Origin of the sequence: Bradyrhizobium sp. KB893862 SZCCT0404 (assembly GCF_018130885.1) — a bacterium.
In the GTDB taxonomy this organism is placed as follows: domain Bacteria; phylum Pseudomonadota; class Alphaproteobacteria; order Rhizobiales; family Xanthobacteraceae; genus Bradyrhizobium; species Bradyrhizobium stylosanthis.
In genome coordinates this window covers 227,955-452,435 of sequence record NZ_JAFCLT010000002.1, presented here as the reverse complement: position 1 = coordinate 452,435, position 224,481 = coordinate 227,955, and the positions used below count along the sequence as shown (strand labels likewise).

Sequence of the window (224,481 nt, the reverse complement as noted above, 5' to 3'; positions counted from 1 at the left end):
CGATCTGGATCTTTCCGTTCATGTACCAGTCGACGATCTTCGGCACGTCGGTGCGGCCACGCGCGCCGCCGAAGGCGGTGCCGCGCCAGTTGCGGCCGGTCACGAGCTGGAACGGGCGGGTGGCGATCTCCTTGCCGGATTCGGCAACGCCGATGATGATCGAGGTGCCCCAGCCGCGATGGCAGGCTTCCAGCGCCTGGCGCATCACGGTGGTGTTGCCGGTGCAGTCGAAGGTGTAGTCGGCGCCGCCGTCGGTGAGGCCGACGAGGTGCTGGACGATGTCGCCGGTGACCTTCTTCGGGTTGACGAACTCCGTCATGCCGAAGCGGCGGCCCCAATCTTCCTTGGCGTCATTGATGTCGACACCGATGATCTTGTCGGCGCCGGCCATCTTGGCGCCCTGGATCACGTTGAGGCCGATGCCGCCGAGGCCGAACACGACCACGTTGGAGCCCGGGGTGACCTTCGCGGTGTTGACGACGGCGCCGACGCCGGTGGTGACGCCGCAGCCGATGTAGCAGCTCTTGTCGAACGGCGCGTCCTCGCGGATCTTGGCGACCGCGATCTCGGGCAGCACCGTGAAGTTCGAGAAGGTCGAGCAGCCCATGTAGTGGTAGACCGGCTTGCCCTTGTAGGAGAAGCGGCTGGTGCCGTCGGGCATCACGCCCTTGCCCTGCGTCGCGCGGATCGCGGTGCAGAGATTGGTCTTCTGGCTGAGGCAGCTTTTGCACTGCCGGCATTCCGGCGTGTAGAGCGGGATGACGTGGTCGCCCGGTTTCACCGAGCTCACGCCGGGGCCGATCTCGCGGATGATGCCTGCACCCTCATGTCCGAGGATCGACGGGAAGATTCCCTCGCTGTCGAAGCCGTCGAGCGTGTAGGCGTCGGTGTGGCAGATGCCCGTCGCCTTGATCTCGACCAGGACTTCGCCGGCCTTCGGTCCTTCCAGATCGAGCTCTACAATCTCGAGTGGCTTCTTGGCTTCGAAAGCGACGGCGGCACGTGTCTTCATCGGTAGCTCCTCAAATTCTTAGCAGACGCCAGGAAGTAGTCTTGGCAGTCTCCGTAACGTTCATTTCTTGCCCATGCAGGCGTCTTCGGCCTTGGTGTAGGCGTCCGTCTTCGCTTCCTTGTTGGCTGGACGCTGCCGGCCCCACGCTTCGGTGGAGCGCGCGCGGAGATAGACGTAGAGATCGTCCATGTAACAGGCGACGTTCGGGTTGTCGCCGAACGCCGGCATGACATTCTCCTGCGCCGTCGAGATGTTCTTGCGGCCGGAGGCGACGACGCCGAGGAAGTCGCCATAGCTCATGGTCTTGACGGAATCCTTCAGCGACGGTGCGTAGGTGGATCCCATGCCGTCGGGGCCGTGGCAGACATGGCAGTCGGAGTGGTAGCGGCGGTAGCCGGAATAGGTGAACCAGTCCACGGTGCCGTCGGCCGAAATCTTGTAGGTCGGGTTTCCTTCCTTATCGAGCCACTTTCCGTCGTCTTCCTTCTTCACGGCGGTCGGGTCGCCCGGACCGTCCGCAACGGCAATTCCCCCCGAAGCAACGAAGATGATCGCAGCAATAGCAGAGCAGATTTTACGCAAGAGATTGTCCTCGAAGGCGTCAGGTGAGACGAGCCGGCGCGTGGATCAGATCCACGCGCCGGAGCGACACGAACAGGGGGCTAGTTGGCCGCCGGCAGCGAGAACACGGTCAGCGTACCGCCGAGTGCCGTGTAGTTGCTGAGGGCCGCGTAGCCGCCGACTGCGCCGAGACCGGCGGTCGGATCGGTCAGGCCTGCGGCCAGACCGATGCCGGCCCAGCCACCGACGCCGGAGAGCACTGCGACATACTGCTTGCCGCCGTTCTCATAGGTCGTGACGTTGCCGATGATGCCGGAGGGAGTCTTGAACTTGTAGAGCTCCTTGCCGGACTTGGCGTCGACCGCCTTCAGGTAGCCTTCGAGCGTGCCGTAGAACACCACGCCGCCGGCCGTTGCGAGCGCACCCGACCAGACCGAGAACTGCTCCTTGTTCGACCAGACGATCTTGCCGGTCTTGCCGTCCCAGGCGATGAAATTGCCCATGTGGCTTTCACCCTGCGGCGGATACATCGAGAGCGTCGCACCCACATAGGGCTGGCCCGCGGTGTAGCTCACCTTGAACGGTTCGTAGTCCATGCAGACATGGTTGGTCGGAACGTAGAACAGCTGCGTGTCCGGCGAGTAGGCTGCCGGCTGCTCGTCCTTGGTGCCGAGCGCGGCCGGGCAGATGCCCTTCACGTTGTGGTCTTCACCGGCCTTGTCGGTCGAAGCTGCGTCGAGCACCTTCGGACGGCCATAGGTCGGCGAGTTCTTGTCCATGTCGACGCCGGAGGTCCAGTTCACCTTCGGATCGTACTTCTCGGCGACCAGCAGCTCGCCGCTCTCGCGGTCCATGGTGTAGGCGAGACCGTTGCGGTCGAAATGCGTCAGGAGCTTGCGCGCCTGGCCGTTGATCTGCTGATCCGAGAGGATCATCTCGTTCACGCCGTCATAGTCCCACTCGTCGTGGGGCGTCATCTGATAGACCCACTTGGCTTCGCCGGTGTCCGCGTTGCGCGCGAAGATGGTCATCGACCACTTGTTGTCGCCCGGACGCTGCTTCGGATTCCAGGTCGAGGGGTTGCCCGATCCGTAATAGACGAGGTTCAGAGCGGGATCGTAGGACATCCAGCCCCAGGTGCAGCCGCCGCCGATCTTCCACTGATCGCCCTGCCAGGTCTTCAGCGAGGAGTCGGCTCCGACCGGCTTGCCGAGCGAGGTGGTCGCCGCGGTGAACTTGATCTGGTCGTCCGGACCTTCGGAGAAGGCGCGCCAGGCCTGCTTGCCGGTCTTGAGGTCGTAGGCGGTGACGTGGCACTGCACGCCGAATTCGCCGCCGGAGATGCCGACCAGGACCTTGTCCTTGACGACGAGCGCCGCCGAAGTGCCGGTCTCACCCTTCGCAGGGTTGCCGTTGGTTGCACTCCAGGCCACCTGGCCCGTCTTGGCGTCGAGCGCGACGAGGTTGGTGTCGGCCTGATGCAGAATGATCTTGCCGTCGCCATAGGACAGGCCGCGATTCACCGTGTCGCAGCACATCACCGGAATGACGTTCGGGTCCTGCTTGGGCTCGTACTTCCAGACGATCTTGTTCTCGTTGGAAAGGTCAATGGCGTAGACCTTGTTCGGGAACGGCGTGTGGACGTACATCATGTTGCCGATGATCAGCGGGCCGCCCTCGTGGCCGCGCAGCACGCCGGTCGAGAAGGTCCAGGCGACCTGGAGCTTGCCCACGTTTTGTGCGTTGATCTGGTTCAGCTTGGAATAGCGGGTATTGGCGTAGTCGCCCGCCGGCATCACCCAGTCTTTCGGGTTCTGCGACATCTTGATCAGCTCATCATTGGCTGAGGCGCTGCCGACGGCGAGAGCCGCCGCGGAGCCAAGATAGGTCGCCAGTAGCACCTTGCGCATAGTTATTCCTCCGTTGGTCTCGTTTATTGTTTCCGAAGCATTGCTCAATCACCGGGCTTCTCGTCCGGCGTCTGCTCGTGCAGGGCGGTCACGATTGGGACCAGAAACGATGCTGTGGTGTTTCCTCCTCCTGATGAGAGCCACGGGTCCACGTGCAGCGGCCCGTTCTTGTTGTTCCTGCCGCAATCCCTAACCACTTCGCCACCGGGAAACTTGCCCAAGAGAGAAGGCGGTTTGCTCGATAGCGCACGGAGCCGAAGATTTTGATTTTGCAGTAGCGAATTCAGCGGCTTCGGTGCGCCTTTGAGACCGGCTTCTACGCTCAGGTTCCCCTTGACGGCGGTGCAACTAAGGCGGAGGATTAAGTTTCAAGAGTGGCGATGGAACGATGGCGCTCGTTTCACAAGACCGCTCAAATTCGAGGTAAACGTCACGCAATCACGGCTGAGGGCTCCAGCAGGCGCTGGTCGCGATTCGCGTCGAATCTCCGGATCAAACCAGTGGCTGGATTAATGTCCGACACCATTCACACGCTCTCGACGACCGGAATGACGCCGAAGCGCCAGATCCAGAGCTGGATCGACGGGCTCACGAGCCTGTGCGGGCATTTCGACGTCGATCCGCTGGAGGCATCCTCCCTCGAAGGGCGCATCGATTACACCACGGTCTCGCGCCTGAAGCTCTGTCAGATCGAGGTCAGCCAGCATCGCATCGCGCACACGCTGGCGCGCGCCAAGGCCAATGAACACCCGTACATCAAGATCCACTTCCAGACCTACGGCGTCTCCTATTTCGAGCAGGAAGGCCGGCATATCGAGATCAACCCCGGCGACATCATCGCCTATGACGTCTCTTGCCCGCACTCGATCATCAGCCCGGCCTTCACCCGCCACGACGTGGTGATCGTGCCGAAGGCACTGCTGCGCGACCGCGGATTCCCGTCGCAGCGGATGCCGGCCTGCAAGTTGACGGCGAAGACGGGGACCGGGCGGATCGCGCACGATTTCGTCCACGCCACGTTCGACGAGGCCGCGAAACTGTCGGCGAACAGCGCGGTCGGCGTTGCCGATTCGTTGATCGACCTGTTGCTGCTGCCGCTGCGCGAAGCCGACACGATGTTCGATCGTGTCGGGCCCGAGGCGATGTATGTGCGCGCCCAGTTCTTCATCCGCGAGCATCTGCGCGATCCCGATCTGTGCATCGACCAGATCTCCGCCGAGCTCGGCTGCTCCAAGCGCTATCTGCACATGCTGTTCTCCGAGCGCGGCACCACGGTGAGCGACTACATCTGGCAGGCCCGCCTGCAGAACTGCCGCCAGGAGCTCGAGGCCCACGCCGGCAAGACCATCACCGACGTGGCGTTCTCCTGGGGCTTCTCCAGCTCATCGCATTTCAGCCGCGTGTTCCGGAAATATTTCGGCGTGGTGCCGTCCTCGATCCACAAGGCGCAGCAGGTCGCCGCGAGCTCGGGCGAGCATTAGGCAGGAAGGGCGCGGAGCCCTCCCTTGCTTGCCGGACATTTTGATCTTGCCGATACTTGGTCGATCGAAGAATTCGCGGGGGAGCGCGACGCGCGACGTCTCTTGCGCGGCTGATCGCTATTGCAATCCGAGGCCGCTGCAATACCAGGCCATGTCTTCGTGTCTCCAGCCGCGCTTGACGCCCGATTCCTTGCATTCGTTGTAGGTCTTGAAGTTGGCTCCGTTGCGGCAGCCTGACGGGTAGGACCCGAAGCCGCCACCCGAGGTGGAGCATGCGACCGAGCTGACCTTCACTGCGGAAGTTGGGGCGTCGGTGCTTTTGGGCGCCGCGTTGGCCGAGCCGATCGACAGAATGGTCAGGGCGGCAACAAGAAAAACTGGAGCTTTCATCGCCTTCTTCTCCTGAATGGAGGATAGCGCTGTGCTATCCCAGGTGAATTATATCAAAATATGCAACCTGCGACAATGTGCCGGCTTAGGTTCGGTGAAGAGCTGATCTGGACAGCTTCAGGCGTGACGTCATGGACGGACGGATTGCGGCGCGAGGGCTGCAATCGCGGCGATGCTGCTTGTCACGCCGCCGTCGCGATGTAGGGAATGCTGGCGACGAGAGCGACCAGCAGCACCGCGTTGCCCAGCATTCCGCTCCAGTGCAGCTTGCGCAACCGGCGCGGAGCCTCGGCATCGCCGGCGTCCCTCGCGCTGAGCTGGTCGTCCATCCGTTGCATGAACCAGCGGCGTCCCCAGATCGCCAGCGCCGCGATCATGGCGACGCCCGTCGCAGCGAGCAGGCGGCCATCGAGCAGGAGGATCGCCGTTCCGATCAGTCCGGCAATGCGCATCACCAGGAAATGGGCGTTGAACATTCCGCGCAGCAACTGGGCAACTGGCTGGATGTCGAGCTTCACCAGCAGGAAGGCAGGCGATGCCAGCGTGAAATAGCCCATCGGAAAGAGCAGGATGACCATAACGGCAACGGCGACTGCATCCGGTGTCATGCGATCGGCCCTTCTTGTCCGCCCCATTGCGGCCTGGCGGCAGCGACGCACAATCATAGCGCGAAAATGCGCCTCCGACACTAGGCTTTGGTCGGACGCCGGGCCGGGAGGGGGCGCAGCCGGAGCCGCGCCGCCGCTCGAGGTTTCAGGCCGGTTCGAGCCCGAGCGACTTGGCGCTCTCGATCCAGATCGGCAGCTCGCGCTGGTACAGCTCGTTGGTCTCCTTGAAGCCGATCGCGGGCTCGAGCACGAAGGTCGCGAGCACCTCCTTGACCTTCGGGTCGCTGTTCGCGGCGACGCAGAGCTCCGCGAGGCGGTCGACCACCGGCTGCGGCGTCGCCTTCGGGACGGCCCAGCCCGAGAAGCCGCTCACGGTGAAGAACTTCGACGTCGCGCCCTGTTCGGGCAGCGTCTTCACGTTCGGGATCGCATCGACCTTCTTCGAATGCACCGCGAACACGGTGCCGCGGTCGCTTTGCAGGACCGATTGCGCCGCCGTGTAGCTGCCCATCGCGGCATCGAGCGTGCCTTCCAGCATCCCGGTCCACATCGGCGCCTCGCCGCGATAGTGCACCGGCTCGATGTTGAGGCCATATTGCTTGTTGAGCTCGTTGATCGTCATGTGCGGGGCGGAGCCCGCGCTGTAGGTGCCGAAATTCACCTTGCCGCTCTTGCGCGCGAAGGCGACGAAATCCTCCAGCGTCTTGACGCCGGTTTTCGGGTTCGCCACCAGCAGCAGGCCGGCGCCCGGAATGACGCTGACAAGCGCCAGGTCCTTGTCCATGTCGTAGCCGGGGTTCTTCATCACCACGCGGTTCATGATGTAGGTGGTCGAGATCGAGCACAGGATGGTGTGGCCGTCGGGCTCGGCGCGGGCCACCTCGGCGGTGCCGATCGCACCGGAGGCGCCGGGCTTGTTCTCGACGACGACGGTCTTGCCGACCTGCTTGGAGATGAATTCGCCATAGGCGCGCGCCAGCAGGTCGGTCTGTCCGCCGGCCGGATAGCTGCAGATCATGCGGATCTGCCGCGACGGCCAAGCGCCTTGTGCCGAGGCGCCGCGCGCGACGAAGGGCATTGCGAGGACTGTGGTACCGGCGGCAATGAAGCGGCGGCGATCGAATTGGGCGGTCATGATTCCCTCCTGATTTTGGCCGAACCTACTGCATCCACCTGGTGCTGCCATGGTCGGCAGGCGAGACAGATCAGCGCATTCAAGCGGGCGTTCGTGCCGCTTCTCCCGTCACCCGGACAATCGGTCCTTCCGGACCATCCGTTGCCAGACGATGTCGGTCACGGCCACCGCAATCAGGCCGAAAGTGCCGCCGATCAGCACGTTGACGATACGCTCCTCCGCGATGCCGCTGGCGCCGCCGGCAAAGGAGGCCGCCAGCGCGATGAAGAAGCAGCGCAGGCCGAAGCCGAGAACATAGCGCGAGAACGAGATCAGCGTGAGGGTGGCGGCGAGAACCGCGACCGCATAGCCGACCCGGCTCGCCGGCAGCGCCATTCCGGCGAGGAAGCCGAGCGGCACGCCAACGCAAGCGCCGATGGCCCGCTGCTTCAGCTTGCCGGTCGAGGCCGTGAGATCGCCGACCACGACGCTTGCGGCCGACCACATCACCCATTGTCCTTGCGGAAGGTCGAGGATCTCGACCAGCGCGGCCGCCGCGAACACCGCCAGGGCGGTTGCGAGCGCGGGGAGAAACCATTCGTCCGCGGGCGGCCCAAACGAGGTGGCGGCGGCATCGCCGCGCTGCCGCTGGTCGTAGATCTGGATGGCGCAGACCAGCGCCAGCGCAATCGGGGAGGAGACGATGATCACGCCGGCATGGCGCAGCGCTTCGGACGGACTGACACCCTCCCGCACCTCGCAGGCGAGATAGACGGCCGGGATGAACACCCAATTGCCGAGCGTGCGGAAATGCTCGCCATGGCGCGTCCCGGCCACCGCGAGAAAGCCGGCCAGTGCGGTCAGCACCACGAACAGCGGCTTGACCGGAGCGGCGAGGAAGAGCGCGGCAAAGGTGACGAGGATGGCAAGGTAGTGCCATGCGACGACCTTTGGCGGAAGCTGCAGCCGCAGCGCCGGAATCAGCAGCGAGACTGCGACCAGCCCGAGGTTGAGCAGCGCCGTCTCGCGCGCGATGAAATAGGCGGCGACCATCGGCCCGACGACGATCAGCGCGCGCAGCAGCTCGGCGGCCTTGATTTCGCGAGCGAGAAGATCGCGCAGGTTGCCGGTGATGGTCGGGGAATTCACGGGGCACCCAAGGGGCGGATGGAATGCGGGCATTATAAGCGTTCAGGGCGGGACTCGGCGAGTCGATGTCGGGCTCAGCACGCCGTCATTGCGAGCGCAGCGAAGCAATCCAGGATCTTTCCGCGGATGGACTCTGGATTGCTTCGCTGCGCTCGCAATGACGATGTGGAAATAGTCGTGCGCAAAAACGCAGGTCTCGTGCCCCGGACGCAGCGCAGCGTCTCCTCGACGGTGCGCTGCAAAGCCGGGGCCCATGCCGCAGCGAGTTGTGTGGCCTGCCGGGGCCCGGCTCTGCGCAGCAACGCTCACGCGTTGCAGCGCGTCCGGGACACGATAGCCTCACCGCTGAATGATCTTCATCCAGACATCGCCGAGGATGGCCGGCTCGCGCGGCGGCAGATAGGTGAGGCCGGACTGCTTGCCGAACTCGGCGATTTTCCCCGCCGCGGCGAGATCCGTCAGTGCCTTGTTGACCGCATCGATCAGGGCTGGCTCGCTGGTAAGTCCGACATAGCCGCGATTGGCGCCGATCGGATAGTAATAGCCTGAGGCTGTGATCGTCGTATCGGGATGCGCGGCGCGGTAGGCGTCGAAGCGGCCGAGGTCGATCAGCGTCGCGTCATGGTCGCCGCGCGCGAGCGCACCGAGGAGGTCGTCGCGGCCGGGAACGAGATGGGTGATGCTGTCGATCAGGCGCCCCTTGTCGAACGTCATCAGGATGGCATCTCCCAGCGATCCGCTCTCGATCGCGAGACGGAGGCCGGCGAGATCGCCGATGTCGGTGATCCCACGTCCTTTCGCCTTCGGCCCGAGCACCACTGTCATCGGCGAATAGATGTAGGGCTGGCTCGGCGCGAGCACGCCGAGCGCGACGCGGCGGCGCCGGTCATCGCGCGTCGCCCCGGCGAAATCCGGCAGGCGCGCCGTCTTCATGCCGGGCTTCACCAGGGAATCCTGCGTCAGGGCATAGCCGCCGACCAGCGCGCAGCGCCCGTCGGAGAGTAGCGCATTGGCTTCGAGCTGCGGACTGGAATCCTCGTCCAGCTTGCTCTCGAACCACTGGATTTTCAGCGGTCGTCCCATCCGCTCCGCAATGGCCTGCGCCAGCAGCACGTCGAAGCCGGCCTCCGGCTTGCCCTTGTGATGCACCGAGAGCGGGGGGCGGTCCTCGTCGAGGCAGATTTTCAGCGGATCGTCGGCCGCATGCGCAGCCGTCGCCGCGAGAAGCGCGGTGACGCTCCACGCGGCAAGCCAGGTCCTCATGGCTTCCTCCGGCTCGAGACGAAGACCCAGAGATCGCCGATCTCGTCCTCGCTGAGGATGTCGCCCCAGGGCGGCATCTTGTTGTTCTTGCCGTTCTTCACGGTGGTGACGAAGCGCGTCTTGTCGTCGGGAAAGGCGCGCAGGTCCGGCGTGATGGTGCCGGAGTTCATCATGTTGGGGCCGTGGCAGTGCGAGCATTTCGAAGCATAGGTCGACTTGCCGTGGTCGATCTGCGCCTGAAGTGGATTGCCGGTTGCATCGTCCGCGGCACGAACGGTCGCCGCAAGCGCGACCGTCAGCGCCGCGACGGTGGCGATCATCGCCACCGTCCTGTGAGTTGCCTCTTTCAGCATCGTGCCGTGGTTACTGCTTGACTGCAAAAACCCACAGCGAGCCGCCGGGCGGCACCTTGGCAAGCCGCTCGTCGCCGGAGAACAGCGAGTAGACGCCGCCATAGCCGCTCGTGACCGCGACATATTGCACGCCGTCCTGCTGCCAGGTCACCGGCTGTCCCTCGATGCCGGAGCCGGTCTGGAACTGCCAGAGCTTCTTGCCGGTGTCGGCATCGAACGCCTCGAACTCGCCGGTCAGCGCACCCGTGAACACGACGCCGCCCGCGGTCGAGAGCACGCCCGAGAAGCGCGGAATGTCGGCGGGGGCTTCCCACTTGGCCTTGCCGGTCATGGGATCGATCGCCTTCAGATGGCCGCGCGGGCCGTCACCCCACTCCCAGAGGTCGGTGAGGTCCATGCCGAGATACCATTCACCCTGCTTGAAGGTGACGGGCTCGGTCTTGTACCGGCCGCCGAAGGCGAGGGTGTTGGCGTAGGCGAGGCCGGTCTGCGGGTTGAACGACATCGGCTCCCAGTTCTTGCCGCCGAGGATCGACGGATAGACCGTGACCTTCTTGCCCTCGCGTGCGTCCTTCGAAACGTCGGTCTCGATCGGACGGCCGCTCTTCATGTCGATGCCGGTCGCCCAGTTCACCTTCACATAGGGGTTGGCCGCGAGCAGCTTCCCGTTGGTGCGGTCGAGCACGTAGAAGAAGCCGTTGCGGTTGGCGTCCATCAGCACCTTGGTCGGCTTGCCCTCGACATTCATGTCGGCGAGCACCATCTCGGCCACCGAGTCATAGTCGAACGGATTGTTCGGCGAGAACTGGTAGTGCCACTTGATCTTGCCGGTCTTGGGATCCATCGCCAGCACGGAGCAGGTGTAGAGATTGTCGCCGGGACGCACCGCCGAGTTGAACGGGCCGGGATTGCCGATGCCCCAATACACCGTGTTCAGTTCGGGATCGTAGGACCCGGTGATCCAGGTCGAGCCGCCGCCGAGCTTCCAGGTGTCGCCCTTCCAGGTGTCGCCGCCGGGCTCTTCCGGCGAGGGGATCGAATGGGTGCGCCAGAGATGCTTGCCGGTGGCCGGATCCCAGCCATCGATGAAGCCGCGGGTGCCGAACTCGGCGCCGGAGATGCCGGTGATGACGACGCCGTCGGCCACCAGCGGGGCCACCGTCATCGAATAGCCTTCCTTGATGTCGGCCGCCTTCTGCCGCCACAGCTCCTTGCCGTCCTTTGCGTCGAGCGCGATCACGTTGGCATCCAGCGTGGTGCGGAACACCTTGCCGTCGTAGAGCGCCGCGCCGCGGTTGATGATGCCGCAGCAGACGATGCGCGGCGTCTCGGCGGGATATTCGATCTTGGATTTCCAGATCTGCTTGCCGGTCTTGGCGTCGACCGCCATGGTCGCGTTGTGAGAGGTCACGTAGATCACGCCCTGGTACACCAGCGGCTGCGATTCCTCGCTGCGATCGTCGTTGAAGGAGTAGTTCCAGACCGGGACGAGGTTCTTGACGGTGTCCCTGTTGATCTGGTTCAGCGTCGAGAAGCGCTGCAGATTGTAGCCCATCCCGTAGTTGAGAACGTTCGACGTGTCGGTCGCACCCTTGACCAGCTGTTCGCTGGTCTGTGCGTACGCACAAGTTGATGCAAGCATGACGAGGCTCGCGGCCATCGCAAAGCGTTTCATCCGTTCCTCCCAATATGCGCGCCTTTTGACGCTGCGATCGCAACACTCCGCCCGAATGCAAAACGCGTCAATACGAAAGTCGTAATCGCGATGCCGATATGATGGACGACTGATGCCGGTGACCTGACGGAAACCTGACAACACACGCTGCACTTGTGCGCAGGCGCTGAGAAAATTCCGCCGCATGATGCAGCGCCGGACGAAAGCGGCGGAGTTGCGGACGGTCGGGTTCCCCCGAGGTGACCGTATGCAGGTTGCAATTCCGCTTGAACCCGGGCTCGCCTTGCGGACTTAATCTGCTCGATCCTGCCCGAATCGGGGCTCTTGATCTGGGAGGTCTTGATGATATCGCGTCGCTCTGTTGCACTTGCGCTCACGCTTGCTGTGCTGTCCGGCCCGGCCTGGTCGGCATCCGCCGTCAAGATGTTCGATACCGACAATGACGGCACGCTCGATCTGGCCGAGGTGAAGAAGGCCGCGACCGCGTTATTCGCAAAGCTCGATCCCGATCACGACGGCACGCTGGACGCGCGCGAATTGCGCGGACGGTTAACGGCGAAGGAGCTCGCGGCCGCCGATCCCGATCGCGACGGGACGCTCACGCTCGACGAGTATCTCGCCGTGGTCGAACAGCGCTTCAATGCGGCCAATCCGGACAAGGACGGAACGCTGGACGCGAAGGAGCTCAACTCGCGCGCCGGCCGCGCGCTGCTGCGCTTGCTGCGGTGAGTGCGGCAGGCGTTTGACTGGGAGCGAAGGCGACTTGCACGAGAGCGAAATTCGCGAGCGTTATGCGACAGTTCGCTGTGCTCCGTGGTTCGATTCCAGCTTGCGCTGTACCTGAGGCAGCCCTAGGTTTTGCCCGGCGCGATTGTCGCGCTCAATACCTTGGGAGACCCCGGATGGCTTGGAAAGCTCCGAAGATCGTGGAAGTGCCGGTCGGCATGGAAATCAACATGTACGCCTGCGCTGCGCGCAAGTAAGACTGACGAACCTGCCGCGGCCTCGGTGGCGAATGCCATCGAAGCCGTGGTAGTGTCGGGGCGCCGTCGCGCCCCATCCTTCGGTACCCCGCGCCCAGCCGTTCATGGAACGTGATCGCTCGGGTCGATCCTCCCCGGCAAGAGCGCTCTTCGCTTTTTTCGCCCGCCATCATGCGCTGACGCTCGGTCAGCGCTGCCGCAGGATTTGAGGCTTCAAATCGTCGCGCTCCGGCGTGTCCTTCGGTTGGCTGTCGAAACGGGCGTATCGAAGCGCCAGCGTCGGCAGGACCAGCAGGCTGAGCGCCATCGACGTCGTCAACCCACCGAGGATGACGATCGCCATCGGGCCCTCGATTTCACGTCCCGGCTCTCCGGCGCCTATCGCAAGCGGTAGCAATCCGAGGCCAGTCACGAGAGACGTCATCAGAATCGGAACGAGGCGGTCTGCCGCGCCCTCGATCGCGGTATCAAGCCCCCACACGCGGCCCTCGACCAGAACAAGATGCTCGTAGTGCGAGATGATGAGAATCGAGTTGCGCAGCGTGATGCCGAACAGCGTGACAAAGCCGACCATCGATCCGAGCGACAGCAGCCCGCCCGTCAACGCCAATGCGAACACGCCGCCGACAAAGGCAAACGGCAAGTTGATCATGACCAGCAACAGATTGCGCCAATGTCCGGTCACCATCGCAAGCAGAACGATGATGCCCGTTCCGGCCAGCAAGGAGTTGACGAGGAGGTCGCGCCGCGACCGGGCCTGCGCCTCGGCCGCCCCGGCAAATTCGAGATGGGCACCGGGCGGAAGCGTGACCTCGCGCGCGAGCTTGCGCTTGGCGGCGGCCACGAAGGATTCGAGGTCGCGTCCGCTGACATTCGACGTGACGGTCTGCACGCGCTGCGCATTCTGGTGCTGGATCTGATAACGCCCGGAGGTCTCGTAGACGTCCGCGATTTGCTTTAGCAGAATGTAGGCACCGCTCGGCGTGCGCACCGGCAAATCGCCGATCTGAGTGAGGCGCGCCCGGACATGCGCATCGAGAATCACGATGATGTTGAAGACAACATTGCCTTCATAGCCCTGGCCGACGATGTCGCCCTGATAGGCGGTGCGCACCAGCTCGAGCACATCGACGGCATCGAGGCCCCAACGCTGCAGATCGGTCGGGCGAAGCGTCACATTGACCTGCGGCATTCCCGGCGGAGATCGTCGCTGCACGTCCGTGGCGCCCCCAACCTCGTCGAGCTCGCGCGCGACGTCCCGTGCAGCACGATCGAGCGAGTCGAGGTCGGGCCCGTAGATGTTGATGACAACCGCGGCGGTGAAGCCCGATACCGTCTCTTCCACGCGCTCCGTCAAATAGGTCTTGGTGGAGAACACGATTCCGGGAAAATCGGCCAAGGCTGCCCTGATGCGCGCCTCGGCTTCGGATTGCGCCCGACCCGAGAGCCCCGGCTCCAGATCGATCTCGAATTCGCTGGAATGCGGACCAACCGTGTCGATGCCGGCCTCGGCGCGCCCGGCATGCTGCGCCACCCTGCGGACGCCGGGGATCTGTCGCAGCTTGTCCGTCATCAATTTGCCGATGCGCAGGGATTCGTCGAGCGAGGTGCCGGGGATCGCGGAGACATGCAGGATCAGATGGCCTTCGCGCAGATCCGGCAGGAATGTTCCGCCGAAGAAGGGGAGCATCGCTGCGCCGGCGATCGTGACGGCCGCGGCTGCCGCCATCACCAGCTTCGGGAAGCGGCCGATACGACGCAGCAGGCGCTGGTAATGGCGGCGGGACCACCTCACCGCGGGCGGTTCATGCAGGCGTTCGCTGCCGGTTCTGCCGGCGAGGAGCATCATGGAGAGAGCCGGCGTCACCGTGAGGGCGACCGCGAGCGAGGCTATCACGGCGAGGATGTAAGCTATGGCAAGAGGGCCGAACAGACGGCCGGCAATGCCGGAAAGCGCCAGAACGGGGAAGAAAACCAGCAGCACCGCAAACGTCGCATAGGCAACGGCGGTGCGGACCTCGAGGAAGGCATCGAGCACGACGCGAGGCTCGGGTCTCGGTATCGTCGCCCTGCGATTTTCCCGCAACCGGCGTACGACGTTCTCGACGCCGATGACGGCGTCATCGACAACTTCGCCGATCGCGATGGCGAGGCCGCCCAGCGTCATCGTGTTGAGCGTCTCGCCCATCCATTGCAACGCGAGCACCGCCGCTATCAGCGACAGGGGGATCGCGGTACAGCTGATGATCGAGGTGCGCCAGTCGAACAGAAATAGAAAGAGAACGACGACGACGAGCGCCCCGCCGATCAGCAGCGCGTTGAGAACGCTCCTTGTTGCGGCGTCGATGAAATTGGCGGGACGAAATATGTCCGCATGCAGCTTGACGCCGTCGGCTTCGAGGCCGGGGCGCAGCTCCTGCAGCGCGGCTTCCGCGCGTGTGGTGACCTCTCGCGTGTTCGCGCCGTATTGCTGGCTGATCATCAGCATGATGCCCGGCTCGCCGTCGATGAGGGCGGCCCCGATCGGCGGCTCGGGAGCGGTGACGACGGTGGCGACGTCGCCGAGGACCACGCTGGCGCCGCCTTCGTGCAGAAGAACCGTGCGGGCAAGCTGGTCGGGCGTCAGTGACTGGCCCTGGGTTTGCAGCGTGATGCGCTGATTGGCGGTATCGATGAAGCCGGCACCTCGCACGCCGGATGCCTTGCGCGCGGCGGCGAGCACATCGTTCAGGCCGACACGAAAGCGGATCAAATCATCCGGACGGACCTGGACCTGCAAAGACCTGACGTCTTTGCCGTATGTGGAAACTTGCGCCACGCCCTGGACCGCCAGCAGTCGTCTTGCCACGGTCCAGTCCGCGACGGTGCGCAATTCCATGAGCGATCGCGTGTCGGACGTGAGGCCGATGACCAGCACGGTGCCGGCCAACGGGGTCAACGGCGTCGTCGACGGCGGTTGAACACCCTGCGGCAATCGCGCGGCGACGACCGCGAGACGCTCCGTTACCAGTTGGCGCGCGCGGTAGATATCGCTGTGGGGTTGGAAGACGACTGTCACGACCGAGAGGCCCTGGATCGATGACGAGCGCAGGCTCTCGACCCCCGCGAGTCCGTTGATCGATGTCTCGATCGGTTGCGTGACCAGGATCTCGACATGCTCCGGGCTGAGGCCGGGAGCTTCGGTTTGGATGGTCACCTGGGGCGGGGCGAATTCGGGGAAGACGCCGTATTTGGCTTCGCTCAGCGCGAAGAGGCCGTAGCCCAGCAGCGCGAACGAAAGTGCAAGGACGATTCCACGGAAGCGGATAGCGAAGGTGATGAGAGCGGCTTGTGGCCCTGACCTGCCGGAGCCGATGTCATCAGTCGTCATCGCCGCCCCGGAGTTCGCTCTTGGCTTCCTCGGACAGCAGGACTTGTGCACCCCGCATGACGATTTCGGACCCGGATGGAATGTCCCGGACGACGTAGTCATCGTCCGAGACCGGCTGATCCATGCTGATAGGCTGCCGACGGAAGCTGTCGGGGCCCACACGCAGGTAAACCCACGCTCGCCCCTGCCACCGCACGATCGCGGTGTCCTCGATGAACACGCCCTCGTAGGTGTTGCCCGACGGCACATAAACGATGGTGTTCATGCCGGGCAGCAGCCCGCTGTCGCCCGGGGCAGAGAAAAAATAGCTCAATCCCTGGATCCGGGGATCGGTGCGTGTTGCCGGGGAGAGGTATTGGAGATCGATATTCGCGTTCCGCGTCGGCGCCTGTGCGAGAGCCGCGCCCGGCGCCGCCGTCACAGCCGCGCCCGGCGGCAACGTCACCTGAACAAGGAATTGGTCGCGCTCGATCAGCCTGACAACGGCGGGGGCGCGTTCGAGGATTCCCCGGCCGATCACCGGTCCCCACTCCTGCTGCGCTGTTGCCGCGAGAGTTCGGACCTGCGATTCCGCTGCGGTCAGCGCCGCCCTGTCGGCCCGCAACGTCCCTTCGGCGGTCTCGGCTTCCTTTCTCGGGAGAGCGGCGGAGTCGACCAGATTCTTGGTGCGGTCGAATGCGCTCTTGGCGACTTCAAGCCGGGCCTGCGCCGTCTGCAGTTGGGCCTGCGCATTGGCGTAGTTGTTGGTGAGCTCCGTGATGCGGGAGATGTCCAGCACCGCTCCATAGGCACGGATTTGCTCGGGATGCGGAGCGGCTTTGACAACCGCGGTTTCGAGTCCGATCTGCCCCTGCTGGCTGGGCGTAAGCTTGACCGCGGGCTGGTCATTGTTTGCGTTACGGGATGGCTCGGGGCGGCCCGCGTCCGATTTGTCCGACGGCGTTTGCGCAACTGCCTGCCGGACGTGGCCCGTGAAGGCGGTGATGCCGGCGACGCACGCCAGCAGATTCACGGCGACGGCGACGTCGCGCCAGGAGGTTTCTGTGAGAGCCATCAGCCTGTTAGCGTTGTGGGGAACCAGCTTATTGACGAAATGAGCGGGCGGCAAGGCGCCGGTTTCACGTCCGGATGGATGAAGTCGGTGCCGCCGAAGGCGAGGTCGGAAGGTGAAGTTCCGTCGTCGTATCGGCCGGCTCTGAAACTTCCCGCTGCCCGAAACGTAGCCCTTCATGCTAGTCTCAATCGCGCCCGTGAGAGGATCCCGGCATGAACCCGATCGACCTGGTGGTGACTGTGTGTGCGGTGCTCTCGCCTGCGACCTGCGAGGAGCAGCATCTGGTGTTCAACTATGCGGGCTCACCCCGCCAATGCGTCATGGCCGCGCCGCCCTATATCGCGCAATGGGTCGGCGAGCACCCGAAATGGCAGGCGGTGCGCTGGCGCTGCGAATATCCGCATCCCAACGACAAGGCGTGAGGCCTGACGAAGTCTATCCCCTCATGGTGAGGAGCCGCGAAGCGGCGTCTCGAACCATGCAGGCCCGGCCGCCAAAGCCGGGCCCTTCATCCTTCGAGACGCCTGCTGCGCAGGCTCCTCAGGATGAGGGAGAGCCGCCAGCTACTTCGTGCAGTCCTTCAGGTCCTTGTCGGCGATCGAGAACACCGCATCGGCCTTGATCTCGATATCGCGAACGATGCACTGCCGCGCGCTGGGATAGCTGACCTTGGCGTCGTAGCGGCCGGGCTCGACGCCGGTGATGCGCAGCCGCTCGTCGTGGTCGACCTCCTTGTCCTTGTCGTTCAGGCACTGGTTCGGTCCCCAGTCGGTCTTGCCGGCCGGCGAGAGCTGGAAGCCGGAGATCGTCTCCGTCGTCAGGTTCCAGAGCCGGATGCCTTTGCCCTTGGTCTGCGCGGCGGCTTCACCGGCACACACCAACACTGCGATCAAAACGAGACACCAACGCATCGATCCTCCCAAGCGGCGCCGCTATTGTCTGATCAGGCGCTCGCGGTTCTTTGCCTTGTCGAAATTCTTGGCGCGGTCAAGGCCAATCGGCGCAATCAGTCTGGCGGAGGTGAGATCGGCGCCCTCGAAATCGGTGTCGATGACGGTTGCCCCGGTCAGGTCAGCGCCGCCGAGCTGGGCGTTTCTGAGCGATGCGCCGGTCAGGTCGGCCCCCTTGAGCGAGGCAAATTCGAGATCGACCCGGGACAGATCGGCGTTGCGCGCGTTCAACTGTGCCAGATTGGCGGATCGCAGCACGGCGCGCATCAGTCCCATCGACTGGTTGCGCATGTCGGCACCGAGATGCGCATCCGCGATCGTCGCGCCGACCAGGCTCGCGCCGCTGAGATCGGCGGCGATGCGCGCCCCGGTCAGATCGGCGCCATCGAGGTGAGCGCGCGCCATCTGTGATGCGAATAGATTGGCCCCCTTCAGGCTCGCGCCTCTGAGATCCGCATCCAACAGCCATGCCTGATCGAGAATCGCTCCATCCAGCCGGGCGCCGGAGAGTTTCGTCTTGTTGAGCCGCGCCGTCCGCAGAACCGCCTTGGTCAGGTCGAGACCACTGAGATCGAGCCCCGACAACCGCTTGCCGGTGAAATCGGCGGGCGTGCCGGCGCTCGCATTGGCCAGCATGGTCTCGACCTCCTGCCGGCTCATCTCGGCGGAGACCATGGCGGGTGACGTCAGGTCGAGGTCGCGCAACATGTCCTGCGCGCGCGCCGTTGTCGCGAGCAGGGCGAGGCCAAGCGCCGTCAGGGCGATCGTTCGCTTCATCAGCAGACTCCGCTGCGGCCCAATCTAGCACGCCCCGCGCGGTTGCCTATGAGACATCCCGTGCAAGCCCGGCCTTGATCGCCGCGATCTCGGCTTCGCCGCGCTCCTCGCGCGGTATGCCGATGGGCACCTCGGCCAGAATTCGCGCCGGCCGCGGCGACAGGAAGAACAGGCGGTCGCCAAGGCGGATCGCATCGTCGAGACTGTGGGTGACGAGCAGCGTCATCACCGGGCGGCTCGCCACCAGCGTCGCGATCTCGTCGCGCAGACGGCCGGCGAGCGCGTCGTCGAGCGAGGCCAGCGGCTCGTCGAGCACGAGCAGGTCGGGCTCCACCGCAAAGGCGCGGGCGAGCGCGACGCGGCGGGCAAGACCGAGCGACAATTCGCCGGGGAAGTGGCTGCGATGTGCGTCCAGCTCCAGGATCCTGAACAGCTCCGACAGTTTTGCCTCGGTGACTTCAGGCGCAGCCAGTCGCACGTTCTGCTCGACCGAACGCCAGGGCAGCAGCCGCGGCTCCTGGAACACCATGCCGATCCGCGCCTCCGGCGGCCGGGCGACACGGCCCGCAAAGTCGTGGTCCAATCCCAGGATGATGCGCAGCATCGTGCTCTTGCCGCAGCCTGAGGGGCCGATCAGCACGCCGACCTCGCCGGATTGAAGCGCGAACTTGACCGGCGCCAGCACCTCGTGCGTTCCGCCCGCGGCACTCCTGAACGTCTTGCCTGTGATATCGACCTCAAGCCGCACGGGGCCGCCACCTGTTTGCGCGGGCTTCGAACGGCTGCACCAGCAAGGTTTCGATGACGAGCACGACGGCGGCGAAGGTCAGCGAATAGGCCAGCAGCCGCGGCGTGTCGAACAGCTGGAAGGCGACGCCGATCTCGAAGCCGACGCCGTTCGGCCGCCCGAGCAGCTCGGCGACCAGCACGATCTTCCACACCAGCGACAATCCCGACCGGGCCGAGGCCGCGATATATGGCGCAAGCTGCGGCAGCACGACGTGGCGGAACGCACGCCAACGCGGCATCGCGAATACGTGTGCCATCTCGTCCAGCGACCGGTCGAGCGCGCGCGTGCCCTCGCGCAAGGTGACGATGGCCGTCGGCAGCTTGTTGATGGCGATCGCCGCGATGGCCGCGGCTTCGGTCAGGCCGGCCCAGATGTAAGCGAGCACGATCACGACCAGCGCCGGCAAGTTGAGCAGCAGGATCAGCCAGGGATCGCCGAGCCGGTCGGCGAGCTTCACCCGTCCCATCAAATATCCGATCGCACTGCCGAGCGACATCGCCAAGGTGAAAGCGAGCGCGACGCGGGCCAGCGTCGCCCCGAGATGCAGGAACAGCGCGCCGCTCGATGCTTCCGCGATCATCACCTGAAGCACGGCAGGCGGGGAGGGCAGCTTGGCACCGCCCACGGCCAGCGCGGCAATCCACCAGATCACGAGGAAAAGGGCGAACGACAGCAGGCGCAGCACCTCAATCTCCGGGGACTGCGTGATAGAAGGTGCCGGGATCGAGCTCGGACGCCGGTCCGACGAGATCGCGGCCGCCGATCTCGGCCAGCACGCGGTAGAGCACGCGCGCATCCTTCTCCTCGTCGTCGATGCTCCGCCGTGGAATGCCGTCGCGGTAGCGCTCGCGATAGGTCTTCAGCATAGCCGGGTCGCTCGTGCCGGTGAGCGGCGCGATCTTCTCCCAGGCCGCGTCGGACGTGACCAGCAGCTGCTTGGCCTTGCGGGTCATCGCGACGAAACGGGCGACCGCATCCTTGTGGCTCGCGGCCCAGCTCTCGTCGAAGACATAGCCGACCGCGGACACCGCACCCTTGGCGCCCAGCTTCGGCAGAATTTCCTCGATGCCGGCGAGGCGCCTGAAACCCTTGGCCTCGAGCTGGGCGCAGAAATTCCAGAAGTTGAGGCTCGCCTCCATCTCGCCGTCGAGGGCCTTGGCCGCGATCAAGGGCGGGGCGCCGTAGACGATGGTCGCTTCCGACTTCAGGTCGATGCTGTCCTGCTTCATCCGCGCCTGGAGCAGCAGCCAGCTCTTGTCGATCGCCCCGCCGGCGACCGCGAGCTTGCGGCCCTTGAGGTCGGCGAGCGTCTTGATCGGCGATGCCGCCGGCACCATCACCGCGCCGAGCGCGCTGGAATAGGGATAGAAGGTGAGCTTTGCGCCCAGTCCGCGCTCGCGCGACACCCACAGCCAGTCGGACAGGATGATGTCGGCGCTGCCGGCGCGCATTGCGATTTTGCCGGCCTCGGTGCTTGCGAGCTCGGTGACCTCCAGCGACAGATCGGCCTCCTTGTCGAGCCCGGCGCTGCGGATCGCGGCCAGCTCCCAGGAAAATGTCCCGGTCTTCTGCACCGCGAGGCGGATGGTATCCGCGGCGTCGGCTGGAGCTGCCAGCGCCAGAGCCAGCGTCGCCGCGAGCGCCAATGTTCGTCCCAGAACTCTCATCGCCTTGTGAGCCGTTTCCTCTGACAGAGTGCTTTTCAGGACAATACGCATAGCATAGCTTTGGTCGCAACCAGCGGGAGGACGCGCATGAAACTGGCCGGACAGCTACGACCGATTGTCGCCGCATTGGCGGTATTGGCGGCGACCGCGTGCGTGGCCCGGGCCGAGGAGGCCAACGACTATCCGACCTCGGCGCGCGCGGAATATGTCTATGGCTGCATGAAGGCCAATGGCGAGAGCCGCCAGTCGATCGAGCAATGTTCCTGCTCGATCGACGTGGTCGCCTCGATCGTGCCTTATGCACGCTACGTCACCGCAGAGACCGCGCTCAGCATGTCGCAGGTGCGCGGCAATCTCGGCGTCCAGTTCCGCACCTCGGAGCAGGCGAACTCGGCGGTGAACGATCTGCGCCGTGCGCAGGCCGAGGCTGAGGTGAGGTGTTTCTGATGCTGTCTTCCCTTCTCCCCTTGCGGGAGAAGGTGGCGCGAAGCGCCGGATGAGGAGTTTCTCACGGCGCGCTCATCCGTGGAGACAGACCCCTCACCCGTCTCGCCGCTGTCGCGGCGATCCACCCTCTCCCGCAAGGGGAGAGGGGAAGTCGGCGCAAGGCCCGTGCCTCACGTCCCCGGCTTCTCCACATCCCACTCGTTGCGGAACACGTGCCCATCCGTGTCCTTTGCCTCGGCGCGGAAGCGCTTGGCGCCGTTGGAGACGTAGGTGAAGCGCAAATTGGGATCCTCGGAGATCGAGATGCCGCCTTCCATCGACAGCACGGGGCTGTCGTCCTGCGTCAGCTTGAGCTGGTTGACGAAGAAGGCGGGAATATAGAGCTGCGTGACTTGGTCCATCTGCAGGCCGGAATTGTTGGGATGGCCGATCATGATCTGGGCTTCGCGGACGCGGCTCGCCGGCGCTTCCTCGCGCGCGAATTGGCGGTAGCGCATCTGGCCGAGCCGGTTCCTGGCTTCCTCGACGTTCTTTCCCGCCGGCGCCGAGCAGCCGCCTGAGGCTTTCACATAGACCTTGGAGACGTAGAGCTGACCGTCGCTCAGCTCTGCGACGGCGTGGACGTCGGTATAGTTGTTGACGCGCACGCGCGTGGAGATCTCGGTGACGTTGGCATCCGCGCCAAGCTCGAACTTCGCGGCCATCGGCGCGGGATTGCGGTCGATCACCAGCGTGATCGAGCGGATGCGGCGGCTGTCGGCCGGCGACAGCTTGCTGCGCAGGGTCACCGGCACGATGGCGGCGTCCTCGGCGCGATACGGCATCTCGATGCCGATGATGTCGGCGCCGTCGTTCATCGGACGGCTGTTGAAGATGTCCTGCACCAGGCCCGGCCAGGGATCATAGGCATCCTCGGCCTGCGCCGGCATCGCGAGGGCGATGCCGAGCAAGGCGGCGATCAGGGGCAGGCGGCGAGTGCATCCCATCATGGTCGTGATCCCGCGACGAAGCAGTGTCTGGCCCAGCGTAGCGCGCCCGCTACTCCCATTCAATTTCCGAAAATGCTGCGGTTGCGTTGCGGGCATTGTAGTCCTCGAACAGCTGCCAGTGTGACCGCTCTTCAGTGGCCGCCTTGTCCGCGGCCGCCCGGATCGGCTCGCCTTTCTTGTTCAGCGTGCGAACGTCGGACAGCAGCTTTGACAGGTAACGCCGTTCATCGGCCAGCGCCGCGGGCCACGCGCTCACAGGGCCGTGACCGGGAACGACGCGCACGGCCGGGATGGTCTCCAGATCCCCGAGCGTGGCGAGCCAGCCGCGAATGCTGCCGTCCATCACCGGAATGTGGCGGAGAAAGACGAGATCGCCGGCAAACAGGGTTTTCGTGGTTTCGTCGTAAACGGTCAGGTCATTGTCGCTGTGCCCGGCCGGCCATGCGCGCAAGGTCAGGCGGCGGGCGCCAAGATCGAGCGTCAGCGTGTCCGTGACGAGCATTGTCGGCGGCACGATCTTCACAGGATCGATCAGCTCGCTGCCCATGATGCGTCTGAAATTGTCGAGATAGAACGGGCCGCGCGTTGCCAGCGCCTGCGGCAGCCTGCTGTGGCCGACGAAGCTGGTTCCGTCCGCAACGAAGGCGGCGTTGCCGAAGATATGGTCGGGATGGCCGTGGGTGTTGATGACGTAGCGGATCGGCTTCTTGGTGCGTGCCTTCACCGCCGCCAGCAGCGCCTCGCCCTCGCGAAAACTGCCGCCGGTGTCGATCACGGCCACCGCGTCATCTCCGACGATGAAGCCGACATTGGCGATGTCGCCCTCGTTCTCGCGGCTCATCAGGGCGATGGTCCCGGAGTGTAGGAAGATTCCCGGCGCGACTTCGCTCACAGGCAATTCGGCTGCTCCGGCGCGTGCTAGCGTCGCCGTTCCCAGGGACAAGACTGCAATCACGAAAGCAATGCGAAACACTTTTCCGCCTCAGTTCGAAGGGTTTGTCGCGTTGCACTGCAGCAAAGCGAAGCCGGCACAAGGCTTGGCAAAACATGGCGCGTCATGCGTTGATAACATTCAAACAAAATGAGGAGGAAGCGCGATGACGGAGGCCGGACGACATCGTCGCTGGTTGGCCCTGCTGTGGGGCCTGGCTGCAACCTGCGCTCTGGGCGACGTCGCCCTTGCGCAGACGAGCGAGACCGGAGACCTCTCGTTCGAGCTGGTCGATCCGAAGGTGCTGCGCGTCTGCGCCGACCCGCGCAATCTGCCGTTCTCCAACGAGAAGGGCGAGGGCTTTGAGAACAAGCTCGCCGAATTCCTGGCGGACAAGCTGCAGAAGAAGCTCGACTACGTGTTCTTTCCGCAGGCCACCGGCTTCGTGCGGATGACGCTGGGCGCGCATCGCTGCGATGTCATCATGGGCTTCCCGCAAGGCGACGACCTCGTGCAGGGCACCAATCCCTATTACCGCACGACCTATGCGCTGGTTGCCAAGACCGGCAGCGGGCTCGAGGAGGTCGATACGCTCGAGGATGCGCGCCTGAAGGGCAAGCATGTCGGCATCGTCGCCGGTACACCGCCGGCGACCAACATGGCCCTTGCAGGTCTGATGGGCGATGCAAAGCCTTATCCCTTGATGATCGACACGCGTTTCGACAATTCGGCGCAGGCCATGATCGACGATCTCGCCGCCGGCAAGATCGACGCCGGCGTGCTGTGGGGACCGATGGCCGGCTATTACGCCAAGAAGGCCGGCTCGCTCCATGTCACGCCGCTGGTGAAGGAAACGACGGGGCCGAAACTGGTCTATCGCATCGGCATGGGCGTGCGGCCCGCGGACCAGAACTGGAAGCGGCAGCTCAACCGGCTGATCCAGGAGAACCAGGGCGAGATCAACAAGATCCTGCTCGACTTCGGCGTGCCGCTGCTGGACGAGAGCGACCGGCCGCTCGGTGCGGAGACGGCCAAGAAGACGCCATGAGACGGGCTTCTGCCGCTGCGCTCGTCGCCGTCATGCTGGCGGCACCAGCATTCGCGCAGCAGCAGGAGCCATTCGAGCCCGAGGGGTATCGCACCGACAATTACCGCGCGCCGGTGCCGGCGACGCTGGCGCACGCGCGTGTGCTCACAACGGCGGAAGCCGAAGCGATCTGGCGCGCCAGGAGCGGCGCGTTCGTCGACGTGATGCCGCGTCCGCCGAAGCCGAAGAACCTGCCTGAGGGCACCGTCTGGCGCGACATGCCGCGCAAGAACATTCCGGGCAGCATCTGGCTGCCCGATACCGGCTACGGCAATCTGCCGGCGGCAATGGACGATTATCTTCAGCGCGGCCTCGCGCGTGCCTCGCGCGGCGACAGAGCCGCGCTGCTGGTGATCTATTGCCTCGCCGATTGCTGGATGTCGTGGAATGCCGCCAAGCGCGCGCAGGCTTACGGCTACTCCAACATCGCCTGGTACCCTGAAGGCACCGACGGCTGGGAGCACGCGAAGCTTCCGACGGAAGATGCGCAGCCGGAGCCGCGGCCCGAGCAATAATGGATCGTCATGCCCGGGCTTGTCCCGGGCATCCACGTTCTTGGCTTGTGGGTAAACGCGGATGGCCGGGACAAGCCCGGCCATGACGCCGTGTTGCAGGCACGAAGAGGCGAAGCAAAGCCTACTGCTTCTGCAGCTTCGTCAGCGTGCCCGTGCCGTTGGTGTCGGTGGCCGAATACGTCACCCTGTCGCCGGCATGAACCGCGTCCAGCATGGCGGCATCCTTGGTCTTGTATTCCTGCATCGCGCCGGCACCACCGGCGCTGCCGCCGACCGTGCCCTTCTGGATCTGCTGGATCGAAATGGTGCCGTTGAGCCGGTCGATCCGCGTGACCATTCCGGTCATATCGTCAGCAAAAGCACTGGATGCGAGCATGGTGATGACCGCAGCGCTTGCGAGGATGATTCTTGTGGTTCCCATCGAGGCCTCCCGACGTCTTGGAGTTCACTTCGACAAGCCAACATAAATCGATTTGGTTCCGGCAGATAGCGCGGCAAAAGGTTAACGTTCCCGGGGCAATCGCGGGAACTTTTCGTGAGCCGTCAGCGTGGCTGACGCTATTCCATTTCCTGCTGGATCACGCGTCCGAGCGCGAACAGGCGTTGGTCGATCGAGGTCGGAACCTCGCAGACGAAGCGCACCACCTTGTGGCGGTCCTCGAAAATGCGGGTCTTCCAGATCAGCTCGTTGCTGAGCGCCTCGACCTTGGCCTCGTCGCGTGGTGTCGCTCCTTGCAGGGCCTGGAGCGCCAGCGTCTCGTCGCGGATCTTGTCGGCGGCGTCGCGCTGCTTGCGGTTGACGCGCTCGAGCCCGATCATGACCTGGGCGCGCTGGGCGTTGAGGGTCTCGAACAGCCCGGCGAACAGGAGCTTTGCATTCGCCGTCTTGTCGCTGGCCGAGCCGGCCAGAAACTCCTTCACCGACTTCTCGGCTTCGTCGAGCGGCGTCTTGCGCGCCGCCAATTTCGAGACCAGCGCGCTGACCTTGCCGTCGTCCTTCCACTTGGTGTCGGCGTCGCCGAGCGCAGGGCCGGCCCAGACGGCGGCAAGCGAGATCTCCGGGACTTTTGCCTGCGTGCACGGCCAGTCCGGATAGCGCGGATCGGCCGCGCGCGCGGCCGTGCCCGCAACAGCGAGCGCCAGAACAGCCGTCGCCAGAATCCGAACCGTCATCCTTCGCCTCCTGCGGGCCCCCGCCGTGCCAGCCCGCGCGAGGGATCATAGGCCCAAATCGCGCCGATCATGAAGACGATTGTGCAGGCTGCGACCACCGCCAGCGAGATCCAGTTGATTTGCCCGTAGAGTGCAAAACGTATCAGCTCGACCGCGTGGGTGAACGGATTGGCTTGGCACAGATAATAGAGATAGGGGCTGCCCTCCTGCACCCGCCAGAGCGGGTAGAGCGCGGAGGAGGCGAAGAACATCGGGAAGATCACGAAGTTCATGACGCCGGCAAAGTTCTCGAGCTGCTTGATGCCGGACGAGATCAGCATGCCGAGCGAGCCCAGCATCAATCCGGACAGGATCAGCGCCGGCAGCACCGTGAGATAGCCCGACGGCGGCGGGGTGATGTCCCAGAACCAGGCGATCAAAAGGAACGCATAGACCTGGAGCAGCGATACGGCCGTGCCCGCGAGCAGCTTGCAGAAGAGGAGGAAGCCGCGCGGCAGCGGGCTCACCAGTAGCGTCCGCATATTGCCCATCTCGCGGTCATAGACCATCGACAGCGAGGACTGCATGCCGTTGAAGAGCTGGATCATCGCCATCAGCCCGGGCGCGATATAGACCTCGTAGAGAATGTAGGTCTCGTAGGGCGGGATGATGGAGATGCCGAGCACCTGGCGGAAGCCGGCGGCGAAGATGAACAGCCACACCAGGGGACGCACCAGCGCCGAGACGAAGCGCTCGCGCTGATGCAGGAAGCGTAGCCCCTCGCGCCAGACGATGCCGGTGAGGCAGGTCATGTACTCCGCGGCCGAGAAGCCGCGCGGCGCCTCGCGCGTGGTGATGCTGCTCATGCGCCGCCTCCCGGCATGGTTTGTGCGCCGGTCAGGCGCATGAAGGCGGTGTTGACGTCCTGCGCGCCGGCTTCCGCGACGACGCGGCTCATCGGTCCCTGCGCCAGAACCTTGCCCTGGTGCAGCACCACGAGATCGTCGCCGGGCATGATCTCGTCGAACAGGTGCGTGGCCCATAGCACGCCGATGCCTTGCTCGGTCACGAGCTGGCGGACATGGCTGATGATGTCGGCGCGCGCCTTGACGTCGAGGCCGACGGTCGGCTCGTCGAGCAGGAGGAGGCGCGGCCGGTGCAGCAACGCGCGGGCGATCTCGAGGCGCCGCATCTGTCCGCCCGAGAGATCGCGGACCTTGCTCCCGGCACGATCGGAAAGGCCGATGCGCCCGAGGAGCTCAACGCTGCGCGCGCTGGCCTCGCGGCGACCGATGCCGTGCAGGGCGGCGTGATAGAGCAGGTTCTGCGTCAGCGACAGATCGAGATCGACCGTACGCGGCTGGAACACGACGCCGAGCAGCCGCAGCGCCTCGCCGGAGCTTTTGCCGATGTCATGGCCGAAGATGGAGACGCGGCCCGACTGGATGCCGAACAGGCGCGTGATCAGCGAGAACAGCGTGCTCTTGCCGGCGCCGTTGAGCCCCAGCAGCGCGGTGAAGCTCGCAGGCTGCACCTTGAACGACACGTCCATCAACGCGCGGCGCGGCCCATAGGCATGGCTGACGCCGTCGATCGACAGCGCCGGCACCGCGGCTGGATCGGGCCTTGGCGTCTGCAATGCTTCGTTGACGGGGGCCGGGCTGGTCATGGCGCGATCGTGATGCCCCAGGGCAGCTCGCCCACCTGAATGGTCTTGATCACCTTCTGCGCGGCGACGTCGATGACGGACACGTCGTTCGACACGCCATTGGTGGTGAGCAGGTATTTTTCATCCGGCGTGAACGCCATGTGCCAGACCCGCTGCCCCACCAGCAGGTATTTCGTGACCTTGCGCGTGGCGACGTCGACCACGGCGATACGGTTGGCGGGGCCGAGCGCGACGAAGGCGGTCTTGTCGTCCTTTGTCATGCCGATGCCGACCGGCTGGATCGCCTCCTTGCGCAAGCCCGGAATGTCGAAGGTGACCTTGCCGATCACCTCATGCTTCGCGGGATCGATTACCGACACCGTGCCGCCGATCTCGGAGGACACCCAGAGCTCCGAGCTGTCATGCTTGAACTCGGCAAAGCGCGGCCGCGCATCGACCAGCACGTTGGCGACGATCTGGCGCGACGAGGTGTCGATGAAATGCGCCATGTTGGTGGTTTCGGACGTGTTGATCAGCGTCTTGCCGTCCGGGCTGATGGTCATGCCCTCGGGCTCGACGCCGACCTGGATGTCGCCGAGCCGGGTGCGCTTTTCGAGGTCGATCACGGTGACCGTATTGTCGTTCTCGTTTGCGACATAGAGAATTTTTCCCGCCGCATCCTGCGCGAACAATTCGGGGTCGGGACCGGAGGGCAGGCTGTCCACCACGGCCTGGGTCTTGGCATCGATCACCTGGATGGTGTCGTCGTCGCCGACCGCGACCATCACGAACTTGCCGTCGCGCGTGAAATCGATGCCGCGCGGGCGCTGGCCGACCTTGATGGTCTTGGTCACGGTCCAGCTGTCGGTATCGATCACAGAGACCGTGTTGCTCTTCTCGTTCGAGACATAGGCGATGAACGCATGCGCGGGCGCCACCGCCAGCGCCAGTCCGGAGAGAAGCCCCACACGCCACATGCGCAACATCTGCGTCCTCATTTCAACTTGCATTTGCTCTCCGGACGGTCGTAGCCGAGCGTGTCGAGCTCGGAGACCTGGTGCAGGAACCCTTCCTGCGGTGACACCGACACCACCATGCGGCCGTCCACCAGCAGGATCGGCTGGCGGAGCTGCAGATTCCAGTCGCGCAGGGTCAACCGCGTGCCCTTGAAGGCGGCAACGGAGAAATCCGGGCCCTTGATGAAATCGGTGACCTTGCCGACGTCGCCTGATTTGGTGCGCGAGGTGGCCTCGCCGATCATGCGCACCGCGGTCCAGGCCTGCATGTCGAGCGGGGTCATCCGCCGCGAATTCAGCTTGATGAAGCGGTTCTGCATCTGGATCGCGCCCCACTGGTCCTGCGATGCGTCCCAGCTGCGCGGCACGAGGCCGGCCGAGCCCGCGACGGGCCGCGGATCCCAGGTGCGATAGGGCAGATAGGCGCCGAACACTTCGCTCTCGTCGGCGGCGACCAGCACGTCGTAGGCGGGCGCCTGCTGCGTGAACACCGGCATCTGCCGCTGGATCTGGGTGACGCCGGAGTCGGTGCGGCGCGCGCCGCCCTTGTCCTCGAAGGTGCGCTCCTGCACGATCTTGGCGCCGAACCGCGTCGCGGTGCGCCTTAGCGCATCGGCGAACAGCTTGTCCTCGTCGTGCGAGCCGACCACGAGCAGCCAGCGCGACCATTTCTTCCACACCAGATACTGGCCGAGCGCATCGGCCAGCATCGCCCGCGTCGGCGCGGTGTGGATGACGTTGGCGCGGCAATCGGCCTCGCGCAGCCGCTCGTCGATCGCGCCGGCGTTGAACAGCAGCGTGCCGCGATCGCGCAGGGCATCGGCAACTTTCAGCAGCGCATCGGCCGGCAGGTCGGCGATGATGAAGCCGTTGCGAGCCGCAAGATCGGTCGCGGCCTGGACCGCGTCCTCGCCTTCCTTGATGCGGCGTTCCTCCAGCGTGAAACGCTGGCCGGTGAATTTTCCGGTGGTGTTGTTGTCCTCGATGGCGAGGCGCGCGCCGGCGACGCCGTCATTCTCGGCGGGCTGCTCGACCAGCGATAGCGTCGATCTGGTGCCGGCGACACCGAGATAGCCGACGCCGATCGTGACAGGGTCGGCCGCGAGCGCGCTCGTCGCGGCGAGACTCCAGCCGATCAGGCCGACCAACCATCGGATCATGTTTCCTCCTGGACGATCTCCCCGGCTTGACCGCCGGTGGAGAATTGTCTCTGCTAAAGCATGACCGATTTGTCAGGGCATGCAACCCCGCATTTCGTCCCTGCAAGCGAGGAGGCGGAATCACGATCATGCGAGCACTGCTATGTTTCGCAGCATTGCTGTTGACCGGCTCTGTCGCGTTCGCCGATCCGCCGAAGCTCGCGGTGTTCGATTTCGAGCTGATCGACACCAGCCTGCCCGGCGAGTTCTACGGCTCCAAGCCGGAGGAGGCGCGGCTGCTGCGCATCAGCGAACAGCTGCGCAAGGAGCTGACTGACTCGGGCCGGTTCCAGGTGCTCGACATCGCGCCGGTCAGGGACGCCGCCCGTCACGCGAACCTGCAGGCCTGCGGCGGCTGCGACCTCAAGTTGGCCGGACAGCTCGGTGCCGAGCTCGAGATCACCGGCATGGTGCAGAAGGTCTCGAACCTGATCATCAACCTCAATATCTATCTGCGCGACGTGAAGACCGGCAACATGATCGCCGCCGCCAGCGCCGACATGCGCGGCAACACGGATGAATCCTGGTCGCGCACGATGAGCTATCTCATCCGCAACCGCCTGCTGGCGCCGAATTACGGGAAGCCGGAGTAGGGGCTCTCTTCCCGCGCGCTGCTGCACCCTCTCCCCTTGCGGGAGAGGGTGGCTCGCCGCAGGCGAGACGGGTGAGGGGTCTCTATCCCCACGAGCAGTCGAGCGAGCGGAGAAATACCCCTCATCCGGCGCTTCGCGCCACCTTCTCCCGCAAGGGGAGAAGGAAGAAGGCCGCGCGCTCGCCTAGGCCTTCAATCTTTCCGCATGCCAATGCAGATGATCGCTCATGAAGGTCGAGATGAAATAATAGCTGTGGTCGTAGCCGGGCTGCCGCCGCAGCGTCAGCGGGATGCTCGCCTTGGTGCAGGCGGCTTCCAGAAGCTCGGGCTTGAGCTGCTCCTTCAGGAAGTTGTCGGCCTCGCCGACATCGACCAGGAAGCCCGAGAACTTGGCGCCGTCCTCGATCAGCGCCACGGTGTCGTGGTTGCGCCAGGCATCCTTGTTCGGTCCGAGATAGCCGGTCAGGGCCTTGATGCCCCAGGGTACCTGCGAGGGCGCCACGATCGGCGCGAAGGCGCTGGCGGCGCGATAGCGATGCGGGTTGCGCAGTGCGACCGTCAGCGCACCGTGGCCACCCATCGAATGGCCCATCACCGATTGCCGCTTGGCATCGACGGGAAAATTTCCCGCCACGAGATTGGGCAGCTCGTCGGTAACGTAGCTCCACATGCGATAGTTGCGGGCGAAAGGATCTTGCGTGGCATCGACATAGAAGCCGGCGCCCAGGCCGAAATCATAGGCGTTGTTGGCGTCGCCGGGCACGTCCGGCCCGCGCGGCGAGGTGTCGGGCGCAACGAAGATCAGGCCGAGCTCGGCGCAGGCTTTGCGGAATTCGCCCTTCTCGGTGACGTTGGCATGCGTGCAGGTGAGGCCGGAGAGGTACCAGACCACGGGCAGCTTGGCGCCGTCGGCGTGCGGCGGAACGTAGACCGAGAACACCATGTCGGTTCCGGTCGCCTGGCTGGCATGGCGATACACGCCCTGCACGCCGCCATAGGATTTATTGGTCGAGACAGTCTGGATCGTCATGCCGTTTTGCTCCGTGGCATCTCACCACATCAAGAATGCAACGCTTGTGTGACCGAATTTGTGGCGGACGTCTACGCGTCAGGCAACGCCGCTGTCGATCGCCAGCCGTACCAGCTCGACCGAGGTCTTCACGCCGAGCTTCTGGCGCATGATCGAGGAGGTGTTGGCCACCGTCTTGTAGGACGATTGCACCAGCCAGGCGATCTCGGACAGGCTCTTGCCGGCGCTGAGCAGCCGCAGGATCTCCATCTCGCGCGCGTTCAGCTTCGACAGCGGGCTTTGCGCCAGCGCAGGCCCGGCGAATGCGATGCTGCGCGCGATCGCGGTCGGAAGATAGGTGCCGCCGCCGCCGACGGCGCGGATCGCCTCGACGAGGTCGTCCGGATCGCCGGTCTTGGACACATAGCCCTTGGCGCCGCATTCGATCGCGCGCGCGGCGAAGGCCGGGTCGTCATTCATGCTGAACATGATGATGCGGGCCTCCGGCGCGCGCTCGAGGATGCGGCGCGCGAGCTCGAAGCCGGAGACGGTCGGCAGGTTGATGTCGATGATGCAGAGGTCGGGGCGCTCGACGATGAAGACGCACTCGCCGTCCTCGGCGTCGGCAGCCTCCAGAATCTCGATCTCGCCCTCGTCGGCCAGCACGGCACGGCAGCCGGAGGCGACAATGGGATGATCGTCGACGATCAGAATGCGCATAGACGTTTCCTGCGACAGTGCCGGCCTGTTCTGCGCCGCATGATGTCGACCAGGCAAGACGCGTGCGTCTCATGTCGCCTCATGCAACCCGGCCGGGATTGCTGTACGCTTTCGATTAGATATCGGGCGCTTCGCCCCTGTCAACGTCATCGGACAGGCGCGGGCCAACCTTCGCGAGGCACGGGCGGCATCAATGTGGCAGAATCTTTCCCTGCGCGGGCGCATCAACCTCCTGCTGGCGCTGCTGCTGGCGCTGGGCCTCGCCGTCAATATCGGCCGCCAGGTCGCGGAGGCGGGGCCGCGCGTGCAGGCCGAGGACCAGAGCGTGATCCGCCTCGCGCGCGAATTCATCGAGATGATCGTTGCCGATCTCAACGAGGCGCCCGATCCGGATGCACGGCTGAACCAGATCGCCCGCGATCTCAGCCGGCTGCGCCATGTCAGCATCGCGCTTTACGATGCCGGCGGGAACCCGCTGACGCCGCCCCGGCCGGATGCAGACGACGACACGCGCGCCCCGCCGGCCTGGTTCGTCAGCCTGGTTCATCCCGAGCAGACCGCGGTCAGCGTGCCCGTCTCGATCCATGGCAGGCCGGGCTCGCTCCGGATCACCGCGCATCCCGACGACGAGATCGCGGAGATCTGGGACGGCATCGTGACCCAGCTCGAAGTGGGCTCGGTGATCGCGTTAGCACTGTTTTTCCTGATGATGAACGTGGTCGGCCGGGCGCTGGCGCCGCTGCAGTCGCTGGCGGAGGTGATGGGGAAGCTCGAAGGCGGGCAGTACGAGGCGCGCGTCGCGCCGGGCGGCGCGCCGGAGCTCGCCGCGATCTGCACCCGGCTCAATCATCTTGCCGCAACCCTCGGCGAGGCGGTCGAGGACAAGCGGCGGCTGGCCGAGCGCGCGGTGTCGCTGCAGGACGTCGAGCGCAAGGAGATTGCGCGCGAACTGCACGACGAATTCGGGCCGTATTTGTTCTCGCTGCGCGCGCATGCCAGCGCGCTGGCAAAGCTCGCGGACGGGAAGGCGCCGAGCGCGGAGGCGGTGCGCAAGCACGGCGGCGCCCTTTTGGAGCAGATCAACGCGCTCCAGCAATTCACGCGCCGCGTGCTGGAACGCCTGCGGCCGGTCGGCCTCGCCGAGCTCGGGCTCGGCCAGGCGCTGGAATCGCTGTCGCGGCTGTGGCGGGAAGCGCATCCCGAGGTCGCCATCGAAACCACGATCTCGCCGCGGCTGGGGACGGCCGGCGAGACCGCCGACCTCACCATCTACCGTGTGGTGCAGGAGGCACTGACCAACGTGTTCCGCCATGCCGGCGCGACCGCCGTCAATGTCGTGATCGAGCCCGCCGAGCAGCTCACGCGTGACGGCCGGCTCTGCGCCCGCGTGCGCGTCAGTGACAATGGCCGCGGCATGGAGCCCGGCCAGAAGCTCGGCTTCGGCCTCGTCGGCATGCGCGAGCGGATCCTGGCGCTCGGCGGCACGCTCAACGTCGTGTCCGGCGACGGCGGCGTCACCGTCGAGGCGCTGGTGCCGACGGCGGCGGCCTGACCGTTCCCAATATCATCGGGAATAATTCCCGATTTAGTCGGGAAAGCGGGAGCGGATCGTGCCCGACCTTTTGTGGCTGGCGCGCGAGCGGCCGCCGATTACACTCGTCTGCACCAACCGGCGAACATCAAAACAGCCGGCGGTCACGGGTGGGAAGGCTGGGATGGGCAATCGTCTTCGGGTCAAGCGTCTTTGGGTCAAGCGTCGTCTGCTGATGGCTTCGGTATCGACGGGGCTGTTGTCGGGGCTGGTCGTCGCGAGCCCTGCCGGGGCCGCGCAGGACGAGGAGACCAACGTCCAGAACCTGCCGCCGGTCGAGGTGAGCGCGCCATCGCCTTCGGCGACAAGACGCACGACGCCGACCCGGCCGGTCGCGCGCGCGGGAGCCTCGACGTCGAACCGCCCCAAGCCGCGCATCTACGTCTACCCGACCTCGCCGGGCACCGGCAGGGGCCTCGACGTCGACAAGGTCGCCTCGTCGATCAACGCGGTCGATGCGAGCCAGATCAGGCGCACCGGCTCGCTCAACATCACCGATGCGCTGCGCGACAACATCGCCGGCGTCAACATCAGCGAGGTCACCGGCAATCCGTTTCAGCCCGATGTCGAATTCCGCGGTTTCGTCGCTTCGCCGGTGACGGGCACGCCGCAGGGGCTTGCGGTGTACCAGAACGGCGTCCGCATCAACGAAGCCTTTTCGGACGCCGTGAACTGGGACCTGATCCCCACCGCCGCGATCAGGTCGGTGACGCTCGTCACCAACAATCCCGCCTTCGGCCTCAATGCGCTCGGCGGCGCGCTCAATCTGCAGATGAAGGACGGCTTCACCTATCAGGGCGCCGAGCTCGATGTGATGGGCGGCTCGTTCGGCCGCATCCAGGGCTCGGCGCAATGGGGCAAGCAGGTCGACAAGAATTACGGCGTCTATGCCGCGCTCGAAGGCCTGCGCGACAACGGTTTCCGCAATTTCTCGCAATCGACCGTGCGGCGCTTCTACAGCGATGTCGGCTACAAGCAAGGCGACAGCGAATTCCACGCCAACATGGGCGTCGCCAAAAACGATTTCGGCGCCAGCGCCACCGTGCCGGCCGAGCTGCTCGACAAATATTGGGGCGCGACCTACACGACGCCGCAGACCACGAGCAACCGTGTCGGTTATCTCAATCTCACCGGCAAGGTCGATGCGACACCGACCTGGACGCTGGAAGGCACCGCGCATATTCGCCGGTACGAGCAGAAGCTCGTCGACGGCAATCCGACCGACGTGCAGGAATGCGCCATTGCCGGGCTGTTGTGCTTCGGCGACGACACGACGCCGGCCAACGGCACAAACGGCGTGCAGCTCGCCAATCCGTTCCCGACGGGGGCCATCCTCGGCGAAATCGATCGCAGCTCGATACGCTCGACCACCTTCGGCGTATCGGGGCAGGCCACCAACACCGATCAGCTGTTCGGGCACGACAACCGCTTCGTGATGGGCACGAGCTATGATGCCAGTGTCACGCGCTACAACGCGACCGCCGAGATCGGCACGATCGGAGAAAACTACGTCGTCAGCGGCAGCGGCCTCTTCCTGGGGCCGACCGGCGTGCCCGACACCGTCGCCGGTCCGGTCTCGCTGCGGACCGTCAATCAATATAACGGCCTCTATGCGATGGACACGTTCAACGTCACGGACGCCTTCGCCATCACCGGCGGTGGCCGCTTCAACGTGGCGCGCATCACGCTGGAGGATCAGCTCGGCACCAGTCTCAATGGCGATCACACCTTCACGCGATTCAACCCGGTGATCGGCGGCACCTACAAGATCACGCCGGAGCTGACCGCCTATGCCGGCTATTCCGAGGCCAACCGCGTGCCGACGCCGCTCGAGCTCGGCTGCGCCGACCCCGTCAGGCCGTGCCTGCTCGCGGCATTTCTGGTTTCGGACCCGCCGCTGAAGCAGGTGGTGTCCAAGACCGTCGAGGCCGGCTTCCGCGGCAGCAAGGAGCTGAACATCGGCTCGCTCGGATGGAAGGTCGGCGCGTTCCGCGCCACCAACTATGACGACATCGTCGCGGTGCCTGCGGTGGGCCGCACCGGCTTCGGCTATTTCAGCAATGTCGGCAGAACGCGGCGTCAGGGGCTCGAGGCCGAGGTCAACATCAAGTCTCCGACGCTGCAGTTCCAGGCCAGCTATTCGTTCGTCGACGCACGCTATCTCGATGCGTTCGAGCTCGGCTCCGAAAGCCCGTTCAGGGATCCCGTGACCGAGACCATCCAGGTCCTGCCCGGCAACCAGCTTCCCGCGATCCCGCGCCACCGGGTCAAGGTCGGCGTCGACTACAACGTCACCGACGTCTGGAAGGTCGGCGGCAACGCGCTGTTCGTCTCCAGCCAGTATTTCGTCGGCGACGAGTCGAATCAATATTCGAAGCTGCCGTCCTACACCGTGTTCAACCTCCACACCTCCTACCAGGTGACCAAGAACTTCCAGCTTTACGGCCGCGTCGACAACGTTTTCGACAGGCGTTACGCCACCTACGGCCAATTCTTCGACCGCGAAGCCTTGCCCAACTTCACCAATGGCGGCGCCGATTTCACCGACCCGCGCTCGCTGAGCCCGGCGCGGCCGCGCGCGTTCTATGCGGGGATGCGGGTGACGTTCTAGGCGCGTCCGCCCGGCGGTGAGCAGCCGCTCGCTTTCTTGCACGCTGGTTCGATTGCATATTTTTCCCGGAATGGAACGAGGAGGGGTTTGGCCGGTTAGCTGTGCCTGCACACAAGGAGGACAACGCAATGAAGTTTGCAGTCATGTTGCTGTCGGCGGGCGCGCTCGCGGCGACGCTTTTTGCCGGCCCGGCTTCGGCACGGATCGGGCTCGCGCCTGCGGCGACAGCAACTGATGATGCCGTGATCCAGGTCCGCGGCGGGCACGGCCACGGACACGGGCATGGCTGGCACGGCAACCGCGGTCACCATTACGGCTGGTATCGCGGCCGCGGCAACTGGAAGCACCGGCACTGACCAAGGCGGCCGGCGGAATTCCATGCTCCGCACCGCCTGCGCAGACAGCTTGCGTAGAATATCCTGCCTCCGGCATCATGCTGCCGGAGGCTTTGTCTTGTCGTGTCGTTGAAAAATCCGGATGCCGTCGCCGCCATCGTTACGGCGCTCCGACACGTTTATGGTGACGAGGTTGCGCGCCTCATGCTCGTCGAGGGCATGAGCCTCGCCGACCTGATCGATGCGATGTTTTCCGCGCCCTTGCCGCACCGCGAGGCGATCAGGGCCATCACCGACGGACTGGACGACTTTACCATTTCGCCGGACCTCGGCCGCATGTGGCACCTCCGATACATCTATGACGACCAGCCCGGTTCGCTGCACGTCGTGGACCTGGAGATCGCCACGCCGAGCGGTACGCTGGTGAGCAAGGACATCTGGCTTCGCCTGGCCACTTGAACGGGAGGCAAGTGCCTTCCCGCAATGGGCGGTGAACCGGGACGAGTTCTACCTCGGGCCGATTGACTCAGTGTTCATGATTTGTTCTTATGCTCCTCGTCCACCAAGGAGCGAGCCATGGACAACCGCATCAACGAAATCCGCAAGATCATCAGAGCGTTACGTGTCAGCATGCGTGAGGCCGAGGCCATCATGCATGAGCAAATCAACCGGGACGAAGACTGCACCTTCGTGGCCGAAGAAGTCATGAAGATGCGGGCCGTGATGAGCGGGCTCGCGCAGGAGCGGGCGGCGCTCGGCGACACCGACCCGATCGTCGTTGCCAGCCTCTTCGTCCCCCGCCGGCGCCCGGCGCCTCCGCGCATCGGTGTCGAGAAGCGCCGCCTTGTTCCACCAAGAGAGGTCGCGCGGGCATGAAGGGCGAGAGGCCGACCTACTTCTCCGACATGCGCGAGCCGCCGGAGTTCCTGAAAGCGCTCGAGCACGCGCGGCGCCTGTCCTGCCTTGAAGGCTGGTGCCGCATGCACATCGAGGCCATCCAGGTCGCGATCGATCAATACGCGGAAGCAGCTCTCGGCAATCGGGAGTTCTTCCTCAACAAGCCGCACAGCATCGGCGACAATCGCAGGAGCGCCGACGTGCCGTGAAGCCGGCGGGGACGTCACCCGGCTCCCCCGCTCGGCAAATTGCTGTCGGTGAATGGCCCTGACGTGGACGCTGTTCACCGTTGATCCATGTCAACGCCGCCAGCTGATCGATGCTGGCCTCATGTGCGGGCGTGCTCGAAGGTGGCGTCCGTCACTCATCGGTTCGCATGTACCATGAGGAGGACATCGTGCATCGCAGCAAGCGTCATTCGTTCAAGTCCGCGACAATCGCAGGCCTCGCCGCCAGCGCCCTGCTGGGTCTGGCGAGCCTTACGCTCAGCCCGACACCGGCTGAAGCGGTGGTCTATTGTCAGTACGTCGACTATCCGCCGAGCTGCGTCGCCAGGGCCGGTGTCGTGCTCCGGCCGCGTCCCGTGGCACGCGCGGCAGTGCGCGCCGGCACGGCGAGCGGGACCAATTGGAACGGCGGCGTCAATCGCGTCGGCGTGCGGCGGTAGAGAACCGCCCCGCGGCGCGCGCCGGCGTCCGCGGGGCGTTTTCTTTACCGATCGGAAACCATGGAAAATGATCCGAAAATTGTAACGAAACTGCGCGGCCCTCTGTGCGTCGATTCGCCGGAGGGCCCGTATGATGACAGAGTACCAGTTGCGACAGCGGGAATGTCAGATCGCGCGCTACAGGCAGTTGGAGCGGGAGGTGACCGATCCGCTTGCCGTATGCCTGCTTCACAGCATCATCGAGGAGCTTGAAGAGGAGCTGCGCAGGGACATTCCGGATTGTCACGGGCCGCGTGATTAACGCTTTCTTAGCGCCGATCATGCGGATTAGCCGTGGGGGACTATCAAGGGAGATTGCTCCCATGCTGAAGGACGGCACCTACGCGGCTTGGTACAAGACGCCGATCGATCAGGGCACCGGCATCGTCCATGTTGCAGACGGCCAGATCTGGGGCCGCGACAGCCTGATGACCTATCACGGCTCGTGTCAGGTCGACGGAGATCGCTTCACGGCAACCGTGTTGACGAGGCGTCATACCGATGGACGCGCGACGGTCTTCGGCGTGGAGGACGAGCTCACGCTCAATATCGAGGGGACGTGCCCCGGCAAGATCGCGACCTACACGGCGACGGCAGCGCAGGCACCGGGAATAGTCCTGCAGGGAACGCTGATCCTGACCGAGCAAGCGGCGGCACGCGAACCGGCCGGCGAGATCCCGGCGTTCAATCCCGACAAGCTTCCGAAGCTGCCGAAGCGCTCGCGCTGAGCGCGACGCGCTCCATGCCCCGAGACGAAGCTAGGCCAGCAATCCGTCCAGGTCGGAATAGATGACGTCGGCCGTGCGCCGGTAATGCTGCTGCAGCAGGTGCACGGCCTGCTCGCTGTCCCTGGCGAGAACCGCTTGAAGGATATCGCTGTGCTCGGCACCGACCTTGCGCGCCGGATAGGCCTTCGCGATCGACATCATGCGATATCGATAGAGCCGGTCGGCGAGTTGCTCGCAGAAGCCGAGCAGGGGACGTGAGCCGCAAAGTCCGATCAGCGTCGCATGGAAGGCGCGGTGCACCTTCTCCCAATCCGGATTGTCCTCGAACGTATCGGGCTTGAGCGAGCGCGGCGTACGATCGAGCCGGTGATGTGCAACGAGCAAGGCCTCTTCCCAGGCCTGGGTCGCATTCTGCATGGACTCGCTCAGCGCCAGACCCTCGACCCAGCACCTCGTCTTGGTCAGCTCCTGCAGCTCCTCCTTGCTGACCTCCTTCACATAGAAGCCGCGCTGCTCCATGCCGACGACGAACTCTTCGGTGGTCAGGCGGTTGAGGGCCTCGCGCAGCGGGGTCTGTCCGACATTGTACTGCTCCATCAGGAAGCGCGACTGCAGCTTGCGTCCGGGCTCGAGCCGCGTCGTCAGGATGTCGGCCTTGAGGCGTGCGTAGATCGTGGTCGCCAGCGTTGCCGGCTGGTCTACCTTCTGGCTCGGCAGCTCGGGGTTGATGTCAGGGCTCATGGGCATCCCATCGGAATCTCTCCGCCTGTGTACATTAGCAGACCTCAGGCCAATTATTTATAAATTTCTTCTTTACTGGAGTTTTTATACATATTACTGAAGCCGGGCGTTTCCGTTCCTGACAGGGAAATCCGATGTCCGACTTTCCGGTGACGGCCCTGCGCAGCGTCGAGGTCACGACGCCGCAGCTCGCCGGCTCGGTCGAGTTCTACAGCAAGGTCTGGGGCCTCGACGTCGCGGCGGAGGCGGACGGCACGGTGTACCTCGCCGCGACGGGCAGCGATTTCCACGTCCTCGAGCTCACGCCGGGCGAGGCGGCGTCGCTCCGCAAGATCAGCTTTCGCGTCCGCTCTCACGACGATCTGCACCGCTTGTTCGCGCGTGCGCGGCAAGCCGGCTGCGAGGTGATCAGCTCACCCGCGCCATCGTCTGCGCCGTCGGGCGGCACAAGCTTCATGGTTCGCGAAGCGCAGGGATGCGCCATCGAGTTCGTACATGGCGATCGTACCAAGCCGGCGCGCATGATCGCCGATCGCCCCGAGCGGTTGGCCCACGTCAACATCAACAGCGCCGACATCGAGAAGCTCTCGGCGTTCTATCAGGAGACCCTGGGCTTCCGGCTATCGGATCGGTCCAGGCTGATGGCATTCCTGTGCTGCAACAGCGATCACCACGCGATCGTGCTTGCGGAGGCCCCTCGCAACGGTCTCAATCACGTGGCTTTCCTCATGCCCGATCTGGAGTCCGTCATGCGCGGCTCCGGCCGCATGGTGGACCACGGCTATCCGATCGGCTGGGGCGTCGGCCGTCACGGACCGGGCGACAACGTGTTCGCCTATTTCGTCGATCCGACCGGCACCGTGATCGAGTACACCGCCGAAGTCCTGCAGATCGACGATAGCTATGTCGCGAAAGGTCCGGGTGATTGGGTCTGGCCTCCCGGCCGAACCGATCAATGGGGCATCGCCCCGCCGAAGTCGGAGGCCTGCAAAGCGGCGCAGCTTGCCGTTCCCTTCGCGGCGGCGCGCGCATGACGGATATTGCCGGCGCCATTGATTATGACGTGCTCGTCGTCGGCTTCGGGCCGACCGGCGCCGTTGCCGCAGGGCAGCTCGGCCGCCTCGGTCATCGCACGCTGGTCATCGACCGGCTGACCGACGTCTATGACAAGCCGCGCGCGATCGCGCTCGATCACGAGATCTTCCGTCACTTCGACAATATGGGCCTCACGGAGGCGATCTCGCCCCATATCGAGCCTTTCACCGCATCGGAGCATTTTGGCGTCGACGGCCAGTTGATCCGCCGCGTCGACATGGTCGCAAAGCCCTATCCGCTCGGCTACACGCCGAGCATGGTGTTCAGCCAGCCCGCGGTCGAGACCGAGCTGCGGCGCCACGCGCGGAGCTTTTCCAACGTGCACGCCGAGCTCGGCGTCGAGCTGCTCGGTCTCGTGCAAACGCCCGATCGTGTCGAGGCGCAACTGAAGGACGGCGATGGACGGCAGCGTTCCGTGACCGCGCGCTATGTGATCGGCTGCGACGGCGCCTCGAGCACCGTGCGGCAGATCGCAGGGCTTGGCCTCGACGATCTCATCTTCGATGAGCCCTGGCTGGTGGTCGACGTCCGCGTGAACGAGAATGCGCTCGCGCGCCTGCCGCAATGTTCCGCGCAATTCTGCAATCCGGCGCGCCCCGTCAGCTACCTCATCGGCCCGAAGAACCACCGCCGCTGGGAGATCATGCTGCTGCCGGGCGAAGACGCGCGGCAGATGGAGCAACCTGACAATGTCTGGAAGCTGCTCGCGCCCTGGCTCACGCCTGGGGACGGGGAGTTGTGGCGGGCGGCTTCCTATCGCTTCCACGCCCTCGTTGCAGACGAGTGGCGCAACGGCAGGATCCTGGTCGCCGGCGATGCCGCGCATCAGCAGCCTCCCTTCATCGGCCAGGGCATGTGCCAGGGCCTGCGCGACGCCACGAACCTCGTCTGGAAGCTGGATCATGTGCTGAGGGGCGTCTCTTCCGACAGCCTGCTCGACAGCTACACGGCCGAACGCAAGCAGCACGTCATCGAGCTGACCGGCAAGGTCAAGGCAATCGGCCAGTCGATCTGCGAGCGCGATCCGGCCGCCGCCCGGCGGCGCGATGCGCAGATCCTGGCCGACGGCGGCGGCAAGCCGCTGCTGCTGACGCGGCAGGAAATCATTCCGCCGCTTCGCGCGGGACTTTTGGCACATCGCGAAACGCCCGCGCGCGGCAGCCTGTTTCCGCAGCCGCGCGTTGCATACTCAGGCTCGGTTTTGTTGCTCGACAAGGTGATGGGATTCAGTCTGCGTGTGTTTATCGACGGCCGCCGCACTGATGCTGCGACCCTGCTCGCGCTCTGCGATGCACGCCGGGACATATCGGCCGCTGCAGTCGGCCCCGCCCGTTCGTCGCACGTGCTGGAAGAGACCGAGGGCGTGCTTGCGAGCTGGTTCGATCGCCACGACGTCGCCGCCGCGATGGTGCGGCCCGACCATTACGTCTTCGGCACGGCGCGCAATGCCGAGGAGCTCATCGGTCTCTTGCGCGAGATCGACACGCGCCTTCGCGAGGTCTCGACCAAGCAAGCAACCAAATCCCTGATCTGAAAATGGAGAGAACACCGTGAAACTTGCAACTGTAGCCATCGACGGCCGCACCACCTGGGGCATCGTCGAAGGCGAGACCTTCTTTGATGTCGGCGTCGTGCTCAAAGCGCGCTATGCCGATCTCAAGGCGGCGATCGGCGCCGCGTTGGCCGGCGTTGCCGATGCAAAGGCCTCCGCGACTGCCGTTCCGATCTCGCAGGTCACCTGGCTGCCGGTCATCCCGAACCCCGACAAGATCCTGTGCGTGGGCCTGAACTACGAGACCCACCGCAAGGAAACCGGCCGCGCCGAGGTCGAACATCCCACCATCTTCTCGCGCTATGCCAACAGCCAGACCGGACATCTGCAGCCGATCGTGCGGCCGCGCGTCTCGACCCACCTCGATTTCGAAGGCGAACTCGCGGTCATCATCGGCAAGGCGGGCCGCTACATCTCTCGCGCGGATGCCATGAATCACGTCGTGGGCTATTCCTGCTACAACGACGGCAGCATCCGCGATTTCCAGCGTCACACGCATCAATTCACGCCGGGCAAGAATTTTCCGGATACCGGCGCATTCGGCCCCTGGATGATGACGCCGGACGAGCTCGGCCCGCTCGACGAGCTCAAGCTGCAGACCCGCCTCAACGGAGAGGTCATGCAGGAAGCGCGGATCAAGCAGATGATCTTCGATATCCCGCGCCAGATCGAATACTGCTCCACGTTCACGCGGCTCGAGCCCGGCGACGTCATCGTCAGCGGCACTCCGGGTGGCGTCGGCTCCCGGCGCGAGCCACCGCTTTGGATGAAGCCCGGCGACGTCGTCGAGATCGAGGTCGAGCGCCTCGGCGTGCTCAGGAATGCCGTCACAGACGAAGCCTGATCGAGCCGCCGCAGCCGGCAACGGCCGGCTACGGCGTGCGAACGGTCAATAAAGCCCAAAAAGCGGCATCTTCCAGGGAGGAATACCATGTCCGGACTTTCGCGTCGTCTGCTGCTCGCCGGCATTGCGCTTTGCGTCTCTCTTCCGGCCTTCGCGCAGTCGTGGCCGCAGAGACCGGTGACCGTCGTCGTGCCGCAGCCGGCGGGCAACAGCCCCGACGTGATGTGCCGCCTCATCACCGAGAAACTCTCGCGGACCTTCGGGCAGCAGTTCGTCGTCGAGAATCGTCCGGGTGCCGCAAACCTCGTCGGCACGCAGTCGGTCGCCCGTGCGGCTCCGGACGGCTACACGTTCCTGTTCGCCACATCGGCGGCGCTCGTCACCAATCCCTACACGTTCAAGAAGCTCCCCTATGATCCCGTGAAGGACTTCGTGCCGATCGCGATGGTCGCGAAAAGCAACCACGTCCTTCTCGTCAATCCAGAGGTGAAGGCAACTACGCTGCCGGAACTGATCAAGCTGGAAAAATCGGCGCCGGGCTCGTTGAGCCTCGCCGTCGACGGCGCGCGCAACCTCTCGGGCCTGATCGCTCAGGCCATCAACAAGAACGCCGGGACCGGCTTTGTCCTCATCCCCTACAACACCACCACGAATGCGGTGCAGGACGCCATCTCGGGACGCATCCAGGTGACGATCCAATCCGCCTCGATTGCCGAGGCCTTCATCAAGGCAGGTACGCTGCGGCCTGTTGCCGTTGCCGGCGCCAAACGGATCGAGTCCCTGCCGGACGTTCCCGCAATCGCGGAGACGCTGCAAAGCGTCGATCTTCAGGGCTGGTTCATGTTCATGGCCCCGGTCGGCACGCCCGCCGACATCGTCGAGAAACTGAGCACCGAGATTGCACGCGCGCTGGAATCGTCCGAGGTGCGCGAGCGCGCGCCCACCCTCGGCTTCGATGTCCGTGTCGGCGATGCCGTGACGACGGCAGGCGCAAAGCGCTTCCTCGACGACCAGCTCGCCTCGTCCGGCAAGATCATCCAGGGGCTCGGCATCGAGCCTGAATAACGCTGTCTTTGCTCGCGTGCTTTTACAGATCGATCCGGGCGATCGGCTGCTTCGTCTCGTAGCGCCAACGTGCCGGGGTCTCGCCCACGACCCGCTTGAAGACCGTCGAGAAATGCGCCTGCGCGCAGAAGCCGGAAGCGAGTGCCACTTCGGCCAGCGGCATCTCGCTGGTCGACAGCAGCGACTTGGCGCCCTCGATTCGGTGATGAAGCACGTATTCATGTGGCCGATATCCCGTCGCAACGCGGAATTGGGCCGCAAAGTGCATGCGCGATAGCCCGGCGATTGAGGCGAGCTCGACCAGGCTGATGTGTCGCGAGAAATGCGCCCTGACATAATCTTCCACGCGCCGGAGCCGCCACTTCGGCAAGGCGCCGACCTTGCTGCGCGGAAGCTCAAGACGAGCCAGATGCATGGCCATGGTCTGTCCGACGGAAAGGACGAACCTGTCGTCGGCCGAGTCGCCCTGTGCGATCAGGATCCTTGCAAGTTGCGCGGCGATTGGATCGTACAGAAGGACGACTTCGTTTTCGTTGGCCGAGAAGCGATGCGCGAAAGCTCGCCAGGCCCGAAATGCGGCCGAGCACACCTGGAGCTGCAGGAAATCGGACGGTGCGTAGAGTTGGGAGCCGAGGCAGCACGATGGCGCCTGCACATAAGCCGTGCCTGCACGCATGGTTCCGTCGAAGAGGCTTCGGCGGTCTCTTGTCAACTTGAGCCGCGTCGGCTTTAGCGCGACACGGATGAAATACTGATCGTGAGGGGTCACCGAGTCCTCGGAGCGAGCCGTACTTCGCGGATCCTGCCGGCGCGAAATGAGAACGTGTTCGCTTGCGCGGTGGGCGCACCGTCCCCGGTCGCGCCGTTTCCTCTGTTGGGCAACACCAGCTTCCAGGCAACGGTGATGCGGGGCGTCTGCATCTGCTTCGGCATCAATCCGGGCGTAAGCTTTGTGCGTGCCGCCATCCATCGCGCTTTCCTCTTCGAACTTTCAAATCGAACGAAATAGAGGAAAAGGGTATCGCCAAGCGATCCTCGAAGCGTGTTATCGAATGTGAGATTTTGCAAAAGCCTGCATGTGACCGGCTGTCGCAGGGCAGCGCTGCTGCTGATCCGCGCTGATTGGACGAGCAGCGTTTGCGAGCCAGCCAGCTATTTTGGGATTTGCCGGGTTTCGTATCACTTGAGCCTCGAGGACGGGCCGATCATGCCGGGAAATGCGCGTTCCGAGAGTTCCCCTGGAGAAGTATCTTTTGGACGCTTTCTACTCGATGCGAAACGACGTCAGCTTCTGAAGGATGGAAACGAAGTTCGGCTAGGGGCTCGCGGTCTCGACATGCTGATTGCACTGACCGATCGGGCGGGCGAAGTCGTCAGCAAGCGTGATCTGATGCATTCCGTATGGCACGACGTTGTGGTCGACGAGGCAGGCTTGCGCGTCCACATGGCGGCCCTCCGTCGGGCGCTGGGCGATGGCCAGGACGGGGCTCGATACATCGTCAACGTTTCGGGACGCGGCTACAGCTTTGTTGCCCCAGTCGAACGCTCACGCCCTGGTGCGCCCGCATCGCCGGCTCCCGTTCGGGCGCCGCTGCCCGGCCGCCAAATTCCAGCGACGCCCCGGCTCCTCGTCGGCCGCGACGAAGCCATCGAACACCTCATCGCACTGCTGGACAGGCGACGCTTTGTCAGCATCGTCGGTGCCGGCGGCATCGGCAAGACCACCGTGGCTGCCGCGATGGTGCGGCGGCTCCAGACCGGGTTTGGCGAGGATTGTGTCGCTTTTGTCGACTTGGGTGCCGTGTCCGATCAAGGGCTGGTTGCCGGGGCGGTCATCTCGGCGGTTGGCTGCACGCTCGGGGGAAGCGATCCGCTGGCCGAGCTTCTAGGCTTTCTGGCCGACAAGCGCGTCCTGATCGTGCTGGACAGTTGCGAACATCTTCTTGATGCATCTTCGCGTCTGGCAGGCGAACTGTTTCAGCATGCGCCAGACGTTTATGTGCTGGTGACGTCGCGAGAACCGTTGCGGGTCGAGGGCGAGACCGTGCATCTGCTCAGCCCTCTCGCGTGCCCCGTCGACGACGCGCCGAGCGCGGCAGACGCGATCGCGACCCCGGCGGTGCAATTGTTCATGGACAGAGCATCGTTGGGCGGTTTCGACGACGCGTTGAGCGACGCCGATGCGCCTGTCGTTTCCGAAATCTGTCGGCGCACCGACGGCATAGCGTTGGCGATCGAGCTGGTTGCCAGCCGGGTCGGAGCCTTTGGCGTCCGTGGCGTCGCGGGCCTGCTGGCCGGCAACATGGAGCTGACATTGGCCGGTCAGCGCAACGCAGCTCCGCGGCACCGCACGCTTCAGGCGATGCTCGATTGGAGCTTCAGCCTGCTGACCCGAGGCGAGCAGCGCGTTCTGTCGCGTTTGTCCATCTTTGTCGGCTTGTTCACGAGCGAGGCTGCTTGCGCCGTTGCAGGGGACGGCGAGCTCAAAGGCAGCGATGTCGCGGCGATGATCGTGCGGCTCGTGGACAAGTCGCTGGTCTGGGTTCATCCCGTCGGCGATACGGTGTTCTATCGCTTGTCCGACACGACGCGTGCGTACGCGGCGGCCAAGTTGGAGGGGATCGAGGACGTCGATCTGGTTGCCGGGCGCCATGCGCTCTATTTCGCTGATCTGTTCAGGTCGCTCGCGCTCGAGCATGGGGCTTATGCCGACATGGGGCGCTACGCATCCCACATCGGAAATGTCCGAAAGGCGCTCGACTGGAGCTTTTCCAGGAGGAGCTGCGCAATCGGGATCGAGCTCGCCGCCGATGCCGCTCCGCTGTTTCTCGGTCTGTGGCTGCTGGTCGAATGCCGTCATTGGTCGGAACTGGCATTGCGCGAGATTGTGAACTTCACCGAGCTGTCGCATCGAGAGGCTCGACTGCAGGAAGCGTACGCAGTTTCGTCGATGCACACCCTGGGCAATACGCCGGAAGTCCGGAAAGCCATCCGGCGTGGCCTCGAGCTTCATGAGGCCGGTGAACAGGCTCTACCGCAATTGCGGCTGCTGGCGGGCCTCAACCTCTTCCTTACGAGGCTCGGCGATTTTGAAGGGGCGTTGGCCGCCGCAATGAGATGCAAGGCCGTCGCGGAGCGAAGCGGATCTTTGAGTGATCGTGTCATATCCGAGTGGATGCTCGCGGCGGCCTGTCACCTCGCTGGCGATCAAGCCACTGCGGTGGAGCATTGCAGGCGCGGGTTCGAACTCGAAGCGGCGATCGGCCGGCTTGAGATCAATCTGTTTGGATACGATCACCATCTGCGTGCTGAGATCGCGCTGGCGCGGTCCCTTTGGCTGCTCGGTTCGCCGACGCAGGCTTGCGGACTGGCTCTCAAGGCGATGGATGAAGCAGCCCGGCTGCCTCCGCCGGGCAATTATTGCATGACGGTCGTCCATTCCGTCCCCGTGCTTCTGTGGAGCGGGAACACGAACGACACCGTAGACCACATCGAGCGCGCGATCGCGCAGGCCGAAAAGCATTCTTTGCGGGGGCTGGGAGCCGCGGCACAGGCGCTGAAGGGGGAGTGGCTCTCGATGACAGGGAAGCCTGCGGCCGGTGTGGAGACGCTGCGTCAGGCATTGACAAGCCTCCACCGCGAACAGCTTCACATGGTCGTGCCGGCCGCATCGCGCGCCCTCGCCGACGGGCTTGCTCGGAGCGGAAGATACGATGAGGCGCGCAAGGCCGTCCAATCCGCGATATCTTCCGCGGAACGGATGGGGCAGGCGTTCTGGATGCCGGATTTGTTGCACACGCAGGCGGAGGCCATCCTCGCGACTCCAGGGGCCGACCACGCGGCCGCGGAGCTGGCGTTTCGGCAGTCGATGGATCGCGCAAGAACGCTCCGCGCATTCGGCTGGGAGCTGAAAGCCGCCGTCTCTCTGGCGAGGCTGCTGGAGGGGCAGGGCCGAAGCGCAGAGGCGCGCGCGCTGGTCGAGCCGATTTTCGATGCACATTCGGAAAAATCGGGTTCGGTCGCTCTCTCGGATGCGCGGCGCATTCTGGGCGCGTGAAATTCCAAATCGGCCCGTCCAGAAGGCGCCGGCACTCAGCACTTTTCATTTTCTAGCAATTCATAACGCGCCCAGACCCTTCTCTGCGCCCATAGTCCCGTTCACGGCGTGCCGAGAGCAGGAGGACGGAATGGAACAGCCTGGACGAATTGCACTGGTTACCGGCGGCAGCCGGGGACTCGGGCGAAATGTGGTGCTCAGTCTTGCCCGGCGGGGCATCGATTCGATCTTTACCTACAATTCGGCCGTCGCGCAGGCCGACGCGATGGCGCGAGCCGTCGAGGAAATCGGTCGCAGAGCGATTCCGATGCAGCTCGACGTCGGCCAGGTGGACGCGTTCGACGCCTTCGTGTCGCGGTTCACAGAGGCGCTGGCGGGATTGGGCGCGGCCCGTTTCGACTACCTCGTCAACAACGCCGGGATTTCCCACCACAATGCTCTGGAGAAGACCACCGAAGCAGAACTCGACGCGATATACCGGATCAATTTCAAGGGCGTCTTCTTCCTGACGCAAAAATTGCTTCCGCTGCTGAAGGACGGCGGCCGGATCGTCAATCTGTCCAGCGGCCTCACCCGGATCGTGGTGCCCGGCAGCGGGCCCTATGGCGCGCTGAAGGCTGCTCTCGAAGTGCTGACGCGCTACCAGGCGAAGGAGCTGGGGCCTCGCCGGATAACCGTGAACGCAGTGGCTCCTGGCGCGATTCAAACCGATTTCAGCGGTGGCATGGTTCGCGACAATCCCGAGCTCAACAGGCAGGTGGCCGACATGACCGCGCTTGGTCGCGCGGGTGTCCCTGACGACATCGGGCCGATGATCGCTTCGCTGTTGTCGGATGATAATCGCTGGGTCAACGCGCAGCGCATCGAGGTCTCGGGCGGCATGGCGATCTAGTCACGATCGCGTGCACAGGTCGCCGCAGCTGGCGATTCTGCATCCCCAAATCCCGCTGCAGACGCTTTCCAAACGGCCCGCGCCCCGCCATTGTGCCGCTGCCACAGCACCACCCTCGGAGCAGCATCACATGTCGGACAAGGTCTCGCGTCGCCAGTTTGCCGCGCTGGCGGCATTGTCCGCGGCGGGAATTGCCAATCCTCTCGACAGCGCCGACGCCAAACCCGCGGCGGCGGCGGCCTCGCGCGACAGCGGCTTTCCGACGGGCTTCGTCTGGGGCACGGCGACCTCGTCCTACCAGGTCGAGGGCGCGGTCAACGAGGGCGGGCGAGGGGTCTCGATCTGGGACAAGTTCGTGCGCATTCCCGGCAAGATCGAGGACGGCTCGACCGGTGACCGCGCCAACGAGCATTTCCACCGCTACAAGGAAGACATCGCGCTCATCAAGGATCTCGGCTGCAAGGCCTATCGCTTCTCGATTGCCTGGCCGCGCGTGTTTCCGGATGGTGACGGCAAGCCGAACCCCAACGGCCTCGACTTCTACAACCGCCTCGTCGACGAGCTGCTCAGCAACGGCATCGAACCGTGGGCGACGCTCTATCATTGGGACCTGCCGCAATCGCTGCAGGACCGCTTCGGCGGCTGGCGCTCGACCGAGACGTGCAAGATCTTCGGCGACTACGCGGGCTATGTCGCCGGGCACCTCACCGACCGGGTCAAGAACGTGTTCACGCTGAACGAGAGCGGCCGCTTCGTGCAGTTCGGCTACGGCCTCGGCATCGACGCGCCCGGCGTGACGCTGCCGCAGCGGGAGGTCAACCAGATCAGGCACAACAGCGCGCTCGCGCACGGGATCGCGGTGCAGGCGGTGCGGGCCCATGGCCGCCACGGCACCAGGGTCGGACCTGCCGAGAATATCGACGTCTGCGTGCCCGCGATCGACACGCCCGAGCATGTGCTCGCCGCCGAGATCGCGCTGCGCGAGATGAATGCCGGATATCTCAACGTCATCATGACGGGGCAGTATACCGACGCCTTCCTGAAATATGCCGGCGCCGATGCGCCGAAATATACCGAGGCCGAGCTGAAGATCATCTCTTCGCCGGTGGACTTTCTCGGCCTCAACATCTACGCGCCGCAGAATTATGTGGTGCCCTCGGCGGAGGGCGCGGGCTTCATGCCGCTGCCGATCCCGAAATCGTTCCCGCATATGAGCTCCGACTGGCTGCGCATCGCACCGGAGACGATGTACTGGGTGCCGAAGCTCGCGGCCAAGATCTGGAAGACGGATGCGATCTACATCACCGAGAACGGTACCTCCGGCGACGACGTGGTTACGCCCGACGGCAAGATCTACGATACCGATCGCATCATGTACCTGCGCAACTATCTCGCCCAGCTGCAGCGCGCCACCGCCGAGGGCGTGCCGGTGCGCGGCTATTTCCTCTGGAGCCTGATGGACAACTTTGAATGGGTGTTCGGCCTCAGCAAGCGCTTCGGGCTGTACCACGTCAATTTCGACACCCAGGTGCGCACGCCGAAGCTCAGTGCGAGCTACTACCGCAACGTGATCGCGAAGAACGCGGCGGGAGCTTAGCCGCTTCTGCCGCACTCAGAGAGCCGTCATGCCCGGGACAAGCCGGGTCATGATGTTGCGGAAACTCCCGTGCCAACAGCTCAGGTCCTATGCGATTGGCCGGATTTTACGTGCGGCGGAAAATCCGGTGAGGGCCGCAAGCGCGGCACATTGACTCACCTCGTCCTCTGATCGAAAACCGTCCTCAACACTCATAACAAGAGGACAACGCCCATGACCGACGCGCTGATCATCGATGCCTGCCGTACCCCGCGGGGCGTCGGCAAGGCCGGCAAGGGAGCACTCTCGGGCATTCATCCGCAGCAGCTGGGAGCCACCGTGCTGCGCGCGCTCGCCGAGCGCACCGGCATCAACACGGCCGATGTCGATGACATCGTCTGGGGCTGCAGCGCGCAGGTCGCAACGCAGAGCGGCGATCTCGGCCGCATGTCGGCGCTCGATGCCGGCTATGACGTGCGTGCCAGCGCGGTGACGCTGGATCGCTTTTGCGGAAGCGGCATCACCAGCGTCAACATGGCGGCATCCTCGATCATGGCGGGCGCGGAAGATCTCGTCATCGCCGGCGGCTGCGAGATGATGTCGATGGAGGGGCGGCGCGGCGGCGGCCCGATGATGATGGACTCCGGCAACCTGCGCCTGCGCGCAAGGCATCCGCAGTCGCATCAGGGCGTCTGCGCCGACGCGATCGCGACGCTGGAGGGCATCACGCGAAGCGACGTCGATGCGCTCGGCCTCGAAAGCCAGAAGCGCGCCGCGCAGGCGATCGCCGGCGGCCACTTCAAGAAGAGCCTCGTGCCGGTGCATCGCGAGGACGGCAGCCTCGCGCTCGACCATGAGGAATATCCGCGGCCGCAGACCACGATGGAGGGCCTCAGCAGCCTGAAGCCGGCCTTCCCCGCGATCGCCGACTACGCGCTGGACGACAAGGGCACGACCTATCGCGGCCTGATCCTGCAGAGATATCCGGACCTGAAGATCGACTTCGTGCATCACGCCGGCAACTCCTCCGGCGTCGTGGACGGCGCCGCAGCGATCCTCTTGGCCTCGCCCGCCTACGCCAAGGCGCATGGCCTCAAAGCCCGCGCCCGCGTCGTGGCGATGGCGAATATGGGGGATTCACCGACCCTGATGCTGAACGCGCCGGTGCCTGCAACGCGAAAAGTCCTGGCGAAGGCGGGCCTCTCGATCGACGACATCGACCTGTTCGAGATCAACGAGGCCTTTGCGGTGGTGGCGGAAAAATACATCCGCGACCTCAAGCTCGACCGTGCCAAGGTCAACGTCAATGGCGGCTCGATCGCGCTCGGCCATCCCATCGGCGCGACCGGCTCGATCCTGATCGGCACCGTGCTCGACGAGCTCGAACGGCGCGACCTGAAGCGCGGTCTCGTCACCATGTGCGCCGCCGGCGGCATGGCGCCGGCCGTCATCATCGAGCGTATCTAGCTGCCTTCTCCGTCGCCTCTCCCCGTAAAAACGGGGAGAGAAAGCGGCTGTCGTGCGCTCCGACCCTTATTTTTCAGGGTGAATCGTGCGCCCTCGTTCGGTCGTCGCTTGTCGAAAGGCGCGAATCAGCTTTAGCAAGTGTGCGTGCGGGCCTTTGAAACAAGGTAAAATCCGCTGTCAGAGGCTTCTTCCGCTCTGGAAGTAGCTAAAAAGCAGGGTTTTTTGCCACAGAGGGCCAAAAAAGCCCGTAAAATCGCGACAAAACTGTGCAGAAGGCTATAGGCCTTCGCCGCTTGGTCTAATATGCAACCGGCAACGAATCAGAGGAGACACGATGCCAGCCCAAATGTCCAAATCGCAGTTGATCGAAAAGATTGCGACCGCCACCGAGCTTTCCAAGCGCGACGTCAAGAGCGTCATGGAGACGCTGACCGATGTCGGCCACAAGGAGCTCAAGAAGAACGGCCTGTTCCTGGTGCCGGGCTTCGCCAAGTTCGTGGTCATCAAGAAGCCCGCGACCAAGGCGCGCAAGGGCACCAACCCGTTCACGGGTGAAGAGATGATGTTCAAGGCCAAGCCGGCCCGGAAGATCGTCCGCGCCCGCCCGGTCAAGGCTGCCAAGGACGCCGTGGCCTGATAACGCAAAGGCCCCCTCGAATGTGAGGGGGCCTTTTATTTGGGGCAGCCGCGAGGGCCTGAGACGGAGGGCTCAACCCTTGCGGCGCTTCACCCGGACCGTAACAGGCTGAAGCCGCGGCTCGGGGCCTGCGAGCGCATCGCGAACCCGGTCGATGGCACGATCGAGCAGCTGGCGCAGCCGCTGCGTCTTGCGCGATCTCTTCGCTTCTTCCAGCAGTTTCTTCATCGCATCACTCCGCCGCTTCGACCTTGGCTCCGGCCGGCTCGAGCGCCGCGGCGATGGCCTCGTCGACGCGCTCCAGCCAGATGAACTCCAGATTGTCCCGCGCGCTCTGCGGGATGTCGTCATAGTCCCGCTTGTTGCGCGCCGGCAGCATCACCCGCTTCAGGCCGGCGGCGGCCGCAGCCACCACCTTCTCCTTGATGCCGCCGACCGGCAGCACCAGCCCGCGCAGCGAGATCTCGCCGGTCATCGCGGTGTCGCTCCGCACCGTGCGATTGGTGAGCAGCGACGTCAGCGCCGTGAACATCGCAACGCCCGCGCTCGGTCCGTCCTTCGGGGTTGCCCCCGCGGGGACGTGAACGTGGATGTCGCTCTTCTCGAACACCGAGGGATCGATGCCGAGCTGCGGCGCCTTGCTCTTCACCAGCGTGAGCGCGGCCTGCACGCTCTCGCGCATGACCTCGCCGAGCTGGCCGGTCAGGATCATGCCGCCGCGGCCGGGCACGCGCGAAGCCTCGATGAACAGGATGTCGCCGCCGACCGGCGTCCAGGCAAGGCCGGTGGCCACGCCCGGAATGCTGGTGCGCTGCGCGATCTCGCCCTCGAAGCGCGGCTGGCCGAGCACGGTGGCGATGTCCTTTGTCGTCACCACGACTTTCGCAGCCGTTCCTTCGGCGACCTGCACCGCGGCGTGGCGGAACACCTTGCCGATCTCGCGCTCCAGGTTACGCACGCCGGCCTCGCGGGTGTAGCCCTTGACCACCAGCCTCAGCGCCTCCGGCTCGATCTCGGCCTGCTCGGCCGTCAGGCCGTTGGCCTCCAGCTGCCGCCGCACCAGATAACGCCGCGCGATCTCCAGCTTCTCCTCTTCGGTGTAACCGGCGAGGCTAATCAGCTCCATGCGGTCCAGCAGCGGACCCGGGATCTGGTCCAGCATGTTGGCGGTCGCGATGAACACCACGCGCGACAGGTCGAAGGGCACGCCCAGGTAATTGTCCCGGAACGTCCCGTTCTGCTCGGGGTCGAGCACCTCCAGCATGGCGGCCGAGGGATCGCCCTGCACGCCACGGCCCATCTTGTCGATCTCGTCCAGCATCATGACGCAGTTGCGTGCGCCCGCCTTCTTGATGCCCTGGATGATGTTGCCGGGCAGCGCGCCGATATAGGTGCGCCGGTGACCGCGGATCTCGGCCTCGTCATGCACGCCGCCGAGGCTGACGCGCACGAAGGGGCGATCCATCGCGCGGGCGATGGACTGGCCGAGCGAGGTCTTGCCGACGCCGGGCGGCCCGACGAAGCACAGGATCGGCGCCTTGCCCTGCGGCGCCAGCTTGCGCACCGCCAGATATTCGATGATCCGGCTCTTGATCTTCTCCAGGCCGAAATGGTCGGCGTCGAGGATGCGGCGCGCCTCCTTGATGTCGATCGGCTTTTCCTCGGGCAGCGCCCAGGGCAGCTCGATCAGCCAGTCCAGATACGTACGGACCATGCCGGCTTCGCCGGCCGCTTCGGGCATGCGCTCGTAACGGCGCAGCTCCTTCTTGGCGTGCGCCTCCGCTTCCGGCGGCATGTTGGCCTTGGCGATCGCGGCCGTCAGCTCGGTGACCTCGGCCGCCTTGCCGTCGCCTTCGCCCAGCTGGCGCTGGATGGTCGCCATCTGCTCGCGCAGGATCGCCTCGCGCTGCCGTTCGTCGAAGGTGGCGCGGGTCTTCTGGCCGATTTCGTTGGAGATGCGCAGCACCTCCAGCCGCTCGGCCAGGTGCTTCGACACCTTCTCGACGCGCAAGGCGAGGTCGATGGTCTCCAGGACCTCCTGCTTGTCCTGCGGCTTGATGTCCATGAACGACGTCGCCAGGTCCGCCAGCGCGCCGGGCGCGGTGGTGCTCTGGAACATCGCGACCAGCTCGGGCGGCGCCTGCGGCAGCAGCTCGATCGCCTCGATCGCCTGGCGCTGCAGGTTCAGCGCGCGCGCCTCGATCTCGGGCGAGTTCGTGGCGGGCTCGGGGATCTGCTGGATGCGCGCGGCCGGGAACGGCGTCCCCGGCAGGAAGTCGAGGATGCGCGCGCGCTGCACGCCCTGGCAGACGATGTGATGCGTGCCGTCGGGCGCGGTGATGTAGCGCACGATGTTGGCGATGGTCGCGACCCGGTAGAGGTCGTCCGGGCCGGGCTCCTCGATCTCGGGGCTGCGCTGCAGGACGATGCCGACCGGCCGCTGCTCGCGCAGCGCCTGCTGCGCGGCGGCGATGGACTTCGGACGGCCGATCGCGATCGGCGCGATGGCGCCGGGGAACAGCACCATCTCGCGGACGGGGATGATGATCAGTGCGTCCTCGGGGATCTTCACGTCGGGACCGTTTTGAGAAATGTCCTGGGAATTGGTCTGTTCGGTATTCATCTGTTCGGTGGCCATGTTCGACCTCAGGATTTGGCGAGGCGCAGTGCGACGCAGCCGTCCATCACGAAGCGGCTGATCGCGTAGCGGCCAAGGGGCAGTGCAATCCGGCGCTCGAAGCGCCCCTGCGGCAGTTCGAGCCGGTGGATGCGGGCGTTGCGAAGCTCCGGCGGAAGGGTGCGCTGGCCGGAGATCACGAGCACGCCGTCATGGATCACCGTCTCGACGTTGTCAGGATTGACGCCGGGAAGCGCGACCAGGATCAGGAGCTCATGCTCGGTCTCGAGCACGTCGATCGGCGGCTCCCAGCAGGCGTCCTGGCGGCCGAACTGCTGCCGCAGCCGTTCGGCGCGGGTCAGCGAGTCCAGGGCTTCGGACAGCATCCAGTCGAGGGGATTTTTGGGTTGCATGATGCGGACTCGGCGGTGGGAAAGTCAGCATATGGGGCTGGTTCCCGGGAAATCCAGTGCAGCGACGCTGACGTGCCATGCGGAACGTGCGATCCAACAAGCAAACGCCGCGGCTTGGGCCGCGGCGTTCCATCATGAGCGCGCGGGGGGCCATCAGGCGGCGGCGCGATACTCGTCTTCCGCTTCGAGGTTGATGACGGAGATGGCGAGCTCGGTCAGCGTGTGGTCGGTCGCCTCTTCCTCGTCCAGCGTCTCCTGGAGCAGCCTTGCCGCGTCGTGCATGCCGAGCTCCTCGGCCCAGGTGCGCAGCGTGCCATAGCGGGAGATCTCGTAATGCTCGACCGCCTGGGCGGCCGCGAGCAGCCCGGCGTCGAGGGCGGGGGCTCCCTTGAACTCCTTCATGATCTCGGCGCCCTCGTCCGTGATGCCGTTGATGGCCTCGCAAGGCTTGCCGCGTGCGGGCTTGCCCAGCATCTTGAAGATCTGGTCGAGGCGTCTGACCTGGCCCTGGGTCTCGCGCAGATGCTTGTTGAAGGCGGCCGCGAGATCCCTGGACTGCGCGGCCTTGGCCATCTTGGGCAGGGTCTTGATGATCTTGTTCTCGGCGAAATAGATGTCCTTCAGCGTCTCCAGGAACAGGTCGCTGAGCATCTTCGGCGCCTGGCGCGGCCGGCGCGCCGCCGTCTTTTTGGTTGTGCGTTTCTTTGCTCGTTTAGCCATGGGTCCTCCTCTTGAGGTGACACGGGAAGGCGTCGCCTCCCTCAATCCTCGAGCGATCAAGATTCGGGATGCGCAAATGTTCCTCGCGGAGCGTGCCGTGAGCCGCTATGGCTTGCCGCCTGAACCAAGCCCTTCCGAGACAAGCCTGCCCGGGACGCCTTCCGATGCTCGACATCGCCCTGTCCGCCTTCGTGACGCTGCTGCTGGTGGTCGACCCCGTCGGCCTCGCGCCGGCGTTTCTTGCCGCGACCTCAGGCATGCCCGACAAGGTCAAGCGGACCATCGCGGTGCGCGCGCCGCTGATCGCGGCTTCCATCCTGGTGGTGATAGCGCTGGTCGGAAACTGGCTGCTGCGCCAGCTCGGGATCGGCATCCCCACGTTCCAGATCGCCGGCGGGCTGCTGCTGTTCGGCGTCTCCTACCAGATGATCTTCGGCGACCGTCCGCATCGCGAGGCGCGCGAGGCCGACAAGGCGTCCTCCGAGCATGCCTCCGACGTCGCGGTGTTTCCCCTGGCCATTCCCATGATGGCCGGTCCCGGCGCGATCGCGACCACGCTGCTGCTGTCGGGCGATGCCGGCTATGGGATGAAGCTCGTGGTCATCATCGCGATCGTGCTCGCGGTGTGCCTGCTCTGCATGCTCTGCTTCATCTCGGCTCATTTGATCGCCCGCACGCTCGGGCGCACGGGAAATGCCGTGCTGTCGCGGGTGCTCGGCATGCTGCTCGCGGCCTATTCGGTGCAGTTCGTGATCAACGGCGTCGCCGCCGTCCGCGCGAGCCTGACATAGGCCTGCATAGGCCTGCGACAATCTGTTAATCCGTTGATTTTTCGATCTATTTCGCCGGATGGCGCGGGCGCCGTCCGGATCCCGGACAGGCCGGTCGCTTTCGCTTGCGCAGCCACGTTGCTTTGACGTACTTCCCCTTTCAGCAGCATCAGCAAGGCGGGATGTCGATGACAGCGGACGAGCGCGCCAAGAGACAGGCCATCATCGACGCCTGCCGCCGCATGAACGCGCTCGGCATCAACCAGGGCACATCGGGAAATATCAGCGTCCGCCATGCGGACGGGCTGCTGGTCACGCCGACCAGCGTGCCCTACGAGGCCATGACGCCGGACCAGATCGTATTCATGACGATGGACGGCAAGCATGCGCCGGACCAGAAGCCGTCCAGCGAGTGGCGCTTCCATCGCGACATCCTGAAGTCGCGGCCCGACGTCAGCGCCGTCGTCCACGCCCATCCGACCTACTGCACCATCCTGGCGATCATGGGCATGGCGATCCCGCCCGTGCACTACATGATCGCGGCCGCCGGCGGCGACAGCATCCGCTGCGCTCCCTATGCCACCTTCGGAACGGAGGAACTCTCCGACCATGCGGTGCGGGCGCTCGAGGGCCGGCTCGCCTGCCTGCTCGACCATCACGGCATGATCGCGATCGGCAAGACGCTGGACAAGGCGATGTGGCTCGCTGTCGAGGTCGAGACGCTGGCGCGGCAATATCACGGCTGCCTCCAGATCGGACAACCGCCGCTGCTCTCCAGCGACGAGATCGAGCGGGTCCGCCAGCGCATGGCAGGCTACGGCCTGTCGGAAGGGTAGGGCGGCCAGAGGTGTTCGTGCGGCTCAGACATCTCGTCGATCGCAAGGGATCGAACCGCTTCATGGTTCGCCTGCGCGCGCTCCTGCGCAGCAACGAGTTCTACCTGATCCCGCTGGCCCTGGTGATCGGCACGCTGGCCGGCGCCATCGTGACGCTGATGGCCGAGATCGCGCAGATCGCGCATGTCGTGATTTACGGCATTCCCGTCGACGTCCGCCTCTCGGCCAATGCGCGCGTCACCGCCTGGGCGGCACTGACGGCGCCCGCGCTCGGCGGCCTCGCGCTCGGCATCATGGAATGGTCGCGGCGGCGCATGAAGATCTCGAACGCCGTCGACCCGATCGAGGCCAACGCGCTGCGCGGCGGCAATCTGTCGATGCGCGACAGCGTGGTGGTCTCGAGCCAGACGCTGATCTCCAACGGCTGCGGCGCCTCCGTCGGGCTCGAGGCCGGCTACACCCAGATCGGCTCCGGCATCGCCTCGCTGCTCGGCAAGTTCTTCAACCTGCGCCGCAACGATCTGCGCCTGATGGTCGGCTGCGGCGCGGCCGCCGCGATCGCGGCCGCGTTCGGTGCGCCGATCACCGGCGCCTTCTATGCCTGCGAGCTGATCGTCGGCGTCTATTCGGTCGGCAGCGCCGCGCCGATCCTCGCGGCCTCGCTGGCGGGCGCGCTGACCGCGCAATGGCTCGGCGGCGCACCGTATTCGCTCGAGATCCCCAAGGTCAGCGCCGTCGGCGTCGAGCAATATCTGGCGCTGATCGGGCTTGCGCTCGTCACCAGCGGTGTCGGCATCGCGGTGATGCGATCGTCGTCGATGTTCGAGCGACTGTTCAAATGGCTCCCGGTCTGGCTGCGCCCGGTGATCGGCGGCCTTATCGTCGGCAGCTTTGCGATTGCGACACCGCAGGTGCTGGCGGCCGGCCACGGCGCCATGGTGCTGGACCTGTTCCACGACATGACGATCGGGCTGATCGCGCTGATCATCGCCCTGAAGGTCACGGCGTGCCTGATCTCGCTCGCCTCCGGCTTTCGCGGTGGCCTGTTCTTCGCCTCGCTGTTCGTCGGCAGCCTGATCGGCAAATTCTTTGCCGCCGTGCTGCTGCTGATCAGCCCGAACTTCGTGATCGATCCGCTGGTGGCGATGCTGACGGGCATGGCGACCTTAGGCGTCGCCATCGTCGGCGGTCCGCTCACCATGTCGTTCCTCGTGCTCGAGATGACGCGCAACGTCGACGTCACCGCCGTGGTGCTGGCCGGCTGCATCGTCACCTCGATCTGCGTCCGCTTCATGTTCGGCCACTCCTTCTCGACCTGGCGCCTGCATCTGCGCGGCGAGACCATCCGCAGCGCCAACGATGTCGGCTGGCTGCGCAACCTCACCGTCGAGCGCTTGATGCGCTCCGACGTCGGCAAGGTGCCGTCGACCACGACCATCGCCGCCGTGCGCCGCGAATTCGTGCTGGGCTCGCGGCCCGGCATCGTCATCGTCAACAATGCCGACGAATATATCGGCCTCGTCCTGTTGCCCGATTTGTTCTCCAGCGACCTCGACACCATCGCCGACGACATCCAGGTGATCGAGCTCGCCCGCCTGATCGACATCGTGCTGATCCCGGAAATGAACGTGAAGAGCGCGATGGCGGTGTTCGACGAGGCGGAAGCGGAGATGCTGGCGGTGGTCGATTCCACCGACAGCCGCAAGGTGGTCGGCTTCCTCACCGAGACCTTTGCCCGCCGCCGCTATGTCGAGGAGATCGACAAGGCGACGCGCGGCGTGCTCGGGGCGCTGTAGTCGACGTTGAGGCGGGACGGCGTGCATGCGCAGCGCCGTCCGCGTTGTCTAGCGGCCCGGTTGAGACGGAGCCGCAACGAGGCAGGCCACGATCCGGCGGACCAGCGGCAGCACCAGCAGCAGCGTCGGGAAGGCGACGAGCCATGACAGCCCCCAGGCACCCGGCCATGTCGCGAGGAACGCCGGCGTTGCGCCGAGGCTCCGGAGCGTCGAAATGACCGACACTACGGCTGTCATGAGGATGGACAGCACGAATGGCATTACGATCGACGCATAGCGCGCCGGCAGTTTGCGAACCGCAATCATCTGATTTCTCTTGGAGAATAGGACGCGTCAGGCACGGTGAACCCCAAAAATCGGCATCGATCCCGACGGCGTCGGTTGATGCGTTGGTTCACGTGAAACGCTTACGGCGACCGAAAAACGGCGCGGCTGTTCATTATCCGCTCAGGTTGAGTGGCGCAAGCTGGATCGGTTCGTTCGGTTTACAATCGTTCAAAGCGTGGCAGATTGCCGCGATCATGAAACCATTTCAGCGGTTTGCGCGTTATCAACGGTTTGCATAGATGTGTTTTTCCGAAAACAGAGGAAGATCAAGATGAGCAGATTCATGATGTCCGCAGCCGGCCGCAGCACCGTCCTGGCCGCATGCGCAGGCCTGGCGCTGCTCGCAACTTCGGTGTCGCCCTCGGCCGCGGCAGCGCCTCGGCCGGCACAGGCCGCGCCGGTAAACGCCGGGCAGGGCTCCTCCGACGTTACTGATTTCAGCGCAGCTCGTCGCCGCTACTATCGGCGCGGGCCGAACGCCGCAGGTCTCGCCTTCATGGGCGCGGCAGCCGGCATCATTGGCGGAGTGATCGCCGAGCAGCGCCGCCGCGACTACTACGAGAACAACTATTATTATGGCCGGCGCTACTATGGTGGCCCCGGTTACTACGGCGGCCAGGGCTATTACGGCGGCAATCCCTATTACTACGACCCGGGCTACTGATATCGGCTCGTACCACGGCTGGTTTCGATCTCGCTTCAAAAAAGGGCGGCGCCTCGCGCCGCCCTTTGTCGTGCTCGCGTTCGTGGGTAGCCCGGGTGAGCGCAGCGATACCCGGGGCCTCAGTCGCATGGACCCGGATGTCGCTTCCGCCGTCGCTCTTCGAGCTATGGCGGACAAGTCGCTCATCCGGGTTACGGGACCGGGCTGTGTCGCGCCGCTGTCAATCCATTCGCGCGAAAATATTCCACTTTACCGAAATTCGGAAATGGCGTACGTGTCGTCCATCCCGGTTCATCCTTGAGGGGCGGTCATGTGATCGTCATTGTCGCGAGCCGGGCTTGCGGTGGACGCGGCAGCGTTGGCGCGAATGGCCGGGGCAGGGCGGATTGCTCTCCGTGAGCCCCCTGGGCATCGCGCGGACGAACGGCGCTGACAGGTTCGTCTCGTCTGTAAGTTTCCGGCTTTGTCGACAGGGCTGGAAAAATTGCGGCGAACATGGCGAGCCGCGCGTACGGCAAAACCGTGTGGTCCTGGCCGTCGTTGCTACGGCCAAGCTCTTGCGAATGCGGCGATCGCGTCAACCGGCGCGGCGCCGGTGAATTTCGCTGGGGTGAGGGAGGCCAGAAGGAATTCGGCTCCCGGGAGAGCACGGCATAAGCCGTCCGGCCATCGCGCAGGGAAGGCCGAGTGATTGGCTGCACCTGTATGCTGCTGTGCGGTTCTCTTGCGCTACCTTTCGCGCAGCGGACCGTGGGTGCCAGTCGGCACCCGGCCTTCCCTGCGCCCTCTTGGCTTAGAGAGGTGGAGTGACCAGGCAAAGCTCGGGCGAATTGCGCCGCGAGGACGCGCAGCCGTGTGTGCGAGGTCGTAGGATGGGTAGAGCACTTGCGAAACCCATCACGTTCCGGCGAGCCGGATGGGCGATGGGTTTCGCTTCGCTCTACCCATCCTACGAGTGCATGTCGGAGAGCTGCAGTGTTGCCACACACTCCGTCATTGCGAGCGCGGCGAAGCAATCCAGCGTCTTTCCGCGGAGCGAATCGGGATTGATTCGCTGCGCTCGCAATGACGATGTGGGGAAGGTGCAACCAATCCATCCCCGTCACCCTGAGGTGGCCGCGTCTTCGGCGGCCCTCGAAGGGCGACGGCCCGGCTGCATCTCGGCCGTGCATCCTTCGAGGCTCCCGGCGCGATCGCGCCACTCGCACCTCAGGATGACGGAGTTGATGGTGTCGTCATTGCAAAGAGCGTTGAAGCCTTGCGCTCTGTGCTTCCGGCAATCACCGTCCCGCAGGCGCCGACATCGCGCCGTTGGCGTAGCGCGACCAGTCGGGCGTCGTCGGCTGCGACGGCCAGATGGCGGCGTTGGAGTCGCGGACCGATTGGGTGATGGGAACGGGTTGCGCCTTGCGGGCGTGGTGACGGTCGCTTGCTGCGGCGGTCTGGACGGTGGCGGCGGCAATCAGCATGGCGCCGACAAGGACGAAAGTCTTTTGCATCGTTGTTTCTCCCGTGACGACGCACCGGCTGTGAGAAATATCGTCGTCGTCGCGGGTCACATGGCGATGCGCCCTTTGGAATGTCAGCGGTGCGGCCTTCACGTTGGAGCGAGCAAATTTTCTGGTCCCGGCTAAATATTCGGCAGTCCCACCCGGACGCGCGGTGGACTTGGCCTGCGCAATCCGGTTCAATGGGACAAATTGGCTTTCCAGGCGACAACGATGTCGAAATATCTGCTGGTCCTGCTCCTGATTGCCGCGCCGGCGGCGGCGCAGGTCAAGCCTTCGCCGAAGAGTTCGGCGGCGCATCCGGACCCCTGCGCGCCGATCGGGCGGACCGCGGACGGCAAGCTGGTCTATTCCATGAAATGCGAGAACCTGCCGGCACCGCCCACACCGCCGCCGCAGGCGGAACTGAAGGAGGCGACGCCTCCGGCCGCCGCCGCCGAGCCGGAGCCCGAGGTGCGGCGGAGCGGCATTTTCGGCTGGTCCTACGACCGCAGGTGATGCGGCTTCGCCCTTGCGCGAAGCCTTATGGAGTGCTCTTTGCTGAGAGTTCCCCGCGGGGCCTCGGCCCCCGATCCAGAGAGATGAGATGAGCAAACTCGTTATCCGCGCCGGCGATTTCACCTTCGATGCCCGTTTCGAGGAGCAAGCCGCGCCCAAGACCGTCGCCGCGTTCCGCAAGGCGCTGCCGTTCGAAAGCCACATCATCCATGTGCGCTGGAGCGGCGAGGGCGTGTGGATGCCGCTCGGCGATCTCGACTTCGGCGTCGGCTACGAGAATCACACCAGCTATCCCGCGCCGGGCCAGATCATCCTCTATCCCGGTGGCATCAGCGAGACCGAGATCCTGCTCGCCTATGGCGGCGTCCACTTCGCCAGCAAGATGGGCCAGCTCGCCGGCAACCACTTCATCACGCTGACCTCGGGCCTGGAAAACCTGGCGACGCTGGGCAAGAGCGTGCTGTGGAAGGGCGCGCTGCCGATCCGCTTCGAGGAAGTCTGAGTGACCGATATACGCTACCCGCGCGATCTCCGCGGTTACGGCCGCAACCCGCCGCATCCGCAATGGCCTGATAATGCGCGGGTGGCGGTGCAGTTCGTCGTCAATTTCGAGGAGGGCGGCGAGAACAACATCCTGCACGGCGACCGCGCCTCGGAAGCGTTCCTGTCCGACGTGCTCGGCGCGCAGCCCTGGCCCGGCCAGCGTCACGCCAACATCGAATCCATGTTCGAATATGGCTCGCGCGCCGGCTTCTGGCGGCTGTGGCGGATGTTCAGCGAGCGGAAGTGGCCGGCCACCGTGTTCGGCGTCGCGACTGCGCTCAAGCGCAACCCGGAAATCGTCGCGGCCATGAAGGAGGCGGGCTGGGATATCGCCAGCCACAGCCTGAAATGGATCGAGCACAAGGACATGAGCGAGGCGCAGGAACGCGCCGAGATCGCCGAATCTATCCGCGTTCACACCGAGGCGACCGGATCGCGGCCGCTCGGCTGGTACACCGGCCGCTCCTCGATCAACACCAATCGTCTGCTGATGGAGGAGGGAGGCTTCCTCTATCTCTGCGACTCCTATGCCGACGATCTGCCCTATTGGGTCAAGGGCGCCAAGGGCAAGCAGCTCATCATTCCCTATACGCTCGATGCCAACGACATGCGGTTCATCAACCCGCAGGGGTTTGCCGAAGGCGAGCAGTTCTTCACCTATCTGAAGGACGCCTTCGACGTGCTCTATGCGGAAGGGCAGACCGCGCCGAAGATGATGTCGGTAGGGCTGCACTGCCGTCTCGCCGGCCGGCCCGGCCGCGCCGCGGGGCTGATCCGCTTCCTCGACTACATCGGCAAGCATGAGCGCGTCTGGGTGCCGACGCGGTTGCAGATCGCGCAGCACTGGCACGACAAGCATGCTCATCTCGCGGCAGATGCGTTCGAGATCGGATGATGGTGTGATGTCGCAAATCCCGCTCGCCGATCTCAATGCTGCAAGCAAGGCCGATTTCGTCGCCGCGCTCGCCAACGTGGTCGAATATTCGCCGTGGATCGCGGAGAAGCTCGCCGGGCAGCGGCCGTTCGCAGGCGTCAACCAGTTGCACGCCGCGCTGATCGCTGCGATCCAGGCTGCCGAGCCCGACGTGCAGCTGGCGCTGATCCGCGCGCATCCCGATCTCGCCAACAAGACCCAGCGCGCCGCAGGTCTGACGGCGGAATCGACCAATGAGCAGAACAGCGCGGGCCTCGACCGGCTGTCGGAGGCCGAATACGCCGCGTTCGAGCGCGTCAACAACGCGTACCGCGAGAAATTCGGCTTCCCCTATATCGTCTGTGTGCGCCGTCACACCAAGGATTCCGTGCTGCGCGACTTCGAGACGCGGCTGCGCAACATCGCCAAGACCGAGACGCGGCGCGCGATCGAGGAGATCGGCCGCATCTCGGCGCTGCGGCTGGATCAACTCGTCACCGCCGACGACAGACTGAAAGTGCACGGCCGGCTCTCGACGCATGTGCTGGACAACCATGCCGGCAAGCCTGCGGCGGGCATCCCGGTCGAGCTCGTCGAACTCGCAAATCTCGGCGAGAGCCGCGTGATCGCGCGTGCCGTCACCAATGACGACGGCCGCACCGACCAGCCGCTGATCGGCGGCCGGCCGCTGCCGATCGGCCGCTACGAGCTCAGATTCAACATCGGCAAATATTACGCCGAGCGCAACGTGCCGCTGTCAGACCCGCCGTTCCTCGACGAGATCCCGTTGCGCTTCGCGATCAGCGAGCCGGAAGGCCATTATCACGTGCCGCTGCTGGTCACGCCGTGGAGCTATTCGACCTATCGCGGCAGCTAGACGTGCTGCGCCGACGCTGCCGCTGAGGCTGCATCGGTTTCCGCCGCGGCGCCGCCGCTCAATCCGTTGAAGAAGGCATTGAGCAGCACCGAGACGATGGCGCAGAGCAGGATGCCGGACTCCAGTAGCGGCTGGAGGTCATGCGGCAGATTGCGGAAGAAGCCGGGCGCGGCGAGCGGGATCAGGCCGAAGCCGATCGAGATCGCGACGATGAAGAGATTGTAACGGTTGGTGCGGAAATCGACCGAGGTGAGGATGCGTGCGCCGGTCGCCGCGACCATGCCGAACATCACGAGACCCGCGCCGCCGAGCACGACCAGCGGCACCGCCTCGACCAGCGCGGCGAGCTTCGGCAGCAGGCCGAGCACGAGCATGATGCAGCCGCCCGTGATCGTCACCCAGCGCGAGCGCACGCCGGTGACCGAGACGAGGCCGACATTCTGCGAGAACGAGGTGTAGGGAAACGTGTTGAAGATGCCGCCGAGCAGCGTACCGACACCGTCGGCGCGCAGGCCGCGGCTCAGTGCTTCGCGGTCCACTGCCTTGCCGGTGATGTCACCGAGGGCGAGGAACATGCCGAGCGACTCGATCATCACCACGATCATGACGACGCACATGGTGATGACAGGCACCAGATGGAATTGCGGCATGCCGAAGCGGAACGGGATCACGAGCGCGCCCCAGGAGGCCGCCGCGACCTTGTCGAAATGCATCACACCGAGCGCGCTCGCGAGCACCGCGCCGGCGATGATGCCGAGCAGCACGGCGACGTTGGCGACAAAGCCCGTGCCCCACTTGATCAGGCCAAGGACGAAAAGCAGCACGAACAGCGAGATGCCGAGGCCCTGCAACTGCCCGTAGGCCGGATTGGGAAAGCTGCCGGGAACGCCGTCGACGACCTTCGTCAGCGTCGGCAGGCCACCGCCGGCCCAGTTGATCCCGACGCGCATCAGCGAGATGCCGATGATGAGGATGATGCTGCCGGTGACGACGGGCGGAAACAGCGGCAACAGCCGGCTGACGAAGGGCGCGGCGACGATGCCGAACAGGCCGGCCGCAATCACCGAGCCGTAGATGCCGAGCAGGCCGATATCGGGCGCGGCCGCCATCGACAGCATCGGGCCGACCGAGGCAAAGGTCACGCCCATCATCACGGGCAGGCGGATGCCGACGCCGGGAAAGCCGAGGCATTGCACCAGCGTCGCAATCCCGCAGGCAAACAGATCGGCGCTGATCAGGAAGGCGACGTCCTCCGGCGGCAGCTTCAGCGCGCGGCCGATGATCAGGGGCACCGCAACCGCCCCGGCATACATCACCAGCACGTGCTGGAGCCCGAGCGCCAGCAGGCGCGGGAGCGGCAGGACCTCGTCGACGGGATGCACTTCGCTGGTCATGAATGATCCCCCCTGAATGATCGACCTATCCGAACTTGTCGTGCAATGCCGGAAACAGCCGGTCCGGCTTGAACGGCGGCGCGGTGAAGCGGATGCCGGTGGCGTCCGCGATCGCGTTGCCGAGCGCCGCTGCGACCGGATTGTACGGACTCTCGCTCATCGACTTGGCGCCGAGCGGCCCGATCGTGTCCGACGTCTGCGCGAACAACACCTCGGTGCGCGGCACGTCGGCGAAGGAGGGCAAATGATAGTCGCGGAACTTCGGATTGGTGACGCGCCCCTCCGCGTCGATCACCATCTCCTCGTAGAGCGCAGCGCCGAGCGCCTGCGCCACGCCGCCCTCGACCTGGCCGCGGCACTGCATGGGGTTGGCGACGACGCCGGCATCCGCCGCCTGCACGCTCCTGAGAATCCTGAGCTCGCCGGTTGCCTTGTTCACGGCGACACGAAAACCCTGCACGTTGAAACCGACCGAGCGCGGCGTGCCGCCGGAATTGCCGCTGCCTGCAAACGGCCGGCCGCGCTCGCGGGCGAGCTTCGCCAGCTCCGCAAAGGGCATGCGCCGCACGCCGCTGACGACCGCGTCGTCGTCGAGCACGCAAGTCTCCACGTCGCACAGCCACGCATCCGCTGCCGCCGCCTTCAGTTCGGTCGCGAGCTGCAGGGCCGCGGCATGCGTCGCCTTGCCGGCGACGAACGTGCCGGCGCTGCCATAGGCGCCGGTGTCGTGACCGCCATGGGCGGTGTCGGACTGGCGCAGACGGATGCGGTCGACGGTGGTCGCGAGCGTCGTCGCCGCGATCTGGCGGTGGACGGTGCTGGTGCCGTTGCCGAACTCGGCGGTGCCGACGGTGAGGTCGAAGCCGCCGGTGTCATTGAGCGCGATCGTGGCATCTGCGATGTGGCCGGCCGGCGGCACGGTGTCGATCATGGTCAGCGCGAGGCCGTCGCCGATCAGCCATTCCGGCGACAGCTCTGCTTGCGGGCCGTCCGCCTGCATCGCGCGTTCGACGAGATCGAGGCACTGGTCGAGCCCATAGGAGCCATAGAGCACGTCGTGAAACTCGGACGGCGGTGGCGACAGCATGGGATCGCCCAGCCTGATGATATTGCGCCGGCGCATCTCGTAAGGGCTGATGCCGAGCTGCCGCGCCAGCTCGTCGATCGCGGCCTCGATCGCGATCTGCGTCTGCGGCAGGCCATAGCCGCGAAATGCGCCCGCCGGCACCGTGTTGGTGTAGACGGCGTAGCCGTCGACCCGCTTGTTCGGGCAATTGTAGACGGCGATGGACTCCGACAGCGAGTGGAACATCACGGGGCCGGCGTGATTGCCGTAGGCGCCGGTGTTGGAGAGCACGTCGAGCTGGAGCGCGGTGAGCTTGCCGTCGGCTCCGGCACCGGCCTTGATGTGGACCCGCATCGGATGTCGCGTCGAGGTCGCGATGAACTGCTCCTCGCGTGTCAGCTCCAGCTTCACCGGCCGTCCGGTCCTGAGCGCGGCGAGCGCCAGGATGTCCTCGACGAACATCTCCTGCTTGCCGCCAAACCCGCCGCCGACGCGCTCGCAGAACACGCGGACCTTGTCGATGGGAAGCCCAAAGATGTCGGACAGCGCGCGCCGGGTCAGGAACGGGACCTGCGTCGAGGTGCGGACGTTGAGCACGCCGGCTTCGTCGTGCCAGGCGAGGCCGCCATGGGTCTCCAGCGCCGCATGCTGCACGCGGTGACTGTGGAAGGTGGCTTCATAGGTGACGGCAGACGTCGCGAGCGCCGACGCGACGTCGCCGTACTCGCCATGCGTCTCCGCCGCCAGATTGCGCTGGGGATCGGCGATGCGGTTCGCAGGAGTGCGGTCGGGATGGAGGACCGGCGCCCCCGGCGTCATCGCCTGCTCCGGATCGATCAGCGCCGGCAGGATCTCGTAATCCACCTTGATCCGGCGGCACGCCTCCTCGGCGGCGGCTTCGCTCTCGGCCACGACCGCGGCAACGCGCTGCCCGATGAAGCGGACGACGTCGTCGAGCACGCGGGTGTCCTCGGGATCCATCCAGTCCTTCTCGTGACGTGCGGTCGAGATCAGGACGGACGGCGCATCCTCATGTGTCAGCACGGCGTGCACGCCGGGAACGTCGAGAGCCGCAGAGGTGTCGATGGCGACGATCCGCGCATGGGAGTGGGGCGATCGCAGCAGCTTGATGTGCAGCAGGCCTTCGATTGCGGTGTCGAAGGTGTAGCGCGCCGCACCGCGCACCACGTCGGGGCCCGCGGGCGCCGGCAGGCTGCGGCCGAAGGCGGCGCCGGCCTCGACGCTCGTCTCGACATTGGTCTTGCCGAGCAGCGCGTCCTCGATCGCGCGATAGCCTGTGCAGCGGCAGATGTTGCCCTTCAGCGCCGCGCCGAGATCGGTGCGCTGCGCCTGGTTCAGCGCCGCGCAGGTCAGGATCATGCCGGCGGTGCAGAAGCCGCATTGAAAGCCCTGCGCATCAAGGAAGGCCTGCTGCATCGGATGCGCGCCGGCCTCGCCGCCGAGACCTTCGATCGTGGTGACAGCGCGGCCCTCGGCCCGGAAGGCCGGGATCAGGCAGCTATGCACCGGCTCGCCGTCGAGCAGCACGGTGCAGGCGCCGCAATCGCCGGCGTCGCAGCCCTTTTTCACGCCGAAATGGCCGAGCTCGCGCAGGAAGGTGCGCAGGCATTGACCGGCGCGCGGCTCTTCCGCGAACGTCGTCCCATTGACCTCGAAGCTCATGATGTCGTCCCCAGGAGCTCGCCGCGGATCTCCTCGGCGAGCCGTAGCGTCATGTGCTTGCGCCAGAGCGGCTTGCCGTGGATGTCGGTGTGGTACAGGTCATCCGTGACCTGCTGCATGATCGCATCGCGAAGCGTGCTCGCGCCGGGCGGCTTGGGAAACGACAGCCGGATCGGCCGCACCGTCGAAGCGGTGACCGTCAGCGCCAGCGTGCCGTCGGCGTCGAAGCTGCCGATCAGCAGCGCTGCCGAGCGGCCGACCGGCGCGAGCGAGATCTGGCGAAACGCCGTGCGGCGCTTCAGCGCGGCGATCGGGATATCGATCTGGCGCAGCAGGTCGCCCGGCGTCATGCGGTTGCGCTGGTTGCCGGTCACGAAGTCGGCGACCGCAATCCGCTGCTCGCCGCCATCCGCCTTCCAGATGGTGCAGACGCCGTCGAGCGCCGCGGTGAGGGAGATCATCGGTCCCGCCGGCAGCGACATGCAGAGATTGCCGCCGACCGTCGCGGTCTTCCAGATCTTGAAGGACGCAAGGAACGCGCGGCAGCACTGGCCGATCAGGGGCGCTGCGAGCCAGTCGGAAGGGCAGGCTAGTCCATCGAGCTGCGCGACGGTGCAGGTGGCGGCGACGCTGAGATGGTTATCTGTGATCGTCAGCGCCGGCCATTTCAGATCGGTGAGGTCGATCAGCCGCTTCAGGTGCGCTTGCGGCTCCGAGAACAGCCAGGTGCCGCCTGCAAGCCAAGCATCGCCTGGCGTCCAGGTGGGCAGCTCAGCGCGCGTTTGCGGATGCGCGACTGTCGTGATGGTATTCAAATCCATGGCTGCGCCAGAAAGCTTCCGCCCGGTGAATCGTGCGATAGAGTCTTGCAAGACCGGAGCCAAGTCGCAACAAACAAGTCGGTGCGGGATGGCGTTCGGGCACTTGGCCGCATTGAATGCCTGTCACCGAATTCAAGGAGAATCGGGATCATGACCGAGCCAAAGCCGATCTGGATCCGGGACCCCCTGGCCATCCTGGCCGACGGTGCTGATCACGGCCTTGTGGTGAAGGACGGCCGGATCGTCGAGCTCGTACCGGCCGGCGGCAAGCCCGCGACGGCCGACGTTGCCGTGTTCGATGCGAGCGAGCATGTCGTGCTGCCGGGGCTGATCAACACTCATCATCATTTTTACCAGACCCTGACGCGGGCGCTGCCGGCGGCAATGGACCGCGAGCTGTTTCCCTGGCTCCAGGCGCTCTACCCGGTGTGGGCGAAGCTGACGCCCGAACGGCTGGAGCTCGGCGTCACCGTGGCGATGTCCGAGCTGCTGCTCTCGGGCTGCACCACCACGACGGATCATCACTATGTCTTCCCGGCGGGCCTCGAGGAGTCCGTCGATATCGAGGTCGGCGTCGCATGGCGGCTCGGCATGCGCGTGCTGCTCACGCGCGGCTCGATGAACCTGTCGCAGCGTGACGGGGGCCTGCCGCCCGACAGCGTCGTGCAGGACGAGGACACCATCCTTGCCGACAGCGCGCGCGTGGTCGCAAAACATCACCAGCGCGGTGCGGACGCGATGGTGCAGATCGCGCTGGCGCCGTGCTCGCCATTCTCGGTGACGACGTCGCTGATGCGCGCCACCGCCGATCTCGCCGGCAAGCTCGACGTGCGCCTGCACACCCATCTGGCCGAGACCGAGGATGAGAACAGATTCTGCGAGCAGATGTATGGCTGCCGTCCGCTCGCCTATCTCGAGCAATGCGGCTGGCTCAATGCGCGGACCTGGCTCGCTCACGGAATCTTCTTCAATCCGGACGAGATGAAGCGGCTCGGCAAGGCCGGGACCACCGTCAGCCATTGCGCCTGCAGCAACCAGTTGCTGGCGTCCGGCTGCTGCCCGGTGTGCGAGATGGAGGAGGCGGGCGTCGGCATCGGCATCGGCGTGGATGGCTCCGCCTCGAACGACGGATCGAACCTGATGCAGGAGATTCGCGCGGCCTTCCTGTTGCAACGGGCGCGCTATGGCGTGACCAAGGTCAGTCACAAGGATGCGCTGCGCTGGGCCACGAGGGGCTCGGCGGCCTGCGTCGGCCGTCCCGAGCTCGGCGAGATCGCCGTCGGCAAGGCGGCGGACCTCGCGCTGTTCAAGCTCGACGAGCTGCGCTTCTCCGGCCATGGCGATCCCCTGGCTGCGCTGGTGCTGTGCGGCGCGCATCGGGCCGACCGGGTCATGGTGGCGGGAAAATGGGCGGTGATCGACGGGGCGATCCCGGGCCTGGATGTCGCCGACCTCATCCGCCGCCACAGTTCGGTGGCGCGGGCCATGCAGACGGGCTGATCAAGCCGAAAATTGAAGGAGGGGGCGACCACAAGTGCCGGGTGCTTCTGGCCACCCCCTCCGAACCTCCTCCGGGAGGAGCAGGTGCTTTAGGCAATGCAAGAAGCGTGCTACTTGCCCGGCAGCTTGTCGTCGATGCCCTTGACGTAGAAATTCATCCCGAGAATCTGGCCGTCAGCGAGATTGGCGCCGCCCTTGCACTCGATCTCCTTGCCGTCCTGCCCAATGACCGGGCACTTGAACGGGTGCAGCTTGCCCGCGGTGATCGCGGCCTGGGCATCCTCGGCGATCTTCTTCACGTCGTCAGGCATGTTGGTGTAGGGCGCCATCGCGAACATGTGGCTGTCGAGGCCGCCCCAGGTGTCCTCGGACTTCCAGGTTCCGGCGAGCTCGGCCTTCACGCGCTCGATGTAGTAGGGGCCCCAGGTGTCGAGGATCGAGGTCAGCTGGGTCTTGGGCCCGAACTTGATCATCTCGGAATCCTGGCCGAAGGCGAGCTTGCCGCGCTCGCTGGCGATCTGCATGGCAGCCGGCGAGTCCGTGTGCTGCATGATCACGTCGGCGCCCTGGTCGATCAGCGCCTTGGCGGCGTCGGCTTCCTTGCCCGGATCGAACCAGGTGTTGGCCCAGATGATCTTGACCTTGATGTTCGGGTTGATGGTCTGGGCCGCCAGGATCGTCGCGTTGATGCCGGACACGACCTCGGGAATCGGGAACGAGCCGATATAGCCGAGCACGCCGGACTTCGACATCTTGGCCGCGATCAGGCCCTGGATGTAGCGGCCCTGGTACCATTTGGCCGAATAGGTCGACATGTTTTTGTCGCGCTTGTAGCCGGTCGAGTGCTCGAAATGCACATTCGGATACTTCTTGGCGACCTTCAGCGTCGGGTCCATGTAGCCGAACGACGTGGTGAAGATCAGCTTGTTGCCGGCGCGGACGAGCTGCTCGATGGCGCGCTCGGCGTCGGGGCCCTCGGGCACGTTCTCGAGATAGGTGGTCTCGATCTTGTCGCCGAGCTCCTTGACCAGAGCCTGGCGGCCGAGATCGTGCTGGTAGGTCCAGCCGAGGTCTCCGATCGGACCCAAATAGATGAAGCCGACCTTCAACTTGTCGGCGGCGGAGGCTGCACTGACGCTCCCGGCAAGCAACAGCCCGGCAGCCAGCGCAAGAAGTGATTTCCTCATCATCAATCTCCAAACATCAGGGGAAAGCCACGATCCGCGACGTGCGCGCCCCATCGCGCATGCCGCGGAAACGAAAATTTAGCGGTCAGGCACGAACACCGTGCCGAGCGCGGCCGGCGCGGTCGAGCCGCCGGTACGCGCGCGGGACAGCAGAACCAGCACGATGACGGTCGCGAGATAAGGCAGCGCCGACATGAATTGCGAGGGAATGCCGACGCCCCAGCCCTGCGCATGCAGTTGCAGGATCGTCACCGCGCCGAAGAGATAGGCGCCGACTACGAGGCGGCCCGGCCGCCAGGACGCGAACACCACCAGCGCCAGCGCGATCCAGCCGCGGCCGGCGGTCATGCCGGGAATGAAGAACGGCGTGTAGGCGAGCGGCAGATAGGCGCCGGCAAGTCCGGCGCAGGCGCCGCCGAACATCACGGCGAAGGTGCGGATGCGGAGCACGGGATAGCCGAGCGCATGCGCGGAGACGTGGTTGTCGCCGCAGGCGCGCAGGATCAATCCCGCCCGCGTACGATACAGGAACCACCAGACGCCGACGATCAGCGCGATCGAGAAATAGACGAAGCCGTCCTCGCCGAACAGCACGCGGCCGATCAGCGGAATGTCGGTCAGGCCGGGAATGTAAAGATGGACCGCGGGCGTGATGCGTTCGCCGACGAAGCCGGCGCCAATCAGGCCCGAGAGACCGATGCCGAGGATGGTCAGCGCAAGACCTGTTGCGACCTGGTTGACGGCGAGCCCGAGCGCCATCAGCGCAAACACCAGCGACATCAGCATGCCCGCGACGATGCCGAACAGCGCGCCGATGAAGACCGAGCCGGTGAGCCAGGCGCCGGCAAAGCCGCAGGCCGCGCCGACGATCATCATGCCCTCGACGCCGAGATTGAGCACGCCGGAGCGCTCGGTCACGAGCTCGCCGGTTGCCGCGATCAACAGCGGCGTCGACGCCGCGAGCACCGCAAGGACGATGGCTTCAATGAGTTCCACTGGCCACCTCCCGGTTCGGGAACACCAGCTTGAAGCGGTAGAGGATGAGAGAGTCGCAGGCGAGCACGTAGAACAGCAGAATGCCCTGAAACACCTTGGTGACATCCAACGGGATCTTCATCGCGATCTGCGCCTGCTCGCCGCCGATAAAGGTCAGTGCGAGAAAAAGGCCTGCAATTAATATTCCAAGCGGGTTCAGCCGGCCGAGGAAGGCGACGATGATCGCGGTAAAGCCGTAGCCGGGCGAGATGCCCGGCTGGAGATGCCCGACGGGTCCCGCGACCTCGATGATGCCGGCAAGGCCCGCCAGCGCGCCTGATACGGCGAAGGTCAGGATGATCAACTGGTTGGCATTGAAGCCGCCGAACCGCGCGGCGCGCGGCGCGGCACCGACCACGCGGATCTCGAAACCCTTGATGGTGCGCCCGAGCAGGATCGCCGCGGCCGCCACCACGAGCAGGGCGATGATGGAGCCGAGATGCAGCCGGCCGCCCTCGATCAGCAGCGGCACCGTCGCGACCGGATCGAACTCGGCAGTGGTCGGGAAGTTGAAGCCCTGCGGATCGCGCCAGGGGCCGCGCACGAGATAATCGAGAAAGAGATCGGCGACATAGACCAGCATCAGGCTGGTCAGGATCTCGCTGGCGCCGAACTTCACCTTGCAGATCGCCGGGATCAGCGCATAGAGGGCGCCCGCGGCGGCTGCGAGCACGAGCATCGCCGGCAGCACCCAAGCGCCGGCATCGGTGCCTTGCGTCTTCACGGCGATCCAGCTTCCGGCGACGGCGCCGATCAGGAATTGGCCCTCGGCGCCGATGTTCCAGGCGTTGGCGAGATAGCACAGCGACAAGCCGATCGCGATCATCACCAGCGGCGTCGCCTTCACCGCGATCTCCTGCAGCGAGTAGCCGTCGGTCAAGGGCGCGATGAAATAGGCGTGCAGCGCAAGCAGCGGATTCTTGCCGAGGATCGCGAACAGGATGATCATGGTGACGATCGTCAGGCCGATCGCGATCAGCGGCGAGACCAGCGCGATCGTGCCGGAGCGCTCGGCGCGCTTCTCAAGCACCAACTGCATGCGCGGCCTCCCTCGGCTCGAGGCTGCTGCCGCCCATGAGCAGGCCGAGCTTTTCGCGGGTCGCGTCGCTTGTCGCGAGCGGTGCGGAGAGCCGGCCATGGAACATCACGGCGATGCGGTCGGCGATCTCGGCAAGCTCGTCGAGATCCTGGCTGGTCACCAGCACGGCCGCGCCGGCGGTTGCGAGGTCAAGCAGCGCCTGGCGGATCACGGCGGCGGCACCGGCATCGACGCCCCAGGTCGGCTGGCTCACCACCAGCACCGCCGGATTGCGCAGGATCTCGCGGCCGACGATGAATTTTTGCAAATTGCCGCCGGACAGGCTCGCGGCCTCGGGATCGCGCTTGGCCTTGCGAACGTCAAACGTTTCGGTTGCGCGGTCCACCGTCTTCAGCGTTGCCGCGGTATCGATAAAGCCGTGATGGACCATGCCGCTCGCGGCATGCCCGGTGAGCAGCGCGTTCTCCGACAGCTTCATGCGCGGCGCGGTGCCGTGGCCGAGCCGCTCTTCGGGCACGAAGGCGGCGCCGAGCTTGCGGCGCTGCGTGATCGAGAGGTGGCCGGCAGCAAGGCCTTCGATCACGATCGTGCCGGGATCCTTCGACAGACGCTCGCCGGACAGCGCGGCGAACAGCTCGTCCTGGCCGTTGCCTGCGACGCCGGCGATGCCGAGGATCTCGCCGCCCTTCAGCTCGAACGAGATGTGCTCGAGCCGCACGCCATGCGCCTCGCCAGGGGGGAGCGAGAGGTCGTTGACGACCAGCCGTGGCACCGTGGTCTTGCGGCCGGCAGGCGCCTTCACTTCCTTGATCTCGCCGCCGACCATCATGCGGGCAAGCGAAGCCGCGGTCTCGAGCCTGGGATTGCAGGTCTCGACCTTCCTGCCGCCGCGCAGGATCGTCGCGGTATCGCAGAGGCGCTTCACCTCCTCGAGCTTGTGGCTGATATAGAGGATGGCGCGGCCTTCGGCCTTGAGGCGGTCCAGCACGATGAAGAGCTGGTCGGCCTCCTGCGGCGTCAGCACCGCGGTGGGCTCGTCCAGGATCAGGAATTTCGGGTCCTGCATCAGGGCGCGGACGATCTCGATGCGCTGGCGCTCGCCGACCGACAATTGCCAGACCTCGCGCCTGGGATCGAGCGGCAGACCGTAGGTCTTCGATACCTGCTCCAGCCGCGCCGACATGTCCTTGAAGGATTCTTTCCCATCGAGGCCGAGCGCGACGTTCTCGGCGACCGTGAGGTTGTCGAACAGCGAGAAGTGCTGGAACACCATGCCGATACCGCGGCTGCGCGCCTCGGACGGGCCCGACAGCACGATTCGTTCGCCCTGCCACCGGATCTCGCCCGCGCTGGGCTGGATCAGCCCGTAGATCGCCTTGACCAGCGTCGACTTGCCGGCGCCGTTCTCGCCGAGCAGCGCGTGAATCTGCTTCGGCCAGACGTCGATATCGATGGCATCGTTGGCGAGGAAATCCCCGTAGCGCTTGGTGAGCCCGAGCGTCTGGAGCAGCGGGGGCTCGCCGGAATGCAGGCCATTAGACGTCGGATCTAACATTCGCTGGTGCGCTTGCATGGGGTGAAGTGCCTCAATAGTGGGCTAGTTTGAACCGCCGCGTAAGGTGGGAAAAAGCGTCATCCCTTGCTCAACGCTTCGGCAGGCGGCCGGTTGTCGGCAAGTTTCTCCACTCGCCGGCCGACGATGGTCTGCAGCCGGTATTCGGGAGTGCCCTCGCGGTGTGGCGCCTGTTGCAAATTTGTGACGATCCAAACGAAATCGGAACCCGCTGTGCAGGTTTGGCGTGAAGCTGAGCAAAAACGCGCCAGCGCAAGTATGCAATGGCCGATCAAGACGAGGCTCGCAGCCGACGATCGCGCCTGAGCTATCCGGCCAACACAAAAGCCAAACAAAATCAGTCGGGAATGTTCGGCAAGGGGAGTTCTAGCGGGGCCGCACGCGCGTGATGGCCGCGCGCAAAACACCGCAGAATTCTGCGCGCGAGCAATCGTGGCTGCTGAAACATGCGGCATGCCTTGAAAAAAGTTGAGGCTTCTCACTTCGGGAGATCGGCGCAAGTGTCGCACCCAAGGGACGTTCATTTTTACGTGTCCAAACTTGGGGGTATTCAGGATGTCGTTTCGTTCTAGGGCGGTTGCAGCAACGATGCTGTCACTTGCTACGCTCGCCACCGGAGGCTGGGCTCAGGCTGCGGACCTGCCAGTCAAGGCCGCCAAGAAGGCGCCGGACCTTCCGTTCTTCCTGGTGATCGACGACCGCGTCACCTTCTCCTACATCTTCGACGCCACCCAGCCCGGCGCGTTCACCAACACCAACGGCGTGATCAACTCCAAGACCACCAAGCAGGTGTACTCCTTCACCCATTTCGACGCCTGGGCTTACGGCACCAACTTCTTCACGATCTCGATGTTCAAGTCGGACCACAATGATCCGGCGGGTCCGTGCACGCAGACCGGCGGTATCGTTTCGCCGGCGGCGGGCTTCGCGTTCACGCCGGCGAGCTGCGCCGGCGCGACTGAGATCTACGGCCTGTTCCGCTCGACCTTCGGCTGGAACGAGATCTTCAACACCAAGGCCTTCACGCAGGGCCCGCTGCACAATATCTCGTTTGAGGTTGGCATGGATGCCAACACCGAGAACCGCTATTTCGGCGCCGCCAAACGTGACGTCGTCGCCGGTCTGCAGTTCGCCTTCGACCTTCCCTACAAAGGCTATTTCAACGTCGCTCCCCTGGTTTACTGGGAGTTCGCCAACCACAACTCCTTCTCGCAGTGCGGCGCGGGCTGGATGGCCCCGTGTCTGACCGACGGCAACACCTCGTTCAAGCCGACCTGGGCGATCGAGACCAACTACTACATGGACCTCGGCTTCCTGCCGGCGAACATGCAGTACTTCTCGATCAGCGGCCGCGCCGGCTGGTATGGCAAGAAGGGAACGGACACCGAGCCGCTTCCGGCCAGCGTCGCCAATGGCGTCTATCCGACCAAGGTCGAGTTCAACTCGGAGCCGATCCGCCTGACGATGGATGCCTCGAAGGCGCTCTGGGGCGACAAGTACTCGCACTTCGTGGACGTCTGGGTGGCTTATCGCTACTGGCAGAACAAGTTCGGCCTCGATCACAACAACGCCGTTGCCTGTACCACGCTGGTCGGCGGGGCGAGGGTGAGCACCGGCTCCTGCACGGAGTCCTCGCTCTACTCGGGTATCACCGTGAAGTTCTGATCACCTGGCACTCTGCAGGTGAAGGAGATGGCGCCGCGTCAAACCTCCGCGGCGTCATCTTCGTTTGAGGAAAGAACGTAGGGTGAATTAGCCGAAGGCGTAATCCACCTTTGCTGTTTCCGCGGAAACCAAAGTGGTGGGTTAGACGGGCAGATGCGCTTCGTGCGTCTGCCCGTCTAACCCACCCTACGAGGCCGGATTCTACTTCGTCCACACGCCGTCGTGCAGCGCTTCGGCTTCGTCCTCCAGCAGCGGTCCCACGACCTCCGTCGGTCGCTGGCCGCTGGCAAACACCTCGCGGCAGGGCAGGTCGAGCGTCGGGTTCTCCGGGTGGTTGCCGGTGACGCCGCGCAGGCGATGCTCGCTGAGGCCATAGACGACGCGGCCGATGCCGGCCCAGTAGATCGCGCCGGCGCACATGGCGCAGGGCTCGGCCGAGGAATAGAGCGTGGCTTTGGCCAGCACGTCGTGGTCGAGCGTGCGGCAGGCCTGGGTGGCTGCGAGGCGCTCGGCATGCGCGGTGCCGTCGTGGTCCGGCATGTAGCCGTTCTCGCTCTCGATCAGCACATTGCCGTTGGCGTCGACGACGATGCAGCCGAAGGGATGGTTGCCATGGGTGAGCGAACGGCGTGCGACCGCAAAGGACAAGCGCAGGAAGTGCTCGTCGCGTTCCGAGGTGCTGCCCATCAATGCTCCGCGGCTAGTGTCCCGCCATGTGCCGGCCGACGACGGTGAGATCGGCCTCGCTGGTCCGGGCTTCATACACGAATTCGCCGTGGAACATCACCACCAGCCGGTCGGACAGTTCGAGCAATTCGTCGAGATCCTCGCTGACGAGCAGGACCGCCGCGCCGCGATTGCGCGCCGCCATGATCTCGGCGTGGATCTGCGCCACCGCCGCGAAATCGAGGCCGAAGCAGGGATTGGCGGCGATCAGCACCTCGACGTCACCGGCAAGCTCCCGGGCCAGCACAGCGCGCTGCACGTTGCCGCCCGACAGCGCCGAGATCGGCGTATCCGGTGTGCGGGTCTTGATCTTGTACTGGCCGATCTTCTTCCGGGCATCGTTGCGGAAGGCGCCGCGGTTGAGCCACCAGCCGCCACTGGCGAAGGGCGCGCGGTCGAATTCGCGGAAGGCGATGTTGTCGGCGACGCTCATGCCGCCGACGCAGGCGTTCTTCAGCGGCTCCTCGGGCAGCAACGACATCTTGTGGCGCCGCATCTCCTCGCGGCTGGCGTGGTAGGGATCGCCGGCGACGCGGATATCGCCGCTCTCGGCTTCGCGCTGGCCGGCGAGCACCTCGACGAGCTGGCGCTGGCCATTGCCGGAGACGCCGGCGATGCCGACGATCTCCCCGGCGCGCACGGTGAGGGAAACGTCATGCACGGCGACGGCGCCGGCGTCGTCGAGGGCGCGGAGCTTCTGCAGCTCGAGCCTCGCCTGACCGGCTTCGCCGGTGCGCGGCGGCTGCACGGTCAGCTCCTCGGCGCCAATCATGGTGCGCGCCATCGCATCCGGCGTCAGCTCGGCCACCTTGCCGGCCCCGGCGAGCTTGCCGCGGCGCAGGATCGTGACCTCGTCGGCGAAGGCCATGACCTCGCGGAACTTGTGCGTGATCATCAGGATGGTCAGCTCGCCCGTGACGACCATGTCGCGGAGCATGCCGAGCACCTCGTCGGCTTCTGCCGGAGTCAGGACCGAGGTCGGCTCGTCCAGGATCAGGAAACGCCGCTTGAGGTAAAGCTGCTTGAGGATCTCGCATTTCTGCCGCTCGCCGGCGGAGATGTCGGAGACCTTTGCGCCGAGCGGCACCTTGAAGGGCATCCGCGCCAGGAACGCCTCCAGCTCCTTCATCTCCTTCGGCCAGTTCACCACGGCCGGCACGTCGTCGCGCGCCAGCACGAGGTTTTCGGCAACCGTCATGGCCGGAACCAATGTGAAGTGCTGGTAGACCATGCCGAGGCCGAGCGCATGGGCGTCCTTCGGATTGGCGATCGCCTGTTCGCGCCCGCCGACGAGGATGTCGCCTTCGGTCGCGTGGTAGTAGCCCATGATGCATTTGACGAGGGTCGACTTGCCGGCGCCGTTCTCGCCCAGCAGCGCATGGAACGAGCCCGGCCGCACCTTCAGCGCGACATTGTCCAGCGCCAGGAAGTCGCCGAACCGCATCGTCATGGCGATGGCATCGACGCCGAAGGCGCCGGACGGCGGAGGCGTTTCGCCGATGATCACGAAATCGCTCCGATGAAGGCATCGGAGGTCGAGACCGCGCCGAACACGCCGCCCTGCATCTTGATCATCTTCAGCGCGTGGTCGTGGTTGCTCTTGTCGGTGGCGCCGCAGCAATCGTGCAGCAGGACGCATTCGAAGCCGCGGTCGTTGGCCTCGCGCATGGTGGTGTGCACGCAGACGTCGGTGGTGATGCCCGTCAGCACGATGTTCTCGATGCCGCGGACGCGCAGGATCAGCTCGAGGTCGGTGGCACAGAACGAGCCCTTGCCGGGCTTGTCGATGATCGGCTCGCCCGGCAGCGGCGCCAGTTCTTCGATGATGTCCCAGCCGGGCTCGCCGCGCACCAGGATGCGGCCGCACGGGCCGGGATCGCCGATGCCGGCGCCGATCTGGCGCGAGCGCCAGCGTTTGTTGGTGGGCAGGTCGGAGAGATCGGGGCGATGCCCTTCGCGGGTATGGATGATGTGAAAGCCCTGGCTGCGCATCGCCGCGAGCAGCCGCTTGATCGGCTCGATCGGCGCCCGCGTCAGGGAGAGGTCGTAGCCCATCTTGTCGACATAGCCGCCGACGCCGCAGAAATCGGTCTGCATGTCGATGATGATCAACGCCGTGTTGTCGGGGCGGAGATCGCCGTTATAGGGCCAGGCATAGGGCTCGGACTTGATGTAGCGCTCGGGCATGGACGACCTCGTGCGTGTTACCGTGTGATCGAAAGTTCGGCGGGCGCGCCGGTCAGCGTCCGCTTCGGCGAGCAGGTGATGATCATGATCGCCAGCGTCAGGATGTAGGGCGCGGCGTTGAAGAGGTGATAGCCGGAGGTGACGCCGACCGATTGCAGGGCAGGTCCCAGCGCCGCCGCGCCGCCGAAGGCAAGCGAGGCCCAGAGGCAGAGCAGGGGATCCCAGCGCGCGAAGATCACCAGTGCGACGGCGGTGATGCCCTGGCCCGAGGAGAGGCCCTCGTTCCAGCTTCCGGGATAGAACAGCGACAGGAACGAGCCGCCGATGCCGGCAAGGAAGCCGCCGACCATGGTGGCGCGCAGACGGATCAACAGCACCGAATGGCCCATCGCGCGGGCGGCATCCGAGCTCTCGCCGGCGGTGCGGATCAGAAGGCCCCAGCGCGTGGTGCGGAAGGCCCAATAGAGGATCGGCGCGAGCGCGACGCCGATCAGGAACAGCACGTTGATGCGCAACGCGGCGCGTACCTGCGGGATGTCGCTCCACCAGCCGAAATCGATCGCGGGCAGGCGCGGCGCGGTGGGCTCGATCAGCGGCTTGCCGAGATAGAACGCAAGGCCGGTGCCGAACAGCATCAAGGCGATGCCGACCGCGACGTCGTTGACGCGCGGCAGCGAGCAGATGCCGGCGTGCAGCGCGCCGAGCAAAGCGCCGGTGATGCCGGCGGCGAGCACGCCGAGCCACGGAGAGCCCGTGAGATAGGAGATGCCATAGGCGCTCATCGCGCCCATCACCAGCGTGCCTTCAAGGCCGAGATTGATGCGGCCGGAGCGCTCGGTGATGCACTCTCCAAGGCTCACGAACAGGAACGGCGTGGAGACGCGAATGGCGCCGCCGAGCACGGCGAGCGGGACGGTCCAGAGTCCGATCGATCCGTCTGCCATCAGGATTTTCCCTTCAGGAAGCCGATGCGGCCGTAGAGCGCATCGCTGGCCAGCACGAAGACGAAGATGATGCCTTGCAACACCTGCACCGATGCATCAGGCAATCCGAGGCGGCGCTGCAGCAGGCCGCCGCTCGCGCTGATCCCGCCGAGCAGGATCGCGACGGGAATGATGGCGAGCGGATTCTGCCGCGCGAGGAAGGCGACGAGGATGCCGGTGAAGCCGTAACCCGCCGCGAGATTGGCGTTGGTGCGTCCCTGCACGGCGGCGACCTCGACCATGCCGGCAAGCCCGGCCGCGCCGCCGGCGAGAAAGCACACGGTCAGGATCAGCTTGCTGACGCCGAGGCCGACGATCTTCGCAGCGCGAATGTTGCCGCCCGCCACCCGTGCGGCGAAGCCGAACACGGTGTGATAGATCAGGATGTAAGAGGCGATCGCGGCGATCAGGCCGAAGACGAGACCCCAATGCACGTCGGTGCCGGGAATGGAGCCGATCATGTTGGCGGCGCCGATTTCGCGGGTCGACGGCTTGTTGAGGCTGGCGGGATCGCGCATCGCGCCTTCGACGAGATGGTTGAGGATCGCAAGGCCGATGTAGACGAGCAGGAGGCTCGAAATCGTTTCGTTGACGCCGCGATATTGCCGCAAGCCGCCCGACAGCATGATCCACAAGCCGCCGCCGATCACGCCGGCGCAGACCATGGCGATCTGGACGATGAACGGCGGCATGCCCTGAAGCGCGAGCGCGGCACTCGTTGCCGACAGCGCGCCGATCAGCAGCGCGCCTTCGCCGCCGATGATGACCATGCCGAGCTGCGCGGGGAGCGCCGTGCAGAGCGCGGTGAGGATCAGGGGCGCGGCGCGTGTCAGCGTGTTCTGCCACGAGAACCAGGTGCCGAACGCGCCGTAATACATGTAGAAATAGAGATCGAGCGGGTTCTTGCCGAACATCGCGACGAAGATGCCGAAGACCGCGAGCGCGCCGACGAGCGCCGCGCCCGGGATCAGCACATATTCGATCGTGCCGCCGTAGCGCTGGAGGAAGCCGGGATCGGCGGCCGGGGCGACTGCCCCGACCGCTTCCGTGGAATCCGCCGCTTCCGTGGTCACGAAGTCGCTCCGATCACGCCCTCGACCAGATAGTCCATCTTCTCGAGCTCAGGATCCTTTTGGCCGCGGTCGGTGCCGGCAGCGATCACCGTCTTGCCCTTGTTGTCGACCAGCCCGCCCTTGAAGATGGCGAAGCCTTCTGCCGACAGGAATTTTGCCTTGGCCTCGTCGGCCGCCTTGCGCGCCTCGGCCGAGACCGCTTCGCCGTAAGGCGAGACCTTCACGATCTCTTCCTTCAGGCCGCCGCGATAGAAATTCGGGATGCCTTCGCCTGCTGCGATCATCTTGACGAACTTCGGGTAGAGCGCTTCCCAGTTCCACTCGGCGCCGGTGAGATACGCCTTGGGCGCCAGCGCCGACTGGTTGGTGTGATAGCCGCACACGAAAGCGCCGCGCCGCGCGGCGTTCTCAACCATGGTCTTGGGGCCGTCGACGTGACAGGTGAGCACGTCCACGCCCTGGTCGATCAGGCTGTTGGTGGCTTCGGCCTCTTTGACCGGCATCGACCAGTCGCCGGTGAAGATCACCTGCGTGGTGGCCTTGGGATTGACGGACTTGGCGCCGAGCGTGAAGGCGTTGATGTTGCGCAGCACTTGAGGGATCGGCTTGGCCGCGACGAAGCCGAGCTTGCCGCTCTTCGACGTCAGGCCGGCGACGATGCCCGAGATGTACTGGGCCTCGTCGATGTAGCCGAAATAGCTGCCGGCGTTCTTGGGGTCCTTGTCGCTCCAGAGGCCGCCGCAGTGCTCGAAGCGCAGCTTCGGGTACTTGGTGGCCATCTTGATCATGTGCGGATTGTAGTAGCCGAACGAGGTCGGGAAGAGCAGGGTGGCGCCGTCGAGATTGATCATGGACTCGATGGTCTTCTCGACCGCATCGGTCTCCGGCACCTTCTCCTCCTCGACCACCTTGAGGCCGGGAATCTTCTTCAGTGCCGCCGCGCCCTGCGCATGGGCCTGGTTGTAGCCATAGTCGTCGCGCGAGCCGACATAGATGAAGCCGATGGTGGTCTCGGCCGCGAGGGCCGGGCGCAGGCCCGCTGCCGCGCCGAGGGTGAGGGCCGCGCCGCCCTGCAACAAATGACGTCGTGAAATCCTGCCAAAATCCATTGCTCGCTCCCCTTGGCGGATGCACCGCCTGATCTCGCGGCTGCGCCGGTCTGGCGGAGCCGGACGAGATGTCGCAAGCTTCGTGCCAGAGGCTACAATGCGTGCATATGGATTTAAGTTATTGAAATATAGTGATTATATATCTGGCGGGCGTCTTGATCAGGAAATCGGCAGATTAATTTATGAGCACTATTTCTTGATTGTATGCAGAGGAGTTAAGCAGCCTTAACTCATTCGGGGATGTGCATGACCGGTGGCAGGCGGTCGGCTGACAAGGCGCATCCATGCTAACCACGCGCTGACTGGGACGGCACCGCCGGCGATTTTCGCTGGCACCGAACTTGTATCGATTGTCGCAAGGACTGCCGTGCTGCGGTCCTCAAGAGATGGAAAGCTCGCCGAGATGGGCGCTGGTACCGTTCACGATGCATCACTCGGCAAGGAGATCGTTCGCCGCATCAACGAGCTTGCCGCGATCTCGGAGGAGTCCGACAAGCTCACCCGGATCTATCTCAGCAAGGAACTGCGCGCGGCCGCGGACCTGATCTTGGGATGGATGCGCGAGGCCGGCATGAGCGCGCATCTCGATGCGATCGGCAATGTCTGCGGCCGGTATGAAGGCGAGCGGCCGGGCGCGCCGTGCCTGATGCTCGGGTCGCACTACGACACCGTGCGCGACGCCGGGAAATGGGATGGACCGCTGGGCGTCATCACCGCGATCTCCTGCGTCGCGGATCTCGACCGCCGCGGCAAGCGCCTGCCGTTCGCCATCGAGGTCGTCGGCTTCGCTGACGAGGAGGGGGTGCGGTTTGCCTCGACCCTGCTCGGCAGCCGCGCCGTGGCCGGCACATTCGACGAGAGCGTTCTGAACACGCGCGACCGCGACGGCGTGTCGATGCGCGATGCGCTGGTCCAGTTCGGTCTCGATCCCGATCACATCGGCGCGGCCGCAAGGGCCCGGCGCGAGCTGCTCGCCTATCTCGAATTGCACATCGAGCAGGGGCCGGTGCTGGAAGCACAGAACCTGCCCGTGGGCGTGGTCACCGCGATCGCGGGCGCAACGCGCCTTGCCGCGCGGCTGACCGGCATGGCCGGCCATGCCGGCACGGTGCCGATGGCGCTGCGGCGCGACGCACTCGCTGGTGCTGCCGAATGCATCGGCGCGATCGAGCAGTTCTGCCGGACCGACCAAGACGGCCTTGTCGGCACCGTCGGCTATATCCAGGCGCGGCCCGGCGCGACCAACGTCATTCCGGGCGAAGTGTCGTTCACCATCGACATGCGCGCGCCGAGCGACATGCATCGCAAGCGCGCGGTGGCCGACGTCGTCCGCCAGATCGAGGCGATCGCGAAGCGGAGGCAATTGGCGCTCCAGCTCGATGTCACCCACGAGAACCGCACCGCGCCCTGCGCGCCCTGGCTCAAGGAGCAGATCGCGCAGGCGATCGGTGCGGAAGGTTCTGGCGTGTTCGAGCTGCCGAGCGGGGCCGGCCACGACGGCATGGCCATGATCGACATTGCCGATGTCGGCATGATCTTCGTGCGCTGCCGCGGCGGCATCAGCCATCATCCCGATGAGCATGTCGAGCTGGCCGATGCCGATGCCGGCGCGCGGGTGCTGCTGCGGGTGATCGAGAATTTCAGGCCGAAGGCGGCCTAAAGCGCGATGAGATTGGGTTGATTCGTCATCACGCTTTAGCTCTTTGTTTGAGCATGGTCTTTCGGAAAACCGCTTCGCACTTTTCCGGATCATGCTCGAGGCCAGTGTCATAAAACCCGGAAGTCACCGGGTAGAGATACGAATCAGGCAAGTTTAAAATGGTGGTCGCCGTTATCGAGGCCACGAGCCATCAGCCGATCGACGCAAATGAACAGCGACATCTCGTTTCCATCACATCGTGAGAACCGGTTTTACCAGGGCATGGCTGCGACCTTCGTCGCCAACGCACTGCAGGCGGTCAACTTTCTCGGCGACAGGTTCCTGAGACAATCGCCCCATTCGTTGTCGGCCATCGAGGATCTTTACCGGCACTCGATGGACAGCGCCTTTTCGGTGACCGAGGCTTTCCTGGTCACCGGTGCGCCGCACGCCTCGGCCTACTACCCGCGCGACTTCGCCTGGTTCTACCCAGATGTTCTCGATCCCGAGACCATCATGGATGCGCAGGACGCGGTGCGCCGGGCGCGCCTGCTCGAAAAAAGCGTGCGCCTGATGCTTGAGGCGGTTCGTGCCGACGTCGTCACGACGACCATCGTGCCGGCGGGACGCGGCCGCTATCTCGGCGTGAACTATTTCTCGCGCCCCTCGGACACGCTGCTCGGCATCATCGCCGGTCTCCAGCAGATGCTCTCGGCCGAGGAGCGGGCGTCGTCCTATCTGGCGATGTCGCAATGCGCGCATGCCGGTCGCCTGCTGCTGGCCGAATACGGCGCCGACCTGAAGCTGGCGATCCTGAAGCTTGCGAGCGAACTCGAATCGTTCGAGGCCGATGGTGTCAGATATTTGTTGTGCGACGCGAGCGGGCCCCGCTCGGCGGCAACGGACACGCGGGCCGAGCGCCGGCGTTTCGTCACCAATGCCTGCGTCTACACGACCTTCGTGTGGGGCGTGCAGCTCGGAATCGTCGACGAGAACGAGCTGAAGCGGCTGCTCGGACGCGACCTCGCGCAGTACAAGAGGGACCTGCTCGGCCTGTTCGGCAAGGACGGCCATATCAGGCATTCGCTCGATGGCCCGGCTGGCCCGCCGGTGTCCCTGGTCGCGCTGGACTTCGTCAGCGTGCATCGCGGCTTCTGGAATATGAGCGATGCCGGCGAGCGCGCGCTGTTCGCCGCCACGACGGATCTGATCATCGCAGAGCCGCGCTTCCGCATCCCCAGCACGTTCCATTTCTTCGTCTCGACGGATAATCCGCGCAACAAGATGATCCACAAGATCGCGGCGCCGGCCTACCAGGGACGTTCGTCCTGGCCGACGTTCAACGTCGAGTTTGCGGATCGCATGCTGGACTTCGACGAAGCCTCGGGGAGCGATACCTACCGGGCCTATGCGCAGGGGATTCTAAAGGACATCCGCACCGCGACCGAGGTTCATGGCGGCTATCAGGAGCTGATCTCGGAGCAGGGCCTGAAATATCGCACCTGGGCCTACAAGGGCGCGGTGGCGCATTCCTGGTTTCCGCGCTTCCTGTCGGTCTGGAGGAGGGCGTATGGAACGCCGCTCCTCCAGTGGAATGATTGATCGACCTTATCCCGCGGTCACATCCACGAGCTCACCGCCCTCGAGAACCTTGGCCGCCTTGGCGCGGTCGAGATCGCCTTCCCAGGCCGCCACGACGACCGTCGCCACGCAGTTGCCGACGAGATTGCCGAGCGCGCGGGCCATGCCGATGAACCAGTCGACCGACAGCACAAGCACGAGACCGATCGCGGGGATGCTCGGCACCGCGTTCAATGTCGCGGCCAGGATCACGATGGCCGAACCCGGAACGCCGTGCGCGCCCTTCGACGTGATCAGGGAGACGCCGAGCACCAGCAGGAGGTCGCCGAAGGACAGCGGCGTGTTGGTCGCCTGCGCGATGAACACGACGGCGAGCGTCAGGTAGATCGAGAAGGCGTCGAGGTTGAAGGAATAGCCGGTCGGGATGACGAGCCCGACCACGGAATCCTTCACGCCCATGCGCTCCAGCTTCTTCATGATCTGCGGCAGCACCGCGTCGGACGAGGCGGTCGCGAGCACGATCATCAGCTCCTCGCGCAGGTAGGCGAGGAATTTGAGGATGTTGATGCCGGCGAGCGCCATCACGCCGCCGAGCACGCCCAGCACGAAGATGCCGACCGAGACGTAGAACAGCATCACCAGCGAGACGAGCTGCTTCAGCGAGCCAACGCCGTATTTGCCGACGGTGTAGGCGACTGCGCCGAGCACGCCGAGCGGAGCGACGCGAACAATGAGCCCCATGACGCGGAACAGCACGGTGGAGGCCGCGTCGATCATGTTGGTGACCAGCGCGCCCTTCTCGCCGCCGACGAGGGCAAGGCCGACGCCGAACAGAACCGCGAAGAACAGCACCTGCAGCACGTCGTTACGCGATAGCGCGTCGAAGGAAGTGGTCGGGATCACGTTCATCAGAAAGGCGCCGATGCCGCCGCCGGACAGCTTGTGGGCGTTGTCGGCGTAGGTGTTGAGCGCCTTGGCGTCGAGCGTCGACGGATCGATGTTCATGCCGTGGCCGGGGCCGAAGAGATAAGCGAGCAGAAGGCCGACCACGAGCGCCACGGTCGTCATGACCTCGAAATAGACCAGCGCCTTGACGCCGACGCGGCCGACCTTCTTGAGATCGCCGGCACCGGCGATGCCGTGGACGACGACGCAGAACACGATCGGCGCAACGATCATCGAGATCAGCTTCAGGAAGGCGTCGCTGAGAATCTTGAGCCCGATCGCGAAATCCGGGACGGCCATCCCCAGGATGACGCCAAGCACGAGCGCGGCCAGGACCTGGACGAACAGCGAGGTGTAGAGCGGCTTGGACTCGGCGGCCGGAGCCGCGGCAATGGTCGACATGAGAACTCCCCCGTTTCGGACGACGCTTCCGTCGTCCAAAAAGGGAGCAACAACCGTGCCAGAATGTCGCGGTTACCCCCTGGAAACCGGGAACTTGCCCCTCAGGTGGCTAAAAGCGGTGCGCCAACAGGCCGTAAGGAAGCCGGCCTGCGAGCCTGGTCGGCCAGTTCGGTCGAATTTCGCTGCAGGATCAGCGGCAGCAGTCCGCCAACGCGCAGGATCTCGCATTCCAGATTGGTCTCCACCGCTGCGATAGCCGTGAAGCGGTCGATCTCGGCGCCGTCCCGCAGGATGCGAACGGCGATCGCGGCACGCGGCGCGAGCGCTTCGACGGTCGCGTCGATCTCGAGCCTGTCGTCCGGCCTCAGCCCAAGCGCTTGCGGCCCGTGGCCCGCAGGAAGGCGCAGCGGCAGAATGCCCATGCCGATCAGATTGGAGCGATGAATGCGCTCGAAGCTCAGCGCCAGCACGGCGCGCGCGCCGAGCAGGGCGACGCCTTTCGCAGCCCAATCGCGCGAGGACCCCATGCCGTAGCGTTCGCCGGCCAGGATGACCACGGAACGTCCGTCCTGCGCATAGCGGTCCGCCGCCAGACGAAGCGGCAGGCGCTCGCCCGAGCTCGCAAGGATCGTGTGCCCGGGCGGAAGGTCGGGACCGAGCTGGTTGCGCACGCTCTTGTTGGTGAAGAGCCCGCGCAGCATCACCTCCCAATTGCCGCGGCGCGAGGCGAAGACATTGAGATCTTGTGAATCCTCGCCGCGTGCGACGAGATAGCGGGCCGCCTCGCTGTTCGCTCCGATCGCGCCCGCCGGGGAGATGTGGTCCGTTGTGATGTCGTCGCCAAGCACGAGCAGCGGCGTTGCCGTAAAGTGACCGAGACGCGTGCCATGGCCGAAATTCGCAAAGGGCGGACGGCGAATGTAGGTGGAAGCGTCGTCCCAGGGAAACAGCGCGGTGCCGGGCGCCTCGAAGGCGGCCCAGTCGGCGCTCGCTTCCGCGACGTCATAGGCGCTGCCGACATCGCTGGCCTCATGGGCGCGGGCCAGAGCCGCGTCGATCTCGGGACCGGCCGGCCAGAGATCAGGAAGGCGCACCTCCGCACCGGCGCTGTCGCGTCCGATCGGATCTTGCAGGATGTTGCGGCTGACGTCACCGGCCAGTGCGAAGGCAATGACGAGCGGAGGCGAAGCGAGAAAGGCAAGCTCGATCTGCGAATGCACGCGGCCGGGAAAGTTGCGGTTGCCCGACAGCACGGCTACGGGCGTCACCTGCTTGGCAGCGACCGCGCTTGCCATGGCCGGCGCCAGTGGTCCCGAATTGCCGATACAAGTCGTGCAGCCATAGCCCACGATGCCGAAGCCCAGCGCTTCGAGATCGTCGAGCAGGCCGGCGCGCTTCAAATAGCGCTCGGCCGTCGGCGAGCCCGGCGCGAGCGAGGTCTTGACCCAGGAAGGCGGCTTGAGTCCACGCTGGCGCGCCTTGCGCGCGAGGAGGCCCGCGGCGACCAGAAGACGTGCATCGGACGTGTTGGTGCAGCTCGTGATCGCGGCGATCGCAACCGCGCCGTCGGCGGGCGGGCTCCCGCGACCCGTGTCTGCGGCTGAAGCGGCGCGTTCGAGGCCGAGCGTCTCGGCTGTCCTGCCGGCCGCGATACGGTCCTGCGGGCGGCGAGGGCCGGCGAGGCTTACCTCGACCTCATCGAGGCTGATGGTGATCGTCTCGGTGTAGCGGGGCTCGGCGGCCGGATCGAACCAGAGCTGCTGGCGGCGCGCATAGGCGTCGACCAACGCGAGCTGCTCGCGCGACCGGCCGGTCTGGCCGAGATAGTCGAGCGTCCGGCCGTCGATCGGGAAGTAGCCGGAATTGCCGCCAAACTCTGGTGTCATGTTGGCGATGACGGACCGGTCTCCGGCCGAGAGCGCGGCGACACCAGGTCCGAAGAACTCGACGAAGCGATCGACGAGATCGATCCGGCGCAGGCGTTCGGTGACGGTCAGCGCGAGATCGGTGGCCAGCACGCCCTCGCGCAAGCGGCCCGTCAGGCGGACGCCGACCACCTCGGGAACCCGCATCGTCACGGGCATGCCGAACATCACGCTTTCGGCCTCGAGCCCGCCCACGCCCCAGGCGAGCACGCCGATGCCGTTGATCATGGGCGTGTGGCTGTCGGTGCCGATCAGCGTGTCGGGCACGGCCCAGAGCTGGCCGTCGCGAGCCGTGGTCGCCACGACGCTCGCGAGACGTTCGAGGTTCAGCGTGTGCATGATGCCGGTGCCCGGCGGATGCACGCGCACGCCGTCGAGCGCCTGGCTTGCCCATTTCATGAAGCGATAACGCTCGCCATTGCGCTTGAGCTCGTGCGCCATGTTCAGCCTCATCGCATCCGGACGCGCGAACACGTCGACGCCGAGGGAATGATCGGTCGAGACGTCGACGGGAAGGACCGGATTGAGGCGGTTGGGGTCGCCGCCAGCCTCGGCAAGCGAGGCGCGCAGTCCCGCGATATCGACCAGCGCGGGGCCGCAGGTGGTGTCGTGCATGAGAACGCGCGAGGGCTGGAATGCGATCTCGCGGTCGCTGCGCCCATCGGCGAGCCAGCCGAGGATGGCGGCGGCCGATTCATCCCGCCCGTCGCCGCCGTTGCGCAGCACGTTCTCGAGCAGGATGCGCAGGATCATGGGCAGGCGCGGAAGGCTCTCGCCCGCCACGGACGTGATGTCGGCGATGCTGTAGGTCTGCGATCCGCTGACGAGGGTTGCGAAGGCGGTCATCGTTTCATCCTGGCTGCGACGTCAAGCATGTTGCTCGGCTGGCCGCGTCTTCGCCTCGTCCGCATTCTCCATCCTGGCAAACCAGGTCATCAGGAACGACACGAACAGCAATCCGCTGAGGAACAGGAGCCCGCCATAGGTGCTGCCGGTCCAGTCCTTGATGGCGCCGATGGCATAGGGACCGGCGAAGCCACCGAGATTGCCGATCGAGTTGATCGCCGCGATCGACACCGCAGCCGTCGAGCGCGTTAGGAACAGGCCGGGCAAGGACCAGAACGGCGACTTGAAGGCGTAGATGCCCGCGAGCGACAGCGAGATCAGCGTCATGGCGATGGCAGGCTGGACCACGAAGCCGGTGAGCCCGAGCGCGACCGCGCCCCAGAGTAGCGGGATCGCCGAATGCTTCTGCCGCTCGCCGGTGCGATCGGAGTTGCGCGACCACAGTACCATGACCACGGTGGCGAAGGCGTAGGGCAGCATGGCGATCAGCCCGACCTCGAAATTCGTCAGCGACGACGACAGGCCCTTGATGATCTGCGGCATCCACAATCCGATGCCGAGATTGCCGACCTGGTAGATGAAATAGATCATCGACAGGAACAGCACTTTCGGATTGGTGATGGCGGCGATGATTCCGAGATGCTGTACGTTGCGCCGGCCGGCCTGGTCCTTGCGCAGCTCGTCCGTCAGCCAGTCGCGCTCCTGCGGCGTGAGCCATTTCGCCTGCTCGGGGCGATCGGTCATGATGAAATAATTCAGGATGCCGGCGACGATGGCGGGACCGCCCTCGAGCAGCAGCATCCAGCGCCAGCCGCTCAGGCCGAAGCCCCCGACGTGGTCCATGATCCAGGTGCTCAGGGGCGCGCCGATCAGGTAGGACACTGGAATGGCGGCGGTGAACAGGGCTACCGTCGTGGCCTGCTCCTTGGCGCGAAACCAGTAAGTCAGATAGATGATGATGCCGGGGAAGAAGCCTGCTTCGGCGACGCCGAGCAGGAAGCGCAGGATGTAGAGCTGCGTCGCGCTCTGCACGAAAGCGGTTGCGGTCGCGACGATGCCCCAGCTGATCAGGATGCGCGAGATCCAGATGCGGGCGCCGTATTTGTTGAGCGCGACGTTGCTCGGCACTTCGAACAGGAAATAGCCGATGAAGAAAATGCCGGCGGCGAAGCCGAAGGCTTCGCTCGACAGCGCGAGCTCCTTGTTCATCTGCAGCGCCGCATAGCCGATATTGGCGCGATCGAGATAGGAAATGACGTAGAGGCCGAAGCAATAGGGCACGATGCGCCAAAGCACTTTGCGCATGGTGGATTGCTCGACGGTCGCTGTGCTGGCGGACATTGGCGCGCTCCCGTTGGGGGCTTGTCTGACAACGCCGACCTTCCCCTGCAGGCGGGCGCCTTGCAGGCAGTTATGCATTTTATATTATAAAATGCAATACTGTCAGAATCAGACCTTGGAGACCTTGATCAGGCCGGCGCCCTCGATGTGAACGCGGAGGAAGTCGGATGCCTCCTGCCGCAGGCCTTTTTCCAGCAAAGTCAGGATGTTGATATGCTCGCGGCACTGGATCGGCAGGCGGCTGCGGTCCACCGTGATGCGGTACTCCACCAGCCGGCGCAGCCGGTTCACGCGCTTGACCGCGTCGAGGAAGAACGGATTGCGCGCGCAGCCGACCAGCATCTCGTGGAACTCGGCATTGGCAGCGAAGACCTCCGAGCGCGACGCGCGCTTGTAGGCGCCATCGAGCAGCCATTGCTGCTGCTCGCGAGCGGCTGCAAAGGCTGGCTGATCGATCTCGAAGCTCGGGAGCAGCAAGGCTTGTGGCTCGAGGGCGACGCGCAGTTGATAGCCCTGCTGGTAGCTCTCGCGCGAGGTGAGGAGCGGGCCGAACGCCCAGCCGTTGCCGGGCAGGCGCTCGATCCAGCCCTCATCGGCGATTTTCGTGAGAATCTTCAGAAGGCGCGTGCGCGAGAGGCCATAACGGCGCATCAGCTCGTTCTCGCTGACCTTGTCCGGAAGTTTGCCTGCGAGGCGATCCTCGGCGATCGCGAAATACCATTCATCCTCGCGTTCGGGCTCGGTGTCCTCTGCATCGGGCAGATCGGGAAGCTCGCCGGCGCCCTTGACCAGGAAGAAGCCGCGATTGGGTTCGGAGCGCACCACGTTCATGTCTTCGAGGATCTGGAGCGCTGCATTGATCGGTGCGCGCGACACCCGCAACGCATCCGCGAGCGTCTGGCTCGGCAGGTGCTGTTCGGCCTGCAAGCCGTTGGCGCGGATGTAATCGAGAATCCGTGCTGTCATCTGGGTCGCGAGATTGGGGCGTGGCATTGGCGACTCGGGCTGATCCTGACTGGCGAGATGTCGCCCAACGGAGGGCGCGGCACAAGCGGTCGCAGAACTCCTCCTTGCGCCTTCCGGAGAATTGTGTTTTAAAAAATAAAAAGCAATGTGGGGAGAGGCATGACGCCTGGATATTCTGTTGTGCGCGACGCCACGTCTGTCGGCACCGATCGGGCGGGTCTCACGCGGCGCGGCTTCGCGCAGCTCATCGCCGCCGGCGCCGTGACCTCCGCATTGCCTGCCGCATCTGCGCAACCGCCGGGAGCCCACAAGGAGAACACCATGGTCGAAGGCTCTCGCTCATTCGTCTATGTCGGCGCGCGGACCACAAAGGAGCGCAATGCCCGCGGCGACGGGCTCAACGTCTATGCGATGGACAATGCGACCGGGGCCTGGAGCCACGTTCAGCTGCTCGGCGACCTCGTCAATCCTTCGTTCCTCGCCTTCGACAGGACACGTCGGTTTCTCTACACGGTGCACGGCGATCTCAGTGATATCACCGCGATGGCAATCGACCCTGCGAACGGCAAGCTCAGTGTGATCAATCGCCAGAGCACCGAGGGGAAGAACCCCGTCCATCTCGCGATCGATCCGGAAAACCGGTTCGTGGTGGTGGCCAATCACATTACCTCCACCCTTGCGCTGTTGCCGCGCCGGGACGACGGTTCGCTCGGCGCGGTGATCGATCTGGTCAAGCTGGAAGGAAAGATCGGGCCGCACCGGGTGGAGCAGCCGTTCGCCAAGCCGCATCAGGTCGAGTTCGATCCGTCGGGGGCATTCATCGTCGTGCCGGACAAGGGGCTCGATCTGGTTTTCACCTATCGGATCGATGCGGCGAGCGGAAAGCTCGTGCAGGCGGCCAAACCGGTCCCGGCGCGCGAGGGCGCCGGCCCGCGCCACGTCGCCTTTCATCCGGGCGGGCGCCTCGCTTATGTCGTCAACGAGTTGGACTCGACCGTCACGACTTACCGTTTCGATCCCGCAACGGGCGCGCTTGCTCCGTTCCAGATCGTCTCTGCGGTACCGGATGCCTTCACGGGCAACAGCCGTGCCGCCGAGATCGCCGTGTCGGCGGATGGGCGTTTCGTCTATGCCTCGAACCGTGGCGACGACAGCATCGCGACCTTTGCCGTCGATGCGTCCAGCGGACGATTGAGTGCCGTTGATTGGACCGCGAGTGGCGGCAAGACCCCGCGCTTCTTCACACTCAATCCTTCAGGCAGATTCCTGTTCGCGGCGAACGAAGACAGCGATACGGCTGTGCTCTTCAGCCGCAATCCGGACACCGGCCGGATCGCCAGGACGGAGCAGGCCGTGACGGTCGGAAGTCCCGTCTGCATTCTCATCAGGCCGTCCGCCTAGGAACGAGCTCCTTCGGAAGGCTGGCGTCACTCCGCCGTCACTCCGCCGCCTTGGCGATCCGGCCGAACATCCGCGTTGGGGCCGGGAAGCCGCAGGAGGTGCCGTCGGTGACCTTGACCTGATCTTCCCAGGGCAGGCGAAAGGTGCCGGCGACCATGTCCTGCATGAAGGTGTAGGGGCAATCCATCGCGCCGCCCTTCACCGCGACATAGCCGCGGTGCCAGAGCTGGTAGATGTTGTTCTCGACGCCCCAGTTGGTGCGGGCCTCGCGCACGAGGTCCGGGCGAACCTCGGCGGTGATGATCTCGTCGGCGCGGCCGGTGGTGCCGTGCGCCAGGACGGTGCCGTCGAAATTGACGATCATGCCTTCGCCCATGGAATCGAACGACCCATCCGAGCCGCACATGCAGACATTCGCCGTGACCATCAGGTTCTGAAACGAATTGGCCTGGTTGGTGAAGCGCCAGGCGTCGCGGATCGGCGCGGTGTAGCCGGCGGTGCGGATCATGATCTCGGCGCCCTTGTAGGCGCATTCCCGCGCCATCTCCGGGAACATGCCGTCATGGCAGATGATCAGCGCGATCTTGGCGCCCTTCGGTCCCTCGATCACGGGAATGCCGACATCGCCGGGCTCCCATGGCTCGACCGGAATCCAGGGATGGAGTTTTCGGTAATAGAGCTTGATCTCGCCGTGGTCGTCGATGATCAGGCCGGAATTGTAGGGATTGCCTTGAGGGTTGAACTCCATGATGGAGAAGCAGCCCCAGATCTTGTTGTCGACACAGGCCTTCTTGAAAGCCGCGACCTCCGGGCCATCAAGCCGGCACATGATCTCCGGATTGGTGTCCATCGAGAGGCCGTGCAGCGCGTATTCGGGGAAGACCACCAGATCCATGGTGGAGAGATTGCGGCGCGCCTTGCCGACCATCCAGACGATGCGTTCGGTTTGCCTTGCCAGATCGGCCGGGGTCACGATATTGGGCAGCTGAAGCTGGACAAGTCCGACGACCACGCCGTTGGGAGATTTGTTAAGCCCACCGAGTCCGTTCATGATCAGCTCCCTTGCCCGTCCGGCGCTGCGTCGTTGCGCGCCGGATCTTGTCGCAGGAAGCAAATCCGATTTCGGTGCAGAGCTAAAGATTATTTTTCAGGCGACGGCGCAGTTTCGCGGCAGCAGGCGAGCTCGTCACGCGACGAGATCGAGCAATCGGCACGATCCACGCACCAGCACCTTGCGTCCCGCGGGGGTGATCGCAGGCACGCCGTCATTCATGACGACGAGGCCGAGCTTGACCAGGCTTTCGCTGAGATAGGCCTTCGAGAGGCGACCGTTCGACACCGGATTGCGAAGCGCCTTCAGCGCTTCCCACTGGTCATGTGAAAGATCGAAGTCGAAATCGTTGCTCATGTTGCCTCAGCCGATAGTCCGGTTCGCGTGCCTCTGTTAGCGGCGCCGCATGAAGACCGTGCGACGACAATGAGTCGGGAATCCGGTCGGCTGTTTAGAACGCCTCTTCACAAATTGCCGCACTTCGTTGCGCCACAAGAGTTAAGATCGTTTGCGCACGAATATCGTCCCGAGCTGCGATCACTAATTGATGATCCGCACTTGATGTTGCGCTGCGACTGCCGCGGTGCACGGGAAGCATCGCTGTCCCATTCTGCGTCGCGATATGCACAGAAATCATGAGACGAGGAGCTTCGGACTCAGCTACGTTGATTCGCGGGGAATGGCTTCACAACGAAGGAGTGGAGTGCATGAACAGGCTGGTGGAAATTCGCAGTCAGGAATCCCTGTGTCGTGAGCGCGCTGCGCTCGATTCAGAACGCCGGGTGTTCTGGCTCGCGCAGGCCCAGGAGTGGGAGCAGCGTGCGCTCGACGAAATCGCCTACCACTTTCGGGAGTGCAATCGCTTCCAGGCCGAGTTGACTGCCGCCTGACGCCGCAGGGCGCGACCGCCGCCTATTGATATGTCGCCACGATGTCGGACACCGCGCGCTCGAGTTGCTGCGCGGTGGCACACTGGCGCACGACACTGCAGAAGGTCGCGTAGCGCGGCATCTCGGAATCGCCAAAGCCCCAGGCGAGCCGTCCTTCCGGATTGAGCCAGACCAGCCGCTTCGAGCGCTCGGAGATGCGGCGCAGGATGTCGGCGCGCGGATCGAGATTGTTGCTGCGGGCATCGCCGAGCACGATCACCGTGGTTTGCGGCGTCAGCGTGCTCATGAATTCCTTCTCGAAATCGACCAGCGACGAGCCATAGTCGGACGAGCCGAAACCCACCTTGGACATGATCTCGGCCATCGCCTCTTCCGGCGATTTCGCTTCAAGGATCTCGCTGACCTCGATCAGATGCGAGGAGAAGGCAAAGGAGCGGACGTCGTCGACCACCTCGTGCAGGGAGTGGATGAGCAGCAGGAAGAAGCCGGACACCTGCGCGACCGAGCCCGAAACGTCGCACAGGGCAACGATTTTCGGCCGGTCACGATGCTTGCGCTTCCACGCGGTGAGGAAGGGTACGCCGCCCCAGGCCGCATTGCGGCGCAGCGTGCGGCGGACGTCGAGATGGCCGCGGCGCTGGCGCTTGCGCGGCTTGGAGTAGCGCTCGCGCAGCCGGCGGGCGATCTGGCGAATGAGGGCGCGCATCTCGGCGACCTGGCGACGCTCGATGCGCGCCAGCGGCGCGTTGCGCAGGATGTCGTTGCGGAGGTTCTCGGCCTCCTCGCGGGCATAAAGCGCAAGCCCCTGCGAGACCGTGTCGCGCACCGCCTCGCGCAAGGCATCGAGCGCGCCGCGGAGACGCTCGGCCAGCGCCGGGTTGCTCGCGGTCAGCTCGTCGAGCTCGTCGCGCAGGCGCTGGAGGCCCATCGCATCGAGGATCCGGCTGGAGAAGATGCCGCGCTGGGTCGAGTAGCGGATGTCGGACAGGGACGCAGCACCAGCCGCGCTCGCGATCGCGGCCGCGATGGCATTGCGTTCCTGCGACAGCAGCATCTGAGCGAGCGGCCCGAGTTCCTGCTGCGGCGAACCGGCGCCGGCATCGCTGGCGGCGCTGGAAGAGGGCGATTGATCCGGATCCTGCGGGGCATCCTGGTCGGCGCCCTCGGGCTGCTCCTGCCGCGGCTCCGGCTGGCTGAAGAACAGATCGAAGCAGTCACCGAGCGCAAGTTTCTCGTCCTGCGATTTGGCGAGTGTCAGCAGCAGCGCGTCGCGCAGGATAGCCCGGTCGGAAAAGCCGACCTGCGACACCGCGCGCATCGCATCGATGCTTTCGGCAGGCGAGACGTGGACGCCCACACCGCGCGCCGCCCGAAAGAAACGATGAAGGTTCTCGCGCATCGGCGTCAACCGAAGACGTTGGACCGGGCTGCCTTGGCGATGAAGGTCGTCACCTGCGGCGTTGCCGCCTCGATGTCGGCCTCGTATTTCAGGAGCACGTTGAGGGTGTCCTTGACGATGTCGGTGTCGAGCTCGCTCGCCTGGAGCAGTACCAGGACGCGCGCCCAGTCGATGGTCTCGCTGACGGAGGGCAGCTTCTTCAGGTCCAGCGAGCGGATTTCGTGGATGAAGCCGACCATCTGCCGGCGCAGCGTCTGCGAAATGTTCGGCACGCGGCTTTCGACGATGCGCTCCTCGAGCCGCTGCTCGGGGAAGCCGATGTGCAGATGCAGGCAGCGCCGCTTCAGGGCATCGCCCAGGTCTCGCTCGCTGTTGGATGTGAGGATCACCGTCGGCGGTGTGATCGCGGAAACTGTGCCGAGCTCGGGGATGGTGACCTGGAAGTCGGACAGGATTTCCAGCAGCAGCGATTCGAATTCCGCGTCCGATTTGTCGATCTCGTCGATCAGCAGCACGCAGCCGCCCGGCTGCTCGAGCGCCTGGAGCAGCGGCCGCGGCTCGACGAATTCCTTGGAGAAGAACACGTCGCCGAAATCATGCAGCTGGTCGAGCGCGGCGTGCAGCGTCTGCGCGCCGCCGAGCACCTCGCCGAGCTTGTCCTTGAGGATCTGCGTGTAGAGCAGTTGCTTGGCGTATTTCCACTCGTAGAGCGCCTTGGCCTCGTCGAGACCCTCGTAGCACTGCAGGCGGATCATCTTCTTGCCGCGCCAGGCGGCGATCGCCTTGGCAAGCTCGGTCTTGCCGACACCCGCGGGACCTTCGACCAGGATCGGCTTCTCGATCTGCTGCGACAAATAGACGGCGGTCGCGATCTGCCGGCTCGCGATGTAGCCCTGCGCGGCGAGGCCGCTCTCCACTGCCTCGATCGACGTCGAGGCCTTCTGATCAGCCACGAAATGGCGCTCCCAAAGGTCTTGCTTTAAGGCTTGTTCTGCCTGCGTTCCCGGCAAAGAACAAGCCTCGTTTGGGAGACATCAGATCCGCGTGAGCGGCATTTTTTCCGTTCAGCGCAAATAGTTGAGCGGCTCGCAGGTCGCGTTCAGTGCCGCAGCAGCTCCGGCTTGCGGATCGTCTGCCGGACCTCGGCGCCGCAATCGGCGCATTCATAGACGAAGTCGATCTTGGCAAGGCTCCAATGCGGCTCGACCTCGCGCACATACATTGGCAGGAACCCCATGCACGTCGGGCAAATCACAGGCGCGATTTCGATGTCCTGATGATGCTGTACATAAGCTGGCATCACGGCTCTCCTTCGCAGGCGACCACCAAACCCCGCGCAGAAGCTACTACCGGTTGCTTCGGAGCCGTCATCAACTCTTTCGAACAGAGGCGGAACGGCGGTCGTTTGTCGTTCCCTGTGACATTCTTGATACGTCTCTGTACTGTAACGGGCGGACCAAATGCCTATTTCACAGGCCGATCCGGTTCTCGGACCTTCACTGCAACGATAAGGGAGCAACCCAATGACGCATGCCATTCGTTTTCACAAACCTGGTGGCCCTGAAGTCCTGGTCTGGGAAGAGGTCAGCGTCGGCAAACCCGGGCCGGGCGAGGCGCGCATCCGCCACACCGCGGTCGGCCTCAACTTCGTCGACATCTACAACCGGTCGGGCCTCTATCCGGCGCCGCTGCCGAGCGGGCTCGGCAGCGAGGCCGCCGGCGTCGTCGAGGAAGTCGGCGCAGGCGTCACCGATTTGAAGCCGGGCGATCGCGTCGCCTATGGCGCCTCGCCGCTGGGAGCTTACTCGGAGGCGCGGCTGATCCCTGCCGACCGTTTGCTGAAGCTGCCCGACGGCGTCGACGACAAGACCGCGGCGGCAATGATGCTGAAGGGACTGACCACGCAATACCTGATCCGGCAGACCTACCGGGTGAAGGCCGGTGACACCATCCTGCTTCATGCCGCGGCCGGCGGCGTCGGCCTGATCCTGAGTCAATGGGCCAAGCATCTCGGCGCGACCGTGATCGGCACCGTCAGCAACGACGAAAAGGCGAAGCTCGCCAAGGCGCATGGCTGCGACCATGTGATCATCTACACGAGGGAAGATTTCGTGAAGCGGGTCGACGAGATCACCGGCGGCAAGAAGGTGCCGGTGGTGTACGATTCCGTCGGCAAGGACACGTTCCTGAAATCGCTGGATTGCCTCGCGCCGCTCGGCGTCGCGGCGTTGTTCGGCCAGTCCTCGGGCGCGGTCGAGCCGCTCAATCTCGGCCTGCTGGCGCAGAAAGGCTCGCTCTACGTCACCCGGCCGACGCTGTTCACCTATGCCGCCAAGCGCGAGAGCCTGGTGGCGATGGCGGGCGAGCTGTTCGACGTCGTCAAGTCCGGTGCGGTGAAGATCGAGGTGCACCAGACCTACCCGCTGAAGGACGCGGCCAAGGCGCATGCCGATCTCGCCGCGCGCAAGACGACGGGATCGACCGTTCTCCTGGTGTAATACTCGGCCGGACAACGATGCAGGCCCCCGCGGGCCTGCATCACGTCCGTTCGTGCTTGCGCAGGTCGCGGGCGTGATCGAGGCGGATGGCCTGAAGATCGATATCTTCGGACTCGATCTGGGGGAGTGCCGCCTCCGCCAGGATGGCCTCGGTCACGTCCTCGACCGAGTGCTCCGCGATCTCGTGGATGAACGAGACGTTCCGATATTCACCGGATGCGATGCGGGAGACGACCTCGCGTCTCGTGATTTCAGGATCGACGACTGCCTCGCGGCCGCGCCGCCCGTAGTCGATCATCACGACGAAATACTGCATCAAACGATCCTGCCGCGCCCGATCCGGGCACGGCAGAGTATTTCCGGAAAACAGAATAAAGTCAAGGACGATTTCCAAAAATCGGAAATCGTCTTGACTACTTGCCCTTCTTGCGGGGGCGCGCCGACTTCGCACGCAGCCGTTCGAGCTGTCCCTTGGGCATGGAGAGGCAGATTTCGCCGACCCACTCGAGCTTGACGCCGACGATCGGCTTGGCGTTGAAGCTGGTGAGATTGACGACGGACGGGGACTTGCCCCGCTCGATGGTCTTCAGATAGCGCTCGCCGGTCTTGAGGCGGACCACCGCCTCTTCGCCGTAGAAGCTCGACAGCGGATGGCGCTGGTCCTTGTAGACCACGATCACGTCGCCGCTTTCATATTTGGGCAGCATCGAATCGCCGACGATCTCGAAGGCGACGGTTTCTTCCATGATCGGGAAGGGCAGTGCGATGTCACCGAGACCTTCCGGCGGAACCTGCTCATAATCCGGTTCGATCACCGCGCCGGCGCCGACGCGGCCCATGATCGGTGCGAGGTTGAGCTCGAGATATTCCATGATCGGGATGATTTCCGAGGCCTTCACCAGACGCTCGCCGCCGAGGATCTCCGATACCGCGCCGGGCCGCACACCCATGGCTGCTGCCAGGCCGCCCTTGCTCTTGCCCGTTTTCTCCAGGCCCCGCTCGATCATAGCAACGTCCAACATGGTGATTCCCTCGATTGCCCATCGTGTCGCCTCTTGTAATCCGAAATTCGGAATTGATGCAATTATGAATATCAGAATTACGGCTTGACACTCGCTTCGGAATAACGGAATGTATGTCCCGCTTCCGGTCGCACGCACGATCGGCGGGGCACACATCACAGGACAGCATCATGGAACCGGGCCACTGGCCGTCGGAACACTCCGACGCGCTTCGCGACTATTTTCGCAAGGGGATGTCTTATGCGGAGATCGCGCGACAGATTAACGCAGGATTCGGAACGGCTTACACGCGCAGCGCGGTGATCGGCCGCGCCAAGCGGCTCGGGCTTGTCGTGCCGGAATGGATCACGAGCCCGTCGGTCGCGCCGTTTCTTCCCGGTGAGCCCTATCTGGTTTCGCCGCGCCGGGCGGTGCTGCCGAACCTGAACCTGCCGCCGAAGTCCGCAATGAAGCCTGCGGCGCAAGTGACGTTGCGCTGTGTCGGCGTTCAGCCGCGCCTGATCGAACTGGTCGCACTCGAGAAGGCCGACTGCCGCTATCCCTATGGCGGCGACAAGGACGGGGAGGCGATCGCCTTCTGCGGCCATCCATCTCAGCCGGGCTCGAGCTATTGCGCGCCGCATGCGCGTCTGACGCGCCGCTCCGGAGCGGCGTCCGCCCGCGTTGGGGCCCCCGTCGTGCTGCGGCTGGTCAGCGCGTCCTGAAAGCGCCGGCCGTCCGTTCAATCGTCAGTCTTGCAAGGAGCATCCGAGTGGCACGTGCCCGACGTAACAAATCCTACAAATTGATGCAGATCCACGACCGGCGGTCGCAGGAGGTGCCGTTCAATGCCGAGGTGGCGGAGGTGGAGGTCGACAATCCGCTTGCGCTCGATCAGGGCGAGAAGATCCTGGCGATCCGGTCGATCCGCAGCGACCCGCTCGGGCGGCTGCACGCGCACCACCAGATCGACGAAGCGCAATACCGCGGCGGGCGCGCCTTCCAGAACGATTGGGAGCGGGCGGAGCGGGGACCTCAGGCCGTGGATACGACCCGCGAATATGTCGATGGGACCGGCACGCGCGAGCCTGTCACCGAGAGCCAGCGACAGGCGGTGCTGCGGCTGAGCCGGGTCGAGCGCGAGCTCGGCACCGACGGCGCCGCGCTGGTGCACGACGTGCTGGTGCTGGGCCTGACCATGGACCAGATCGGGCAGCGTCGTGCCGTTCGGACGCAGCGCTGGAACGATTATTTCGGGCGCCGGTTTCGCGAATGCCTGGATCGGCTGGCGCTGATCTACGGCTTTGCGACCGAGGCGGGGGCACGGCGTACGGACCGGCGAAGATGACCGGGCGCGCCGGCGGGCCGACCGCCGCCGCGCCGTTCTCGTCCTTACGGATGAGGGACGATCTGGTAGGGCGTGGTGTAGGGCTCGACGCGCAGCGAGGCGTTGGCCAAAAGCCCGATCTTGGCGGTTGGCGCTTGCTGCAATTCGCCGTTCGGGCCGCGATGCACGTTGTATTGCCAGACGGTGAGGTCGCCCTTCTGCGCCAGCGCGTGAGCGACCGCGCTCGCATCGTTGCCGCCGAGCGCCTGAAGCTCTTCCGCCGACAGTCCGACGACGATTTCGTCCTTGATGGTGACGATCTTGAACAGGTTCATCTTGGTCTCCTGCGCCCATGCGCTTTGTATCGAGAGGGTGAAAAGCGCGACCGCGGCGCCCTTGATGAGATCGCAGCGAGAAAGCATGCCGTCGTCCTTTGGTGCTGACGCGCGCCCGAATCAATCCGTCATCAGCCATGGCGCCCGTGATCTGCGTGGCCGTTTCGCAACCGCTTGGTCGTTCGATCTTGAACAACGGTTCACGGGCGGAAATATCCGGGGGCCGGTGAACCTCGATGCGGAGAGGCGAGTCCAAGCCAGAGTCTCGTGGGGAATATGTCAGATGAAATCCGCCGGATTGGTTTGCCTTCTCGTGTCGGTTGCAGCCGCCGGCAGCGCTGCGGCCGCGGATCCCTTCTATATCGGCAGCTGGACCTTCACGGCCGCCGTGGTCGCGCCGTGGGCCGATCGGCAGCGCAAGCCTGACGATTCCGAGCGGTTGCGGCTGATGGGCAAGGCGGTGGTCTTCAAGGGGCGAGAGATCGCAGGGCCGCGCCCCTTTGCCTGCGCCAGGCCGCAATACAAGGTGACCGACTACGGTCCCGACATGATCTTCCAGGGGGCCTTCGACGAGATGCAACGTGCCGACAAGAAGGCCGATCCGAAGGCGCTTGCCGCCTCGCTCGGCTTCGCCGGCGTCCCGATCAAGACCCTGGAGACCGGATGCGAGATCGACGTTCACTTTGTCGACGATACAACCGCCGAGGTGGGACTCAACAATTACGTGTATACGCTGAAAAAGCGCTAGCCCGCTTCCGTCGATGCCCTTCACACTGGAAACAAGGCGAAATGCAGAGCTGATTGACAGCGATCAGGGCTCTGTGCGTGATTGATGCCGCTTCTTGACGCAGGTGGGTGACGGCGGCTCATATTCCTGTTATCCGGAATTGCGGTGGTGCGATGCAGATGAAGCATCGCTAAGCTGTTGGTTGGGCTTGCCGGAACGGTTGTTCCTTGGCATAATTGCAACCTGCTCGGTGAGCCCGTCCGTTCGAGCATGTGTTGAGCGTGCTAATGTGCAGGACCCGGGTCGAGCGTTCGTTCTCGGCATGGCGTCCGGTGATGTTAAGGCCGATGCTTGTCATAGGTGCGAGATGAAGAACCTCAATTTCGCGACTGAGCTGCACCTCAAGCTCGGCGCGCCTGCGAGTGGTACCGTCGAAAGCCTCCGCCTGCTCCGTGCTTTCCTGAAGCTCGCGCCCCGACAGCGTTTCGAGGTGATCAAGCTCGTCGAAGACCTCGCCACCGAGGAAGCCCTCCCGGAACATCCCCTGTCCTGAGCCTGGCGGCGCCTCTCGCGCCATTTTCGCCATTTTCCCGCCCAAGCCGGCGCCCCGGGGACGTTTGCCCCGGCGTTCGCTGCTGGAAGGCGGTCCGGCAAGTGTGGTATCCAGTCAGGAAAAAGGGAGGAGACCATGATCGAACCGAAGCTCGAAGTTCCGGCCGAACTGCGCGACCTGGCCGAGAAGACGATCGACCAGGCCGAAAAGGCATTCGGCATGTTTTTCGACGCAGCCACGAAATCGATGTCATCCGTTCCGGGCGCAGGGACGGACGTGTCGAAGCAGGCCCTCGCTTTCACCGAGCAGAACATGAAGTCGGCCTTCGAGCATGCACGCAAGCTCGTTCATGCCACCGATCTTCAGGAAGCGATGCGAATCCAGTCCGACTTCCTGCGCAGCCAGTTCACCAGCGCGGGGGACCACATGCGGCAAATGACCGGCAGCCTCATGCAACCGGGCAAGGGCAAGTCCTGATTGCTGGTCTGTGCGGTTCTTGCGTGCCTACAAATTGGTCTTGCACGGCATCTCGATCCGCATTTCGATGTTAACGCAGGTCCATGGTGGGCCACCGAATGATGTCTCATTCGCCGTCCACCATCCTTTCTGCTGATCCCTGTCGGTTCTCCGGCAGGGATTTGCATTTTGAGGCGGGTGTCACGTTCGGCGGGCGTTCCGACGCGCGATGAGATCGCGAGACATCACGGACGCAGCGATCCGATGTAGGCCGCGATGTCGCCGGCCTCGGTCCGGCTCAACGGAAAGTTCGGCATTTTCGGGTGCGGGTCGAGCAGGAAGAAGGCGAGCTTCTCCGGATTGAAGTCCGGCCGGCGTGCAACGGCCGCGAAGGAGGGGACGTCGGCGCTTGCCTGCGTCTGGCCGTTGGCCACCACATGGCAGCTTGCGCACCAGCGCTTGGCGAGATCGGCGCCGTGACTGGCGTCGGCGGCGAGCGCAGGCGACGAACTCGAGGTCACGGCCAGCAGCAGGCAGATCCGTCTCAAATGGAGGTGCATCGGGTAGGCCCTCATGCGCTCGCTCGCGGCCGCTCGGCTCATCCGCAGCACGATCCCGGGAATTGGGAGAGATCGATGCGGGCGATGATCGACCGGAGCATCCTTCGGGCGGACCGGTAGATATGCCGCGCGAAGCCCGGCATCCTCGTCGCGGGCAGGCGAAGATGTCTCGTATCAAGGCGCCTCGTATCGAGGGTTTCGGTGATGTGCGACACGTGCCTCTCCGGGATGGTGAGGCCCTGTCTATCGCGATCGGTTCGGAGTTGCCTTGATCTGCCGCAAAGGGCGGACCCCGGCTAGTAGTCGCCGGGGTTCATGATCATCGGGGTTTTGGTGTCGACCGGCGCGAGCGCGCTGCTGGCGCTGTCGCGCAGGAAGCGATCGAGCGTCGCCTGGATCTTCTCCTTGACCGCATCGGGGCCGCGATCGCTCATCTCGTTGTGCTGCGCACCGGTATGGACAATGTCGATGCCGAGTGCCTTTGCCTCTTCCGGGGTCGGCAGCACGCCCGAGTCGGTCTGGAAATGCGGATCCTTCGATCGGAACGACAGGATCTTCATGTTGTCGCTGAGGACGAAAGGTACCCGCAGATTGTCGAGCGTGATGACTTTCGACACCAGCTCCGGGTGCTGATGGGCGACATACATCGAGACGTCGCCGCCGTTGGAATGCCCAACGAGGGTGATGTGGTCGTAGTCCGCGTTCTCCTGCCGCCGCTTCAGCTCGCCCAGCGTAAACAGGATGTTGGCCTCGCAGCGGATGTAGACCTCGCGCCGGCCGACATATTGCTGGCCGACATCGGTCATCAGCGGCGGATCGCTCGGCAGGTCCTGCTGGAGGCTGGCAACGAGATAGCCGCGCGCGGCGAGCACGTTGGCGAGGAAGGAATATTCGGTGGCCTTGACGGTGTTGCCGTTGCTGATGATGGCGAGCGGGAGCTTCCAGAGACCGAGATTGGCCTTGGTCTCGTAATCGCGCCGCACCGCGATCTCGACCGAGATCGGCCGCTGGCGCGAGGCGTCGAACAGGGTCAAAGTCTCGTGGCGGATCGCGAACCGGCTGACGATGAAATATTCGCCGACCGCGAGGACGCAAAAGAACGCCAGAAATGCAAACACCCTCTTCATGATTCCGTCCCGATCACTTTTGACTGAAAATGGTCATAGGAAGCCCCCAAATCGACCGATCGTGAGCAGGTTACGGGATTAAATTTAGGCAAGTCTGTGAGCAAGGCCGCAAACGACATGCCCTGTTGCGGAGAGCAATGGGCTAGAGACAACCGCCCCTGCCGCGTTCGGGGCAGAGCCGGAACGCGCTCGAGAGCGTGAACAGGAAGCGGGGGCTGCGGCGCTCATTGTCCGGCGCCCGGTAGCTCAAGGGGACGGCCACGCCGAGATCGGCCTGGAGGTCGTCCCACAGGAAGAAGCGCACGCCGGCGCCGGCGGACGTCAGCGCCAAGCCATCGCTCAGCCGGTAACCGTCGTTCCAGACCGCGCCGGCGTCGCCGAAGGCGTAGAGCTGATAGCCGCTCCAGTAGCGAAAATTGAGCTTCTGGTCGAAGCGCAGCTCAAGCGAGCCGGCAAGACCATTGTCGCCGCTGATCTCGGCAGCGCCATAGCCCCGTCCGAACGCCGCGCCGCCGAGATAGAATTGCTGCGAGGTGAACAACGGCCGCGATGCCGTCTGGCTCGCCGCAGAGAGCTTGAGCGACAAGGCGTCGCTGATCGTCTGGTAGCGCGTGAACCAGAGGTTCAGCACCGAGAAGTTCGACGAGGCGCCGTCGCGCGACAGCAGATCGTCGTCGAAATGCGAGGCGCCGAAGACGTCAAGGCCCTGGCGAAAGGTCACCGTCGCGAAGTTGGTGCCCCCGAAGCGATCCTGCAGCCGGTAGTCGGCGGTCAGGCTCGCGGTCCTGATGTGGTCGTTGTACCAGGGGCCGTACAGATCGTGCTCCGACACGTTGCTGAAGGTCCCGGCCACGGTGAGCGTCAGCGCCGAGGATTGCGACATGAAGGGCACTGCGCTTGCGCGCACCTCGAATGCTTCGGTCGTGGTGATGTCGCTGTCGAGGCGGCGGGCGTCGCCGGGCCGGACCGCGCTGTACAGGACGGACGCGCCGAGCCGCACGCCGTCGACGCCGACCGGTGCGTCATAGGACAGCCGGGCAAAGCCGAGCTCGCGCGGATCGTTGGCAATGGTCGACAGGTTGACCGCAAGCGTATCGCCGCGTGTGAGATAGGAGTTGAATGCGCCGGTCGCGTAGGTCTGCCACGCGCCGACCGAGGATGAGCCGAGATTGTCGAGGCCAAACGACGAGAAGACGTGCCAGGTCTTCAGATAAACGACGAGGCGGAAACGGCCGGTCGTGCCGCCGATCTCCTCCAGCGCGGTGTCGGTGATGCGAACGCCCGGCCGGGCGTTGATGAGGAAAAGCTGCCGTTCGAGCGTTGCCAGCCGCGACGGCTGCTCGGCCAGGATCGGCGCGAGCATCGGCCTCACGCCGAACTGCTCGGCGCCGTCGCCTTTTAGCTCTGTCTGGACGATGGCGCCTTCGATCACCTGGATGCGGACGCGGCCGTCGGCGATGTCCTGCGGCGGCACAATGGCCCGGCTCAGATGGAAGCCGTCGGCGCGGTAGAGATCGCTGATCGCACCGGCGATCGCGGCAAGGTCCGCCTGCGAGACCTTCTTGCCGAGATAGGGTTGATAGACCGCGGCGATCCGATCGCGCGGGATGGCGTGAGCACCGGCGACATTGATGCCGCGCAGCACGAATTGGGGCTGGGTATCACCGCCGGTGTTGGGCTGTCCGACCGTCGGGAGCCTGACCGGAGGGCGGTTCAAGGTTTCCCGCTCGGTTTGGTTTTCAAAGTATTTTTCGGGCTGGCGGGGATCGAAACCCGGCTGGTTCGCCTGTTGTGCGAATGCTTGCGGGACTCCCGCAAAAGTCGATGCCAACAGCAGCAGCGTGGTAAGCGGATGCCGCTTCTCAATGCGCGCAGCGAACCCGTCTCCGTAGTTTGACGGAGGGCCTCCCAGGAAACGGTAAGTGTTCGTTAGCCACATGATTTTTCTTAGTTTTTTATGGTCAATGAATGGTTAATGCGGCGGTTCCATCGCGCGGTTCCCGCTAATTCTCTCTTGAGTGATTTCGGATACGCCTCAGGTCCTGACGTAACGCGGACTGAGGATCGGCATGCTCGGCAGACATGGACTACGGTGCGCCTTCGTGGCGGCGCTGACGCTGGGGATGGCCTCCGCTGCGTGGGCCGCCGACGACGGCGTCTGGTCGGTCAGCAAGGCCACCGGTGAGGTCTGGATCGCGGCCGACGGCGCGCAACAAGTCGCGCTGAATCAGGAAGAGACGCTCAAGCCCGGCAACACCATTCGCACCGGACGCAACGGCCGGGTGCTGCTCGTCCGCGGCGAGGAGACCATCCTGATCTCGCCCAATTCGGTGGTCGGCCTGCCGGCCGAGAAGAAGGACGGCCTCTCGACCACGATCATCCAGCAGGCGGGGTCGATCCTGCTCGAGGTCGAGAAGCGTAACGTCAAGCATTTCGAGGTCGAGACGCCCTATCTCGCCGCCGTGGTCAAGGGTACGCAGTTCAGCGTCACGGTGGGAGCCGGCAACACCAAGGTCGGCGTGATCCGCGGCCAGGTCGAGGTCTCCGATTTCAAGACCGGGCAGGTCGCACAGATCATGCCGGGACAATCGGCCACCGCCTTCGAGCACGGCAAGCCCGGCCTTAGCCTCGGCGGTACCGGGACCTTCAATCCGATCGAGCACGGCAAGCCGCGCGCCTCGACGATCGAGCGCATTCCGGTGCCGAAGTCCGGCCTGTCCGCGCCGCGCAACGCGGCGAACGGCCATGCGATCCATGCGCTCGGTCCGATCGACAAGGGCAACAAGCTCGCCGGTGCGCTCAAGCAAGCACCGCCGACGGGCGGAGCGCATGCGCCCAAGGCCGGCGTCGTGCGCATCTCGAGCTCGCTCGGCGAGGTCAAGCTGAATGTCCACAAGGTCACGCACGGGCTTGCCCACGGCGGCGTCGCAGCGGTGCGCGTGCGCAACGCGAACGCCAATGCCGGCACCGGTATCGGCACGGCCACGGTGTGGAGCGACGGCTCGTCGAACACCACCACAGCCTCCAACAGCTCCAACGTGACGGCGGTCGCCGCGAGCAGCAGCGCATCGACGGCCAGCGCCGCTTCGGCGTCGTCGAGTGCGACGACGACCGTTGCGACCACCGCCGGGTCGAGCAGCAATGTGTCCACCGGAACGTCCGGGACCGGAAGCAGCGGAACGGGTGCGACCGGCAACGGAAGCGGCGGCACCGGCAACAATGGCAACAGCGGCAACAATGGCCACAACGGAAACGGCAACAACGGCCACCATTACGGTTGGTACTGGGGCAGGGGCCACCATTAGGACCGTGCACTCGGCATAGGGGCGCACCCGGCGGCAGGTACCGCCGGTGCAGGGGAGCAAAAGTGAAACGCTATCGGCCGCATATTCTCGTCGCGATCGCGCTTGCGGTCGTGCTGTCCACCGGATGGCACGCCTCGCTTCGCAATGCGCTTACCGATCTGCGGTTCGCTTGGCAGTCGCGGGCGGCGAGCGGCAATGTCGTCGTCGTCGCCATCGACGCGCCCTCGATCGAGCAGATCGGCGTGTGGCCCTGGCCGCGCCGGCTCCACGCCGAACTGTTGCACAGGCTCGAGGCGTCGGGTGCGCAGGACGTCGCTTTCGACGTCGATTTCAGCACGCCGTCGGATCCGGCCTCCGACGAGGCCTTCGTGAAGGCACTTCGTGATGTCGGCGGCTCGACGATCCTGCCGTCCTTCAAGCAGGCGACGCCGAACGGCGGTGCGGTTCACGTCAATCGCCCGCTGAAGCCGTTCAGCAACCAGTCGTGGCCGGCCCTGGTCAATGTCGCGGTCGAATCCGACGGGCTTGTTCGTCGTTACCCGTTCGGTGAAAAATTCGGCGATGCCTTGATCCCATCGATGGCCGTCGTACTTGCCGGACAGGACGCCGGCCGGCGGCCGCCGTTCCTGATCGATTTCGGCATCCGCGCGGCGTCCATACCGCGCGTCTCCTATGTCGACGTGCTGCGCGGCGATACCGCGACCCTCGACAAGCTCCGGGACAAGAAGATCATTATCGGTGCCACGGCGCTCGAACTCGGCGACCGCTTCAGCGTTCCCAATAGCGGCATCATCTCGGGGCCTGTTCTCCAGGCGCTGGCGGCGGAATCGATCCTGCAAAACCGGACGCTGCGCTGGACCTCCGACATCGGCATGGTGCTGGGCCTCGCCGCAATCTGTCTGATGATGATGTATTCGTGGCGCCGCCTCGCGCCGGGACTTCGCGTTGCAATCCTTGTCGCGGCCGGCGCAGCCGTCGAACTGACCGCGGCTTTCGTCCAGGCAAGATGGCCCCTGGTCATCGACACCTCGCTGTTCCACATTGCGATCATCGCTTATCTGACCGCGATTGCGCTCGACGAGATCGATTTCCGCAGCCTGTTGGGACGCATCGCCGAGAGCCGCTTTCATCGCATCGCGATGTCGCTCGGCGATGGTCTCGTCTGCACCGACGCGGATCACCGCATCACGGTCTGGAATCCCGGCGCGAGCGCGATCTTCGGCTATATGCCGGCCGAGATCATCGGCCGCCCCTTCGAAACACTCTGTGCCGTGCCGGCGAACGGCGAGGCGCGGCCGTCCATGGGCGACGCCGCCCGCCAGGCGCTCCTCGTCCCGGGCGGGGCCGTCGTCGTCGAGTTCGAAGGCCGGCGCAAGAATGGCGAGGCCTTTCCCGTCGAGGCGAGCTTCTCCGGCTGGCAGGGAACCGATGGCTTCCAATACGGCGCAATCCTGCGCGACATCTCGGTGCGCAAGCGCGAGGCCGAGCGCGTCAGGTATCTGGCCGAACACGACGCACTGACGGGCCTTGCCAACCGCAACATGCTGCATGCCGGCCTCGCCAGTCTGATCGCCGCGGCGGAGCGCCGGTCTTCCGACGTCGCACTGCTCGTTCTGGGGCTCGATGGATTTCAGCAGATCAACGACATGCTTGGACATTCGGCCGGCGACCTCGTGCTGCGGGCCGTCGCCGAGCGTCTCCGCAACGAAGCTGATGGCAAGGCGATTGTCGCCCGGCTCAGCGGCGACGAATTCGCCCTCGCGCTCGACTGCGCGGAAGCAGGCGAGCCGATCGCGGAATTCGCCGAGCGTATTGCGCGCGGGTTCGAAGCGCCACTCGTCACCGGCACACGTCAGCATCGGGTCCGGATCAGCATCGGCGTTGCGCTCTATCCCGACGGCGGACAGAATGCCGACGATCTCCTGAGCAACGCCCATCTGGCGCTGAGCCGCGCAAAAGCAACGCGGCGGGGCAGCCACGTGATCTTCGAGAGTGCGATCCGGCAGGAGCTGGAAAACCGCCTGAGGCTGGAGAGCGAATTGGCGCTCGCCGCGGATCGCGGCGAGTTCGAGCTGTTCTACCAACCCCAGGTCCGTCTGGTCGACGGCAGCCTGGTCGGCGCCGAAGCGCTGATCCGTTGGCGCCATCCCGTGCGCGGCTATGTCTCGCCGGGCGAGTTCATGCCGGTGGTCAACACCTCGGCACTGTCAGAGCGGATCGCGGGCTGGGTGATGGAGACCGCCTGCCGGCAGGCGCGCGCCTGGGAATTGTCCGGTAACAGCGTGCGCGTCGCCATCAACCTTTCGCCGTCGCAACTCGATGACGGCGATCTCGCGCATTCGGTTGCGGCGCTGCTCGAAGCGACCGGATTGACACCGTCGCTGCTCGAGCTCGAGGTCACCGAAGACATCCTGCTGCATGACGAAGGCCGCGTGCTGGACATGTTCAAGCGGATCCAGCAGCTCGGCGTGCGCGTCCTGTTCGACGACTTCGGCACCGGCTATGCCAGCCTCAGCTATCTGAAGAAGTTTCCGCTCGACGGCCTCAAGATCGATCGGTCCTTCGTGCTCGATCTGCTCGCCGATTCCGACGACGCCGCGATCGTCGGCTCGACCATCGGCCTCAGCAAACAGCTCGGGCTCTCGGTCGTGGCCGAAGGCATCGAGAACCGGGCTACGGCCGATTTCCTCGTCAGCATGGGATGCGAAGAAGGGCAGGGATATTTCTTTGGGCGCCCGATGCCGGCGGAAGCATTCGACCGGCAGTTCCTGGCGACAAAGCAGGTCGCGGTCAGCGCCGCCTAGCTGGTCGGCGATCCCGAAAGCTCGCTATCGCCGGCGTGCCACCGCAACGCCGAACAGGAAGGCCACGAAGAGGCTGGCCAAGGGCGCTTCCCGTGTGATCGCCGCGACGGTCGCGAGCGGTCGGCCGGGCTTGCGTGCTTCCTCGATCGTCTCAGTGAGACGGTTGACGGCCGCGTGCAGGCCTCCGGCGACTTCGCCGATCGTACGGGATACGTCGGACGCCGCATCAATGGCGCGCTCGGCGACGCCGGGCTGGGGGTTGGACTGCGGTATCTCCGTGCTCAAGCTTGCGACCTCCGAAAACCGACGATGGATGGAGGCCGGCACCTTTGGCTATCCGCGCGAGCGCTCGTTTTGAACAGCGGGTCTGACGACCTTTGGCTATCCGCGACAGGCGCCGTGATTTGACGGCGGGTGCCGGCCATGAATGGGCAATTCGGCGTGCGGGATTTTGTTCCGGACGGGGGCGGCGATCCCCGTGAAACGACGGATGCGAATCTCTGTTAGGCTGGCGCAGCATTGCTGATCTCAGGAGACGGCCGTGACCGATCGGACCATGACGGATCGAGCCCGGCGTATCGCCTTGCTCGGTGCTCCCATCGACATGGGCGCCTCGCAGCGCGGCACACTGATGGGGCCCGCGGCGCTGCGTACCGCGGGCCTTGCGACACTGCTCGAGAGCCTGGATCTCGAAGTCGTCGATTACGGCGATCTCTCCGTGGCCGAGGTCGGCGACCTCGCCGACAGGCCGCCGGAAAAAGCCAATCACTACCGCGAAATCCAGCGCTGGACGCGCGTGCTGAGCCGGCGAGGCTATGAGATCGCGAGCACCGGTGCGCTGCCGATCTTCCTCGGTGGCGATCACACCCTGTCGATGGGCTCGGTCAATGCCATGGCGCGCCACTGGCAGGAGCGCGGACGTGAGCTGTTCGTGCTCTGGCTGGACGCGCATGCCGATTACAATACGCCGGAGACGACGATCACGGCGAACATGCACGGCATGTCGGCGGCCTTTCTGTGCGGCGAGCCGGGCCTCGACGGCCTGCTCGGCGATGACCTGCGCGCGTCGATCCACCCCGACAGGCTCGACCTGTTCGGCGCGCGTTCGATCGACAAGCTCGAAAAGGAGCTGATGCGCTCGCGCCGGATCAGGGTCGTCGACATGCGGCAGATCGACGAATTCGGTGTCGCGGTGCTGATCCGGCGTGTCATCGAGCGCGTCAAGGCATGCAACGGCGTGCTTCATGTCAGTTTCGACGTCGACTTCCTCGATCCCTGCGTTGCGCCGGGCGTCGGCACGACCGTGCCGGGCGGGGCGACCTATCGTGAGGCGCATCTGATCATGGAGCTGCTGCACGATTCCGGCGTGGTGGGATCGGTCGACATCGTCGAGCTCAATCCGTTCCTGGACGAACGCGGTCGGACCGCGCGCACCGCGGTCGAGTTGATCGGCAGCCTGTTCGGCCAGCAGATCACCGATCGCCCGACGCCGAGCAACGCGATCGCTCCGGGCGAGTGAATCAGCCGTAGTGTTTGTGCGATGCAAGGAAAGGAACTGCTCTCGCGGCCGTCCGATTTAGATCAGCACCGATCGAAATCGCCTGCTTTTGAAACGGCTGCGAATTGCAAATGCCGCCGCCGGACTGTTTCATGCAGGCTCAGCGCCAGCCGAGGGGCCGCCATGAGCAGCACGACAGATCCAGACAATGATTCCGTGACGACCACACGCCGCCGCTTCCTGACAGCCGGCACCGCAGCGGCGGGAGGCGTCGTTCTCGGCGCGGGCGCTTCCGTTGCCGCGGAGGCCGACAACCTTCCGCCCAACGTTCCCGAATGGATGAAGGCGCCGGGCGAGCCGACGGGAGGCCAGCCCTATGGCACGCCGTCACCGTTCGAGAAGGGCGTCGTCAGGAACATCTCGAAGACCCTCAAGCAATACATCTCCGCGTCCAGCCGGACGCCCTTGCAGGAGCTCGATGGCATCATCACGCCGAACGGGCTGTTCTACGAGCGGCATCATGGCGGTGTCCCGGCCATCGACCCCGCGCAGCACCGGCTGATGCTGCACGGGCTGGTCGAACGCCCCCTGACCTTCACGGTGGACGATCTCCGGCGCTTCCCGTCGGAGTCGCGTATCCACTTCCTCGAATGCTCCGGCAATCCCGGCTACAGCAAGCCCTATGGCAAGACGGCATCAGATCTCGTCGGCCTCGTGAGTTGCGCCGAATGGACCGGCGTCAGCCTGAAGCTGGTGCTTCAGGAGGCCGGGCTGAAGCCCGAAGCCAAATGGGTGGTCGCAGAAGGCGCCGACGCAGCCGCGCTGACGCGAAGCATCCCGATCGAGAAATGTCTCGAGGATGCGATGCTGGTCTACAGCCAGAACGGCGAACGGCTGCGCCCGCAGCAAGGCTATCCGCTGCGGCTGTTCCTGCCGGGATTCGAAGGCAATATGAGCGTGAAATGGCTGCGCCGCCTGCACGTGACCACGGAGCCGGTTTACTCGCGCGAGGAGACTTCGAAATACACCGACCTCCTGCCCGACGGCACGGCGCGCGAGTTCTCCTTCTACATGGAAGCGAAATCGATCATCACCCGTCCGTCCGGCGGTCAGCGCCTGAGCGCGCCGGGCTTTCACGAGATCACGGGGATCGCCTGGAGCGGGCACGGCAAGATCGCGCGCGTCGAGGTGTCCGCCGACGATGGGAAGAGCTGGCAGGACGCTCGCTTGCAGGAGCCGGTTCTGACGCGTGCCCTGACGCGCTTCCGCCTGCCGTGGAAATGGGACGGCAAGCCCGCCGTGATCCAGAGCCGCGCCATTGACGAGACCGGCTACGTGCAGCCGACGCTGGCCGAGCTGCTCGCCGTGCGCGGTGAGAACTATTTCTACCACAACAACGCGATCTGGCCCTGGCGCGTCGCTGAGACTGGCGAGGTGACCAATGCGCTGGCTTGAGACTTGCGGGATCACCGTCGCAATCGCGCTGTTGGCCTTCTCAAATGAAGCGCAGGCGCAGAGCTCGTACGGCATCGGGCGACCGGCAACAGCCGCGGAGATTGCGGGCTGGAATATCGATATCGGCCGCGACGGCAGCAATCTGCCTGAAGGAAGCGGTTCGGTCAGCCATGGACGCGAGGTGTTCGCTCAACAATGTGCCTCATGCCACGGCGATAAGGGCGAGGGCGGTCTGGGCGATCGGCTCGCCGGCGGGCAGGGCACGATCGGAACGCCAAAGCCGATCCGAACCGTTGGCAGCTATTGGCCCTATGCACCGACATTGTTCGACTACATCCGACGCGCCATGCCGCAGAACGCGCCACAATCGCTGAGCAATGAGGATGTCTATGCAGTGTCCGCTTTCATCTTGAACCTGAACGGACTGGTGGGAGCGGATGCCATTCTCGACGCGAAGTCGCTCGCGGCCGTGAAGATGCCGAACCGCGACAGATTCGTCGGCGATGCTCGCCCGGATGTGAAGAGATGAGCGGAGCAGGTTCCGCGCGGTGGCGCGGAACTTGCTTGAACTGAACGGGGAACTCTGAGGGGCGCATTTGACTTAACCTGCGATAGGACAATAGCGGACCCCTCATGACGACCGATCGTTTCGCGAACTCCATCTCCACGGCGCTCCGACATCCCGGCGTGATTGCGCTCATCGTAGCCGGCTTGACGATTGCAGCCATGCTGATCGTCGACCACGGCCCGTGGAGCCGCGCCAAGACACAGCCGGCCCATATCGCGATGTATGCGACGACGGGAGAAGCCGCACGCGCCGCCGGCGCTGCAGTGCTTCCGACCGATGCGAGGTCGCCGATCGAGCCGGCACGACCGGGGCCGAAGACATCCCCGGCCATCAATCCCGTGACGCCGTAATCCCCGTCAGCCCTTGCGGCCGTAGTTGAGCAGCCCGCCGCTCGTCCTCGGTGGGTGCGCGCGCAATGCGTCCTCGTTCGGTTCTGTGCCCCAGCCGGGCCGGTCCGGAATGACGAGATGGCCATTCTGGATCTCGGGCTCGTGCGTGAAGAGCTCGCGGTCCCAGGACAGGCGGTCGATGTCGATCTCCATGATGCGCAGGTTCGGTACGGCGGCGCAGAAATGCGCGTTCATCATCGAGCAGAGATGGCCGTAGAAATTATGCGGGGCCACGTTGACCTCGAACGCCTCGGCGGCGGCCGCGATCTTCATCGATTGCCAGACGCCGTTCCAGGGTGTGTCGATGATCGCGACATCCATCGCCTGCTGATGGAAATAGGGCAGGAATTCGCGCAGGCCCAGCAGCGTCTCGCAGGACGAGATCGGATGCGGGCTTTGCCTGCGGATATAGCCGAGCGCTTCCGGATTGAAGCTGTCGATCTCGATCCAGAACATGTCGAGGTCGGCGATGGTGCGAAGGATCTTCAGATAGCCTTCGGTCTTGGCGTTGAAGTTGCAGTCGAGCAGGATGTCGACATCGGGGCCGGCGCCGTCGCGGATCGCTTCCAGATGCATGCGCAAGTCGCGCAGGATCTTGCGGTCGACGTTGATCTCCGGCGCAAACGGTGAGCCGAAGCCGGGCCGCCAGCCGGTCGGCTTGCCGTCATCGTAGGAGAAGATGTTGGTCTTGAGGGCGGTGAACTTCTTCTCGCGCACCTCGCGGCCCATCGCCTTGACGCCATCGAGACTTTCGATCGGCGGCTTGTACCAGGAGGGATGATTGATCCGCCACGTCGCGCAATGCGACCAGTACACCCGGACACGATCGCGGATCTTGCCGCCGAAGAGCTCGTAGCAGGGCACGCCGAGGCACTTTGCCTTGGCGTCGAGCAGCGCGTTCTCGATCGCTCCGAGCGCCTGGGCCACAACGCCGCCGGCGGCGGGGCGGGTGGCGGCGAACAGCTCGGCATAGATGCGCTCATGCTGGAAGACGTTCTGGCCGATGACGCGGGCGGACAGACGCTGGATCGCGGCGCCGACGCCGGGCGAGCCAAAGCCCTCGTCGAATTCGCTCCAGCCGACGACGCCGTCCTCGGTCGTCAGCTTGACGAAATGGTAGTTTCTCCAGCCGGCATCGCAGGCGAGGATTTCGAGGCTTGTTGCTTTCGATGATTTGGTCATGTCGCTCCCTGTCGCCCGGCGGGCCTTGTTCTTCTTGTGGCGGGCCGCAAGCCCGGCCCTGACCGCAACTGTAAGGAAGCTGCTGACCGGCGTGAAGCCCGCTTTCGCGTCGTCGGAAGGCACTTGTGCTTGGCGGGAAAACAACGCTCGAACTTTCTCGCGGCGTCCCAACAAATGATGGGGACGCTCCGGCCGCGGCGGGCCTATGGTAAGTCATCACCGCAAGGCCCGTGGCATCAATCGGTGATGAGAACGCCAATTGCGCTCCCGCCCCACGCAAGCGAGGGAGCAGCGCCATGCTGAGGCGGCGCCGATTCAGGCAGACCAGGACACTCAACGAGCGCCTCGAAGACGAGGCGAAGCGTCTTCGCGCCGAGGCGCGTGGGCTGCCGCCGGGGCGGCGCCGCGAAATGCTGCTGCGCAGGGCGCGGCAGGACGAGATGGCGATGCAGATCGACGCCTGGCTTCATTCGCCCGGCCTGAGGGCGCCGACATGACCCTGCAATACCGCGCCTATCTGGTCGGCGAGGACGGCGTCTTCCGCTCCGCCGAGGCTTTCGAGGCCCCGTCCGACGCATCGGCGCTGGTCTTTGCCCGGCAATTCACCCGGCAGGGCAATGTCGAGGTCTGGCAGCTCGATCGCAAGATCGGCCTGTTGAAGCAGGGGTCGCCGGCCGAAACGGCTTAGGAACGACCGCGTCCGCCGCCCGTTGGCGCTTCCATGGTGCAATACTTATTCACGATCTCGAATGGCGGGGACTTCTCGGACACCGAGGACCTCCCGGACGATGAAGCGGCCTGGCGCCAGGCGCTTCAGACCGTGCGCGATATCGAAACGAGCCTGCGCTCCGGCGGAGGCCGGTGGTCCCTCGTGGTCGCTCGCGAGCAGAGGCCCATCTACCGGATCGAGGTGCGGGCAGACAAGCTGAACTAGATGGAAACTTACGGTTGGCCGTCCCGGCGCGGGAAAGGCTTCCGCGTGTTCCTGTCTGCGAAGGTTTCGCCGTTACCGCACCTGGCGTTCTGCAGCGCCTTTTCGAGATCGCCGGCGAGGACCTTGTGATGGTCGGCGAGGCGTCCGAACAGCTCTCGCTTTCTGGGATCGGTCGCAAGATCGCGGATGATCTCGCATTCGGCGATCTGCACTCTGACCTTTTCCAGGCGGTCTTGCATGTCCATCATGACATTCACCCCGGGCAAAAGCGCCGACAGCCAGCCTACGTGAATCGGGAAAAAGTGGCAATCGACGTTTCCAGAGGCCTGATGGCTCGATGTGCGGGAGGCGCAGGACGGATGCTCCGCTGAAATTGCAGGGCCTCAAGATCGCAGCCAGGGGGTCTCGTCCGACGCAGGCATGCAGGACGCGGTTGGTGTGGACCACCAAAAAGCCAACGCAATCGCGGAGGTCGGTCCGGGGCAGCGGCAGGGCGAACTCACCATCCCGCGTGCGGCCGATCGCCTTCCGTTGCGTGGGCAGCTCGATCAGGACGATCCATTCGCGGAAGATCGCGCCGTAGCGATGGCGTCAGGTTCGCTCACTCCTCGGCGAGCTTCCGCTCGATATAGGCGTCGACCGTTTCGGCGAAGGAGCGCTGCACGCCGACCGCGGCAATATGCAGGTCGAGCGCATCGCGTTGCAGCACGCGCAGGCCGCGCCCGCGGGCGCACACCGGTGCCGTGTTGAGAAACTGGTCGATGGCGCCCTTGGCTTGCGGGATCGCTTTGGGATCGCCCCTTGCGATCAACAGACGCAGGAGGCTCTGGCATTCGGCCAAGCCGGGCATGGTTTCGCCCTCAGCCGTGCCGCGATTTCGGCTTCGGCCGCTTGACCGGCTGGGTGTGGGTGCCGAACAGCGCCAGCAGCAACGCGACTTCTTCCTTCGAACCGATCTGGATCATGATGATCTCCCTTTTCGCTTCGTTGGTCGAGGCGAGCGGAAAAGGCGTTCAGGACAATCGGGTTTCAGGATTGTTTCAGCCGTGTTTCGTCGGCAGCGGAGGGGGGCGACTGGGTGCTGATCGCCCTTTCCACCTCCGCCGCCAGCACCTTGTGGTGCTCGGCGAGGCGAGCGAACAGGTCGCGCTTCTTCGGGTCGGTCGCAAGGTCGCGAATCATCTCGCACTCGACGATCTGAACCCGGAGCTTCTCCAGGTGCTCTTGCATGTCCTTCATTGGCAGTCCCCGCATCGGCAGAGCCGAAGTTAGCAGGACAGGAAGTGCGTCACTTTAACAATTGATGCGCCGTTAGGCACCGCCAGCCGGAACGGCCCGAGAGACAAAAGCATTGGGTATTCAGAACAAGGGAATTCGTACTGTCCTATGAGCCATACCGTTCTGGTTGTCGACGACGACCCCGCCGTGCTCGACGCCATTGCCAGCATGCTGGAAGATCTTGGATGCACCGTCCTGACCGCTGGAAGCGGCCCGGCGGCGCTGAATCAGCTCCGGCAGAACGAAGAGGTCGCCATCCTGGTCACCGACATCAACATGCCCGGTATGGACGGGCACGAGCTGGCCGAGCTGGCCAGACGTGATTGTCCGCAACTTAAGATCTTGCAACTGTCGGGCCGCGAGCCACGGCGAGGCGGACTGCCGATGATCCGAAAGCCCTTTTCATTCGAGGATCTGGCCCGGGTCATGAAGCAGACCGTCGGCGTCTGCTAGCGGCGCGCTTGCCTGCGTCGGGGACCATCGGTGCCTTCGGGATGATCGGAGAAAAGGAGCGGCCCCGGCGCACGACGGGGGGCAGGGGGCGCCGGAGCCGCCATTCCAACCGGCAATCGGCGGGATGCCGGCACAAGACCAAGTCTCGCTGGAACCTGATGGTTCCTAATGCGCCTCAGCGCGTCTTCAACTTGCGCTCCACCTTCTTCCGGCTGCTGCCGACCTTCTTGACCGCCTTCTTCACCGCGGATGCGGAGCGGCGGGTCTTCTTGGACTCGTAACGCACTTCATAGTCCTGTCCGCCCGCCACGCGTGCGCGGTCCTGCTTGCGACCGCGCGCGGTCTGCTTTTTCGCCTTGGCCATGTGGCACCTCCTTGCAAGACCAAAACGCAAGACGATTCCAGATGGTTCCGATTTTTCGAACATGGCACCGCCACGCGAGGAGGAAGCCGCCATGCGCGTGCGCGTTCACTCCCTGGAAGACGCTGCCGGTCCGCAAAGCTCGCGATCCAGCTCTGCGGCCCGGTCCGCATTGTAAGCCCGCTTCAGCAGATCATCGCGCTCGTGGCCCGGTGGCGCGCTCTGCGCGCGCAGCCTCATATCACGGGCAAATTGCTCCAGCCGGTGTTCGAGAGATTCCGTCTGTTTGAACCTTCGACGCTTCAATCCCATCATGCACGTCCTGTTTTGATGGCGACCATCGTAAAGCGCGTGATCGATTCCGCACGATCATAGGTTACTTTCGGCTCGCAGAAATTGCGCGGACGCCTTGCAACGACGGAATGAGTAAGTGGCTAAACCGGCTAAGACCTAACAAAAGTTGGGCTGGCCACCACCTCTATCTCGAAAGTCGGCCTCGCTGGCACAGGGCTTCTGGTCATCATTGCTAAGCCTTGACATCCTCGTTGCCAGCTTCCACTCGTTCACTCTGGGTGGTTGTGTCGCAAGAGCGATCCGGGTGCACGATGATGCGCTCGATTCGTTGCAGCACTTCGCTGGGACTTCCGTCGGTGGTCGTGGGAAGCGCCTCTTGCCAGGGTTTGAATGTCCGCCAGCGTAGGGGCCTCGTAGCCATCCCCGGCGGCGGGCTCAGTGCTGGGGAAGGGCCGTCTGATGCGTCTCTTCAATTCGTCCACTTCAAAATCCTTTCAAGAATGTTGATGGTTCTCCGCAAAACAAAAGCCCGCGGCGGATTTCTCCGCGCGGGCTATCGCGTTGAAAGGCGCAGTGGCGACAAGCCTGACTGCGCCTAACGACTTAGTGCATGTGGCCGATCAGATAGACGCCACCACCGAGAACGATCACAGCCGGAACGGCCCAAAGCAAAAGAACTGGCATCAGCTTTCTCCTCAGTTCGACGTGCAGACCTTGACGGTCTTCATGCCGGCCTCGGCTTCCGACCTGGTCTTGTACACGGTATCGCCGCTGACCACCGTCGTCTCCGTTGTCGTGGGCTTGGATTCGGTGATGGTGCACTTCTTGGTCTTGACGTCCTGCACCACGTAGAACGATTGAGCGGACGCGGGAGCCGCAACTGAAATCAACAGTGCGGCGGCAATGATCGTTTTGGTATTCATTATCTTCTCCTCCACTGGCCTGGCATCCAGACCATGTTCTACAAACCAGAGAACTTGCCACTTGTTCCCGTAACTGAACATGGCGCCGGAACGAATCCACTCGCAAAGATTCGAATCGAAGTGTCTTTGTTGCGTGGAGTTTCTTCTGTGGCGTCGCAGCGTCAGCGAACGTCAGTGCGCCCGTGCACGAACTCGAACGCTACAATGCGTTGCGAAGGCTGCTCGCAGGTGCGCGGCTATCCTTACAAGCGGAGTGCGCTCGTCGCGCTGAGGCCGATCAGGATTTCAGCCAGTCATCCGCCCTCGATTTGGTGGCCGGGCGAGCGGTAGGGAAAATCGACTTCATCTGCAATCTCTATTCCATCAGACCTATCAAGCGGCGATCGCCGATCTCTTGCGTCTCAGGGCTGCAGCAGCGATAGAAGCCTTTGACGGTCTTGATCGAGGAGACGCTGGCATTCACGCAGCCGCTCCAGCTCCCTTTCAGCGCTTGCGGTATCTTGACCATCCCGTTTCAGGTCCAGAACCAGCCGCTCCTGTTCAGCAAGCTGGCGCTCTCCCGCAACCACATCGCGTTCAACACGGTTCAGTTCATCGTAGATCGAGGTTCGGTCCATCGAGGCACTCCACGTGCTCGACCAACCCCGATCGACATTGCGCCGTTCCCTGTTCTTCCGTTTTTTCCCGAGCGTCCTGATGCTGCGCCTTTCTCAGCGTTGGTGCCGGCATCAAGTCCTTGAGGCCTAGTGCTTGGGTCTTCTGACCGCGAACACAAGCGCGACCTGAAACAACGGCCCGTCGTCGTTCCGCACCTCAATCGCGATATCCCGATCTTCCGCCGTCGGATCCAACTCCTGGGTCATCGCGCCCAAGGCGCGGGCAGCCTCCATCTCTGCAGCTCGTAGAGTCGGCAGCTCGACGCCATCCTCGTCCGGGAACAGCTCCGCGCCCTCTCTTAGGTCAAAGTAGTATCGCGCCATGACTGCCTCGCGTGGCCAGTCCGCAAGATCCTGAGCTCAAAACCAAAGGGGCCGCTGCTCTCACAGTGGCCCCTTCCGGGTTTGCAATCATTCCGAAATGAAAAGGCTTCGCCAGCCCCGGACGTCTATTTATTCTCGGCCAGCGGATTTTCTCAATTGCGCAAGTTGAGTAGTCCTAATTCCCATGTCGGCCCATCAAGACGGTGTCCCGGCGGCCTCACCAACGCTTCGCACATGGCGTGGCGAGGCCGCCCGCGCTCCGAACTCGGCTGGAGGGCGGAATCCGGAAGGCCCTGCAATTCTACAACCGCCACTCCAAAATGCGATTGCCAGAAAGAGGCACTCAATCCGGTCCTGCTTAGCGTGCAACCTTTGCCGGCCCCATCGTTTGGTGGGAGGAGACGAATGCAAGTCTGCCCCGGAGAGGCTGTTTCGAGGCCGCAAGAGCTCGTTGGTGTGACAGCCCGCGACATTGTAGCTCTTGTCAGGAACGACTCCTGGCCGCGAAGAATTTATGTTTCGGTCTGTGGCGATATCCTGCCTAAGGTCTCGCCATCCACCCGGGACGGCCCGTCGTTCGAACGCGCGTTTGGCGATGGGTCGGTTCTCGCGGGGCACTATTCCACTCTGTGCCGGCAAATCCGTGCAACTGAAGACGACACTCGCGCTGCAGCCTTGGGAACTGCGCCTCGGCTGGCTTGTTGGTCGGCGTGTGGAGGCGTTATGAAGCTTTTGGTGGAGTACCTTGAGCGAGCTGTTCAGTTGGAACGGTTGGCATCGAGCGAACGCGATGCAGCTTTCAAAGAGCAGCTCCTCACGCAGGCGAAGTCCTATCGGCAGCTGGCTGCCAAACGAGCGAAAGACTACGGGCTGCCGGCACCAAGCGCGTCCGAATTTGCGAGGTAGCTTCTGGGCGGCCGACAGGCACGCGTCAAAGCGGGGCGGCAGCCATTGGGCGCGGCCGGGCGTACGGGAGCGCCAGCAGCCTTACTCTGCCCCGATCGCAGTTTTATTCAAATCCAGCACATCGGATTCGGCGGACTGAAATCTGTTCGCGTCAGGCTGGGACATGTCGCCCGTCGAGGGCACAAAACGCTTCGGAGAGATCGTCGATGTACTACGCCGCCGCCGCATTGCTGGTGCTGTCGGGACTGTTCTACTCCGCGGGTCATCACGAACTCGGTCAGTTCGGCGCCAACGTCTGCAGCTATGGCGGCACGTTCTGCGACAATCCCGCGGTCGTCTTCACCGGCGCGGCGCTGGCCGCCGCGTGGGGCATGTTCGTCAGCATCAAGTAGAGGATCGCGTCTCGGCCTCGCGCGCCTCGATCGCCGCCAGCTCCTTGCGGACGGCCGCGGCCGCATTGCCGACCTTGTCTACGGCCTTCTTCAGCTCCTCCTTGGACACGCCGAGCGCATGCGTCCAGTATTTCACCTCGAAAGGCTCGTGCATGTTGATCTTGCTGCGGTCGGGTTGCTCGCGCTTCGTCAGACTGTCCATGTGTTCAAATGATCCATAGGGGGATGATCCGCGTCCTCACCGGGAAAACGCGGCAAGAGACTTGCCGTTCCTGACTGATCGACCACACCCGCTTTCGTGTCGGCCGCTACCGCTCACACCCTCAGCCACAGCATGGAGGCGAGCACGGCCGAGAACGTGAACAAGGTGATGATGGCGACTTTGAAAATCAGATCGGCTGCCAAGCGAGTCCCCTTTTGAGGTCCGGCGTCCGCACCCGACGCGCGGATGGTCGCGATCCCTGTCCCTGGCCCAAGTGAGGCCGGCGAGCGGCGTGACACGCTTTGGCCACGACCATGAAACGGCAGCGCAACGAGCCGCTCGCCGTTTGGTTCCTAATTCCGAACCCAAGAGACGGTGAATGTTCAAGCCGTGTCGTCGGCGCCACGAGCTGCGACTTAACATTTGTTATATCTGGCCGGTTTGGAAACGCATCGTCCACAATGTTGCGAACTCGCCGCGGCTCAATTTAACCTTTGTTATCAACAGCAAGGCCGCCTTTATGCTTTTTGACCCCCGACGCGCCCTGGGGCGTGGGGGATTGAGTGACGTGACAAGCGACAGCATTTGGGCACCGCTGTTTCAGCGCCTGAAAACGACGACGGGCGCCGCCGACCAGGACCTGCAGGCGCTGGCGGCTTTGCCCATCGCCTTACGCAACTACCGCGAAAACCAGACCGTGCTGCGCGATGGCGAGCAGCCGAGCGAGTGCTGCCTGATCGCCGACGGCTTCTGCGTGCGCTCCAAGACGATCGCCGACGGACGGCGGCAGATCCTGTCGATTCACATTCCCGGCGATCTTCCGAACCTGCAGAACCTGCACTACGGGACGGTGGACCACGACCTCGTGGCGCTGTCGGATTGCATGCTCGGCTTCGTCGGCCACAAGGCGCTGAAGGATCTGATCCGGGAGCGGCCGGGCGTAGCCGACATGTTCTGGCGCGACACGCTGGTCGATGCCGCCATCTCCCGGGAATGGATCGTCAATGTCGGCCAGCGCTCGACCTACAACCGGCTGGCACATCTGATCGTCGAGCTGCGCGAGCGGCTTCGCCTGGTCGGCCGCGTCATCGACAACACCTTCGCCATACCCCTGACGCAGGAGCAGTTCGGCGAGGCCATGGGCGTGACCAGCGTGCATACCAACCGCATCCTGCGGGATCTGCGCGTCGACGGCGTGCTGGAGCTTCAGCGCGGCACGGTGAGGATCCTCAACGAGCACAAGCTGCAGGAGCTGGCGCAGTTCGACGGGCGCTATCTGCATCTGTCGCCGTCGTCCTGAGCTGCGCATGCGGCCCGTTTAGGGCGCAAACACCTCGCCGGTGTCCATGCGCACGTTGCGGATGGCGCGGCTCGCCTCCATCGCCGCGCGATGGGCGAGCGGCATGAAGCTGAGCAGCAGCGAACGCCGCCGCGCGCCGGAGCGGTTGCGGCCTGCGCCGTGCGGCAGATCGGCGTCGAACACCAGAATGTCTCCCGCCTCGCCAGCCGTGACCAGGGCCAGGCTCTCGTCCGGCTCGCCGCGGTCGAGGGCACGCGGGACGAGGCGCGTTGCGCCATTGTCCGGGCCGTAAGCGTCGAGGAAGACGAGCGCGGCCACGGCCGTCATGCCCGCGCCGTCGCGATGCAGCGGCTGGTGGCCGCCGTTCTTCAGCGGCTCGCGGCCCTCGACCTGCGCGAGAAAAAACGGGGCGCCCAGCATCTGCGCGGCGGCGGCCAGCAGCGGCGGCAGGCGGCAGGTTCGCTGTACCGAGGGATCGAGATCGACGAGGGCGTGGCGCCAGCCGGCGCCCCGCGGAGCGGTCCATTGCTCGCCGCTCCCCACGCCCGCGTCGAAGGCGGCGCGCAACGCATTGCGCCACGCCGCAGGAACGGCGCCGCGCAGCAGCAGGTAGCCGTCACGGTCGAGCGCGGCAGCCTGCTCTGCTTGCAGCGGCGCGACCCTGGTTGGCAGCGGATGTTGGCTCATGGCGTTGACTACAATCTAAACGTGTCGTCCGCAAGAGCGTCGCGCCACCACAGGCGATACAAGCAAAGCAAGAGCCGCGACCGACGACAGTGCGGGTGCGAAAGAATTCTGAAAGGTACCGAACTATAGGTGTCTCTGACTGGCGTGCCGAAGCGACGACGGCGCGCGGGCATTCAAAGCGATGCGGCGCAGGAACTTTGCGGCTAGGATCGCACTTGAGACGTGGATTCGAAAATTCCGGAAGGTTAGCCTTGTCGAACCGGCAGCAGCACCGCCCCAGCAAATACAGCGCCGCCGACGCGCCGGAGAAATCCGCACCGTCGCTGCTGAAGCGGCTCGGCCCCGGCCTCATCACGGGGGCGGCCGACGACGATCCCTCGGGCATTGCCACCTATTCGCAGGCCGGCGCGCAATTCGGCTTCGGGCTGCTCTGGACGGTGTTTCTGACGCTGCCGTTCATGATCGCGATCCAGCTCGTCAGCGCGCAGATCGGCCGGGTCACCGGCAAGGGGCTGGCGGCCAACGTGATGCAGATCGCGCCGCGATGGGCCGTGCTGGGGCTGGTCTCGCTGCTCGTCATCGCCAACACCTTCAACATCGCCGCCGACATCGCTGCAATGGCCGAGGCTCTGTCACTGGTCATCGGCGGGCTCAATCACGAGCACGCGCTGATCTTCGCGGCGGGCTCGACCATTCTCCAGGTGTTCGTGCCTTATCGCCGCTACTCGCCGGTGCTGAAATTCCTGACACTGGCGCTGTTCGCCTATGTTGCCACCGCCTTCACCGTGGAGATCCCGTGGAGCACGGCGCTGCTCGCCGCGGTGTGGCCGAAGGCGGACGTCAGCGGCGACTATTTCCTGATGGTCGTCGCCGTGCTCGGCACCACCATCAGCCCTTATTTGTTCTTCTGGCAGGCTTCCCAGGAAGTCGAGGAGATGAACCAGGGCAAGCGCGACAAGCCGCTGCGCGACCTTCCGAGCGGCGGCGATCCCGAGATTGCGCGCATCAGGGCCGACACCATCGTCGGCATGCTGCTGTCCAACACCATCGCCTTCTTCATCATCCTGACCACGGCTTCTGTGCTGCACGCCAATGGCGTCACCAACATCAATTCGGCGACGCAAGCGGCCGAAGCGTTGCGGCCGCTCGCCGGTAACTTCACCTTCGCGCTGTTCGCGCTCGGCATCATCGGCACGGGGCTTTTGGCGATCCCGGTGCTGGCGGGCTCGGCGGCTTACGGCGTTGCGGAGATCTTCGGCTGGCGCGCCACGCTGGAGGCAAGGCCCGAGAAGGCGGTCGGCTTCTACACGATCATCGCGGCCGCCACCATCATCGGCTTCGGCCTCGGCTTTACCGGGATCGATTCGATTCACATGCTGGTGTGGAGCGCGGTGCTCAACGGCATCGTCGCCGTTCCGATCATGGCGATGATGATGCTGATCGTCGCCAGCCGCGCCATCATGGGCCGGTTCAAGGCCCGGTCGTGGCTGGTCGTGCTGGGCTGGCTCGGCACCGCCATCATGGCGCTGGCCGTTCTCGCTTTGCTCGGCTCGTCGCTGATCGGCTGACTAGCCTTGCGACAGGGCCGCCGAGATCTGAGATGCGATGATGAAGGCCGCGAACACGGCCGGCACGCTGATGAAGCGCAAGAACTGGTCTACCGAAAGCATCGTTGTCTCCCCCAAAGACAAAAGCACCCGTGCCCGCCGCGCTACTCCACCCCGCGCGCGACGTGCTGATCGGCTGTCAGAAACAGATCGGAAATGGCGGCCCCGCTGATCGTGAGCAGCGCCAGAAGCGAAATCATGCCCAGAAATTTCATGGGCGGAAGGTCGGTTCCGATTGTGGCCAAAAACATCGGAGCCCGGTGCAATTTCGCGACGATCCCGGGAAAGATCTTGGCCATTTGAATCAGCAGCGGCGCGGCCGCGTCTTGATGCGATTGCTCGGGCGGGCCATGGCAGAAGAGGCGGAACCACCATGAGTCTCAACCTGTGGGCGAGCCAGTACAGGCTGGTGACGGCTGACAGTGTTGGTGGGGGGCGGCCGATGAGTAAGTCTTTTCTTGCGCTGGTCTTGCTGGACACGCCTGTAACGCCGGACATGGTTGCGCTCGCTGACGCGCTTCGCGCGTGACATCCTGAACTGCCGATGGAGGTGGACGGAGGCGGCGATGGTGGCGTGCGCAAGGGCTCGCCGCTGCAACGCTGCGGCAACGAACTCGTTGCCGTGATGTCGATGCCGGGACCTATTCCAGAGGATTCGGGCCTGTGGTCGCGCGCAGCCACGACATGGCCGGAGGGCAGGACGGTTGCGGCACGGCACCGGGGCCATCTGATCGTTTCGGTGCTTGGCCAAAACCAGCAGCCATTGTCCGCTGCGCGTCTGACCACGGCCGTCATCGGCGCGTTGATTGCAACCGTGCCGCAATGCTGCGGTGTGGTCTGGAATGGCGCGGTCGCACGATCCGCCGATCTCTGGTTGAAGATGTCGATCCAGTCGTTCGTCCCTTTCCCCGATTATCCGTCTTCACTGTGGTTCGACATACTGCCGTTCCGGTCAGACGCCGGCATCCACAATGGCATCATCGAAAGAATTCGTAATTGAGCCCGCGGCATCCCGCGGGCTTCCGCGTTTTGACGGTGCGTGAGGTGATGGTGCCCTAAGCCGCAGCCTCTCCGAACCACCTCGTCAGCGTCTCTGCAAGTCCGCTTCGGCTCCCGTCCCCGGCCCAGGCCACATGCCCGTCGGGCCGCACCAGCACGGCTTTCGGCGCGGCGACCTGTCCGACGAGGGGAAGCTCCCACGCGCCCTCGTAAGCGGCATCGACGAGATCGACGCGATCCGCCCATGGCGTGATGTCGATGACGTCGAGCTTGCCGAAAGTGAGCAGCAGGCCGCGCGCGCGGTGCAGCAGTGCGAACAATCGCTGCGGCCGGCCTTCGATGGTCAGGTCGAGATCGGGCATGCGCCGTCCGAGCAGCGCGTGGCCCTCGCCGAGATCGTAGTGGATGTCGAGCCCGCTCATCATCGCGCCGAGACGCTTGCGAGGCTCGTCCAGGGCGAGCAGCTCGGCGAGGACCTCGCGCGCAGCGACGAGGCCGTCGTCGGCGCGGCGGAGCAGGGCGATCTGCGCCCTGGTGTTGCGCAGCACGCGCGCGGCGACGGGATGGCGCTCGGAATGATAGCTGTCGAGCAGGTTTTCGGACGCGGTGCGATTGACGACCTGCGCCAGCTTCCAGCCGAGATTGACCGCGTCCTGCAGGCCGGTGTTGAGGCCTTGCCCGCCCACGGAGTGATGGACGTGCGCGGCATCGCCGGCGAGCAGCACGCGTCCTCTGCGATAGGACGCGGCCTGCCGCGCCGCATCGGTGAAGCGGGAGATCCAGGCGGGGTTTTGCACGCCGAAGTCGGTGCCGTAGACAGCGACGAGGGCGTCGCTGAGGTCGCGCAAGTCGGGCTCGCCGCGGCGCGCGAGCGTCGCTTCCGTGACGACGACCAGCACGCGACCGCTCTCCGCCTTGCTGAGGCCATGGAAGCCGAGCGCGTCGTGACGCAGGCCGAAGACCGGCTCCTCACGCATTTCGACCTCGGCCATGAGGTTGCTCAGCGTCGGGTCGGTGCCGGGAAAGTCGATGCCGGCCGCCTTGCGCACCAGGCTGCGGCCGCCGTCGCAGCCGACCAGGTAATCTGCGTGCAGCGTCGCGCCGCCGGAAAGCACGACGTCAATGCCAGTGCCGTCCTGGGTGAAGCCCAGGACCTCGGTGTTGCGATAGACCGGCACCGCGAGCTCCTCGACCCAGCCGGCCAAAATGCGCTCGATGTGGCTCTGCCGCAGCGCGAGACCGTGGGCGTGGCGGGTGGGGAGATCGCTGATGTCGAGCCTGGTCCAGGTAAAGCCGGCGAGCTGGACGATCTGCCCTTTGCGCAGGAAGCGGTCGGCCACGCCGCGCTGGTCGAGGATCTCGATGCTGCGCGCGTGCAAGCCGCCGGCGCGCGTGCCTGATAGCTCCTGGCCCGCACGCCGTTCGACCACGGCGACGTCGATATGGGCCAGCGCGAGTTCCGCCGCCAGCATCAGCCCGGTCGGGCCGCCGCCGGCGATGATGACCGCATGGCCCTTGGCCGGCGCGCGTGTTGCGCTCGGCCGGCCGCGCGGCCGGGATGTTGGAAGCAATACAGGCATGTCGTGATCCCTCGACCAGTTGTTCGGGTCGAGGCTTCTAAGCGATCACCGGGGGCTTGAAGCAAGCCCCTTGCGCACCACATATCAAGCTGGGAGGAAGGGCTCCTTCTCCCGCTGCGTTGACACGTCGGGCAAAACACCGGCAGAATGGCATCATCGAGATGCGCGCCGGTCGCCGCGCGCCCTAATCGTCCTTCGATAAATCGCCTGATGTCGTGGGAAGGTCGATAGTTCCGCCATCGCCATGCACGAGGTCGCGGCTGTTGTCCTCCGTCTCTCCGGCGTCTTCGATCACCGCTTTCTGTGTGTCGCGTTCCTTGTCGATGCGCGGCTTCGGCCCCGGAAGGTTTCGGGACGAGGTGGTCTGAGATGTCATGGCGGTCCTCCTGATCGCCCAACGCCTCTTGCGCGAATTCGTTCGTTTGACACGTCGGGCAAAACACTGGCGAAACGAGTTTGGTTCGCCCGCGCGGAGAAATCCGCCGCGGGTTTTTTCGTTTCGATGCCGAGATCGGACGGCGGCGGCGCATTGCGGCCACGCACTAGCTTGATACGCGTCAGGGAGCGCCGGTCGGCGCGCGCGCCGTCCGAAGCATTGCTGGCCGTGCACGCGCGAACGTGCCGGCCTTGCGGCGCCGGGCTTGTTGCCCGCGCCGCTGCGGTCTCCGGGTAATACGGAGATAGGGTTCGCGCCCGAAACGATCGCGCCTCGTTGCGTGATCTGCCGCGCATTTCCTTTTGAGGAGGGATGATGACCGCTTACCTGATCTCGCTCGCGGGTACGGGCCCGACAAGCTGATAGGCTATTGCGTCGCACTTTACTTCGCAAAGCTCCTGGTCTGGGACAAGGTTCTTGGCTTCGGTTCGACTGACGGCCTGGCGGGCTTTGCGGCGATCACGGCCAATCTCGTGGTTTCCTACTACTTCGCCAAGCGCGGATTCGAGAATATCGCAAGGATTATCAAGCGGTGAAGATGCAAGAGGACGAGATCAGCGCCATCGTTGCCGAAATGCTGACTGAGCAGCACAGGCTGCAGCAGGACAGCATCGACGCGATCGTGTCGAAGGCGGTCGCGTCTGTGATGGCCTCGTTTGGAATCGAGGATGACGACCGGAAGGAGGTCAGGGCGGACTTCCAGCACCTGCGGCGGTGGCGGAAGAGCGTGGAGCAGGCGCAGAGCTATACACTCAAGGCAGTGATCACGGTGCTCGTCACCGGTCTTGTGGGGGCCGCCTGGCTCGGGGTCAAAGTCATGCTGGGCAAGTGAGCTGCGACGGCGACCGAGTTGCCGTTGCCCGACCCGGAAGTGTTTCCGTCAATGAGCCATCCCATGTACAGAATTGGTGTCGTCGATGCCGACGATGAGGAGATCGTCGAGGTCCTTGACGATCTGCACCGGCTCACATTCTTCGATGGTGCGGCCATGCCGCAATTCGCGTCGGGTATGTGGTGGCCTCGCCTATCACAATGAAGATCCGGTAGCCTTCGCCGGCGTTGTGCCGTCGACCTATGCAAGAAACAGTGGGTATTTTTGCCGGGTTGGAGTCATGCAGCGGCATTGGGGCCGCGGACTTCAGCGCAGGCTGATGCGGGCGATCGAGGCGAGAGGGCGGCGCATCGGATGGGAGAGTATCGTCTCGGACACAACGGATAATCCGGCGTCCGCCAATAACTTCATCCGGGCTGGCTATCTGCTCTACGAGCCCGAGGTGCCCTGGGCCTGGTCGCATACCCTGTATTGGAAAAAGCGGCTACGCTGACTGGCGCGGGGTTTCCCGTGATGCGGAACGTAGCCTCGCGATGTAGAGCAAGCTGCGCGAAACCGGTGCAGTCCTGTAGGCCAGATTGCTCGAAAGGCCCGGCAGCTTGATGGCTGCCGGGCCTTTTTTGCGCTTTCAGGTATGTGGTTGAAGCACTTGCGAAGTCGGCTGCGCCGCGCTTTAAGTTTGCTCTTGCAGGAAATTCGGCGACCATAAGCCGATGTAAGGGAGCGCCACCGATGTCCACCACGCCTCAACTGCCCGAACGTTCGTCGCGGGTCACGGAAGGGCCAGCGGCGCTCGATGGTCTGCTGGTTGTCGATTTTACGCGCGTCGTTGCTGGTCCGGCCTGCACACAGACGCTGGCTGACTTCGGTGCACGCGTCATCAAGATCGAGAACCCGGACGGCGGTGACGATACACGTGCATATGAGCACGCCGAGATCGGCGGCGAGAGCGCTGCCTATCTTAGCCTCAACCGCAACAAGCGCGGTATCGCGCTCGATCTCGCGGTACCCGAAGCCCGGGAGATCGCACTGGATCTGATCCGCAAGGCCGACGTGGTCGTGGAGAATTTCTCGAGCGGGGTCATGAAAAAATTCGGCCTCGACTACAGCGCGGTCGCATCGCTCAATCCCCGGCTGGTCTATTGCTCGATCTCCGCCTATGGACGCTCCGGGCCGTTCGCCTCGCGTCCCGGCTTCGATCCCATCACCCAAGCGGAAAGCGGCTTCATGTCGCTCAACGGATTTGCCGATGGTCCGCCCGTTCGCACCGGCCCACCTATCGTGGACATCGCGACGGGAATGACGGCCTGTAACGCCATCCTCCTCGCCCTGTTGGCACGGGATCGACTTGGCCGCGGCCAGCACGTCGAGGTGGCCTTGTTCGACATTGCGATGGCGATGACGGGCTTTTACGGCATGGCCTATCTGATCAACGGTCAAAACCCCGGCCGGTTCGGGAATTCGCCGAGCGGTTCTCCCACCGTCGGTGTGTACGAGGCTTCGGATGGGCCTCTCTATATGGCCTGTGCCAACGACCGGCTCTATCGCCGACTGGTCGTCGAGGTGCTGAACCGGCCTGATCTCATCACCGATCCGAAATTTGCAACGCGCAAAGCGCGTTCCGAGAACAAGGAGCTTCTGCGGGCAGCCATCGCAGAAGTCTTTGCCAGCGATACCCTGGAGAACTGGATGGCAAAGATGAAGCTGGCCAACGTCCCCGTTGGCTATCTCCGCACCGTCGAAGAAGGATTTAACGCGCCCGAGGCCCGCGACCGCCATCGCTTGAGCCGGATTCCGCACCCTACGGCGGACTGGGTCCCCAACATCGAGACGCCGATTAACATGAGTCTGACCGGTGCGATTGATCCTGTGGCGGCGCCTCTGTTGGGCGAGCATACCTTGGACATCTTGCGGGACACACTTGGTTACGACCAGCACCGGATCGCCGAGTTCGGCAAAAAGGGGGTCTTTGGATCGCGCAAGGGCCCGCTTTAAGTCCGGCCGGTCGATCTCGTGGGCAGGCACGCGCGGCTTCCGGGGCTGCTCCACAATGCCGGTGTTTAGCGACGTCACTTCCTTTCGGGCAGTCGGGTCCAGCGCGATCGGCTTGATTTGACGACTTTCCCGCCGCATAAGTGTGGGAAAGCGAGGGATGCGGGATGGCGCCTGGTCAAGAGCCGAGCGTGGGCGGATCCGAAGGGCCGGGATCCGGTGAGCGTGCTTATGCGGCAATGATCGTCAGGGCGCGGGCGCTCCTGCCACGGCTGCGAGAGCGGGCTGCACGAACGGAAGAGCTGCGATACCTGCCGCCCGAGACCGAACGGGATCTGCACGAGGCCGGGCTGTTCCGGATGCTTCAACCCAAGCGCCTTGGCGGTGCCGAGCTCGACTACGTCGCCCTGATCGACTGCGCCGATCTGCTTGGACAGGCCGACGCTTCGGTGGCGTGGAATCTTGCCAATCTGGCGAGCCATCACTGGATGCTCGGCATGTTCGAGCAAGGGGCGCAGGATCTGGTCTGGGGTCGTGATCCGAACGCGCTGATCGCTTCCTCTTTCATCTTCCCTGCCGGTCGCGCCACGAAGGTCAAGGGCGGATACCAATTGCACGGAAGCTGGCCGTTCTCGTCCGGTGTCGCGTCTTGCGAATGGAACATGCTTGCGAGCGTAGTTTCCTCCGAGGACGAGGCCGACGGCATCGAGTATCGGATCTTCCTCCTTCCAAAGGACGACTATAAGGTGCTCGACACGTGGAACGTCGCAGGGCTGCGAGGCACGGGGTCTTGCGACGTGGAAGTCCGGGGCGCCTTTGTGGCCGACGACATGACGGTCGCCGTCGGCGAGCTTACCGGCGGCCGGACGCCGGGAAGCAAGGCCAATCCCAATCCATTGTATGCCTTGCCTGTATTTTCGTTGTTTCCTTATGTGTTGTCCGGCGTTGCGCTCGGCAACGCGCAGGCCTGCCTGAACGACTATATCGAGGTCGCGCGTCACCGGATTTCCACCTACAACCGGGCCAAGCTGAGCGACTTTCAAAGCACCCAGATCAAAATCGCGGAGGCTTCCGCCAAGATCGACGCTGCGCGCCTGATCATGCGATCGGCTTGTATCGAGGCCATGGAGGATGCAAGACGCGGCCATATTCCCGATATGGCGGCCAAGACCAGGTATCGACGTGACGGGTCATTTTCGGTGAACCTGTGTACGGATGCAGTCTCGATGCTGTTTGCGGCGAGCGGGGCGCGTGGCCTGTTCACGACGGGAGTGCTGCAGCGGCAGTTCCGCGATGCGCATGCGATCAACTCGCACCTCGCGTTCAATTTCGACGCGGCCGGAACCAACTACGGACGCGTGGCGCTGGGCCTGCCGTCCGAAAATCTTACGCTGTGAGGCCGGCCGATGAATGATCTGCCGAAGCATCCGGCCGTTCGCGATCCAGCCAACGAACTCGCGAGTGACAGCTCGCCGATCGATCCCCGAGATTTTCGAAGCGCGCTCGGTACATACGGGACCGGCGTAACGATCATCACCGCCGCGGCGGCTGACGGGAAACCTTATGGCATCACCTGCAATTCGTTCGCATCGGTCTCCCTGAATCCCCCTCTGGTCCTCTGGAGCCTGGGAGTCTATTCCTCAAGTCTGCCGGTGTTTCAGAACGCCAGCCACTTCACCGTCCATGTCCTCGGTACGGCGCAGCAGGCGCTTGCGAACAAGTTCGCCAAATCCTCCGAGGACAAGTTCGCTGGTGTCGATTGGACGCCGGGTCTCGGCAACGCTCCGGTGCTGGCCGAGAGCGTCGCCAGTTTTCAGTGCCGCTCCGTCAATCGCTACTATGGCGGCGATCACGTCATCTTTCTCGGAGCGGTCGAGGCCTATGCCTACAATGCCGGGGAATCTCTGCTGTTTGCGCGGGGGACATATGGCCGGTTTCTTGCCGACGATGAACGCAAGAATTCGCCGTAGCGCTTGCTCGCAATCGACGGCTCAATGTTCCGCCGATGATAATTTGTAAATCTCCAGCGCATCAGCATCCGCGCCACGCGCGGCCTTCGCCAGCCTGAAGAGTTGCCCTGCAAGCGATGCCATCGGCACGGGCGTCGATGTCGTCTGCGCGACATCGGCAACGGTATCGAGGTCCTTGAGCATCGTTGCGATGTGACCAAGCGGCGGGGAGTGAATGCCCTGGACCATTCGTGGCACGAAGAGCTGAAGCGGAATGGAATCCGCAAAGCCACCGGCAAGTGCCTCGGGCAAGCGGTTGGCGTCAATTCCCGAGTTCACGGCAAGGCGCGTTGCTTCCGCAAGAACGGCCATCGCGCATCCGACGATCACTTGATTGCACAGCTTTGTCGTCTGGCCCGCGCCGGTAGGCCCCATATGCGTGAACCTGCGTGCCATCGCGAGGACGTAGGGGCGTACCCTCTCGATATCGGCGGCCTCTCCGCCGGCCATGATCGCAAGTGTGCCTTCCTCGGCGCCCTTGCTGCCGCCGGATACGGGTGCATCGATCCAGCCCGCGCCATTTGCCTCCTTCAGCCGCCTCGCAAGGTCGCGCGCTGCGTCAGGATGGATCGAGGAGAAGTCGACCACGAGCTTGCCCGCACCTGGAGCGGCCGCAAGGCCTCTGGCCCCGAATATCACCTCTTCCACGGCTGCGGCGTCCGTGACGCACATGAAGACGATGTCCGATCCGGTCATGACGTCGCAAGGCGTTGCTGCGCGCCTGGCACCTGCTTCTGCGAGCGGAGCGACCTTGTTCTCCGAGCGGTTCCAGACCGTGACCTGATAGCCAGCCTTGAGCAGGCGATGGGTCATGGGTGTCCCCATCAGCCCGAGGCCGAGGTAGCCGAGCCGCTCGACGCCTTGCGAGTTTATCTTGCTCGTATCAGCCATAGGTTGCTTCCTCCTGTCGCAGCGCAATTGCCGACCCACCATACATGGGACGTACGACCGCGAAACCGGGCGGGCTTGCATGGCTTGCTTGATTGTTTGAACCATGAAACATTTGGACCGGTCGGGGTGGGTGGCGCCGGTCGGCGCCGTGGCAACGGAGTGGGCGCGATGCGAACGGTTTCGAGGTTGATGCTGGCAACCGCGGCAATGGTGGCCGTGATCGCGGGCGCAGGCCCGTTGCGGGCGCAGCAGACGATCCGCGTCGGCTGGACCATTCCGGCCGAGGAATCCAAATATTGGATGATGCGCAGGCCCGCTGAATTCCCCAATATCGGCAAGACCTACAATATCGAATGGACCCAGTTTCAGGGCACCGCGCCAATGACGCAGGCATTGGCGGCGGGCGCTCTGGATTGCGCGACGCAGGCACCGTTGTCACTTTCCAACGGCGTGGTTGGCGGCAATCTCAAGGCCTACATCGTGGCGCAGCATGTCTTCGAGAAGCCCGGCGGCTTTTCGGTCTATTGGGCGGTGATGGATGACACGCCGATCAAGACCATCGCCGACCTCAAGGGCAAGACTGTCGGCATTTCCGTGATCGGCGGCGGCACGCAGGGGCCGTTCAACCTGCTCCTGAAGCAGAACGGCGTCGATCCCGCCAAGGATATCAAGCTGGTCGAGGTCGGATTTGCCGTCTCCGAGGACGCGTTGCGCCAGGGCCGCGTCGACGCGGTCAACATGAATCAGCCGTTTGCCGCGCGCGCTGAGGCGAAGGGCGGCACCCGCAAACTGTTCTCGCTGTCGCAGGCCATGCCGAACATCGTGCACATTCTGGAAGCCTGCCGTGCCGACTTCGTCGACAAGAATCCGGAACTGGTCAAAGCCTATGTCCGCGACATCACGTCGGGCATGAAGAAGGCGCTGGCGAACCGCGAAGAGACCTTGAAGGTCGTGTCCGAGGTACTGAAGGCTCCCGTTCCGGTTCTCGAGACGTACCTGCTCAAGGAGAACGACTTCGGCCGTGACCCGGGAGCTGCGCCGAACTTCCCCGCCATTCAGAAGATGCTCGACATCTACGCAGAGACGGGAATGCTGCCGAAGCTCGACGTCGCTCAGTTCAAGCATCCGACGATCGTTGCACCGCTGCAATAGGTGGTCGAACGAACTATCTGGAGAGTGAGATCGCAACGTCCCGGTCGCCTGGGACATTGCATGAAGAAGATGCACGCATGAAGAAGTTGCGATCACGGGTGACGACGGACGGGCTCGACCGGGCTCCGCACCGCGCTTTCATGCGCGCGATGGGCCTCGACGACACTGCAATTGCCAGGCCGATGGTCGGCGTCGTCAGCATGAAGGGCGAGCAGACGCCCTGCAATATGACTCACGATTTCCAGGTGGCCGCAGCCAAGACGGGAATCGAGGAGGCCGGCGGGACGCCGCGCGAATTCTCGACCGTGTCGGTCTCCGATGGCATCAGCATGAATCATGAGGGGATGAAGTTTTCCCTGTTTTCGCGCGAGCTGATTGCCGACTCCATCGAAGCGGTCGTCCATGGCCTCGCCTACGATGCGTTGATCGGATACGGCGGATGCGACAAGACGCTTCCCGGCGTGATCATGGGCATGGTTCGTTGTAATGTGCCGTCCATCTTCATCTATGGTGGCAGCTCGCTGCCGGGGCGCGTTGATGGACGGACTCTCACGGTGCTCGACTCCTACGAGGCTGTCGGTAGTTTCATGACCGGTGAGATCGACGCGGCCACGCTCGAGCGGATCGAGCGGGCTTGCCTGCCAACGATCGGTGCGTGCGCGGGCCAATTCACGGCGAACACCATGGGGATGGTGTCGGAGGCAATGGGCCTGACCATCCCCAACGTGTCGATGGTGCCTGGTATCTACGCCGAACGTGCGCAGATCTCGCGCCGCGCCGGACGCCTGATCATGGAGATGCTGGAGCGCGGCGGACCGCTCCCGCGCGACATCGTGACGCGGAAATCCCTCGAGAACGGCGCGGCGATCGTTGCAGCGACGGGCGGCTCGACCAACGCTGCGCTGCATCTGCCCGCCATCGCCAACGAGGCCGGCATCGCATTCACGATCGATGATGTCGGCGAGGTTTTTGCCAGGACACCGTTAATCGGAAATCTGCGGCCGGGCGGCAAATACACGGCAAAGGATGTCTACGATATCGGCGGTGCTGCCGTGGTGATCCGCGAGTTGATCCAGAGCGGCCATGTCGATGGTAGCTGCCTGACCATCACAGGCCGAACGCTCGCGGAGGAATATGTCGCTGCCAATGCGCCTGATGGAGAAGTCGTTTACGCCTCGCGCACCCCGATCATGCCGGATGGCGGTGTGGCGGTGCTGAAGGGTAATCTCTGCCCGGACGGTGCGGTCATCAAAGTCGCAGGGCTGAAGAGCCAGTTCTTCGAGGGCGTTGCGCGCGTATTCGAAGACGAGGAAGCCTGTGTCAAAGCGGTTCGTGACCGCAGCTACAGGGCCGGCGAGGTTCTCGTTATCCGCAATGAAGGGCCCGTCGGTGGCCCCGGCATGCGCGAGATGCTCGGCGTCACCGCATTAATCTACGGCCAGGGTATGGGCGAGAAGGTGGCCTTGATCACCGATGGCAGGTTCTCCGGTGCCACTCGCGGCATGTGCATCGGCTATGTCTCCCCCGAGGCGTTCGTGGGCGGTCCACTGGCATTCGTTCGGGACGGCGACAAGATCCGGATTGACGCAGCTGGCCGCCGCATGGACGTGCTGCTCGACGAGCAGGAACTCGCGGCGCGCCGGCGCGATTGGAAGCCGCGGCCGCCACGTCACCGCGCCGGTGCGCTCGCGAAATATGCGCGTCTCGTCGGGCAGGCGCCGGGCGGAGCTGTGACTCATGAGGGCCCGGCAGAATGGCCCTGGTTCGAACAATGAGCCGCGTGCACGGCGGAAACAGCAGTCGATTTGGCAAGTTTCTTGCTAAGCTCGAGCCGCTGATGGAGGACATTCGGCAGATTGGTTGTGCGACGTTGCACGCCTGAAGCGAGAGCGGGATGAAGGTAGTGCCTTCGAGATCGAGCGAATGGGTGAGACCGGTGACGTCACAAAAGCCGGCTTCTGCGATCATCGAGATCGATCGCGTCTCGCAGGTTTTTCAAACCTCGGCGCGCAAGGATCATTTGGCGCTGTCGGACGTCTCACTGACGATCGAGGAAGGAGCCTTCGTTTCAATTCTCGGGCCGTCCGGCTGCGGCAAGTCGACATTGCTCTACATCGTCGGCGGCTTCGTCAGCCCAACCAGTGGTGCGGCGAGGATCAAGGGGCAGGCGATCACGGGACCTGGTCCGGATCGCGGACCGGTGTTCCAGGAGTTCGCACTGTTTCCCTGGAAGACGGTATTGGGCAATGTGATGTACGGGCCGCGCCAGCAGGGCGTGCGGGCGAGCGAGGCTGAAGCGCAGAGCCGCTCGCTGATCGAGATGGTCGGTCTCCAGGGGTACGAGAACTTCTATCCCAAGGAACTGTCGGGCGGCATGAAGCAGCGCGTGGCGCTCGCGCGGACGCTTGCCTACCATCCTGAGGTCTTGTTGATGGACGAGCCGTTCGGCGCACTGGACGCCCACACCCGGACGCGCCTGCAGAACGATCTCCTGAATATTTGGGAGCGTGACCGCAAGACGGTGCTGTTCGTCACCCATTCGGTCGACGAGGCCGTCTTCCTGTCGGACAAGGTCGTGATGATGTCGAAATCGCCCGGCCGCATTCGGCAAGTGATCGACATCGATCTTCCGCGGCCGCGCCGTCGCAACGAGCTGCTGCTCGATCCGCGCTATCAGAAATATGTCGTCGACATCGAACGCATGTTCGACGAGAGCGATGAAGCCGGGTCTGCCACGTGACATCGCCGACCGCCCTGATCAAACGTGCCGCTCCGGTGTTGGCCTGCATCGGATTGCTGGCGGTGTGGCAGGTTGCCTCGCTCGCATTGAAGAACGACAGCTTTCCAACGGCGATCGAAGCGATTCGGGCGATCCCTGACATCCTTGGTGACAAGGAAGCTCTGATCAACATCCTGGCCTCGCTTCGTCGCATGGCGATGGGGTTCGGTGTCGCCGTGCTCTTTTCGATTCCACTTGGCTTGTTGATGGGGCGCAGCCGGGCCGTCGCAGCCTTTTTCAATCCGCTCCTGATGGTGATCTATCCGGTTCCGAAGGCAGCCTTGATGCCCATCATCATGCTGTGGCTTGGCGTCGGCGACGTCACAAAGACGCTGGTGATCTTTCTCGGCGTCAGCCTGCCCGTGATCTATCACAGCTTCGAGGGTGCGAAAGCGGTGGAAGAGAAGATGCTGTGGTCAGGCGCTGCGATGGGTCTCTCACCCCTGCAGCGCCTGGTCCGGATCGTGCTACCTGCCGCGCTGCCGGAGATCCTGACCGGATGCCGCACTGGATTGGTGCTGGCGCTGATTACGATGATCACCAGCGAGATGATCGCCCGGCAGTCGGGCGCGGGCAACATCCTGTTCAATGCGCTCGACATGGGGCAATACGACACCGTCTTCGCGATGATCATCATCGTGGGAGCAATGGGCATCTGCCTCGATGCGATCTTCGAGCGGATCCGCGCCCGGCTGGTGCGCTGGTCTGAGCCTCAGTTCGACATGCCGCTGAGCTTCTCATGACACCGCGCCTTATCTCAACGAACGTCCTCCTCGGGCTCGCGCCGATCGCGCTGGTGATCGCGGTTTGGCAGGGCCTCGTCTCGTTCGGCTTCGCGCCCGCGACCTTGCTGCCGCCTCCGGGCTATGTCTTCAGCCGCCTCCTTCAACAGCTTGTGACGTGGACGTTTCAGCAGGAGATCGCGGCGACCCTGATCCGGCTGTTTGCCGGGTTTGCGATCGCGGTTGTGCTCGGCGTCAGTATCGGCATCGCCGCTGCCGCCAGTCCGGCAATCAACGCCGTGGTTCGGCCGATCGTGCGGGTGCTGGCGCCGTTGCCCAAGGTTGCACTCTATCCTGCACTTCTCCTGCTGCTCGGTTTCGGCCACGGATCGAAGATCACGTTGGTGGCGGCGGACGCACTTTTTCCTATTCTCTTGTCGACCTACTATGGCGCATCGACTGTCGAGCAAAAGCTGATCTGGTCGGCTATGGCGGCGGGGACGCCGCGCTACGAAATCCTGTTCAAGGTGGTATTGCCCGCGGCGATGCCATCGATCCTGACCGGCTGCCGGATCGGCCTTGTCATTTCCTGCATCGTGGTGTTTCTGGCCGAGATGATCACGTCGACGGACGGGCTCGGCCATGCCCTCGTTACGGCGGCGCGGACGTTCCAGGCCGTCGACATGTTCGTGCCGTTGATCACGATCTCGCTGCTGGGGTTGATTCTGAACGCCTTGCTGGGCGCCGTGCGATCGTACCTCTTGCGGGGCTTTCCCGAAGCGTGATCTGACTGAACAATGAATCAGGATACCGGGAGAGAAGCATGCTGGCCGATCGCATCGAAGCAAAATGGATCGACGCGTTTTGCGAGATTTTTGAGCGATGTGCCGTCAAGGCCGGCGATATCGCGGCAATTCTCTCGGAAACCCAGTCGCGCACGTTGAATGTTCATCTGGCAGAGCTCGCGCTGCTACGCATGGGCGCGCGGCCATTCCACGTGGTGATGCCGACGCCGCGCAATCGAAATATCGTTCCAGTCCGCTCGACCGGGGCGAGCGAAGCGATCCAAAGGCTTGGTCCGGTCATCGCTGCGCTCCAGCAGGCCGGCTTTGTCGTGGATTGCACCATCGAGGGCCTGATGCACGCGGTGGAGACGCCTGAAATCCTCAAGGCTGGCGCGCGGATCCTGGTCATCTCGAACGAGCATCCCGAAGCGCTGGAACGGATGGTGCCGGATCCGGCACTGGAAAAGCGCGTCCGCGCCGCGGCGAAGATGCTGCGCGGAACCAAGCGCATGCGGGTGACCTCAAAGGCCGGCACGGCGCTCGACGTCGATATGGTTGGTGCTTCAACGGTCGGTGTGTGGGGCTGGACCGACAAGCCCGGCACGCTGGCCCATTGGCCCGGTGGCATCGTCGTCAGCTTCCCCAAGAGCGGGACGATCAACGGCACGCTGGTGATGGCTCCCGGCGACATCAACCTGACCTTCAAGCGTTACCTGACCTCGCCGGTGAAGATGACGTTGAAGGACGATTATGTCGTCGAACTGGAAGGCGAGGGCACGGACGCCGCGATGATGCGCGCCTATCTCGCCGCCTGGGGCGACCGCGAAGCCTACGCCGTGTCGCATGTCGGCTTCGGCATGAATCCGGGCGCGCGCTACGAAGCGCTATCCATGTACGATCAGCGCGACACCAACGGCACGGAGATCCGCGCCGTGTCCGGCAATTTCCTGTTCTCGACCGGAGCAAACGAATTCGCCGGCCGCTACACGGCAGGCCATTTCGATCTGCCGATGATGGGAACGACGATCGAACTCGATGGTGTCACAGTGGTCCGGGAAGGCGTGCTCCAGGACGTCTTCGGCTAGTTGCGGTCGAGCACGGGCGGGCGCGCGAGGTTGAAGTGCCGGAGGAGGTCCACCATGGCCTGCAGGCGCTTGACCCGATAGGCGTCAACGTCCATGCCTGAATAATCGAGAAAGCCGGCGCCCGTGCGCAGACCGATCCGGCCCTTGTGCATGTTCTTCGAAATCACCTCCGGCGCCCGATAGCGGTCGCTGCCGAGCGCGCCCTCGAGGTACCGGCTGGCGTAGTACAAAATGTCGCCGCCGCCCCAATCGATGAATTCGAGCAGTCCAAGCACGGCATACCGGAAGCCGAAGCCGTATCGGATCGCTTTGTCGATGTCCTCGGCGCTCGCGACGCCTTCCTCGACCATGCGCGCAGCCTCGTTCATCGCCAGCGCCTGGATGCGCGGGACGATGAAACCCGGCGTCGCGGCGCAGACCACCGGCACCTTTCCAATTCCTTCAAGCCGCGCCTTGACCTCCGCGACGACGGCGGGATCGGTGGCTTTGCCGGGCGAAACCTCGACCAGCGGGATCAGATAGGCCGGGTTGAGCCAGTGCACGTTGAGAAAGCGACGCGGGTTCACGATCGCGCCGGAGAGATCGTCGACCAGGATGGTCGACGTCGTCGATGCGATGATCGTGTCGGGGCCGACCTGTTTTGAAGCCGTGGCGAGCACGTCCCGCTTGAGCTCGACGACCTCGGGAACGCCCTCGAAGACCATTCCGGCTTCGGCCAGTGCTGCACCGCTCTTGCTTGCCGGCACCACCGAGGCCCGCGCGATGAGCGGATCAACATCCGCCTCGGTCAGCAGCCCCAGCTTCGAGAGGCTGGCGAATGTCTTCCTGACTTCCCCGAGCGCATCCGCTTCCAGTTTGACAAAATCCTCTGGGGAGCGAGGCTTGATGTCGATCATCGTGACCGTATGCCCCGCGTAGGCGAACGCGACGGCGATGCCGCGCCCCATGCGGCCAGCCCCGAGACAGGCGATGTTGGCATGGCTGTTCATTGGTCAAAATCCATTGCGAAGCAGTGTCTGCAATTCGGCCTTGCCGAGGTTGCCGAGACCAAGCGTATCGAGCGTGCGGACACCCCGAGCAAGATCCTCACCGCAGATCGCACCACCAATGGCCAGGAAAGCCCTGGCCAGTGGTGTCGCCACGCCCGCAAGCTCGGCGATAGAGACCAGCAGCGACAAGCCCAGCCGTAAATCCTCGCGCATATAGCGGTGCTCGGTCAGCACGATCCGCTCGCGCCAGTCGCCGGAATCGGTCAGGCGGTCGTGCGAGCCGCGGCCGTACATCCAGATCTCGCCTTCCCTGGCATAGTGGTGCGCCAGCGGGAAATGGGGGGCGCCGTAGCCCAGTGCCTCGCGCACGGCGATCCGCTCCGCATCGAGCGCGTCGGTAACACGGCGGATCGCACCTTGCGTCCCCTCCTTGTGGATGTCCCATTTTTCGAAATGCTCGATCGGTCCGGCATTCATCACGATCAGCGGCGGATGGATGACAGGCCCCGCGTTCATCAGGGCGCCGGATAGCGCATCACCGCACGGTTCGATCGCGTCGGGGAAGGCGTGTTCGATCACGTCGAGCGCGTGCGGCGCCTGATCCAGCGGAAAGACACCGACCGGCAATCGCTTGGCGCGAATGGTGATCGCGACTTCGAACGGCCCGTGCTTGCGGGTGAGCCAGGGCAATGTGCCGGTCTCGGCAAAGCTCGCTGAGGCCGGGTTGCCGGCCTCCCGCGCGGCCTGTGCGAAAATCATCGAGCCGAATGTCGCCGGCGGCAGGAACACGACCTGTCCGTCCTGCAGGTGCGGTGCGAGCTGCCGGGCAATGTCCGGCTGGGCGAAAGCGGGGGCAGGGCAGACGATCAGCTCGACCTCGTTGACGGCTTCGGCGATGTCGGTCGTCACCAGCGCGAGCTTGACGTCATGACGACCGTTGTGATCCTTCACCACAATGCGCGAACCGGCGGCAACATGTGCTGCGACCTGATCCGCGTCACGGCGCCAGAGCCGGACCTCGTGCCCCGACAGCGCGAAATCGCCCGCGGCGGCGAAGGAGCCATTTCCCCCACCCAGGACTGCAATCTTCAAGATGCTTCTCCTTGCGCGCGCGAGCGCGCATCAAGCTGCTTCAGCAGGAAATGCTGGACCTTGCCCAGTGCCGTACGCGGCAGATCGGTAACGAAGACGATGTCACGAGGGATCTTGTAGCGCGCGAGCTGCGCCTGAACATGCGCTCTCAGTTCGTCCGCTTCGATCCCGCATCCGGATCGTCGGATGACGTACGCAACAGGTACCTCGTCCCAGCGCGGATCCGGACGGCCGATTACAGCGCATTCGCTGACATCGGGATGTTCGAGGAGGACACGCTCGACCTCGGCCGGATAGATATTCTCGCCACCGGAAATGATCATGTTCTTCTTGCGGTCGCGAACCCAGAAGTAGCCGTCGGCGTCGCACAGGCCGATATCGCCGGTGCGATACCAGCCGTCGTGCAACGCCTCGCGTGTCGCATCCGCATTGCCCCAATACTCGAAGAATACGTTGGGACCGCGCACCGCGATCTCGCCCGGCGTGCCCGCCGGAACTTCGTTGCCGGCCTGGTCGATCACCTTGGCTTCGCAGCACAGGCCTGCAAGCCCGGTCGATCCCGCGCGCGAAAGATCGCCGCCAAGCCGCGTGTAGACGGCGATGGGGCAGGTTTCGGTCGAGCCGTAGACCTGAAGGACTGGCACACCCCGCGCAACGAAGCGGTCGATCAAATGCGGTGGCACGATGGTCGATCCGGTGGCGACGGCTTTGAGTGACGAGAGGTCGGCTGAGGCCCATGCGGGATGCTCGCACACGGCCTGAATGATCGCGGGTACCATGACCGTCAGGGTCGGCCGTTCCCGCTCAATAGTCGCGAGCGCAGTGTCCGGCGTGAAACGGGCGAGGATCGTGACCGTCGCGCCGAGTTGAAGCGCCGGCGTGGTCTGGATGTTGAGACCCCCGACGTGGAAGAACGGAAGCACGGTCAGCACGTGATCGTCGGACGTCATGTTGTGCATGTGCTGGCTCATTACGCCGTTCCAGAACAGCGCCTCCTGCCGTAGCACCGCGCCCTTCGGTCGTCCGGTCGTTCCTGACGTGTAGACGATCAGAAGCGGGCAGGAGAGATCGGTGTGCGGGTTACGGCCGTTGCCTTCGCCGCCAGTCGACAGGCCTTCGAGTGTCGTGCCACCGGGCGGCGCGAAGTCGAGGCCGACAACGGACGTGCCTGGCGCTGTTTGTGCAAGTTCGGCCAGAACTCCGGCAAAGGCCTGTTCGAGCACCAGCACCTTGGCGCTCGCATCGGTAAGAATGAACAGTTGCTCGGCGACCGCCAGCCGCCAATTCAGCGGCACCAGAATCGCGCCGAGCCGCGCGCATGCGTAGAGCAGAACCAGGTAGTCCGGCCGGTTCAGGCTGAGAATGGCCACGCGATCGCCGCGTCCGACGCCGAGCTCCTGCTTCATGGCTGTGGCCGTCTGCTCGATGCGCGCGGCGAACGCCGCATAGCTCAGCCGTTCCCCTTCGAAGGCAATGGCCGTTTTGTCTGGCGCGAACGCCGCGTTGCGGTCGATCAGACTACAGAGGTCCACCGTCAATCGTCCGTTTCGCCGGCCTCGTACAGTGCCTCGCGTCCGATGCGGTCGAGGCAAAGCTCGGCCGTCCAGGGCAGCATCAGCGAGCCGCAGCGGCTGTCACGATAGATCCGCTCCAGCGGCAGCGACTTCAGCATGGCCTGCCCGCCGCAGGTGCGGATTGCCAGCGCCGCGAGTTCATTGGCGCCTTCCATGACGGAATACTGCGCGGCGTAAGCGCGCAGAACCTGTTCCTTGCTCGGATTGGCCCGTGCTTCCGTGACCGCCTGGAACCAGATTCCCTTGATCTGCTCGAGCTTGATCTGCATCTGCGCGACGGCGATCTGCTTGGTCGGATACATCCGCCGCTTGACCGGCGGCATTCCGGGCACCTCACCACGCAGATAGCGCACCGTGAAATCGTAGGACGCTTGCGCGAGGCCCATATAGGTCGGCGACAGCGTCAGGAACATGTGCGGCCAGCGCATCGCGGCCTGGAAATAGACGCCGCGCGGCATCAGCGCAGAATCGTCCGGCACAAAGACGTCCTTGAACAGCAGCGTCCGCGAGACCGTGCCGCGCATGCCGAGCGGATCCCAATCGCCGACGACCGAGACGCCCTGCGATTTCGCCGGGATTGCGAGATAAAGCGTATTGCGGCGCGAAGCTTTTTCGCCTTCCTCGATCTCGGTGCAAAGCACGCCGTAATAGTCGGCGTGGCCGGATAGCGATGCAAAGATCTTCTTGCCGTTGACGTTCCAGCCCCCCTCCACCGGCTTGGCTTCCGTGCCGAAGGCAACGCCGCCTGCGGCCGCCGCACCGCCCTCGGAGAAGGGTTGCGAGTAGATCGCGCCGTCCTCGACGATGCGCTTGTAGTGGACCGCGCGCCGCCGTTCGTGCTCGGCGCGGGTCTCGGCATCCATGTCGAGATCGTCAGCGAGGGGGCCGGACCATAGCGTCGAGCAGACATGCATGTTCCAGGTCAGCGCCGTCGCACCGCAATAGCGGCCGATTTCGGCAGCCGCGAGGGCGTAGGTCTGATAGTTGGCGCCAAGCCCGCCGTGCTTTTTGGGGACGGCGATGCCAAGCAGGCCGATCCGGTGCAGGTCGCGGTAATTCTCCGTCGGGAAGATCGCCTCGCGATCGTAGGTCGCGGCGCGGCCGGCGAACACGCTCTGACCGATTTCCCGAGCACGCGCAATGATGCCGGCCTGCTCGTCGCTGAGACGGAATGCAACGGGGTCAAAGATCGGCGCATCCAGCGCGATCTTGCCGCTTTCGCCGATCGTTTTGCTGACTTGCATCGTCATTGCGCAGTCACCTCAGGCTTTGGTCGCGACGGATTTCAGGAACCGGCCGAGGGCCTCGTCAAAGGCGTCAGGCCGCTCGAGGTTGGCGAGATGGCCGACGCCGGCGAGCTCGGTATATTCAGCGGAGGGGATGTAGGTCGCCGTCTTCGCCATCATCGGCGCCGGCGCATTGTTGTCCTTGGAGCCTGACAGCAGCAGCGTCGGAATGGAGATATCCTTGAGCGTGCTGCGTTGATCGAAACCGATCAGGGCCAGCATCATCGCGCGATAGCTGGCCTCCGGCACGCTCGCCATGCATTCGCGCGCAAGCTCCATGCCGCTCGGATCAGGATTTTCGCCGACCAGCTCTTTCACCAGCGAGGGTGCCAGCGATTTCATCGTCTCGCCGCGGTCGAGCGGTCCGAGCCGCGCCGCGATGAACGATTTCTGCCAGTCGCCGTCGGTCTTGCCGAAGGCCGGACTGGTCTGCGTCAGGACGACTGCGCGCGCCAATTTTGGCGATTGCACCAGCCATTTCTGGACAATCATGCCGCCGATGGAATGGCCGACCAGAACAGGGCTGGTCGCACCGAGCTGTTCGATGAAACGCTGGAGCGCATCCGCCAAGGCAGCGATGCTGACGCTGGAAAGCGGTGCGGACCCGCCATAGCCCGGCATATCCCACGCGATTGCACGAAAGCTGCTGCCGAACGTGGCAAGCTGCCGTCGCCAGGCGCGCGCTGCGCCGCCGATGCCATGCAGAAAGATCAGAGGTGTCGCATCAGGAGCGCCAGCAGCTTCATAGGCGAAGCGGCCGTCCCTTGTTATCATTGGCGCAGGCTGCGACACGCGGCATCCTTTGGCTTGGCCCGGTGATGCTAACAGGCCTGTGAGGGATGGGAAGAGATAATTTTATACTTAAAGCAATTTCCGGGCCGGTCTCCGCCGCGGGCTCGTCCACGGCACCGCGCGGCGCTTTCGTTGCAATCATTTGAAGTTTAAAATATATCCGACGGAGCGATCAGCAGACCCGGAAGGAGCCAGCGCATGTCCGCATTGCCGCAATCGCCGCACGCGCTGGTCACCGGTGGCGGCCGGGGCATCGGCCGCGCGATCGCTGCCGCTCTCGTCGATGCCGGCGCTACCGTGACGGTGCTTGGCCGGAACGGCGCAACTCTTGAAGAGGCGATCAAGGCGGGAGCCGCGCATTTTGCCGCCGTCGCTGACGTCTCGGACGAAGCGTCCCTGAACGCCGCCATCAAGGAAGCGAGCGCGCGGCAGCCGATCGATATCCTGATCGCCAACGCCGGCAGCGCCGAATCCGCACCCTTCGTGAAATCGGACAGTGCCCTTTTCATGCGCATGATGGACGTCAATTTCATGGGCGTGGTCCATGCCATCCGCGCGGTCTTGCCGGGAATGAAGGATCGCCCCTATGGGCGCATCGTGGCGGTTGCGTCGACAGCCGGCCTCAAGGGTTATGCCTATGTCAGCGCGTACACGGCGGCCAAGCACGCTGTGGTCGGCCTTGTGCGCTCGCTTGCCCTCGAAATGGCCGGCAGCAATGTCACTGTTAATGCGGTTTGTCCGGGCTTCACCGATACCGATCTGGTCGCCGGCAGCATCGAGAACATCATGAAGAAGACGCGACGGAGCCGGGAGCAGGCGATAGCCGACCTCGCCAGGCACAATCCGCAAGGGCGGCTGATCACACCGCAGGAGGTGGCGGACGCCGTGCTCTGGTTGTGCGGCGAGGGCGCCGGTGCGATCACCGGGCAGGCGATCGCAGTTGCCGGCGGCGAAGTCTAGCGTGGCGCCGGTTCAGAACAGGAAGGCCAAGGAGATCATATGAGCAGACCAGCCAATCCCGTGACCATACCGCTCGCGGATTATTCGCCACAGCACTTTGTGCTGGCCGTGGTTGATGGTGTTGCCACGGTGACGCTCAACCGTCCGGAGCGGAAGAATCCCCTGACGTTCGAGAGCTACCGGGAGCTGACGGATTTCTTCCGCGCCTGCGCGTTCGACGATGCCGTCAAATCCATCGTCGTCACCGGCGCCGGCGGCAATTTCTCGTCCGGCGGCGACGTGTTCGAGATCATCGGCCCGCTCGTCAAGATGGACACCAAGGGGCTGACCGCCTTCACGCGGATGACCGGCGATCTGGTCAAGGCGATGCGGGCCTGTCCGCAGCCGATCGTGGCCGCGGTCGAGGGCATCTGCGCGGGCGCCGGTGCGATCATCGCCATGGCCTCGGACATGCGCCTCGCGGCCACCGGAGCCAAGGTGGCCTTCCTGTTCAACAAGGTGGGGCTGGCCGGCTGCGACATGGGCGCTTGCGCCATCCTGCCGCGGATCATCGGGCAGTCCCGCGCGTCCGAGCTGCTCTACACCGGCCGGTTCATGACTGCGGAGGAGGGGGAGCGCTGGGGCTTCTTCAGCCGCATCATCACGCCCGAGCAGGTGCTGCCGCAGGCGCAGGTCCTGGCCAAACAGATCGCGGAGGGACCTACCTTTGCCAACACCATGACCAAGCGGATGCTGGCCATGGAATGGGCGATGTCGGTGGAGGAAGCGATCGAGGCGGAGGCCGTTGCCCAGGCGTTGTGCATGACCACGGCGGATTTCGAGCGCGCGTTCGAGGCTTTCGCCAACAAGGTCAAGCCGGTCTTCAGGGGCGATTAGGTCAGCTTTTCATGCGGCCACGCCATCGACGGGGACTTGCGCGAAATTATTTTAGGCTTAAAATAGTTTCGTGGCCGGTTGAATTGGCGAGGCTCCCATGAAAGTCGCGATCATCGGTGGCGGACCTGCGGGTCTTTATGCGGCGATCCTGCTGAAGAAGCAGCGACCGAGCGCCGACATAGCCGTGTACGAGCGCAACCGGGCCGATGACACATTCGGCTTCGGCGTGGTGTTCTCGGATGCCACGCTCGACAATTTCGAGAAGCACGATCTACCGAGCTACCGCCGCATCACCCAGGAATTCGCCTATTGGGACGACATTGCCGTGCACTTCCGCGGCACCGTCCACCGGGTCGGCGGCAACGGCTTTTGCGGTTGCTCACGGCAGAAGCTGCTCCTGATCCTTCAGGAGCGGGCCCGCGAGCTTGGCGTCACACTGCATTTCGAAGTGGATATCGACGACGAGTCACGCTTCGCCGGCGCTGATCTCATCCTGGTCGCCGATGGCGTCAACAGCCGGTTTCGCGAGAAATATGCTGCACACTTCCAGCCGGAAGTCGATCTCCGTGCCAACAAGTTCGCCTGGATGGGATCGACCAAGCCGCTTGATGCCTTCACCTTCATCTTCCAGGAGACCGAGTGGGGGCCGTTCATCGCCCACGCCTACCAGTATGAGGCCGGACATTCGACCTGGATTTTCGAGACCGATCCGCAGACCTTCGAGCGGGCAGGATTGACCGGACTGAACGAGACGCAGTCCGCCGCGCGGATGGCCGAGATCTTCGGCTGGTTCCTCGATGGCCACAAGCTGCTGACCAACCGCTCGATGTGGCGCAATTTCCCGATGATCCGGAGCAAGCGCTGGGTCAAGGACAACATGGTGCTGCTCGGCGACGCCAAGGCGAGCGCGCATTTCTCGATCGGCTCCGGCACCAAGCTTGCGATGGAAGATGCGATCGCGCTGGCTGAGGCCATGGAGAAGGCGCCCAGCATCAAGGCGGCGCTGGACGTCTATGAGCACGGCCGTCGAGAGGAGGTCGAAAAGACCCAGCACGCCGCCGACGTTTCGCTGGTCTGGTTCGAACACGTCGATCGCTTCTGGGATTTCGACCCCGTGCAGTTCGCCTTTGGCGTGATGACGCGGTCGAAGGCGATCACCTACGACAATCTGAAACTTCGCGCGCCCGATTTTGTGGCCGAGGTCGAGCAATCTTTCGCAAGCCAGGTTCGCGACAGTGGCTTTGACGTCGACACCAACAAGCCGATGGTGCCGCTGTTCCAGCCGTTCCGCCTGCGCGAGATGGAGGTCGCCAACCGCGCGGTGATGTCGCCGATGTGCATGTATTCGGCGAAGGAGGGCGTGCCCGGTGATTTCCATCTTGTGCACTACGGATCCCGCGCGATCGGCGGTGCCGGCCTCATCTTCACGGAAATGACCTGCGTCAGCCGCGACGCACGGATTACGCCCGGCTGCGCGGGCCTGTGGAACGACGAGCAGGAGACGGCCTGGCGACGCATCGTCGATTTCGTCCACGGCAATTCGGCTGCAAAGATCTGCCTGCAACTCGGCCATGCCGGCCGCAAGGGCGCAACCAAGCTGATGTGGGACGGCATGGACCGGCCGCTGGACGAGGGCGGCTGGGACGTGGTCTCGGCATCGCCGCTGCCCTATTTCCCCGATAGTCAGGTGCCGCGCGAGCTCGATCGTGCCGGCATGAACGCAGTGAGAGACGCTTTCGTGGCGGCGGCCGAGCGCGGCGAGCGCTGCGGCTTCGACATGCTGGAGCTGCACTGCGCCCACGGCTATCTGCTCGCAAGCTTCGTTTCGCCGCTGACGAACACCAGGACGGACGCGTATGGCGGCTCGCTAGAGAATCGTCTGCGTTTCCCGCTCGAGATCTTCGAGGCGTTGCGCGCGGTCTGGCCGTCGCACAAGCCGATGTCGGTGCGTATCTCGGCCACCGATTGGGCGGACGGCGGCATCACCGGGGATGACGCGGTCGCAGTCGCGCGTGCGTTCACCGAGGCGGGCGTCGATCTTGTCGACGTCTCGACCGGGCAGACCGTGCGCGACTCGCAGCCGGTCTATGGCCGCATGTTCCAGACGCCGTTCTCCGACCAGGTCCGCAACGAGGCGCGCGTCGCCACCATGTGCGTCGGCAACATCACGACCGCGGATCAGGCCAACACCATCCTGGCCGCCGGGCGGGCCGATCTCGTCGCACTCGGGCGCCCGCATCTGGTCGATCCCTTCTTCACCATGAGGGCGGCGGCCTGGTACGGCGCGGACGAGGCGTTCTGCCCGCCGCAATACCTTCCCGGAAAAGATCAGATTTTCCGCAACAGCGTGCGCGACCGGCAGGATCTCGAGGAGCTGAGAATTAAGGCTAAGCCCAAGACCCGGGCCGAGCTCAAGGCGGAGGCGACAAAGCCGCTTGCGGCGGAGTGACCGCCCGTGCGACGTTAACCCCATTGCCTTGGCGTATTTCGAGTGGAGTAAGGGCGATGAAGGCGATTATCGTCGGTGGCGGTATCGGAGGTCTCACCACGGCATTGATGCTGCGCTCGCGCGGCATCGGATGCGAGATTTTCGAACAGGCCGAGACCATCCGCGAGCTCGGTGTCGGCATCAACACGCTGCCTCATGCGATGCGTGAGCTCGCGGGTCTTGGCCTGCTCCAGAAGCTCGACGACGTCGCGATCCGCACCGACCAGCTCTACTATCTCAATCGCCATGGCCAGGAGGTCTGGCGTGAAGCCCGCGGCATCGACGCCGGCCACGACGTGCCGCAATTCTCGATCCACCGTGGCCGCCTCCAGGGTGTCATCCATCGTGCCGTCGAGGAGCGGCTCGGCGAGGACCTCATCCACACCGGTTGCCGGCTCGGCGCTTTCACGCAGGACGAGGGCGGCGTCACCGCCTATTTCTTCGATCGCACCGGCGCGCACATCCATACCGCGCGGGGCGATATCCTGATCGGCGCCGACGGCATCCATTCGCGTGTCCGCGACACGCTGTTCCCGAACGAGGGGCCGCCGTGCTGGAATGGTTTGATGCTGTGGCGTGGTGCCCGCGATTGGCCGTTGTTCCTGACGGGCAAGTCGATGATCGTGGCGGGCGGCCTCAACGCCAAGGTGGTGATCTATCCGATCGCGGAGGGTTCGAGCCCCGCGAGCCGGCTGACCAATTGGGCGGTGCTGGTGAAGGTCGGGGAGGGCAATGCCCCACCGCCGCGCAAGGAAGACTGGTCGCGCCCGGGCCGCCGCGAGGAGCTGATGCCGCACGTGGCGCGCTTCTCCGTGCCCTATATCGACGTGAAGAGCCTGATCTCGGCAACGCCGGAATTCTACGAATATCCAACCTGCGACCGCGATCCCTTGCCCTATTGGTCATCCGGGCGCGTCACGCTGCTCGGCGACGCCGCGCATCCCATGTATCCGGTCGGCTCCAATGGCGCGTCGCAGGCGATCCTCGACGCGCGCTGCCTCGCGGACGCGCTGGTGCGCGCCGAACATCCGCGCCAGGCGTTGCTCGAGTACGAGAAGAAGCGCCTGCCGATGACCGCGGACATCGTCCGCTCCAACAGGCGCGGCGGTCCTGAAGGCGTCATCGACGCCGTCGAGCAGCTCGCGCCCGACGGCTTCGACAATGTCGACAACGTCCTGAGCTATTCCCAGCGCGAGGCGATCGTGCGGGGCTATGCCACCAAGGCAGGCTTCGCCGCTGTCCCGGGACTTGCGGCGGTGCGCGCCTAGAGCACTTTTGAGCATGCCCCTCCCGGAAAACCGCTTCACACTTTTCCGGGGGCATGCTGTTAGCCGGCGCCCGGAGGCGGCGGCAGGAAGTGGATGTTGAACTCGGCGGCCATCGCCACCACGTCCTCGGGCTTCTGCTCCTTCATGTTGTGCAGGCCCCAGAACAGGTCGAACAGCTTCTTGGTCGGCGACACCCAGAACAGCACTTTGGCGGTCTGCTCCGACTTGTTGAAGATGCCGTGTGGCACACCCATGCCGAGCCGGATCAGGTCGCCTGCAGTCGCCTGCGATTCCGAATTCCCGAGCACGAAATCGAGCTTGCCCTCCAGCATGTAGAGATATTCGTCCTGGTCGGGATGGATGTGCGGCGGCACGAACGTGCCGGGCGGCAAAGTCGCGTGCCACGAGAAGCTGTGCTCGGTCTTGCTTTTCGGCACATAGGTCTGGCCGAGAATGTTCCAGGAAATACCCTGGATTCCCTCGTTAGCCCGCGTGATGCCGGTGATTTCGCTGCTCATTGAAGTCCTCCCTTGACGCGACGCTCGGCTTAATTCGCCGCCTTGCAATCCTTGGCATAGCGATCGCCGTAATTCTCAAAGACTTTCTGGACGATCTCGGTCTGGAACTTGCCGTCCGGACGCTTGGCAACCTTGGTCAGGTAGAAGTCCTGGATCGGATAACCGTTCGTGTTGAACTTGAAGGTGCCGCGCAGCGAGGTGAAGTCCGCCTTCTTCAGCGCGGCTCCGACGGCATCCTTGTTCGAAAGGTCGCCTTTCACGCCCTTGATGGCGCTGTCGATCAGCATCGCAGCGTCATAGGCCTGGAAGGCATAGGTGCCGGGTACGCCATTGTAGGCGGCCTCATAGGCCGCGACGAACTTCTTGTTCTGGGGATTGTCGAGATTGGGCGCCCAGTTGGCGCCGCCGAACATGCCGACCGCGGCGTCCTGCTGCGCCGGCAGCGTCGACTCGTCGACCGTGAATGCCGAGAGCACCGGAATGGTGTCGGCAAGGCCCGCCTGGCGGTACTGCTTGACCAGATTGACGCCGAGGCCGCCCGGCATGAACGTGAACAGCGCATCGGGCTTTTGCGAGGAGATCTTGGACAGCTCCGGCTGGAAGTCGAGCGTATTGAGCGGCATGTAGGATTCTTCGACGATCTCGCCCTTGTAGTCGAGCTTGAAGCCCGCGACCGAATCCTTGCCGGCCTGATAGTTCGGCACCATCAGGTACATGCGCTTGTAGCCGCGATCCTGTGCGACCTTGCCGAGGATCTCGTGGACCTGGTCGTTCTGGTACGACGTCACATAGAAGAACGGATTGCAGTCCTTGCCGGCAAAGGTCGACGGCCCGGCATTGGGGCTGATCAGGAACACTTTCGATTCCGTCACGGGCCGATGGATCGCCTGGAGGATATTGGAGAAGATCGGGCCGACCACGAAGTCGACCTTCTCACGCTCCAGAAGGCCCTTGACCTTTGTCACTGCCGCGTCCGGCTTGAGCTCGTCGTCGACCACCACGACCTCGACATCGCGGCCGCCCATCTTGCTGCCGAGGTCTTTCACCGCAAGCGCGAAGCCGTCGCGAACCTGCTGGCCGAGCGCTGCGGCCGGCCCCGACAGGGTCACGATCACCCCGAGCTTGATCTTCTCCTGGGCGAGGGCGGGGCTCATAGCGGCGGTGCCGAGCAGCAAGGTAGCTGCGGCCAGGGTCGACTGCATTTTCATGATCTGTCCCTCGTGACATCAGGGCTTGCGCTGCAAGCCGCGTACTCCAATCGAAGCTTATGCTGATGATGGCGCTCGCGGCAAGCAAGCTCAAGACGTCGCCATCCCGCGGCACGGTGAGCATGCAAGCGGCGCGCCAATTATTTGAAGCCTAAAGAAATCGGCATGCGGTCGATTGCTGCAGCTTTGGACTTGCGGCCGGCTCCGATTTATTTGAAGCTCAAAACGTTCGGGAATCCGCGCCGGCGCCAATGCCTGCCGTCAATGACTGCATCAGATGCTTGATTCCGAGACCAAGGCCGTCGAGACTCCGGAGGACCATGCCGAAGAGCTCCGGCTGTGGTTGCGGCTGCTCACCTGCACGACCCTGATCGAGGGTGAGGTTCGCGGCCGGCTGCGCCAGCGCTTCGACGTCACGCTGCCCCGTTTCGATCTGATGGCGCAGCTCGACAAGGCGCCGGACGGCATGACGCTGTCCGATGTCTCCAAGCGCATGATGGTCTCCAATGGCAACGTCACCGGTCTCGTCGAACGTCTGGTGGAATCGGGCCATCTCGACCGCCGCACTTCGGAGACCGACCGCCGCGTCCAGGTGATCCGCCTTACCAAGCTTGGGCGTGCCGAGTTCCGCAGGATGGCTGCCGAGCACGAGACCTGGATCGCCGACCTCTTCGCCGACCTGACGCCGAAGGACGTGCGCGAACTGATGCGCCTCCTCGCGAAGACCAAGGCGTCCGCACAAAAATCGGCCGCGCGCAGGCGGCCCTAGGCCCGCCCCACGCCGGCCGCCAATTCCCTTTTGCCGCAGGAAAAAGCACGGGATGCCCAAAATCCCCTATTGCGCCAAATTGTTTTAAGCCTAAAATGTTTTCCAGATAGTGCTGCCGGGTGCTTTCCATGCTGAAAGGAGCGTGCGATGGCCAACGCCGCCAAGGTGCAACTGACGGGCTCGCATGACGGCAACGCCGCGACGGCCCATGTCGACCCATTCGCGCGGCAGCATCTGCCTCCGCGCGAGCTATGGCCTGAATTCATCTTTACGCGGCCGGAGCTGCACTATCCTCCACGATTGAACTGCGTCAGCTATTTCCTCGACCGCTGGGTCGAGAAGGGCCACGGCGATGCGCCTTGCGTCATCAGTCCCGCCGTGAGCTACACCTATCGCGAGCTGCAGGCGCTGGTGAATCGCATCGCCAATGTGCTGGTCGGCAAGTTGGGCCTGGTGACCGGCGGGCGCGTGCTGCTTCGCTCCGCGAACAACCCGATGATGGTTGCGACCTATCTGGCGGTGATCAAGGCCGGTGGCATCTGCGTGGCGACGATGCCGCTGCTGCGAGCAAAGGAGCTGTCCTACCCGATCCAGAAGGCGGAGATATCGCTGGCGCTCTGCGACGGAAAGCTCGCCGACGAGATGGAGAAGGCGAAGCAAGCCGCGCCGGGCCTCAAGCACGTCGTTTATTGGGGGAACGGCGCGCCGGATTCGCTCGAGGCACTGATCGCGGATGCCAGCCCCGAGTTCACGGCCGTCGATACCGCCTCGGACGACATCTGCCTCATCGCATTCACGTCGGGCACGACAGGCGATCCCAAGGGTACGATGCATTTCCACCGGGATATGCTGGCGGTCTGCGATGGCTATGCGCGCAACATCCTGCGGGCCGGGCAGAACGATCGCTTCATCGGCTCCGCGCCGCTCGCCTTCACCTTCGGCTTCGGCGGCGTGCTGTTTCCCATGCATATCGGCGCTTCGTTCGTGGTGCTGGAGAAGACGACGCCGGACGAGGTCCTGGGCGCCATCGAGCAGTACAAGACCACGGTCTGCTTCACTGCGCCGACCGCGTACCGGGCGATGATCGGCAAGCTCGCCGGCCGCGACATCTCCTCGCTTCGGAAGTGCGTCTCCGCCGGCGAGACGTTGCCGAAGCCGACATTCGATGCCTGGCTCAAAGCCACCGGCATCAAGCTGATGGACGGCATCGGCTCGACCGAGCTGCTGCACATCTTCATCAGCGCAACCGAGGACGAGATCCGCCCGGGCGCCACGGGCAAGCCGGTGCCGGGCTATGAAGCGAAGATCGTCGACGAGGCAGGCAACGACGTGCCGCCCGGGACCATGGGGCTACTCGCCGTACGCGGGCCGACCGGCTGCCGCTATCTGGCCGACGAGCGCCAGCGCAAATACGTCCAGAACGGCTGGAACATCACCGGCGACACCTATCTGATGGATAGCGACGGCTATTTCTGGTACCAGTCGCGCTCCGACGACATGATCGTCTCGGCGGGCTATAATATCGCCGGTACGGATGTGGAGGCAGCGCTGCTGACGCATCCCGCCGTCGTCGAGTGCGGCGTGGTCGGAGCGCCGGATGAGGCGCGAGGCATGATCGTGAAGGCCTATGTCATCGCCGCACCCGGCGTGACGCCGGACGCTCAGCTCGTCGCCGCGTTGCAGGAACATGTCAAACGCGAGATCGCGCCTTACAAATATCCGCGCGCGATCGAGTTCGTGACGCAACTTCCGAAGACCGAGACCGGCAAGTTGAAGCGCTTTGCCCTGCGGCAACTGGCGCAGGCCGCGGCGACGTCTTCGGGCGTCGCGGCAGAATGAGAGAAGGATAGAGAATTGTCCGTGACGACGCCGAAAGGCCCGCAACTCGCGGTGCTGCCGACCGCAGCCGAGGACGACACAAGCCGGGGCGCGCAAGTGTTGCAGCCCTCCGGTTGGCCGATGCCGAAGGGCTATGCCAATGGCATGGCCGCCGAAGGACGGATCGTCGTCACCGGCGGCGTCATCGGCTGGGATGCCGAGGAGCGTCTCGCGGACGGCTTCGTCCCGCAGGTCGCCCAGACCCTGAGCAATATTGCCGCGATCCTGGCCGAAGCCGGCGCCGGGCCCGAGCACCTGGTGCGCCTGACCTGGTACGTCGTGGACATGGAGGAGTACCTCACCAACCTGAAGGAGCTCGGCAAGATCTACCGTGCCATCTTCGGCGCACATTATCCGGCAATGGCACTGGTTCAGGTGGTCCGTCTCGTCGAGAAAGCAGCGCGCGTCGAAATCGAGGCGACTGCCGTGATCCCGCGCTGAATTCGTTCGGCTTGCCTGTTCAGCTCGCCTTGGCGAGGTCATCGTCCTCGGGTGAGTTCAGATAAACGCCGGACATCGTATCGACCCAGCACAGATGGTCGTGCACCTTCTTCACGCCCTCGACATTCTCTGCCGCGACAACGGCGGCTTGCCGCGCGCGCTCCTCGGTGATGACGCCGCTGAGGTGAACGATGCCGTCGCGAACGATGACGTTGAGTCCGAACGGGCACCAGTCGTTCTTCTCCATGGTGTCGATGATGCGGCTGCGAATGTGATCGTCGTCGGCCGTCGGATCCGGTACGTCGCGGGCAAGCCCGGCAACCGCCTGCAGCAGATTGGCGCGGGATACGATGCCGACCACCAGGTCGCCGCGCACCACCGGCAGGCGTTTCACGTTGTTCCGCTCCATGAGATCGACGATCTCCGCGAGTGCGGTATCCTCGGTGATGGTCACGGGCGAGGCGGTCATCACCTCCGCGACCTTGCGGCCGTGCTCCTGGACAAAGTCGCTGGCCGATGTTCCGGGACCCAGGATGAAGCGCAGCCAGCGGCCGCGCTTGCGTCCGGTGCCGATTTCGCTGCGGCGGATGAAATCTCCCTCCGAGACGACGCCGACCAGCTTGCCGGTGTCATCGACGACAGTGAGGCCGCTGACGTGCCGCTTCAGCATGATGTTCGCGGCCTCGACGATGCTGGTGTCCGGGGTGACCGAGATGACCGACCGGGTCATGATCTGGTGGGCGCGCATGCAAAGCTCCGCTGCTTGTCGAATTTCGATGCGCAAAGCCTAGCCCGACTGTCCCGGTGCGGTTTGACTCAGGTCAAGCGCACCTAGCTGTTTTGTCCCGGTCGAGCAGTTGCGGGCCGGGCTTTGATGCAGCTCAACACCCGGCGGAAGCGTCGCCATATCCTGCGTGGAACAGAAAGCCCGCAGGAACATTCAGCCATGAGCGTCGTGAAGATATTTCCACGGGCCGAAGAGCCGCCGCAGGTTCTCTCCGCCGATCCGGCGGCCGAGGTCCCTGCGTCAACCGTTGGCAGAAGCGCGGGGACGCAGGCCGCGGTAGGTTCTCCGCCTGCATCGGAGCCATACGCCCTGGATCGCGCGTTTCATGCCATGCTGGCGCGTTTTACGGGCGGGATCTCGCCTGTGGCCTTGTCGCTCGCCTGGTTCGATTGGAGCGCGCATCTTGCGGCGGCCCCGCAGCGGCAGATCGAGATTTCCCGCAATGTGGTTCGCGATGCCGGCCGGTTCCTCGAGGCTGCTGCCCACGCGATGACGCGAAAGCCGTGGTCCGTCATCGAGCCGCAGGAGCGAGATCGCCGCTTCAACGACCGACAATGGGAAGCGGCCCCGTTCAATCTGCTCGCCCAGGCGTTTCTGCTCACCGAGCGCTGGTGGCACGATGCCGCAACTGGCGTCCGCGGCGTATCCCACGCAAATGAAGCGATCGTCGAATTCTCGATGCGCCAGATGCTCGACATGCTGGCGCCCTCCAATTTCGCGGTGACCAACCCGCGGGTTCTGGAAAAGGCGTTCCAGAGCGGTGGGGAGAATTTCGTGTTCGGTTGGCAGAACTGGTGTAGCGATCTGATGCGCCTGCTTTCGCTGTCGAATCCGGCAGGCGAAGATCAGTTTGTCGTCGGCAAGACGTTGGCGGCCACGCCCGGCAAGGTGGTCTACCGCAACGATCTGATCGAGCTGATCCAGTACCATCCGACGACCGCGCAGGTGCGGCCCGAGCCGGTCCTGATCGTTCCGGCCTGGATCATGAAGTACTACATCCTCGATCTGTCGCCGCAGAACTCACTCGTCGAATATCTGACCGGTCAGGGCTTCACCGTGTTCGCGGTCTCCTGGCGCAATCCGAATGCGAAGGACCGCCATCTCGCCTTCGACGACTATCGCAAGCTGGGTGTGATGGCCGCGCTGGACATGATCGGCCGGATCGTGCCGGGCCCAAAGATTCACGCGCTCGGCTATTGCCTCGGCGGCACGTTGCTGTCGATCGCCGCCGCCGCCATGGCGCGCGACGGTGACAACCGTCTCGGCACCATCACGCTCCTTGCCGCCCAGACGGACTTCACCGAAGCCGGCGAATTGACGCTCTTCATCAACGAAAGCCAGGTCGCCTTCCTCGAAGACATGATGTGGCAGCGCGGCTATCTCGACACTGCACAGATGGCCGGCGCGTTCGCGCTGCTGCGCTCCAACGACTTGATTTGGTCGCGGCTGTCACGCGACTATTTGATGGGAGAGGCGGCGGCGCCGAACGCCCTGATGGCCTGGAATGCGGACGCCACGCGGCTGCCTTACCGGATGCATTCGGAATATCTGCGAAAGCTGTTCCTCGACAACGATCTGGCCGCGGGCCGCTATCGCGTCGAGGGCAGGGGCGTGTCGCTCTCAGACATCCACACGCCGATGTTCGTGGTCGGCACGCTCGCCGATCATGTCGCGCCGTGGCGATCGGTCCACAAGATCCACTATCAGGTCGATGCCGACGTGACGTTCCTGCTGGCCAGCGGCGGTCATAACGCCGGCATCGTCGCGCCTCCCGCCGAATCCTGGCACAGCTACCAGATCAAGACCAAGGCTGCGGATGCGCCTTATGCCGGCCCGGAAGAATGGCTGAAGCTGGCGCCGCAGGTCGAGGGATCGTGGTGGCCGGAATGGGTGCAATGGCTGGCCGCCCGCTCCGGGGCGCCCAGCGATCCGCCGTCGATGGGAGCGGGCGACACTGACGGCCTGCCCGATGCGCCAGGCGACTACGTCCACACCTAATCTTCGGGCTGCGCGTTCGGTGCGAGGTCTGACGAGCGGAACGGCTTGGCCTTGTCGAGTTTCTTGTAGGCTTTCGAGGCGGCTCGCAGCAGCTTCTTTTCCCGCTTGCGGTCGAGGAAGCGAATGCCTGCCTCGGGCACGGCTTCGTTCAATGACGCCGCCAGCGTTTGCCCACGCGCATCGTCGTTTAGCTGTCCGAGGGATTTCTGCGCCTTCTTCAATTGCTTGAGGATCGATTTCTGCTTTGTCAGGGATTCGTCGGCGAACAGGTCCGCGAGCGATTCGACCGAATAGGTCATCCGCTTGTTGAGAAGCCGCAGCTTGTGACGCTTCTCGACGTCGAGCTTGCGCAGCTTCCGGGCCTTCCTGAGCAGCGTCTCTTCCCACTCGGTCAGGCGTGCCGTCGCGTGATCGGCCAGCGGGCAGCGCCGCAGCCTGACCGCCTCCTTGCTGCGGCGTGTCGACCAGGGACCGCTCTCGATCCAGGCCGAGGTTTGCTCGACCAGGCGGCGATAGCGCGCCGACTGCAGCGCGCGCGCCAGCAGGCGGTGGCTCTCGGCGCGCTTTTCGTCCCAGTGCTGGAGCTCGGCGATCACGTCAAGTTCGCCGCCGCTTTCAGCGATGACCCGCTCGATCGCGACGTCGAGGTCCCTGACCATGCCGAGCTGGCTGTTCAGCCATTTCAGCTCGGCCCAGACGTTTGGCCGCTGTCCATCGTCGACCATCGGCGAGAAGAATCGAATCGCGGTGCGCAGATGCGTCAGTGCAATCCGGATCTGATGCAGCGCCTCCGGGTCACCGCCGCAGGTACCGTCATGCTGGGCGAGAACGGCATCGAAATGGCGGCGGGCGATAATCCGGAATGCGGTATCGCAGGCCATGCCGGGGCTGAGACGGCCGGGCAGGACATTGCGCCGTGCCGCCGGATTGGCGCGCGCGGTTGCCGTCGAACTCGTGGTAGGTCGCGACATCCTTGCCCGCGTCAATCAGATTGCCTTGCTTGCCTTGCGATCGCGTCCCGGCAGCTCTGGAGCGTCTGCTCCTGCGTGCCGGATGCATCGATGGTCGCCCACCCGATATGGCCGATATTATAGTGCTCCTGCTGCGCAGCAACCTCCTGCGTGGCGTCGGAGGCGTCGCCATGGCGGCCGCCAATGCGAGCCTGCCGGGTCGCAAGGTCGGCGACGAGGAATAATCCGCTCAACGGGATGTTGCATTCGCTGGCCAGGACGGCCAGCTCGTCCCGTTCGGATTCCCTTGCAAAAACTGCGTCGACGATGACGGAATGGCCTTGTATCAGCGCCTGTCGGGCCCGCTGCATCAACATCTCGTAGACGCGCGCCGTGACGTCGGGCCGGTATGTAGACGGTGGCAGACGGTCGGTGTGTCCCACCTGAAACAGCTGCTTGCGAATGACGTCGCTACGCAGCACCACGGCTCCCGGCAGCGGTGCGACGTGAGGCGCCAGTGCGCGGGCGAGGACGGACTTGCCGGTGCCGGATAGCCCGCCTACCGCAATCAGGCGCGGGGCGTGAGGCTCGATCAGAACGCGGGCGAGGTCGAAATAGCGACGTGCCTCGCCGAGAATTCCGCTCCGGTCGGCATCGGGGCGTGCCAGCCGTGCCAATGCGACCTGCGCACGGATCGCCGCGCGAATGGACAGGAATAGGGGCAGGGCGGCCAGCGCATCCAGAGTTTCGACCGGCGATACGGTCAGATATTGGTTCAGGACGATGTTGGCTGCCGCGGCCTGACCATGGCACAACAGGTCCATCACGGTGAATGCGAGATCGTAGAGCACGTCGACGGTCGCCATCTGCGCATCGAACTCGATGGCATCGAACAGGACGGGCTGTTCGCCGATCATGACGATGTTCGCAAGATGCAGGTCGCCGTGGCAGCGGCGCACGAAGCCCTGACGGCCACGCGCTTCAAGCAGCGGCTGCAGGCGCCGGAACATCGCGTGCGAGGCCTTGCCGAGCCGCTCGATCGCCTCTGCTTCGAGGTGCTGGCCCTGCCGCAAGCCATTGCTGTTTGCATCGATGAGGCGGGGGATGGAAGCGACCCATGCCTTGCCGTCGGCTTGCTTCGCCGCCGCATGCGACGCGGCGATGGCGTCAGCGGTCGCGGACGCAAGGCTCGCGTCCAGCGGCCCGGCCTTCGCCAGATGGTCCAGTGTCCGGCTTTCGTCGAAGCGGGACATGTCGACCGCATACTCGACCGGCCGCCCGCGGCCGTCGACCTGCAGCGATCCGTCCGTCTCCTCGGTGATCGCCACGACACGATCATAGATCTGAGGCGCCAGAGGCCGGTTGACCCTGATCTCTTCCTCGCAGGCCGCCTTGCGTTTCTCGAGCGTCGAATAGTCGAGGAAGGGAAACCGCACGGCTCGCTTGACCTTCAGCGCGCGCGGCCCGTCGAGGAAGACCGATGCGGCGTGCGTATCGATCCGCGTCACGCCGGGACGGGTGCCGAGTGCGGTGAGGATCCGTTGCTGGGCAGCCGTTTCGTCCGTCATCGAAGCTGTTATCCCGGGATACGGTCAGGGTCGGAGCGCGGCTGCGCCGCTCCAAGCGAACTATCCATAGAATGGCGGCGCGCGGCCAGTCCTTGACTTCCGTCAAGGCTCGATCGGACCTGCCGGGGTTCCCCATGAGCTTGACGAGGATCAAGCGTCCTGACGAAAGCCGGACTAGTTTGGCGATCGAGGAGAATCCCGATGCCCATCAAGGACGTTTTTCTGCCGCTCATCGGCCAGCCGGCTGGACCTACTCTCGCCGCGATCGAGAAATGCGTGTCCGTCGCCGCCGCCCTCGGTGCCAGGATCAACGCGCTTGCGCTCGAGGAAGAGGTGTTCGCGCGACCGAAAGTGCTGCTTCCCGAAGATCCCGGAGCCGCTGGGGCGGACGGACCTGCCGGGGCGGCTGACCTGCAGAATCTTCTGAATGCCTTCACCGATGCGGCGTCCCGCGCCGGCATTCGCGCCCACAGCCGGTCGGGCAAGGTGCCGCCGGACCAGATCGCGTCGATCCTTGCCGAACATGCGCGTTTCAGCGATCTCACGCTGGTCCCCGCGAAGCCGCATGACAGCCGCACGGAGCACATCATCGAGACGCTCCTGTTCGAATCCGGGCGACCGCTGCTGCTGTGTCCGGAGCAGCGCGTAGAGGCGCTGCGACCGGAATTCGAGAATGTCATGATCGCCTGGGATCACTCCGCGCGCGCCGCGCGGGCGGTTGGCGACGCGCTGCCGGTCCTGCAGGCCGCGGCCTCGGTTCGTGTGGTGACCGTGACGGACGACAGGACTGACGCCCTTGTGCAGTCCGGCGCCTCCCTCGTCGACCATCTGAGGGAACACGGCGTCTACGCCTCGTTCGAAACGGTAGGTGGGGGCGGCAGCTCGATCGGCAAGGTGCTTGGAAGCTGGGCGAATTCCAATGCGATGGATGCGATCGTGATGGGGGCCTACCATCATTCACGCCTGAATGAGATCGTTTGGGGCGGTGTGACAAAGACCGTCATTGGCCAGCCGCCGTGCTGGGTTATGATCTCCCACTAGGCTGGCCGCTGCTTTCCAGCCCGATCTTTCGACCATCGGAACCGCCACCGACCGGGCGTATTTGCTGTCATGTCAACCTATCGCCTGAAGAATCTGCTGTCGCCGCATTCGGTTGCGCTCGTCGGAGCGAGCGCCCGTCCGGTCTCCGTGGGCCGAGCCGTTCTGGAGAACATTCGCAAGGCCGAATTCGCGGGACGATTTGGCCTGGTGAATCCGCGCCATGCGGAGATCGCCGGCGTTCCCTCCGTGAAGAGCCTGGACAGGCTGGATTTCGTGCCAGAGTTGGTGGTCATCACCGCGCCGGCGCGCGAGGTCCCCGGTATCATTGATCAGGCCGGGCGGCGAGGCTCGGCGGGCGCGCTCATTGTCTCGGCAGGATTGGGCCATGGACCGGGATCGCTGCACGAGGCCACGATCGCCGCAGCCCGCAAATACGGCATGCGGCTGATCGGGCCAAACTGTCTCGGCATCATGATGCCCGGCGTGAGCCTCAATGCCAGCTTTGCCGCACATATGCCGGGAGCGGGAAATCTCGCGCTGATTTCGCAATCCGGTGCGATCGCCGCCGGCATGGTGGATTGGGCCGCGCAGCGCGGCGTCGGCTTCTCCGGCATCGTCTCGATCGGCGACCAGATCGATGTCGATATCGCCGACCTGCTCGACTATTTCGCGATGGATCACAAGACCCGCGCGATCCTGCTCTATATCGAGGCCATCAAGGACGCGCGTAAATTCATGTCTGCGGCGCGCGCTGCGTCACGCGTCAAGCCGGTTGTCGTGGTGAAATCCGGCCGCATGGCGCAGGGGGCGAAGGCGGCTGCGACCCATACGGGCGCGCTCGCCGGCGCCGATGCCGTCTATGACGCGGCGTTCCGCCGTGCGGGCGCTTTGCGGGTTTCCGATCTGCGCGAACTGTTCGACTGCGCCGAGACGCTCGGCCGCGTCGAATCCCCATCCGGAAAGCGATTGGCGATCCTCACCAATGGCGGCGGCATCGGGGTGCTTGCCGTCGATCGATTGGTCGAGCTCGGCGGGGTTCCGGCGTCGATCTCGGCGGACGCCCGCAAGAAGCTCAATGAGGTGCTGCCGCCGACCTGGTCCGGTGCAAATCCCGTCGACATCGTGGGCGATGCCGATGCATCGCGCTACGCGGCTGCGCTCGAGGTGCTGCTCGCCGACCCCGACAATGACGCGGTTCTCGTCCTCAATGTGCAGACTGCGATCGCCTCGGCGGCCGATATCGCGGCGACCGTAACGGAGCTCGTCGGCAAATATCGCAAGCAGCACGGGCGGTGGGCAAAGCCCGTATTGGCCGCCTGGGTCGGGGCCGATCAGAACATCGCTCAGGCGCTCTCCGGCGCGGGGATTCCGAACTACCCGACCGAGGACGACGCGGTGCGCGGTTTCATGCATCTGGTCCGGCATCGCGAAGTAGTCGAGGAGCTCAGCCAGGTTCCTCCCGCGATGCCCGACACGTTCGTGCCTGACGCCCGGGCAGCCAGGCAGATCGTCGCCGCGGCCATTGCGGATGGCCGCGAATGGCTCGAGCCCGTGGAGATCAAGCACCTGCTCGAAGCCTATGACATCGCCATGGTGCCGACTTACGCCGCCGATGACGTCGAGCAGGCTGTGGCCCGCGCGGACGAGATATTTGCGCAAGGCGGGACCGTCGTGCTGAAGATCCGGTCGCGCGACATCGTTCACAAATCCGATGTCGGCGGTGTGGTCCTCAATCTGACGACGCCGGAGGCGGTGCGTGCGGCGGCCTTCGACATTCTCGCCCGGGCCAGGAAGCTGCGGCCCGAGGCGCGCATCGGCGGGGTCATCGTCCAGGCGATGGTCGTCAAGGCGAAGGCGCGCGAGCTGATCCTCGGCCTTGCCGACGATCCCACCTTCGGCACCGTCGTTGTCTTCGGCCGGGGCGGCACTGCGGTGGAGATCATCAACGACAAGGCGCTGGCGCTGCCGCCGCTCGATCTGCAGCTGGCCCGCGATCTGATCGACCGCACGCGGGTGTCACGGCTGCTCCGCGCCTATCGGGACGTGCCGGCGGTGAAGCCGGACGCCGTCGCGATGGTGCTGGTCAAGCTGGCGCAGATGGCGGCCGATATTCCCGAGATCCGCGAATTCGACATCAATCCCTTGCTGGCCGACGAGACCGGCGTGACCGCGGTGGACGCCCGCGTCGCGGTCGGGCCGCCGCAGCGGAAATTCGCAGGTTCCGGCCCCGCCAATTTCGCGGTCCGGGCCTATCCGTCGCAATGGGAGCGCCGGCTCAAGCTCAAGGACGACTGGCCGATCTTCGTGCGGCCGTTGCGTCCCGAGGATGAGCCGACCATCCACGCGTTCCTGCGTCACGTGACGCCTCACGATCTTCGTCTGCGCTTCTTCGCGCCGATGAAGGAGTTCACCCACGAATTCATCGCGCGCCTGACGCAGCTCGACTATGCGCGCGCAATGGCCTTCATTGCGTTCGACGAGGCGACCGGCGAGATGGTCGGCGTGGTCCGGATCCATTCGGACTCGATCTACGAGAGCGGCGAATACGCGATCCTGCTGCGGTCCGACCTCAAGGGCAGGGGGCTCGGATGGGCCCTGATGCAGCTGATTATCGAGTATGCGAGGTCGGAAGGCCTGAAGGCCATCTCGGGCGACGTGCTCCAGGAGAACACCGTGATGCTCGAGATGTGCCGGCAACTCGGGTTCGAGGTCAAGCCTGATCCGACCGAGCCCGACATCTGCGACGTCAGGCTCAAGCTCTGAGCGCACCCGCTAGGAAGGCGCCTCCGAACTTGCGGCAGCGGATGTCCTGGCGGATGCCTTGGCACTGGTTCGCAATGACTTGACGATGATCGCGATCAGCGGCACCAGCACCGGCACGATCGTGCTGAGCGGATGATGCACCGCGCCCGAGACCTGCGCCTGCAGCGCGCGGGCCTCGAGCTGAAGCGCCTCGATGGATGCGCCGTGAATCTCATTGGCGAGCTCGATGTCGCGGCCGGACGGAGCGCGGCCCGCGACGATGAACAGAACAGCGGCGATGACGAAATTGAGGGCGCCCAGAATGGCGGCCGCGGCAATGGCGCTCCATATCTGGACCAGCGCGAAATAGGCCGACAGCTCCAGCATCAGGAGCCCGAATGCCGCAATCAGTGCTGCAAACGCGCGCAGGCCAAGTCCCATCAGGAGATGGCGCATCCTGATCTCTGCGATGATCCTGTCCGTGCGCCACAGCACGCGCAGATGTTTGACGACATTCTCGCTATTCACCTAGTGTCTCCTCAGCATGAAGCCGACGACCACGCCGAGCGCGAAGGCCGAGGCGAGCGACGTGATCGGGCGATCCGCAATGAGGCCCTGAAGCTGTTCCTGCTCCTCGCCGACGGTCTCGCCGAGTTCGGCCAGCGCGGCCTTGATCTGATCGGCCAGGGCCTCGGTGCGCTCCTTCGAGCTCTCGAACATCTCCTCGCCGGCCGTGCTCAAGAGACGCGTGACGTCCACCTTCAACGTCCGCAGTTCTTCGCTCATCCTGTCGCTGTCGAACATGGATCTGATGCCTCCATTGAATGAAACGACCCTAGGGCCGCTGACGCGTGCGGGCTTGATTTGCGTCAAGCGGGGAGGCGGTCCCGGTGTTGAGACAGGTCAAACCGGCCGCCACATGCTGGCCTAGAAGTGGCGGCTGAATGGGGACCAATCGTCCCGATGAGGTGAAGCGTGAACTCCGAACCGCTGTTGCTGGCAACGCCGTCTGGCGATGCGCTGAAACTGCGCCCTGAAGGGCCCTGGACCGCAGCGAATGTGACGAGGCTCGAAACGCTGTCCCGCTCGGTCAGGGCCGAGGTCGAGCGGTCGAGAATTGTGACCCTGGACATGTCGGGCGTCAGCGCGCTGGACACGCTGGGCGCCTGGGTCCTGGAGAAGTTGTCGCGCCGCGCCGCATCGTCGGGCAGATCGGCCGAGTTCGTCGGCGTCGCCGACCATTTCAGCGGTCTCCTGGACGAGGTCCGCCAAGTCAACCGTCACACGCCGCCGCCTGCGGCTGCGCCAAATCCGGTGCTGCTCAGGCTCAGTGACCTCGGCAAAGCCACGGTCGATGCGCGCGAAGACGTCACGATCTTTCTTCAAATGCTCGGCGCCTTGTTCATGGCCGTCATCGGCGTGCTGCGCCGGCCGCGAACGCTGCGGCTGACGTCACTGGTCTACCAGCTCTACCGCATCGGCTGGCAGGCCATTCCCATCGTCGTGCTGATCACCTTCCTGATCGGTGCCATCATCGCCCAGCAGGGCTTCTTCCACTTTCGCAGGTTCGGCGCTGAATCCTACACCGTCGACATGGTCGGCATTCTGGTGCTGCGCGAGCTCGGCGTGCTGATCGTCGCCATCATGGTCGCGGGACGTTCGGGAAGCGCCTACACCGCCGAGCTCGGTTCGATGAAGATGCGCGAGGAGATCGATGCTCTCTCGACCATGGGGCTCGATCCCGTCGATGTCCTGATCCTGCCGCGCGTTGCGGCTCTGGTCATCGCGCTGCCAATCCTGGCCTTCATCGGATCGATTGCGGCACTCTATGGCGGCGGCCTCGTCGCGCAGTTCTATGGCGACATGGGACCTGCGATCTACATCGCGCGGCTGCATGAGGCCATTTCCGTCACCCATTTCGAGGTCGGTATCCTGAAGGCGCCGTTCATGGCGCTGGTGATCGGGATCGTTGCCTGCAGCGAGGGCCTGCGCGTCAAGGGCAGTGCCGAGTCGCTCGGGCGGCAGACGACCACGTCGGTGGTGAAGTCGATCTTCCTGGTGATCGTGCTCGACGGCCTGTTCGCGATCTTCTTCGCATCGATCGGAATGTGACGATGGGCGAACAGCAGGAAGAGTTCGCGATAAGGGTCCGCGACCTCGTGGTCGGATTCGGCCGCCAGACCGTGCTCGATCATCTGTCGCTCGACGTGCGACGGGGTGAGATCCTGGGGCTGGTGGGGGCGTCCGGCGGCGGCAAATCGGTGCTGATGCGGACCATCATCGGCCTCATCCCGCGCCGGGGCGGGATCATCGAGGTCATGGGACAGCCGATCGGCGGCCGCACACAAGGCGCGGCCACGACCTGGGGCATCCTGTTCCAGCAGGGTGCGCTGTTCTCCTCGCTGACGGTCCGCCAGAACGTCCAGTTTCCGTTGCGTGAGAATCTCGTGCTGTCGGAGGAGCTGATGGACGAGATCGCGATCGCCAAGCTCGAGATGGTCGGGCTGCGCGCGCAGGATGCCGACAAATATCCGGCGGAGCTGTCCGGCGGCATGACCAAGCGTGTGGCGCTGGCACGCGCGCTCGCGCTCGACCCGCCGATCCTGTTCCTGGACGAGCCGACCTCTGGCCTCGATCCGATCGCTGCCGGCGATTTCGACGCGCTGATCAAGACCCTGCAAAAGACCCTAGGGCTGACCGTGTTCATGGTCACCCACGATCTGGCCAGCCTCACCACGGTCTGCGACCGCGTCGCCGCGCTCGCCGACGGCAAGATCGTGGCGATCGGGCCGATGCGCGAACTGCTGCAATCCGAGCATCCCTGGGTGCGCGCCTATTTCCACGGCAAGCGCTCGCAGATGCTGCAACACGAGATGAGATGAGACATGGAAACCCGCGCTCCCTACGTGCTGATCGGCAGCTTCGTGCTGGCCGCGATTGTCGCGGTGTTCGGCTTCGTCTATTGGCTGAACAACACCGGCGGCATCGGGCCGCGCACCAACTATCAGGTGCAATTCCAGGGGCCGGTGCCGGGTCTGCTGGTCGGCGCCGGCGTGCTGTTCAACGGCATCCGCGTCGGCGAGGTGACCCAGCTCGGGCTTGCACCGGACAATCCGCGCTTCGTCAACGCCACGATCTCGGTTGCGTCCGCGACGCCCGTGCGCACCGACACCAGGGTCGGGCTCGATTTCCAGGGGCTGACCGGCGTGCCGGTGGTGACGTTGGAAGGCGGCATGATCGTCGCCAAATCCGGTGAGCCCCCGACCTTGATCGCCGAGGCCGGCGCGGGCCAGAGCATGACGCAGGCCGCGCGTGATGCGCTGCGGCGGGTCGACACCGTGCTGGAGGACAATTCCGGCCCGCTGAAGGACACCATCGCCAATCTCAAGACCTTCTCCGACGGGCTCGCCCGCAACACCGGCAAGATCGACGGCATCCTGGCGGGCCTGGAGAAGATGACCGGTGGAGGGGCGCCCGCCCAGAAGGTCACCTACGATTTGCGCACGCCGCAGAATCTTGGCCCCGCCGGCAAGACCCTGTCTGCGTCGCTGGCCATTCCCGAACCAACCGCGGTCGCAATGCTCCAGACCCAGCGCATGCTGTTCTCGCCCGCGGGCGACAATCCGGGCTTTGCCGAATTCCTCTGGGCCGATAGCATTCCAAAACTGGTGCAGGCGCGGCTGATCGACAGCTTTGAAAATTACGACATTGCCCACGCGCCCTTGCGCACCTCCGACCTTGGCCAGGCCGACTACCAGCTTCTGATCGACATCAGGCGCTTCCGCATTGCCATGGAGGGCGACACGCGGGTCGAGATCGCGCTGTCGGCGCGGATCGTCGACAAGAACGGCAAGGTGATCGCATCCCGCATCATCGAGGCCAGCGAGAAGCTCGACAAGGTCGAGCCTGAGGTCGCGGTCGCGGCGTTTGATGTGGCTTTTGCCCGAATCGCCCAGGAGCTGATCGGCTGGACGGTGCAGGCGGTCTAGGACCGTCTATTCCAGCGTCTTCAGGTAGGACAGAAGATCGTTGATCTGGTCCGGACTGAGCTCGAAGGCCGGCATGTCGGGATGGCCCGTCGAGATGCCTTCGGCCAGTGCCTCCTCGAGCGCCTCGATCGGATAACGCTGGTGCAGGGTCCGCAGCGGCGGTGCGATCCTGAGCGGGCTCTTTGAGACCCGATCGATCGCGTGACAGCGCGCGCAATTGGCCCGTGCAAACGCCTTGCCGCGTTGTTCTGCCGTCGTGGCTGCCAGCGCAGGCGTGATGAGAACGAGGCCAATCAGGCTCTGGCGCAGGGCGTGCTGAAACATGGAGGACGGGATCCGGTCGACGCTCGGCGCAGAATAGAGGGGGCAGGGAGACCAAAATTGATCTGGGTCAATCGCGTTTGTGGCAGCGCAGTAAAATGCATCCGCGCGTGGCGGACTCAGCCCTGGGGGGTGAGCAGGACCTGTGCTTGGAGCGGTGGATGAAGCCTTCCGTGGTCACGATTGAGCCGACCGGGCATTTTTGCAGCGATTGTGCCGTACGTGGATCGGCCGTTTGCGCGTCGCTGGATGCGGCAGAGCTGAGGCAGTTCGAGCATCTCGGACGCCGCGTCCATTTCTCCTCGGGTGAAACCGTGTTCTCCGAGGAGGACATCACGACCTCGTTCTACAATGTCCTCGAAGGCGTCATGCGGCTGTACAAGCTGCTGCCCGACGGCCGGCGGCAGATCGTCGGTTTCGCCTTGCCCGGCGATTTCCTCGGCATGAATCTCTCCGGCCGTCACAATTTCTCGGCCGACGCGATCGGCGCCGTGACCGTGTGTCAGTTCGCGAAGGCGCCCTTCGGCCGATTCATCGAGGATCGTCCGCAACTGCTCAGGCGCATCAACGAGCTGGCCATTCGTGAGCTGAGCCAGGCCCGCGACCACATGGTTCTGCTCGGCCGCCGCTCGGCGGACGAGAAGGTCGCCAGCTTTCTGCTTGGCTGGCGCGAGCGGCTGTTCATGCTCAGGGGTCCCTGCAACACGGTTTCGCTTCCGATGAGTCGCCAGGACATCGCCGATTATCTGGGCCTCACCATCGAAACCGTCAGTCGCACCTTCACCAAGCTCGAACGCCACGGCGCGATCGAGATCATTCAGGGCGGTGTCAGCCTGCTCGACCAGGCCCGTGTTGAGGCCCTCGCCGCGGCCTGAGGCGGCTTTTCCGCAGCGGCTCCCGGATTTTTGATCCGGATCAATGACGCTCGGCACCCGTCGCAAATAATGCCCCCCAAATAGCCGGGAGGAGCATGATGCCTACTGATGCGTTGCTGATGACCATGGTCGTGGTGGCGGTCTTCGTCGCCTTTGGCGCAGCTCTGGCGTGGGCCGACCGGCAATCCAGCGCCGCCCGGATAGACCTCGATTCCAAGCGTTGAAGCTCGATCGTAGGGTCCCGGCCGCCGATTTGAGCGAAGCCGTTTGTTGGCCGTTTCGCAGCGCCTCAACGCAACAGGGGCCTGCGGGGCCTGCAACTCTGCATCGACGGGGACGCATTGGCGCATCCTTCGGGTGCCGACCCCCGAACCGCGCGGAGGCATTTTCGCCGCATTTGCCTCAAACCGCGCGCATGCTTTCCGGTTGAAAAGCCGGGCAACACTGACTACGCAGGAACTCCAGTGCCTCGCAGTCTTAGGAGCCCAGCGGCGTGCCTCAGGACAAGACCGGCGACCCCCGACAAGCGGCGGGCAACAAATTATCGGTCCTGCGCAAGCACCCGATCTTCGCGGATCTGGAGCCGGAGGCGCTCGACCAGCTCTGCCGCTACGCCAAGCACACGACCGTGAAGCGCGGGGCGACGATTGCCGCCAAGGGCGATCCCGGAAACAATCTGTTCGCGGTGATCACGGGAACGGTGAAAATATCCTCCTCGTCGCCCGACGGGCGGAATGCCATTCTCAACCTCATCGGCCCCGGAGAGATCTTCGGCGAGATCGCGGTTCTCGACGGTGCGCCGCGTTCGGCGGATGCGACCGCCAACACCAATTGCGAGCTCTACATCATCGATCGGCGCGACTTCCTGCCGTTCGTGAAGAGTCAGCCGGCGCTCGCGATGAAGTTCATCGAGCTGCTCTGCGCGCGTCTGCGCTGGACCAGCCAGCAGGTCGAGCAGGTGATCCTGCAAAATCTTCCGGGCCGGCTCGCAAGCGCGCTGCTCGGTCTCACCGAGGAGCGCAAGCTCGATTCCGGCAGCGGCACGCTCGCCATCACGCAGCAGGAGATCAGCGAGATGGTGGGAATGACGCGCGAGAGCATCAACAAGCAATTGCGCGCCTGGGCCGGTCGCAACTGGGTTCGTCTGGAGCACGGCGCCATCGTGGTGCTCGATACCGATGCCCTGCGCGAGCTCGCCGAGAGCGGCCTCGACGGCGAGTGACGGCTTCGACCTAATCGTCGATGATGGCGACCGCGCGGGTCCAGCCCGCGGAGGCGCGTTCGATCTTCACCGGGAAGCACGAGACCGTGAATCCGGTCGAGGGTAGCTGATCGAGATTGTGCAGCTTCTCGAGATGGCAATAGCCAATGTGCCGGCCCGCCTTGTGGCCTTCCCAGATCAGGCCGGCATCTTTTGTTTCGGCATATTTCTTCGCGGTGTAGACGAACGGCGCGTCCCAGCTCCAGCCATCGGTGCCGGTCAACCGCACGCCGCGCTCGAGCAGATACATGGTGGCCTCATAGCCCATGCCGCAGCCGGAGTTGACGTAACCGGCCTCGCCGAATTTAGCGCCGGCGCTGGTGTTGACGACGACGATCTCGAGCGGAGACAGCCTGTGCCCGATGCGCTTGAGCTCCGCTTCGACGTCGCCGGCAGTCACGACATAGCCGTCGGGCAGATGCCGGAAGTCGAGCTTCACGCCGGGCTGAAAACACCACTCCAGCGGCACCTCGTCGATGGTCCATGACCGCTCGCCGCAGTTCATGGTCGGATGAAAGTGCCAGGGCGCGTCGAGATGTGTGCCGTTGTGCGTCGAGAGCGAGACCTGTTCGACGGCCCAGCCCTGGCCGTCCGGCAGGTCTTCCGCCCTGAGGCCGTCGAAGAACTGCAGCATGCGCGGCAGGCCCTGCTGGTGGTCGATATAGTGGATGGTCGGATGATTGCCGGGCGGATCGGACGTCACGTCGTTTCGCAGGGGGACGGAAATATCGACCAGCTTCCGCGGCATAGGCATTCCTCGAGATAGTCCGATGCTCAGGTCATCCTGAAGGCTCGCCGTTGGGGGCGTCAAGTCACGTGCGGGCGACATCGAGCCCGCCGGCCATACCCGCCATTGTGAGAATTGCGCCGGGAAATTGATCAATGCAACTCTTGCATTGATCGATGCCGGATTTGGCTTGGACAGAGAATGCCGCCGGCCCTAGGGACGACATTGGCGCTTGACTTCCCACCGGAAGTAGAGCGACCCAAGACGGCCTGCAGCCTGCCCGACAACGACATAATCACCTCAGGAGGAGCCCAGATGAAGACACTCACCGGTATCATCGCAGCCGCCGTGCTGGCGGTCTCAGCGCCGCTGGCGGCCGCACGCGATTTCCGCTCTGCCGACATCCACCCGGCCGACTACCCGACCGTCGAGGCCGTCAAGTTCATGGGCAAGCAGCTCGCGGCCGCGAGCGGCGGCAAGCTCGGCGTGAAGGTGTTTCCGAACGGCGCCCTCGGCTCCGAGAAGGACACCATCGAGCAGCTCAAGATCGGTGCGCTCGACATGATGCGGATCAACGCATCGCCGCTCAACAACTTCGTGCCCGAGACCATCGCCCTGTGCCTGCCTTTCGTGTTCCGCGACACGCAGCACATGCGCACCGTCCTTGACGGTCCGATCGGCGACGAGATCCTGGCGGCCATGGCGCCCGCAGGCCTGATCGGCCTTGCCTATTACGACAGCGGCGCCCGCTCGATCTACACCGTCAAGGCACCGGTCAAGTCGCTCGCCGACCTCAAGGGCCTCAAGATCCGCGTCCAGCAGTCCGACCTGTGGGTTGGCATGATCCAGAGCCTCGGCGCCAACCCGACCCCGATGCCTTATGGCGAGGTCTACACCGCGCTCAAGACCGGCCTCGTGGACGCCGCCGAGAACAACTGGCCCTCCTATGAGTCCTCGCGCCATTTCGAGGCCGCCAAGTTCTACAACGTCACCGAGCACTCCCTGGCGCCCGAAGTCCTCGTGATGTCCAAGACGGTCTGGGACACGCTGAGCAAGGAAGATCAGGCGATGATCCGCAAGGCGGCCAAGGAATCGGTGCCTGTCATGCGCAAGCTCTGGGACGAGCGCGAGCAGGCCTCCCGCAAGACCGTCGAAGCGGCCGGCGTCCAGGTCGTGACCGTCGCAAACAAGCAGGAGTTCGTCGACGCGATGAAGCCGGTGTACCAGAAGTTTGCCGGTGACGAGAAGCTGCAGAGCCTCGTCAAGCGTATCCAGGACACGAAGTAAACCACGGCGGAACGGGTCCGGTGTCGCCCGCGAGGTGACGCCGGACCCTCGCGAGGGAGGCGCGGGATGACGGACCCACACGTCGCAGATCACGAGCAGGAGGCGGTCACCGGACGGCCATCCACCGGCTTGCTCTCGCGGATCAATGCGCCCATCGCGCGCCTGGGCATGTATCTGTCGGTGACAGGACTGCTCGTCATCGTCACCATCGTGTTCTACCAGGTGTTCGGGCGCTACGTGCTCAATTCCAGTCCGACCTGGACCGAGAACCTTGCGCTGGTCCTCATCCTCTACGTCACGCTGATCGGTGCCGCCGTCGGCGTGCGCGATGCCGGCCATATCGGCATGGACAGTCTGCTGGTGATGCTTCCGGACCATGTCCGGGAAAAGATCGAGATCGTCATTCACGTGCTGGTGGCCGTGTTCGGCATTGCCATGGCCTATAACGGCTGGATCCTCGGGGCTTCGGTCGGCACCGTGAAGATCCCCAATCTCGGCTTGCCCGAGGTCATCCGCTACGTGCCGCTGATCGCCTCCGGCATCCTGATCGTCTCCTTCTCAATCGAGCACATCATTGCGCTCCTGCGCGGCGAAGAGGTCGTCCCCTCATGGAACTGATCATCCTCGGCGCCACGTTCTTCGGCTTCCTGATCCTCGGCGTTCCCGTCGCCTTTGCGATCGGCCTCTCGGCGATCTGCACCATCCTCTATGAAGGCCTGCCGGTCGCCGTCATCTTCCAGCAGATGATGTCGGGGATGAACATCTTCTCCTTCCTCGCCATCCCGTTCTTCGTCTTCAGCGGCGAGCTGATGCTGCATGGCGGCGTCGCCGATAAGATCGTGAAGCTTGCCAAGAATCTCGTCGGGCACATCCGAGGCGGCCTCGGCATGTCGAACGTGGTCGCTTGCACGCTGTTCGGCGGCGTCTCTGGCTCGCCCGTGGCCGACGTGTCGGCGATGGGCGCGGTGATGATCCCGATGATGAAGAAGGAAGGGTTCGACACCGACTACGCCGTCAACGTCACCACCCATGCCTCGCTGGTCGGAGCCTTGATGCCGACCAGCCACAACATGATCATCTATGCGCTCGCGGCCGGCGGCAAGGTCTCGATCGGTGCGCTGATCGCAGCCGGCCTCCTGCCGGCGCTGGTGCTGATGGTGTGCATGCTGGTTGCAGCCTACGCGGTCGCGGTGAAACGCGGCTATCCCGCCGGCAAGTTCCCGGGCTGGGCCGAGGTGTTCCGTTCGCTCGCCGCCGCGCTGCCCGGCCTGTTGATCGTCGGCATCATCCTGGCCGGCATCCTCTCCGGCGTCTTCACGGCCACCGAGTCCGCCGCCGTCGCGGTCACCTACACCATCCTGCTGACCTTCTTCATCTACCGCACCATGACCTTGTCGAACTTCCTGCGGGCCGCGGCGAAGGCGGTGAAGACGACGGGCGTGGTGCTGCTGCTGATCGGCGTCTCCACCATGTTCCAGTATCTGATGGGTCTCTACGAGGTCGCTGACTTCGCCGGCGACCTCATGAGCAAGGTGTCCAGCCAGCCCTGGGTGATCTTCCTGCTCATCAATGTCATCCTGTTCGTGCTCGGCACGTTCATGGACATGGCCGCGACCATCCTGATCTGCACGCCGATCTTCCTGCCCATCGCGATGAAGGCGGGCATGGATCCGGTGCAGTTCGGCATGCTCATGCTGATCAACTGCGCGCTGGGGCTGAACACGCCGCCGGTCGGAACGACGCAATTCGTCGGCTGCGCCATCGGCGGCATCTCGGTGGGCGCGGTGATGCGCACCATCCTGCCGTTCTATGCCGCGCTGATCGCAGCTCTGATGTTCGTGACCTACGTCCCCGCATTCTCGCTGTGGCTGCCCCGCCTGCTGATGGGTTACAAGGGATAGCAGCAACAGGGAGATTTCGTCCGTGACCGACTATCGCAAGCTCTTCGATCTTACCGGCAAGACGGCCGTGGTGCTCGGCGCCGCCTCAGGCATCGGCAAATCCTCCGCCGAGGCGCTGGCCGGGTTAGGGGCTCGCGTGGTCTGCGCCGATCGTGCGCTTGATGCCGCGGAGGCGACGGCCGCCGGCATTCGCGACAAGGGCGGCTGGGCGGAAGCAGCGGCTTGCGACGCCGCGAGCGCCGCGGACGTCAATGCGCTTGCCAAGACGGTCATGCAGAAGTTCTCGCGGCTCGACATCGCGGTGACGACGCCCGGGCTCAACATCCGCAAGACCATCCTCGACTACACCGAGGAGGATCTCGATCGCGTCCTCAACCTCAACGTCAAGGGCACCGTCTGGTTCTTCCAGGCCTTCGGCCGCATCATGGTCGCGCAGAAGGGCGGCAGCATCATCGCCTGCTCCTCGGTGCGCGCGGTGACCATCGAGCCGGGCCTCGGCGTCTACGGCTCCACCAAGGCAGCCATCGGCCTGCTGGTGAAGGGCTTCGCCTCCGAGGTCGGCCATGCCGGCGTGCGCGTCAACGCGATCGCGCCGAGCATTGCCGAGACCGCGCTGACCGGTCCGTTCAAGCAGCGCCCCGACATCTACAATCTCTACGCTGGCCACACCGTGTTCAATCGCTGGAGCAGCGCCGACGAGGTCGCCACCGCGGTGGCCTATCTCGCTTCGGATGCTGCGAGCTATGTCAGCGGCAGCACGCTGTTCGTCGATGGCGGCTGGACCGCTGTGGACGGCCCGCCGACGGGTCTCACCCAGCTGCACAAATAACGCCGTTAGCGGCTCCTAGCCGGCAAAACCTGCGCGCTGGCGCAGTTCCTTGCTGTCTGCGCCGGTCAGCAAGGCAATCAGCGCGGCGGCCTCCTTCGGATGCGCGGCCCGGGCGGTCACGCCGGCCGTGTACATCGTCACGAGCTCGCATCCCGGCGGCAGCGCCCCCGACAGCACGATGCCGTCGGTCGCGATGATCTCGGTCGCCTGCGTGCAGCCGATCGGCCGCGCTGCGGTGGACATCGCGAGCTCCCGCATCGCGGTTGCACCGTTTGGAAATATCTTGAGGCGCGAGGCGACCTCGTAGGCGATCCCGAGCTGATCCAGCACTTTCGCGACGTGCTGTCCCGCCGTGGACGCCTTGATGTCGGGGACGTAGATCGCATCTGCGGAACGCAGCACCTCGCGCAAATCGGTTTCGGTTTTCGCCGTCACCCTGGGATCGCGGTTGCGAACCGCCAGCGCGGTCTCGACCCGGCCCACATCCGCGATCGCGGAGGGGACAACGAGCTTCTCTTCGGCGAGCTTGGTGAGCAGTGCCTGGGTCAGGATGACGAGATCGGCCGGTGTTCCCGCGCGCAGCTTGTCGGCCATGATGCCGACCGCGCCGAATTCGCCGTCGATGCCGGCGCCGGTCTGCGCCTTGAACGCATCGGCGAGGCCGCGCACCAGGCCTTGCGCGGCACCGCCGCTCAAAATGTTCACTGTCGTCACGATGCGAGCTCCATGGCTGCAATGATCCTGTCGCGGGTGATCGGCAGGTCGCGTACGCGCACGCCGAGGCAGTCGAACACGGCGTTCGCGATCGCCGCCGTCACCGGACCGTGCGCGGCTTCGCCTGCACCGACCGGCTCGATCTCCGGCCGCTGGATGATCTCGACATCGACCGCCGGCACCTCGCTGAAGGTCAGGATCGGATAGTCCGTCCACGAGGCCGAGGTGATGCGGGTCCGGTCGAAGCGAACGCGCTCTTTCAGCACCCAGCTCGTCGCCTGGATCGCGCCGCCCTCGATCTGGTTGATGACACCGTCTGGATTGATGGCTTCGCCGACATCGACTGCAAGCGTCAGCCGTTTCACGCGAATGTCGTCGGCACCTTCGATCTCGGCAATCGCGGCGCAATAGGCGCCCGTGTTCTTGTAGCGGCCAAAGCCGACGCCGTGGCCGATTCCGGCCTGCTTCTGCGGCTTCCATTGCGCGCGTCGCGCCGCGGCGCGGATGACGTCGCGCGCCCGTTCGTCACGCAGATGGCGCAGGCGGAACGCGACGGGGTCTTCGCCGCGCAAGGCGGCGATCTCGTCGAGCAGGGACTCGATGGCGAAGACATTGCCTTGCCCGCCCAGCGTCCGCAGCGCCGAGGTTCGCACCGGCATGGTCAGCAGCCGGTGGCTCGTGATCGTCCAGGCCGGGAAGTCGTAGAGCGGAACCGAGTTGCGGTCGCCGCCGCCGCCATTGGCCGCCAGCGGATTGGTCGAGACCATGCGCGGGTAGGGATTGGCGATCTCGGATGCGGCGAGCAACGCCGGCTGGGCCGCGCGCCCCGGGCGCGCTGCGTGGCCGTTGCTCCAGATCGAATGGCGCCAGCCGACGATCTCGCTGTCGGCATCGAGATCGGCCTCGATCTCGATGGCCATCGCCGCGCCGAACGGCGCGTGACTCATCTCGTCATGGCGAGACCACTGCACCCGGACGGGACGGCCGCCGGCCACTTTCGCCAGCAGCACGGCATCGAGCGCGACGTCGTCGGCCGCGTTGTGCCCGTAGCAGCCGGCACCCTCCATATGCTCGACGACGATGTGTTCGGCGGGCAGCTTGAGCACGATCGCTAGGTCGGCCCGCAGCAAATAGACGCCCTGGCTGTGTGTCCAGACACGGACGCGATCGCCGTCCCACTGTGCCATGGCGCAGGATGGCGCGATCGAGGCATGGGCGATGTAGGGGCGGGTGTATTGCCGGCGGAGAGTTTGGGCGGGCTTGCGCGGCGTCGACGCTTGCCTGGTGTCGATGGTGGTCGTTTCGACCGGCTGGCTTTTCAGGAAGCCTGCGAGATCATCTTCATCGGGCAGCGGCTCGCCGGCCGACCATGTCGCGCCCTTGCGCAAGGCCTTCAGCGCGGCGTCCGCCGCCGTCTCGCTATCGGCGACCACGCCGGCAAAGCCGCCGTCGCGGGCGATCGCGACGAGGCCGGGAACGGTCCGCGCTGTAGTGTCATCGAGCCCGATCAGCCTGGCGCCGGATACGTCCGGCCGCAGCACCCGTCCGTGCAGCAATCCAGGCAATGCAAGGTCATGGATGAAGCGCGGCTGTGCGAACACCTTGTCGGGAATGTCCACGCGCTGGACGGAATGTCCGGCGAGGGCGCGCCTGGCGGCGAGCTTCGCTGTCGCGCCCGGGGCGGCGTCGTGGTCGAGCGAAACATCGCCGGCGAGCTCCCAATAGCTGGTCCGGACATTGCCGGGACCCGAGATCGTGCCGTCATCGACATTGAGTAGTGTGGCGTCAACGCCGAGACGCTCCGACGCCGCGACCAGGAAGCGCTGGCGTACCTCGGCGCAGGCATGGCGCAGCGCCCGGCCGGATTGCTGGATCGACAGGCTGCCCGAGGTGACGCCCTCGTTCGGGCTCGCCGCCGTCGAGGCGCGGATCATCTCGATCCTGCCGATATCGATGTCGAGCTCGTCCGCGGCGATCTGCGCCAGCGCGGTGACGATGCCCTGGCCGATTTCGACCTTACCGGGCGAGATCGCCACGCGGCCGTCGCCGCTGAGCTTTACCCAGGATGACAGCCTCGGATTGGCTGCAAGGCTGACCGGCAGTGTCGGGGCAGGGGAGGTCATGACGCAGCCATCTCCGAGGCTGCGCGGAGCACCGCGCGCACCATGCGGTTATGCGATCCGCAGCGGCAGAAATTGCGGTCGAGCGCTTCTCTCACCTCGGCCTCCGTCGGCGACGGATTGCGCCTCAGCAGGGCCGCCGCGGTGATCAGGATTCCCGAAGCGCAATAGCCGCATTGCATCGCCTGCTCCGAGATGAAGGCGCGCTGCAGAGGATGTGGCCGCTCGGCGGTGCCGAGGCCTTCGACCGTGACGACATCCTTGTCCGCGACCGACCACATCGGCATGTCGCAGGAGGTCATCGCGCGGTCATCGACCATGACATGACAGGCGCCGCACTCGCCGGCCCCGCAGCCGAAATGTGCACCGGTGATGCCGAGCCGGCCGCGCAGCACGTCGAGCAGCATCTGGTCCGGATCAGCGTCCACGGCGATCGCATCGCCGTTGAGCCGGAATTGAAGAATGGACATGAGCAGTACGCCTCAGGACTTGTCGAATTTCTTGACGACGTCGGCCCATTTCTCGATGTCGCCACGCAGGAATTTTTCGAATTCCTGCGGTGTCATTGACATGGGTACGGCGCCCTGCTCGGACCATAGTTTTATGATGTCCGGCCGCTTCACCATTGCGTTTACAGCGGCGTTGAGCTTGTCGATGACCGGCTTCGGCGTACCGGCAGGTGCCATCAGCCCGAGCCAGATCGTCGCCTCGTAGCCGGCCACGCCGGCTTCCACGGCGGTCGGCACGTTCGGCAGCACCGTCGAGCGCTGCGCGCCGGTGGTGGCGAGCGCGCGGACCTGGTTTTCGGCGATGTTCGGTGCCATCGCCGGCACCGCGTCGATCATCATCTGGACCTGTCCGCCGATCACGCCGCTGCGCGCCTCGCCGCTGTTGCGGTAGGGAACGTGGAGGACGTCGATGCCGGCCATCGCTTTGAACAACTCGCCGGCCATGTGATACGGCGTGCCCTGGCCGGAAGAGGCATAGTTCAGCTTTCCGGGCTGGGCTTTGGCGAGGGCGATGAACTCGGCAAGCGTCTTTGCCGGGACTTGCGGGTTCACCACGACGACGAGATCGGAATAGTTGACCGGCGCGATCGGCGCGAGGTCGCGCATCAGCTCGTATTTGCGCTTGTCCGCCGTCAGCAGCGACTCGTTCGCGGTCTGGGTATTGGACATCATCAGCAGCGTGTAGCCGTCGGCGGGCGACTTCGCCGCCTCGACCGTTCCGATGACGCCGCCTGCGCCGGTGCGGTTCTCGATCACGAAGGGCTGACCAAAGCTCTCCTGGAGCACGTTACCGATCAGCCGGGCCGCGACGTCGGCCGGGCCGCCGGCGCCGAAGGGCACGACGATCCGGACGGCGTGGTTGGGATAATCTTGCGCGAGGGAGGGGGGCGCCGAGAATCCGGCGAGCAGGCCGGCCGCCAGCACCAGCATCGATCTTCGGGCAGTCATGCCCACCTCCCTGATATCGTTTTTGTTGGCCGGCACTGTAGCGGTACGGCAGGCGGACTGTCGACGCCCCACAAATCCGGTTGGGCTAGGAATATCGGAGGGCTTCCGGTGTGGTTTGGGCCGCTCTCGCGGTTGCGGCAGGAACCTGCCGCGCGCGCGATTTGAGCAAATCGCATGGGCGTTGCCGGATAAATGCCCTCGGCGGGCCGGTATTTTGATGTTACGAATTTGGCCATGAACCAGCACGCCAAGATTGAACTCCGCCATTCGACCTGCCCGCATGATTGCCCGTCGGCCTGCGCCCTCGATGTCGAGGTGATCGAGGGCCGGAGCATCGGCCGCGTCCGTGGTTCGAAAAAGCAGACCTACACGGCCGGCGTCGTCTGCGCCAAGGTCGCCCGTTATGCCGAGCGCATCCATCACCCCGAGCGGGTGACGTTTCCGATGCGGCGCATTGGGCCGAAGGGCTCGGGCCAGTTCGCGCGCATCTCGTGGGACGAGGCGCTCGACGAGATCGCGGAACGGTTCAATCAGGCGGAACGCGAGTTCGGCGCTGATTCGATCTGGCTCTATTACTACGCCGGCACGATGGGCCTCGTGATGCGCGACGGGCTCAACCGCCTGACGCACGTGAAGAAGTATTCGCGGTTCTATCAGACCATCTGCGCCAATGTGGCGCGCATCGGCTACGCGGTCGGCACCGGCAAGATCGCGGGCGTCGATCCGCGCGAGATGGCGCTGTCCGATCTCGTGGTGATCTGGGGCACCAATCCCGTCAACACCCAGGTCAACGTGATGACGCACGCCGCGCGGGCCCGCAAGGAGCGTGGCGCCAAGATCGCGGCGGTCGACATCTACGACAACGACACCATGAAGCAGGCTGACATCAAGATCATCCTGCGGCCGGGCACCGACGGCGCGTTCGCCTGCGGCGTCATGCACGTCCTGTTCCGCGACGGCCATGCCGACCGCGCCTACATGGACAAATACACCGACTGCCCGGCCGAGCTTGAGGCGCATCTGAAGACACGCACGCCGGAATGGGCTTCCGCAATCTGCGGCGTGCCGGTGGCGGAGATCGAGGCCTTTGCGAAAGCGGTCGGGGAGACCAAACGTACCTTCTTCCGTTTTGGCTACGGCTTTACGCGCAGCCGCAACGGCGCCGTGCAGATGCATGCCGCGAATTGCATCCCCGCGGTCACCGGTGCCTGGCAATATGAAGGCGGCGGCGCCTTCTTCAACAATTACGCGCTGTGGCACTTCAACGAATCCATCATCGAGGGCCACGACGCGATCGACCACAGCGTCCGCGCGCTCGACCAGTCCAAGATCGGCCGCATCCTCACCGGCGATGCCGAGGCCCTGCGCGGCAAGGGACCGGTCAAGGCGATGCTGATCCAGAACACCAACCCGGTGACGGTGGCGCCGGAGCAGGCGCTGGTCGCCCAGGGCTTTGCGCGCGAGGATCTGTTCGTGGCAGTGCACGAGCAGTTCATGACCGAGACGGCGCAAATGGCCGACATCGTGCTGCCGGCGACCATGTTCATGGAGCACGACGATCTCTATTACGGCGGTGGTCATCAGCACATTTCTGTCGGACCGAAGCTGATCGATCCGCCCGGCGAATGTCGCTCCAATCACCAGGTCCTGCAGGCGCTGGCGCCGCGGCTCGGCGCCGTGCATCGCGGCTTCGAGATGACGCCGCGCGAATTGATCGACGCGACCTTGAAGCTCAGCAACCATGGCGACATCGCCGGCCTCGAAGCCGACCTATGGCGCGACCTGCAGCCGGATTTCCGCACCTCGCATTTCCTCGACGGCTTCGCCCATGCTGACGGGAAATTCCACTTCAGGGCTGACTGGGCGCATCCGCCGTTTGGCGTGACAATGGGCGATTTCGACAAGATGCCGTCTCTGCCGGACCATTGGGCGGTGATCGAGCATGCCGACCAGGCCCATCCGTTCCGGCTTGCCACCAGCCCGTCGCGCAGCTTCCTGAACACGACGTTCAACGAGACGCCGTCCTCCCAGGCGCGCGAGGGCAAAGCGAGCGTCATGATCCATCCGCTGGATGCGGCGGCGCTCGATATCGCCGACGGCGATACGGTGACGCTCGGCAACACCCGCGGCGAGACCACGCTGATCGCGGTGTTGTTCGAGGGCGTGCGACGCGGCGTGCTGATCGCGGAGTCGGTTCACCCGAACAAGAATCATGTCGGAGGTCGCGGCATCAACATGTTGACGGGTGCCGACACGATCGCGCCGATCGGCGGAGCCGCGTTCCACGACAACAAGGTCTGGATCAGGAAAGCGGTCGCCTGAGTTCTCTCGGCGATCGCCGCGCAATTTGTGTCGAGGCGCTAAAGAGGCACCTCGCCGCAGATTGCCCTTGCACCTTCCGCCCGAGCTGCCGCAAATGGCTGCAAATCGGAAAACCAAGGAAGCGTGCCATGAGCGACACCACAGCCGTCATCACCGAGAAGCGCGGGCAGGCGTTCTGCATCACTATCAACCGGCCCGAGAAGCGCAACGCGCTGAACGGCGACGTCATCGCCGGCATCACCAAGGGGTATCGCGACGCGCATGACGACAAGGAAGTCCGCGTCATCGTGCTGACCGGCGCGGGCGACAAGGCGTTCTGCGCCGGTGCGGACCTGCAGAATTCCGGCGCCGCTTTTGCGATGGATCATTCCAGGCCGAATGTCGACTACGCCGATCTGCTGCGTCTGTCGCAGAACGCCACCAAGCCCGCGATCGCGCGTGTCGGTGGCGTCTGCATGGCCGGCGGCATGGGCCTGCTCTGCATGACCGACATGGCGGTCGCCGCCGATCATGTCATCTTCGCCCTGCCGGAGGTGAAGGTCGGCGTGTTCCCGATGCAGGTGCTGAGCCTGTTGCAGGAGATCGCACCGCGACGCCTCGTCAATGAGTGGGCGCTCACCGGCGAGCCGTTCGATGCGAAGGCTGCGAAAGATGCGGGCCTGCTCAACTACGTCGTACCCACGGCCGAGCTCGATGCCAAGGTCGACTGGCTGATCGGCCGAATCGTCGACAAATCGCCGACCGCGATCCGCCGCGGCAAATACGCCATGCGCGCCATCGCTTCGATGACGTTCGACGAAAGCATCGCCTACACCGAAAGCCAGATCGCGCTGCTGGCGATGACTGAGGATGCCAAGGAGGGGCTCAAGGCGTTCGGCGAGAAGAGGGAGCCGGTTTGGACGGGAAGGTGAGAGTGCCAGTGTCGTAGGGACTTTGTAAGGTTGGCTGCGATCGTGGGCAGGGCGACCTCCCCGAGTTTCCCCGTTGTTCGAATTGCCTCCTTCTCTGGTTTGGCGGTGGCGCAGTGTTGAAGCAAGGACACGCTCCCGTTCGGTGAAACGAGGTCCAAAAGCGAAAACTTTTCGCAATTGGTTTTGCTTCTGTGACCGTGCCAAGTTGCCATCATTATGAAAAGATTGACGTTTTTTTCTTTTCGTGTATCCTGTTTGGAGATACACAAAACGATAGAACGTTGGAGCGCGCGACCATGATGGGCGGCGAGCAGTTCGACTATGGCCAGCTTTCACCCGAGGTGCAGGTCAGGCTGGAGGAGCTCGAGGGTGTCATCCGGGAGGGCGAGAAGCGGCTGACGTGTAGCGGAGTGGTGATCGGCGCGGCACTGATAGAGGCCAAGCAATATTTCGCTCACGGCATGTTTTTGCGGTGGTGTCATCTGGTCGCGGGATTCGAGCCGCGGAGGACGCAGCGGTATATGAATGCTGCGCATCTATTTCAGTGCTACGGCGAGGACGTGTGCCGGCTGCCCCTGACCGCCGCCCAGGATCTGGGTGCTTCGTCGGTGAGCGAGGACACGGTGCGCGAGGTGCTCGCGCGTGTGCGGCGTGGAGAGAGCGTGACGGTCGACTGGGTCAAGCAGACTATCCGCCGCGACAAAGGGGGGTCCGCTAAAATGGAGACCGACCATGCTCAGTCGATCGAGGTCGCGGCAATGATCACGGAGATGTTGGACGTCCGCCATTGCCGGCTCTTGCTCGGCTTCCTCGAGGAGCGGCCGTCGGCTCGTCAGTTCATGGAGAACCTTGCCGATCGTGCGGCCGCGAAGATTCGCGGAAGCCGCGCCGCACGGGTGACGCCCACGTTCCTCAGTCTTCCGGCGACTTGATTATTTCCAACGTCGTGACGTCCGGCAATCGACGGTGCCGGACGGCGCATGTTTCGCGCTCTACATCTGAGGGCAGAGGCCGGCTATGATCATCGACAAACTGCTGCGACCGATCGTTGACGCAATGGCCCCGACCGATCTTGGCGCGCCAAAAACCCAAGCGGTCATCGACCGGCATCTTGCGGCGTTCGAAGAGATGTTGGGACTTGGCTTCACCTACAAGCAGATTTCCGCCGGTCTGAACGGCAAGGGAGCTCGGGGTCGCACAGGAGCGGAATTCACCGAGCAATCGCTCGCGGTCTTCATCAGCCGAGCCAGAAAGAAGGTTTGCCCGCCCGCGGGGATAACAAGGCGGCCGGCCGTTCGTCCCACCGATTTCGGCCGGCCGTCGCCGCCGAGCGGGGCGGAGAACTCGCCGATCCCGCCTGATCTTGATCGGTTCAGACAACGCATCGACCAGGCTCGGACTCACGCCGCGATGGACGAGTTTCTGTTCCGTCGCGGAAAGTCACGGTAGCGGGCATGCTTGCTGAGGAGGATCGCGCCGAGCTCGAAATGCTTCTGCGCCAAGTCGGCCCCGCGATCGACGTCGCAGTTCAACTCGAAGCTCTCGATGAGGCTGCGTCGTCGTTTCGATGTCGGAATGTGCGACGCAAAGCTTCGGCTCGTATCGGGGAGGTCATCGCGCAATTGTCCGCACTTGTAGCCGCGGCACATCAGGCGGCTCGCACCGGGGCAGGCTCCATTCCGTCGGAGATATTGCCTGAGACGTTCGACGCGCTGATCGGGCACTATCCGTTCTCGAACATGGACATGGCGCCGGTTACGGCCGAAACGTTGAATAATTCGGACAGCTATGCAAGTTTTTACCGCACGGCCGTCATAGCTGCGCCCGTCGAGTCCCATGTCGTAAACGCGGCGTTGCGCCAGTTCCCGGGCAAGCCGCATCTGGTGGCGGTCAGATCGACAGCCTTCCCATTCGACGCCGCAAGGGTTTACTTCTTCAACGGTCTGGCCGAGCCGACTGCCGCCGATCTGAGGAGGCAACTCGAAGATTTTATCGTTCGGATGACGGATGTCGCGCCCGGCTTTCTTGAACACGTGCGCGATCGCGTCTGTCTTGCGACACGGGATCCGAGGCGGCAGAACCGAGGGCGGCGCAAGCTCTACGATTGGGCCGAGCCGTCGCCCGAGGCCCGCCTGGTGTGGGACGTGCTCGATGCAGTCCTGCAGCCGGTGACCGAGCGGCCGAATGCACCGGTTCGGGACATCGTTGTTCGGATCGTCGACTTACTGGCGGAGCCGATCGCCGCCGACAGCATCCGTCCCGACATCATTTCGGCGATGGTGACGATCTGGGTCGCGAGCTGCCAACACCACATCGTGGCAAGGCATCTGTCGGGAATGCTGGATGGAGCACCAGGGCAGGCGGAGACGCCGCGACGCCGGCGTCGACGCAGCTTCTGGATCGCCTGTCATGGCGCCGTGTGTGACTCGGCTGCTGAACTCTGGCGCCGCGCGTGCATGGGCGATCATCACCATGTCGCGCAGCTTGGTGGGAATCCCAAGTTCTTTGATGCGAGGTCAGCCTCGCCCGTCGGCGGCGTCAGCGGCACGCGCCAAGGTCGCGCGACGGGATTTCCGGTGCCAACCCTCGATCTTGCAGCCGCGGCCACCGCCGAGACGACTTTTCGATTTCTCCGCAGCCTTGCAAAAGCTTGCGCGCCATGTCTCCGCCCGCAAGCCGAGCCCGACGTCCTCCGACGATAGATATCGTTTCTCCGACGGATGACGACAATTTACGACAATTTCCTCGCAGGGTTGGTGGGGGCGTCATCCGCAAGGCCATGCCTTATTCAGCCTCTCACCGTAGAGGAGAAGCAGCTGATGCAAGGGTGGTACTTCATCGTTATTCTGTCTGCCATCGGCGGTCAGGGAAAGACCCTGTTTTCCGAACTCGCGACGCTGGTCTTGCGCTCGCTCCGATGCAGAGTTCAGGTTTTTTCTGCGGACGTCCAGCAGCGGTTGGCCGCCAAGCTCGGCAGCGTCACCACGATCGACACTGACCTGCTGAACGCGCCCGACGATCCTCTTGCCCTGTTGCGGGCATTTTCGCCCCTGTCGCACGCCATCGAGCAGGCGGCGGAGAGCGGCTGCAGCATCGTGCTGGATACGGCGGCCACGTGGGATGTCCCGGTCGCGCGTTTCCTGCGCGACATGGGCCTGGACAAAGTCGTTGCCGACGGCGGCGGGCAGATGATCGTCGTGCTCGTGACGACCTCGAATCATGACGCCATGCGCGCACTGGCGAAGACCACCGAAGTGGTGACCGCGGCGCTGCCGCTCGCGCGGCCGGTGTGGGTGCTCAATGAACGGGTCGGCACCGTGCTCCCGACCGGTTTCGATCCCGACCTCCTCGGTCTGGAAGCGGGGCACTTCGCCAAGATGCGTGCGGGCGTGTCGGAGGTCGTGCTGCCGCGCATGGATGACCGTCTGTGGCAGCCCGTGGACCGTACGGGACTGAACCTCATCGATTTCGTGAACGCAGATCCGTCGGAACTCGCCGCGTTGTGGGTCGATGCGGCGGGCCGGCCGCTCGACCGGCTGTCGGCGGCGGTCGTTCAGCGGCGTATCGCAAGCTGGATCGCAAAGATGATGGAGGAGGCCTCGAGGGGCCTCGGGTTTCCCTAAGCCCGTTGGGCTCGTTCGCGACTTCGCACGAGCCGGACAGCTCGGCGATGAGGCGGCTCGCACGCTGATCCGGCGGCTCGCTCGATCGACCAACCACCTCACCTTGATCCGCGAGCTTCCATGGGAGTTTCAGTTGTTGACGCGGGGCGAACGCGAACAAGTGCTCAAACGTCGGGCCCACATCCTGCGGACCCGGATCGGCACATGCGAGCGCTTGCTGCGGCGGATCGGTCGCCGGATGGATACCGTCTGGAACAAAATCAAGTGAGTGGGGCCGGGAATGAGACATTGGCGAAGGATCCAGTGATTGGCCGTAATACGCCAAAGCCGAGCAGCGCTCCGTTTTCCGTGCGCTTGCCGAAGACCCTCAAGGATGCCGCCATCGCGCGAGCGGTCTCGATGGAGATCGATCTTGGTCAGTACATCAGGGACCTGATCGACGCGGATCTCACGGGAACGCGTCCGCGCAGGAGGCGTGCAAAATACGACGGAATAAGACAAAAGCTCGCCGAAATCCACGCGACCGTCATCGGCTGCTCGAACGAGCTCACGCAGTGCCGCGCCCGGGGCACGGGCACCGAACACCATGACCGGTTAGTCGCCGTGCTGCAGGATGCAACGGTGGCCTTGCTGCTGCTCGCACGCTCGATCGGGCCGCGCTGATGATCGCGCGCGCCTTTTCATATCGTGGATCGCTGACGGATGCCCGTCGTCTCGATGCGCACCTCTGGAAGGAAAAGGATCAGCGTCCAGTACTGGTCGAGACGCGCAATCTTTGCGTCCGTCAGACCGTCGAAGGGATGCAAGTCATGGCGGCCCTGACGGCGGCGTCCCATGCCGAGATCGCGTTCTGGCATCTCTATGTTTCGCCCCGGAAGACTCTGACGGCGGCTGAAGCGGCGAAGGTGGTCGACCTTGTCGTTACCGAATTGGCGGCGCACGATCACCCGATGATGGTGTTCGCACATCACGACAAGCCGCGTGCCGGCGGGGGAGCAAATCATCTGCACCTGGTCATCGGTCACGTTTCGCCGCGAACTTTCCGCGCACTCGATATGCGTCATCATGCGCCGAGGCTTCACAAGGTCATGGCGCTCGCGGCCTATCTGATCGAGGGCGAGGCTGTCCCGAGCCGTTGGCAAAAGTCGATCGTCGAGGCATTGCGCGCCGACGGCCATGGTCATGTGGCCGACTGGCTGATCGACGAGCTCGGGGTCGTTCCGGTCATCAAGGCGCCGCGCATGACCGATTCCATGCGCCGCGCGGCTCAGGCGGCCGACTTCCCGCTGGCGGGGTTTCAGCCGGGGCTCGAGCGTCTATGGAAGAGCCCGGCGACAGAAGCGGAAATCGCCGCGTTCTTGGAGCGGAACGGCGTCGCGGTCGGACGCGGAAATACGGCGAACGTCATCGCATTCCGCTATGAAAACCTATTCGTCGGATCGCTGCATCGCATTCTCAGGCAAGACGCCTCGACCGTCCATCAAGAGGCGCAGCGGCGGATCCCCGGCCTGCTCGATTCCGGCGAAAGCGTCGCACCCGATGCTGCTCCATCATGCGCTCCGCGAGAGCTTCTGAGACCGTCGGATGCCGAACGGCAAGCCCGCCTCGATCTGCAGAAGAGGATCGATGCGGTCGAGGGGCAGTTGGCCGGTCTGAAGACGAAACGGCTATCTTTGATTTACCGACCAGGCCACGCAGGTTCGCGCGATCGGAAGTCTCAGGAAGCGGTGGCTGCCCGCATCCACCGTCTTGCTCGGGCCGAGTCCATTTTGGATGAAGCGATTTCGCTGTTGTGGCGGGATGCGGGCTGGATGGCCAGATCGGACCTCGAACTGATGCAGGCCGCCGAGCAGATCGTCACCTCGGCGGAACAGGACATCTCGCTTGGCCACTCGGACGTTGAGATCACGCAAGACGAGAAAGTTGAGCAGGCGCCTGCCCCGGGTTTGGGACCTTAGAGCGAAGCTTCGTCTCGCCATCGAGCCTTGAGAGCGTTGTCGAAGCGCAGAGTTAAGCGCGCGATGTTCGATAACGTTGCGCTGAGGCGCGTGCCGGCCGGCCAAAACTTGGCGATCGAGCGGCGATCGTTCAATGGCGGCTTGAATGGCCGTCGCGCTGGCGCAACACGATCTCGACGAGGCGGCGGAGCCGTCGCACCGACCCGCCACGCCAATAATGCGCGATGGCAGTCGTTTCGGTCAAGTTTAGGCCATCGATCCAGCGTTGGTCCATCCCTTGGTCGCGCAGGATGTCGGTGACTACCGTTGGGAGCAGGGCTTGGAGATCCTTCTCTGCCGGCTTGGGGAAGGCGATCTGGCGGAAGCGATCGAGCAAAGGCGAAGGTAGATTGTCGATGTAGTTCGCCGTCGCAACATAACAAACGTGTCGCAAGTCCACGGTGGTCTGCAGCGCCGGATCCGGATACTGCCGCGCCGAATCGATCTCAAGGAACCCAAGAAGGCAGTCAAACAGGCGGCCGTGGTCTCTGCTGATCGCGGCCTTGTCGAGCTCGTCGAGCAGGATCAGCACATTGGCGTGTCCGGCGCGGGCGATTGCCAAAAGCGGATGGCATGCCTGGGCGGTCGCCCATCTACGATCGGTTCCGGAGAAGGCTGCGCCATCGGCGCCGGTGGAATCGGTCCGCCACATTCCGATGCCGAGAAGCTGCTGCAGTCGTTGCGCGAACCGTGTCTTGCCGCTCCCGGCGGGCCCACCATCAGCAGCGGGCGGAAGGCTACGGTGGGACGGCCGACCAGGTCGGACAACACGAAATCGATGACATTGGCGGCGTAGCCGAATTCTAACATCAATTGACGGCGCACCTCGGCAAGCGGCGGGGTCTTGATCAGCGGCAAGGGCACATCGATTAGGCTTTTCAGCGGAGTGATCATCTCCTTGAATTTCTGGCCAGCCATCGTGACCGGATCCGTTCGCACCACGACGACATGACCATCGGGAACGACCGTAATCGGTCCTGCCGTTTTGACATTGCCCTGCGCAGCCTCCCCCGCGTCGGCTTTGCGCAAGCGCTCCCGCGAGCGGGCGAACGCCTTCTCCTCGGCCTCATCGATCCTGCGCCGGGCCATGCGCGCGCCGAGCATCGCCGCTGCCCGGATTGCCGGCGTCTGAAAGGCGCCGACAACCTCGTGCGCGCAGACGGGCAGCGCTGTCCAGCCATATACCACGGCCTCGACCTCGGCGGCGAGCGCGAGGGGGATGGACTGCGGAAGCTTGCGAAGAGCGGCAGCGAGTGAGCCTGCGACACGGCGATGCTCCTCGCCGAGTTCTCTGTCTCGAGGCAGCGCGAGCGAGATCAGCCGCACGCAATCGGCAAGGCTTCGGTACTCCGACTTGTCGTTGCAGACCGCCCGGTAGTCGAGCTCGACGGCAAGCGCGCATCCGCGCACGGCATCGGGCGTGTCAATCCAGGTCGCGGTCAGTGCGATGCCCGGGCATACCGTCTCGATCTCGGCGGCGAGGCGTTGGTAAACGGAATGGTCGGCGCGCGAGGCCAAGATCGCATAGCGCAGCACGCGCGGTAGGCTGGCGGCCGCTTGCTCGCCGGATGCGGAATCTTCGGCCGCGCCTTCGAGGAGATCCTCGTCGAAGTCGTTCAATGACGGGTCATCCAGGTCATCGATCATGAGGTTGCACGGCTTGCGTCAGGCCGAAATACGCGGCGACGGCCGGTCCTATCGTGAAAAATTGCTGATCGTCTTCGCCATCGCGGACGAACGAAAGGCTCCGCCGAACGCGATCGGCAAAGATGCACGCCGCAGGAAACCTCCTGCGGCGTCAAGTCGCAAACGAGCCTAGAGCTGCATCACCGGGCGCTGCGTCGGATCGACCGGCCGCCACTTCGAGCTATCGACATGCGCCCCGCACACCGCTTTGGCGGCGGTCGCCATCGAGGGGAAGGCGATGTCCACCGTGACGCGCATGCGATCGACGGCTCCCGGGATCGGCGTCAGAACGCCGGCCTCGAACAGGGCCGCGCGACGAGCCCGGGTTACCGGGCTCGCGCTCGGGTTCGTGGCGATGCGGAAATCCGAGCCCGCCGCCACGACGAAACGGTCGTTGGCGAGATAGCCGCGCGCCCAGATGGTCTCATCATAGCGCAACTCGAATTCCGCGCCGCCCGGCGGCAAGTGCACGTCGATCTCCATCGGACCACTCTCGGCGTCGTCGGCGGTCTCCGGCGACAACGCCGGCGCATCCACCTGCGGCATGCCGCCCGGCATCGGTTCGAAGGCGGTCACGCCGGCATCGAACAACAAGCGCTTCGCGTCTTCGAGCATGCGCTCGTGCAGCGGCATCTCCAGCGGGTCGATCTCGGGCATCCGCGGCGGGCAGCCGGCGACCACCTTCATGACGCCGCAGCGATCGGCCGCATGGGTCAGCCAGAACTGCAGGTAGCACGCGGTCTCCTTCGTGAAGCGAACCTCTTTCGAGGTTCCGCGCAGCACGATCATCAGGCGGGCCCACGCCTTCTGCGGATCTGCGAGATGTTCGCCGAGCCGCCGGCTGAAGCAGTTCGTCTCGCCGAGATAGATCGGAGCGCTGCCGTCCGCGGCATCGCCGATCATGACGTAGAACGCCGGGCAGGTGAACTCGCTCGCCACGAGCCGGGGTCCAAGGCTCATCGGGAACACCAACGCCTTGACGTGGGCGGCGCGGTCAATGATCTCGCGAACGTCGGCAACGCCACCATAGGGCCGGTGTACATGGCTCGTGGTGCGCGTGCTGATGAGCGGCTTGTCCTTGAAGTACGACATGTTGAAGATCTCCTGTTCGATCGATGGTCCGTCGAGATTCGAGCGACGGGCCGTCCCGGCATCTGCGTGCCGAGAAGCCGTCTCGTTCGGAAAGCTCGATGGAGTGGGGCTAACGGATCGCGACCAACGACAGCGAACAGTCGCCGGCCGTGCGCTTCAGCCGGCCCGACGGACCCATGATCCGCGGGCGCGCGAGGCGGGACCGGATAGCCCTTTGAGTGTGAACAGGAAGATCGAAGGCGGGAAACGCCGACGAATCGGCAATATACTGGCGGATAGCCATTGGTAGACTCCTATCAAGTCTGCTGTGGTTAGGTCGCCGTTCGATCTGATCCATCGGCGGCGGCCGCCCTTGCGGTCATCGCTCAGGCGCGGACAAATGTAGAACGAATTATGGCTGTGCGCCAGCCTTAAGTGAAGATATCGTTAATTTTCCTCGATATTCCGTCGTGGCGATCGGCGTCTGAAGACTGCCAGCAAGCCCACGCTATTCCGACAACTTTCAGGCCAGTGCCGCGCGTGAACACGGCGCTATCGGTCAGCCTCTTGGGATGGCGGAGGCTGCACCGCGTCACGTCTTTACTGGGGCGATGAATTCGATCGTTCGCGTCGCCGACTCAATAGACAGCTGGTGCGGCGACCCAGATCGGTCGACCGCCTTGTCGCCGATGTAGCAAAAGCCAGTCTTTTCATTCGGGCGGTGGGGTATTGACGTTGTCCCCGCATCTCCCTCGAGTGCGCAGCGCTCGAACGAAATGACATGACTACCCAGCCATGGCTTTCAACTCTGCGGCCTGGATGCCCGCGACTGCACACGCTTCGTCATTGTCGGATGTGTCGCCGGAAACTCCGACAGCCCCCAGCAGCGTCGCGCCGTCCATGATCAGCACGCCGCCGGGGACCGGTACCAGCGCGCCCTTGGCGATCGTGTTCACGGCGTCGATGAAATAGGCCTGCTCCTGCGCCCGCTGGAACAGCGCGCGCGAGCCCATGCCCATGGCCAGCGCGCCGTAAGCTTTGCCGTGCGCGATCTCAGCACGCATCAGGCTGGTGCCGTCCTGGGCGGCGGCGATCTTGAGCACGCCGCGCGCGTCCAGGATGGTGACGACCAGCGGCTTCAGCTTCAGCTCGGTGGATTTTGCGAAGGCGGCGTCGAGGATTTTTCGAGCGGTGTCGAGGGTGAGGTCAGCCATGGCTTGTTTCCTTTGCAGCGGTTGAAGTGGAATTGGTGTCGGCGCGATCGAGGCTCATCGCCAGCACGCGCGCGACGTGGAGCGCCTCGCGCTGGGCGCCATCATGGATCTGGTGCCGGCAGGACGTGCCGTCGGCAACGACCAGCGTGTTCGGGTCCGCGCGCCGCACGGCAGGCAGTAGCGACAGCTCGGCCATCTCGATCGAGGCATCGTACGTGTCCGCGCCATAGCCGAAGGCGCCGGCCATGCCGCAGCAGCTCGACTCGATGGTCTCGACCTTCAGGCCGGGGACGAGGCGCAGCACCTGCTCGACCGGCTTGAAGGCGCCGAAGGATTTCTGGTGGCAGTGGCCGTGGACGACGGCCTTCTCGGCGACGATGCCGAGCGGCAATTGCAGTCGTCCGGCCTCCGCCTCGCGCACCAGAAATTCCTCGAAGGTGAGGGCGTGGGCGCCCACCGCCTTGGCGTCGTTGTCCTTGCGCAGCGAGGCGAGCTCGTCGCGCAGCGTCAGGAGGCAGCTCGGCTCGAGGCCGACGATCGGCACGCCGCGCGCCGCAAAGGGCGCGAAGGCGGCCACGAGACGGTCGAGCTCGGTCCTGGCCTCGTCGACGAGACCGGCCGAGAGGAACGTGCGGCCGCAGCACAGCGGCCGGCTGCCGCTCACAGGCTTCGGCAGATGCACGCGATAACCGCCGGCCGCGAGCACGCGGAGCGCGGCCTCGAGGTTCTCGCGCTCATAGATGCGATTGAACGTGTCGGCGAACAGCACGACCTCGCGGCCGGCCTCGGGTCCGACTGCTTCTGCTGGTGGTACGAACACGTCGCTACGGAAGGCGGGGAGCTCCCGTCGCGCGCTGATGCCGGCAAAGCGCTCCAATAGCTTTCGCAGCAGCGGGCTGCGGTTGCGCAAATTCGCCAGCGGCGCGAGGCGCGACGCAAGGCCGGCATAGCGCGGAAGATAGCCGACGAGGCGGTCGCGCAGCGTCAGACCGTGGCTCGCGGCGCGCGCCGCGAGCACCTCGATCTTCATCTTGGCCATGTCGACGCCGGTCGGGCATTCGTGGCGGCAGGCCTTGCAGGAGACGCAGAGCTTGAGAGTCTCCATCATCTCGTCGGAGGCGAGCGCATCGGGACCAAGCTGACCGGAAATCGCGAGGCGCAAGGTGTTGGCGCGGCCCCGCGTGACGTCCTTCTCGTCGCGCGTCGCGCGATAGGACGGGCACATCACGCCGCCCTCGAGCTTGCGGCAGGCGCCGTTGTTGTTGCACATCTCGACCGCGCCCTGGAATCCGCCGCCGGCGCCGGGATAGGCCGACCAGTCGAGCTTCGTCTTCAGCTCGCCGACGCGATAGTCCGGCTTGAAGCGGAACAGCGAGCGATCGTCCATTTTGGGTGCATCGACGATCTTGCCGGGATTGAGCACGCCGTCGGGATCGAAGCGGTGCTTCACCTCCCGGAAGTCGGCGACGAGACGTTCGCCGAACATGGTCTCGTGGAATTCGGAGCGCACCAGGCCGTCGCCGTGCTCGCCGGAATGCGAGCCCTTGTACTCGCGCACCAGCGCGAAGGTCTCTTCGGCGATGGCGCGCATCGCCTTGACGTCCTTCTCCAGCTTTAAATTCAGCACCGGGCGGACATGCAGGCAGCCCTCGGAGGCGTGCGCGTACATCGTGCCGCTGGTGCCGTGCTTCGCGAACACCTCGCCCAGCCGCTGGGTGTAGTCGGCAAGGTGGGGCAGCGGCACGGCGCAGTCCTCGACGAAGGAGACCGGCTTGCCCTCCTGCTTCATCGACATCATGACGTTGAGGCCGGCGGCGCGAAAATCGGCGATGCCGCTCTGGAGCGCGGGCTCGGTGATCTCCACCACGCCGCCCCATTTGCGCGTCTCGTTGTTCCAGCCGAAGCCGAGATCGCCCATCAACTCGCCGAGCTGCTTCAGGCGTACGAGATTGTCCGCCTGGTCCTCTTCGGCAAATTCGACCACAAGCACGGCGTCCGGGTCGCCCTTGATCGCCGCATTGATGATCGGCTTGAACATCGCGATGTCGCGGCCGAGCGCGATCATGGTGCGGTCGACCAGCTCGACCGCGATCGGCTTCAGCTTGACCAGATGCTGGGCCGCATCCATCGCCTCGTAGAAGCTGCCGAAATGGCAGACGCCGAGCGCCTTGTTGCGGATCACGGGCCAGAGCTTCAGCTCGACCTTGGTGGTGAAGGCGAGGGTGCCTTCCGAGCCGACCAGCAGATGCGCCATGTTGTTCGGCGCATTGCGCGGCACCAGGGCATCGAGATTGTAGCCGCCGACGCGGCGCTGCACTTTCGGGAAGCGTGCGGCGATCTCGTCGGCCTCGCGCGTGCCGAGATCGAGCATGTCGCGGAACAGGGCGCGGGTGCTGTCGGGCGCATCGACGTCGGAGAGATCGCGCGATACCTCGCCGAAACGGCTCAGCGTGCCGTCGGCGAGCGATGCCTCCATCGACAGCGTATTGTCGCGCATGGTGCCGTAGCGGAGCGAGCGGCCGCCGCAGGAATTGTTGCCGGCCATGCCGCCGATGGTGGCGCGGGAAGCCGTGGAGACGTCGACCGGAAACCACAGGCCGTGCTTTTTAAGCTGCCGGTTGAGGTCGTCGAGCACGATGCCGGGTTCGACCACGCAGGTCCGGCCCTCGACGTCGAGCGACAGGATGCGGTTAAGGTGTTTCGAGAGGTCGACCACGAGGCCGTCATTGACCGTCTGGCCGCATTGCGAGGTGCCGCCGCCGCGCGGGGTGACCTTCACGCCCTCGTCGCGGGCGATCGCCAGGGCCCGCAGCGCTTCGTTCATGGTCTTGGGAACGACCACGCCCGAGGGCACGATCTGGTAGAACGAGGCGTCGGTGGCGTAGCGGCCGCGGCTGAAACCGTCGAACAGGACGTCGCCGGTCATTTCCGCGCGCAGGCGCCGTTCGAGCGAGGAGGCGTTTGTCATCCCTGATCCCGGACTGCCCCAGCGAGGGTTGGCCTTGCTGAGTTATTCATTCTGGTTCCCGACCGATTATATTATGAATGCAAAATGAGCAAGCCGGCCACCCTCAGGGTGAGGCCGTGGTGTCCTCTTGGGGCTCGGTCAGGTGCTCGATCGCGGCCGTCCGCTTGTTGCGCAGGTGCTGGAACAGGATGTCGCTGAGCTCGCTGGCGGCGCGGCGGCGCAGGGCATCGAGGATGGCCTCGTGCTCGCGCATCGCCTCCGCCCAGCGCTGCCGCTTGCGGGCAAAATTGGCGGAGTAGCGGACCCGGCGGATTCTCCCTGCGAAGTTGGTGTAGGCGGTCTTCAGTGTCTCGTTCCGCGCGGCCGCGACGATGCTCTCGTGAATGCGCTGGTTGGTCTGGAAATAGCCGTGCATGTCGCGATGCAAATAGTGGCCGTACATCTCGTAATGCAGCTGCTCGATCGCGGTGATTTCCGCATCCGTTATGGCTTCGCAGGCCAGGCGCCCGGCGAGGCTCTCCAGTCCCGCCATGACGTCGAACAGCTCTTCGAGGTCGCGCTGGCTGAGCTGGCGCACCCGTGCGCCGCGGTTGGGTAATAGGTCGATCAGCCCCTCGGCGGCGAGCACCTTGAGGGCTTCACGCAGCGGCGTGCGGGAGATGCCGAGCATCTCGCAGAGCTGCCGCTCGGGAACACGTGCTCCCTCGGGAATGTTGCCCTCGACCACGTAGTCGCGCAGCCGCAGCAGGATCTCGCCGTGGAGCGAGGTCTCGTGACGGTTTTCCTGGCGGTCGCCGCCATTTGCGGCCGGCGGGGCGATCGGAACCCCAGTATCGGGAATCGTGGATTTCATTTGCAGCACAATAGTTTGCCCGTTGGGTCGCGTCGATGTTCACAATCGAATACCAAATTTTGATTGAAAGGACAAAAAATGAATGCAAAATGATCTCCAGAGCCGGTCAAGATCCGCCGACAGGGAGGTTTTCATGCATCAAGGACGCCATTTCCTTCAGATTCCGGGCCCGAGCCCGGTCCCCGAGCGCGTCCTGCGCGCCATGGACATGCCGGTCATCGACCATCGGAGCGCCGAGTTCGGCGAGCTCGGCCGCATTGTGCTCGAAGGCAGCCAGAAGATTTTCCAGACCAAGGGCCCGGTCATCATCTTCCCGTCGTCGGGGACCGGGGCCTGGGAGGCTGCGATCGTCAACACGCTGTCGCCGGGCGACCGTGTGCTGATGGTCGAGACCGGCCATTTCGCAACGCTGTGGCGGCAGATGGCGGCCCGCTTCGGCATCGAGGTCGACTTCGTCCCCGGCGACTGGCGCCGCGGCGCCGATCCTGCCGTGATCGAAGCAAAGCTCGCCGAGGACAAGGCGCGCGCGATCAAGGCCGTGATGGTCGTGCACAACGAGACCTCGACGGGGGCGACCAGCCGTATCGCCGAGATCCGCGCCGCGATCGACCGCACGGGACATCCGGCGCTGCTGATGGTGGACACCATCTCCTCGCTCGGGTCGGTCGACTACCGCCACGACGAGTGGAAGGTCGACGTCAGCGTGAGCTGCTCGCAGAAGGGCTTCATGCTGCCGCCCGGCCTCGGCTTCAATGCGATCTCCGAGAAGGCGCTGGCCGCGTCCAAGACCAACAAGATGCCGCGCTCCTATTTCGACTGGGAGGAGATGCTCAAGCCCAATGCCAAGGGCTTCTTCCCGTACACGCCGGCGACCAACCTGCTCTACGGCCTACGCGAGGCGATCGCGATGCTGCTCGAGGATGGGCTCGCCAACGTCTTCGCAAGGCATCAGCGGCTTGCCGCCGCGACGCGCGCGGCCGTCAATCATTGGGGGCTCGAAGTGCTCTGCCAGGAGCCTTCGGAATTCTCGCCGGTGCTGACCGCGGTGCTGATGCCGCCCGGCCATGATGCTGATCAGTTCCGCAAGGTCGTGCTCGAGAACTACAACATGTCGCTCGGCTCGGGCCTGTCGAAGGTCACCGGAAAAGTCTTCCGCATCGGCCATCTCGGCGAATGCAATGCGCTGACGCTGCTCGGCGCGCTCACCGGCGTCGAGATGGGTCTGTCGGTCGCCGGCGTGCCGCATCGCTCAGGCGGCGTCGATGTCGCGATGAAGCTGCTGGAGCAACGCCCGCAGGGCAATGCATCGCCGCATCTGAAAGTCGTCGGCACGTAAGCCGCGCGGGACACGCGGCCGGAAATCATAAAAGGCGTTCAGGGAGGGTGGAGATGGGAGTGAGGTTCAAGGCGACACATGTCGTGCTGGCGATGCTCTGCGCGATGTATTTCATCACCTATGTCGACCGGGTGAACATCGGCACGGCCGCGAGCGAGATCCAGAAGGAGCTGGGTCTCTCCAACACCCAGCTCGGCCTCGTCTTCTCCGCCTTCGCCTATCCCTACCTTCTGTTTCAGGTGATCGGCGGCTGGGTCGGCGATCGCTTCGGGCCGCGCAAGACGCTGTTCTGGTGCGGCATGGTCTGGGCCGTCGCGACCATCTCGACCGGCTTCGTCAACGGCCTTGCCACGCTGTTCGTCGCCCGCTTCGCGCTTGGCTTCGGCGAGGGCGCGACGTTCCCGACCGCGACGCGCGCGATGCAGTACTGGACGCCGGCCAACCGCCGCGGCTTTGCGCAAGGCCTGACCCATTCCTTCGCCCGGCTCGGCAATGCCGTGACGCCGCCGGTGGTGGCGCTGCTGATCCTGTGGCTGACCTGGCGCGGTGCGTTCGTCGTGCTTGGCTTCGTCAGCCTCGTCTGGGGCGTCGTCTGGGTCTGGTACTTCCGCAACGAGCCGAAGGACCACGCCTCCATCACCGAGGCCGAGCTCGCAGCGTTGCCGCCGCGCCCGACCGGCGAGCGGCCGCGCGTGCCGTGGGGTCCGCTGCTCGGGCGGATGTGGCCGGTGACGCTGACCTACTTCTGCTACGGCTGGTGCCTGTGGCTGTACCTCAACTGGCTGCCGCTGTTCTTCAAGAACAACTACAATCTCGACATCAAGAACTCGGCGCTGTTCGCCTCCGGCGTGTTCTTCGCGGGCGTGGTCGGCGACAGCGTGGGCGGCGTGCTCTCGGACAAGATCCTCGATCGCACCGGCAATGTCCGCCTGGCGCGGCTGAGCGTCACCGTTGCGGGGTTTACGGGGGCGCTGCTCTCGCTGCTGCCGATCCTGTTCGTGCACGACATCACGATCGTCGCGCTGTGCCTGTCGGCGGGCTTCTTCTGTGCCGAACTCGTGATCGGCCCGATGTGGTCGATTCCGATGGACATCGCCCCGAAATACTCCGGGACCGCGTCGGGACTCATGAATACCGGCTCGGCCTTCGCCGCCATCGTCTCGCCGCTGGTCGCGGGCTTCGTGATCGACGCGACCGGCAACTGGTACCTCCCGTTCCTGATGTCGATGGGCCTGCTGCTGCTGGGCGGCTTTTCGGCCTTCCTGATGCACCCGGAACGCCCGTTCACGGAGGCCGAGGACGGAGGGGCGGTCGGAAAGATGGTGGCCGCGGAGTAGGGGCGTTCACGGTCATGGCCGGGACAAGCCCGGCCATGACGAAATGGGATGCTTCGGCGCCCCAAATCCGTGATGCCATACACCCCGGCCGCGAGGCCGGCGGGGGCCCGCCGCTTATGCATGGGAGGCGTCTTTAGGAGAGGGGACAAGCCGGTCAAATGGTGCTATTCGGCGGCCATCAAAACCAAGGCTAGACCGGGAAGGACGCCGATGACCGTGCATACTGGAAGGCATTTCCTACAGATTCCAGGACCGACCAACGTGCCCGACCGCGTGCTGCGGGCGATGGACATGCCGACGCTGGACCATCGCGGTCCGGAGTTCGCCGAGCTCGGCTTCGCCGTGCTTGCCGCGATGCAGCGGGTGTTCCGCACCAAGCAGCCCGTGATCATCTTCCCCTCGTCCGGCACCGGCGCCTGGGAAGCGGCGATGGTCAACGTGTTCGCCCCCGGCGACAAGGTCTTGATGTGCGAGACCGGCCAGTTCGCCGTGCTGTGGCGCGGCATCGCAGACAAGTTCAAGATCGACGTCGATTTCATCCCGAGCGACTGGCGCCATGGTGCCGACCTCGCCGAGATGGAGAAGCGCCTTACCGCCGACAAGCAGCACGCCATCAAGGCGGTCTGCGTCGTGCACAACGAGACCTCGACCGGCTGCCTCACGCCGCCGCACGAAGTCCGCAAGCTGCTTGATCGCATCAAGCATCCGGCGCTGCTGATGGTCGACACCATCTCCGGCCTCGGCTCGATGGAATATGAGCACGATGCCTGGGGCATCGACGTCTCGGTCGCAGGTTCTCAGAAGGGCCTCATGCTGCCGCCCGGCCTCAGCTTCAACGCCGTCTCGGAGAAGGCGCTCGCGGTCGCGAAGGCCAACCCCGGCATGCGCTCCTATTGGGATTGGCAGGAAGTCATCTCCTTCAACAAGCTCGGCACCTTCCCCTATACGCCCGCGACCAACCTGCTCTACGGCCTGCGCGAAGCAGTGAAGATGCTGGAAGAGGAGGGGCTGGAGAATGTCTGGTCTCGCCACAAGCGCCACAGCGCGGCGACGCGCGCCGCGGCCAAGGTCTGGGGCCTGGAGACGCAGTGCATCGATCCCGCCGCGCATTCGCCGGCGCTGACCGGCGTGCGCGTGCCTGACGGCCACGACGCCGACGCCTTCCGCAAGGTGGTGCTGGAAAACTTCGACATGTCGCTCGGCACCGGCCTGAACAAGGTCAAGGGCAAGGTGTTCCGCATCGGCCATATCGGCCATTTCAACGATCTGATGCTGATGGGCACGCTCGCCGGCGTCGAGATGGGCCTGGATCTTGCAAAGATCCCGCACCGGAGCGGCGGCGTCTTGGCGGCCATGGACGTCCTCAAGGGACGCGACGTGGTGCCGATGACCAAGGCCCAAGTGGCTTGAAGGCTCAGGCGGCCTGAGCTGACTGAAGTGAAGAAAGTGAGCGCGCGATGAACGCACCGACGACTGCCAACGAAGACCTGCTCTACTCCGTCACGGACGGCATCGCGCGGATCACCTTCAACCGCCCGCAGGCGCGCAACGCCATGACCTTCGCCATGTATGACCGCATGGCGGAGATCTGCCAGGAGATCAACGCCGACCGTTCGATCAAGGCGCTGATCATGACCGGAGCCGGCGACAAGGCGTTTGCCTCCGGCACCGACATCTCCCAGTTCCGTGCCTTCAAGACCGCGCAGGACGCGCTCGACTACGAGGCCCGGATCGACCGCGTGCTCGGCACGCTCGAGCAGTGCCGCGTGCCCGTGATCGCGGCGATCGCCGGCGCCTGCACCGGCGGCGGCGCCGGGATCGCTGCTTGCTGCGACATCCGCATCGGCACCGAGACGACGCGGATGGGCTTTCCGATCGCGCGCACGCTCGGCAACTGCCTGTCGATGTCGAACATCAGCCGCGTCGTCGCGCTGGTCGGTCCCGCGCGTACCAAGGATCTGATCTTCAAGGCGCGTCTGGTCGAGGCGCAGGAGGCGTTGTCGCTCGGCCTGCTCAACGAGATCGTGCCCGACGTCGAGACGTTGCAGCGCCGCGCGGACGAGACCGCGAAGCTCGTCGCCAGCCACGCCCCGCTCACGCTGGAAGCGACCAAGGAAGCGGTGCGCCGCATCCGCCGCACGCTGTCGCGCGAGGAGGGCGAGGATCTGATCCTCAAAGCCTATATGAGCGAGGATTTCCGCGAGGGCATGGACGCTTTCCTCAACAAGCGTACGCCCGTCTGGAAGGGCAAGTAGCGGAAGATTGACAAAAAAGCCGTCATTGCAGGGCGCTTAGAAATCACTTAGCGCCGCCAAGCACCCACACATCTGTTTTCCAAGGTCTCTATAACCTGTCGCTTCATCGATAAGGCGCATCGTACCTGAACGTCGAAGTTGCTCAGCAATTGTTCGCGCGCATTTCGCGATGTTACGCTGGTTGTCCTTCAGGACTCCGGCATGTTGGGCACGCTCAAACAGCTCGCAGACCTTTGGCAGGAAGTTCGCTGCATAGCCGAAAGTCTTTAGCCCTTGTTTGGTGCGGAATTCAATCTGGCTAGCTAGGGCAGCTAGGTCTTCGGTGACGAACGGCTTCAGATTCTGCACCGTCAAAAATCCAGGAAGATTGGTACGGGCCCTGAAATACCGATGTCCCTTGCCCGTCCGAATACGGCCTAAGCCCACCATGAACCCATTCTGAGTCACTAGGCGCTGTCCGTCGCCGAGGACGGCAACCTCTACCTCGATGTCTCCGAACCGGATGACGCCTTCATGCGTCGCCTGCGGTAAGTGTTTCGCCCAACGGGCCTTGACGGCCTTCCGCGCAATTTCCCTGCGCTCGTCGACCGATAGCGCGGCCGCCCTTGCAGTGCCCCCAGCGGCTCGCGCGGGAACTGCCCACCCAACTTTCCACCGCGCTCTTTCGTGGTCCTTGTCCACCTTCAATTTTCGACGTGTACTCATATTCCCAGGAATATTATTGGAAGGAAAATTGCAACCGCAGGCGAAGCAGAAATGCGCTCTCGGAGCCGGGCTTTCGGTCGGTAATATTACTCGTCCAGCCGAGCCGGGTCATTCAAAACGTGCTTTACGCGTGCGGGTGAAGAGCTGTGCCAGACAGCTGTGCAGAATGCCTTGAGCATCACGTCGCTGCACCGAATCTGTGGAACCGGCCGAAACGTCGCGGTGATAGATTGGGCTACACTGAGTGCGCGGTAAACGTCCCGTTCCTGATAGAGCTTCGGACCAAGCAGGCTACCCGACAATCCACCCCAGAAGCTGTACTTATGAGAGCGCACCAAGACGCCCTTCTTGCCAACGGAGATCCAACAGGCGTCTCCGCTGTCTAATATGATCGTCGCGTCGTGACCGAATTTTTCGTTGATGTAGAGTAGACGCGGCATCACTTCATTATCACTCTTCGCTTTTCAATTTTCTGGAATTCCCCTAGGCAAAGCGTTGGTCCTTTGAAGAATTCTGTCCGGGCCGCGCCATCGATTACTTCCCGGGCCCTGAGCCCTGCGGTGGGTTGTAACTCAGTTAGGCGGGACCTGTCTCATTTGATCTCATTCCAAAGTCATAACGAGGATGACGTCGGATGGCTTGAACTTGGTCGAATTCGCCAGCACAATGGTCGCTGAATTCATTTCTGAATTTCCAATCCGAACAAGAACATAGGCAAGAACTTGGGGAGGACGCGCGTGGGTCATGGAATGAAAGCCGCGATGGCGCTGACGATAACGCTGTGCGGCACGCCGGCATTCGCCGGTTGGGAACCGGCAAAGCCGGTCGAAATCGTCGTGGCGGCCGGTGCGGGCGGTGCCTCGGATCAGATGGCTCGGATGATGCAGGCCGCGATCCAGAAGAACAATCTGATGAAGCAGCCCATGGTCATCTCGCTCAAGGGCGGCGCCTCAGGTGCTGAAGCGCTGATGTACATGAAGTCCAGCGAGGGCGACTAGTCTGACTACGCGCGCAAGGAGAGCGGCTGAAATGGATACCGTCGGGAGTGACGAGTTCGGATTTTGCCGGGCGGTGCCCCAGGAATTGGCGCGTGGCTGGTCGCGATGGACAGGATGGGGGAGCACCGCCGCCCTAGTGATGATTGTGACGCTCAGCCTCGCTACGCCGGCCTCTGCCCAATCGCTCCGCCAGGGCGTCTCCGCGTTCCAGCGACAGGACTATGCAAGGGCCTCCCAGACCTTCATTCCGCTCGCCGAGCGCGGCAATGCGGCGGCGCAGACCTATCTCGGCTTCCTGTTCGAGACCGGGCGGGGCGTGCCGCAGAACTATACGGAAGCCGCGATGTGGTACCGCCGCGCGGCGGAGCAGGGCGATAGCCGGGCCCAATATTCGCTGGGCCTGCTCTACGACCGCGGCTTCGGCGTGCCCCAGAACATCGTCGAGGCCTCCAAATGGCTCAACCTGTCGACCGTCGCAGCGCCGCCGTCGGCGCGCGAGGCGCGGGCCCGGATCCGCGATGCCGTCACCACCAAGATGACGCGCGGAGAGATCGCCCAGGCCCGCCTGCGGGCGTTGGAATGGGCGCCGAGCCGCGAGCATTGACCGGCGGCAGGCTTGCAGCCGGGCGGGTGAGCTTTCGCCGCTCCGTCGGGCGCCGGGTGCAAAATCCCATGCCGACAAAATACTGCTGTTTTGCCCGACGGGTCGAAATTAATTCGGAAAAGTCGCATTTTCTTCGCGGCCGCCCTCAAGCCATTGATCCAGCTGCCCCGTCTACTATGCATGGGTTGTTTTCACACTTTGTGTTAGCAGGGGTCATGCCTTAGCCGGGCCAGCCGCCGAGCCAGTTGGCGTACCAGGTCTCGCCCAGCCAGCCGATCCAGATCGCCGGCGCGAGGAACAGCCCGAACGGCAGGAAGGCGGTCGCGCGTAACGGCCTCTTTCGCAACGCAGCATTGGCGGCGTAGGCGGCGATCGCGAGCAGGGCGGCCAGCTCGATCACCGCGAGCACGGTCGCAAGGTCGAGCCAGGCGCCGCAGACCGCGCCGAGCTTGATGTCGCCGAGCCCGAGCCCGTCGCGGCCGCGCCAGCGCTGGTAGAGCACCATCAGCAGCAGCAGCGGCACCGCCACCACGACGGCGCGGACGAGCGGCCAGAGCAGCGCCTCCAGGCCGATATCGGGCACGAACGCCGCGGCGCGCAGCAGGGCGAGCGCGAAAGCCGCGCCCGTCAGCTCGTTCGGAATGAGGTAGTGTCGGGCATCGTGGATCGCGATCGCCAGCATCAGGGGCGCCAGGAACGCGCCATACAGGCCTTCGGCGCCCGGCGCTGTGACGAGGCTTGCGAACACGCTCAGCAGCAGGGCGATGCCGAGCGCGAGCGAGGGGCCCGTGCCGTCGTTCGCCACCTGTCTGATCACGCGGTCAGCGTGCCGCCCCGGGCGGGGACACGGTGACCACGGGATTGCTGGTCCCGACCAGGCGGCCGTTCATCTTGCTGCGCATCTCCTCGGCGATGACATGCGCATCGACGCCGTCCTTGATCACGGTCGGACGGATGAACAGGATCAGCTCAGTGCGGCTGCGCGCATTGGTCTGATGCGAGAAGGCATCGCCCACGCCGGGGATGGAATCCAGGATCGGCAGGCCCTGGCGCTGCCTGTTCTCGGTCTCGCTGATCAGGCCGGCGAGCAGCACGGTCTGTCCGCTCGTCACGGCGATCGAGCTCTTGACCCGGCGCTGCGAGATCGTCGGCGTCAGCGAGTTGGCGCTGCCGGCGGCGACGCTCGAGATCTCCTGCTCGATGTCGAGCACGACGTTGCCGTTGGCGTTGGCGCGCGGCAGCACGCGCAGGATGATGCCAGTGTTCTTGTAGTCGATGGTGTTGACCACGGTGTTGTTGGCGGTCAGCACGGTCGCGGTGCCGGTCGAGAACGGCACCTGGTCGCCGACCTGCAAGGTTGCGGGCTGATTGTCCAGCACCACCAGCGACGGGTTCGACAGCACCTTGACGTTGGTGATGCCGTGTAGGGCGTCGAGCACGACGCGCGGCGAGTTCTCGGAGCCGATCAGGAAGTTGAAGCCCGGCAGCGCGCGGCCGAGCAGGGCGCCGGCGGCGGCATTGACCGCGTTGCTCGTCGCCTCGGTGTTGCTGCCGATCGTGGCGCTGTTGCTGATGCCCGAAATGGTGTTGGAGATCGAGCCCTTCTGGCTCGCCAGGAAGAACTGCACGCCGTAGTTTAGCTGGTCGTTCAGCGTCACCTCGGCGATCGTCGCCTCGATCGCGATCTGGCGCTGCGGCCGGTCGATCTGGCGGATGGTCTGCTCGACGATGCGCTGCGCTTCCTGGTTGGCGTAGACGAGCACAGCGTTGTTGGTGACGTCGGCGGTGATGCGCACGTTCTGCAGGATGCTGTTGAGGCCAGGCTTCGCGCCGCCCGCGGGGCCGCCGAGCGCATTGTCCTGCGCCGGAGTTGCGGAGGCGGCCGGAGCGGGACGGGCGCTGAGCGATGATCCCGCAGGCGCGGTGACTGGCGTTGCCGCGCCCGCGGCAGCGGTCGGCAGTGCGCTCAGCGATGCCACGGGATTGGTGGACGTCGTCGTCGACATCCCGGCGCCGGGCGAGATCTGGCTCGTCGCGTTGTCGAGCGTCGAGGTGCTCGCCGAGCCCTGGTTGAGCAGCATGTCGTTCAGCAGCGCGACGATCAGCTTGGAATTGCCATAGCGCAGCGGATAGGCCTTCAGGTTCACCCCTTCGGTGTCTGAGCGATCGAGCCGCGTGATCCACGTCTGCGCGCGCTTGAGATATTCCGGCTTCTGGCTCACCACTAGGATCGAGTTCATCCGCGCGATCGGCTGGAACTTAATCACGTTCTGGCTCATGCCGCCTTCACCGGAATCCATGATCTTCTCGATCTCGGTGATGACGGGCTCCGGCGAGGAGTTGCGAACCGGGAAAATGCCGACCGATTGTCCGCGCATCCAGTCCGCGTCGAAGGAGAGGATGGTGTCGACCGCGGTCGCGCGGTCGCTGCCGCTGCCGCTGACGATCAGCGTGTTGCGGGCGTTGTCGACACGCATGGTCGAGGCCTTCACGCCGAAGGCGTCGAGCAGCTTGAAGATGTTCTGCGACGAGACATAGCGCAGCGGCACCACCGTGATGCCCTGACCGGCGGCCGCATTCACCGAACGATCGACGCCGCCGGGACCGGCTTCCGGAGCGGGGAGCAGGCGATAGCCGCTGCGGTCGCGGACCAGCGCGACACCGGACATGCGCAGCGCGTTCTCCAGCACATAGAGCGCGTCCGCCTTGGGCACGGGCCGCACCGAAGCCAGCGTCACGGTGCCCTGCACGCGCGGGTCGATCGTGTAGCCGACGTTCAATACGTCACCAAGGATGACCTTTGCGACGGACGCGACCGGCGCATTCTCGAAGTTGAGGTCGTAGCCGCTGCCGCCGCCATCGTCGCGCTCGGCCAGCGCGCCGCCTTGTGGTGCACCATCGCTGAGATAGATCGCAGGCTTGGACGGTTTCGACTGGGCTATGCCGCCAGCGCCCGCATCCGCAGGTTGTCGAGGCTGCAGGTCGAGCAAGCGGATCTTGTCAGCGATGTCCTGGGCACGCGGATCCTTCGGATCGGCCTCGACCGACTGGTCGGCGGTGACGATGCACGCGCCGAGCAGGAAGGCAGATGACAGCAGGACGAGCGTTCCAGGCAACGCGGAGCGGAGTCGCAAAAGCGGCTGGACCACCTCGAACAAAATACGCCTGCCAACGCTAGGAGTGATGGGAGATTGCATCCGATCCCCCGCGGTTCGGACGCGCAATTGTTTGCGCCACGATTATGTTTTTGCTAAGAAATAAGTCAAGGGCAAAGGGTCGTCCGTGACCCGCCGAAGTTGTTGCATTCAAGTAACAAGGTCAACGCTGTGAATGCGATGCGCGACCGTTCCGCAGATAGCTTCCGGCAGCACCTCCTCGATAAATATTCACTGCCGCCGCGGGCGCTCGCCCATGTCGACAAGTCGGCCAATCCCGCGCTCACGCGCCCCTTGCGCGAATTGTGGGAGGCCACCGATCTCTCCGCGGCCGAATTCGCCGATGAAGTCTCAGACTATTTTGCGCTGCCGCGGCTGAGCCTTCCGCAATTGCTCGCGGCCACGCCTCGTCTGGACGGCTTTTCACGCCGTTTTCTGCGCGAATCCACCATCTTTCCCTTCAGTTCGACCAATGACATGTTTCGGCTGGCGGTCGCCGACCCTTCCGACACTGCTGCCATCCGCGCCGCAGAAATCGTGTTCGGAACGCCGGTCGATGTCGTCGTAGCGTCATATGAGGACATTACGACGGTGCTCGATCAACGGGCCGAGGCCGACGACGCACATGCCGATCGAAGCGGCAGGGGCGTCGCGCAGCAGTCCGACGACGATATTGAAAGCCTGCGCGATCTCGCCAGCGGTGCGCCGGTGGTGCGTGCGCTCAACGATCTCCTGGAGCGCGCGGTGGACTTGCGCGCGAGTGACATCCATGTCGAACCGTTCCGTGCCGGACTTGCGGTGCGCATGCGTGTCGACGGTCTGCTACGCGCGTTGCCGTCGCCGCACGGCATCCCGCCGCAGGCGCTGATCTCGCGCATCAAGATTCTCGCCAGCCTCAACATCGCCGAACGCCGCCTGCCACAGGATGGCGCCGCACGCGTGCGCGTCGGACGCAGCGAGATCGACGTCCGTGTCGCCACCATGCCGACGCAGCACGGCGAGAGCGCCGTCATCCGTCTTCTGCCGCGCGACCGCGGCCTCCTGGAGATGAGCAGGCTGGGCCTCGCTGCGCGCGACGAGAGCGTGATGACGCGGCTGCTCGCCATGCCGCACGGCATGATCGTCGTGACGGGTCCGACCGGCAGCGGCAAGACCACGACGCTCGCGACCATGTTGTCGATCCTGAACGAGCCGACGCGAAAGATCCTCACCATCGAGGATCCCGTCGAATACGAGATACCTGGCATCAACCAGTCCCAGGTCAAGCCGTCGATCGGGCTGACCTTCGCCACGGCCATGCGCGCCTTCGTGCGTCAGGACCCCGACGTGATCATGGTCGGCGAAGTCCGCGACGCCGAGACCGCCTATATCGCGATTCACGCCGCGCTGACCGGCCATCTCGTGCTGACGACACTGCACACCGAAACGGCGGCGGCGGCGGTGCCGCGCCTGATCGATCTCGGCATCGAGGGCTTCCTGCTGAAATCGACGCTGCGCGCCGTGGTGGCGCAGCGCCTGGTGCGCGTGCTCTGCGATCGCTGCAAGGTGCCGCATGCGCTGACCGAGGCCGACATCGCCAAGGATCCACGCTTCGCCGTCATCGGCTTCAAGGCCGGCGAGGTCATCCACGAGGCCGGAGGCTGCGAACGCTGCGGCGGCACCGGCTATCGCGGCCGCAACGGCGTGTTCGAGATCCTCGAAATGTCCGACGAGGTGCGCTCGCTGGTCGGACCGCAGACCGATTCCCATTCGATCGACGCCGCCGCGATGCGCGGCGGCATGACGACGATGCTGGAGGACGCGGTCGCCAAATGCCGGGCCGGGCTCACCACCGTGCCCGAGGTCTTCCGCGTCACGACGGTGCGCTGACGCCCATGCCGAATTATCGTTACCGCGCGCTCAACGCCAACGGCGAACTGGTCTCCGGCGACATCGCCGCGCCTGCGCCCGGCGATGTCGCGCAGCGGATCGAGCGGCTCGGCCTCGTCCTCGTCGACAACGTCACGCCGGAAGAGGGCGGTGCGGCCGGCCGCGTGAGCGGCCTCTTCAACAGGCCGAAGCCGGAAGACGTCACCATCTTCACCCGCGACCTCGCGCTGCTGCTCCGCGCCGGCGCCCGCATCAATGACGGATTGGAGCTGCTCGCAGCCGATCCCGATTTTGGTCGGTTGCGTCCGGTCGTTGCCGACATCCGCTCGCGCGTCGTTTCGGGCGAGAGCTTCGCCGAGGCGCTGGCACGGCACGAGGGGCTGTTTCCGCCGATGTACATCGCGCTGGTGCGTGTCGGCGAGGCCTCGGGCTCGCTCGATCAGGTGCTCGAGGTGCTGGCCGGCGAACGCGCGCGCAGCGAGGCGCTGAGACGCCGGCTGTCGGATGCGATCCGCTACCCCATCTTCGTGCTCGGGGCGGCCGGCTGCGTGCTGCTGTTCTTCCTCACCTTCGTGCTGCCGCAGTTCGCATCCGTGCTGCAGGATTTCGGCGCCAAGGTCGATCCGGTCGTCGGAGTCTTCCTCAATATCTCTACCGTTCTGCGCAGCAATTCGGACGCGGTGCTGGCCGGACTTGCCGGCACCATCGCAGCCGCGTGGGTCCTGCTGCGGCGGGAGCGTGTCCGCCGCGGCATCACCAATGCGATCACGCGCCTGCCGGCGATCCGCAATCTGATGAACGCCTACCGGACGGCGCTGTTCTGCCGCAATCTCGGCCTGCTGCTCGGCAGCGGCGTCAATCTCACCACCACGCTGCGCATCCTGACCGACATGATGGCGACGACCGGCCCGTCCACGGTCTGGAGCGAAGCGGCCGACCGCGTCCGCCACGGCTCGAAACTCTCCGACGCGCTGGCCGAGACGGAGGCGCTGCCGGCGATGGCCGTGCGCATGCTCCGCCTCGGCGACGAGACCGGGCAATTGCCGATGCTGTCGGGGCGTGTCGCCGAATTCTACGAAGCCAAGTTGCAGCGCATGCTGGACCGCGCCGTCGGCATCGCGGGACCTGCGGCGATCATCGCGATCTCGCTGGTCGTCGGCGGCCTGATCACGTCGGTGATGACGGCGCTGATGTCGGTGAGCCAGATTGTCGGATAGGCAGGGAACGGGAGAAGCTTGAAGTGACCAAACATCGATCCGCACGGCGCAGCCGCCGGCGAGGAGGCCGCGGGGAGGCGGGCTTCACCCTTGTCGAGATGCTGGTCGTCATCACCATCATCGGGATGATCATGGCGCTGGTCGGCCCGCGGGTGCTGAACTATCTCAGCGAGTCCAAGGCCAAGGCGGCGAAGATCCAGATCGAGAGCTTCTCCAGCGCGCTCGATCTGTATTATCTCGATCTCGGGCGCTATCCGACCTCGAACGAAGGCCTCAACGCGCTCACCCGCAACACCAACCAGTCCGGCTGGAATGGGCCATATCTGCGCGGTGGCGTGGTGCCGAACGATCCGTGGGGCCACATCTACGTCTATCGTTCGCCGGGCGCGAGCGCGCCCTACGAGATCATCTCGCTCGGATCCGACGGTCAGGAAGGCGGCAGTGGAACGGCAGCCGACATTGTCAGCGGCGCGCGCTGAGGGCATCCGCGATACGCGCGGCTTCGCGCTGATCGAGATCCTGTGCGTGCTCGCGATCATCGGCATGCTCGCGGCGATCATCCTGCCCGCGATCCCGCGCACGACGACGCGGGCGAAGCTGGAAAGCTATGCGGTCGAGACCGCCGCGCTGCTGAAGGCCGACCGCAATGCGGCCCTGCGCCGCCAGGTGCGGGTGACGACGCAGGTGGATGCGGAGGGGCGATCGATCCGTTCCGGCGTCACGGGGCAGACCATCCGCCTGCCGCGCGACGTGGTGGTGCAGGCGATGCTGGCCTCGCGCTGCGCCGATCGCGCGGTGGGACGGTCCATCGACTTCTTTCCATCGGGCATGTCGTGCGGTGGAACCATCGCGCTGGCGCGGCCCGGCATGGGCTATGAAGTGCGCGTCAACTGGCTGACCGGAGGCGTCGAGATTGTCCCGCAGAAGCTGCTCTGATGCCGCCGGCTTCACGCTGATCGAGGCGCTGGTCGCGCTCGCGATCATCGCGGTCGTGCTCGGGACGATCGGCTCTGTCATCGCCACCACGACCAGGGGCACCCGCTCGATCGACCAGCATCTGGCGCTCGCCGGCACCGCCGAGACCCTGCTCGCGGACCTGCCCGCACGGGGCTTGCTGAAGCCCGGCCGGCGCAGCGGCGAGTTCGCCGGCAGCCGCTGGCGCGTCGACGTCGCGCCGATGAACGTGGCGGGCGGAGATCCCGCGACCGATCGCTTCGTGCCGATGGCCGTCAATCTGCGGCTGCAGCGCGCCGATGGCGCCGCGATCCAGATCACGACGGTGAAGCTGGTGCCGAGGGCTTCTCAGTGAAGAGCCTCGCAACCAAACGCCTGCGCCGCGCACTGGCCGACGAGGCAGGCTTCACGCTGCTCGAAGTGCTGCTGGCCACGCTGCTGATGACGGTCATCCTGGGGGCGCTGGCGACGGTGACGGCGCAATGGCTGCCGAACTGGAGTCGCGGCATCGCGCGCGTGCAGCGGGCCGAGCGGCTCGCAACCGGGCTCGACCGTATCGTCGCCGACCTCTCGGTCGTCGAGCAGATCACCGTCAACGGCGATGCCAAGGGGCCGCTGTTCGACGGCGCCGAATTGTCGGTGACCTTCCTGCGTACCGCGCTCGGTCCGAGCGCGCGTCCCGGGCTCGAAATCATCCGCTTCATCGAGAAGGCCGATGCGCAGGGGCTGGCGCTGGTGCGCGAGCGCGCGACCTTCCAGCCGATGCCGACGGACGGGCAGGTCCGCTTCCTCGACCAGGTCGTGCTGGTCCGCGCGCCGTTCCGCGTCAGTTTCACCTATGCCGGGCCTGACGGTCAGTGGCAGCCGACCTGGCGCGGCCAGACGCAATTGCCGGAGCGCATCCGCGTCACCGTGCGCAACATTACCACCGGCCAGGTGCTGGCGGTCTCGGGCGCGGTGATCCCGCACATCACGGCGCCGGCCGAATGCGCGCGGGCCAAGAACCCGGCGACCTGCGTGACCGCAGGCACGCGGCCGCAGCAGCCCGAGAAGCAGGAGCAGCAGCTGTGAAGGGCGCGGGACACGAGCGGGTGAGGCTTGGCGACAGCCGCGGCTTCATCGTCGTCGCGGTGCTCTGGATGCTGGCGTCGCTGGCTGCGCTCGCGCTGATCTACCTGACCTATGTCACCAACACCGCGGTCACGGTCGCCGTCAGCGCGGACCGGTTGCAGGCCGATGCGCTGGTGAACGCCGGGCTCGAGCTTGCCGCCTACCGGCTGACGGCGCAGAACGAAGCGGTGCGCCCGACCAGCGGCACCTTCAATGCCCGCGTCGGGGCCGGCCGGGTCAGCGTGACGTTCCGCTCGGAGGCGGCGCGCATCGATCTGAACATGGCGCCGAAGCCCTTGCTCGCAGGGCTGATGACGGCGCTCGGCGTCTCCGCGACGGATGCGCCTGTCTATGCCGACAGGATCCTCGCCTGGCGCACCTCCACGGAAGCCGGACAGGACAATCCCGAAGATGCCTTCTACCGCACGCTCGGGGCGTCCTATCTGCCGCGTCACGCGCCGTTTCCGCACAGCGACGAGCTGTGGCTGGTGCGCGGCATCCCGGCCGCCGTGGTCGAACGCGTGCTGCCCTTCGTCACGGTGTTTAGCAACATGCGAACTGTGAACGTGCTCGACGCCGCGCCGCAGGTGGTGGCGGCGCTGCCGGGCATGACCCCCGAAACCCTGCAGCAGGTGCTGCGTGATCGCGCCGATCCCAGGATCGACCCGCGTTCGCTGGTGGGGCTCGCCGGGGGCACCAATGCGACGGTCGAGGGCTCGCGCGCGTACCGGATGACGGTCGCCGTCGAGGCGCCTTCGCATCGGCGCAGCTCGGCCGAGATTGTGATCCTGCTTCTCGACAGCGGCGATGAGCCGTATCGTGTATTGTCGTGGCACAACGCCTATGACGGCTCCGCCGGAAAGCCTCTGTGAGATGAGTTCGCTCGATTCCCTTCGCGGCATTCTCGACGCCTGGACCGGCACCGTGGCCGGCACGATCGTTGCCGCCCTGGAGCGGGTGGTGGCGCCGCGCGTGGTGCGGCTGGTCGAGACCGGGAGCGGCGCTTTCGCGCTGGAGGCCGCCAAGACCGACAATCTGCCGAAGGAGCTCGGCTTCGAGGACGGCAAGTTCGTGGGCGCCAATCTCGCCCAGATCGTCCGGGGCAGCCGCGTCGAGATCGTGCTGCAGCCGACGCGCTTCCTGTTCCGCCCCCTGGAGCTGCCGGCCCGTGCGGCCGATTTCCTCGAGGGCATCGTGCGGGCGCAGATCGACCGCCTGACGCCGTGGAGCGCCGCGGAGGCCGTGTTCGGATGCAGTCCGCCCGTGGCGCATGGCAGCGAGAGCATCACCACGGAGATCGCCGCGGCGCCGCGCAAACTGGCGCTCGGCTATGTCGAGGCGGTGTCCGCCTTCCATCCCTCGGCGATCGCGATCGTGACGGAGGCGGCCGAGGGCCGGCGCATCAGGGTGTTCGAGCAGAGATCGCGCGGCGCGATCGACCCGGTGCGGTTGAGCCGGACGCTGCAGGCGGTGCTGGCCCTTGCCGCGGTCACTGCGGTGACCGCGTCGGTCGCGGCGGGTTACCTCGCAGACAGCCTCAGCACGCAGCAGAGCGAGCTCGAACGGCAGATCACCCAGCGCCGCGCCGCGCTCCGCGGCAGCGACGGCGGCGAGCGCTCGCCGCTCGCGCTGCTCGAGCGGCGCAAATACGAGACCGCAGCGAGCGTGATCGTGCTTGAATCGCTGAGCCGGGTGTTGCCCGATCATACCTATGTCACCGAGCTGCACCTCGCCGGCAATAAGATCCAGATCGGCGGCATCACCCGCGATGCGCCCTCGCTGATCCCGCTGATCGAGCAGTCCCAGCATTTCACCCGCGCGACCTTCTATGCCCCGACGACGCGCAGTCCCACCGATCCCGGCGAACGCTTCCATATCGAGGCGCAGGTCGAGCCGAGGAACGCGCCATGAGCAGTGCCAAGAGCAGCGCGGTGGGCAGCAAGGTCGCAAGCGGAAACGGCGTGACGCGGGCGCTGACCGGCTCGCCGCTCATCGCGGTGACGCTCTACATCGCCATCGCCGGCGGGCTGTTGCTGATGGCGGGCCTTTCGATCGCCGATGTCATCGCCCATCGCCAGGCCCTGGCGGAGACCTCCGACCTGCTCGATCAGCTGCGCGGCCGCAAGGGCGGCGCCAAGAACGCCGCGGCAGCAATGGCCGAACATCCCGGCACGCCGTTCCTGGAAGGGCCGACCGTGACGGTGGCCGGCGCCAATCTGTTGCAGCGGGTCGCCGCCGCGGTCGGCAGTGTCGGCGGCTCGGTGCAGTCCTCGCAGGTCGACGTGACAGGGGCGCAGGCGAAGGACGGCTTCGTCGGTCTTGTCGTGAGCTGCGAGCTGGAGCAGCCCGCGCTGCAGAAGCTGCTCTACGATCTCGAGGCCGGAATGCCGTTCCTGTTCGTCGAGCAGCTCGACGTCCAGGTGCCGCAGACCACTGCGCTCGGCGATGCCCCCACCGGCCGCGTCAGGGTGATCCTGGGCGTGTCCGGCCAGTGGCAGGCGGGGAAGTAGGGCGGCGTCGTCAGGCAGGCTCGCCGGCTCACCAGCTGTATTTGAAGACGCCCTTGCCGGAATAGCTGGTGACGTTGCCGGAGAACTCGCCGTCGAAGGTGCCGGCGAGCGAGAAGCCGCTCAGCCATTTCATCTCGGCGCTGGCGCTGACGAGCGCCGAGTCGGCATCGACCCTGGCGCCGTTCACGACGAAGCTGGTGCCCGGCAGGGTCTGGAACAGCGCGGTGACGGCGCGGCTCGGATTGTAGTTGTGCGCCCAGGCGGCGCGGCCGCGCAGCGTCAGCACGCCGTTCTGCATGGCGTAGGATTTGTCGGTGCGCAGGCCGAGCTCGGAGCGGGTGTCGGTGAGGGATTGCGCCGCGTAGTTCAGCGCGAACAGGCCGCCACCGTTGATGCTGGCCTCGGAATAGTTCGGCAGGTTGAAGTTCGTCACCTGCGCGGCCGTATAGGGCGTGATGCCGATCATCGGCATCGCGAAGCGGTAGCCGCCTTCGAAGCGGGCCGAGAACGTGTCGGCCTTGTAGCGGGCCTGGAGCTGGTCGGCCCCGGCCAGCGCCACGGTGCGGTTGGTGGTGACGTCGTGCCAGCCATAGGCGAGGGCGGCCGAGATATAGGCCGGGCCGAAATTATGCCGGCCATAAACGCCGGCCTGGAACAGGTCGGCCGAGCCCGAGCCCATCGCATTCGCAACCGAGTAGTTCAGTCCACCGCCGCCGAGCGCGAAGCCCACCAGCGCATCGACCGAGAGCCTGTAGTCGGCGCCGGCCGCGGCGCCCCAGACCCGTGCGGTCAAATCCTGCGAGCCGACCGCCGCATTGCCGCCGACATCGGCCGAGCCGCCATAGCCGGCAGCCCAGACGCTCCAGCGGCTGCTGGGCTGCGCGGACAGCAGCGAAGGCGCCTTGGTTGCCACCGCATAGGCCTCGCGCTCGCGCGCATTGGCCGGACGCATCCTGGCGTAGGCGCTGGCATCCTCGCTATCGGCGAAATGCGCGACGCTGCCCGCCTTGGCGAAGCCGCCCGAGCGGCCGATGACGGTCGGGTCGAGCATCAGACTGAGGAACTGGCTGTCGGCGTTGATCGCAGACTGGATGATGCCGGTGCCGAGTTCGCCGGAGGCAGTGGTGAGCCCCGACCGCGACAGCGCGGCGAAGGCCGCAGGGATGCCGCCGGTGGTGTTGAAGAAATTGGTCAGCGTGTTCGCGACGTTCTGCTGGTTGGTGTTGAGGCCGCTCGCCGGCGTGAAGTTGACGTTGACGTTCAGGTATACGTTGTTGGTGTCGTAGCTCAGCGTCGCGTTGAGCGTCGGCATGTTGGAGAGGACGGTCGGATTGAAGGTGGTGTTGGTGAGGGTGCCGGCCGCAGTCAGGATCGTGTACTGCTTCTTGACCGTGCCCGAGGTGAAATTCACGCTCACCGTCGCGCCGCCGAGATTGGCCGCGCCGGTGACGCTGGCGAGGCTGGCGGCGGTGGAGGAGACCTGCACCAGATAGGTCGAGGCGGCGGTGAAGATCAGGCTGCCGGTCACTGTCAGCGGGCCGAACGGGGTGGCTGCGCTGCCCGGGGCCAACGTGCCGCCGCTGACCTGGACGCCGGCGACGGTGCCGCTGCCGGCGAGCGTGCCGCCGGTGTTGACGGTGATCGGGCTGTTCAGGATCGTGCCGTCCACCACTAGCGTGCCGCCGTTCACGGCGGTGGCGCCGGTATAGGTGTTGACGCCGGTCAGCGTCTGCGTGCCGCCGGCCAGCGTGAGGCCGCCGCCGGCGCCGGCATCGTCAATGACGCCCGAGAACGTGCCGTTGGCGTTGGTGATCGTCAGCGTGTTGGCGCCGAGATTGACGTTACCCGATCCCGACAACGAACTGATCGAGGTGCCGCCGTTGCTTAGGTTCGAGATGTCGAAGATACCATCGGCGATGACGTTCCGGGATGAAGCGATGCTGCCATTCAGGCCGCCGAAAAAAATAAGGTCCAACTCGCCGCCCGCGGCAATCGTGGTCGTGCCGGTATACAGGTTGTTGCCTGAGAGCTGCTGCGTGGCGGCGTTGGCAATCACCAGATTCCCCCCCGTGCCGCCGCCGATACCGCCGTCCAGGATGACACCCGAGAACACGCTCCCGTTCGTGATCGTGAGCGTCTTCGAGCCGAGCGCGATGAAGCCGGCACCAGCCATCGAGAAAAGCGCCTGTATCGAGGCGCCGGAGGTGGTCTGCGAAATATCCAATGTCCCGGTCGCACCCGGCGAGAAGGTCACAAGGACGGAACTCGCGATCGAGCCGCTGCCCTTCAGCGCCAGCGTCGCACCGACGTCGATCTGGGTTGCGTTGGTATAGGTGTTGACGCCGGAGAACGTTTGGGTGCCGTTGAAAATCTCGACCCCGCCCGTTCCATTGATCACGCCTGAGAACTCGGTCGAACCGTTGGTGATGAACACTCCCTTGGTGCCCATCTGGACCGTCCCGGTTCCGGCCAGCGTGGTGAGGGCCGCTGCCGATGGGGTGATCGCGGAAATGTCGAGCGTGCCGTTCACCGTGACGACGCTGGAGTCCGCGATGCTGCCGAAGCCCGACAGCGCCAGGGTTCCGGCCGAGACCGTCGTCGCGCCGGTATAGGTGTTGACGTTGGTCAGCGTCAGCGTGCCGGTGCCGACCTTGGTGAGGCCGCCGCCGGTGCCGGAAATCACGCCGTCGACCTGGGTCGAGGTGTTGAGGCTGCCGGTGGTGAGGGTGTTGGCGCCGAGCACGTAATTGCCCGCGCCTTCGATCGAACCGCTGGTGATCCCGCCGCTGGTGAGGCCGGAAATGTCGACCGTGCCGCCGGCATTGGTAATGAACTTCGCGTTGCCGCCGGTCGCTGACGCGCTGAAATTCGTCGTCGCGCTGTTGTTGGTGGTGATGGTGGCGCTGCCCGCTGTGGCGGAGCCGTCGAAATTCAAGATGCCGTCGTTGATGATGCTCGACGTGGCGGCAGTGGTGTTGTTGTGGAAGCTCAGCGTGGCGCTCGCCGCGTTGTTGATCGTGGCGCTGCCGGCCGAGGCGCTGGTGTAGAAATCGATATGGCCGCCGGCATTGTTGGTGATCTGGGCGCTGCCGGCATTGGCGGAATCCTCGAAGGTGAGGAAGCTGCCGTTGATGATGCTGGCCGTCCCCGCCGTACTGTTCTGGAGGAACGAGACGGTGCCGCCGGAATTGTTCGTGATGGTGACCGCACCAGTCCCGCCGCTCGCGGTGCTGCTGTTCTGGAACACCATATTGTTGCCGTTGGACGCCGAGATGAAGTTCTGGGTGTTGCCGGAATTGTTGATGATGCCGGTGCCGTTGACGATGAAGGCGTCGCCGGTCGTGACCGTGTAGGCCTGCGCGGTGTTCGTGAACTGGACCGTGCCGATGACGACGACGCCGTTGAAATTGTCGACGCTCGCGTTGCCGGTATTTGTGAAGGTCGCGGTTCCGTCCGGCACGCTCGGGTTCGTTGACCAGTTGGCCGGATCGGTCCAGTCGGAGCTGGCGCCGGTCCAGGTGCCGTCCACGGCATGCGCGGCGACCACGCCGAGCGCGGTCGTGGCGAGCAGGGTCGCCAGAGCGTGGCGCCTGACCGACCGCAGCCGGTCTCCGATCCTCTCGGGCGCCATTTTCGGTCCGGCCATTGGTGCTCTCAAATTAAAAAAACAATCGCAAAGCATTGCAACCCGGGCGCGCAAGCGCAGCCCCGTCCGCGATGGTCTCATGACCTCGCAAGGGCTCGCAATGAACGGGGGTTGGATAGAGCAGGGTTCCTGCCCATTCCGGGGGCAATTTCCGCGATCGTGGCTCTTGGGCAACATTTTTACGTGTCGCAACACAGGCGCTGCCGGTCCGCCCGAATTGGGCGGACGAGGCGGTTGATGGCCGAGCTCATCGGGCCTAGTTTGCCGGGGAAAGGAACCTGCAAGGCGATCTGATGTCCGGGTGGCTCCAAGCGGTGGGATTGGCTGTGCTGTGGACGGTGCTGGGCAGCGCCGCGGCGCCGGCCGCAACCTCTTCGCGCATCGATATCCTGCCTGACGATGCCGCGGGCGCTCCCGCCGACAGCGTCGATGTCGGCGCGATGCGGCCGATCGCGCGGCCGGCCCAGGCCGTGAGCAAACCGGTCCCCCGCGGCAATCCGCTGTGGTCTGTGCCGCTCTCGGCGCTGACGGCAACCCAGGAACGTCCGATCTTCTCGGCCTCGCGCCGGCCGCCGCCACGCGCGGTCGCCGCATCCCCGGTCGAGGAGGTGCAGGCGCCGCCGCCCAAGCAGGTCGAGGCCCCGCCGCCGCCGCTTTTGCTGGTGGGGGCCGTGATCGGCGAGGGCGATGCGATCGCGATCCTCGTCGACCGCTTCGACCAGAAGGTCGTCCGCCTGCGGCAGGGCGAATCGCTCGGCGGCTGGTCGCTGACCGAGGTTCAGCCGCGCGAGGTGACGTTCAAGCAGGGCGATCGCAGCGAGGTCCTGGCGCTCCAGCGCCCGGCCGATCCGGTGGCGGCCCCCGCGGCGGCTCCGCCTCATGACGCCAGCGGCGGCAGGCTGACGATGCCGGCGACGAGTGATAGGTCCTTCGCTCCCTTCGTGCCGCGTTCGAC

220 protein-coding genes and 3 pseudogenes (2 of these 223 running past the window's edge) are annotated in these 224,481 nt (G+C 64.7%); 117 read left to right on the top strand and 106 right to left on the bottom strand.

The window, feature by feature from the left end; genetic code table 11:
• The 3 genes from JQ617_RS10975 to xoxF5 all read right to left on the bottom strand — a co-directional run.
• On the bottom strand, positions 1-1,012 hold the 5' portion of the coding sequence (locus JQ617_RS10975; protein WP_063688523.1) for an S-(hydroxymethyl)glutathione dehydrogenase/class III alcohol dehydrogenase. 98 nt of this gene lie to the left of the window's left edge; 1,012 of the gene's 1,110 nt are visible here — the first part of the coding sequence; the start codon lies at positions 1,010-1,012; its stop codon lies beyond the left edge, outside the window.
• 60 nt (positions 1,013-1,072) lie between these two features.
• The gene (locus tag JQ617_RS10970) at positions 1,073-1,594 is read right to left on the bottom strand and encodes a c-type cytochrome, methanol metabolism-related (RefSeq protein ID WP_082885019.1); all 522 of its coding nucleotides are present in this window, start codon (positions 1,592-1,594) and stop codon (positions 1,073-1,075) included.
• A gap of 80 nt (positions 1,595-1,674) precedes the next feature.
• Complete coding sequence (xoxF5, locus tag JQ617_RS10965; RefSeq protein WP_063688520.1) at positions 1,675-3,483, bottom strand: lanthanide-dependent methanol dehydrogenase XoxF5; 1,809 nt, start codon at positions 3,481-3,483, stop codon at positions 1,675-1,677.
• A gap of 512 nt (positions 3,484-3,995) precedes the next feature.
• Between xoxF5 and JQ617_RS10960 the strand changes: the two genes are divergently transcribed.
• The gene (locus JQ617_RS10960) at positions 3,996-4,964 is read left to right on the top strand and encodes a helix-turn-helix domain-containing protein (RefSeq protein WP_212026325.1); all 969 of its coding nucleotides are present in this window, start codon (positions 3,996-3,998) and stop codon (positions 4,962-4,964) included.
• A 117-nt stretch (positions 4,965-5,081) separates the two neighbouring features.
• On the opposite strand, the gene JQ617_RS10955 is transcribed toward JQ617_RS10960, so the two are convergent.
• The 7 genes from JQ617_RS10955 to JQ617_RS10925 form a co-directional block, all read right to left on the bottom strand.
• Positions 5,082-5,354 (bottom strand): hypothetical protein, encoded by a 273-nt coding sequence (locus JQ617_RS10955; RefSeq protein WP_145661869.1) that lies wholly within the window; start codon positions 5,352-5,354, stop codon positions 5,082-5,084.
• A gap of 182 nt (positions 5,355-5,536) precedes the next feature.
• Positions 5,537-5,962, bottom strand: a complete 426-nt coding sequence (locus tag JQ617_RS10950; protein ID WP_212026324.1) for a hypothetical protein — start codon at positions 5,960-5,962, stop codon at positions 5,537-5,539.
• A 145-nt stretch (positions 5,963-6,107) separates the two neighbouring features.
• Complete coding sequence (locus JQ617_RS10945; RefSeq protein ID WP_063688512.1) at positions 6,108-7,097, bottom strand: Bug family tripartite tricarboxylate transporter substrate binding protein; 990 nt, start codon at positions 7,095-7,097, stop codon at positions 6,108-6,110.
• Between the two features lie 108 nt (positions 7,098-7,205).
• A complete protein-coding gene (locus JQ617_RS10940) occupies positions 7,206-8,225 on the bottom strand; it encodes an FUSC family protein (RefSeq protein WP_349630606.1) in 1,020 nt (339 codons plus the stop codon).
• A 339-nt stretch (positions 8,226-8,564) separates the two neighbouring features.
• Positions 8,565-9,488, bottom strand: a complete 924-nt coding sequence (locus JQ617_RS10935) for a type 2 periplasmic-binding domain-containing protein (RefSeq protein WP_212026322.1) — start codon at positions 9,486-9,488, stop codon at positions 8,565-8,567.
• Positions 9,485-9,841, bottom strand: coding sequence for a c-type cytochrome (locus JQ617_RS10930; RefSeq protein ID WP_212026321.1), 357 nt, complete (start codon positions 9,839-9,841; stop codon positions 9,485-9,487). Before JQ617_RS10930 ends, JQ617_RS10935 begins: the two co-directional genes overlap by 4 nt.
• A 10-nt stretch (positions 9,842-9,851) precedes the next feature.
• Positions 9,852-11,516 (bottom strand): methanol/ethanol family PQQ-dependent dehydrogenase, encoded by a 1,665-nt coding sequence (locus JQ617_RS10925; RefSeq protein WP_212026320.1) that lies wholly within the window; start codon positions 11,514-11,516, stop codon positions 9,852-9,854.
• A gap of 342 nt (positions 11,517-11,858) precedes the next feature.
• On the opposite strand from JQ617_RS10925, the gene lanM reads away from it, so the two are divergent.
• Positions 11,859-12,245 carry a lanmodulin LanM gene (gene lanM, locus JQ617_RS10920; protein WP_063690681.1) on the top strand — a complete coding sequence of 129 codons (387 nt, stop codon included), beginning with the start codon at positions 11,859-11,861 and terminating at the stop codon, positions 12,243-12,245.
• Positions 12,246-12,418: 173 nt separating this feature from the next.
• Positions 12,419-12,499, top strand: a complete 81-nt coding sequence (gene pqqA / locus JQ617_RS10915; RefSeq protein ID WP_012029362.1) for a pyrroloquinoline quinone precursor peptide PqqA — start codon at positions 12,419-12,421, stop codon at positions 12,497-12,499.
• A 187-nt stretch (positions 12,500-12,686) separates the two neighbouring features.
• On the opposite strand, the gene JQ617_RS10910 is transcribed toward pqqA, so the two are convergent.
• The gene (locus tag JQ617_RS10910; RefSeq protein ID WP_212026319.1) at positions 12,687-15,869 is read right to left on the bottom strand and encodes an efflux RND transporter permease subunit; all 3,183 of its coding nucleotides are present in this window, start codon (positions 15,867-15,869) and stop codon (positions 12,687-12,689) included.
• Positions 15,859-16,923: an RND family efflux transporter gene (locus JQ617_RS10905; protein ID WP_212026804.1), complete on the bottom strand. Its 1,065-nt coding sequence runs from the start codon at positions 16,921-16,923 to the stop codon at positions 15,859-15,861. The genes JQ617_RS10910 and JQ617_RS10905 overlap by 11 nt, the downstream gene beginning before the upstream one ends.
• A 212-nt stretch (positions 16,924-17,135) precedes the next feature.
• Between JQ617_RS10905 and JQ617_RS10900 the strand changes: the two genes are divergently transcribed.
• Positions 17,136-17,345: a hypothetical protein gene (locus JQ617_RS10900; RefSeq protein ID WP_063688494.1), complete on the top strand. Its 210-nt coding sequence runs from the start codon at positions 17,136-17,138 to the stop codon at positions 17,343-17,345.
• A gap of 141 nt (positions 17,346-17,486) precedes the next feature.
• Here JQ617_RS10900 and JQ617_RS10895 read toward each other — a convergent pair whose 3' ends face one another.
• Genes JQ617_RS10895 through JQ617_RS10875 form a run of 5 tightly spaced genes read right to left on the bottom strand, consistent with a single transcriptional unit; the run spans position 17,487 to position 21,107 of the window.
• Positions 17,487-17,834, bottom strand: a complete 348-nt coding sequence (locus JQ617_RS10895) for a hypothetical protein (RefSeq protein WP_063688491.1) — start codon at positions 17,832-17,834, stop codon at positions 17,487-17,489.
• Between the two features lie 21 nt (positions 17,835-17,855).
• Positions 17,856-18,650 carry a pentapeptide repeat-containing protein gene (locus JQ617_RS10890; protein ID WP_212026318.1) on the bottom strand — a complete coding sequence of 265 codons (795 nt, stop codon included), beginning with the start codon at positions 18,648-18,650 and terminating at the stop codon, positions 17,856-17,858.
• A gap of 46 nt (positions 18,651-18,696) precedes the next feature.
• The gene (locus tag JQ617_RS10885; protein WP_212026317.1) at positions 18,697-19,398 is read right to left on the bottom strand and encodes an ABC transporter ATP-binding protein; all 702 of its coding nucleotides are present in this window, start codon (positions 19,396-19,398) and stop codon (positions 18,697-18,699) included.
• On the bottom strand, positions 19,388-20,125 hold the full coding sequence (locus JQ617_RS10880) for an ABC transporter permease (RefSeq protein ID WP_212026316.1): 738 nt from the start codon (positions 20,123-20,125) through the stop codon (positions 19,388-19,390). Before JQ617_RS10880 ends, JQ617_RS10885 begins: the two co-directional genes overlap by 11 nt.
• 1 nt (position 20,126) lies before the next feature.
• A complete protein-coding gene (locus tag JQ617_RS10875) occupies positions 20,127-21,107 on the bottom strand; it encodes an ABC transporter substrate-binding protein (RefSeq protein ID WP_212026315.1) in 981 nt (326 codons plus the stop codon).
• A gap of 87 nt (positions 21,108-21,194) precedes the next feature.
• Here JQ617_RS10875 and JQ617_RS10870 point away from each other — a divergent pair, with 87 nt between their 5' ends.
• Positions 21,195-21,554, top strand: coding sequence for a hypothetical protein (locus tag JQ617_RS10870; protein WP_027562375.1), 360 nt, complete (start codon positions 21,195-21,197; stop codon positions 21,552-21,554).
• Between the two features lie 170 nt (positions 21,555-21,724).
• Here JQ617_RS10870 and JQ617_RS10865 read toward each other — a convergent pair whose 3' ends face one another.
• Together JQ617_RS10865 and JQ617_RS10860 are read right to left on the bottom strand one after the other, a co-directional pair.
• Positions 21,725-22,543, bottom strand: a complete 819-nt coding sequence (locus JQ617_RS10865; RefSeq protein ID WP_063688477.1) for a quinoprotein dehydrogenase-associated SoxYZ-like carrier — start codon at positions 22,541-22,543, stop codon at positions 21,725-21,727.
• Between the two features lie 49 nt (positions 22,544-22,592).
• Entirely contained in the window at positions 22,593-23,516 is a 924-nt protein-coding gene (locus JQ617_RS10860) for a quinoprotein relay system zinc metallohydrolase 2 (protein ID WP_212026314.1), read from the bottom strand.
• Between the two features lie 124 nt (positions 23,517-23,640).
• Here JQ617_RS10860 and JQ617_RS10855 point away from each other — a divergent pair, with 124 nt between their 5' ends.
• Both JQ617_RS10855 and JQ617_RS10850 read left to right on the top strand, forming a co-directional pair.
• Entirely contained in the window at positions 23,641-24,522 is an 882-nt protein-coding gene (locus tag JQ617_RS10855; protein WP_063688471.1) for a substrate-binding domain-containing protein, read from the top strand.
• On the top strand, positions 24,519-25,076 hold the full coding sequence (locus JQ617_RS10850; RefSeq protein ID WP_212026313.1) for a PQQ-dependent catabolism-associated CXXCW motif protein: 558 nt from the start codon (positions 24,519-24,521) through the stop codon (positions 25,074-25,076). Before JQ617_RS10855 ends, JQ617_RS10850 begins: the two co-directional genes overlap by 4 nt.
• A gap of 121 nt (positions 25,077-25,197) precedes the next feature.
• Here JQ617_RS10850 and JQ617_RS10845 read toward each other — a convergent pair whose 3' ends face one another.
• From JQ617_RS10845 to JQ617_RS10820, 6 genes are all read right to left on the bottom strand, one after another.
• Positions 25,198-25,497, bottom strand: a complete 300-nt coding sequence (locus JQ617_RS10845) for a copper-binding protein (RefSeq protein WP_212026312.1) — start codon at positions 25,495-25,497, stop codon at positions 25,198-25,200.
• Between the two features lie 137 nt (positions 25,498-25,634).
• Positions 25,635-26,249 (bottom strand): hypothetical protein, encoded by a 615-nt coding sequence (locus tag JQ617_RS10840; RefSeq protein WP_212026311.1) that lies wholly within the window; start codon positions 26,247-26,249, stop codon positions 25,635-25,637.
• Positions 26,246-27,094 carry a lanthanide ABC transporter permease protein PedC gene (locus tag JQ617_RS10835; protein ID WP_212026310.1) on the bottom strand — a complete coding sequence of 283 codons (849 nt, stop codon included), beginning with the start codon at positions 27,092-27,094 and terminating at the stop codon, positions 26,246-26,248. The genes JQ617_RS10840 and JQ617_RS10835 overlap by 4 nt, the downstream gene beginning before the upstream one ends.
• Complete coding sequence (locus tag JQ617_RS10830; protein ID WP_212026309.1) at positions 27,091-27,897, bottom strand: lanthanide ABC transporter ATP-binding protein PedB/LutE; 807 nt, start codon at positions 27,895-27,897, stop codon at positions 27,091-27,093. Before JQ617_RS10830 ends, JQ617_RS10835 begins: the two co-directional genes overlap by 4 nt.
• Positions 27,894-28,862, bottom strand: a complete 969-nt coding sequence (locus JQ617_RS10825) for a YVTN family beta-propeller repeat protein (protein WP_212026308.1) — start codon at positions 28,860-28,862, stop codon at positions 27,894-27,896. Before JQ617_RS10825 ends, JQ617_RS10830 begins: the two co-directional genes overlap by 4 nt.
• An 8-nt stretch (positions 28,863-28,870) precedes the next feature.
• Positions 28,871-30,052, bottom strand: coding sequence for a lanthanide ABC transporter ABC transporter substrate-binding protein PedA1 (locus JQ617_RS10820; protein WP_212026307.1), 1,182 nt, complete (start codon positions 30,050-30,052; stop codon positions 28,871-28,873).
• Positions 30,053-30,180: 128 nt separating this feature from the next.
• Between JQ617_RS10820 and JQ617_RS10815 the strand changes: the two genes are divergently transcribed.
• Positions 30,181-30,684: a DUF3280 domain-containing protein gene (locus tag JQ617_RS10815; protein WP_212026306.1), complete on the top strand. Its 504-nt coding sequence runs from the start codon at positions 30,181-30,183 to the stop codon at positions 30,682-30,684.
• 183 nt (positions 30,685-30,867) lie between these two features.
• Here the strand turns inward: JQ617_RS10815 and fghA are convergent, their stop codons facing one another.
• The gene (gene fghA, locus JQ617_RS10810) at positions 30,868-31,713 is read right to left on the bottom strand and encodes an S-formylglutathione hydrolase (protein ID WP_212026305.1); all 846 of its coding nucleotides are present in this window, start codon (positions 31,711-31,713) and stop codon (positions 30,868-30,870) included.
• Positions 31,714-31,791: 78 nt separating this feature from the next.
• On the bottom strand, positions 31,792-32,412 hold the full coding sequence (locus JQ617_RS10805) for a response regulator (RefSeq protein WP_008562541.1): 621 nt from the start codon (positions 32,410-32,412) through the stop codon (positions 31,792-31,794).
• A 193-nt stretch (positions 32,413-32,605) separates the two neighbouring features.
• On the opposite strand from JQ617_RS10805, the gene JQ617_RS10800 reads away from it, so the two are divergent.
• The 9 genes from JQ617_RS10800 to JQ617_RS10760 all read left to right on the top strand — a co-directional run bounded on the left by JQ617_RS10800 (position 32,606) and on the right by JQ617_RS10760 (position 39,280).
• Positions 32,606-33,964, top strand: a complete 1,359-nt coding sequence (locus tag JQ617_RS10800) for a histidine kinase (protein WP_212026304.1) — start codon at positions 32,606-32,608, stop codon at positions 33,962-33,964.
• 163 nt (positions 33,965-34,127) lie between these two features.
• A complete protein-coding gene (locus JQ617_RS10795; protein WP_212026303.1) occupies positions 34,128-36,614 on the top strand; it encodes a TonB-dependent receptor in 2,487 nt (828 codons plus the stop codon).
• Positions 36,615-36,742: 128 nt separating this feature from the next.
• Positions 36,743-36,970 (top strand): hypothetical protein, encoded by a 228-nt coding sequence (locus JQ617_RS10790; RefSeq protein ID WP_212026302.1) that lies wholly within the window; start codon positions 36,743-36,745, stop codon positions 36,968-36,970.
• A gap of 102 nt (positions 36,971-37,072) precedes the next feature.
• Positions 37,073-37,408 carry a hypothetical protein gene (locus JQ617_RS10785; RefSeq protein WP_063688436.1) on the top strand — a complete coding sequence of 112 codons (336 nt, stop codon included), beginning with the start codon at positions 37,073-37,075 and terminating at the stop codon, positions 37,406-37,408.
• 117 nt (positions 37,409-37,525) lie between these two features.
• Positions 37,526-37,825, top strand: a complete 300-nt coding sequence (locus JQ617_RS10780) for a hypothetical protein (RefSeq protein ID WP_186467417.1) — start codon at positions 37,526-37,528, stop codon at positions 37,823-37,825.
• Positions 37,822-38,055 (top strand): hypothetical protein, encoded by a 234-nt coding sequence (locus JQ617_RS10775; RefSeq protein WP_186467416.1) that lies wholly within the window; start codon positions 37,822-37,824, stop codon positions 38,053-38,055. The genes JQ617_RS10780 and JQ617_RS10775 overlap by 4 nt, the downstream gene beginning before the upstream one ends.
• 188 nt (positions 38,056-38,243) lie before the next feature.
• Positions 38,244-38,513: a hypothetical protein gene (locus JQ617_RS10770; RefSeq protein ID WP_212026301.1), complete on the top strand. Its 270-nt coding sequence runs from the start codon at positions 38,244-38,246 to the stop codon at positions 38,511-38,513.
• 130 nt (positions 38,514-38,643) lie between these two features.
• Positions 38,644-38,814 carry a hypothetical protein gene (locus tag JQ617_RS10765; RefSeq protein WP_212026830.1) on the top strand — a complete coding sequence of 57 codons (171 nt, stop codon included), beginning with the start codon at positions 38,644-38,646 and terminating at the stop codon, positions 38,812-38,814.
• A gap of 61 nt (positions 38,815-38,875) precedes the next feature.
• Positions 38,876-39,280: a hypothetical protein gene (locus tag JQ617_RS10760; protein ID WP_063688428.1), complete on the top strand. Its 405-nt coding sequence runs from the start codon at positions 38,876-38,878 to the stop codon at positions 39,278-39,280.
• Positions 39,281-39,310: 30 nt separating this feature from the next.
• On the opposite strand, the gene JQ617_RS10755 is transcribed toward JQ617_RS10760, so the two are convergent.
• Complete coding sequence (locus JQ617_RS10755) at positions 39,311-40,021, bottom strand: GntR family transcriptional regulator (RefSeq protein WP_249156945.1); 711 nt, start codon at positions 40,019-40,021, stop codon at positions 39,311-39,313.
• Between the two features lie 134 nt (positions 40,022-40,155).
• Here JQ617_RS10755 and JQ617_RS10750 point away from each other — a divergent pair, with 134 nt between their 5' ends.
• From JQ617_RS10750 to JQ617_RS10735, 4 genes are all read left to right on the top strand, one after another.
• The gene (locus JQ617_RS10750; RefSeq protein WP_212026300.1) at positions 40,156-41,055 is read left to right on the top strand and encodes a VOC family protein; all 900 of its coding nucleotides are present in this window, start codon (positions 40,156-40,158) and stop codon (positions 41,053-41,055) included.
• Positions 41,052-42,650 (top strand): bifunctional 3-(3-hydroxy-phenyl)propionate/3-hydroxycinnamic acid hydroxylase, encoded by a 1,599-nt coding sequence (locus JQ617_RS10745; protein WP_212026299.1) that lies wholly within the window; start codon positions 41,052-41,054, stop codon positions 42,648-42,650. Before JQ617_RS10750 ends, JQ617_RS10745 begins: the two co-directional genes overlap by 4 nt.
• A gap of 16 nt (positions 42,651-42,666) precedes the next feature.
• A complete protein-coding gene (locus JQ617_RS10740; RefSeq protein WP_212026298.1) occupies positions 42,667-43,512 on the top strand; it encodes a fumarylacetoacetate hydrolase family protein in 846 nt (281 codons plus the stop codon).
• An 87-nt stretch (positions 43,513-43,599) separates the two neighbouring features.
• Positions 43,600-44,577 (top strand): Bug family tripartite tricarboxylate transporter substrate binding protein, encoded by a 978-nt coding sequence (locus JQ617_RS10735; RefSeq protein ID WP_212026297.1) that lies wholly within the window; start codon positions 43,600-43,602, stop codon positions 44,575-44,577.
• Between the two features lie 22 nt (positions 44,578-44,599).
• On the opposite strand, the gene JQ617_RS10730 is transcribed toward JQ617_RS10735, so the two are convergent.
• Entirely contained in the window at positions 44,600-45,547 is a 948-nt protein-coding gene (locus JQ617_RS10730) for a helix-turn-helix domain-containing protein (RefSeq protein ID WP_212026296.1), read from the bottom strand.
• A gap of 237 nt (positions 45,548-45,784) precedes the next feature.
• Between JQ617_RS10730 and JQ617_RS10725 the strand changes: the two genes are divergently transcribed.
• From JQ617_RS10725 to JQ617_RS10705, 5 genes are all read left to right on the top strand, one after another.
• Positions 45,785-48,634 (top strand): ATP-binding protein, encoded by a 2,850-nt coding sequence (locus tag JQ617_RS10725; RefSeq protein ID WP_283842061.1) that lies wholly within the window; start codon positions 45,785-45,787, stop codon positions 48,632-48,634.
• A 130-nt stretch (positions 48,635-48,764) separates the two neighbouring features.
• Entirely contained in the window at positions 48,765-49,526 is a 762-nt protein-coding gene (locus JQ617_RS10720) for an SDR family NAD(P)-dependent oxidoreductase (protein ID WP_212026294.1), read from the top strand.
• Positions 49,527-49,656: 130 nt separating this feature from the next.
• Positions 49,657-51,123 carry a GH1 family beta-glucosidase gene (locus JQ617_RS10715; RefSeq protein WP_212026293.1) on the top strand — a complete coding sequence of 489 codons (1,467 nt, stop codon included), beginning with the start codon at positions 49,657-49,659 and terminating at the stop codon, positions 51,121-51,123.
• A gap of 213 nt (positions 51,124-51,336) precedes the next feature.
• Positions 51,337-52,569 carry an acetyl-CoA C-acetyltransferase gene (locus tag JQ617_RS10710; protein ID WP_212026292.1) on the top strand — a complete coding sequence of 411 codons (1,233 nt, stop codon included), beginning with the start codon at positions 51,337-51,339 and terminating at the stop codon, positions 52,567-52,569.
• A gap of 334 nt (positions 52,570-52,903) precedes the next feature.
• On the top strand, positions 52,904-53,206 hold the full coding sequence (locus tag JQ617_RS10705; RefSeq protein WP_008139488.1) for an HU family DNA-binding protein: 303 nt from the start codon (positions 52,904-52,906) through the stop codon (positions 53,204-53,206).
• Between the two features lie 72 nt (positions 53,207-53,278).
• On the opposite strand, the gene JQ617_RS10700 is transcribed toward JQ617_RS10705, so the two are convergent.
• From JQ617_RS10700 to JQ617_RS10685, 4 genes are all read right to left on the bottom strand, one after another.
• Positions 53,279-53,434, bottom strand: a complete 156-nt coding sequence (locus tag JQ617_RS10700; protein WP_212026291.1) for a hypothetical protein — start codon at positions 53,432-53,434, stop codon at positions 53,279-53,281.
• Between the two features lie 4 nt (positions 53,435-53,438).
• Positions 53,439-55,844, bottom strand: coding sequence for an endopeptidase La (lon, locus tag JQ617_RS10695; protein ID WP_145661795.1), 2,406 nt, complete (start codon positions 55,842-55,844; stop codon positions 53,439-53,441).
• Positions 55,845-55,852: 8 nt separating this feature from the next.
• Positions 55,853-56,236, bottom strand: coding sequence for an Hsp20/alpha crystallin family protein (locus JQ617_RS10690; protein ID WP_063688411.1), 384 nt, complete (start codon positions 56,234-56,236; stop codon positions 55,853-55,855).
• 153 nt (positions 56,237-56,389) lie between these two features.
• Positions 56,390-56,956: a YciE/YciF ferroxidase family protein gene (locus JQ617_RS10685; protein ID WP_212026290.1), complete on the bottom strand. Its 567-nt coding sequence runs from the start codon at positions 56,954-56,956 to the stop codon at positions 56,390-56,392.
• A 164-nt stretch (positions 56,957-57,120) separates the two neighbouring features.
• On the opposite strand from JQ617_RS10685, the gene JQ617_RS10680 reads away from it, so the two are divergent.
• From JQ617_RS10680 to JQ617_RS10670, 3 genes are all read left to right on the top strand, one after another.
• A complete protein-coding gene (locus JQ617_RS10680; RefSeq protein ID WP_212026289.1) occupies positions 57,121-57,747 on the top strand; it encodes a MarC family protein in 627 nt (208 codons plus the stop codon).
• A gap of 161 nt (positions 57,748-57,908) precedes the next feature.
• Positions 57,909-58,562 carry an L-fuculose-phosphate aldolase gene (locus tag JQ617_RS10675; protein WP_212026288.1) on the top strand — a complete coding sequence of 218 codons (654 nt, stop codon included), beginning with the start codon at positions 57,909-57,911 and terminating at the stop codon, positions 58,560-58,562.
• Positions 58,563-58,573: 11 nt separating this feature from the next.
• Positions 58,574-60,358, top strand: a complete 1,785-nt coding sequence (locus tag JQ617_RS10670; protein ID WP_212026287.1) for a chloride channel protein — start codon at positions 58,574-58,576, stop codon at positions 60,356-60,358.
• 48 nt (positions 60,359-60,406) lie between these two features.
• On the opposite strand, the gene JQ617_RS10665 is transcribed toward JQ617_RS10670, so the two are convergent.
• Positions 60,407-60,664 carry a DUF2798 domain-containing protein gene (locus JQ617_RS10665; protein WP_212026286.1) on the bottom strand — a complete coding sequence of 86 codons (258 nt, stop codon included), beginning with the start codon at positions 60,662-60,664 and terminating at the stop codon, positions 60,407-60,409.
• A gap of 292 nt (positions 60,665-60,956) precedes the next feature.
• Here JQ617_RS10665 and JQ617_RS10660 point away from each other — a divergent pair, with 292 nt between their 5' ends.
• A complete protein-coding gene (locus tag JQ617_RS10660) occupies positions 60,957-61,349 on the top strand; it encodes a hypothetical protein (protein WP_212026285.1) in 393 nt (130 codons plus the stop codon).
• A gap of 1,280 nt (positions 61,350-62,629) precedes the next feature.
• On the opposite strand, the gene JQ617_RS10655 is transcribed toward JQ617_RS10660, so the two are convergent.
• Complete coding sequence (locus tag JQ617_RS10655) at positions 62,630-62,848, bottom strand: hypothetical protein (protein ID WP_212026284.1); 219 nt, start codon at positions 62,846-62,848, stop codon at positions 62,630-62,632.
• Positions 62,849-63,070: 222 nt separating this feature from the next.
• On the opposite strand from JQ617_RS10655, the gene JQ617_RS10650 reads away from it, so the two are divergent.
• From JQ617_RS10650 to uraD, 4 genes are all read left to right on the top strand, one after another.
• Entirely contained in the window at positions 63,071-63,355 is a 285-nt protein-coding gene (locus JQ617_RS10650; RefSeq protein WP_212026283.1) for a hypothetical protein, read from the top strand.
• A gap of 88 nt (positions 63,356-63,443) precedes the next feature.
• Positions 63,444-63,857: a DUF3830 family protein gene (locus JQ617_RS10645; protein ID WP_036045261.1), complete on the top strand. Its 414-nt coding sequence runs from the start codon at positions 63,444-63,446 to the stop codon at positions 63,855-63,857.
• Complete coding sequence (gene puuE / locus JQ617_RS10640) at positions 63,858-64,793, top strand: allantoinase PuuE (protein WP_212026282.1); 936 nt, start codon at positions 63,858-63,860, stop codon at positions 64,791-64,793. It begins immediately after the preceding gene.
• Positions 64,794-64,800: 7 nt separating this feature from the next.
• Positions 64,801-65,688, top strand: coding sequence for a 2-oxo-4-hydroxy-4-carboxy-5-ureidoimidazoline decarboxylase (uraD, locus tag JQ617_RS10635; protein WP_212026281.1), 888 nt, complete (start codon positions 64,801-64,803; stop codon positions 65,686-65,688).
• Here the strand turns inward: uraD and JQ617_RS10630 are convergent.
• Genes JQ617_RS10630 through JQ617_RS10620 form a run of 3 tightly spaced genes read right to left on the bottom strand, consistent with a single transcriptional unit; the run spans position 65,685 to position 70,652 of the window.
• Positions 65,685-67,082, bottom strand: a complete 1,398-nt coding sequence (locus JQ617_RS10630) for a nucleobase:cation symporter-2 family protein (RefSeq protein ID WP_212026280.1) — start codon at positions 67,080-67,082, stop codon at positions 65,685-65,687. The two genes, uraD and JQ617_RS10630, sit on opposite strands and share 4 nt — an antisense overlap.
• Before the next feature lie 25 nt (positions 67,083-67,107).
• Positions 67,108-69,831, bottom strand: coding sequence for a molybdopterin-dependent oxidoreductase (locus JQ617_RS10625; protein ID WP_212026279.1), 2,724 nt, complete (start codon positions 69,829-69,831; stop codon positions 67,108-67,110).
• Positions 69,828-70,652, bottom strand: a complete 825-nt coding sequence (locus JQ617_RS10620; RefSeq protein ID WP_212026278.1) for an FAD binding domain-containing protein — start codon at positions 70,650-70,652, stop codon at positions 69,828-69,830. The genes JQ617_RS10625 and JQ617_RS10620 overlap by 4 nt, the downstream gene beginning before the upstream one ends.
• A 150-nt stretch (positions 70,653-70,802) precedes the next feature.
• On the opposite strand from JQ617_RS10620, the gene JQ617_RS10615 reads away from it, so the two are divergent.
• The gene (locus JQ617_RS10615) at positions 70,803-72,152 is read left to right on the top strand and encodes an 8-oxoguanine deaminase (protein WP_212026277.1); all 1,350 of its coding nucleotides are present in this window, start codon (positions 70,803-70,805) and stop codon (positions 72,150-72,152) included.
• A gap of 110 nt (positions 72,153-72,262) precedes the next feature.
• On the opposite strand, the gene JQ617_RS10610 is transcribed toward JQ617_RS10615, so the two are convergent.
• From JQ617_RS10610 to JQ617_RS10595, 4 genes are all read right to left on the bottom strand, one after another.
• Entirely contained in the window at positions 72,263-73,339 is a 1,077-nt protein-coding gene (locus tag JQ617_RS10610) for a BMP family ABC transporter substrate-binding protein (protein WP_212026276.1), read from the bottom strand.
• Between the two features lie 78 nt (positions 73,340-73,417).
• Complete coding sequence (locus JQ617_RS10605; protein WP_212026275.1) at positions 73,418-74,335, bottom strand: ABC transporter permease; 918 nt, start codon at positions 74,333-74,335, stop codon at positions 73,418-73,420.
• Positions 74,322-75,413 carry an ABC transporter permease gene (locus JQ617_RS10600; RefSeq protein ID WP_212026274.1) on the bottom strand — a complete coding sequence of 364 codons (1,092 nt, stop codon included), beginning with the start codon at positions 75,411-75,413 and terminating at the stop codon, positions 74,322-74,324. Before JQ617_RS10600 ends, JQ617_RS10605 begins: the two co-directional genes overlap by 14 nt.
• Positions 75,397-76,968 (bottom strand): ABC transporter ATP-binding protein, encoded by a 1,572-nt coding sequence (locus tag JQ617_RS10595; RefSeq protein ID WP_212026273.1) that lies wholly within the window; start codon positions 76,966-76,968, stop codon positions 75,397-75,399. The genes JQ617_RS10600 and JQ617_RS10595 overlap by 17 nt, the downstream gene beginning before the upstream one ends.
• A gap of 573 nt (positions 76,969-77,541) precedes the next feature.
• On the opposite strand from JQ617_RS10595, the gene JQ617_RS10590 reads away from it, so the two are divergent.
• The gene (locus tag JQ617_RS10590; RefSeq protein ID WP_212026272.1) at positions 77,542-78,651 is read left to right on the top strand and encodes a hypothetical protein; all 1,110 of its coding nucleotides are present in this window, start codon (positions 77,542-77,544) and stop codon (positions 78,649-78,651) included.
• Positions 78,652-78,852: 201 nt separating this feature from the next.
• On the opposite strand, the gene JQ617_RS10585 is transcribed toward JQ617_RS10590, so the two are convergent.
• The 6 genes from JQ617_RS10585 to JQ617_RS10560 are packed head-to-tail and all read right to left on the bottom strand — an operon-like array spanning position 78,853 to position 84,729.
• Entirely contained in the window at positions 78,853-79,338 is a 486-nt protein-coding gene (locus JQ617_RS10585; protein WP_212026271.1) for a nucleoside deaminase, read from the bottom strand.
• Positions 79,339-79,351: 13 nt separating this feature from the next.
• A complete protein-coding gene (locus tag JQ617_RS10580; protein ID WP_212026270.1) occupies positions 79,352-80,884 on the bottom strand; it encodes an ABC transporter ATP-binding protein in 1,533 nt (510 codons plus the stop codon).
• A complete protein-coding gene (gene biuH, locus JQ617_RS10575) occupies positions 80,881-81,564 on the bottom strand; it encodes a biuret amidohydrolase (RefSeq protein ID WP_212026269.1) in 684 nt (227 codons plus the stop codon). Before biuH ends, JQ617_RS10580 begins: the two co-directional genes overlap by 4 nt.
• A gap of 17 nt (positions 81,565-81,581) precedes the next feature.
• Positions 81,582-82,508, bottom strand: coding sequence for an ABC transporter permease (locus tag JQ617_RS10570; protein WP_145661734.1), 927 nt, complete (start codon positions 82,506-82,508; stop codon positions 81,582-81,584).
• Positions 82,508-83,620, bottom strand: coding sequence for an ABC transporter permease (locus JQ617_RS10565; RefSeq protein ID WP_212026268.1), 1,113 nt, complete (start codon positions 83,618-83,620; stop codon positions 82,508-82,510). Before JQ617_RS10565 ends, JQ617_RS10570 begins: the two co-directional genes overlap by 1 nt.
• Entirely contained in the window at positions 83,617-84,729 is a 1,113-nt protein-coding gene (locus JQ617_RS10560; RefSeq protein WP_212026267.1) for a BMP family ABC transporter substrate-binding protein, read from the bottom strand. The genes JQ617_RS10565 and JQ617_RS10560 overlap by 4 nt, the downstream gene beginning before the upstream one ends.
• A gap of 403 nt (positions 84,730-85,132) precedes the next feature.
• Between JQ617_RS10560 and JQ617_RS10555 the strand changes: the two genes are divergently transcribed.
• Both JQ617_RS10555 and JQ617_RS10550 read left to right on the top strand, forming a co-directional pair.
• Positions 85,133-86,389, top strand: a complete 1,257-nt coding sequence (locus JQ617_RS10555) for an allantoate amidohydrolase (RefSeq protein ID WP_212026266.1) — start codon at positions 85,133-85,135, stop codon at positions 86,387-86,389.
• 207 nt (positions 86,390-86,596) lie between these two features.
• The gene (locus JQ617_RS10550; RefSeq protein WP_212026265.1) at positions 86,597-87,970 is read left to right on the top strand and encodes a hypothetical protein; all 1,374 of its coding nucleotides are present in this window, start codon (positions 86,597-86,599) and stop codon (positions 87,968-87,970) included.
• A 6-nt stretch (positions 87,971-87,976) separates the two neighbouring features.
• Here the strand turns inward: JQ617_RS10550 and JQ617_RS10545 are convergent, their stop codons facing one another.
• From JQ617_RS10545 to JQ617_RS10530, 4 genes are all read right to left on the bottom strand, one after another.
• Entirely contained in the window at positions 87,977-89,296 is a 1,320-nt protein-coding gene (locus JQ617_RS10545) for a dicarboxylate/amino acid:cation symporter (RefSeq protein WP_063688384.1), read from the bottom strand.
• A gap of 101 nt (positions 89,297-89,397) precedes the next feature.
• Positions 89,398-92,067, bottom strand: coding sequence for an aconitate hydratase AcnA (acnA, locus tag JQ617_RS10540; protein ID WP_212026264.1), 2,670 nt, complete (start codon positions 92,065-92,067; stop codon positions 89,398-89,400).
• A gap of 21 nt (positions 92,068-92,088) precedes the next feature.
• On the bottom strand, positions 92,089-93,408 hold the full coding sequence (locus tag JQ617_RS10535; RefSeq protein ID WP_212026263.1) for an MFS transporter: 1,320 nt from the start codon (positions 93,406-93,408) through the stop codon (positions 92,089-92,091).
• Positions 93,409-93,516: 108 nt separating this feature from the next.
• Entirely contained in the window at positions 93,517-94,401 is an 885-nt protein-coding gene (locus tag JQ617_RS10530) for a GntR family transcriptional regulator (RefSeq protein WP_212026262.1), read from the bottom strand.
• A gap of 132 nt (positions 94,402-94,533) precedes the next feature.
• Here JQ617_RS10530 and JQ617_RS10525 point away from each other — a divergent pair, with 132 nt between their 5' ends.
• Complete coding sequence (locus JQ617_RS10525; protein WP_249156944.1) at positions 94,534-95,775, top strand: lactonase family protein; 1,242 nt, start codon at positions 94,534-94,536, stop codon at positions 95,773-95,775.
• A gap of 37 nt (positions 95,776-95,812) precedes the next feature.
• On the opposite strand, the gene JQ617_RS10520 is transcribed toward JQ617_RS10525, so the two are convergent.
• Positions 95,813-96,826: a formamidase gene (locus tag JQ617_RS10520; protein ID WP_212026261.1), complete on the bottom strand. Its 1,014-nt coding sequence runs from the start codon at positions 96,824-96,826 to the stop codon at positions 95,813-95,815.
• 135 nt (positions 96,827-96,961) lie between these two features.
• A complete protein-coding gene (locus JQ617_RS10515) occupies positions 96,962-97,183 on the bottom strand; it encodes a hypothetical protein (RefSeq protein WP_063688379.1) in 222 nt (73 codons plus the stop codon).
• A gap of 350 nt (positions 97,184-97,533) precedes the next feature.
• Between JQ617_RS10515 and JQ617_RS10510 the strand changes: the two genes are divergently transcribed.
• Positions 97,534-97,716 (top strand): hypothetical protein, encoded by a 183-nt coding sequence (locus JQ617_RS10510; protein ID WP_212026260.1) that lies wholly within the window; start codon positions 97,534-97,536, stop codon positions 97,714-97,716.
• Between the two features lie 22 nt (positions 97,717-97,738).
• Here JQ617_RS10510 and JQ617_RS10505 read toward each other — a convergent pair whose 3' ends face one another.
• From JQ617_RS10505 to JQ617_RS10495, 3 genes are all read right to left on the bottom strand, one after another.
• Positions 97,739-99,115: a vWA domain-containing protein gene (locus JQ617_RS10505; protein WP_212026259.1), complete on the bottom strand. Its 1,377-nt coding sequence runs from the start codon at positions 99,113-99,115 to the stop codon at positions 97,739-97,741.
• A 5-nt stretch (positions 99,116-99,120) separates the two neighbouring features.
• Complete coding sequence (locus JQ617_RS10500; RefSeq protein ID WP_212026258.1) at positions 99,121-100,068, bottom strand: AAA family ATPase; 948 nt, start codon at positions 100,066-100,068, stop codon at positions 99,121-99,123.
• Positions 100,069-100,214: 146 nt separating this feature from the next.
• A complete protein-coding gene (locus JQ617_RS10495) occupies positions 100,215-100,415 on the bottom strand; it encodes a hypothetical protein (protein WP_057749711.1) in 201 nt (66 codons plus the stop codon).
• Between the two features lie 223 nt (positions 100,416-100,638).
• Here JQ617_RS10495 and JQ617_RS10490 point away from each other — a divergent pair, with 223 nt between their 5' ends.
• Complete coding sequence (locus tag JQ617_RS10490) at positions 100,639-101,613, top strand: quinone oxidoreductase family protein (protein ID WP_063688374.1); 975 nt, start codon at positions 100,639-100,641, stop codon at positions 101,611-101,613.
• A gap of 40 nt (positions 101,614-101,653) precedes the next feature.
• On the opposite strand, the gene JQ617_RS10485 is transcribed toward JQ617_RS10490, so the two are convergent.
• A complete protein-coding gene (locus JQ617_RS10485; RefSeq protein ID WP_212026257.1) occupies positions 101,654-101,929 on the bottom strand; it encodes a hypothetical protein in 276 nt (91 codons plus the stop codon).
• Between the two features lie 97 nt (positions 101,930-102,026).
• Entirely contained in the window at positions 102,027-102,635 is a 609-nt protein-coding gene (locus JQ617_RS10480; RefSeq protein WP_041748162.1) for a S24 family peptidase, read from the bottom strand.
• Between the two features lie 170 nt (positions 102,636-102,805).
• On the opposite strand from JQ617_RS10480, the gene JQ617_RS10475 reads away from it, so the two are divergent.
• Both JQ617_RS10475 and JQ617_RS10470 read left to right on the top strand, forming a co-directional pair.
• Positions 102,806-103,339, top strand: coding sequence for a GcrA family cell cycle regulator (locus JQ617_RS10475; RefSeq protein WP_212026256.1), 534 nt, complete (start codon positions 102,806-102,808; stop codon positions 103,337-103,339).
• 47 nt (positions 103,340-103,386) lie between these two features.
• A complete protein-coding gene (locus JQ617_RS10470; protein ID WP_212026255.1) occupies positions 103,387-103,962 on the top strand; it encodes a hypothetical protein in 576 nt (191 codons plus the stop codon).
• A 44-nt stretch (positions 103,963-104,006) separates the two neighbouring features.
• Here JQ617_RS10470 and JQ617_RS10465 read toward each other — a convergent pair whose 3' ends face one another.
• A complete protein-coding gene (locus JQ617_RS10465) occupies positions 104,007-104,363 on the bottom strand; it encodes a hypothetical protein (RefSeq protein WP_212026254.1) in 357 nt (118 codons plus the stop codon).
• On the opposite strand from JQ617_RS10465, the gene JQ617_RS10460 reads away from it, so the two are divergent.
• From JQ617_RS10460 to JQ617_RS10450, 3 genes are all read left to right on the top strand, one after another.
• Positions 104,362-105,024: a hypothetical protein gene (locus tag JQ617_RS10460; RefSeq protein WP_249156942.1), complete on the top strand. Its 663-nt coding sequence runs from the start codon at positions 104,362-104,364 to the stop codon at positions 105,022-105,024. The two genes, JQ617_RS10465 and JQ617_RS10460, sit on opposite strands and share 2 nt — an antisense overlap.
• Positions 105,025-105,370: 346 nt before the next feature.
• The gene (locus JQ617_RS10455) at positions 105,371-105,556 is read left to right on the top strand and encodes a hypothetical protein (protein ID WP_063688364.1); all 186 of its coding nucleotides are present in this window, start codon (positions 105,371-105,373) and stop codon (positions 105,554-105,556) included.
• A 135-nt stretch (positions 105,557-105,691) separates the two neighbouring features.
• Positions 105,692-106,033, top strand: coding sequence for a phasin (locus tag JQ617_RS10450; RefSeq protein ID WP_063688362.1), 342 nt, complete (start codon positions 105,692-105,694; stop codon positions 106,031-106,033).
• 224 nt (positions 106,034-106,257) lie between these two features.
• Here JQ617_RS10450 and JQ617_RS10445 read toward each other — a convergent pair whose 3' ends face one another.
• From JQ617_RS10445 to JQ617_RS10435, 3 genes are all read right to left on the bottom strand, one after another.
• Positions 106,258-106,572: a c-type cytochrome gene (locus tag JQ617_RS10445; RefSeq protein WP_212026800.1), complete on the bottom strand. Its 315-nt coding sequence runs from the start codon at positions 106,570-106,572 to the stop codon at positions 106,258-106,260.
• Positions 106,573-106,868: 296 nt separating this feature from the next.
• Positions 106,869-107,699 (bottom strand): alpha/beta hydrolase, encoded by an 831-nt coding sequence (locus JQ617_RS10440; RefSeq protein WP_063688356.1) that lies wholly within the window; start codon positions 107,697-107,699, stop codon positions 106,869-106,871.
• A gap of 142 nt (positions 107,700-107,841) precedes the next feature.
• Positions 107,842-109,638: a ShlB/FhaC/HecB family hemolysin secretion/activation protein gene (locus tag JQ617_RS10435; RefSeq protein WP_212026253.1), complete on the bottom strand. Its 1,797-nt coding sequence runs from the start codon at positions 109,636-109,638 to the stop codon at positions 107,842-107,844.
• Positions 109,639-109,768: 130 nt separating this feature from the next.
• Between JQ617_RS10435 and JQ617_RS10430 the strand changes: the two genes are divergently transcribed.
• Complete coding sequence (locus JQ617_RS10430) at positions 109,769-111,004, top strand: FecR family protein (protein ID WP_212026252.1); 1,236 nt, start codon at positions 109,769-109,771, stop codon at positions 111,002-111,004.
• A gap of 62 nt (positions 111,005-111,066) precedes the next feature.
• Positions 111,067-113,808, top strand: a complete 2,742-nt coding sequence (locus JQ617_RS10425; RefSeq protein ID WP_212026251.1) for an EAL domain-containing protein — start codon at positions 111,067-111,069, stop codon at positions 113,806-113,808.
• Positions 113,809-113,832: 24 nt separating this feature from the next.
• Here the strand turns inward: JQ617_RS10425 and JQ617_RS10420 are convergent, their stop codons facing one another.
• Positions 113,833-114,093 carry a hypothetical protein gene (locus JQ617_RS10420; protein WP_212026250.1) on the bottom strand — a complete coding sequence of 87 codons (261 nt, stop codon included), beginning with the start codon at positions 114,091-114,093 and terminating at the stop codon, positions 113,833-113,835.
• Positions 114,094-114,349: 256 nt separating this feature from the next.
• Between JQ617_RS10420 and rocF the strand changes: the two genes are divergently transcribed.
• The 4 genes from rocF to JQ617_RS10400 all read left to right on the top strand — a co-directional run bounded on the left by rocF (position 114,350) and on the right by JQ617_RS10400 (position 117,679).
• Positions 114,350-115,327: an arginase gene (gene rocF / locus JQ617_RS10415; RefSeq protein WP_212026249.1), complete on the top strand. Its 978-nt coding sequence runs from the start codon at positions 114,350-114,352 to the stop codon at positions 115,325-115,327.
• A 162-nt stretch (positions 115,328-115,489) separates the two neighbouring features.
• Positions 115,490-116,761 carry a sulfite dehydrogenase gene (gene soxC / locus JQ617_RS10410; RefSeq protein WP_212026248.1) on the top strand — a complete coding sequence of 424 codons (1,272 nt, stop codon included), beginning with the start codon at positions 115,490-115,492 and terminating at the stop codon, positions 116,759-116,761.
• Complete coding sequence (locus JQ617_RS10405; RefSeq protein WP_212026247.1) at positions 116,748-117,290, top strand: c-type cytochrome; 543 nt, start codon at positions 116,748-116,750, stop codon at positions 117,288-117,290. The genes soxC and JQ617_RS10405 overlap by 14 nt, the downstream gene beginning before the upstream one ends.
• 104 nt (positions 117,291-117,394) lie before the next feature.
• Positions 117,395-117,679, top strand: coding sequence for a hypothetical protein (locus JQ617_RS10400; RefSeq protein ID WP_212026246.1), 285 nt, complete (start codon positions 117,395-117,397; stop codon positions 117,677-117,679).
• 6 nt (positions 117,680-117,685) lie between these two features.
• Here the strand turns inward: JQ617_RS10400 and JQ617_RS10395 are convergent, their stop codons facing one another.
• Positions 117,686-118,900, bottom strand: coding sequence for a mandelate racemase/muconate lactonizing enzyme family protein (locus JQ617_RS10395; protein WP_063688336.1), 1,215 nt, complete (start codon positions 118,898-118,900; stop codon positions 117,686-117,688).
• Between the two features lie 296 nt (positions 118,901-119,196).
• Between JQ617_RS10395 and JQ617_RS10390 the strand changes: the two genes are divergently transcribed.
• Genes JQ617_RS10390 through JQ617_RS10380 form a run of 3 tightly spaced genes read left to right on the top strand, consistent with a single transcriptional unit; the run spans position 119,197 to position 119,834 of the window.
• A complete protein-coding gene (locus JQ617_RS10390) occupies positions 119,197-119,397 on the top strand; it encodes a hypothetical protein (RefSeq protein ID WP_212026245.1) in 201 nt (66 codons plus the stop codon).
• Complete coding sequence (locus JQ617_RS10385) at positions 119,394-119,588, top strand: hypothetical protein (protein ID WP_212026244.1); 195 nt, start codon at positions 119,394-119,396, stop codon at positions 119,586-119,588. Before JQ617_RS10390 ends, JQ617_RS10385 begins: the two co-directional genes overlap by 4 nt.
• 33 nt (positions 119,589-119,621) lie before the next feature.
• Entirely contained in the window at positions 119,622-119,834 is a 213-nt protein-coding gene (locus JQ617_RS10380) for a DUF6894 family protein (RefSeq protein WP_212026243.1), read from the top strand.
• 8 nt (positions 119,835-119,842) lie between these two features.
• On the opposite strand, the gene JQ617_RS10375 is transcribed toward JQ617_RS10380, so the two are convergent.
• The 3 genes from JQ617_RS10375 to JQ617_RS10365 all read right to left on the bottom strand — a co-directional run bounded on the left by JQ617_RS10375 (position 119,843) and on the right by JQ617_RS10365 (position 121,073).
• Positions 119,843-120,082 carry a hypothetical protein gene (locus JQ617_RS10375; RefSeq protein ID WP_212026829.1) on the bottom strand — a complete coding sequence of 80 codons (240 nt, stop codon included), beginning with the start codon at positions 120,080-120,082 and terminating at the stop codon, positions 119,843-119,845.
• 353 nt (positions 120,083-120,435) lie between these two features.
• Positions 120,436-120,684 (bottom strand): hypothetical protein, encoded by a 249-nt coding sequence (locus JQ617_RS10370; protein ID WP_212026242.1) that lies wholly within the window; start codon positions 120,682-120,684, stop codon positions 120,436-120,438.
• 179 nt (positions 120,685-120,863) lie between these two features.
• Positions 120,864-121,073: a hypothetical protein gene (locus JQ617_RS10365; protein ID WP_212026241.1), complete on the bottom strand. Its 210-nt coding sequence runs from the start codon at positions 121,071-121,073 to the stop codon at positions 120,864-120,866.
• 147 nt (positions 121,074-121,220) lie between these two features.
• Here JQ617_RS10365 and JQ617_RS10360 point away from each other — a divergent pair, with 147 nt between their 5' ends.
• Complete coding sequence (locus JQ617_RS10360; protein ID WP_212026240.1) at positions 121,221-121,565, top strand: response regulator; 345 nt, start codon at positions 121,221-121,223, stop codon at positions 121,563-121,565.
• Positions 121,566-121,740: 175 nt separating this feature from the next.
• On the opposite strand, the gene JQ617_RS10355 is transcribed toward JQ617_RS10360, so the two are convergent.
• From JQ617_RS10355 to JQ617_RS10340, 4 genes are all read right to left on the bottom strand, one after another.
• Positions 121,741-121,929: a DUF3606 domain-containing protein gene (locus tag JQ617_RS10355; RefSeq protein ID WP_212026239.1), complete on the bottom strand. Its 189-nt coding sequence runs from the start codon at positions 121,927-121,929 to the stop codon at positions 121,741-121,743.
• Between the two features lie 986 nt (positions 121,930-122,915).
• A complete protein-coding gene (locus tag JQ617_RS10350) occupies positions 122,916-123,143 on the bottom strand; it encodes a hypothetical protein (protein WP_212026238.1) in 228 nt (75 codons plus the stop codon).
• A gap of 401 nt (positions 123,144-123,544) precedes the next feature.
• Positions 123,545-123,760 (bottom strand): hypothetical protein, encoded by a 216-nt coding sequence (locus tag JQ617_RS10345; protein ID WP_212026237.1) that lies wholly within the window; start codon positions 123,758-123,760, stop codon positions 123,545-123,547.
• A 126-nt stretch (positions 123,761-123,886) separates the two neighbouring features.
• A complete protein-coding gene (locus JQ617_RS10340) occupies positions 123,887-124,123 on the bottom strand; it encodes a DUF6894 family protein (protein WP_212026236.1) in 237 nt (78 codons plus the stop codon).
• A 723-nt stretch (positions 124,124-124,846) separates the two neighbouring features.
• Between JQ617_RS10340 and JQ617_RS10335 the strand changes: the two genes are divergently transcribed.
• Both JQ617_RS10335 and JQ617_RS10330 read left to right on the top strand, forming a co-directional pair.
• Positions 124,847-125,029: a hypothetical protein gene (locus JQ617_RS10335; protein WP_212026235.1), complete on the top strand. Its 183-nt coding sequence runs from the start codon at positions 124,847-124,849 to the stop codon at positions 125,027-125,029.
• 206 nt (positions 125,030-125,235) lie between these two features.
• Positions 125,236-125,421, top strand: a complete 186-nt coding sequence (locus tag JQ617_RS10330) for a hypothetical protein (RefSeq protein WP_063688326.1) — start codon at positions 125,236-125,238, stop codon at positions 125,419-125,421.
• Here JQ617_RS10330 and JQ617_RS10325 read toward each other — a convergent pair.
• A complete protein-coding gene (locus JQ617_RS10325; protein ID WP_212026234.1) occupies positions 125,414-125,623 on the bottom strand; it encodes a DUF3606 domain-containing protein in 210 nt (69 codons plus the stop codon). The genes JQ617_RS10330 and JQ617_RS10325 overlap by 8 nt on opposite strands.
• A 568-nt stretch (positions 125,624-126,191) precedes the next feature.
• On the opposite strand from JQ617_RS10325, the gene JQ617_RS10320 reads away from it, so the two are divergent.
• Positions 126,192-126,923: a Crp/Fnr family transcriptional regulator gene (locus JQ617_RS10320; RefSeq protein WP_212026233.1), complete on the top strand. Its 732-nt coding sequence runs from the start codon at positions 126,192-126,194 to the stop codon at positions 126,921-126,923.
• A gap of 18 nt (positions 126,924-126,941) precedes the next feature.
• Here the strand turns inward: JQ617_RS10320 and JQ617_RS10315 are convergent, their stop codons facing one another.
• On the bottom strand, positions 126,942-127,610 hold the full coding sequence (locus JQ617_RS10315) for a phytanoyl-CoA dioxygenase family protein (RefSeq protein WP_212026232.1): 669 nt from the start codon (positions 127,608-127,610) through the stop codon (positions 126,942-126,944).
• Between the two features lie 251 nt (positions 127,611-127,861).
• Between JQ617_RS10315 and JQ617_RS10310 the strand changes: the two genes are divergently transcribed.
• On the top strand, positions 127,862-129,178 hold the full coding sequence (locus JQ617_RS10310) for an NRAMP family divalent metal transporter (RefSeq protein ID WP_212026231.1): 1,317 nt from the start codon (positions 127,862-127,864) through the stop codon (positions 129,176-129,178).
• Between the two features lie 143 nt (positions 129,179-129,321).
• On the opposite strand, the gene JQ617_RS10305 is transcribed toward JQ617_RS10310, so the two are convergent.
• Complete coding sequence (locus JQ617_RS10305) at positions 129,322-129,516, bottom strand: hypothetical protein (RefSeq protein WP_212026230.1); 195 nt, start codon at positions 129,514-129,516, stop codon at positions 129,322-129,324.
• 245 nt (positions 129,517-129,761) lie between these two features.
• Here JQ617_RS10305 and JQ617_RS10300 point away from each other — a divergent pair, with 245 nt between their 5' ends.
• Positions 129,762-130,217, top strand: a complete 456-nt coding sequence (locus JQ617_RS10300; RefSeq protein ID WP_249156941.1) for a hypothetical protein — start codon at positions 129,762-129,764, stop codon at positions 130,215-130,217.
• A 55-nt stretch (positions 130,218-130,272) separates the two neighbouring features.
• Here JQ617_RS10300 and JQ617_RS10295 read toward each other — a convergent pair whose 3' ends face one another.
• Together JQ617_RS10295 and JQ617_RS10290 are read right to left on the bottom strand one after the other, a co-directional pair.
• Complete coding sequence (locus tag JQ617_RS10295) at positions 130,273-131,796, bottom strand: FAD-dependent monooxygenase (protein ID WP_212026229.1); 1,524 nt, start codon at positions 131,794-131,796, stop codon at positions 130,273-130,275.
• Between the two features lie 184 nt (positions 131,797-131,980).
• On the bottom strand, positions 131,981-132,172 hold the full coding sequence (locus tag JQ617_RS10290; protein ID WP_212026228.1) for a hypothetical protein: 192 nt from the start codon (positions 132,170-132,172) through the stop codon (positions 131,981-131,983).
• A gap of 401 nt (positions 132,173-132,573) precedes the next feature.
• Here JQ617_RS10290 and JQ617_RS40450 point away from each other — a divergent pair.
• From JQ617_RS40450 to JQ617_RS10265, 6 genes and pseudogenes are all read left to right on the top strand, one after another.
• Positions 132,574-132,768 (top strand): annotated as a pseudogene (locus JQ617_RS40450) (hypothetical protein); the annotation flags it as partial.
• A gap of 2 nt (positions 132,769-132,770) precedes the next feature.
• A complete protein-coding gene (locus JQ617_RS10285) occupies positions 132,771-133,064 on the top strand; it encodes a hypothetical protein (protein WP_249157017.1) in 294 nt (97 codons plus the stop codon).
• A 63-nt stretch (positions 133,065-133,127) separates the two neighbouring features.
• Positions 133,128-133,557 (top strand): annotated as a pseudogene (locus tag JQ617_RS10280) (GNAT family N-acetyltransferase).
• Between the two features lie 239 nt (positions 133,558-133,796).
• Complete coding sequence (locus JQ617_RS10275) at positions 133,797-135,059, top strand: CaiB/BaiF CoA transferase family protein (protein WP_212026226.1); 1,263 nt, start codon at positions 133,797-133,799, stop codon at positions 135,057-135,059.
• A 164-nt stretch (positions 135,060-135,223) separates the two neighbouring features.
• The gene (locus tag JQ617_RS10270; protein ID WP_212026225.1) at positions 135,224-136,453 is read left to right on the top strand and encodes an acyl-CoA dehydrogenase family protein; all 1,230 of its coding nucleotides are present in this window, start codon (positions 135,224-135,226) and stop codon (positions 136,451-136,453) included.
• 9 nt (positions 136,454-136,462) lie between these two features.
• On the top strand, positions 136,463-137,026 hold the full coding sequence (locus JQ617_RS10265; RefSeq protein ID WP_212026224.1) for a flavin reductase family protein: 564 nt from the start codon (positions 136,463-136,465) through the stop codon (positions 137,024-137,026).
• A 21-nt stretch (positions 137,027-137,047) separates the two neighbouring features.
• Here the strand turns inward: JQ617_RS10265 and JQ617_RS10260 are convergent, their stop codons facing one another.
• Positions 137,048-138,061, bottom strand: coding sequence for an NAD(P)-dependent oxidoreductase (locus JQ617_RS10260; RefSeq protein WP_249156939.1), 1,014 nt, complete (start codon positions 138,059-138,061; stop codon positions 137,048-137,050).
• 63 nt (positions 138,062-138,124) lie between these two features.
• Here JQ617_RS10260 and JQ617_RS10255 point away from each other — a divergent pair, with 63 nt between their 5' ends.
• The 6 genes from JQ617_RS10255 (at position 138,125) to JQ617_RS10230 (ending at position 144,479) form a co-directional block, all read left to right on the top strand.
• Positions 138,125-139,108, top strand: a complete 984-nt coding sequence (locus tag JQ617_RS10255; RefSeq protein ID WP_212026223.1) for an ABC transporter substrate-binding protein — start codon at positions 138,125-138,127, stop codon at positions 139,106-139,108.
• 77 nt (positions 139,109-139,185) lie between these two features.
• Complete coding sequence (ilvD, locus tag JQ617_RS10250) at positions 139,186-140,883, top strand: dihydroxy-acid dehydratase (protein WP_212026222.1); 1,698 nt, start codon at positions 139,186-139,188, stop codon at positions 140,881-140,883.
• Between the two features lie 119 nt (positions 140,884-141,002).
• Entirely contained in the window at positions 141,003-141,848 is an 846-nt protein-coding gene (locus JQ617_RS10245; protein ID WP_212026221.1) for an ABC transporter ATP-binding protein, read from the top strand.
• On the top strand, positions 141,845-142,630 hold the full coding sequence (locus JQ617_RS10240) for an ABC transporter permease (RefSeq protein WP_212026220.1): 786 nt from the start codon (positions 141,845-141,847) through the stop codon (positions 142,628-142,630). Before JQ617_RS10245 ends, JQ617_RS10240 begins: the two co-directional genes overlap by 4 nt.
• Complete coding sequence (locus JQ617_RS10235) at positions 142,627-143,394, top strand: ABC transporter permease (RefSeq protein WP_212026219.1); 768 nt, start codon at positions 142,627-142,629, stop codon at positions 143,392-143,394. The genes JQ617_RS10240 and JQ617_RS10235 overlap by 4 nt, the downstream gene beginning before the upstream one ends.
• 38 nt (positions 143,395-143,432) lie before the next feature.
• A complete protein-coding gene (locus JQ617_RS10230; protein ID WP_212026218.1) occupies positions 143,433-144,479 on the top strand; it encodes a 2,5-dihydroxypyridine 5,6-dioxygenase NicX family protein in 1,047 nt (348 codons plus the stop codon).
• Here the strand turns inward: JQ617_RS10230 and JQ617_RS10225 are convergent.
• Genes JQ617_RS10225 through JQ617_RS10205 form a run of 5 tightly spaced genes read right to left on the bottom strand, consistent with a single transcriptional unit; the run spans position 144,476 to position 150,194 of the window.
• Positions 144,476-145,468, bottom strand: a complete 993-nt coding sequence (locus tag JQ617_RS10225; protein ID WP_212026217.1) for a 3-hydroxybutyryl-CoA dehydrogenase — start codon at positions 145,466-145,468, stop codon at positions 144,476-144,478. The genes JQ617_RS10230 and JQ617_RS10225 overlap by 4 nt on opposite strands.
• Before the next feature lie 3 nt (positions 145,469-145,471).
• Entirely contained in the window at positions 145,472-146,560 is a 1,089-nt protein-coding gene (locus JQ617_RS10220) for an NAD/NADP-dependent octopine/nopaline dehydrogenase family protein (protein ID WP_212026216.1), read from the bottom strand.
• Positions 146,557-148,092, bottom strand: coding sequence for a class I adenylate-forming enzyme family protein (locus JQ617_RS10215; protein WP_212026798.1), 1,536 nt, complete (start codon positions 148,090-148,092; stop codon positions 146,557-146,559). Before JQ617_RS10215 ends, JQ617_RS10220 begins: the two co-directional genes overlap by 4 nt.
• A gap of 2 nt (positions 148,093-148,094) precedes the next feature.
• Complete coding sequence (locus JQ617_RS10210) at positions 148,095-149,384, bottom strand: acyl-CoA dehydrogenase family protein (RefSeq protein WP_212026215.1); 1,290 nt, start codon at positions 149,382-149,384, stop codon at positions 148,095-148,097.
• A gap of 12 nt (positions 149,385-149,396) precedes the next feature.
• Complete coding sequence (locus JQ617_RS10205; protein WP_249156935.1) at positions 149,397-150,194, bottom strand: alpha/beta fold hydrolase; 798 nt, start codon at positions 150,192-150,194, stop codon at positions 149,397-149,399.
• A 216-nt stretch (positions 150,195-150,410) separates the two neighbouring features.
• Between JQ617_RS10205 and JQ617_RS10200 the strand changes: the two genes are divergently transcribed.
• From JQ617_RS10200 to JQ617_RS10185, 4 genes are all read left to right on the top strand, one after another.
• Positions 150,411-151,172 (top strand): SDR family NAD(P)-dependent oxidoreductase, encoded by a 762-nt coding sequence (locus tag JQ617_RS10200; protein WP_212026213.1) that lies wholly within the window; start codon positions 150,411-150,413, stop codon positions 151,170-151,172.
• Positions 151,173-151,211: 39 nt separating this feature from the next.
• Positions 151,212-152,048, top strand: a complete 837-nt coding sequence (locus tag JQ617_RS10195) for an enoyl-CoA hydratase family protein (protein WP_145661636.1) — start codon at positions 151,212-151,214, stop codon at positions 152,046-152,048.
• A gap of 97 nt (positions 152,049-152,145) precedes the next feature.
• On the top strand, positions 152,146-154,497 hold the full coding sequence (locus JQ617_RS10190; protein WP_212026212.1) for a bifunctional salicylyl-CoA 5-hydroxylase/oxidoreductase: 2,352 nt from the start codon (positions 152,146-152,148) through the stop codon (positions 154,495-154,497).
• Positions 154,498-154,553: 56 nt separating this feature from the next.
• Positions 154,554-155,804 (top strand): flavin-dependent oxidoreductase, encoded by a 1,251-nt coding sequence (locus tag JQ617_RS10185; RefSeq protein WP_063688252.1) that lies wholly within the window; start codon positions 154,554-154,556, stop codon positions 155,802-155,804.
• Positions 155,805-155,863: 59 nt separating this feature from the next.
• On the opposite strand, the gene JQ617_RS10180 is transcribed toward JQ617_RS10185, so the two are convergent.
• Positions 155,864-156,322, bottom strand: a complete 459-nt coding sequence (locus JQ617_RS10180; protein WP_063688250.1) for a cupin domain-containing protein — start codon at positions 156,320-156,322, stop codon at positions 155,864-155,866.
• Between the two features lie 29 nt (positions 156,323-156,351).
• Positions 156,352-157,530: an ABC transporter substrate-binding protein gene (locus tag JQ617_RS10175; RefSeq protein WP_212026211.1), complete on the bottom strand. Its 1,179-nt coding sequence runs from the start codon at positions 157,528-157,530 to the stop codon at positions 156,352-156,354.
• Between the two features lie 277 nt (positions 157,531-157,807).
• On the opposite strand from JQ617_RS10175, the gene JQ617_RS10170 reads away from it, so the two are divergent.
• The 3 genes from JQ617_RS10170 to JQ617_RS10160 all read left to right on the top strand — a co-directional run bounded on the left by JQ617_RS10170 (position 157,808) and on the right by JQ617_RS10160 (position 160,618).
• A complete protein-coding gene (locus JQ617_RS10170; protein WP_035971233.1) occupies positions 157,808-158,299 on the top strand; it encodes a MarR family winged helix-turn-helix transcriptional regulator in 492 nt (163 codons plus the stop codon).
• 147 nt (positions 158,300-158,446) lie between these two features.
• Complete coding sequence (locus JQ617_RS10165) at positions 158,447-160,138, top strand: benzoate-CoA ligase family protein (RefSeq protein WP_212026210.1); 1,692 nt, start codon at positions 158,447-158,449, stop codon at positions 160,136-160,138.
• A gap of 21 nt (positions 160,139-160,159) precedes the next feature.
• Positions 160,160-160,618, top strand: coding sequence for a RidA family protein (locus JQ617_RS10160; RefSeq protein WP_212026209.1), 459 nt, complete (start codon positions 160,160-160,162; stop codon positions 160,616-160,618).
• A 19-nt stretch (positions 160,619-160,637) separates the two neighbouring features.
• On the opposite strand, the gene JQ617_RS10155 is transcribed toward JQ617_RS10160, so the two are convergent.
• Positions 160,638-161,366 (bottom strand): CBS domain-containing protein, encoded by a 729-nt coding sequence (locus JQ617_RS10155; protein ID WP_212026208.1) that lies wholly within the window; start codon positions 161,364-161,366, stop codon positions 160,638-160,640.
• Positions 161,367-161,564: 198 nt separating this feature from the next.
• Here JQ617_RS10155 and JQ617_RS10150 point away from each other — a divergent pair, with 198 nt between their 5' ends.
• On the top strand, positions 161,565-163,403 hold the full coding sequence (locus tag JQ617_RS10150; RefSeq protein ID WP_212026207.1) for a PHA/PHB synthase family protein: 1,839 nt from the start codon (positions 161,565-161,567) through the stop codon (positions 163,401-163,403).
• Here the strand turns inward: JQ617_RS10150 and JQ617_RS10145 are convergent.
• Positions 163,400-164,374, bottom strand: coding sequence for a CHAD domain-containing protein (locus JQ617_RS10145; RefSeq protein WP_212026206.1), 975 nt, complete (start codon positions 164,372-164,374; stop codon positions 163,400-163,402). The two genes, JQ617_RS10150 and JQ617_RS10145, sit on opposite strands and share 4 nt — an antisense overlap.
• 11 nt (positions 164,375-164,385) lie before the next feature.
• The gene (locus JQ617_RS10140) at positions 164,386-165,921 is read right to left on the bottom strand and encodes a bifunctional aminoglycoside phosphotransferase/ATP-binding protein (RefSeq protein WP_212026205.1); all 1,536 of its coding nucleotides are present in this window, start codon (positions 165,919-165,921) and stop codon (positions 164,386-164,388) included.
• A 201-nt stretch (positions 165,922-166,122) separates the two neighbouring features.
• Here JQ617_RS10140 and JQ617_RS10135 point away from each other — a divergent pair, with 201 nt between their 5' ends.
• Both JQ617_RS10135 and JQ617_RS10130 read left to right on the top strand, forming a co-directional pair.
• Entirely contained in the window at positions 166,123-166,962 is an 840-nt protein-coding gene (locus JQ617_RS10135; RefSeq protein WP_212026204.1) for a universal stress protein, read from the top strand.
• A 69-nt stretch (positions 166,963-167,031) separates the two neighbouring features.
• Positions 167,032-169,725, top strand: a complete 2,694-nt coding sequence (locus tag JQ617_RS10130) for a bifunctional acetate--CoA ligase family protein/GNAT family N-acetyltransferase (RefSeq protein WP_212026203.1) — start codon at positions 167,032-167,034, stop codon at positions 169,723-169,725.
• A gap of 9 nt (positions 169,726-169,734) precedes the next feature.
• Here JQ617_RS10130 and JQ617_RS10125 read toward each other — a convergent pair whose 3' ends face one another.
• The gene (locus JQ617_RS10125; protein ID WP_212026202.1) at positions 169,735-170,232 is read right to left on the bottom strand and encodes a phage holin family protein; all 498 of its coding nucleotides are present in this window, start codon (positions 170,230-170,232) and stop codon (positions 169,735-169,737) included.
• Positions 170,233-170,508, bottom strand: coding sequence for a hypothetical protein (locus tag JQ617_RS10120; RefSeq protein ID WP_145661613.1), 276 nt, complete (start codon positions 170,506-170,508; stop codon positions 170,233-170,235).
• A gap of 171 nt (positions 170,509-170,679) precedes the next feature.
• Between JQ617_RS10120 and JQ617_RS10115 the strand changes: the two genes are divergently transcribed.
• Genes JQ617_RS10115 through JQ617_RS10105 form a run of 3 tightly spaced genes read left to right on the top strand, consistent with a single transcriptional unit; the run spans position 170,680 to position 173,693 of the window.
• Complete coding sequence (locus tag JQ617_RS10115; RefSeq protein WP_212026201.1) at positions 170,680-171,816, top strand: ABC transporter permease; 1,137 nt, start codon at positions 170,680-170,682, stop codon at positions 171,814-171,816.
• A gap of 2 nt (positions 171,817-171,818) precedes the next feature.
• Positions 171,819-172,586 (top strand): ABC transporter ATP-binding protein, encoded by a 768-nt coding sequence (locus JQ617_RS10110; protein WP_212026200.1) that lies wholly within the window; start codon positions 171,819-171,821, stop codon positions 172,584-172,586.
• Positions 172,587-172,589: 3 nt separating this feature from the next.
• The gene (locus JQ617_RS10105; RefSeq protein WP_212026199.1) at positions 172,590-173,693 is read left to right on the top strand and encodes an ABC-type transport auxiliary lipoprotein family protein; all 1,104 of its coding nucleotides are present in this window, start codon (positions 172,590-172,592) and stop codon (positions 173,691-173,693) included.
• Positions 173,694-173,699: 6 nt separating this feature from the next.
• Here JQ617_RS10105 and JQ617_RS10100 read toward each other — a convergent pair whose 3' ends face one another.
• Positions 173,700-174,017, bottom strand: coding sequence for a c-type cytochrome (locus JQ617_RS10100; RefSeq protein ID WP_212026198.1), 318 nt, complete (start codon positions 174,015-174,017; stop codon positions 173,700-173,702).
• A 158-nt stretch (positions 174,018-174,175) separates the two neighbouring features.
• Here JQ617_RS10100 and JQ617_RS10095 point away from each other — a divergent pair, with 158 nt between their 5' ends.
• The 3 genes from JQ617_RS10095 to JQ617_RS10090 all read left to right on the top strand — a co-directional run bounded on the left by JQ617_RS10095 (position 174,176) and on the right by JQ617_RS10090 (position 176,111).
• Positions 174,176-174,889, top strand: a complete 714-nt coding sequence (locus tag JQ617_RS10095) for a Crp/Fnr family transcriptional regulator (protein ID WP_212026797.1) — start codon at positions 174,176-174,178, stop codon at positions 174,887-174,889.
• A 95-nt stretch (positions 174,890-174,984) separates the two neighbouring features.
• Entirely contained in the window at positions 174,985-175,113 is a 129-nt protein-coding gene (locus tag JQ617_RS40225; RefSeq protein ID WP_283842057.1) for a hypothetical protein, read from the top strand.
• 269 nt (positions 175,114-175,382) lie between these two features.
• Positions 175,383-176,111, top strand: a complete 729-nt coding sequence (locus JQ617_RS10090) for a Crp/Fnr family transcriptional regulator (protein WP_063688220.1) — start codon at positions 175,383-175,385, stop codon at positions 176,109-176,111.
• 10 nt (positions 176,112-176,121) lie between these two features.
• On the opposite strand, the gene JQ617_RS10085 is transcribed toward JQ617_RS10090, so the two are convergent.
• A complete protein-coding gene (locus JQ617_RS10085; RefSeq protein ID WP_212026197.1) occupies positions 176,122-176,898 on the bottom strand; it encodes a cyclase family protein in 777 nt (258 codons plus the stop codon).
• Positions 176,899-177,192: 294 nt separating this feature from the next.
• On the opposite strand from JQ617_RS10085, the gene JQ617_RS10080 reads away from it, so the two are divergent.
• The 4 genes from JQ617_RS10080 (at position 177,193) to JQ617_RS10065 (ending at position 180,894) form a co-directional block, all read left to right on the top strand.
• Positions 177,193-178,164 (top strand): TRAP transporter substrate-binding protein, encoded by a 972-nt coding sequence (locus JQ617_RS10080; RefSeq protein ID WP_063688216.1) that lies wholly within the window; start codon positions 177,193-177,195, stop codon positions 178,162-178,164.
• 66 nt (positions 178,165-178,230) lie between these two features.
• Positions 178,231-178,782, top strand: a complete 552-nt coding sequence (locus JQ617_RS10075) for a TRAP transporter small permease (RefSeq protein WP_212026196.1) — start codon at positions 178,231-178,233, stop codon at positions 178,780-178,782.
• Complete coding sequence (locus tag JQ617_RS10070; protein WP_063688212.1) at positions 178,773-180,065, top strand: TRAP transporter large permease; 1,293 nt, start codon at positions 178,773-178,775, stop codon at positions 180,063-180,065. The genes JQ617_RS10075 and JQ617_RS10070 overlap by 10 nt, the downstream gene beginning before the upstream one ends.
• Before the next feature lie 22 nt (positions 180,066-180,087).
• Positions 180,088-180,894 carry an SDR family NAD(P)-dependent oxidoreductase gene (locus tag JQ617_RS10065; RefSeq protein WP_063688210.1) on the top strand — a complete coding sequence of 269 codons (807 nt, stop codon included), beginning with the start codon at positions 180,088-180,090 and terminating at the stop codon, positions 180,892-180,894.
• 15 nt (positions 180,895-180,909) lie between these two features.
• Here the strand turns inward: JQ617_RS10065 and JQ617_RS10060 are convergent, their stop codons facing one another.
• The 4 genes from JQ617_RS10060 to JQ617_RS10045 are packed head-to-tail and all read right to left on the bottom strand — an operon-like array spanning position 180,910 to position 185,185.
• A complete protein-coding gene (locus JQ617_RS10060) occupies positions 180,910-181,608 on the bottom strand; it encodes a molybdate ABC transporter substrate-binding protein (RefSeq protein ID WP_212026195.1) in 699 nt (232 codons plus the stop codon).
• Positions 181,605-183,731: a xanthine dehydrogenase family protein molybdopterin-binding subunit gene (locus tag JQ617_RS10055; RefSeq protein ID WP_212026194.1), complete on the bottom strand. Its 2,127-nt coding sequence runs from the start codon at positions 183,729-183,731 to the stop codon at positions 181,605-181,607. The genes JQ617_RS10060 and JQ617_RS10055 overlap by 4 nt, the downstream gene beginning before the upstream one ends.
• The gene (locus tag JQ617_RS10050; protein WP_145661595.1) at positions 183,728-184,198 is read right to left on the bottom strand and encodes a (2Fe-2S)-binding protein; all 471 of its coding nucleotides are present in this window, start codon (positions 184,196-184,198) and stop codon (positions 183,728-183,730) included. Before JQ617_RS10050 ends, JQ617_RS10055 begins: the two co-directional genes overlap by 4 nt.
• Positions 184,199-184,210: 12 nt before the next feature.
• Positions 184,211-185,185: a Bug family tripartite tricarboxylate transporter substrate binding protein gene (locus tag JQ617_RS10045; protein ID WP_212026193.1), complete on the bottom strand. Its 975-nt coding sequence runs from the start codon at positions 185,183-185,185 to the stop codon at positions 184,211-184,213.
• 234 nt (positions 185,186-185,419) lie between these two features.
• Between JQ617_RS10045 and JQ617_RS10040 the strand changes: the two genes are divergently transcribed.
• The 8 genes from JQ617_RS10040 (at position 185,420) to JQ617_RS10005 (ending at position 193,999) form a co-directional block, all read left to right on the top strand.
• Positions 185,420-187,507 carry a molybdopterin oxidoreductase family protein gene (locus tag JQ617_RS10040; RefSeq protein ID WP_212026192.1) on the top strand — a complete coding sequence of 696 codons (2,088 nt, stop codon included), beginning with the start codon at positions 185,420-185,422 and terminating at the stop codon, positions 187,505-187,507.
• A 128-nt stretch (positions 187,508-187,635) separates the two neighbouring features.
• Complete coding sequence (locus JQ617_RS10035; RefSeq protein ID WP_212026191.1) at positions 187,636-188,418, top strand: enoyl-CoA hydratase/isomerase family protein; 783 nt, start codon at positions 187,636-187,638, stop codon at positions 188,416-188,418.
• A gap of 281 nt (positions 188,419-188,699) precedes the next feature.
• Positions 188,700-189,350, top strand: coding sequence for a DUF3102 domain-containing protein (locus JQ617_RS10030; protein WP_212026190.1), 651 nt, complete (start codon positions 188,700-188,702; stop codon positions 189,348-189,350).
• 85 nt (positions 189,351-189,435) lie between these two features.
• Positions 189,436-189,867, top strand: a complete 432-nt coding sequence (locus tag JQ617_RS10025) for a hypothetical protein (protein ID WP_212026189.1) — start codon at positions 189,436-189,438, stop codon at positions 189,865-189,867.
• Positions 189,868-189,872: 5 nt separating this feature from the next.
• A complete protein-coding gene (locus JQ617_RS10020) occupies positions 189,873-191,120 on the top strand; it encodes a hypothetical protein (protein ID WP_212026188.1) in 1,248 nt (415 codons plus the stop codon).
• A gap of 117 nt (positions 191,121-191,237) precedes the next feature.
• Positions 191,238-192,041, top strand: a complete 804-nt coding sequence (locus JQ617_RS10015; protein WP_212026187.1) for a hypothetical protein — start codon at positions 191,238-191,240, stop codon at positions 192,039-192,041.
• Positions 192,042-192,245: 204 nt separating this feature from the next.
• Complete coding sequence (locus JQ617_RS10010; protein ID WP_212026186.1) at positions 192,246-192,704, top strand: hypothetical protein; 459 nt, start codon at positions 192,246-192,248, stop codon at positions 192,702-192,704.
• Positions 192,704-193,999: a relaxase/mobilization nuclease domain-containing protein gene (locus JQ617_RS10005; protein ID WP_212026185.1), complete on the top strand. Its 1,296-nt coding sequence runs from the start codon at positions 192,704-192,706 to the stop codon at positions 193,997-193,999. Before JQ617_RS10010 ends, JQ617_RS10005 begins: the two co-directional genes overlap by 1 nt.
• 130 nt (positions 194,000-194,129) lie before the next feature.
• Here JQ617_RS10005 and JQ617_RS10000 read toward each other — a convergent pair whose 3' ends face one another.
• The 6 genes from JQ617_RS10000 to JQ617_RS09975 form a co-directional block, all read right to left on the bottom strand.
• Positions 194,130-194,696 (bottom strand): AAA family ATPase, encoded by a 567-nt coding sequence (locus JQ617_RS10000; protein WP_349630610.1) that lies wholly within the window; start codon positions 194,694-194,696, stop codon positions 194,130-194,132.
• A gap of 1,157 nt (positions 194,697-195,853) precedes the next feature.
• Positions 195,854-196,816 carry a DUF4357 domain-containing protein gene (locus tag JQ617_RS09995; protein ID WP_212026184.1) on the bottom strand — a complete coding sequence of 321 codons (963 nt, stop codon included), beginning with the start codon at positions 196,814-196,816 and terminating at the stop codon, positions 195,854-195,856.
• Positions 196,817-196,925: 109 nt separating this feature from the next.
• The gene (locus tag JQ617_RS09990) at positions 196,926-197,099 is read right to left on the bottom strand and encodes a hypothetical protein (RefSeq protein ID WP_212026183.1); all 174 of its coding nucleotides are present in this window, start codon (positions 197,097-197,099) and stop codon (positions 196,926-196,928) included.
• A gap of 481 nt (positions 197,100-197,580) precedes the next feature.
• Complete coding sequence (locus JQ617_RS09985) at positions 197,581-198,009, bottom strand: GlcG/HbpS family heme-binding protein (protein WP_212026182.1); 429 nt, start codon at positions 198,007-198,009, stop codon at positions 197,581-197,583.
• Positions 198,002-200,977 (bottom strand): FAD-binding and (Fe-S)-binding domain-containing protein, encoded by a 2,976-nt coding sequence (locus tag JQ617_RS09980; RefSeq protein ID WP_212026181.1) that lies wholly within the window; start codon positions 200,975-200,977, stop codon positions 198,002-198,004. Before JQ617_RS09980 ends, JQ617_RS09985 begins: the two co-directional genes overlap by 8 nt.
• Positions 200,978-201,080: 103 nt before the next feature.
• Complete coding sequence (locus tag JQ617_RS09975) at positions 201,081-201,830, bottom strand: GntR family transcriptional regulator (RefSeq protein WP_212026180.1); 750 nt, start codon at positions 201,828-201,830, stop codon at positions 201,081-201,083.
• Positions 201,831-201,963: 133 nt separating this feature from the next.
• On the opposite strand from JQ617_RS09975, the gene JQ617_RS09970 reads away from it, so the two are divergent.
• The 4 genes from JQ617_RS09970 (at position 201,964) to JQ617_RS09955 (ending at position 206,758) form a co-directional block, all read left to right on the top strand.
• Positions 201,964-203,166, top strand: coding sequence for a pyridoxal-phosphate-dependent aminotransferase family protein (locus JQ617_RS09970; protein ID WP_502754873.1), 1,203 nt, complete (start codon positions 201,964-201,966; stop codon positions 203,164-203,166).
• Positions 203,167-203,219: 53 nt separating this feature from the next.
• Complete coding sequence (locus JQ617_RS09965) at positions 203,220-204,503, top strand: MFS transporter (RefSeq protein WP_212026178.1); 1,284 nt, start codon at positions 203,220-203,222, stop codon at positions 204,501-204,503.
• 210 nt (positions 204,504-204,713) lie between these two features.
• Complete coding sequence (locus tag JQ617_RS09960; protein WP_212026177.1) at positions 204,714-205,913, top strand: pyridoxal-phosphate-dependent aminotransferase family protein; 1,200 nt, start codon at positions 204,714-204,716, stop codon at positions 205,911-205,913.
• Between the two features lie 47 nt (positions 205,914-205,960).
• Entirely contained in the window at positions 205,961-206,758 is a 798-nt protein-coding gene (locus JQ617_RS09955; RefSeq protein ID WP_212026176.1) for an enoyl-CoA hydratase/isomerase family protein, read from the top strand.
• Positions 206,759-206,794: 36 nt separating this feature from the next.
• On the opposite strand, the gene JQ617_RS09950 is transcribed toward JQ617_RS09955, so the two are convergent.
• Positions 206,795-207,439 carry a hypothetical protein gene (locus JQ617_RS09950; RefSeq protein WP_212026175.1) on the bottom strand — a complete coding sequence of 215 codons (645 nt, stop codon included), beginning with the start codon at positions 207,437-207,439 and terminating at the stop codon, positions 206,795-206,797.
• Positions 207,440-208,212: 773 nt separating this feature from the next.
• Between JQ617_RS09950 and JQ617_RS09945 the strand changes: the two are divergent.
• A pseudogene (locus JQ617_RS09945) lies at positions 208,213-208,458 on the top strand (tripartite tricarboxylate transporter substrate binding protein); the annotation flags it as partial.
• 142 nt (positions 208,459-208,600) lie between these two features.
• Positions 208,601-209,065, top strand: coding sequence for a tetratricopeptide repeat protein (locus JQ617_RS09940; protein ID WP_249157006.1), 465 nt, complete (start codon positions 208,601-208,603; stop codon positions 209,063-209,065).
• Between the two features lie 220 nt (positions 209,066-209,285).
• On the opposite strand, the gene JQ617_RS09935 is transcribed toward JQ617_RS09940, so the two are convergent.
• Together JQ617_RS09935 and gspD are read right to left on the bottom strand one after the other, a co-directional pair.
• On the bottom strand, positions 209,286-209,882 hold the full coding sequence (locus JQ617_RS09935; protein WP_212026173.1) for a prepilin peptidase: 597 nt from the start codon (positions 209,880-209,882) through the stop codon (positions 209,286-209,288).
• A 4-nt stretch (positions 209,883-209,886) separates the two neighbouring features.
• The gene (gspD, locus tag JQ617_RS09930) at positions 209,887-212,262 is read right to left on the bottom strand and encodes a type II secretion system secretin GspD (RefSeq protein WP_212026172.1); all 2,376 of its coding nucleotides are present in this window, start codon (positions 212,260-212,262) and stop codon (positions 209,887-209,889) included.
• A 138-nt stretch (positions 212,263-212,400) separates the two neighbouring features.
• Between gspD and JQ617_RS09925 the strand changes: the two genes are divergently transcribed.
• The 9 genes from JQ617_RS09925 to gspM are packed head-to-tail and all read left to right on the top strand — an operon-like array spanning position 212,401 to position 219,880.
• Positions 212,401-214,089 (top strand): GspE/PulE family protein, encoded by a 1,689-nt coding sequence (locus JQ617_RS09925; RefSeq protein ID WP_249156931.1) that lies wholly within the window; start codon positions 212,401-212,403, stop codon positions 214,087-214,089.
• A gap of 5 nt (positions 214,090-214,094) precedes the next feature.
• Positions 214,095-215,306, top strand: coding sequence for a type II secretion system F family protein (locus tag JQ617_RS09920; protein WP_212026171.1), 1,212 nt, complete (start codon positions 214,095-214,097; stop codon positions 215,304-215,306).
• Between the two features lie 23 nt (positions 215,307-215,329).
• Complete coding sequence (gene gspG / locus JQ617_RS09915) at positions 215,330-215,785, top strand: type II secretion system major pseudopilin GspG (RefSeq protein ID WP_212026170.1); 456 nt, start codon at positions 215,330-215,332, stop codon at positions 215,783-215,785.
• Positions 215,748-216,242: a prepilin-type N-terminal cleavage/methylation domain-containing protein gene (locus tag JQ617_RS09910; protein WP_212026169.1), complete on the top strand. Its 495-nt coding sequence runs from the start codon at positions 215,748-215,750 to the stop codon at positions 216,240-216,242. Before gspG ends, JQ617_RS09910 begins: the two co-directional genes overlap by 38 nt.
• A complete protein-coding gene (locus JQ617_RS09905) occupies positions 216,220-216,615 on the top strand; it encodes a PulJ/GspJ family protein (RefSeq protein WP_212026168.1) in 396 nt (131 codons plus the stop codon). Before JQ617_RS09910 ends, JQ617_RS09905 begins: the two co-directional genes overlap by 23 nt.
• Positions 216,612-217,331 carry a general secretion pathway protein GspJ gene (locus tag JQ617_RS09900; protein ID WP_212026167.1) on the top strand — a complete coding sequence of 240 codons (720 nt, stop codon included), beginning with the start codon at positions 216,612-216,614 and terminating at the stop codon, positions 217,329-217,331. Before JQ617_RS09905 ends, JQ617_RS09900 begins: the two co-directional genes overlap by 4 nt.
• A complete protein-coding gene (locus tag JQ617_RS09895) occupies positions 217,328-218,242 on the top strand; it encodes a type II secretion system minor pseudopilin (protein WP_349630605.1) in 915 nt (304 codons plus the stop codon). The genes JQ617_RS09900 and JQ617_RS09895 overlap by 4 nt, the downstream gene beginning before the upstream one ends.
• A gap of 1 nt (position 218,243) precedes the next feature.
• Positions 218,244-219,281 (top strand): PilN domain-containing protein, encoded by a 1,038-nt coding sequence (locus tag JQ617_RS09890; protein WP_212026165.1) that lies wholly within the window; start codon positions 218,244-218,246, stop codon positions 219,279-219,281.
• A complete protein-coding gene (gene gspM / locus JQ617_RS09885; RefSeq protein ID WP_212026164.1) occupies positions 219,278-219,880 on the top strand; it encodes a type II secretion system protein GspM in 603 nt (200 codons plus the stop codon). Before JQ617_RS09890 ends, gspM begins: the two co-directional genes overlap by 4 nt.
• A 28-nt stretch (positions 219,881-219,908) precedes the next feature.
• Here the strand turns inward: gspM and JQ617_RS09880 are convergent, their stop codons facing one another.
• A complete protein-coding gene (locus JQ617_RS09880) occupies positions 219,909-223,526 on the bottom strand; it encodes an autotransporter domain-containing protein (protein ID WP_249156929.1) in 3,618 nt (1,205 codons plus the stop codon).
• A gap of 293 nt (positions 223,527-223,819) precedes the next feature.
• Here JQ617_RS09880 and JQ617_RS09875 point away from each other — a divergent pair, with 293 nt between their 5' ends.
• On the top strand, positions 223,820-224,481 hold the 5' portion of the coding sequence (locus JQ617_RS09875; protein ID WP_212026163.1) for a hypothetical protein. Its footprint extends 31 nt past the window's final position; the window shows 662 of its 693 coding nt (coding positions 1-662); it begins with the start codon at positions 223,820-223,822; its stop codon lies beyond the right edge, outside the window.

Excerpts from the sequence above, each read along its gene's own strand:
- fghA (WP_212026305.1), bottom strand. The coding sequence starts at position 31,713 with ATGACGATCCAGACTGTCTCGACCAATAAATCCTATGGCGGCGTGCAG.
- JQ617_RS10550 (WP_212026265.1), top strand. The coding sequence starts at position 86,597 with ATGAACAGCGACATCTCGTTTCCATCACATCGTGAGAACCGGTTTTAC.
- JQ617_RS10390 (WP_212026245.1), top strand. The coding sequence starts at position 119,197 with ATGCTGAGGCGGCGCCGATTCAGGCAGACCAGGACACTCAACGAGCGC.
- JQ617_RS10445 (WP_212026800.1), bottom strand. The coding sequence starts at position 106,572 with ATGCACCTCCATTTGAGACGGATCTGCCTGCTGCTGGCCGTGACCTCG.
- JQ617_RS10755 (WP_249156945.1), bottom strand. The coding sequence starts at position 40,021 with ATGAGCCCTGACATCAACCCCGAGCTGCCGAGCCAGAAGGTAGACCAG.
- JQ617_RS10780 (WP_186467417.1), top strand. The coding sequence starts at position 37,526 with ATGGACAACCGCATCAACGAAATCCGCAAGATCATCAGAGCGTTACGT.
- JQ617_RS10330 (WP_063688326.1), top strand. The coding sequence starts at position 125,236 with ATGTACTACGCCGCCGCCGCATTGCTGGTGCTGTCGGGACTGTTCTAC.
- JQ617_RS10265 (WP_212026224.1), top strand. The coding sequence starts at position 136,463 with ATGAATGATCTGCCGAAGCATCCGGCCGTTCGCGATCCAGCCAACGAA.
- JQ617_RS10690 (WP_063688411.1), bottom strand. The coding sequence starts at position 56,236 with ATGCAACCCAAAAATCCCCTCGACTGGATGCTGTCCGAAGCCCTGGAC.
- JQ617_RS10820 (WP_212026307.1), bottom strand. The coding sequence starts at position 30,052 with ATGATCCGATGGTTGGTCGGCCTGATCGGCTGGAGTCTCGCCGCGACG.
- lon (WP_145661795.1), bottom strand. The coding sequence starts at position 55,844 with ATGGCCACCGAACAGATGAATACCGAACAGACCAATTCCCAGGACATT.
- JQ617_RS10515 (WP_063688379.1), bottom strand. The coding sequence starts at position 97,183 with ATGAGCAACGATTTCGACTTCGATCTTTCACATGACCAGTGGGAAGCG.
- JQ617_RS10645 (WP_036045261.1), top strand. The coding sequence starts at position 63,444 with ATGAGCAAACTCGTTATCCGCGCCGGCGATTTCACCTTCGATGCCCGT.
- JQ617_RS10485 (WP_212026257.1), bottom strand. The coding sequence starts at position 101,929 with ATGCAGTATTTCGTCGTGATGATCGACTACGGGCGGCGCGGCCGCGAG.
- JQ617_RS10900 (WP_063688494.1), top strand. The coding sequence starts at position 17,136 with ATGAACCCGATCGACCTGGTGGTGACTGTGTGTGCGGTGCTCTCGCCT.
- JQ617_RS10190 (WP_212026212.1), top strand. The coding sequence starts at position 152,146 with ATGAAAGTCGCGATCATCGGTGGCGGACCTGCGGGTCTTTATGCGGCG.
- JQ617_RS10710 (WP_212026292.1), top strand. The coding sequence starts at position 51,337 with ATGACCGACGCGCTGATCATCGATGCCTGCCGTACCCCGCGGGGCGTC.
- acnA (WP_212026264.1), bottom strand. The coding sequence starts at position 92,067 with ATGACCGCCTTCGCAACCCTCGTCAGCGGATCGCAGACCTACAGCATC.
- JQ617_RS10505 (WP_212026259.1), bottom strand. The coding sequence starts at position 99,115 with ATGCGCGAGAACCTTCATCGTTTCTTTCGGGCGGCGCGCGGTGTGGGC.
- JQ617_RS10830 (WP_212026309.1), bottom strand. The coding sequence starts at position 27,897 with ATGACCAGCCCGGCCCCCGTCAACGAAGCATTGCAGACGCCAAGGCCC.
- JQ617_RS10715 (WP_212026293.1), top strand. The coding sequence starts at position 49,657 with ATGTCGGACAAGGTCTCGCGTCGCCAGTTTGCCGCGCTGGCGGCATTG.
- JQ617_RS10910 (WP_212026319.1), bottom strand. The coding sequence starts at position 15,869 with ATGACGACTGATGACATCGGCTCCGGCAGGTCAGGGCCACAAGCCGCT.
- JQ617_RS10495 (WP_057749711.1), bottom strand. The coding sequence starts at position 100,415 with ATGCCAGCTTATGTACAGCATCATCAGGACATCGAAATCGCGCCTGTG.
- JQ617_RS09990 (WP_212026183.1), bottom strand. The coding sequence starts at position 197,099 with ATGGCTATCCGCCAGTATATTGCCGATTCGTCGGCGTTTCCCGCCTTC.
- JQ617_RS10530 (WP_212026262.1), bottom strand. The coding sequence starts at position 94,401 with ATGCCACGCCCCAATCTCGCGACCCAGATGACAGCACGGATTCTCGAT.
- JQ617_RS10375 (WP_212026829.1), bottom strand. The coding sequence starts at position 120,082 with ATGATGGACATGCAAGACCGCCTGGAAAAGGTCAGAGTGCAGATCGCC.
- JQ617_RS10730 (WP_212026296.1), bottom strand. The coding sequence starts at position 45,547 with ATGGATGGCGGCACGCACAAAGCTTACGCCCGGATTGATGCCGAAGCA.
- soxC (WP_212026248.1), top strand. The coding sequence starts at position 115,490 with ATGAGCAGCACGACAGATCCAGACAATGATTCCGTGACGACCACACGC.
- JQ617_RS10140 (WP_212026205.1), bottom strand. The coding sequence starts at position 165,921 with ATGACGGACGAAACGGCTGCCCAGCAACGGATCCTCACCGCACTCGGC.
- JQ617_RS10270 (WP_212026225.1), top strand. The coding sequence starts at position 135,224 with ATGGCGCCTGGTCAAGAGCCGAGCGTGGGCGGATCCGAAGGGCCGGGA.
- JQ617_RS10315 (WP_212026232.1), bottom strand. The coding sequence starts at position 127,610 with ATGAGCCAACATCCGCTGCCAACCAGGGTCGCGCCGCTGCAAGCAGAG.
- JQ617_RS10665 (WP_212026286.1), bottom strand. The coding sequence starts at position 60,664 with ATGATTGCGGTTCGCAAACTGCCGGCGCGCTATGCGTCGATCGTAATG.
- lanM (WP_063690681.1), top strand. The coding sequence starts at position 11,859 with ATGATATCGCGTCGCTCTGTTGCACTTGCGCTCACGCTTGCTGTGCTG.
- JQ617_RS10300 (WP_249156941.1), top strand. The coding sequence starts at position 129,762 with ATGGAGGTGGACGGAGGCGGCGATGGTGGCGTGCGCAAGGGCTCGCCG.
- JQ617_RS10845 (WP_212026312.1), bottom strand. The coding sequence starts at position 25,497 with ATGGGAACCACAAGAATCATCCTCGCAAGCGCTGCGGTCATCACCATG.
- JQ617_RS10020 (WP_212026188.1), top strand. The coding sequence starts at position 189,873 with ATGCTTGCTGAGGAGGATCGCGCCGAGCTCGAAATGCTTCTGCGCCAA.
- JQ617_RS10370 (WP_212026242.1), bottom strand. The coding sequence starts at position 120,684 with ATGCCCGGCTTGGCCGAATGCCAGAGCCTCCTGCGTCTGTTGATCGCA.
- JQ617_RS10075 (WP_212026196.1), top strand. The coding sequence starts at position 178,231 with ATGACGGACCCACACGTCGCAGATCACGAGCAGGAGGCGGTCACCGGA.
- ilvD (WP_212026222.1), top strand. The coding sequence starts at position 139,186 with ATGAAGAAGTTGCGATCACGGGTGACGACGGACGGGCTCGACCGGGCT.
- JQ617_RS10510 (WP_212026260.1), top strand. The coding sequence starts at position 97,534 with ATGAACAGGCTGGTGGAAATTCGCAGTCAGGAATCCCTGTGTCGTGAG.
- JQ617_RS10085 (WP_212026197.1), bottom strand. The coding sequence starts at position 176,898 with ATGCCGCGGAAGCTGGTCGATATTTCCGTCCCCCTGCGAAACGACGTG.
- JQ617_RS10765 (WP_212026830.1), top strand. The coding sequence starts at position 38,644 with ATGATGACAGAGTACCAGTTGCGACAGCGGGAATGTCAGATCGCGCGC.
- JQ617_RS10395 (WP_063688336.1), bottom strand. The coding sequence starts at position 118,900 with ATGACCAAATCATCGAAAGCAACAAGCCTCGAAATCCTCGCCTGCGAT.
- uraD (WP_212026281.1), top strand. The coding sequence starts at position 64,801 with ATGTCGCAAATCCCGCTCGCCGATCTCAATGCTGCAAGCAAGGCCGAT.
- JQ617_RS10745 (WP_212026299.1), top strand. The coding sequence starts at position 41,052 with ATGACGGATATTGCCGGCGCCATTGATTATGACGTGCTCGTCGTCGGC.
- JQ617_RS09940 (WP_249157006.1), top strand. The coding sequence starts at position 208,601 with ATGATTGTGACGCTCAGCCTCGCTACGCCGGCCTCTGCCCAATCGCTC.
- JQ617_RS10610 (WP_212026276.1), bottom strand. The coding sequence starts at position 73,339 with ATGAGGAAATCACTTCTTGCGCTGGCTGCCGGGCTGTTGCTTGCCGGG.
- JQ617_RS10435 (WP_212026253.1), bottom strand. The coding sequence starts at position 109,638 with ATGTGGCTAACGAACACTTACCGTTTCCTGGGAGGCCCTCCGTCAAAC.
- JQ617_RS10290 (WP_212026228.1), bottom strand. The coding sequence starts at position 132,172 with ATGACATCTCAGACCACCTCGTCCCGAAACCTTCCGGGGCCGAAGCCG.
- JQ617_RS10870 (WP_027562375.1), top strand. The coding sequence starts at position 21,195 with ATGAAACTGGCCGGACAGCTACGACCGATTGTCGCCGCATTGGCGGTA.
- JQ617_RS10180 (WP_063688250.1), bottom strand. The coding sequence starts at position 156,322 with ATGAGCAGCGAAATCACCGGCATCACGCGGGCTAACGAGGGAATCCAG.
- JQ617_RS10735 (WP_212026297.1), top strand. The coding sequence starts at position 43,600 with ATGTCCGGACTTTCGCGTCGTCTGCTGCTCGCCGGCATTGCGCTTTGC.
- JQ617_RS10305 (WP_212026230.1), bottom strand. The coding sequence starts at position 129,516 with ATGGCCAAGATCTTTCCCGGGATCGTCGCGAAATTGCACCGGGCTCCG.
- JQ617_RS10365 (WP_212026241.1), bottom strand. The coding sequence starts at position 121,073 with ATGAAGGACATGCAAGAGCACCTGGAGAAGCTCCGGGTTCAGATCGTC.
- JQ617_RS10680 (WP_212026289.1), top strand. The coding sequence starts at position 57,121 with ATGCTCGACATCGCCCTGTCCGCCTTCGTGACGCTGCTGCTGGTGGTC.
- JQ617_RS10010 (WP_212026186.1), top strand. The coding sequence starts at position 192,246 with ATGCGAGCGCTTGCTGCGGCGGATCGGTCGCCGGATGGATACCGTCTG.
- JQ617_RS10555 (WP_212026266.1), top strand. The coding sequence starts at position 85,133 with ATGGGCGCTGGTACCGTTCACGATGCATCACTCGGCAAGGAGATCGTT.
- JQ617_RS10905 (WP_212026804.1), bottom strand. The coding sequence starts at position 16,923 with ATGGCTCTCACAGAAACCTCCTGGCGCGACGTCGCCGTCGCCGTGAAT.
- JQ617_RS09920 (WP_212026171.1), top strand. The coding sequence starts at position 214,095 with ATGCCGAATTATCGTTACCGCGCGCTCAACGCCAACGGCGAACTGGTC.
- JQ617_RS09960 (WP_212026177.1), top strand. The coding sequence starts at position 204,714 with ATGACCGTGCATACTGGAAGGCATTTCCTACAGATTCCAGGACCGACC.
- JQ617_RS10385 (WP_212026244.1), top strand. The coding sequence starts at position 119,394 with ATGACCCTGCAATACCGCGCCTATCTGGTCGGCGAGGACGGCGTCTTC.
- JQ617_RS10700 (WP_212026291.1), bottom strand. The coding sequence starts at position 53,434 with ATGAAGAAACTGCTGGAAGAAGCGAAGAGATCGCGCAAGACGCAGCGG.
- JQ617_RS10175 (WP_212026211.1), bottom strand. The coding sequence starts at position 157,530 with ATGAAAATGCAGTCGACCCTGGCCGCAGCTACCTTGCTGCTCGGCACC.
- JQ617_RS10135 (WP_212026204.1), top strand. The coding sequence starts at position 166,123 with ATGCCCATCAAGGACGTTTTTCTGCCGCTCATCGGCCAGCCGGCTGGA.
- JQ617_RS10005 (WP_212026185.1), top strand. The coding sequence starts at position 192,704 with ATGATCGCGCGCGCCTTTTCATATCGTGGATCGCTGACGGATGCCCGT.
- JQ617_RS10930 (WP_212026321.1), bottom strand. The coding sequence starts at position 9,841 with ATGCTGAAAGAGGCAACTCACAGGACGGTGGCGATGATCGCCACCGTC.
- JQ617_RS10895 (WP_063688491.1), bottom strand. The coding sequence starts at position 17,834 with ATGCGTTGGTGTCTCGTTTTGATCGCAGTGTTGGTGTGTGCCGGTGAA.
- JQ617_RS10025 (WP_212026189.1), top strand. The coding sequence starts at position 189,436 with ATGATCATCGACAAACTGCTGCGACCGATCGTTGACGCAATGGCCCCG.
- JQ617_RS10760 (WP_063688428.1), top strand. The coding sequence starts at position 38,876 with ATGCTGAAGGACGGCACCTACGCGGCTTGGTACAAGACGCCGATCGAT.
- JQ617_RS10040 (WP_212026192.1), top strand. The coding sequence starts at position 185,420 with ATGAACCAGCACGCCAAGATTGAACTCCGCCATTCGACCTGCCCGCAT.
- JQ617_RS09975 (WP_212026180.1), bottom strand. The coding sequence starts at position 201,830 with ATGAAATCCACGATTCCCGATACTGGGGTTCCGATCGCCCCGCCGGCC.
- JQ617_RS10835 (WP_212026310.1), bottom strand. The coding sequence starts at position 27,094 with ATGAGCAGCATCACCACGCGCGAGGCGCCGCGCGGCTTCTCGGCCGCG.
- JQ617_RS10865 (WP_063688477.1), bottom strand. The coding sequence starts at position 22,543 with ATGATGGGATGCACTCGCCGCCTGCCCCTGATCGCCGCCTTGCTCGGC.
- JQ617_RS10570 (WP_145661734.1), bottom strand. The coding sequence starts at position 82,508 with ATGGCAGACGGATCGATCGGACTCTGGACCGTCCCGCTCGCCGTGCTC.
- JQ617_RS10590 (WP_212026272.1), top strand. The coding sequence starts at position 77,542 with ATGTCGTTTCGTTCTAGGGCGGTTGCAGCAACGATGCTGTCACTTGCT.
- biuH (WP_212026269.1), bottom strand. The coding sequence starts at position 81,564 with ATGCCCGAGCGCTACATCAAGTCCGAGCCCTATGCCTGGCCCTATAAC.
- JQ617_RS10815 (WP_212026306.1), top strand. The coding sequence starts at position 30,181 with ATGCGAGCACTGCTATGTTTCGCAGCATTGCTGTTGACCGGCTCTGTC.
- JQ617_RS10615 (WP_212026277.1), top strand. The coding sequence starts at position 70,803 with ATGACCGAGCCAAAGCCGATCTGGATCCGGGACCCCCTGGCCATCCTG.
- JQ617_RS10080 (WP_063688216.1), top strand. The coding sequence starts at position 177,193 with ATGAAGACACTCACCGGTATCATCGCAGCCGCCGTGCTGGCGGTCTCA.
- JQ617_RS10850 (WP_212026313.1), top strand. The coding sequence starts at position 24,519 with ATGAGACGGGCTTCTGCCGCTGCGCTCGTCGCCGTCATGCTGGCGGCA.
- JQ617_RS10210 (WP_212026215.1), bottom strand. The coding sequence starts at position 149,384 with ATGACGATGCAAGTCAGCAAAACGATCGGCGAAAGCGGCAAGATCGCG.
- JQ617_RS10110 (WP_212026200.1), top strand. The coding sequence starts at position 171,819 with ATGGGCGAACAGCAGGAAGAGTTCGCGATAAGGGTCCGCGACCTCGTG.
- JQ617_RS10120 (WP_145661613.1), bottom strand. The coding sequence starts at position 170,508 with ATGTTCGACAGCGACAGGATGAGCGAAGAACTGCGGACGTTGAAGGTG.
- JQ617_RS10720 (WP_212026294.1), top strand. The coding sequence starts at position 48,765 with ATGGAACAGCCTGGACGAATTGCACTGGTTACCGGCGGCAGCCGGGGA.
- JQ617_RS09880 (WP_249156929.1), bottom strand. The coding sequence starts at position 223,526 with ATGGCCGGACCGAAAATGGCGCCCGAGAGGATCGGAGACCGGCTGCGG.
- JQ617_RS10050 (WP_145661595.1), bottom strand. The coding sequence starts at position 184,198 with ATGTCCATTCTTCAATTCCGGCTCAACGGCGATGCGATCGCCGTGGAC.
- JQ617_RS10335 (WP_212026235.1), top strand. The coding sequence starts at position 124,847 with ATGAAGCTTTTGGTGGAGTACCTTGAGCGAGCTGTTCAGTTGGAACGG.
- JQ617_RS10460 (WP_249156942.1), top strand. The coding sequence starts at position 104,362 with ATGCCGTCGTCCTTTGGTGCTGACGCGCGCCCGAATCAATCCGTCATC.
- JQ617_RS10325 (WP_212026234.1), bottom strand. The coding sequence starts at position 125,623 with ATGGACAGTCTGACGAAGCGCGAGCAACCCGACCGCAGCAAGATCAAC.
- JQ617_RS10585 (WP_212026271.1), bottom strand. The coding sequence starts at position 79,338 with ATGGGCAGCACCTCGGAACGCGACGAGCACTTCCTGCGCTTGTCCTTT.
- JQ617_RS10200 (WP_212026213.1), top strand. The coding sequence starts at position 150,411 with ATGTCCGCATTGCCGCAATCGCCGCACGCGCTGGTCACCGGTGGCGGC.
- JQ617_RS09965 (WP_212026178.1), top strand. The coding sequence starts at position 203,220 with ATGGGAGTGAGGTTCAAGGCGACACATGTCGTGCTGGCGATGCTCTGC.
- JQ617_RS10045 (WP_212026193.1), bottom strand. The coding sequence starts at position 185,185 with ATGACTGCCCGAAGATCGATGCTGGTGCTGGCGGCCGGCCTGCTCGCC.
- JQ617_RS10675 (WP_212026288.1), top strand. The coding sequence starts at position 57,909 with ATGTCGATGACAGCGGACGAGCGCGCCAAGAGACAGGCCATCATCGAC.
- JQ617_RS10260 (WP_249156939.1), bottom strand. The coding sequence starts at position 138,061 with ATGGTTCAAACAATCAAGCAAGCCATGCAAGCCCGCCCGGTTTCGCGG.
- JQ617_RS10455 (WP_063688364.1), top strand. The coding sequence starts at position 105,371 with ATGAAGAACCTCAATTTCGCGACTGAGCTGCACCTCAAGCTCGGCGCG.
- JQ617_RS09970 (WP_502754873.1), top strand. The coding sequence starts at position 201,964 with ATGCATCAAGGACGCCATTTCCTTCAGATTCCGGGCCCGAGCCCGGTC.
- JQ617_RS10825 (WP_212026308.1), bottom strand. The coding sequence starts at position 28,862 with ATGTTGCGCATGTGGCGTGTGGGGCTTCTCTCCGGACTGGCGCTGGCG.
- JQ617_RS09995 (WP_212026184.1), bottom strand. The coding sequence starts at position 196,816 with ATGTCGTACTTCAAGGACAAGCCGCTCATCAGCACGCGCACCACGAGC.
- JQ617_RS10650 (WP_212026283.1), top strand. The coding sequence starts at position 63,071 with ATGTCGAAATATCTGCTGGTCCTGCTCCTGATTGCCGCGCCGGCGGCG.
- JQ617_RS10275 (WP_212026226.1), top strand. The coding sequence starts at position 133,797 with ATGTCCACCACGCCTCAACTGCCCGAACGTTCGTCGCGGGTCACGGAA.
- JQ617_RS10520 (WP_212026261.1), bottom strand. The coding sequence starts at position 96,826 with ATGAACGGACTCGGTGGGCTTAACAAATCTCCCAACGGCGTGGTCGTC.
- JQ617_RS10355 (WP_212026239.1), bottom strand. The coding sequence starts at position 121,929 with ATGGCCAAGGCGAAAAAGCAGACCGCGCGCGGTCGCAAGCAGGACCGC.
- JQ617_RS10340 (WP_212026236.1), bottom strand. The coding sequence starts at position 124,123 with ATGGCGCGATACTACTTTGACCTAAGAGAGGGCGCGGAGCTGTTCCCG.
- JQ617_RS10800 (WP_212026304.1), top strand. The coding sequence starts at position 32,606 with ATGTGGCAGAATCTTTCCCTGCGCGGGCGCATCAACCTCCTGCTGGCG.
- JQ617_RS10855 (WP_063688471.1), top strand. The coding sequence starts at position 23,641 with ATGACGGAGGCCGGACGACATCGTCGCTGGTTGGCCCTGCTGTGGGGC.
- JQ617_RS10360 (WP_212026240.1), top strand. The coding sequence starts at position 121,221 with ATGAGCCATACCGTTCTGGTTGTCGACGACGACCCCGCCGTGCTCGAC.
- JQ617_RS10725 (WP_283842061.1), top strand. The coding sequence starts at position 45,785 with ATGCCGGGAAATGCGCGTTCCGAGAGTTCCCCTGGAGAAGTATCTTTT.
- JQ617_RS10840 (WP_212026311.1), bottom strand. The coding sequence starts at position 26,249 with ATGACGGTTCGGATTCTGGCGACGGCTGTTCTGGCGCTCGCTGTTGCG.
- JQ617_RS10440 (WP_063688356.1), bottom strand. The coding sequence starts at position 107,699 with ATGAAGAGGGTGTTTGCATTTCTGGCGTTCTTTTGCGTCCTCGCGGTC.
- JQ617_RS10890 (WP_212026318.1), bottom strand. The coding sequence starts at position 18,650 with ATGAAGCGAACGATCGCCCTGACGGCGCTTGGCCTCGCCCTGCTCGCG.
- JQ617_RS10015 (WP_212026187.1), top strand. The coding sequence starts at position 191,238 with ATGCAAGGGTGGTACTTCATCGTTATTCTGTCTGCCATCGGCGGTCAG.
- JQ617_RS10490 (WP_063688374.1), top strand. The coding sequence starts at position 100,639 with ATGACGCATGCCATTCGTTTTCACAAACCTGGTGGCCCTGAAGTCCTG.
- JQ617_RS09980 (WP_212026181.1), bottom strand. The coding sequence starts at position 200,977 with ATGACAAACGCCTCCTCGCTCGAACGGCGCCTGCGCGCGGAAATGACC.
- JQ617_RS10660 (WP_212026285.1), top strand. The coding sequence starts at position 60,957 with ATGAGCAGATTCATGATGTCCGCAGCCGGCCGCAGCACCGTCCTGGCC.
- JQ617_RS10055 (WP_212026194.1), bottom strand. The coding sequence starts at position 183,731 with ATGACCTCCCCTGCCCCGACACTGCCGGTCAGCCTTGCAGCCAATCCG.
- JQ617_RS10130 (WP_212026203.1), top strand. The coding sequence starts at position 167,032 with ATGTCAACCTATCGCCTGAAGAATCTGCTGTCGCCGCATTCGGTTGCG.
- JQ617_RS10655 (WP_212026284.1), bottom strand. The coding sequence starts at position 62,848 with ATGCAAAAGACTTTCGTCCTTGTCGGCGCCATGCTGATTGCCGCCGCC.
- JQ617_RS10095 (WP_212026797.1), top strand. The coding sequence starts at position 174,176 with ATGAAGCCTTCCGTGGTCACGATTGAGCCGACCGGGCATTTTTGCAGC.
- JQ617_RS10235 (WP_212026219.1), top strand. The coding sequence starts at position 142,627 with ATGACACCGCGCCTTATCTCAACGAACGTCCTCCTCGGGCTCGCGCCG.
- JQ617_RS10255 (WP_212026223.1), top strand. The coding sequence starts at position 138,125 with ATGCGAACGGTTTCGAGGTTGATGCTGGCAACCGCGGCAATGGTGGCC.
- JQ617_RS10295 (WP_212026229.1), bottom strand. The coding sequence starts at position 131,796 with ATGCCTGTATTGCTTCCAACATCCCGGCCGCGCGGCCGGCCGAGCGCA.
- JQ617_RS10195 (WP_145661636.1), top strand. The coding sequence starts at position 151,212 with ATGAGCAGACCAGCCAATCCCGTGACCATACCGCTCGCGGATTATTCG.
- JQ617_RS10245 (WP_212026221.1), top strand. The coding sequence starts at position 141,003 with ATGAAGGTAGTGCCTTCGAGATCGAGCGAATGGGTGAGACCGGTGACG.
- JQ617_RS10795 (WP_212026303.1), top strand. The coding sequence starts at position 34,128 with ATGGGCAATCGTCTTCGGGTCAAGCGTCTTTGGGTCAAGCGTCGTCTG.
- JQ617_RS10165 (WP_212026210.1), top strand. The coding sequence starts at position 158,447 with ATGGCCAACGCCGCCAAGGTGCAACTGACGGGCTCGCATGACGGCAAC.
- JQ617_RS10525 (WP_249156944.1), top strand. The coding sequence starts at position 94,534 with ATGACGCCTGGATATTCTGTTGTGCGCGACGCCACGTCTGTCGGCACC.
- JQ617_RS10950 (WP_212026324.1), bottom strand. The coding sequence starts at position 5,962 with ATGACACCGGATGCAGTCGCCGTTGCCGTTATGGTCATCCTGCTCTTT.
- JQ617_RS10205 (WP_249156935.1), bottom strand. The coding sequence starts at position 150,194 with ATGATAACAAGGGACGGCCGCTTCGCCTATGAAGCTGCTGGCGCTCCT.
- JQ617_RS10155 (WP_212026208.1), bottom strand. The coding sequence starts at position 161,366 with ATGCGCGCCCACCAGATCATGACCCGGTCGGTCATCTCGGTCACCCCG.
- JQ617_RS10875 (WP_212026315.1), bottom strand. The coding sequence starts at position 21,107 with ATGAGAGTTCTGGGACGAACATTGGCGCTCGCGGCGACGCTGGCTCTG.
- JQ617_RS10935 (WP_212026322.1), bottom strand. The coding sequence starts at position 9,488 with ATGAGGACCTGGCTTGCCGCGTGGAGCGTCACCGCGCTTCTCGCGGCG.
- JQ617_RS10945 (WP_063688512.1), bottom strand. The coding sequence starts at position 7,097 with ATGACCGCCCAATTCGATCGCCGCCGCTTCATTGCCGCCGGTACCACA.
- JQ617_RS10070 (WP_063688212.1), top strand. The coding sequence starts at position 178,773 with ATGGAACTGATCATCCTCGGCGCCACGTTCTTCGGCTTCCTGATCCTC.
- JQ617_RS10430 (WP_212026252.1), top strand. The coding sequence starts at position 109,769 with ATGCTCGGCAGACATGGACTACGGTGCGCCTTCGTGGCGGCGCTGACG.
- JQ617_RS10625 (WP_212026279.1), bottom strand. The coding sequence starts at position 69,831 with ATGAGCTTCGAGGTCAATGGGACGACGTTCGCGGAAGAGCCGCGCGCC.
- JQ617_RS10705 (WP_008139488.1), top strand. The coding sequence starts at position 52,904 with ATGCCAGCCCAAATGTCCAAATCGCAGTTGATCGAAAAGATTGCGACC.
- JQ617_RS10405 (WP_212026247.1), top strand. The coding sequence starts at position 116,748 with ATGCGCTGGCTTGAGACTTGCGGGATCACCGTCGCAATCGCGCTGTTG.
- JQ617_RS10170 (WP_035971233.1), top strand. The coding sequence starts at position 157,808 with ATGCTTGATTCCGAGACCAAGGCCGTCGAGACTCCGGAGGACCATGCC.
- JQ617_RS10805 (WP_008562541.1), bottom strand. The coding sequence starts at position 32,412 with ATGCGCATTCTGATCGTCGACGATCATCCCATTGTCGCCTCCGGCTGC.
- JQ617_RS10955 (WP_145661869.1), bottom strand. The coding sequence starts at position 5,354 with ATGAAAGCTCCAGTTTTTCTTGTTGCCGCCCTGACCATTCTGTCGATC.
- gspD (WP_212026172.1), bottom strand. The coding sequence starts at position 212,262 with ATGCAATCTCCCATCACTCCTAGCGTTGGCAGGCGTATTTTGTTCGAG.
- JQ617_RS10545 (WP_063688384.1), bottom strand. The coding sequence starts at position 89,296 with ATGTCGACCATTGCCGCGGCTCCGGCCGCCGAGTCCAAGCCGCTCTAC.
- JQ617_RS10620 (WP_212026278.1), bottom strand. The coding sequence starts at position 70,652 with ATGGATTTGAATACCATCACGACAGTCGCGCATCCGCAAACGCGCGCT.
- JQ617_RS09925 (WP_249156931.1), top strand. The coding sequence starts at position 212,401 with ATGCGCGACCGTTCCGCAGATAGCTTCCGGCAGCACCTCCTCGATAAA.
- JQ617_RS10400 (WP_212026246.1), top strand. The coding sequence starts at position 117,395 with ATGACGACCGATCGTTTCGCGAACTCCATCTCCACGGCGCTCCGACAT.
- JQ617_RS10560 (WP_212026267.1), bottom strand. The coding sequence starts at position 84,729 with ATGGATTTTGGCAGGATTTCACGACGTCATTTGTTGCAGGGCGGCGCG.
- JQ617_RS10230 (WP_212026218.1), top strand. The coding sequence starts at position 143,433 with ATGCTGGCCGATCGCATCGAAGCAAAATGGATCGACGCGTTTTGCGAG.
- JQ617_RS10600 (WP_212026274.1), bottom strand. The coding sequence starts at position 75,413 with ATGCAGTTGGTGCTTGAGAAGCGCGCCGAGCGCTCCGGCACGATCGCG.
- JQ617_RS10480 (WP_041748162.1), bottom strand. The coding sequence starts at position 102,635 with ATGTTGGACGTTGCTATGATCGAGCGGGGCCTGGAGAAAACGGGCAAG.
- JQ617_RS10145 (WP_212026206.1), bottom strand. The coding sequence starts at position 164,374 with ATGTCGCGACCTACCACGAGTTCGACGGCAACCGCGCGCGCCAATCCG.
- JQ617_RS10960 (WP_212026325.1), top strand. The coding sequence starts at position 3,996 with ATGTCCGACACCATTCACACGCTCTCGACGACCGGAATGACGCCGAAG.
- JQ617_RS10380 (WP_212026243.1), top strand. The coding sequence starts at position 119,622 with ATGGTGCAATACTTATTCACGATCTCGAATGGCGGGGACTTCTCGGAC.
- JQ617_RS10685 (WP_212026290.1), bottom strand. The coding sequence starts at position 56,956 with ATGGCTAAACGAGCAAAGAAACGCACAACCAAAAAGACGGCGGCGCGC.
- JQ617_RS10100 (WP_212026198.1), bottom strand. The coding sequence starts at position 174,017 with ATGTTTCAGCACGCCCTGCGCCAGAGCCTGATTGGCCTCGTTCTCATC.
- pqqA (WP_012029362.1), top strand. The coding sequence starts at position 12,419 with ATGGCTTGGAAAGCTCCGAAGATCGTGGAAGTGCCGGTCGGCATGGAA.
- JQ617_RS10630 (WP_212026280.1), bottom strand. The coding sequence starts at position 67,082 with ATGACCAGCGAAGTGCATCCCGTCGACGAGGTCCTGCCGCTCCCGCGC.
- JQ617_RS10535 (WP_212026263.1), bottom strand. The coding sequence starts at position 93,408 with ATGTCCGCCAGCACAGCGACCGTCGAGCAATCCACCATGCGCAAAGTG.
- JQ617_RS10150 (WP_212026207.1), top strand. The coding sequence starts at position 161,565 with ATGAGCGTCGTGAAGATATTTCCACGGGCCGAAGAGCCGCCGCAGGTT.
- JQ617_RS10285 (WP_249157017.1), top strand. The coding sequence starts at position 132,771 with ATGCAAGAGGACGAGATCAGCGCCATCGTTGCCGAAATGCTGACTGAG.
- JQ617_RS10465 (WP_212026254.1), bottom strand. The coding sequence starts at position 104,363 with ATGCTTTCTCGCTGCGATCTCATCAAGGGCGCCGCGGTCGCGCTTTTC.
- JQ617_RS09890 (WP_212026165.1), top strand. The coding sequence starts at position 218,244 with ATGAGTTCGCTCGATTCCCTTCGCGGCATTCTCGACGCCTGGACCGGC.
- JQ617_RS40225 (WP_283842057.1), top strand. The coding sequence starts at position 174,985 with ATGATGCCTACTGATGCGTTGCTGATGACCATGGTCGTGGTGGCGGTC.
- JQ617_RS10105 (WP_212026199.1), top strand. The coding sequence starts at position 172,590 with ATGGAAACCCGCGCTCCCTACGTGCTGATCGGCAGCTTCGTGCTGGCC.
- JQ617_RS10595 (WP_212026273.1), bottom strand. The coding sequence starts at position 76,968 with ATGTTAGATCCGACGTCTAATGGCCTGCATTCCGGCGAGCCCCCGCTG.
- JQ617_RS10790 (WP_212026302.1), top strand. The coding sequence starts at position 36,743 with ATGAAGTTTGCAGTCATGTTGCTGTCGGCGGGCGCGCTCGCGGCGACG.
- JQ617_RS10450 (WP_063688362.1), top strand. The coding sequence starts at position 105,692 with ATGATCGAACCGAAGCTCGAAGTTCCGGCCGAACTGCGCGACCTGGCC.
- JQ617_RS10350 (WP_212026238.1), bottom strand. The coding sequence starts at position 123,143 with ATGAATACCAAAACGATCATTGCCGCCGCACTGTTGATTTCAGTTGCG.
- JQ617_RS09955 (WP_212026176.1), top strand. The coding sequence starts at position 205,961 with ATGAACGCACCGACGACTGCCAACGAAGACCTGCTCTACTCCGTCACG.
- JQ617_RS10035 (WP_212026191.1), top strand. The coding sequence starts at position 187,636 with ATGAGCGACACCACAGCCGTCATCACCGAGAAGCGCGGGCAGGCGTTC.
- JQ617_RS09985 (WP_212026182.1), bottom strand. The coding sequence starts at position 198,009 with ATGGCTGACCTCACCCTCGACACCGCTCGAAAAATCCTCGACGCCGCC.
- JQ617_RS10775 (WP_186467416.1), top strand. The coding sequence starts at position 37,822 with ATGAAGGGCGAGAGGCCGACCTACTTCTCCGACATGCGCGAGCCGCCG.
- JQ617_RS10345 (WP_212026237.1), bottom strand. The coding sequence starts at position 123,760 with ATGGACCGAACCTCGATCTACGATGAACTGAACCGTGTTGAACGCGAT.
- gspM (WP_212026164.1), top strand. The coding sequence starts at position 219,278 with ATGAGCAGTGCCAAGAGCAGCGCGGTGGGCAGCAAGGTCGCAAGCGGA.
- JQ617_RS10925 (WP_212026320.1), bottom strand. The coding sequence starts at position 11,516 with ATGAAACGCTTTGCGATGGCCGCGAGCCTCGTCATGCTTGCATCAACT.
- JQ617_RS10475 (WP_212026256.1), top strand. The coding sequence starts at position 102,806 with ATGGAACCGGGCCACTGGCCGTCGGAACACTCCGACGCGCTTCGCGAC.
- JQ617_RS10225 (WP_212026217.1), bottom strand. The coding sequence starts at position 145,468 with ATGAACAGCCATGCCAACATCGCCTGTCTCGGGGCTGGCCGCATGGGG.
- xoxF5 (WP_063688520.1), bottom strand. The coding sequence starts at position 3,483 with ATGCGCAAGGTGCTACTGGCGACCTATCTTGGCTCCGCGGCGGCTCTC.
- JQ617_RS10185 (WP_063688252.1), top strand. The coding sequence starts at position 154,554 with ATGAAGGCGATTATCGTCGGTGGCGGTATCGGAGGTCTCACCACGGCA.
- JQ617_RS10750 (WP_212026300.1), top strand. The coding sequence starts at position 40,156 with ATGTCCGACTTTCCGGTGACGGCCCTGCGCAGCGTCGAGGTCACGACG.